General features: G+C 64.2%; 184 protein-coding genes, 1 pseudogene and 1 riboswitch (2 of these 186 cut by a window edge). Of the genes and pseudogenes, 89 read left to right on the plus strand and 96 right to left on the minus strand.

The window, feature by feature from the left end:
• From Q5Z11_RS16040 to Q5Z11_RS16075, 8 genes and pseudogenes are all read right to left on the minus strand, one after another.
• Positions 1-37, minus strand: the 5' end (the start) of a protein-coding gene (locus Q5Z11_RS16040; RefSeq protein ID WP_303747310.1) for an LON peptidase substrate-binding domain-containing protein. Its footprint begins 572 nt before the window's first position; 37 of the gene's 609 nt are visible here — the first part of the coding sequence; the start codon lies at positions 35-37; its stop codon lies off the left edge, out of view.
• Between the two features lie 89 nt (positions 38-126).
• Positions 127-1,497 carry a DcaP family trimeric outer membrane transporter gene (locus Q5Z11_RS16045; RefSeq protein WP_303747311.1) on the minus strand — a complete coding sequence of 457 codons (1,371 nt, stop codon included), beginning with the start codon at positions 1,495-1,497 and terminating at the stop codon, positions 127-129.
• Positions 1,498-1,693: 196 nt separating this feature from the next.
• Positions 1,694-2,482, minus strand: coding sequence for a 2-oxo-3-hexenedioate decarboxylase (dmpH, locus tag Q5Z11_RS16050; RefSeq protein WP_303747312.1), 789 nt, complete (start codon positions 2,480-2,482; stop codon positions 1,694-1,696).
• A complete protein-coding gene (gene dmpG, locus Q5Z11_RS16055) occupies positions 2,479-3,519 on the minus strand; it encodes a 4-hydroxy-2-oxovalerate aldolase (protein WP_303747313.1) in 1,041 nt (346 codons plus the stop codon). Before dmpG ends, dmpH begins: the two co-directional genes overlap by 4 nt.
• 10 nt (positions 3,520-3,529) lie before the next feature.
• Positions 3,530-4,468: an acetaldehyde dehydrogenase (acetylating) gene (locus tag Q5Z11_RS16060; protein WP_303747314.1), complete on the minus strand. Its 939-nt coding sequence runs from the start codon at positions 4,466-4,468 to the stop codon at positions 3,530-3,532.
• Between the two features lie 40 nt (positions 4,469-4,508).
• Positions 4,509-5,306, minus strand: coding sequence for a fumarylacetoacetate hydrolase family protein (locus tag Q5Z11_RS16065; protein WP_303747315.1), 798 nt, complete (start codon positions 5,304-5,306; stop codon positions 4,509-4,511).
• Positions 5,303-5,509: pseudogene (locus tag Q5Z11_RS16070) on the minus strand (tautomerase family protein); the annotation flags it as partial. The pseudogene Q5Z11_RS16070 and the gene Q5Z11_RS16065, both read right to left, overlap by 4 nt.
• Positions 5,510-5,528: 19 nt before the next feature.
• Positions 5,529-6,794, minus strand: coding sequence for an MFS transporter (locus Q5Z11_RS16075; protein ID WP_303747316.1), 1,266 nt, complete (start codon positions 6,792-6,794; stop codon positions 5,529-5,531).
• A gap of 149 nt (positions 6,795-6,943) precedes the next feature.
• Between Q5Z11_RS16075 and Q5Z11_RS16080 the strand changes: the two genes are divergently transcribed.
• Together Q5Z11_RS16080 and Q5Z11_RS16085 are read left to right on the plus strand one after the other, a co-directional pair.
• Positions 6,944-7,612 carry a hypothetical protein gene (locus Q5Z11_RS16080; protein ID WP_303747317.1) on the plus strand — a complete coding sequence of 223 codons (669 nt, stop codon included), beginning with the start codon at positions 6,944-6,946 and terminating at the stop codon, positions 7,610-7,612.
• Between the two features lie 59 nt (positions 7,613-7,671).
• On the plus strand, positions 7,672-8,517 hold the full coding sequence (locus Q5Z11_RS16085; protein ID WP_303747318.1) for an IclR family transcriptional regulator: 846 nt from the start codon (positions 7,672-7,674) through the stop codon (positions 8,515-8,517).
• Positions 8,518-8,760: 243 nt separating this feature from the next.
• On the opposite strand, the gene mpl is transcribed toward Q5Z11_RS16085, so the two are convergent.
• Together mpl and Q5Z11_RS16095 are read right to left on the minus strand one after the other, a co-directional pair.
• Positions 8,761-10,203 carry a UDP-N-acetylmuramate:L-alanyl-gamma-D-glutamyl-meso-diaminopimelate ligase gene (gene mpl, locus Q5Z11_RS16090; protein ID WP_303747319.1) on the minus strand — a complete coding sequence of 481 codons (1,443 nt, stop codon included), beginning with the start codon at positions 10,201-10,203 and terminating at the stop codon, positions 8,761-8,763.
• A 311-nt stretch (positions 10,204-10,514) separates the two neighbouring features.
• Positions 10,515-11,078 (minus strand): adenylate kinase, encoded by a 564-nt coding sequence (locus Q5Z11_RS16095; protein ID WP_057627841.1) that lies wholly within the window; start codon positions 11,076-11,078, stop codon positions 10,515-10,517.
• Between the two features lie 143 nt (positions 11,079-11,221).
• On the opposite strand from Q5Z11_RS16095, the gene Q5Z11_RS16100 reads away from it, so the two are divergent.
• Entirely contained in the window at positions 11,222-12,478 is a 1,257-nt protein-coding gene (locus tag Q5Z11_RS16100) for a 6-phosphofructokinase (protein WP_303747320.1), read from the plus strand.
• 218 nt (positions 12,479-12,696) lie between these two features.
• A complete protein-coding gene (locus tag Q5Z11_RS16105; RefSeq protein ID WP_303747321.1) occupies positions 12,697-12,825 on the plus strand; it encodes a hypothetical protein in 129 nt (42 codons plus the stop codon).
• A 19-nt stretch (positions 12,826-12,844) separates the two neighbouring features.
• On the opposite strand, the gene Q5Z11_RS16110 is transcribed toward Q5Z11_RS16105, so the two are convergent.
• Complete coding sequence (locus Q5Z11_RS16110) at positions 12,845-13,354, minus strand: hypothetical protein (RefSeq protein ID WP_303747322.1); 510 nt, start codon at positions 13,352-13,354, stop codon at positions 12,845-12,847.
• A 239-nt stretch (positions 13,355-13,593) separates the two neighbouring features.
• Between Q5Z11_RS16110 and Q5Z11_RS16115 the strand changes: the two genes are divergently transcribed.
• The gene (locus Q5Z11_RS16115; protein WP_303747323.1) at positions 13,594-15,621 is read left to right on the plus strand and encodes a sodium-translocating pyrophosphatase; all 2,028 of its coding nucleotides are present in this window, start codon (positions 13,594-13,596) and stop codon (positions 15,619-15,621) included.
• 180 nt (positions 15,622-15,801) lie between these two features.
• Here Q5Z11_RS16115 and Q5Z11_RS16120 read toward each other — a convergent pair whose 3' ends face one another.
• The 10 genes from Q5Z11_RS16120 to Q5Z11_RS16165 all read right to left on the minus strand — a co-directional run bounded on the left by Q5Z11_RS16120 (position 15,802) and on the right by Q5Z11_RS16165 (position 25,815).
• Positions 15,802-16,470 carry a glutaminyl-peptide cyclotransferase gene (locus Q5Z11_RS16120; RefSeq protein ID WP_303747324.1) on the minus strand — a complete coding sequence of 223 codons (669 nt, stop codon included), beginning with the start codon at positions 16,468-16,470 and terminating at the stop codon, positions 15,802-15,804.
• A gap of 47 nt (positions 16,471-16,517) precedes the next feature.
• Positions 16,518-17,738 carry a helix-turn-helix domain-containing protein gene (locus tag Q5Z11_RS16125; RefSeq protein WP_303747325.1) on the minus strand — a complete coding sequence of 407 codons (1,221 nt, stop codon included), beginning with the start codon at positions 17,736-17,738 and terminating at the stop codon, positions 16,518-16,520.
• A 269-nt stretch (positions 17,739-18,007) separates the two neighbouring features.
• Positions 18,008-18,748 carry an energy transducer TonB gene (locus Q5Z11_RS16130; RefSeq protein ID WP_303747326.1) on the minus strand — a complete coding sequence of 247 codons (741 nt, stop codon included), beginning with the start codon at positions 18,746-18,748 and terminating at the stop codon, positions 18,008-18,010.
• The gene (gene exbD, locus Q5Z11_RS16135; protein WP_303747327.1) at positions 18,745-19,170 is read right to left on the minus strand and encodes a TonB system transport protein ExbD; all 426 of its coding nucleotides are present in this window, start codon (positions 19,168-19,170) and stop codon (positions 18,745-18,747) included. Before exbD ends, Q5Z11_RS16130 begins: the two co-directional genes overlap by 4 nt.
• Positions 19,171-19,172: 2 nt before the next feature.
• The gene (gene exbB, locus Q5Z11_RS16140; RefSeq protein ID WP_303747328.1) at positions 19,173-19,889 is read right to left on the minus strand and encodes a tonB-system energizer ExbB; all 717 of its coding nucleotides are present in this window, start codon (positions 19,887-19,889) and stop codon (positions 19,173-19,175) included.
• Positions 19,890-20,015: 126 nt separating this feature from the next.
• Positions 20,016-20,402 carry a YbaN family protein gene (locus Q5Z11_RS16145; RefSeq protein ID WP_345783917.1) on the minus strand — a complete coding sequence of 129 codons (387 nt, stop codon included), beginning with the start codon at positions 20,400-20,402 and terminating at the stop codon, positions 20,016-20,018.
• Between the two features lie 43 nt (positions 20,403-20,445).
• The gene (locus Q5Z11_RS16150; RefSeq protein ID WP_303747330.1) at positions 20,446-21,036 is read right to left on the minus strand and encodes a biliverdin-producing heme oxygenase; all 591 of its coding nucleotides are present in this window, start codon (positions 21,034-21,036) and stop codon (positions 20,446-20,448) included.
• A gap of 177 nt (positions 21,037-21,213) precedes the next feature.
• Positions 21,214-24,129: a TonB-dependent receptor gene (locus Q5Z11_RS16155; protein ID WP_303747331.1), complete on the minus strand. Its 2,916-nt coding sequence runs from the start codon at positions 24,127-24,129 to the stop codon at positions 21,214-21,216.
• Positions 24,130-24,255: 126 nt separating this feature from the next.
• A complete protein-coding gene (locus tag Q5Z11_RS16160) occupies positions 24,256-25,227 on the minus strand; it encodes a FecR family protein (protein ID WP_303747332.1) in 972 nt (323 codons plus the stop codon).
• An 87-nt stretch (positions 25,228-25,314) separates the two neighbouring features.
• A complete protein-coding gene (locus tag Q5Z11_RS16165) occupies positions 25,315-25,815 on the minus strand; it encodes an RNA polymerase sigma factor (RefSeq protein WP_303747333.1) in 501 nt (166 codons plus the stop codon).
• A 215-nt stretch (positions 25,816-26,030) separates the two neighbouring features.
• On the opposite strand from Q5Z11_RS16165, the gene ppa reads away from it, so the two are divergent.
• Together ppa and Q5Z11_RS16175 are read left to right on the plus strand one after the other, a co-directional pair.
• Complete coding sequence (gene ppa, locus Q5Z11_RS16170) at positions 26,031-26,576, plus strand: inorganic diphosphatase (RefSeq protein WP_282268572.1); 546 nt, start codon at positions 26,031-26,033, stop codon at positions 26,574-26,576.
• A 160-nt stretch (positions 26,577-26,736) separates the two neighbouring features.
• Complete coding sequence (locus tag Q5Z11_RS16175) at positions 26,737-27,852, plus strand: HDOD domain-containing protein (RefSeq protein WP_303747334.1); 1,116 nt, start codon at positions 26,737-26,739, stop codon at positions 27,850-27,852.
• Between the two features lie 233 nt (positions 27,853-28,085).
• Here Q5Z11_RS16175 and Q5Z11_RS16180 read toward each other — a convergent pair whose 3' ends face one another.
• From Q5Z11_RS16180 to ggt, 7 genes are all read right to left on the minus strand, one after another.
• The gene (locus Q5Z11_RS16180; RefSeq protein ID WP_303747335.1) at positions 28,086-30,950 is read right to left on the minus strand and encodes a TonB-dependent receptor domain-containing protein; all 2,865 of its coding nucleotides are present in this window, start codon (positions 30,948-30,950) and stop codon (positions 28,086-28,088) included.
• Between the two features lie 61 nt (positions 30,951-31,011).
• Positions 31,012-31,914 carry a helix-turn-helix transcriptional regulator gene (locus tag Q5Z11_RS16185; RefSeq protein ID WP_303747336.1) on the minus strand — a complete coding sequence of 301 codons (903 nt, stop codon included), beginning with the start codon at positions 31,912-31,914 and terminating at the stop codon, positions 31,012-31,014.
• 133 nt (positions 31,915-32,047) lie between these two features.
• On the minus strand, positions 32,048-34,327 hold the full coding sequence (locus Q5Z11_RS16190) for a winged helix-turn-helix domain-containing protein (RefSeq protein ID WP_303747337.1): 2,280 nt from the start codon (positions 34,325-34,327) through the stop codon (positions 32,048-32,050).
• A 241-nt stretch (positions 34,328-34,568) separates the two neighbouring features.
• Complete coding sequence (locus tag Q5Z11_RS16195; protein WP_303747338.1) at positions 34,569-35,246, minus strand: ion channel; 678 nt, start codon at positions 35,244-35,246, stop codon at positions 34,569-34,571.
• A 69-nt stretch (positions 35,247-35,315) separates the two neighbouring features.
• A complete protein-coding gene (locus Q5Z11_RS16200; protein ID WP_303747339.1) occupies positions 35,316-35,873 on the minus strand; it encodes a DUF4136 domain-containing protein in 558 nt (185 codons plus the stop codon).
• Positions 35,874-36,038: 165 nt separating this feature from the next.
• Positions 36,039-37,913 carry a phosphomethylpyrimidine synthase ThiC gene (gene thiC / locus Q5Z11_RS16205; RefSeq protein ID WP_303747340.1) on the minus strand — a complete coding sequence of 625 codons (1,875 nt, stop codon included), beginning with the start codon at positions 37,911-37,913 and terminating at the stop codon, positions 36,039-36,041.
• Positions 37,914-38,029: 116 nt separating this feature from the next.
• Positions 38,030-38,131: riboswitch (TPP riboswitch) on the minus strand.
• A 322-nt stretch (positions 38,132-38,453) separates the two neighbouring features.
• Positions 38,454-40,157: a gamma-glutamyltransferase gene (gene ggt, locus Q5Z11_RS16210; RefSeq protein WP_303747341.1), complete on the minus strand. Its 1,704-nt coding sequence runs from the start codon at positions 40,155-40,157 to the stop codon at positions 38,454-38,456.
• 163 nt (positions 40,158-40,320) lie between these two features.
• Between ggt and Q5Z11_RS16215 the strand changes: the two genes are divergently transcribed.
• Genes Q5Z11_RS16215 through Q5Z11_RS16285 form a run of 15 tightly spaced genes read left to right on the plus strand, consistent with a single transcriptional unit; the run spans position 40,321 to position 57,655 of the window.
• Positions 40,321-41,139 carry a prepilin-type N-terminal cleavage/methylation domain-containing protein gene (locus Q5Z11_RS16215; RefSeq protein WP_303747342.1) on the plus strand — a complete coding sequence of 273 codons (819 nt, stop codon included), beginning with the start codon at positions 40,321-40,323 and terminating at the stop codon, positions 41,137-41,139.
• A gap of 7 nt (positions 41,140-41,146) precedes the next feature.
• The gene (locus Q5Z11_RS16220) at positions 41,147-41,740 is read left to right on the plus strand and encodes a hypothetical protein (RefSeq protein WP_303747343.1); all 594 of its coding nucleotides are present in this window, start codon (positions 41,147-41,149) and stop codon (positions 41,738-41,740) included.
• Positions 41,737-43,110 (plus strand): hypothetical protein, encoded by a 1,374-nt coding sequence (locus Q5Z11_RS16225; protein ID WP_303747344.1) that lies wholly within the window; start codon positions 41,737-41,739, stop codon positions 43,108-43,110. The genes Q5Z11_RS16220 and Q5Z11_RS16225 overlap by 4 nt, the downstream gene beginning before the upstream one ends.
• Positions 43,107-43,601, plus strand: a complete 495-nt coding sequence (locus tag Q5Z11_RS16230; RefSeq protein ID WP_303747345.1) for a hypothetical protein — start codon at positions 43,107-43,109, stop codon at positions 43,599-43,601. The genes Q5Z11_RS16225 and Q5Z11_RS16230 overlap by 4 nt, the downstream gene beginning before the upstream one ends.
• Positions 43,598-44,197: a hypothetical protein gene (locus Q5Z11_RS16235; protein ID WP_303747346.1), complete on the plus strand. Its 600-nt coding sequence runs from the start codon at positions 43,598-43,600 to the stop codon at positions 44,195-44,197. The genes Q5Z11_RS16230 and Q5Z11_RS16235 overlap by 4 nt, the downstream gene beginning before the upstream one ends.
• Positions 44,198-44,230: 33 nt before the next feature.
• Positions 44,231-44,944, plus strand: a complete 714-nt coding sequence (locus Q5Z11_RS16240; RefSeq protein ID WP_303747347.1) for a prepilin-type N-terminal cleavage/methylation domain-containing protein — start codon at positions 44,231-44,233, stop codon at positions 44,942-44,944.
• A 45-nt stretch (positions 44,945-44,989) separates the two neighbouring features.
• Positions 44,990-46,699, plus strand: coding sequence for a pilus (MSHA type) biogenesis protein MshL (gene mshL / locus Q5Z11_RS16245; protein WP_303747348.1), 1,710 nt, complete (start codon positions 44,990-44,992; stop codon positions 46,697-46,699).
• A complete protein-coding gene (locus Q5Z11_RS16250) occupies positions 46,696-47,595 on the plus strand; it encodes a tetratricopeptide repeat protein (protein ID WP_303747349.1) in 900 nt (299 codons plus the stop codon). The genes mshL and Q5Z11_RS16250 overlap by 4 nt, the downstream gene beginning before the upstream one ends.
• Positions 47,592-49,025 (plus strand): ExeA family protein, encoded by a 1,434-nt coding sequence (locus tag Q5Z11_RS16255; RefSeq protein WP_303747350.1) that lies wholly within the window; start codon positions 47,592-47,594, stop codon positions 49,023-49,025. The genes Q5Z11_RS16250 and Q5Z11_RS16255 overlap by 4 nt, the downstream gene beginning before the upstream one ends.
• The gene (locus Q5Z11_RS16260; RefSeq protein WP_303747351.1) at positions 49,012-50,727 is read left to right on the plus strand and encodes a GspE/PulE family protein; all 1,716 of its coding nucleotides are present in this window, start codon (positions 49,012-49,014) and stop codon (positions 50,725-50,727) included. The genes Q5Z11_RS16255 and Q5Z11_RS16260 overlap by 14 nt, the downstream gene beginning before the upstream one ends.
• Positions 50,724-51,980 (plus strand): type II secretion system F family protein, encoded by a 1,257-nt coding sequence (locus tag Q5Z11_RS16265; protein WP_303747352.1) that lies wholly within the window; start codon positions 50,724-50,726, stop codon positions 51,978-51,980. Before Q5Z11_RS16260 ends, Q5Z11_RS16265 begins: the two co-directional genes overlap by 4 nt.
• Positions 51,981-51,993: 13 nt before the next feature.
• Positions 51,994-52,689 (plus strand): type II secretion system protein, encoded by a 696-nt coding sequence (locus Q5Z11_RS16270; RefSeq protein WP_303747353.1) that lies wholly within the window; start codon positions 51,994-51,996, stop codon positions 52,687-52,689.
• Positions 52,690-52,704: 15 nt separating this feature from the next.
• Positions 52,705-55,335, plus strand: coding sequence for a hypothetical protein (locus Q5Z11_RS16275; RefSeq protein WP_303747354.1), 2,631 nt, complete (start codon positions 52,705-52,707; stop codon positions 55,333-55,335).
• Positions 55,332-56,438: a hypothetical protein gene (locus Q5Z11_RS16280; protein WP_303747355.1), complete on the plus strand. Its 1,107-nt coding sequence runs from the start codon at positions 55,332-55,334 to the stop codon at positions 56,436-56,438. The genes Q5Z11_RS16275 and Q5Z11_RS16280 overlap by 4 nt, the downstream gene beginning before the upstream one ends.
• Positions 56,435-57,655 (plus strand): type II secretion system protein, encoded by a 1,221-nt coding sequence (locus Q5Z11_RS16285; RefSeq protein ID WP_303747356.1) that lies wholly within the window; start codon positions 56,435-56,437, stop codon positions 57,653-57,655. The genes Q5Z11_RS16280 and Q5Z11_RS16285 overlap by 4 nt, the downstream gene beginning before the upstream one ends.
• Positions 57,656-57,778: 123 nt before the next feature.
• On the opposite strand, the gene Q5Z11_RS16290 is transcribed toward Q5Z11_RS16285, so the two are convergent.
• A complete protein-coding gene (locus Q5Z11_RS16290) occupies positions 57,779-58,516 on the minus strand; it encodes an AfsR/SARP family transcriptional regulator (RefSeq protein WP_303747357.1) in 738 nt (245 codons plus the stop codon).
• A gap of 714 nt (positions 58,517-59,230) precedes the next feature.
• On the opposite strand from Q5Z11_RS16290, the gene ilvC reads away from it, so the two are divergent.
• The 9 genes from ilvC (at position 59,231) to gdhA (ending at position 69,866) form a co-directional block, all read left to right on the plus strand.
• On the plus strand, positions 59,231-60,205 hold the full coding sequence (ilvC, locus tag Q5Z11_RS16295; protein ID WP_303747358.1) for a ketol-acid reductoisomerase: 975 nt from the start codon (positions 59,231-59,233) through the stop codon (positions 60,203-60,205).
• Between the two features lie 38 nt (positions 60,206-60,243).
• A complete protein-coding gene (gene ilvG, locus Q5Z11_RS16300; protein ID WP_303747359.1) occupies positions 60,244-61,971 on the plus strand; it encodes an acetolactate synthase 2 catalytic subunit in 1,728 nt (575 codons plus the stop codon).
• Entirely contained in the window at positions 61,955-62,206 is a 252-nt protein-coding gene (locus tag Q5Z11_RS16305; RefSeq protein ID WP_282267202.1) for an ACT domain-containing protein, read from the plus strand. Before ilvG ends, Q5Z11_RS16305 begins: the two co-directional genes overlap by 17 nt.
• 111 nt (positions 62,207-62,317) lie before the next feature.
• Positions 62,318-63,418: a threonine dehydratase gene (locus Q5Z11_RS16310; protein WP_303747360.1), complete on the plus strand. Its 1,101-nt coding sequence runs from the start codon at positions 62,318-62,320 to the stop codon at positions 63,416-63,418.
• Entirely contained in the window at positions 63,415-64,971 is a 1,557-nt protein-coding gene (locus Q5Z11_RS16315; protein ID WP_405051615.1) for a 2-isopropylmalate synthase, read from the plus strand. The genes Q5Z11_RS16310 and Q5Z11_RS16315 overlap by 4 nt, the downstream gene beginning before the upstream one ends.
• A gap of 35 nt (positions 64,972-65,006) precedes the next feature.
• Complete coding sequence (gene leuC, locus Q5Z11_RS16320) at positions 65,007-66,425, plus strand: 3-isopropylmalate dehydratase large subunit (RefSeq protein ID WP_303747361.1); 1,419 nt, start codon at positions 65,007-65,009, stop codon at positions 66,423-66,425.
• Positions 66,425-67,003 (plus strand): 3-isopropylmalate dehydratase small subunit, encoded by a 579-nt coding sequence (gene leuD / locus Q5Z11_RS16325; protein ID WP_303747362.1) that lies wholly within the window; start codon positions 66,425-66,427, stop codon positions 67,001-67,003. The genes leuC and leuD overlap by 1 nt, the downstream gene beginning before the upstream one ends.
• A 338-nt stretch (positions 67,004-67,341) precedes the next feature.
• Positions 67,342-68,403 carry a 3-isopropylmalate dehydrogenase gene (gene leuB, locus Q5Z11_RS16330; RefSeq protein ID WP_303747363.1) on the plus strand — a complete coding sequence of 354 codons (1,062 nt, stop codon included), beginning with the start codon at positions 67,342-67,344 and terminating at the stop codon, positions 68,401-68,403.
• A gap of 113 nt (positions 68,404-68,516) precedes the next feature.
• Positions 68,517-69,866: an NADP-specific glutamate dehydrogenase gene (gdhA, locus tag Q5Z11_RS16335; protein ID WP_303747364.1), complete on the plus strand. Its 1,350-nt coding sequence runs from the start codon at positions 68,517-68,519 to the stop codon at positions 69,864-69,866.
• A gap of 117 nt (positions 69,867-69,983) precedes the next feature.
• On the opposite strand, the gene Q5Z11_RS16340 is transcribed toward gdhA, so the two are convergent.
• The 3 genes from Q5Z11_RS16340 to Q5Z11_RS16350 form a co-directional block, all read right to left on the minus strand.
• Positions 69,984-72,944 carry a ligand-binding sensor domain-containing protein gene (locus Q5Z11_RS16340; RefSeq protein WP_303747365.1) on the minus strand — a complete coding sequence of 987 codons (2,961 nt, stop codon included), beginning with the start codon at positions 72,942-72,944 and terminating at the stop codon, positions 69,984-69,986.
• A gap of 144 nt (positions 72,945-73,088) precedes the next feature.
• Positions 73,089-76,250, minus strand: a complete 3,162-nt coding sequence (locus Q5Z11_RS16345) for an efflux RND transporter permease subunit (protein WP_303747366.1) — start codon at positions 76,248-76,250, stop codon at positions 73,089-73,091.
• A gap of 3 nt (positions 76,251-76,253) precedes the next feature.
• Entirely contained in the window at positions 76,254-77,381 is a 1,128-nt protein-coding gene (locus Q5Z11_RS16350) for an efflux RND transporter periplasmic adaptor subunit (protein ID WP_303747367.1), read from the minus strand.
• A 106-nt stretch (positions 77,382-77,487) separates the two neighbouring features.
• Between Q5Z11_RS16350 and Q5Z11_RS16355 the strand changes: the two genes are divergently transcribed.
• From Q5Z11_RS16355 to Q5Z11_RS16365, 3 genes are all read left to right on the plus strand, one after another.
• On the plus strand, positions 77,488-78,162 hold the full coding sequence (locus tag Q5Z11_RS16355) for a TetR/AcrR family transcriptional regulator (RefSeq protein ID WP_303747368.1): 675 nt from the start codon (positions 77,488-77,490) through the stop codon (positions 78,160-78,162).
• Positions 78,163-78,287: 125 nt separating this feature from the next.
• Positions 78,288-78,935, plus strand: a complete 648-nt coding sequence (locus Q5Z11_RS16360) for a protein-L-isoaspartate O-methyltransferase family protein (protein WP_303747369.1) — start codon at positions 78,288-78,290, stop codon at positions 78,933-78,935.
• A 20-nt stretch (positions 78,936-78,955) separates the two neighbouring features.
• Positions 78,956-80,314 carry a TolC family outer membrane protein gene (locus tag Q5Z11_RS16365; protein WP_303747370.1) on the plus strand — a complete coding sequence of 453 codons (1,359 nt, stop codon included), beginning with the start codon at positions 78,956-78,958 and terminating at the stop codon, positions 80,312-80,314.
• A 238-nt stretch (positions 80,315-80,552) separates the two neighbouring features.
• On the opposite strand, the gene waaA is transcribed toward Q5Z11_RS16365, so the two are convergent.
• Positions 80,553-81,860 (minus strand): lipid IV(A) 3-deoxy-D-manno-octulosonic acid transferase, encoded by a 1,308-nt coding sequence (waaA, locus tag Q5Z11_RS16370; protein WP_303747371.1) that lies wholly within the window; start codon positions 81,858-81,860, stop codon positions 80,553-80,555.
• Positions 81,861-82,059: 199 nt separating this feature from the next.
• Between waaA and Q5Z11_RS16375 the strand changes: the two genes are divergently transcribed.
• Positions 82,060-82,980, plus strand: a complete 921-nt coding sequence (locus Q5Z11_RS16375; protein ID WP_303747372.1) for an LpxL/LpxP family Kdo(2)-lipid IV(A) lauroyl/palmitoleoyl acyltransferase — start codon at positions 82,060-82,062, stop codon at positions 82,978-82,980.
• Between the two features lie 13 nt (positions 82,981-82,993).
• Here the strand turns inward: Q5Z11_RS16375 and Q5Z11_RS16380 are convergent, their stop codons facing one another.
• The 5 genes from Q5Z11_RS16380 to Q5Z11_RS16400 form a co-directional block, all read right to left on the minus strand.
• Positions 82,994-84,328, minus strand: a complete 1,335-nt coding sequence (locus Q5Z11_RS16380; RefSeq protein WP_303750072.1) for an O-antigen ligase family protein — start codon at positions 84,326-84,328, stop codon at positions 82,994-82,996.
• Positions 84,309-85,421 (minus strand): glycosyltransferase, encoded by a 1,113-nt coding sequence (locus Q5Z11_RS16385; RefSeq protein WP_303747373.1) that lies wholly within the window; start codon positions 85,419-85,421, stop codon positions 84,309-84,311. The genes Q5Z11_RS16380 and Q5Z11_RS16385 overlap by 20 nt, the downstream gene beginning before the upstream one ends.
• Before the next feature lie 10 nt (positions 85,422-85,431).
• Positions 85,432-85,629: a zinc-finger domain-containing protein gene (locus Q5Z11_RS16390; RefSeq protein WP_282267169.1), complete on the minus strand. Its 198-nt coding sequence runs from the start codon at positions 85,627-85,629 to the stop codon at positions 85,432-85,434.
• A 246-nt stretch (positions 85,630-85,875) separates the two neighbouring features.
• Complete coding sequence (locus Q5Z11_RS16395; protein ID WP_303747374.1) at positions 85,876-88,632, minus strand: M16 family metallopeptidase; 2,757 nt, start codon at positions 88,630-88,632, stop codon at positions 85,876-85,878.
• A gap of 194 nt (positions 88,633-88,826) precedes the next feature.
• Positions 88,827-90,086: an HlyD family secretion protein gene (locus tag Q5Z11_RS16400; RefSeq protein WP_303747375.1), complete on the minus strand. Its 1,260-nt coding sequence runs from the start codon at positions 90,084-90,086 to the stop codon at positions 88,827-88,829.
• A gap of 289 nt (positions 90,087-90,375) precedes the next feature.
• On the opposite strand from Q5Z11_RS16400, the gene Q5Z11_RS16405 reads away from it, so the two are divergent.
• The gene (locus Q5Z11_RS16405) at positions 90,376-90,741 is read left to right on the plus strand and encodes a helix-turn-helix transcriptional regulator (protein WP_303747376.1); all 366 of its coding nucleotides are present in this window, start codon (positions 90,376-90,378) and stop codon (positions 90,739-90,741) included.
• 112 nt (positions 90,742-90,853) lie between these two features.
• Entirely contained in the window at positions 90,854-91,060 is a 207-nt protein-coding gene (locus Q5Z11_RS16410) for a hypothetical protein (RefSeq protein ID WP_303747377.1), read from the plus strand.
• 60 nt (positions 91,061-91,120) lie between these two features.
• On the opposite strand, the gene Q5Z11_RS16415 is transcribed toward Q5Z11_RS16410, so the two are convergent.
• Positions 91,121-93,412, minus strand: a complete 2,292-nt coding sequence (locus Q5Z11_RS16415) for an NADP-dependent malic enzyme (RefSeq protein WP_303747378.1) — start codon at positions 93,410-93,412, stop codon at positions 91,121-91,123.
• 235 nt (positions 93,413-93,647) lie between these two features.
• Entirely contained in the window at positions 93,648-94,979 is a 1,332-nt protein-coding gene (locus Q5Z11_RS16420) for a dicarboxylate/amino acid:cation symporter (RefSeq protein ID WP_303747379.1), read from the minus strand.
• A gap of 186 nt (positions 94,980-95,165) precedes the next feature.
• Here Q5Z11_RS16420 and Q5Z11_RS16425 point away from each other — a divergent pair, with 186 nt between their 5' ends.
• Positions 95,166-97,808: a hybrid sensor histidine kinase/response regulator gene (locus tag Q5Z11_RS16425; RefSeq protein WP_303747380.1), complete on the plus strand. Its 2,643-nt coding sequence runs from the start codon at positions 95,166-95,168 to the stop codon at positions 97,806-97,808.
• Positions 97,809-97,977: 169 nt separating this feature from the next.
• Here the strand turns inward: Q5Z11_RS16425 and Q5Z11_RS16430 are convergent, their stop codons facing one another.
• Positions 97,978-98,637, minus strand: coding sequence for a response regulator (locus Q5Z11_RS16430; protein WP_303747381.1), 660 nt, complete (start codon positions 98,635-98,637; stop codon positions 97,978-97,980).
• A 111-nt stretch (positions 98,638-98,748) separates the two neighbouring features.
• Here Q5Z11_RS16430 and Q5Z11_RS16435 point away from each other — a divergent pair, with 111 nt between their 5' ends.
• The 8 genes from Q5Z11_RS16435 (at position 98,749) to Q5Z11_RS16470 (ending at position 108,474) form a co-directional block, all read left to right on the plus strand.
• Positions 98,749-99,897 carry an OprO/OprP family phosphate-selective porin gene (locus tag Q5Z11_RS16435; RefSeq protein ID WP_303747382.1) on the plus strand — a complete coding sequence of 383 codons (1,149 nt, stop codon included), beginning with the start codon at positions 98,749-98,751 and terminating at the stop codon, positions 99,895-99,897.
• Between the two features lie 124 nt (positions 99,898-100,021).
• Positions 100,022-101,287, plus strand: coding sequence for an amino acid deaminase (locus Q5Z11_RS16440; protein ID WP_303747383.1), 1,266 nt, complete (start codon positions 100,022-100,024; stop codon positions 101,285-101,287).
• Between the two features lie 23 nt (positions 101,288-101,310).
• Complete coding sequence (locus Q5Z11_RS16445) at positions 101,311-102,666, plus strand: GntT/GntP/DsdX family permease (RefSeq protein WP_303747384.1); 1,356 nt, start codon at positions 101,311-101,313, stop codon at positions 102,664-102,666.
• Between the two features lie 2 nt (positions 102,667-102,668).
• Entirely contained in the window at positions 102,669-103,544 is an 876-nt protein-coding gene (locus Q5Z11_RS16450; RefSeq protein WP_303747385.1) for a MurR/RpiR family transcriptional regulator, read from the plus strand.
• A 4-nt stretch (positions 103,545-103,548) separates the two neighbouring features.
• On the plus strand, positions 103,549-104,988 hold the full coding sequence (locus Q5Z11_RS16455; RefSeq protein WP_303747386.1) for an N-acyl-D-amino-acid deacylase family protein: 1,440 nt from the start codon (positions 103,549-103,551) through the stop codon (positions 104,986-104,988).
• Positions 104,989-105,022: 34 nt separating this feature from the next.
• Entirely contained in the window at positions 105,023-105,421 is a 399-nt protein-coding gene (locus Q5Z11_RS16460; RefSeq protein ID WP_303747387.1) for a RidA family protein, read from the plus strand.
• A gap of 520 nt (positions 105,422-105,941) precedes the next feature.
• On the plus strand, positions 105,942-107,147 hold the full coding sequence (gltS, locus tag Q5Z11_RS16465; protein WP_303747388.1) for a sodium/glutamate symporter: 1,206 nt from the start codon (positions 105,942-105,944) through the stop codon (positions 107,145-107,147).
• An 85-nt stretch (positions 107,148-107,232) separates the two neighbouring features.
• Entirely contained in the window at positions 107,233-108,474 is a 1,242-nt protein-coding gene (locus Q5Z11_RS16470) for an FAD-dependent oxidoreductase (RefSeq protein WP_303747389.1), read from the plus strand.
• 6 nt (positions 108,475-108,480) lie between these two features.
• On the opposite strand, the gene Q5Z11_RS16475 is transcribed toward Q5Z11_RS16470, so the two are convergent.
• Complete coding sequence (locus Q5Z11_RS16475) at positions 108,481-109,731, minus strand: flavohemoglobin expression-modulating QEGLA motif protein (RefSeq protein WP_303750073.1); 1,251 nt, start codon at positions 109,729-109,731, stop codon at positions 108,481-108,483.
• Between the two features lie 270 nt (positions 109,732-110,001).
• Positions 110,002-111,099: a ribosome small subunit-dependent GTPase A gene (gene rsgA / locus Q5Z11_RS16480; protein WP_303747390.1), complete on the minus strand. Its 1,098-nt coding sequence runs from the start codon at positions 111,097-111,099 to the stop codon at positions 110,002-110,004.
• A gap of 321 nt (positions 111,100-111,420) precedes the next feature.
• On the opposite strand from rsgA, the gene Q5Z11_RS16485 reads away from it, so the two are divergent.
• The 4 genes from Q5Z11_RS16485 (at position 111,421) to Q5Z11_RS16500 (ending at position 114,447) form a co-directional block, all read left to right on the plus strand.
• Positions 111,421-112,692, plus strand: coding sequence for a pyridoxal phosphate-dependent aminotransferase (locus Q5Z11_RS16485; protein WP_303747391.1), 1,272 nt, complete (start codon positions 111,421-111,423; stop codon positions 112,690-112,692).
• Positions 112,693-112,701: 9 nt separating this feature from the next.
• Complete coding sequence (locus tag Q5Z11_RS16490; RefSeq protein ID WP_303747392.1) at positions 112,702-113,343, plus strand: SGNH/GDSL hydrolase family protein; 642 nt, start codon at positions 112,702-112,704, stop codon at positions 113,341-113,343.
• On the plus strand, positions 113,340-114,038 hold the full coding sequence (locus Q5Z11_RS16495; RefSeq protein ID WP_303747393.1) for a class I SAM-dependent methyltransferase: 699 nt from the start codon (positions 113,340-113,342) through the stop codon (positions 114,036-114,038). Before Q5Z11_RS16490 ends, Q5Z11_RS16495 begins: the two co-directional genes overlap by 4 nt.
• A gap of 79 nt (positions 114,039-114,117) precedes the next feature.
• Complete coding sequence (locus tag Q5Z11_RS16500) at positions 114,118-114,447, plus strand: DUF6172 family protein (RefSeq protein ID WP_303747394.1); 330 nt, start codon at positions 114,118-114,120, stop codon at positions 114,445-114,447.
• A 246-nt stretch (positions 114,448-114,693) separates the two neighbouring features.
• Here Q5Z11_RS16500 and Q5Z11_RS16505 read toward each other — a convergent pair whose 3' ends face one another.
• Together Q5Z11_RS16505 and Q5Z11_RS16510 are read right to left on the minus strand one after the other, a co-directional pair.
• On the minus strand, positions 114,694-115,950 hold the full coding sequence (locus Q5Z11_RS16505) for a DEAD/DEAH box helicase (protein WP_303747395.1): 1,257 nt from the start codon (positions 115,948-115,950) through the stop codon (positions 114,694-114,696).
• Between the two features lie 47 nt (positions 115,951-115,997).
• Entirely contained in the window at positions 115,998-116,777 is a 780-nt protein-coding gene (locus Q5Z11_RS16510) for a polysaccharide deacetylase family protein (RefSeq protein ID WP_303747396.1), read from the minus strand.
• Positions 116,778-116,837: 60 nt separating this feature from the next.
• Here Q5Z11_RS16510 and grxD point away from each other — a divergent pair, with 60 nt between their 5' ends.
• The gene (grxD, locus tag Q5Z11_RS16515; RefSeq protein ID WP_303747397.1) at positions 116,838-117,764 is read left to right on the plus strand and encodes a Grx4 family monothiol glutaredoxin; all 927 of its coding nucleotides are present in this window, start codon (positions 116,838-116,840) and stop codon (positions 117,762-117,764) included.
• Between the two features lie 214 nt (positions 117,765-117,978).
• Here grxD and Q5Z11_RS16520 read toward each other — a convergent pair whose 3' ends face one another.
• The gene (locus tag Q5Z11_RS16520; RefSeq protein WP_303747398.1) at positions 117,979-118,518 is read right to left on the minus strand and encodes a DUF924 family protein; all 540 of its coding nucleotides are present in this window, start codon (positions 118,516-118,518) and stop codon (positions 117,979-117,981) included.
• A gap of 250 nt (positions 118,519-118,768) precedes the next feature.
• On the opposite strand from Q5Z11_RS16520, the gene Q5Z11_RS16525 reads away from it, so the two are divergent.
• The 3 genes from Q5Z11_RS16525 (at position 118,769) to Q5Z11_RS16535 (ending at position 120,818) form a co-directional block, all read left to right on the plus strand.
• Positions 118,769-119,713: a DegV family protein gene (locus Q5Z11_RS16525; RefSeq protein WP_303747399.1), complete on the plus strand. Its 945-nt coding sequence runs from the start codon at positions 118,769-118,771 to the stop codon at positions 119,711-119,713.
• Positions 119,714-119,798: 85 nt separating this feature from the next.
• Positions 119,799-120,137, plus strand: coding sequence for a hypothetical protein (locus Q5Z11_RS16530; protein WP_303747400.1), 339 nt, complete (start codon positions 119,799-119,801; stop codon positions 120,135-120,137).
• A 3-nt stretch (positions 120,138-120,140) separates the two neighbouring features.
• Positions 120,141-120,818, plus strand: a complete 678-nt coding sequence (locus Q5Z11_RS16535; protein WP_303747401.1) for a Dph6-related ATP pyrophosphatase — start codon at positions 120,141-120,143, stop codon at positions 120,816-120,818.
• Between the two features lie 171 nt (positions 120,819-120,989).
• Here Q5Z11_RS16535 and Q5Z11_RS16540 read toward each other — a convergent pair whose 3' ends face one another.
• The 4 genes from Q5Z11_RS16540 to Q5Z11_RS16555 form a co-directional block, all read right to left on the minus strand.
• Positions 120,990-122,408: a GGDEF domain-containing protein gene (locus Q5Z11_RS16540; RefSeq protein WP_303747402.1), complete on the minus strand. Its 1,419-nt coding sequence runs from the start codon at positions 122,406-122,408 to the stop codon at positions 120,990-120,992.
• A 208-nt stretch (positions 122,409-122,616) separates the two neighbouring features.
• The gene (fghA, locus tag Q5Z11_RS16545; RefSeq protein WP_303747403.1) at positions 122,617-123,444 is read right to left on the minus strand and encodes an S-formylglutathione hydrolase; all 828 of its coding nucleotides are present in this window, start codon (positions 123,442-123,444) and stop codon (positions 122,617-122,619) included.
• 95 nt (positions 123,445-123,539) lie between these two features.
• Positions 123,540-124,649 (minus strand): S-(hydroxymethyl)glutathione dehydrogenase/class III alcohol dehydrogenase, encoded by a 1,110-nt coding sequence (locus tag Q5Z11_RS16550; protein ID WP_303747404.1) that lies wholly within the window; start codon positions 124,647-124,649, stop codon positions 123,540-123,542.
• Positions 124,650-124,698: 49 nt separating this feature from the next.
• Positions 124,699-124,974, minus strand: coding sequence for a metal/formaldehyde-sensitive transcriptional repressor (locus tag Q5Z11_RS16555; RefSeq protein WP_282268719.1), 276 nt, complete (start codon positions 124,972-124,974; stop codon positions 124,699-124,701).
• A 325-nt stretch (positions 124,975-125,299) separates the two neighbouring features.
• Between Q5Z11_RS16555 and Q5Z11_RS16560 the strand changes: the two genes are divergently transcribed.
• Positions 125,300-126,037, plus strand: coding sequence for a response regulator transcription factor (locus Q5Z11_RS16560; RefSeq protein WP_303747405.1), 738 nt, complete (start codon positions 125,300-125,302; stop codon positions 126,035-126,037).
• On the opposite strand, the gene Q5Z11_RS16565 is transcribed toward Q5Z11_RS16560, so the two are convergent.
• On the minus strand, positions 125,999-127,558 hold the full coding sequence (locus Q5Z11_RS16565; RefSeq protein ID WP_303747406.1) for a sensor histidine kinase: 1,560 nt from the start codon (positions 127,556-127,558) through the stop codon (positions 125,999-126,001). The genes Q5Z11_RS16560 and Q5Z11_RS16565 overlap by 39 nt on opposite strands.
• A 125-nt stretch (positions 127,559-127,683) precedes the next feature.
• Positions 127,684-128,094, minus strand: coding sequence for a hypothetical protein (locus tag Q5Z11_RS16570; RefSeq protein ID WP_303747407.1), 411 nt, complete (start codon positions 128,092-128,094; stop codon positions 127,684-127,686).
• A 135-nt stretch (positions 128,095-128,229) separates the two neighbouring features.
• Between Q5Z11_RS16570 and Q5Z11_RS16575 the strand changes: the two genes are divergently transcribed.
• The 6 genes from Q5Z11_RS16575 to Q5Z11_RS16600 all read left to right on the plus strand — a co-directional run bounded on the left by Q5Z11_RS16575 (position 128,230) and on the right by Q5Z11_RS16600 (position 133,014).
• Entirely contained in the window at positions 128,230-128,505 is a 276-nt protein-coding gene (locus tag Q5Z11_RS16575; RefSeq protein WP_303747408.1) for a hypothetical protein, read from the plus strand.
• 177 nt (positions 128,506-128,682) lie between these two features.
• Positions 128,683-129,087, plus strand: a complete 405-nt coding sequence (locus Q5Z11_RS16580; RefSeq protein WP_303747409.1) for a hypothetical protein — start codon at positions 128,683-128,685, stop codon at positions 129,085-129,087.
• A 111-nt stretch (positions 129,088-129,198) separates the two neighbouring features.
• On the plus strand, positions 129,199-129,972 hold the full coding sequence (locus Q5Z11_RS16585; RefSeq protein WP_303747410.1) for an SDR family oxidoreductase: 774 nt from the start codon (positions 129,199-129,201) through the stop codon (positions 129,970-129,972).
• Positions 129,973-130,094: 122 nt separating this feature from the next.
• The gene (locus Q5Z11_RS16590; protein WP_303747411.1) at positions 130,095-131,537 is read left to right on the plus strand and encodes an aldehyde dehydrogenase family protein; all 1,443 of its coding nucleotides are present in this window, start codon (positions 130,095-130,097) and stop codon (positions 131,535-131,537) included.
• Positions 131,534-131,809, plus strand: a complete 276-nt coding sequence (locus Q5Z11_RS16595) for a hypothetical protein (protein WP_303747412.1) — start codon at positions 131,534-131,536, stop codon at positions 131,807-131,809. Before Q5Z11_RS16590 ends, Q5Z11_RS16595 begins: the two co-directional genes overlap by 4 nt.
• Positions 131,806-133,014, plus strand: coding sequence for a low temperature requirement protein A (locus Q5Z11_RS16600; protein ID WP_303747413.1), 1,209 nt, complete (start codon positions 131,806-131,808; stop codon positions 133,012-133,014). The genes Q5Z11_RS16595 and Q5Z11_RS16600 overlap by 4 nt, the downstream gene beginning before the upstream one ends.
• A gap of 134 nt (positions 133,015-133,148) precedes the next feature.
• Here Q5Z11_RS16600 and Q5Z11_RS16605 read toward each other — a convergent pair whose 3' ends face one another.
• From Q5Z11_RS16605 to Q5Z11_RS16640, 8 genes are all read right to left on the minus strand, one after another.
• Positions 133,149-133,826: a hypothetical protein gene (locus Q5Z11_RS16605; RefSeq protein WP_303747414.1), complete on the minus strand. Its 678-nt coding sequence runs from the start codon at positions 133,824-133,826 to the stop codon at positions 133,149-133,151.
• Between the two features lie 167 nt (positions 133,827-133,993).
• Entirely contained in the window at positions 133,994-134,263 is a 270-nt protein-coding gene (locus tag Q5Z11_RS16610; RefSeq protein ID WP_303747415.1) for a hypothetical protein, read from the minus strand.
• A gap of 304 nt (positions 134,264-134,567) precedes the next feature.
• Positions 134,568-134,741 carry a hypothetical protein gene (locus Q5Z11_RS16615; RefSeq protein WP_303747416.1) on the minus strand — a complete coding sequence of 58 codons (174 nt, stop codon included), beginning with the start codon at positions 134,739-134,741 and terminating at the stop codon, positions 134,568-134,570.
• A complete protein-coding gene (locus Q5Z11_RS16620) occupies positions 134,738-135,886 on the minus strand; it encodes a PepSY-associated TM helix domain-containing protein (RefSeq protein WP_303747417.1) in 1,149 nt (382 codons plus the stop codon). Before Q5Z11_RS16620 ends, Q5Z11_RS16615 begins: the two co-directional genes overlap by 4 nt.
• Positions 135,887-135,962: 76 nt before the next feature.
• Entirely contained in the window at positions 135,963-138,485 is a 2,523-nt protein-coding gene (locus tag Q5Z11_RS16625) for a TonB-dependent siderophore receptor (protein ID WP_303747418.1), read from the minus strand.
• A gap of 137 nt (positions 138,486-138,622) precedes the next feature.
• Positions 138,623-139,591 carry a FecR domain-containing protein gene (locus Q5Z11_RS16630; RefSeq protein ID WP_303747419.1) on the minus strand — a complete coding sequence of 323 codons (969 nt, stop codon included), beginning with the start codon at positions 139,589-139,591 and terminating at the stop codon, positions 138,623-138,625.
• Positions 139,592-139,594: 3 nt separating this feature from the next.
• Complete coding sequence (locus Q5Z11_RS16635; RefSeq protein ID WP_303747420.1) at positions 139,595-140,116, minus strand: sigma-70 family RNA polymerase sigma factor; 522 nt, start codon at positions 140,114-140,116, stop codon at positions 139,595-139,597.
• Between the two features lie 228 nt (positions 140,117-140,344).
• The gene (locus Q5Z11_RS16640) at positions 140,345-140,929 is read right to left on the minus strand and encodes a TetR/AcrR family transcriptional regulator (protein WP_303747421.1); all 585 of its coding nucleotides are present in this window, start codon (positions 140,927-140,929) and stop codon (positions 140,345-140,347) included.
• A gap of 135 nt (positions 140,930-141,064) precedes the next feature.
• Between Q5Z11_RS16640 and Q5Z11_RS16645 the strand changes: the two genes are divergently transcribed.
• The 4 genes from Q5Z11_RS16645 (at position 141,065) to Q5Z11_RS16660 (ending at position 145,762) form a co-directional block, all read left to right on the plus strand.
• Positions 141,065-142,270 (plus strand): MFS transporter, encoded by a 1,206-nt coding sequence (locus tag Q5Z11_RS16645; RefSeq protein ID WP_303747422.1) that lies wholly within the window; start codon positions 141,065-141,067, stop codon positions 142,268-142,270.
• Positions 142,271-142,303: 33 nt separating this feature from the next.
• A complete protein-coding gene (locus Q5Z11_RS16650) occupies positions 142,304-143,536 on the plus strand; it encodes an MFS transporter (protein ID WP_303747423.1) in 1,233 nt (410 codons plus the stop codon).
• A 236-nt stretch (positions 143,537-143,772) separates the two neighbouring features.
• Positions 143,773-144,585, plus strand: a complete 813-nt coding sequence (locus tag Q5Z11_RS16655; RefSeq protein WP_303750074.1) for an alpha/beta fold hydrolase — start codon at positions 143,773-143,775, stop codon at positions 144,583-144,585.
• A gap of 100 nt (positions 144,586-144,685) precedes the next feature.
• Positions 144,686-145,762, plus strand: a complete 1,077-nt coding sequence (locus tag Q5Z11_RS16660; protein ID WP_303747424.1) for a serine hydrolase domain-containing protein — start codon at positions 144,686-144,688, stop codon at positions 145,760-145,762.
• Between the two features lie 110 nt (positions 145,763-145,872).
• Here Q5Z11_RS16660 and Q5Z11_RS16665 read toward each other — a convergent pair whose 3' ends face one another.
• Together Q5Z11_RS16665 and Q5Z11_RS16670 are read right to left on the minus strand one after the other, a co-directional pair.
• Positions 145,873-146,886: an OmpA family protein gene (locus Q5Z11_RS16665; protein ID WP_303747425.1), complete on the minus strand. Its 1,014-nt coding sequence runs from the start codon at positions 146,884-146,886 to the stop codon at positions 145,873-145,875.
• 10 nt (positions 146,887-146,896) lie between these two features.
• Entirely contained in the window at positions 146,897-158,008 is an 11,112-nt protein-coding gene (locus Q5Z11_RS16670) for an SdrD B-like domain-containing protein (protein ID WP_303747426.1), read from the minus strand.
• Positions 158,009-159,041: 1,033 nt separating this feature from the next.
• Between Q5Z11_RS16670 and Q5Z11_RS16675 the strand changes: the two genes are divergently transcribed.
• The gene (locus tag Q5Z11_RS16675; RefSeq protein WP_303747427.1) at positions 159,042-160,703 is read left to right on the plus strand and encodes a winged helix-turn-helix domain-containing protein; all 1,662 of its coding nucleotides are present in this window, start codon (positions 159,042-159,044) and stop codon (positions 160,701-160,703) included.
• Here Q5Z11_RS16675 and Q5Z11_RS16680 read toward each other — a convergent pair.
• Positions 160,633-161,736, minus strand: coding sequence for a serine hydrolase domain-containing protein (locus Q5Z11_RS16680; RefSeq protein ID WP_303747428.1), 1,104 nt, complete (start codon positions 161,734-161,736; stop codon positions 160,633-160,635). The two genes, Q5Z11_RS16675 and Q5Z11_RS16680, sit on opposite strands and share 71 nt — an antisense overlap.
• 174 nt (positions 161,737-161,910) lie before the next feature.
• Entirely contained in the window at positions 161,911-163,476 is a 1,566-nt protein-coding gene (locus tag Q5Z11_RS16685; protein WP_303747429.1) for an alpha/beta hydrolase, read from the minus strand.
• Positions 163,477-163,654: 178 nt separating this feature from the next.
• Here Q5Z11_RS16685 and Q5Z11_RS16690 point away from each other — a divergent pair, with 178 nt between their 5' ends.
• Together Q5Z11_RS16690 and Q5Z11_RS16695 are read left to right on the plus strand one after the other, a co-directional pair.
• Positions 163,655-165,358, plus strand: coding sequence for a histidine kinase (locus tag Q5Z11_RS16690; protein WP_303747430.1), 1,704 nt, complete (start codon positions 163,655-163,657; stop codon positions 165,356-165,358).
• Positions 165,346-166,047: a LytR/AlgR family response regulator transcription factor gene (locus Q5Z11_RS16695; protein WP_303747431.1), complete on the plus strand. Its 702-nt coding sequence runs from the start codon at positions 165,346-165,348 to the stop codon at positions 166,045-166,047. The genes Q5Z11_RS16690 and Q5Z11_RS16695 overlap by 13 nt, the downstream gene beginning before the upstream one ends.
• A 239-nt stretch (positions 166,048-166,286) precedes the next feature.
• On the opposite strand, the gene bla is transcribed toward Q5Z11_RS16695, so the two are convergent.
• The gene (bla, locus tag Q5Z11_RS16700; RefSeq protein ID WP_303747432.1) at positions 166,287-167,171 is read right to left on the minus strand and encodes a subclass B3 metallo-beta-lactamase; all 885 of its coding nucleotides are present in this window, start codon (positions 167,169-167,171) and stop codon (positions 166,287-166,289) included.
• A 289-nt stretch (positions 167,172-167,460) separates the two neighbouring features.
• Between bla and Q5Z11_RS16705 the strand changes: the two genes are divergently transcribed.
• Positions 167,461-169,146 carry a hypothetical protein gene (locus Q5Z11_RS16705; protein WP_303747433.1) on the plus strand — a complete coding sequence of 562 codons (1,686 nt, stop codon included), beginning with the start codon at positions 167,461-167,463 and terminating at the stop codon, positions 169,144-169,146.
• On the opposite strand, the gene Q5Z11_RS16710 is transcribed toward Q5Z11_RS16705, so the two are convergent.
• From Q5Z11_RS16710 to Q5Z11_RS16765, 12 genes are all read right to left on the minus strand, one after another.
• Positions 169,140-170,228 (minus strand): AAA family ATPase, encoded by a 1,089-nt coding sequence (locus Q5Z11_RS16710; protein WP_303747434.1) that lies wholly within the window; start codon positions 170,226-170,228, stop codon positions 169,140-169,142. The two genes, Q5Z11_RS16705 and Q5Z11_RS16710, sit on opposite strands and share 7 nt — an antisense overlap.
• Complete coding sequence (gene pnuC / locus Q5Z11_RS16715; RefSeq protein WP_303747435.1) at positions 170,225-170,794, minus strand: nicotinamide riboside transporter PnuC; 570 nt, start codon at positions 170,792-170,794, stop codon at positions 170,225-170,227. Before pnuC ends, Q5Z11_RS16710 begins: the two co-directional genes overlap by 4 nt.
• Complete coding sequence (locus Q5Z11_RS16720; RefSeq protein ID WP_303747436.1) at positions 170,791-172,164, minus strand: AMP-binding protein; 1,374 nt, start codon at positions 172,162-172,164, stop codon at positions 170,791-170,793. Before Q5Z11_RS16720 ends, pnuC begins: the two co-directional genes overlap by 4 nt.
• Positions 172,149-172,730, minus strand: coding sequence for a hypothetical protein (locus Q5Z11_RS16725; protein WP_303747437.1), 582 nt, complete (start codon positions 172,728-172,730; stop codon positions 172,149-172,151). The genes Q5Z11_RS16720 and Q5Z11_RS16725 overlap by 16 nt, the downstream gene beginning before the upstream one ends.
• A gap of 22 nt (positions 172,731-172,752) precedes the next feature.
• Positions 172,753-174,534, minus strand: coding sequence for a hypothetical protein (locus Q5Z11_RS16730; protein WP_303747438.1), 1,782 nt, complete (start codon positions 174,532-174,534; stop codon positions 172,753-172,755).
• On the minus strand, positions 174,531-175,523 hold the full coding sequence (locus Q5Z11_RS16735) for a hypothetical protein (protein ID WP_303747439.1): 993 nt from the start codon (positions 175,521-175,523) through the stop codon (positions 174,531-174,533). Before Q5Z11_RS16735 ends, Q5Z11_RS16730 begins: the two co-directional genes overlap by 4 nt.
• Before the next feature lies 1 nt (position 175,524).
• Entirely contained in the window at positions 175,525-177,120 is a 1,596-nt protein-coding gene (locus Q5Z11_RS16740) for an AAA family ATPase (protein ID WP_303747440.1), read from the minus strand.
• 46 nt (positions 177,121-177,166) lie between these two features.
• Positions 177,167-177,631 (minus strand): DUF6265 family protein, encoded by a 465-nt coding sequence (locus Q5Z11_RS16745; protein ID WP_303747441.1) that lies wholly within the window; start codon positions 177,629-177,631, stop codon positions 177,167-177,169.
• Positions 177,631-178,269, minus strand: coding sequence for a glutathione S-transferase family protein (locus Q5Z11_RS16750; protein WP_303747442.1), 639 nt, complete (start codon positions 178,267-178,269; stop codon positions 177,631-177,633). Before Q5Z11_RS16750 ends, Q5Z11_RS16745 begins: the two co-directional genes overlap by 1 nt.
• Positions 178,270-178,343: 74 nt before the next feature.
• Positions 178,344-178,685 (minus strand): hypothetical protein, encoded by a 342-nt coding sequence (locus Q5Z11_RS16755; protein ID WP_303747443.1) that lies wholly within the window; start codon positions 178,683-178,685, stop codon positions 178,344-178,346.
• A gap of 14 nt (positions 178,686-178,699) precedes the next feature.
• The gene (locus Q5Z11_RS16760) at positions 178,700-179,596 is read right to left on the minus strand and encodes a sulfotransferase family protein (RefSeq protein ID WP_303747444.1); all 897 of its coding nucleotides are present in this window, start codon (positions 179,594-179,596) and stop codon (positions 178,700-178,702) included.
• A complete protein-coding gene (locus Q5Z11_RS16765) occupies positions 179,593-180,603 on the minus strand; it encodes a glycosyltransferase (RefSeq protein ID WP_345783894.1) in 1,011 nt (336 codons plus the stop codon). Before Q5Z11_RS16765 ends, Q5Z11_RS16760 begins: the two co-directional genes overlap by 4 nt.
• Before the next feature lie 175 nt (positions 180,604-180,778).
• On the opposite strand from Q5Z11_RS16765, the gene Q5Z11_RS16770 reads away from it, so the two are divergent.
• Both Q5Z11_RS16770 and Q5Z11_RS16775 read left to right on the plus strand, forming a co-directional pair.
• Entirely contained in the window at positions 180,779-181,489 is a 711-nt protein-coding gene (locus Q5Z11_RS16770; protein ID WP_303747445.1) for a response regulator, read from the plus strand.
• Positions 181,486-182,919, plus strand: coding sequence for an ATP-binding protein (locus Q5Z11_RS16775; RefSeq protein ID WP_303747446.1), 1,434 nt, complete (start codon positions 181,486-181,488; stop codon positions 182,917-182,919). Before Q5Z11_RS16770 ends, Q5Z11_RS16775 begins: the two co-directional genes overlap by 4 nt.
• Before the next feature lie 80 nt (positions 182,920-182,999).
• On the opposite strand, the gene Q5Z11_RS16780 is transcribed toward Q5Z11_RS16775, so the two are convergent.
• Positions 183,000-184,364 (minus strand): glutamate--cysteine ligase, encoded by a 1,365-nt coding sequence (locus tag Q5Z11_RS16780; RefSeq protein WP_303747447.1) that lies wholly within the window; start codon positions 184,362-184,364, stop codon positions 183,000-183,002.
• A gap of 203 nt (positions 184,365-184,567) precedes the next feature.
• Between Q5Z11_RS16780 and Q5Z11_RS16785 the strand changes: the two genes are divergently transcribed.
• The 3 genes from Q5Z11_RS16785 to Q5Z11_RS16795 all read left to right on the plus strand — a co-directional run bounded on the left by Q5Z11_RS16785 (position 184,568) and on the right by Q5Z11_RS16795 (position 187,181).
• Entirely contained in the window at positions 184,568-185,266 is a 699-nt protein-coding gene (locus Q5Z11_RS16785) for a VIT1/CCC1 transporter family protein (protein ID WP_303747448.1), read from the plus strand.
• 3 nt (positions 185,267-185,269) lie between these two features.
• A complete protein-coding gene (locus Q5Z11_RS16790; RefSeq protein WP_303747449.1) occupies positions 185,270-186,103 on the plus strand; it encodes a helix-turn-helix transcriptional regulator in 834 nt (277 codons plus the stop codon).
• Between the two features lie 100 nt (positions 186,104-186,203).
• A complete protein-coding gene (locus Q5Z11_RS16795; RefSeq protein ID WP_303747450.1) occupies positions 186,204-187,181 on the plus strand; it encodes an MBL fold metallo-hydrolase in 978 nt (325 codons plus the stop codon).
• 234 nt (positions 187,182-187,415) lie between these two features.
• On the opposite strand, the gene yihA is transcribed toward Q5Z11_RS16795, so the two are convergent.
• A complete protein-coding gene (gene yihA, locus Q5Z11_RS16800) occupies positions 187,416-188,057 on the minus strand; it encodes a ribosome biogenesis GTP-binding protein YihA/YsxC (protein WP_303747451.1) in 642 nt (213 codons plus the stop codon).
• Positions 188,058-188,230: 173 nt separating this feature from the next.
• Between yihA and Q5Z11_RS16805 the strand changes: the two genes are divergently transcribed.
• The 4 genes from Q5Z11_RS16805 (at position 188,231) to Q5Z11_RS16820 (ending at position 191,509) form a co-directional block, all read left to right on the plus strand.
• Positions 188,231-189,016 carry a c-type cytochrome gene (locus tag Q5Z11_RS16805; RefSeq protein ID WP_303747452.1) on the plus strand — a complete coding sequence of 262 codons (786 nt, stop codon included), beginning with the start codon at positions 188,231-188,233 and terminating at the stop codon, positions 189,014-189,016.
• 94 nt (positions 189,017-189,110) lie between these two features.
• Complete coding sequence (locus tag Q5Z11_RS16810) at positions 189,111-189,758, plus strand: thiol:disulfide interchange protein DsbA/DsbL (protein ID WP_303747453.1); 648 nt, start codon at positions 189,111-189,113, stop codon at positions 189,756-189,758.
• A 129-nt stretch (positions 189,759-189,887) separates the two neighbouring features.
• Positions 189,888-190,700 (plus strand): thiol:disulfide interchange protein DsbA/DsbL, encoded by an 813-nt coding sequence (locus Q5Z11_RS16815; protein ID WP_303747454.1) that lies wholly within the window; start codon positions 189,888-189,890, stop codon positions 190,698-190,700.
• Positions 190,701-190,771: 71 nt separating this feature from the next.
• Positions 190,772-191,509, plus strand: coding sequence for an endonuclease/exonuclease/phosphatase family protein (locus Q5Z11_RS16820; RefSeq protein ID WP_282268060.1), 738 nt, complete (start codon positions 190,772-190,774; stop codon positions 191,507-191,509).
• Positions 191,510-191,517: 8 nt separating this feature from the next.
• Here Q5Z11_RS16820 and Q5Z11_RS16825 read toward each other — a convergent pair whose 3' ends face one another.
• Together Q5Z11_RS16825 and Q5Z11_RS16830 are read right to left on the minus strand one after the other, a co-directional pair.
• On the minus strand, positions 191,518-192,393 hold the full coding sequence (locus tag Q5Z11_RS16825) for an EamA family transporter (RefSeq protein ID WP_303747455.1): 876 nt from the start codon (positions 192,391-192,393) through the stop codon (positions 191,518-191,520).
• 151 nt (positions 192,394-192,544) lie between these two features.
• A complete protein-coding gene (locus Q5Z11_RS16830; protein ID WP_303747456.1) occupies positions 192,545-192,955 on the minus strand; it encodes an ExbD/TolR family protein in 411 nt (136 codons plus the stop codon).
• A 183-nt stretch (positions 192,956-193,138) separates the two neighbouring features.
• Here Q5Z11_RS16830 and Q5Z11_RS16835 point away from each other — a divergent pair, with 183 nt between their 5' ends.
• Together Q5Z11_RS16835 and Q5Z11_RS16840 are read left to right on the plus strand one after the other, a co-directional pair.
• A complete protein-coding gene (locus tag Q5Z11_RS16835; protein ID WP_303747457.1) occupies positions 193,139-195,082 on the plus strand; it encodes a transglycosylase SLT domain-containing protein in 1,944 nt (647 codons plus the stop codon).
• Between the two features lie 156 nt (positions 195,083-195,238).
• On the plus strand, positions 195,239-196,459 hold the full coding sequence (locus Q5Z11_RS16840; protein WP_303747458.1) for a multifunctional CCA addition/repair protein: 1,221 nt from the start codon (positions 195,239-195,241) through the stop codon (positions 196,457-196,459).
• A gap of 165 nt (positions 196,460-196,624) precedes the next feature.
• On the opposite strand, the gene Q5Z11_RS16845 is transcribed toward Q5Z11_RS16840, so the two are convergent.
• Genes Q5Z11_RS16845 through Q5Z11_RS16865 form a run of 5 tightly spaced genes read right to left on the minus strand, consistent with a single transcriptional unit; the run spans position 196,625 to position 202,302 of the window.
• Positions 196,625-197,692: an acyltransferase family protein gene (locus tag Q5Z11_RS16845; RefSeq protein ID WP_303747459.1), complete on the minus strand. Its 1,068-nt coding sequence runs from the start codon at positions 197,690-197,692 to the stop codon at positions 196,625-196,627.
• 23 nt (positions 197,693-197,715) lie between these two features.
• Positions 197,716-198,858, minus strand: a complete 1,143-nt coding sequence (gene nagA, locus Q5Z11_RS16850) for an N-acetylglucosamine-6-phosphate deacetylase (RefSeq protein ID WP_303747460.1) — start codon at positions 198,856-198,858, stop codon at positions 197,716-197,718.
• Positions 198,858-199,886, minus strand: a complete 1,029-nt coding sequence (locus tag Q5Z11_RS16855) for an SIS domain-containing protein (RefSeq protein ID WP_303747461.1) — start codon at positions 199,884-199,886, stop codon at positions 198,858-198,860. Before Q5Z11_RS16855 ends, nagA begins: the two co-directional genes overlap by 1 nt.
• A gap of 6 nt (positions 199,887-199,892) precedes the next feature.
• Positions 199,893-200,969: a LacI family DNA-binding transcriptional regulator gene (locus tag Q5Z11_RS16860; RefSeq protein WP_057627176.1), complete on the minus strand. Its 1,077-nt coding sequence runs from the start codon at positions 200,967-200,969 to the stop codon at positions 199,893-199,895.
• 43 nt (positions 200,970-201,012) lie between these two features.
• Entirely contained in the window at positions 201,013-202,302 is a 1,290-nt protein-coding gene (locus Q5Z11_RS16865; RefSeq protein ID WP_303747462.1) for a sugar MFS transporter, read from the minus strand.
• Positions 202,303-202,671: 369 nt separating this feature from the next.
• Between Q5Z11_RS16865 and Q5Z11_RS16870 the strand changes: the two genes are divergently transcribed.
• The 5 genes from Q5Z11_RS16870 (at position 202,672) to Q5Z11_RS16890 (ending at position 213,622) form a co-directional block, all read left to right on the plus strand.
• Entirely contained in the window at positions 202,672-203,691 is a 1,020-nt protein-coding gene (locus Q5Z11_RS16870) for a glucokinase family protein (protein WP_303747463.1), read from the plus strand.
• Between the two features lie 91 nt (positions 203,692-203,782).
• Positions 203,783-206,446: a TonB-dependent receptor gene (locus tag Q5Z11_RS16875; RefSeq protein ID WP_303747464.1), complete on the plus strand. Its 2,664-nt coding sequence runs from the start codon at positions 203,783-203,785 to the stop codon at positions 206,444-206,446.
• 295 nt (positions 206,447-206,741) lie between these two features.
• Positions 206,742-209,051, plus strand: coding sequence for a beta-N-acetylhexosaminidase (locus Q5Z11_RS16880; protein ID WP_303747465.1), 2,310 nt, complete (start codon positions 206,742-206,744; stop codon positions 209,049-209,051).
• A 587-nt stretch (positions 209,052-209,638) separates the two neighbouring features.
• Positions 209,639-210,772, plus strand: coding sequence for a glucokinase (locus tag Q5Z11_RS16885; RefSeq protein WP_303747466.1), 1,134 nt, complete (start codon positions 209,639-209,641; stop codon positions 210,770-210,772).
• Between the two features lie 48 nt (positions 210,773-210,820).
• Positions 210,821-213,622: a TonB-dependent receptor gene (locus Q5Z11_RS16890; protein WP_303747467.1), complete on the plus strand. Its 2,802-nt coding sequence runs from the start codon at positions 210,821-210,823 to the stop codon at positions 213,620-213,622.
• A gap of 252 nt (positions 213,623-213,874) precedes the next feature.
• Here Q5Z11_RS16890 and Q5Z11_RS16895 read toward each other — a convergent pair whose 3' ends face one another.
• Positions 213,875-214,204: a hypothetical protein gene (locus tag Q5Z11_RS16895; RefSeq protein ID WP_303747468.1), complete on the minus strand. Its 330-nt coding sequence runs from the start codon at positions 214,202-214,204 to the stop codon at positions 213,875-213,877.
• Between the two features lie 14 nt (positions 214,205-214,218).
• Between Q5Z11_RS16895 and Q5Z11_RS16900 the strand changes: the two genes are divergently transcribed.
• The 3 genes from Q5Z11_RS16900 (at position 214,219) to Q5Z11_RS16910 (ending at position 221,122) form a co-directional block, all read left to right on the plus strand.
• Positions 214,219-217,041 (plus strand): TonB-dependent receptor, encoded by a 2,823-nt coding sequence (locus tag Q5Z11_RS16900; protein WP_303747469.1) that lies wholly within the window; start codon positions 214,219-214,221, stop codon positions 217,039-217,041.
• A gap of 131 nt (positions 217,042-217,172) precedes the next feature.
• On the plus strand, positions 217,173-218,768 hold the full coding sequence (locus Q5Z11_RS16905; RefSeq protein ID WP_303747470.1) for an outer membrane protein assembly factor BamB family protein: 1,596 nt from the start codon (positions 217,173-217,175) through the stop codon (positions 218,766-218,768).
• Positions 218,765-221,122, plus strand: a complete 2,358-nt coding sequence (locus Q5Z11_RS16910; RefSeq protein WP_303747471.1) for a beta-N-acetylhexosaminidase — start codon at positions 218,765-218,767, stop codon at positions 221,120-221,122. The genes Q5Z11_RS16905 and Q5Z11_RS16910 overlap by 4 nt, the downstream gene beginning before the upstream one ends.
• A gap of 229 nt (positions 221,123-221,351) precedes the next feature.
• Here Q5Z11_RS16910 and Q5Z11_RS16915 read toward each other — a convergent pair whose 3' ends face one another.
• Together Q5Z11_RS16915 and Q5Z11_RS16920 are read right to left on the minus strand one after the other, a co-directional pair.
• Positions 221,352-221,747 carry a VanZ family protein gene (locus tag Q5Z11_RS16915; protein ID WP_303747472.1) on the minus strand — a complete coding sequence of 132 codons (396 nt, stop codon included), beginning with the start codon at positions 221,745-221,747 and terminating at the stop codon, positions 221,352-221,354.
• The gene (locus Q5Z11_RS16920) at positions 221,735-222,919 is read right to left on the minus strand and encodes a class I SAM-dependent methyltransferase (RefSeq protein ID WP_303747473.1); all 1,185 of its coding nucleotides are present in this window, start codon (positions 222,917-222,919) and stop codon (positions 221,735-221,737) included. Before Q5Z11_RS16920 ends, Q5Z11_RS16915 begins: the two co-directional genes overlap by 13 nt.
• Positions 222,920-222,973: 54 nt before the next feature.
• Between Q5Z11_RS16920 and Q5Z11_RS16925 the strand changes: the two genes are divergently transcribed.
• A complete protein-coding gene (locus Q5Z11_RS16925) occupies positions 222,974-223,711 on the plus strand; it encodes a pteridine reductase (RefSeq protein ID WP_303747474.1) in 738 nt (245 codons plus the stop codon).
• A 168-nt stretch (positions 223,712-223,879) separates the two neighbouring features.
• Here Q5Z11_RS16925 and folK read toward each other — a convergent pair whose 3' ends face one another.
• The 7 genes from folK to Q5Z11_RS16960 form a co-directional block, all read right to left on the minus strand.
• Entirely contained in the window at positions 223,880-224,362 is a 483-nt protein-coding gene (folK, locus tag Q5Z11_RS16930; RefSeq protein WP_303747475.1) for a 2-amino-4-hydroxy-6-hydroxymethyldihydropteridine diphosphokinase, read from the minus strand.
• Between the two features lie 121 nt (positions 224,363-224,483).
• A complete protein-coding gene (locus Q5Z11_RS16935) occupies positions 224,484-226,001 on the minus strand; it encodes a hybrid sensor histidine kinase/response regulator (protein WP_303747476.1) in 1,518 nt (505 codons plus the stop codon).
• A 6-nt stretch (positions 226,002-226,007) separates the two neighbouring features.
• Positions 226,008-226,448 carry a response regulator gene (locus Q5Z11_RS16940; protein ID WP_303747477.1) on the minus strand — a complete coding sequence of 147 codons (441 nt, stop codon included), beginning with the start codon at positions 226,446-226,448 and terminating at the stop codon, positions 226,008-226,010.
• Positions 226,445-228,268, minus strand: coding sequence for a sensor histidine kinase (locus Q5Z11_RS16945; RefSeq protein WP_303747478.1), 1,824 nt, complete (start codon positions 228,266-228,268; stop codon positions 226,445-226,447). Before Q5Z11_RS16945 ends, Q5Z11_RS16940 begins: the two co-directional genes overlap by 4 nt.
• Before the next feature lie 202 nt (positions 228,269-228,470).
• A complete protein-coding gene (gene gnd, locus Q5Z11_RS16950; protein ID WP_303747479.1) occupies positions 228,471-229,385 on the minus strand; it encodes a phosphogluconate dehydrogenase (NAD(+)-dependent, decarboxylating) in 915 nt (304 codons plus the stop codon).
• Positions 229,386-229,410: 25 nt separating this feature from the next.
• On the minus strand, positions 229,411-230,667 hold the full coding sequence (locus Q5Z11_RS16955) for a hypothetical protein (RefSeq protein ID WP_405051616.1): 1,257 nt from the start codon (positions 230,665-230,667) through the stop codon (positions 229,411-229,413).
• Positions 230,664-230,686, minus strand: partial view of a DUF2242 domain-containing protein gene (locus tag Q5Z11_RS16960; protein ID WP_303747480.1) — the 3' portion only. The gene runs 526 nt beyond the window's last position; 23 of the gene's 549 nt are visible here — the last part of the coding sequence; its start codon lies beyond the right edge, outside the window; its stop codon occupies positions 230,664-230,666. Before Q5Z11_RS16960 ends, Q5Z11_RS16955 begins: the two co-directional genes overlap by 4 nt.

The raw sequence follows: 230,686 nt of genomic DNA on the forward strand, positions 1-230,686 counted from the left end.
GCAACGGAAACAATGGCAGGCTTGGCGATGTATTCATGACAAAACAACACGGGCGGACCAGGGACGATGTTACCCCAGCCCGCCCGTGCGGATTCCTGCAGTGGCTGCGAACCACCGCCAATCCGGTCAGAAGTTGTATTTCACATGCGTGTGCAGGCGATTCATGTCACCCTCCTGACCGTTCTCGATGCGCCGCGTCGCATGGCTCAACTCGACGCCAAGATCCAGCTTGGGGAATGGCGAGTAGATCAGGTTGGCACGCACCGACTGCGCCTTCTCTGTGACTTCGTAGCCCGTCAATGCAGCATCGTTGTCCAGCACCGCCACCGAGTACACCAGGTTGCCGCGCAGCTTGGGCGAGAACGCATGGCGCCACGCCGCGAAGCCGCCGTAGCCATCCATCGCATGCAGACGCCCCTCCTCGTCGAGCACCGTGTCGCTGCCCAGCGCGAAGCCGAGATAGCGGCCCACGCCGCTGCCACCGCTGACCATGTAGCGCAGGTCATCGTTGGCACCCATGTTGAAGCGGCCGGAAACGCTCAGTGCCGCACCGGTTTCGGTCTGCCCGCCATAACGGAAGTTGCGCAGCATCGCCGCGGCGGTGAAATGACCCCAGTCGCCGCGCGTGTTCCAGCGCGCGGTCAGGTCGGGGATCGTATCGGCGCCGCTGTTGAAGCGTGCACCACGGCCGCCAAACGGGGTGATCGTGGTCTGCGGATTTTCCGCCGAGAACGACCAGGCGCCGCGGGTGTAACGCAGCTGCGCCTGCCGCGAGAAAATGGTGCCTTCGGACGGCCCGGTGAAATCGACGGTATCCGGCAGCGCGGCAACATCCTGGAAGTTGGACCAGGTCTGGCCAGCCAACCAGTTGTTCCAGCTTACATAGGCCTGGCGCAGGGTCAGTGCATAGGTATTGGTGATGACCTCGTTGCCAGCGAACGCATTGCTGCCACCGCCGTACATGTCGGCCTCGATATAGGCCTTGAGCTTGTCACCATTGTCGGTGGTGGTGTCAGCACCGAACCAGAAGCGCGAGAACTGCGCGTGCACATCGGTATAGCTGGCGCTGCGGCCATTGCCATCGGCTGCAACCGGCGTGGCGCCCGGGAAATAGAACAGACGCCCGGCCGAGCCGTCGGCAATCTCACCATCGCTGGTCCGGGTATACATCGAATCGAGCTTGATGAAGCCACCGAAGGAGAACTTCGTGCCCGGCATTGCATTTGGCAGGGTCGTCGACGGTGCAGCCGGTGCAGCGGCAACCACGCGGGTTGCGTCCAGTGCGCTGGCGCTGGCCACAGGCGCTGCACCGGCGTTGGCCGCCTCGCGCTGCTGGTACTGCTGCAGCATCGCGCGCATCTGTTGCATCTCCTGCTCCAACTGCGCCATCCGCGCTTCCATCGCTTTGGCATCCGTTGTCTGTGCGAGCGCACTCAGCGGCGTCGCCGCCAAGGCCGTGGTGACGGCCAGGGCCGCCAGCTTCTTGTTGCTGATCATTGTTTTCCCCTCCCAGGGCAACAGAACACCGTTCCGGCCTTTCTCGGAAAGGCCAGTCGAAATGACGCCGTTTTCTTATGTGGGAAATCGCTGCTCCCGATTTCCCAAATCCACCTTCAGATCGTCATTCCCGCCTAAGCGGGAATGACGATCTGAGAGAATCTGGATAACTCAGGCTGCAGTTACCCTCACCCCATCAAACAAACCGCATCGAGGTGGTACCAAGGCCATCCGCACGCACAAGCACGTTGTCACCGGCCGCGACGGCCACCGCCGCGGTGATCGCACCGGACAGCACCACGCTGCCGGCCGGCAATACCTGCCCGCGCTGCGCCAGCATGTTGACCAGCATCGCCACCGCTTCGGCCGGGTTGCCGAGTACAGCCGCACCGGCACCTACCTCAACCACCTGACCGTTCTTCTCCATCACCACGCCAAGCGTTTCCAGATCCAGCCCTTCCACCGCGGTTGGGCGCGAACCCAACACATAGCGTGCCGCCGAGGTGTTGTCGGCGATGACACTTGGCAGGTCGAAGTGGAAGTTCTCGTAGCGCGAATCGATCAACTCGATCGCCGGCACCACGTAATCGGTTGCCGCCAACACCTGGGCAATATCGCAACCGGGCCCGGCAAGCTGCTCGCGCATCACGAAGGCGATCTCCGCCTCCACCTTCGGATGGATCAGCCGGGCGGTATCCACCACGGCGCCATCGTCGACGGCGTTGTCGTCACCCAGGAAGCCATAGATCGGTGTGTCGACGCCCATCTGCTGCATCTTCGGGCGAGAGGTCAGGCCCATCTTCATGCCGACGATGCGGACACCTGCGGACTGCTTGATGCTGCGCAGGCACTCCTGGATGTCGTAGGCCTCATCCACGCCGATCTGCGGGTGCGCGTCGGTGATCTTCACCACCTCCCGCACTTCCTGCTCGGCGGCCAGCAGCTGCAGGGCGCAGCCTTCGATGATGGAACGGTCCAAGGTCATGCGGTTTTCTCCTGCGTAGTGGCGTCGCGGGCACGCAGCACATCCAGTGCGACGTCCACGATCATGTCTTCCTGGCCACCGACCATGCGGCGCTTGCCGAGTTCGACGAGGATGTCGACGGTATTGATGCCGAAACGCTGCGACGCTGCCTCGGCGTGGCGAAGGAAACTGGAATACACGCCTGCATAACCCAATGCCAGGGTCTCGCGGTCCACGCGTACCGGGCGGTCCTGCAGCGGACGCACGATGTCATCGGCGGCATCCATCAAGGTGTAAAGATCACAGCCATGGTTCCAGCCCATGCGCTCGGCGGCGGCGATGAACACTTCCAGCGGCGCGTTGCCTGCACCCGCACCCATGCCGGCAAGGCTGGCATCGATGCGGATCGCGCCGGCTTCGACCGCGGCGATGGAGTTGGCCACGCCCAGCGACAGGTTGTGGTGGGCATGGATGCCGATCTGCGTATCAGCCTGCAGCGACTCGCGCAGCGCGCTGACCCGCTCGCGCACGTCGTTCATGTTGAGAGCGCCGCCGGAATCCACCACGTAGACGCAGGACGCGCCGTAGCTTTCCATCTTCTTCGCTTCCACGGCCAACGCCGCAGGCGTGGTCATGTGGCTCATCATCAGGAAGCCAACCGTGTCCATGCCCAGCGCATTGGCCGCTTCGATGTGCTGGCGCGAGATGTCGGCTTCGGTGCAGTGGGTGGCCACGCGCACGATGCGCGCACCGGCGGCATGCGCATTCTTCAGGTCGTGCACGGTGCCGATGCCGGGCAGCAGCAGCGTGGCGATCCTGGCATGCGAAACCGATTCGGCAGCGGCCTCGATCCACTCGACGTCGCTGTGCGCGCCGAAGCCATAGTTGAACGATGAACCCTGCAGGCCATCGCCATGCGCGACCTCGATCGAGTCCACCCTTGCCTTGTCCAGCGCGGTGGCAATCGCCCGCACCTGCGCCACGCTGTAGCGGTGGCGCACCGCGTGCGAACCGTCACGCAGGGTGACATCGGAAATGTAGAGCTTGTTGTCAGTCATGCGTTCTTCCTCAGGCTGCAGCGCGCGCGGCCAGCACCGAGGCGGCCATGCGCTCACCGGTGGCCAGCGCGGCCGACGTCATGATGTCCAGGTTGCCGGCGTAGGCCGGCAGGTAGTGCGCGGCACCTTCCACTTCCAGGAAGATCGTGGTCTTGAGGCCAGTGGTGAGACCGACGCCGGGCACATTGACCGGCTCGTCCAGCACCTCGAACTGCACCTGCTGCTTCAGTCGGTAGCCAGGGACGTAGGCGGCCACACGCGCAGCCATATCGTTGACCGCTGCCTCGATGGCCGCGGCGTCGGCCGGCTCGCTGAGCACGTAGACGGTGTCGCGCATCAGCAACGGCGGCTCGGCCGGATTGAGCACGATGATGGCCTTGCCCACCGCCGCGCCACCAGCGCTCTCGATTGCCCGCGAGGTGGTCTCGGTGAACTCATCGATGTTGGCGCGGGTGCCGGGGCCGGCACTCTTGCTGGAAATGCTGGCGACGATCTCGGCGTACTTGACCTTGGCCACCGAGGCCACCGCGGCAACCATCGGAATGGTGGCCTGGCCGCCGCAGGTCACCATGTTGACGTTGGCGGCGTCGATGTTGTCGTCCAGGTTGACGGTCGGCAGGCAGTACGGGCCGATCGCTGCTGGCGTCAGGTCGACCACGCGGATGTCCGGCTTGGCCTTGCGCAGCAGGGCGTCATTGGCGATGTGCGCCGAGGCTGATGTCGCATCGAAGACAATGTCGATATCGGCAAACAACTCCGATTCAATCAGTCCGGCCACGCCACTGGCGATGGTCGGCACGCCCATGCGCGCAGCGCGGGCCAGGCCATCGGAGGCCGGGTCGATGCCGACAAGTGCGGCCATCTGCACGTGCTTGCCGTGGCGCAGGATCTTGATCATCAGGTCGGTACCGATGTTGCCGGGGCCGACGATGGCAGCTTTCAGGGTCATGCAGCACTCCTGTCATTCAATGTGGGGGAGGAAGCAGGCATCACGCGAAATGCACGTCGGCACTGCCGAGCGCGCCAACGCGGACACGCATGTGGTCACCGGCGGCCACCGGGATCAGCGGCACCAAGGCGCCGGACAGGATTACTTCGCCGGCCTTCAACGGCGTACCAAGGCGACCAAGCGTGTTGGCCAGCCATGCCACGCAGTTGACCGGCGATCCCAGCGCAGCGGCACCGGCGCCAGTAGCCACCAGTTCGCCGTTCTTCTCGACCACCATGCCCAGCGTGCCCAGGTCCAGGTTCCTCGGTGGCACGCGCAGCTCGCCCAGCACATAGGCGGCGGCGGAGGCATTGTCGGCAACGGTGTCGGTGATGCCGATACGCCAGTCGCGGATGCGCGAATCAACGATCTCGAAGCACACCGACAGCGCTTCGGTCGCAGCGAGTACATCGTGGTGGGTGATGCCGGGGCCAACCAGGTCGCGCTTGAGGTGGAAGGCGATTTCACCTTCGGCACGCGGCGCGATCATCCCGGCCACCGGCAGCGTGCCGCCGTTGGCAACCTGCATGCGGTCGGTGAGGAAACCGAAGTCGGGCTGATCCACTTTCAACATGCGCTGCACGGCTGCCGACGTAGCACCGATCTTCTTGCCGACCACTCGCTCGCCATCGGCCAGGCGACGCGCCAGCAGATCATTGGAGATCGCATAGGCATCGGCCAGGGTAAGCCCACTGATCCGCTCGCTCAGTGGATCAACCGCCTCGCCAGTGCGCAGCGCGGAATGCAGTTCGGCGCCATGCAGGGCGATTGCAGCTGCATCCAATACCAAGGCCGTCATGCCTTGCCCCCTTCAACCGGATCGCTCTTGAGCACATCGCCCACCGCGAAACGTTGCGGCGGAACCTCGGTGACCATCACCCGGATCGCGCTCATCGGCGCATCCAGTTCCACATGCGCCACCTTCGCCAGTTCGCGGATGAAGCGCTGTACTTTCTGCTCGTCGCGGCCCTGCACCAGGGTCACTTGGATGATCGGCATTTCTTTACTCCTGCTAGTTCGGTCAGGTCAGCTCGACGCCCTTGGTCTCGGGCAGGAACAGCAGCACGATCACTGCAGCCAGCGCGAAGAACCCGGCGGTCGCCATCAAGCCACTGGCAACGCCGTAGCTGTTGGCCAGGAAGCCGATCAAGGCCGGCGCGATGGCGGCGATGGCGCGGCCGCCGTTGTAGACGAAACCCTGCGCGGTGGCGCGCACGGTGGTCGGGAACATTTCAGCGAAGGTCGGTGCGAAGCCGCTGTAGAAGCCGGTGCCGAAGTACGCCACGACGATGCCGAACGCCATCAGTGCCATCGGCGACTTGATCATCACGAACACCGGCACGGTCAGCGCCGAGGCAACGAAAAACAGCATGAAGGCCTTCTTGCGGCCGATCGCGTCGGCGATGTAACCGAAGGTGACGAAGCCCAGCGCCGCACCGATCTGCATCACCACGATCCAGATGGTCGACTTGACCATGTCCAGGCCCGGGCCGCCGTCAGCGACCGGTGTGGCGAGGTAGGTCGGGATCCAGGTGAACAATCCCCAATAGCCACACATCGCGGCGGTGACGAAGGCCAGCCCGACCGTGGTGCTACGCGCATGGGTACCAAACAGATTGCGCATGGTCTGGGCGAAGCTGAGGCGCTCCTTCTGGTTGACCCAGATCTCCGGCTCCTTGACGTGGCGGCGCACGTAGAAGGCAAGCAGTGCCGGCAACAGGCCAACCGCGAACACCCAGCGCCAGCCCAGCGTCGGCACCACCAGCGCGGCGATGATCGCGGCAGCGGCATAACCGGATGCGAACGCGCTCTGGATCCAGGCCAGGATCTTGCCGCGGTGCTGTGCCGGCCAGCTCTCGCTGACCAGTGCCGAACCCGCGGACCACTCACCGCCGACACCCAGGCCGACGATCACGCGGAACAGCATCAGCTGGCCCAGCGTATCGGACAGGCCGCACAGCGCAGTACCGATTGAGTAGCAGATGATGCTGAGCATCATCGACTTCGCCCGACCCATGCGATCGGCAAGGTAGCCGAACACCAGTCCGCCGAATGCGGTGGCCATCAACGTGGCCGACATCACCATGCCTGCCTGCGACTTGTCGAAGCCCAGGTCCGCGCTGACGTGCTTGAGCACCATCGCGAACAGCATCAAATCCATCACGTCCAGCATCCAGCCCAGGTAGGCCGAACGGAACGTGCCCCACTGCTGCTTGCTGGCCCCTTGCCACCAGCGGCCGCCTGCGCCGCCTGTTACTGCCTGGATCGATGAATCACGCTGCGCCATTGGCTTCCCCTCCGGAATCGTGGCTGATACGAAAGTATCGGTGATCGATACTCAGAGCACAAAATATCCCACTTTTTCCAAAAATGGAACATGGAATTTAATTTTGTATCGATATACGATACGAACGTCGTTACAAACGCGAGATTCCGATGTCTGAACTGATCCTCCGCCTGCACGAAGACCATCTGCCAGCCGGCTGCCCTCCTGTTTACCTGCCCAGCGGGCCGCGCGCCCTCTACATCCGCAGCGGCGGCCTGAGTGTTGAGTCCGCGCAGGACAGCCAGGCGTTGGACCCGGCGCAGGCGCGTGTGTGCCAGCAACAGGTCACCCTGCTCAACGGCAATCAGGACACGGTGCTGTGGCGCTGGGAACTGACTGATCGCAACCACCCTGCCGGCGCCCTGCCCTCGGCCCCAGCCACCCGCAGCGAGCTCAAGCTTGAGGCGCCAATCAGCCTGGATGATCGCTTCGAGTGGCTGATGCGCTGCGACCGCGTCGATTTCCCCAAGGGCGGCGTGGCGCTGACCCATGTCCATCAAGGGCCAGGCATCCGGATCTGCGACTACGGCCAGATCAGCATCGAAACGCTCGGTGACAGCCACGATTACCCGGCCGGCAGCGCCTGGTTCGAGCTCGGCCATGCACCGGTACTGGCCCCCACCACCGAGGCTGAGGAAACCCGTTTCATCCGCTGCTTCCTGCTGCCCCGCCAGCTCAAGGGACGCAGCTCGATCCGCTATGTGCGCCCGGAAGATGCGGCCGCACAGAAGACCCAGCAGTACAAGGTTTTCGCAGAGCGATACATCGACCTGCCATAATCGGCGGAAAACGCGGTCAACAGGCCGCGTTCGTCCATGTAACACACTGCAGGTAGCCGATGCCCAGCCACGACGCGAGTGACAAAAAGGAATTGGGTGCCGCCAGCGGCACCGTCGAGCCACAGGAAGAAAGCGCCGAACAGGGCCTGCCAACCGCCATCGTCTCGCTGAAGGTGATCGAAGCGCTGGCCGCGGCGCCGACCGGGCTCGGCGTAACCCGCCTTGCGCAGTTGCTGGGCATGCCGAAAGCACGCGTGCACCGCCACCTCAGCGTGCTGCGCGAGCATGGCTACGTCGACCAGGACCCGGACAACAACCAATATCGGGTGGGTTGGCAGATGTTCCTGCTGGGCCGTGCCTGCAGCAGCCGTTTCGATGTGATGGGACTGGCCAAGCCGGTGCTGGAACAGCTGCGCGACGAAGTTGGCCAGACCGTGGTGATCTCCACGTTCTCCGACAACGAGGTGGTGGTGCTGGACCTGCTGCGCGGCACCGCGCCGGTGGAGATCAGCCTGCGCCCCGGCACACGCTTCCAACACAACAGCGTGGCGCAGGGCAAGATCGCCCTCGCCTACGGCCCGGACAAGCTGCGCCGCGCCTACCTGACCCAGCCACTGAGCAACAGCACGCCGCGCACCATCGTCGACCCGGATCGACTGGCGGCGGAGATCGAGCTGGTGCGCAAGCGCGGCTGGGCCGATGCACCGGAAGAGCTCTACATCGGCATCAATGCCTTGGCCGCGCCACTGCTGCAAGGCAACGGTGAATTGTTCGGCACCCTGGCCATCGTCGGCTCCATCCACTACCTGCCGAGCACACCGGATCCGGCGCACGTACAGGCCATGTTGAGCGCCGCGGCGCAGATCTCGGCCTTGATGGGCTACCACCCACCCAAGCCCCGCTAAGCGTCACCTGTAGTGCCGAGCCATGCTCGGCAAGAGGCCTTACCGCAAAACCCAAACTGTAGTGCCGAGCCATGCTCGGCAGAGGCCTTACCGCAAAACCCAAACTGTAGCGCCGAGCCATGCTCGGCAGAGGCCTCACCGCAAAACCCAAACCTGTAGTGCCGAGCCATGCTCGGCAGAGGCCTTACCGGGAAAACCCCAGCCGAGCATGGCTCGGCACTACAGGTGACGCTGCAGTCCGTTCTACGCGTTCTGCAGCTGCGCCAGGAACCGGCGCGGCGCGCCATCAAAACCGCCATTGGACATGAACACCACGTGGTCACCTGCTGCTACGGCATCACCGAGCGTGGACAACAAGGCATCCGTATCCGCCACGGCCTGTGCATCGCCACGCACCGCGTCGATCACCTTGGCCGCGTCCCACGGCAGCTCGGGCCGGGCCAGGAATACCACCGCATCGGCGATAGCCAACGACGGCGCCAATGCGTCCGAATGCGCGCCCAGTCGCATTGAATTGCTGCGCGGCTCCATCGCCACCACGATGCGCGCATCGCCAACCTTGGCCCGCAGGCCTTCCAGCGTGGTGTGGATGGCAGTCGGATGATGGGCGAAGTCGTCGTATATGGTGATGCCCTGCGCCTGTCCGATGACTTCCATGCGCCGCTTGACGCTATGGAAGCCAGCCAAGGCCGGCGCGACGCTGGCAACGTCGACGCCCACCGCATGCGCTGCAGCCAATGCCGCGAGCCCATTGAGCACGTTGTGCCGGCCCAGCAGCGACCATTCCACGGTCGCCACTTCCGTGCCCCGATGCAGCACGGCGAACGCACTGCCATCCTGGTTGATCAGGCGTGCGCTCCATTCCAGCGACGGATCGAAGCCAAAGCGCTCCACCGGCGTCCAGCAGCCCATCGCCAGCACTTCGGCCAGGTACTTGTCCTCGCCGTTGACGATCAGGCGACCGCGACCGGGCACGGTACGTACCAGATGATGGAACTGGCGCTGGATCGCAGCCACGTCCGGGAAGATGTCGGCGTGATCGAATTCCAGATTATTGAGGATGGCGACCAGCGGGCGGTAATGGACGAACTTGCTGCGCTTGTCGAAGAACGCGGTGTCGTATTCGTCAGCTTCAACAACAAAAAGTGGTCGATCCGACACCTTGCTCCCTTCCCCCGCCGGGGGAAGGTGCCCCGCAGGGGCGGATGGGGGTACGTCGCCAGCAATCGATCGCCCCAACCGCGCCGACACCCCGAAATCCTCCGCCACGCCACCAATCAGGAAGCCCGGCTCACGCCCGGCGGCCTGCAACAGGTAGGAAAGAATGGTGGTGGTGGTGGTCTTGCCATGCGTCCCGGCCACCGCCAGCGTGTCGCGCCCCGGCAGCACCTGCTCGGAAAGCCATTGCGCCCCAGAGATATAGCGGCGGCCGCTGTCCAATACGGCTTCCACCGCTGGATTGCCACGCGACAGCGCATTGCCGATCACGACTTCATCGCAATCAGCACTGATGTTGTCCGCCAGATAGCCCTGCGACAGGCTGATCCCCAGCGTTTCCAGCTGGGTGGACATGGGCGGATAGACCGCCTGATCGCTGCCTTCGACCTGATGGCCGAGCTCGCGGGCCAAAGCGGCAACGCCGCCCATGAAAGTACCGGCAATGCCGAGAATATGGATCTTGGTCATCGAACGATTGTCGCCGATGCACACGGATAAGGGGTATGCCCGAGTTCATGTAGGCGTACCCTTAGAGCATGTAGGGGATTCCCCGATACCATCACAGCACATTCACAAACAAAATACGTGACGCCAGCCTCAGTATCCCTCAGGTCCTACTCCCCAAGAGGCCATCCCCAGGGAGCTCATGCTGATGGGGCCTTGAGCACGCCCTTAGCTGGCTTTTCTACAAATGAAACGCCCGGATCCAGCACTTGGACCCGGGCGTTTCAGTTTGCGTCGCTCGGGGCTGCAGCGGGATCCGCCGCAGCCCTGCCTGGTCAGCGCTTGATCGCCGCCAGGATGCGGGCCAGCACTTCGTCCAGCGCGCCCACGCCATCGACGCGGGCCAAGGTGCCCTTGGCGGCGTAGAAGTCGATCACCGGCGCGGTGGAATCGTTGTAGACCTGCAGACGCTGACGCACCGATTCCGGATTGTCATCGGCACGGCCCTGTTCCTGGGCGCGGCCAGCGATGCGCTCGACCAGCAGCTCGGTCGGCACATCCAGCTGCACGATGGCGTCCAGCGGCTGGTTCAGCTTGGCCAGCAGTTCGCCCAGCGCATTGGCCTGGGCAACGTTGCGCGGGTAGCCGTCGAGGATGAAGCCCTTGGCGGTATCGGCCTGCGACAGGCGCGATTCCAGCATGCCCAGCAGGATGTCGTCGGACACCAGGTTGCCGGCATCCATCACCGCCTTGGCCTGCTTGCCCAGCTCGGTGCCGGCAGCCACTTCGGCGCGCAGCAGGTCACCGGTGGAAATGTGCGGAACCTGCAGTTGTTCCTTCAGGCTCGTCGCCTGTGTGCCCTTGCCCGAACCGGGCGGTCCCAACAGAACCAATCGCATTCCTGACTCCCATATGTTTTGAGGAAACGGGACGGACAGCGGCGTTAGACTCATGGGCCGATTCACGCTGCACCGCAATATGTGCAGCTTACCGCATCCGGCCAATGTCCCGGAATGTCCTCCCGCTCTGGAGAGTATTGCCCATGTCCAAAGGCACCTTGCTGTATGCCCAGTCCGGCGGCGTCACCGCCGTCATCAACGCCACCGCCTCGGCCGTCATCGCCGAGGCAAGAGCCAGGAAAATCAAGGTGTTGGCGGCGCGCAACGGCATCCTCGGCGCATTGCGCGAGGAGCTGATCGACACCTCGAAGGAGTCGGCTGCCAACATCGCCGCGCTGGCCCACACCCCGGGCGGCGCGTTCGGCTCCTGCCGCTACAAGCTCAAGTCGCTGGATGCGGACCGCGCCAAGTACGAGCGCCTGCTGGAGGTTTTCAAGGCGCATGACGTGCGCTGGTTCCTCTACAACGGCGGCAATGACTCGGCCGACACGGCGCTGAAAGTCTCGCAGCTGGCCAAGGAATACGGCTACCCGCTGACCTGCGTCGGCGTGCCCAAGACCATCGACAACGACCTGGCGGTCACTGACACCTGCCCGGGCTTTGGCTCGGCGGCCAAGTACACCGCGATCTCGGTGCGCGAGGCGGCGCTGGATGTTGCGGCGATGGCTGAGACCTCGACCCGCGTCTTCATCTACGAGGCGATGGGCCGCCATGCCGGTTGGCTGGCCGCAGCGGCTGGCCTGGCTGGCGAAAACCCAGACGATGCGCCGCAGATCATCCTGCTGCCGGAGCGCGCCTATGACGAGGCGGTGTTCCTGGCCAAGGTCAAGCAGGTCGTTGAGAAGGTCGGCTTCTGCGTGGTGGTCGCCAGCGAAGGCATCCATACCGCTGACGGCCAGTTCGTCGCCGATGCCGGAGGGGTCAAGGATTCATTCGGCCACACCCAGCTCGGCGGCGTGGCTTCGTACCTGGCCGGCAAGGTCAAGGCTGAGCTCGGCTACAAGGTGCACTGGACCCTGCCCGACTACCTGCAGCGCTCGGCCCGCCATATCGCCTCCAGGACCGATTGGGAACAGGCGCAGGCAGTGGGCAAGGCGGCGGTGCAGTTCGCCCTGAAGGGACACAACTCGGTGATGCCGGTGATCGTGCGCAGCTCGGATGTGCCGTATCGCTGGAAGATCGAGGCTGCACCGCTGTCCAAGGTCGCCAACCACGAAAAGAAGATGCCGGCCGGCTTCATCCGCAAGGATGGCTTCGGCATCACCGAGAAGGCGCGCCGCTACCTGCAGCCGCTGATCCGCGGCGAAGCGCCGTTGCCGTATGGCCGCGATGGCCTGCCCAAGTACGTGACGTTGAAGAACGTGGCAATAGCAAAAAAGCTGCCCAGCTGGGAAGGTTGAGCAGGCAATGTAGTGCCGAGCCATGCTCGGCTGAGGCGTTACCAGTGAAGCCCAGCCGAGCACGGCTCGGCTCTGCTGGTGATGCTTTACCGGTACCGCCTCAGCCGAGCATGGCTCGGCGCTACAGGTGAAGCCTGATCACGCATTACTTCAGACAGGTGTGCCGCCGCGGTGGGCGGCGCATTCTTCGCCCAAGGTCTTCAAACCGGCGGTGCGCCATGTTCCGCAAGATACTGATCGGGATGCTCGGCTTTCTCATCGTCTGCGGGTTGGCCGCGGCAGGCTACCGGGTTGGCCAGGAACTGGCGCAACACGACCGCAACACCCAATCGGCACAACAGCGCTGAGCTAGCGGCATCACCGCAGTCATCGGCAGGCCGATCCCTGCATTTCGAGCTTGGCCGAATACGCCGGCAACGCGGCCAAGCGCCCGGCCGCTGCCTGCGTCTTGGCATCTTCCAGGTACACGCGGTTCTGGCCCTGCCCGTCCAATGCCACCTGCTGCCCGGCGGGCTTGCGCCACACTTCGATCACGGCCTGTTGCGTGCTGCAGGATGCCGAAGGAATACGCGCTACTTCATTGAGCTTCCAGCCAGCCGCCTCGCTGGGGTTGACCTTGCTCGCATCCAGGAACACTGCACGCGGCTGGCATTGCGCACTGGTCCGCACCAACTGCATGTCATACGGCGCCGCGGCATCGCCGGTGAAACGACCTTCAATACGGGTGCAGGCTTCCGGAATCTGTCGCACGGTGTGCAACGCAGCATCGGCCTGCGGACTGGCAGCAGGCCGTTCGATCTCGGGCTTGGCGTTGGCCGCGAACAGCGGCAGTGGCAGTGCGGCAAGCAGGACCAAGTGGAATGCGGCTTTCATCATGGTGTTCCCTATCGGCAAGCTGCTGACGTTGCCAGCGTGCGGCTGAACTGCTGGGCAAGAACGCTGCCTGCTGGCGGCGGAGACAGCTGACAGTCATACTCAGGCCGCCTCAGAGTGTTTGAACACAGCGACACGTACCACAGCCGCACGCGGCCCGGGTCTGTTCCAGTGCTTCGATCTACCCGGCGTGTCCCCGCTTCATCCACAGCTGGATGGCATCCACCAACGCTGGAGGGGTCATGCTCGAACAGTACGGTCTTGTGCTTTCGCTTGTCTGCGCCGCTGTCGCCATCGTCTACGGCATCATCTCGGCCCAATGGGTCCTACGCCAACCTGCCGGCAATGCCCGCATGCAGGAAATCGCCTCAGCCATCCAGGAAGGCGCGCGGGCCTACCTCAACCGCCAATACCTGACCATCGCCATCGTCGGCGTGGTGCTGTTCGTGCTGGTCGGTGTCTTCCTCAGCTGGTACACGGCGATCGGTTTTGCGGTCGGCGCAGTGCTGTCCGGCGCGGCCGGCTATATCGGCATGAACGTGTCGGTGCGCGCCAACGTGCGCACTGCCGAGGCCGCGCGCAACGGCATGAGCGCGGCGATGGATGTGGCGTTCCGTGGCGGTGCGATCACCGGCATGCTGGTGGTCGGGCTGGGCCTGCTCGGCGTGGCCGGGTATTACCTGATCCTGCAGCGTTTGGGCCTGAGCCAGGCCGACAACCTGCATGCGCTGGTAGGTCTGGCATTCGGCAGTTCCTTGATTTCGATCTTCGCGCGCCTTGGCGGTGGCATCTTCACCAAGGGTGCGGACGTCGGCGCTGATCTGGTCGGCAAGGTCGAAGCCGGCATTCCCGAAGACGACCCGCGCAATCCGGCGGTGATCGCCGACAACGTCGGTGACAACGTCGGCGACTGCGCAGGCATGGCCGCCGATCTGTTCGAGACCTATGCGGTGACGGTGATCGCCACCATGTTGCTGGGCGGCATGATGATGGCCGAAGTCGGCCGCAACGCGGTGCTGTTCCCACTGGTGCTGGGCGGCGTGTCGATCATCGCCTCGATCATCGGCGCGTTCTTCGTCAAGGTGAAAGCCGGCGGCTCGATCATGGGCGCGCTGTACAAGGGCGTGATCGTCTCCGGCGTGCTGGCCGCCATCGCCTTCTGGCCGGTGACCACCCAGCTGATGGCCGACTCCAGCCACGGCGCCACCAACCTGTACATCTGCGCCTTGATCGGACTGGTGCTGACCGGCCTGATCGTCTGGATCACCGAGTACTACACCGGCACCCAGTACAAGCCGGTGCAGCACGTGGCGCAGGCTTCGACCACCGGCCACGGCACCAACATCATCGCCGGCCTCGGTGTATCGATGAAATCCACCGCACTGCCGGTGATTGCGGTCTGCGTGGCGATCTGGTCGGCGTTCCACTTCGGCGGCCTGTACGGCATTGCCATCGCCGCAACCGCGATGCTGTCGATGGCCGGCATGATCGTCGCGCTCGATGCCTACGGTCCGATCACCGACAACGCCGGCGGTATCGCCGAGATGGCCGAGCTGCCTTCGGACATCCGCGACATCACCGACCCGCTGGATGCGGTTGGCAATACCACCAAGGCAGTGACCAAGGGTTATGCGATTGGTTCGGCGGCGTTGGCGGCATTGGTGCTGTTCGCCGACTACACGCACAACCTGCAGATGGCGCATCCGGGCGAAACGTTCGCCTTCGACCTGTCCGACCACACGGTGATCATCGGCCTGTTGATCGGCGGCTTGATTCCCTATCTGTTTGGTGCAATGGCGATGGAAGCGGTGGGCCGTGCTGCTGGTGCGGTGGTGGAAGAAGTTCGCCGTCAGTTCCGCGAGATCCCCGGCATCATGCAGGGCACCGCCAAGCCGCAGTACCACAAGGCAGTGGACATGCTCACGCGTTCGGCGATCAAGGAAATGATCGTGCCTTCGCTATTGCCGGTTGCCGTGCCGGTGGTGGTTGGCCTGCTGCTCGGGCCAAAGGCGCTGGGCGGTTTGTTGATCGGCACCATCGTCACCGGCCTGTTCGTGGCGATCTCGATGACCACCGGTGGCGGTGCATGGGACAACGCCAAGAAGTACATCGAAGATGGTCACTTCGGCGGCAAGGGCAGTGAGGCGCACAAGGCTGCGGTGACTGGCGATACCGTTGGTGATCCGTACAAGGACACGGCGGGGCCGGCGATCAACCCCCTCATTAAAATCATCAATATCGTCGCGCTGCTGTTGGTGCCATTGCTGTAGTTGAAGCTACCAGCGAAAAGCTGCCCTCACCCCAACCCCTCTCCCGCATGCGGGAGAGGGGCTCTTGTATCCGGCAGCGGGAGGATCGGTAAGTGCACGAAGCGTCGTAGCACTTGTAGGAGCGGCGTCAGCCACGAAGCTGACATCACATCAGCCAAACGTAAAACACCCCAACTCCACTCAGAACGGCCGCTTCACCGCATACACCCGGCCGTCATTGCCACCACCGCAATAGAACAACTCGCCACCATCCGCTTCCAATCCACTGACACTGATCCCATCCGGCATCTGCAGGCGCTCCAGCACCGCGCCTGTATCGGCCTGCAGCCGGCGGATATCACTCTGCCCCGCCTCGCCCGTGGCATGCCACAGCTCGCCATCCACCCAGGTCACGCCGGTGACGAAACGGTCGGATTCAATCGTGCGCAGGATCTTGCCGTTGGCCGGATCTATCTGGTAAATCTTCCGCTGCCGGTACTGCCCCACCCACAGGCTGCCTTCCGCCCAGGCCATGCCCGAATCCGTTCCACCACCCGGTGCAGGAATCGAAGCCAGTACTTCTCCGCTCTCGGGATCGATCTTGTCGATACGTGCTTCGGCGATCTGCCAGAGATAGGTACCGTCGAAGGTGGTACCGGCGTCACAGGGCAAGTCCAAACTACGCACCGTCTGGCCATCACGCGGATCGAAGGCCACCAGCGCGGCACCGGTGGCTGCCCATACGTTGCGCCCATCGAAACTGACGCCATTGATGGTGTCCGAGCCGGCAAACGGGCCGTATTCGCGCACAACCTCGGCGGGACGGACCTTGGCCGTCGCGGCTTTGGAGTTGAGGATTTCCGTATTCATCACTGCAGTCTCCCGGCATGTCCACGATTGGCTGCCTGCACGCGACACTAGTCAATCGGCAGCGCAGCAGGGAGTAACAAGATCGTCGTGAATCCGCCCAGCGGCACCGCGCGCCAACGCTGCGCTCGCCCGCGTCCAGTCGCGTACACACGCCCTGCTGCCTCCAACTCCAGCAGCGCCCGCTGCGCGTTGCGCTGGCTCTGCCCCAAGGCCAAACCCAGTGCCGAAGTCGACCAGGCCGCGCCATCGGCAAGCAACGCGAGCAGTGCACCTTGTTCGCCTTCGATGGGCGGGAGCAGCACCCTCACCGAGTTCGCAGAGCGTGGTGACAGGCGGAAACCGGCAGCTGTCGCTTCAATGTGCGCCTGCATTGCGATGAACCCGCGCAGGCGACTGATTTCCACGCGCAACCGGGCGCGTAGTGTCTCATCGTAATGGCGCATGCCGAATGCGCGTCTGATCAGCACGTCACGGTCAACCTCACCCGGCCAAGCCTCGGCCAACGCGCAGGCAAGCGCGAACAGCACCGGGCGTCTTGCCAGCGATTGCCAGCTTGCTCCAAACCTGATGCCGCGCTGGCAACCATCAACGATCAGTGCACCGGAATCCAACAGCTGCTGCACCTGATCGATACGCAGCAACCGATCCACCCCTCCGCCAAGGCAACGAGCAGCCGGCTGATCCAACTTGATGCGAGCTTGGTCCACTTCTGCCTGCAACGCGCCGACACCAGCTTGCGCCGCAGCCATCCGCGCGCGTTCCAGCAGGCCCCGTGCCTGCGCAATCTGCATCCTGCGCAGTGCCAAGGTCGCAGCGGTCAGATCAGCCATGGCGCTCAGCGCTGGCGGCAGCTGCCTTCCCTCCAACTTCGCCAGCGCATGCGCTGCATCATCCAGCTTGCCCAACAGCAGCATTCTCCGCGCCAGGATCAACCAGGCCTGCAATGCATTGATCGCATCACCCTGCGCTTCTAGCACGGTCGCGATGGCCGACAACGGCTCGGAGTTGCCGCCAAGTTCGCGTAGCGCCAGCGCCACTTCGGCTTCGGCCAGACCGCAGCGCGCGCGTGCGAGGACTTCGTGTGCGCCAAAGCCGCGCTGGGCGCGTCGCAACAGCTCGCGTGCACGCGCCAGGTCGCCCAGCTGGGCCATGGCGATTCCGCGTAGCGCCAGTGCCGGTGGGTCGTCACGCAATGCAACGTGCTTCAGCGCGGTGAGGACATCACCGGTGGCCAAGGCGCGTGCGGATGCTGCGATCAGGGAGTCCATCTGCGCAGGCTAACTGCGGGCGGGCGTGGATGCACTTTTCCGCGATGCCGCGCCTGCACAGGTAGTTGAATCATCGCCAGGGGAATATCTGCGCGCTGCAGGACAACCGCTAAAAGCGTCCTCACCCCTACCCTCGCTCCGCGCCCAGGCCCTTGCGCTGGCGCAAGGTCGGTCGATGGGCAGCGAACCAATGGTTCGCAAGCTGCCCCTCTCCCCCGCATGCGGGAGAGGGGACAGCCTGCGCATTCGGGTACTCAGGAAGCTGCTGCCTACCTGCGATTGATGAAGAACTCCACCGGCACCATCACTTCCACCGGGTTGCCGACGACCTCCGCCGGTGGTGCCGGCACGGGCGTTGCCCGCGCTACTGTCTCCAGCGTGGCCTCGTCCAGGCTGTCATGGCCGCTGCCGCGGCCGATCCGCGCGTTGCTGACGTTACCCTGCCGGTCCACGCTGAAACGCACATAGGCCACGCCTTGTTGGCGCAGGCGCTCGGCCAGTCGCGGATAGCGGCGGTATTTTTCCAGATGCCCCAACAGCTGTCCTTGCCAGGTGACCGTGGCCTGTGTCTGTTGGCCCGAAGTGGTCTGCCTGGCGGCATAGCGCTCGCTGGGTTTTGCGCTGATATCCGGCGGTGCCAGGGTCTGGTCCACCGTTTTGGCATCGGAGACACGTGCGGGGTCTTTCGGTTGCGGAGGCACATAGGCATCCACCACGTCGGGCTCCAGCGGCGGCGGCTCGCGCTCCACCTTTGGTGCTGGTACCGGCTCGCTGCGCTGCTGCTCCTGCTGCGGTGGGCCCGGTGGAATTTCGGTTGGTGTTGCCGGTGGTGCCTCCGGCGCCTCGGCCAGCTCCACCATTACCGCTTCCAAGGGTTGCTGGTCGGCAAGCAAAGGCGGCGCACGCAGGCTCCACCACAGCGCCGCGCCGATCACCACCGCGTGCAACAGCAGCGCCAGTGCGAAACTGCCACCCCAACGCAGGCCGGATGATGCAGTAGCGTCCGTCACGGCGACTGCTCTACCCCGACCAGTGCCACTTTCAGGTAGCCGGCGCGGCGCAGCAGGTTCATGGCTTCCATCAGGTCGCCGTAGCTGACCGAACGGTCGGCGCGCAGGAAGATGCGCTGCGAGTGATCGCCTTGCGTGCGCGCCTCCAGTGCGGCAGCCAGCGTCTGCCCGGTGACCACGTCTTCACCGATACGCAGTGACAGATCGGCCTGCACGGTAAGGAACAAGGGTTCCACATCGCGCGGCTGCGGTTTGGCGCTGCTGGCCGGCAATTCCACCGGCACATCCACCGTGGCCAATGGCGCGGCCACCATGAAGATGATCAGCAGCACCAGCATCACGTCGATGAAGGGCGTGACATTGATCTCGTGCGCTTCGTCCAGCGCTTCGTCGTCGGACTCGCGGGAGGTACGGATTGCCATTGTCAGGCCTCAGCGCGCGGCAGCGCGCGGCCGCAATCGATATCGCGCGAGACGATCTGCTGCACGCTGGCCGAGATATCGCCGCCAAGCGCGCGCAGCGTCAGCAGCCGGCGGCTGAAATGGTTGTAGATCACGACCGCCGGAATCGCGGCGATCAGGCCCATCGCGGTCGCCAACAATGCTTCGGCGATGCCGGGCGCAACCACGGCCAGGTTGGTGGTATTGGATGCGGCAATGCCGACGAAGCTGTTCATGATGCCCCAGACGGTGCCGAACAGACCGACGAACGGTGCCACCGCGCCGATGCTGGCCAGCAGGCCGACGCCGCTGCGCAGGCGCCGGCTGTTGCCCAGTTCGATGCGCTCAAGTCGCGAGCCTAGGCGTTCCTTGGTGCCTTCGTGGCCCTGCGCATCCGCAGACAGCGCCAGCTCGGTGCGGGCAGCGTCCAGCATGCTGCGCGCCAAGCCCGGCCGCAGCAGTACCGATTGCGCATCGGTGGCATCCAGGCTGCCGCTCACGTCCAGTACCTCACGTGCCAGCTGCAACTCACGGCCGATACGTGCCAGTTCCAGGATCTTGGCGATCAGCACGGTCCAGGTAGCCAGCGATGCCAACGCCAGGCAGATCATCACCGCCTGCACCACCCAGTCGGCGGACTGGTACATGGCCCAAGGAGTGAGCGCCTGCGCGGCAGCGTGCGGGGAGATGTCAGCGTGCATGGGAAGGTTCCGGATCGTCGTTGGAGAAAGTCGCACTGGCGATCTGGCTGGTGCGTTGAACGTGGTACGAACAGATGCCGCGTCGAGGTGACGCAGATAGGTGCACAGCGGCGGTGACGGACTGGGTCACGGCTGCTCGCTACCATCGGCCGGCTCGCGCGGGCTGGGCCGCGACAGCACGTAGGCGGCGCTGGCCAGGAAGAATATCGCCACAGGCACAGCCAGCTTCCAGCTCGGATGTGCACCGATGAAAAACAACACATAGCCCAGTGCCATGCCGCCAGCAGCAAAACACTTGCCCTTGCGGCTCACTGCGCCCTGCTCGCGCCACAGCCGCAGCGGGCGGCCATAACGCGGGTGCTGCAACAACCACGCTTCAAAGCGCGGCGAGGATTTGGAGAAACACCACACCGCCAGGATCAGGAAGATGGTGGTCGGCATCACCGGCAGCAAGGCACCGATCACGCCCAGCGCCACCATCAACCAGCCCATGCAGAACCACAGCCAGCGGATCACGCCGCGACCTCCATGGTGTCTGCTGGTGCGCCGGCCTGCATCAGGCGAATTCCTGCTCGACGTAGCCGCGCACCGTGCGGAACGCGGCATTGGCGCCCTCGATGGCCACCGCTTCCTGTGCCTCGGTCATGCTGATGGTATCCATTGCAGCGGTGAATTCACGCCAATGGCGGGCTGCACCATCCGGATGCGCCGCCAGGTGGCTGGCGCCGAAATCGGCGCCCAGGCCCAGCTTTCCAGCCAGCTTGAACAGGATGGTACCGCCCAGGTTGGAGCCTTCTGCCACATACAGCCAGCCTAACGCTGCCGGAAGATCGATGTCATCCGGGATGGCGGCAGCAGCCTCGGTCGGCACCTCCTGCTGCAGGTCACCGAGGTCGGCAACGATCTGCTGCAGGCGCTGGCGCTGTTCCAGATCCGGCAGCAGCGCGCGCAGCAACGGTGTCGCGTACAGCGCCTGGATGTCGCGGTGGAAGCGGTATTGCACGCGCACGAATTTGGCGAAGCGCTCGCGGCTGGCGAAGATGTCCTCGGACATGATGCGCTTGTCCAGGGAATCATGGGTGGTATTGGTGGCCGCCTTCAGGCGTTGGCTGCGGGTGGGTGCGGCAATGGTTTCGGTGGTGGTCATGTCTGCAACAACGAAGCGGAGGGGGAACCGGCTGCATCTTTCGGTGCGCTGACCGGTGGTCCTGATTGAGACGTTTGCCGAGGGGCCTTCCCCCAAGCCGCCGTCACAATCTGCTGTGAGCACTGATCCCGGCGCACGCGCGCCGGGATCAGCCTGCAGTTGATCAGGTCCTGTCGATCAATAGCGGAACGTCAGCGCCATGCGCGCGGTACGGCCCGGTGCCGGCAGGATGCCCAGCGCCAGCGGGTCCAGGTAGTAACGGTCGGTGGCGTTGTCGAGGTTCACGTCGAGGTTCCACTGGTCGTTGAACGACCAGCTGGCGAACAGGTCGACGATGGTCGCCGGGCGGTACAGCTGCTGGATAGCCGACAAGCCGACATTCCATTCCTTGTCCAGCTTGCTGATCGGGCCGGCGTTGTGCACCACGCGGGTACCGAAGGTCAGCCGCTCGTCGAACAGGCGCGAACCCAGGGTCATGTTGACCGTGTAACGCGGCGGGTTCTGGGTGTTGCTGTAGGAACCCTCGAAGCCACCGTCCACGCAGTTCGGGGTGTTCTTCAGCTCCTCGATGTTGCGCTTGATGCCGTACTCGCGACGCTCGGCGGCAATATCCGGCGCACAGGTCTTGGCCTTGAAGTAGTAGTGCGCGGACAGATCGGCGAACACCTTGCCGGCGTCGTAGTTGGACTGGAACTCCACGCCCGACACCTTGAAGCGGTCGACATTGCGGATCAGGCCCGCCGACAGCGTGCGGTAGTCGCGGGTGATCAGGTCGTCCACGCGCGTATCGAAGTAAGCCAGCTTCAGTGCCAACTGGTCGCCATTGGCGAACAGGTCGCGCTTGATCGTGCTGGCGCCGATTTCCCAGCTGCCAGAACGTTCCGGCTTCAGCTCGCCGACCGGCTTGGCGGCGGTGAACAGGCCCAGCGTGGTTTCGAACAGGCTCGGCAGCTTGGTGCCTTCGGCGTACTTCAGGTAGACCATGCTGTCGTCGTCGAAGCGGTAAGTGACGCTTGCAGTCGGCGAGAACGCACTGTCGCGGCGCTTGATCGGCTTGGACCAGGTCCAGCCCACCGGCACCATCAGATCTTCGGCGGCATCGGCGTCATAGAAGTTCCAGCCACCGATGTCGGCCACCGTGCCTTTCTTGTACGGCGAAGCCAACAGCGAGGCCTGGGTGAAGTTGCCATCGGCATCCGGGTACCAGTTCAGCAACGCGATGCGCTTGGCGCGCCACGATGGCAGGCTCGGGTCGCCATTGAGCAGTTCGGTGTAACGGTACTGGCCATCAGCCGCGAACTCGGACTCGGTAGCCAGGCGATTGCGGTCGTGCACGTTGACGCGGTTCCAGCGGCCACCGGCCATGAACTCCCAATGTTCATTGGGTTCCCACTTGATCGATGCGACCGCGCTGTATTCCTTGCGCTCGGCATTGCGCAGGAAGCGGTTGTTGACCAGATCGTCATGCATGATCGGCGAATTCGGACGGATGTCCTCGTCGCTCAGCGACAGGCCGTAGTCGAAGGTGAACAGGCCGGCGCTGGTTTCCAGCAGCGAGGTATTGCTCACGTCCAGGCCGAAGCGCTTCTGCTTCAGCGGATTGGCGTAGGCATCCTTGTAACCGGGATTGCCGCTGAAGCTCGGCGCGTCGTACCACTCCGTACGGCGGTCGAAGTACCACGGGGTGATACCGGTCAGGCTGTTGTACATCAGGCTTTCAGCGTCGGTGTACCAGGCGTTTGCACGCAGGTCGACCAGCTCGCTGTCCGGGTTGAAGCGGTAGCGCAGGCTGTAGCTGTCCATGTCGACATGGCCCGGGTCCCACTGCGGCACGCGGTCGCGGTCAACGCGGATGATCTGCGACGCCATGATCTCGCCGGCAGTGCCTTCATAGCGGCGGTAGCCCAGCTCCAGCGTCTGCGCATCGTCAATGCGCCAGGTGCCCTTCAACAGCGCCGACTCCGAGCGCGAGGAGGTGTTGAACACTTCGGTGCGCGGCGGGTTCAGCGGCGCCAGCGTGCGGCGGGTCTGCGGGAAATCGTCGTAACCGTGCTTGCCGCCGAAGTAGTTGCCGGTGTCACGCCAGGCATAGGCGGCGACCAGGTCGAAGCGATCCCAGCGCTGGGCCACGGCCACATTGGCGAACTGGTTGCCGGTGGCATTGCGGTCGGTGCGCGGCGCGGCGCTGTAATCGGGCACGTTGTTGGCGCTGTTGTTGGCCAGGCCGGTGCGCACGCGGATGCCACTGTTGCGGCCTTCGCGCAGCACGTCTTCGACCTTCAGCGTCTCCATCTCGACCACGCCACCAATGCCGCCAGAGGCATTTGCCTGCAGGCTCGGGCCCTTGGTGATGGTGATGTTGGAGATCAGGTCCGGATCAAGATAGGTGCGCTGCGATTGGCCGGCATAGCCGCGGTAGGTATCCATGGTGGACTGGCCACCATCGATGATCACCGGGATGCGGCTTTGCCCCTGGATGCCACGGATGTTCACGTCCAGCGCATTGCCGACGCGCGGATCACCGGCGGTGACGCCGGCCACGCCCTTGATGATGTCGGCGGTGGAGGTGCCACGGAAGCGCTCGATGGTCTGCTGCGGGATATAGGCTGTCGAGCCGGTGGTGCGGTAGGTATCGAGCAGGCGCGCGCTATCACTGCCCGCACCGTCGCCACCGCGTTGGTCGCCGGCCACGCTCAGCGTGCCGGTGACGACCAGATCGTCCGCGTTGGCGCCTGCCGGCAGCTTCTCAAGTGTCACCGCACCATTGCCGCTGCGGCGGGCTGCGAGGCCGGTGCCACGCAGCAGCTGCTGCAGCGCCGCGGCCGGTGCCAGCTGCCCGGATACCGGCGCGGAGGTCGCGCCATCGGCCAAGGCCGCCGCATAGGCCACCTGTACACCCGACTGGCGCATGTACTGCCCCAAGGCTGCGGCGAGCGGCTGCGCGGGGATATCGAATTGTGCGGAGGCGCTGGCAACCGTGGCCTGCGCCATTGCGGGAATGGCTGGCGTCAGCACCGCCAGGCCGGCGGCCAGCATTGCAACGTGCAGACGGGACAGGCGCAGGCGTGGACCGGCGCGGAAAGAACTGGGCATTGAAAATCCTGTTGTCGAAGCCGCAATGAGGCGGCGGAGGTTCGACGTACGTGGCGGCGGCTGAAGTACGGTCGGGGTTAAGACGAATGAACCGGGCAAACCCCCAAGACCAATCGTCCAGCTCAGCTAGCGACGCGCTGGCAGCTCGTTTTGTCGGGCCTGCACGATGGCGATGCCGAACGGCAGTCGCGTCACGCTCAAGCCACTGCCCGCAGCCAGCGCATCCAGCGCCTGCTCGGGTTGATCCAGACGCAGCGCGGCATTGATCGGCGGCAATGCCGACAGATCCCCGCGCACGAACACATGGCCCGGACGGTAACGTTGCAACTCGGCCAGCACCTGCGTAACGGCCGCGTTCTCCAGCAATAGCTCACCACGTCGCCATGCCGCGACATGATCCGGCGCCAGCCCGGCGGCGCGCTCGGCAACGCCGCCCTTGCCCCACCCCGCAGCCTGACCGGCCTGCAGGTACATCCAGCCCTGGTCCGGACGCGCCGCAACCCGCACGCGGCCCTGCTCCACTGCGGTGTCGACACGATCGCCATCGCGGCTGACCACGAACGCGGTGGAAATGTCTTCCACCACGCCGTCGCCAACGGTGATGCGGAAAGGCGCATCGGCCTGCGGCACAACCTCGAACCAGGCACGTCCGCGCAACAGTTCGATGCGCCGCGTGGCCTCGCCGTAATGCACGGCAATCGCAGCGCCTGCATCCAGCACCGCGGTTGAGCCGTCCGGCAGGCTGACATGGCGGATGGCCACATCCGAGCGGTAATCGGCGCGCATGCGCAGCGCCATTTCGGGGGCGGACATCACCCCACAGAACAATGCCAGCACCGCCACCGCGGCCAACCAGCGGCGTTGCGTGCGCCGCACCGGCCGCTGCACTACCACCGTGGTCTGCGGGCGGGCAGCGAGGCTGCGCCAGAGCACGCGTTCATGTTCAAACGCATGGCGGTGCCCGGGCTGCGACAACCACTGCTCGAATGCCTGCATATCGGGCTCGCCCATGGTTCCCGATGCCAACCGCAGCAGCCAGTCGCGCGCCTGCTGCGCAACGGGATTCTCGGGCTGGACGGAAGATGACGGCGGGCGCATGGGCTGGCTCAGGTGATTACGGTGGTAATGGGTATGGACGGATACAAGACGACTGGCAGCGTCGCATCCCCAAGGGAAACTGCAACGCTAGTCGCCGCTACGCGCCCAGGCCAGGCGCTGCAGGGCCAGCCGCAGGTGATTCTCGACGGTGGTCACGGACACCCCCATGCGCCGCGCCACTTCTGGCTGGGTCAGCCCCTGCAGGCGGTTGAGGTGGAACATGCTGCGGGTCGGCTCCGGCAGGTGCTCGGCGGCTTCCAGCACCCGCGCCAGCTCGTCCTGGGCCATTACCTGCTCCTCGGTGGACAGCACCTCGTCCGGGCCCCACAGGTAATTCTCGGCCTGCAGGCGCAGCCGACGGGTGCGTTCACGACCGTGGTCGGTGGCCAGGTTGCTGGCCAGCCGGTACAGGTAGGCACGCGGATTGCCGATCACCGGCTCATTGCCGACCCCACGGACCTTGAACCACACGCCCTGGATGACGTCGTCGGCACCGCCGTCCGTGCCGAGGATCTGGCGCACCAGACGCAGCAAGGCCGGGCGTTCGCGGATCAGCAGTTCGGTCAAAGTGGTGGCGTTGCTGGACATGGGGGCTGTGAAGGCAAGGCAGGCCGCCTGCGTCTGGCGGCCTTGGGCGGACAAGGATATCCGCATAATGATAATGGTTCTCATATGTATTGCGCGACAGTGTGTTCCCCGCGCCCGCCCGTGACCCGTCAGCCAGCCGGGGTTTGGTGCGCCGCAATAGTGGTGCGCGTAGAATGGAGCTCTTTTTCAACCAACAACGATTCGGAGTCAGCGCAATGAGCCTGAAATTGGTCTCGCCGGGCAAGAACCCGCCGGAAGAAATCAACGTCATCGTCGAGATCCCGAAGGATTCGGAGCCGGTGAAGTACGAAATGGACAAGGAAAGCGGCGCGATGTTCGTCGATCGCATCCTGTCCACGCCGATGCGCTACCCCTGCAACTACGGCTTCGTGCCGCAGACCCTGTGCGGCGATGGCGACCCGGCCGACGTGCTGGTGGTGCTGCCGCTGCCGCTGGTCCCGGGCTCGGTTGTGCGCTGCCGTCCGGTCGGCGTGCTGAAGATGAGCGACGAAGCTGGCAGCGACGAGAAGATCCTGGCCGTGCCGGTCGCCAAGATCTTCAGCGGCTACGCCCACGTCGAAGACATCGCCCAGGTGTCCAGCCACTGGCTGGAGCGCATCGGCCACTTCTTCGAGCACTACAAGGACCTGGAAAAGGGCAAGTGGGTCAAGATCGAAGGCTGGGGCGACGCCGCCGAAGCCAAGCGCATCCTCAGCGAGGCGCACAAGACCTACCTCGCCACCCAGGAACAGGACGTCTGATTGCGCCGGCGCAGGGTCGTAACACGGGCCCTGCGTAGCGACAACCATCACGTTTTCCTTGCAGAGGGCATGACCCTTTGCCAGCGAGCAGCTACATTGACAGGCCGGTTTCCGGCCTGTTTTTTGTTCGGATTTTGCGTTTTTTCCAAGGGGAAGTGTCTTGCGAATCCTGTTAGTCGGCGGCGAAGCCAGTCTGTCGGCCGAGCTGCTTGAGTACATCGGCGACCTCGGCGACGAGTGGGAAGTGGAGTCGGCCCCGGACGGCAGCGCCGCCATCGTGGCAGTGTCTTCCGCCACGATCGATGCGGTCATCGTTGCCCCGGTACTGCCCGACCTCGCCCCGGCGACCCTGCTCGGCCAGATCCGGACGCTGCGCCCGGAAACCATCCGCATCGCACTGATCGACGGCGACAACAGCCAGCGGGTGCCATCGGCCCGCATCATCGGCGTGGCCCACCGCTTCCTGCCGCTGCCGCTGCCACCCGAAGTCCTGCTCGAAGCCCTGACCAGCCTGGAGGAACTGCGCGAGCTGCTGGACAGCCCGCGCCTGCGCCAGGCCATCGGTCGCATCGAGAAGCTGCCCTCGCCGCCCCACCTCTACCTCAGCCTGATGCATGCACTGGAGGAAGACGAGGACAGCAACGCGGCGGAAATCGCCAAGCTGGTTGCCGCCGATCCGGCCATCGCCGCCAAGGTGCTGCAGCTGTCCAACTCGGCCTTCTTCAACAATGGCCGCGCCATCTCCGACCTGCGCGGCGCGGTTACCCGCCTGGGCATGGCCACCCTGCGCGACCTGGTGCTGGCCAGCGAAGTCTTCGCCCTGCCCGGCATGTCCGGACCCGATCGCGCGGCGATGCAGTCACGCTCACTGCTGGCCTCGCGGCTGGCGGCGAAGATGCTGCCAGCGGCCAGCGCCGAGCTGGGCTCCACCGCCGCACTGCTGGCCGACATCGGCCTGCTGCTGCCCGGCGTGCGCGACGAGCGCCAGCCCGCTGCTGCCGACGACTCCCGCCCCGGCCATGCCGAAGCAGGCGCCTATCTGATGGGCCTGTGGGGCCTGCCGATGCCGATCATCGAAGCGGTCGCCTTCCAGCTGCAGCCCGGCCGTTCAAATGTGCGCAGCTTCTGGGTGGCCGGTGCCGTCCACGTTGCCACCGCGCTGGCGGCCGGCACCGAAGTCGACGAGCAATACCTGGCCAATGTCGGCGTGCTACCCAAGCTTGAGCAGTGGCGCGCGATTGCCGATGAGATGATGGGCTTGAGCGTCGACGCCTGAGCCAAAGACTGCGCTGCACTACAGGATCAGGATTGAATGACAACGGCCGCATCGCGGCCGTTGTTGTTTCTGTGCGCTGAGCGCGGCGGGCATGCCTCACCTTGCAGCCCGCGCGACCTCGCTCGTTACTGGTGCGCCGTGCTTGCCTGCGCTACGCGAATGATCAAGGCACAAAGCAAAAAGGGTGGGCCTTGCGGCCCACCCTTCGTCATGCATCACAGAGCTTCGATGGATCAGAAGCGCTGGCTGTACTTCATGTACATGAAACGACCGATGTCGAAGCCACCGTAGTACGAGAAGCTCGAGTTCGGCTGGCTGTACATGACCGGGCCTTCGTGGTTGAACACGTTGTTCACGCCCAGCGCGATCGTTGCCTTCCACGGAGCGTTGTAACGAACCTGCACGTCGTGGAAGGTGTTCGAACCACGCTCATGGGTCGGCTGCGCCAAGGTGTACGGCGAGTTGAAGTCCGGCATGTTGCATTCCGGGCCGCCGTCCATGTCGTAGCTGCAGGCTTCCTTCATGCTGGAGTAGTAACGCACACCCCAGTTGACGCCGAAGTCGCCGTAGCTCCAATCGACATTCAGGTTCGAACGCACGCGGAAGTTGCCTTCCCAGCCGGTCGACTGCTCAGTCGGGGTGCCGGCTTCGTTGTCACGCTTGTACTCGAGGTAGTCGACGTAGGTCGTCTTCCAGTCGACAACGAAGTTGCCGATTGCCAGCTCCGGCAGACGGTACTTGATGCCCAGATCGAAACCTGCGGTTTCCTGGTAGCCGCCGTTGATCAGCGTACGGGTCACGTCGATGACCTGACCGTTGGTACGGCCCGAGGTGCCACGGGTGAAGCGATCGCAAGCCGAATCGATGCCCAGCACGTAGCACTGGTTCAGGATCGAGGTGACCGACTCAGCAGCGATCACGTTGTTGATGCGGATCTTCCACCAGTCAAGACTGACGTCCAGGCCCTGCACATAGCTCGGGCTGTACACCAGGCCGGCAGTCCAGGTCTTGGAGGTTTCCGGCATCAGCTCGGGGTTGGAACCGGATTCGAACGGGCTGTACGACTGGGTGCCCGGACCGGTGGACAGTGCGCCACCAGAGGTGATCTGACGGAAGTCGGAAGCAAGACCGCCAGCCTGGCAGGCAGCAGCAACCGACGGATTACGCACTGCTGCACCAAAGGTGCTGTCGCACGGATCGGTGTAGCTGTCGAAGGTCTGCGAAACACCGCCGTACATGTTGGAGATGTTCGGTGCACGGAAGCCCGTGGCATAGGTTGCGCGAACCAGCAGGTCGTCGATCGGCTTCCACTTCAGGCCGAACTTGGAGTTGATCGTGTCACCGAAGGTGCTGTAGTCCGAGTAGCGGCCAGCCAAGTCGAGCGAAAGCTCCTTGGCGAACGGCATGTCGGCCAGAATCGGCACGTTCATTTCCAGGTAGAACTCATCCAGCTCGTACTTGCCCTGGGTCGGGCCGCCAGCCAGGCTGGTGCTCAGGCCCGACTGCAGCATCGCATCCGGGCTGTACTTGCCGCTTTCCTCGCGGTGCTCGTAACCAGCAGCAAAGGCCAGGTCACCAGCCGGCAGCGTAACCACGCTACCCGACAGGTTGGCGCTCAGCACCTTGGTGGTGTTGGTGTAGGTGTCGTGGCTCGGCAGGAACAGGTAGTCCTGCAGTGCCTGGTTGCCGGTCAGGCCGCCAATGCCGGTTTCACCGTAGCCCAACAGCGGGTTCCACGGGGTGCAACCTGCAATCACCTTGCTTTCGGTACCGCAATAGGCAACGCCGTCCTTGATGAACGACGGGCCGACTGCATTGGCAACGTTCGGGGTGAACAGGTCGCCGGTGCCGGTCTTCACACCCTTGTTCTGGTTGTAGACGTAGCCCACATCCCAGTCGAAGTAGCGATCAGCAAACTCGAACGCACCTTCCAGGCCTGCGCTGAAGCGGAAGGTCTCCTGCTCGGACTCGGTCTGACGCGGCATTTCCGAGGTACGACGGATGAAGGAAGCTTCTTCGCCCAGCGGATTGAAGGCGCTGTCAGCCGACATCGGGGTATCGAAGCGCTCGGACTGGTACGGATAGCCGGCAATCTGCGAAGTCGCGGTGCGCTTGGTGTACAAGGCATTGGCGGTGGCGCGGATGTTCTCGGTCACATCGAAGTTGCCGTTGGCAAAAATCGAGCGACGCTCCAACTTGTTCTGCAGCCACATTTCCGCGCTGGGATTGCCATAGTCGGCCACGCCGAACTCATGGAAATCAGCCAGATCGCTGCCTGCAGCGCCCTGGTTCTTGACGTACCAGTTGTCATCCTTGTCGATCAGGATGCCCTTGTTGGTAGCTGCGGACCAGCCATTGGCCTCATCAACCGAAGTCGGGACCGGATGCCACTGGCCATTGCCGGTGCGGCTGAAGCGGCGATCCTTGGCTGCGACCGGCTTCTCCGAGCTGTACTCGGCACCGAAGGTCACCGAACCACGCTCACCGGTCTGGCCGTAGACGAAGTTGTAGGTTTCCTTGTCGCCGTCGCCCTGACCGTACTGGCCGCGGTAGACGCTGGCTTCCAGACCATCGAAGTTCTTGCGGGTGATGATGTTGATCACGCCGGCAATGGCGTCGGAACCGTAGATGGCCGAGGCGCCGTCGGTCAGGACTTCAATACGCTCGACAACCGAGGTCGGGATGGAAGCCAGATCGGTGTAACCACCGGTGCTGGAGCCCATGCGCTTGCCGTCGAGCAGCACAAGGGTGCGCTCCGGGCCGAGATTGCGCAGGTCAACGTACTGACCACCGACTTCTTCACCCGAGGTCAGTGCATCGGCGCGGCTGATGGCCGGCGAACCGGTCGCTGCCAGGTTCTGCACGATGTCGGCGACGCTGGTGAAACCCTGCTTCTCGATGTCAGCGCGCTGCAGCGCGATGACCGGCTGCGCGGTTTCCATGCTGGCCGAACGGATGCGCGAGCCAGTGACTTCCAGGCGATCCAGGGTGGTCGCGCCGGCAGCAGCTTCCTGCGCCGAAGCAAAAGCGGGGGTCAAGGCAATAGCAATGCCGGCCGGGAGCAAGCCCAACCGCACTGCAGAATTACGAAGCTTCATCAATCTCTCCAAAGAGCAAAACAAACGACAAAGTTAGCGGTGCGTTAAACACCCCTGAACGTTACGTTCGTACTGCTGCCTTGGTTTTGCGCGAGCCATCCTTAGACTTTGCCGAATCTGGCTTCAATGCCACAGGCATCTCGCGGTACTGCGTTGCAGAGGCACCGAAACGTGCACGGAACGCACGCGCGAAGCTGCAACAGTTATCAAATCCGCTGGCAGAGGCCACTTCACCAATCATCATGTCGGTATCACGCAGAAGCATCGCCGCGCGTTCCAGTCGCAGGCGCGCCGACAAGGACTGCGGACTCTCTTCATAAAGACTCTGGAACGTTTTGGAAAGATACCAACTGGAGAAGTTGGTCAGTTCCGCCAATTCACCAATGCGCACGACGCGATGGCTGTTGCCTTCCAGGTACATGCGTGCGCGCTGCATGCGGCCGAACACTTGGCGCTTGCGGATGCGCGAACGGCCAGGGCAACGCTGCACGGTGCCGGCGAGATCGCGCTGCAGGGAAGCAAGATGCAGCAACAACGGACGCAGCTGGTGAATGGTCGCCCCCGGCGCCTGCGCTTCGCGCCACAGTCGCAGGGCCAGACGCGCTTCGCCCAGGCTCATGCGGCCACGACCGGTATAGACGCTGCAGTCGGCCAAGGTGCCGAGCATGCGCAGCGCATCGGTATCCAGACTGATGCCAATGCACATGCCGTCGCGGCCAGCCTGGATCAACGGACGCGATTCCTTTTCAAACGCGATCCACTCGCGCTGGCGCAGACGGAATTTGCCTTCCTTGGATTCCACCCATGCGGTGCCACGCAGCTGCAGCCACACCGTGAACACGGTGCCAGAGGTCTGCAGACTACCGAGCCGGGCGACCCCGACACAGGCAGGACGCGGGCCGTCCTCGGCCTGCTTTTCGAACGAAACCGATTGCCCCCGATCCACCCATGAAACCTGCCGCATGTCGTACACCGTCATTTGCCTTTAATGGGCTGACGTTTTGCCAACTTTGGCGCCGATGGTCAGGAAAGTCTGGCGAGAATGCTCCGAATTCTTCCCGATGGTTCCTACGAAAAACTTCCGAAGGAAACTTTCCTTACGGTGACAACCACTTAGCGAGTCCCATCACCCGCCGAGGCGCGCGCAGCGGAACCCGCATCACACCGATATCGGTGTTATCAGCGGTGGCCAAAGCGATGAAAACCGCGCTGCCATCGGGCGCCAGGCTCAATCCATTGCCGGCACTGAAGCGCGTCGCGTCCAGGCACTGGCTGCTGCCATCGCCAGCGATGGCGGTCAGACGGCTGCTGCAGTCACGGCTGATGTCCTGATACTCGACAGCACCGTTAGCCGCTACAGCCCAGGTGCGATAGCGCCAGCGGCTGGGCAACTCGGCATGCACCGGCTTCACGCTGTCCGCGGCCAGATCCGGCGCGGCCTGCCAAAGGCCTCCACTGGCCAGACGCGTGAACAGGATGCGCTGCCCGGCACGGTCATAACGCACCTGCGACACGCCATCCAGTGACGCCAGTCGTTTCCATGGCTGCTGGCTGCGGTCGAACAGGGTCAGCGCCATGCGCTCGTCATCGCCCCGCTCCACCACCAGCAAGGTATTTGGTGCAGGCCCATAGACTGCTTGCAACGGCTCACGCACCGGCACCGCCAGCTTTACCCAGTGCCCTTCTTCGGGCGCCACTTCATAAATGCCAGGTATGCCGTCGGAATCGCGTCCGGTCACCAGCAGCTGGCGTCCATCGGTCGCCCAATCCATCGGCTGACGGGCTTCCGGATGCATTCCCTCGATCATCTGCAGCGATGCTGGCTCATTCAACCGCGCCCACCACAATGCGAAGGCGCCCGAACGATCGGAGGTAAACGCCAACTGCGCGCCATCCGGCGAAACCATTGGCTGGCCATCACGCGCCGAAGAAGCGAACAACCGCTGCGGCGCACCTGCATTGACACCCAACGGAATGCGGAACAAGCCGTACTGCAACTGGCTGCGCATGAAGGCAAGATTGCCACCACCGCGCGATACCGCCGGGCTCTGCGCATTATCGATGCCCATATCTCGCAGCAGGCGCGTCGCCACATCCAGCCGGTACAGGCGCGACTCGCTGTCGATGCGGCGGCCGAACACCATTTCGTCCGGGCCCAACCAGCTCCAACCGCGTATTTCCGCCGCTTCGTCGGTCAAACGCTGCGCGTTGCCACCGTCGGCATCCATCATCCACATGTCGCCCACCTGCGGATTACGCACGAAGCCGATCTTCTTGCCATCCGCCGAATAGCGCGGCGCATAGTCGAAGTCATCGGCGCCCATCTCGTACTGCAGCGATGACCAGCGCCCGGATGCCAGGTTCAAGCTGCGGATGCCGCGGCTGGCATAGCGCCCGGTCATCGAGCCGAACAGCAGGCTCTGTCCATCCGGTGCCCAGTCAAAACTGAGCATGTCGGTGCCATCACAGCGGGTGACACGGCGCAGCCCGGTGCCGGTCGCCGACACCACCAACACTTCGCAATCACCTTGCGGCAGGAATCGCGCGAAGGCGACGCTGCGCCCGTTGGGCGACCATACCGGGAAGCGATCGGATGCGCCCGCGGGCGTGCTCAGCAAAGGCGTTGCGACAGCATTGCCAACGCTTTGTATCCAGAGGCTTGAGCGATTGTCTTCCTCACGCGCAAACACGACCAAGGCACCGTCTGGCGAAAGCGAGGGATTCACCTCGACGCCTTCGGTAGCGGTGATGAGACGGTAGGGTCGCGCTGGACTACCCACCACGCGATTGCCCTCGACGACCGCAGCATCCTCGGGCGACGGTGCGTCACGTCCCCACAGCAGCCATGCCATAACCAAGGTACTGAGCAACAGGACGATGCCTACAACCAGCAGGGCCACACGGCGCATCTTCCGACGCTTGATGCGCCCGTCATCCTGCACCGACTCGGGCACTACATTCGCTGTGACAGCATCTGCTTCAATGGCGGCAGGCGCTTCAAACGCAGGCGTCTCCGCTTCCGCCTCCCACGACACTGGCGCCAGCAAGCGATAGCCGGTCTTGGCGATGGTTTCGATATAGCTGGTGCCGTCGCCCGTTTCAGTGGCTGCGAAGGCCTTGCGCAACTGCGTGACTGCCTGGGTCAGCACGTCATTGGTCGGCATGGTGTCCGGCCAGACTTCAGCAAACAATTCGTCGCGCGTCACCACCTGCCCCGGCCTGCGCGCAAGCGCCAACAACACCCCCACGGATTTGGGAGTGAGGCGCTGGTTTTTGCGTGTCCCTGGCAGCTCCACCTCACGCGAGGAAAGCACTACCAGACACTCACCGACGCGCAGTCGATCAGGGTTGGATTTTTCGGTGAGATTCAGTGCCATCGCGGTCAATCAAAATCGCTGGCGGACACGCATCCTGTGTCCAGCTCATAGAACTCAAACCCCTACAAGCCGCCAAATTCCGCAAAAGGCATCAACGCACAGAGCAAATGTTTTTTCTGGAACGAATATTACTCTAACCCCGCTCCCGCGTGCCCGCACGTGGAAGAGATCAGGCCCTCTCTCGCCGACGTAATTACATAATCAGCTGCACGATTCGCGCCGTAGGGCGCGATTTTTTTATCTAGCGTTCAGTTTTCTCGGCCTTGTAAATGGTCAAACCAACCAGCCGCGAAACCACCAAAGCAACGTACATAACGCCTGCAAACTGCTCCAGCATCACCAATGCGCGCGCCTGCGGATGCACTGGCACGACATCACTCAAGCCTACCCCTGACAACAAGCTGAAGCTCAGATAAAGCAGCTCCACCCAGCTCCTGAAATCGCCCTCGCTGGTGGCCACAAAACTGCCCGGGTAGATGTGCTGGCAAACTGAATAGGCGAACGCAAATGCCCACGCCAACAAAGTGAAAGTAGCGCCGGCGGCAAACAGCTCATCCCGGCTCACCTTGTGGTCCTGCAGCATGTAGGCGATCAGGCTGCACGAGGTGTAGAAATACAGCAGGCACTCGAACGCCTGCGCCACGGCAATCAGCGAATAGCGTTCAAGCAGAACGCCGGCTATCGAGAACACCACCGCCGGAATCGCCAGCGTCAGGGCCAGCCAGATACCCAAGGGGCTGCGCCGCACCACCCACACCGCCAGGCCCAGCACCGCCATGCCGAACATGCCGAACAGCGCACGCCCTGCCGGGGTCTGTTCCATCGCCGGATACAACAGCACGCCGAGCAGCTGCACCGCCAGCAACCACGCCGAAGGGTGCCGGCGCGCCATCACAATCCACTTCAAGCGCGATTGCATACGCGTCCTTTCTCCGCCAATGGCAGACGCTGCGGTTGAATACCCACCCTCGCCTGATCGCCGGGGATATCAGGGAACCGGATTTGCCGGCATGCCAGCGCGGTACGGGTAGTCGGCAAAGATGGCCGCAACCGCCGCATCGATCCGCTCGCCGCGCTGCTCGGGCTTGATCCGTCCCACGGTACCTACCGCGACACCTTCCCAGACCAGGCGCTTCTCGCGTGCATCCACCACGTCGATGTTCAAGGTGCCCTCGGTGTACTGGCGCACGTCGGTGCGGTCACGCCAATACGGCACGGCAACATAACCGCGGGCGCGATAGCTGTAGTAATAGTCGTAATCCACTTCCGGCATCGTGGTGACCTGGGTCTTGTCCTGCAGGTAGGCGTTGAGGTTCACCCACAGATCCGGATTGGCTTCATCGAACCGATAGCCACGCGCTTCCATCTGCGTCCGCACTGACGCACGGATGCGATTGCTGGTGATGGTGGTATAGCCATGCTGTTCCAACGCCAGCGGGCTGAAGAAGGCAAAGCTGCGATAACGCGAGAAGTCGGCTGTGGGGTCGACCTGGCTGGCGACCCGCGGCGTGCTGGCGCAGGCGCCCAGCAGGAGCAGCGAGGACAAGACGAGAAGCAAGGAAACAAAGCGAAGTTTCATGGCCAACCCCCGATATGGACGAGCGCACGCTAGCACGTCCGTGCCGATCCTGGCGTCAAACCCCAATGGGGCATCACTACGGATGCCCCGTCCCTGCTCCTGGATAGCTCGACCCGGTTGACTCCACCCGGTCTATTCGACGCGATACACCTGCGCGCCTTGCTCACGGAACTGCGCCGACTTCTCGGCCATGCCCGCCGCCAGCGCCTGCGCTTCCTCCACGCCCTGCTCAGCGGCGTACTCACGCACGTCCTGGGTGATCTTCATCGAGCAGAAGTGCGGGCCGCACATCGAACAGAAATGGGCCAGCTTGTGCGCATCCTTGGGCAGGGTCTCATCGTGGAATTCCTTGGCCTTCTCCGGATCCAGACCAAGGTTGAACTGGTCTTCCCAACGGAACTCGAAGCGTGCCTTGCTCAGTGCATTGTCGCGGACCTGCGCGCCCGGATGGCCCTTGGCCAGATCGGCGGCATGCGCAGCGATCTTGTAGGCCATGATGCCGTCACGTACGTCCTGTCGGTTCGGCAGACCCAGGTGTTCCTTTGGTGTCACGTAGCAGAGCATCGCGGTGCCATACCAGCCAATCATCGCGGCACCAATCGCACTGGTGATGTGATCGTAGCCAGGCGCGATATCGGTGGTCAGCGGCCCCAAGGTATAGAACGGTGCCTCACCGCATTCCTGCAGCTGCTTGTCCATGTTCTGCTTGATCAGCTGCATCGGCACGTGGCCGGGCCCTTCGATGATGGTCTGCACGTCGTGCTTCCAGGCGATCTTCGTCAACTCACCTAGCGCCTCCAGCTCACCGAACTGCGCCGCGTCATTGGCATCGGCGATGCAACCCGGTCGCAGGCCGTCACCGAGACTGAAGGACACGTCGTAGGCCTTCATGATGTCGCAGATATCCTCGAAGCGCGTATAGAGGAAGTTTTCCTTGTGATGCGCCAGACACCACTTGGCCATGATCGAGCCGCCACGCGACACGATGCCGGTAACGCGCTTCGCGGTCAGCGGCACATGCCGCAGCAGCACGCCTGCATGGATGGTGAAGTAATCCACGCCCTGCTCGGCCTGTTCGATCAGGGTGTCGCGGAAGATCTCCCAATTGAGCTCTTCGGCACGCCCGTCCACCTTCTCCAGCGCCTGGTAGATCGGCACCGTACCAATCGGCACCGGCGAATTGCGCACGATCCATTCACGGGTTTCATGGATGTGCTTGCCGGTGGACAGATCCATCACCGTGTCGCCACCCCAACGGATCGCCCACACCAGCTTCTCCACTTCCTCGGCGATACCGGAAGAAACCGCGCTGTTGCCGATGTTGGCGTTGATCTTGGTCAGGAAGTTGCGGCCGATGATCATCGGCTCGCTCTCCGGATGATTGATGTTGTTCGGCAATACCGCGCGACCGCGCGCAATCTCATCGCGCACGAACTCCGGGGTGATGATCTGCTGGATGTTGGCACCGAAACTCTGCCCGGGATGCTGTGCACGCAACCCGGCGTCACGCACCACTTCCAGCCGCTGGTTCTCGCGGATGGCGACGTACTCCATCTCCGGGGTAACGATGCCGCGCCGCGCGTAATGCATCTGGGTCACGTTGGCGCCGGCAACCGCCCTGCGTGGCAAGGTACGGCCCGGGAAACGCACCGCGTCGAGTTTGCGATCGTGCTGTCGGCCACGCCCGAACTGCGAACTCAAGCCCTGCAGCTGTTCGGTATCACCACGCGCCTCGATCCAGCGCGCACGCACCGCCGCCAGGCCCGCGGCCAGATCGATGTTGGCATTCGGATCGGTATAGGGACCGGAGGTGTCGTAGACGGTGACGGGCTGATTCTCCTCGCCGCCAAACAGGGTTGGTGTGCGGGTCAGCGCGATCTCACGCATCGGTACCTGCAGATCGGGCTGCGAGCCAGCGACGAATATCTTGCGCGAACCGGGAATTGGCCGGGTCACGGATTCGGAGAGTTGCTGGGCCTGCTGCTGCAGGCTGGGCTGTGCGTTCATTGGCATTCGTCCTGGTCTATCCACACGCGAGGTGCGAAGGCCATGCGAGGGATTCGCATGACGGAACGAAGCGAAGGCGCACGCCACGTGGTGCTTGCCTATTGAGGGCACAGCGAGCGGTGGCACACGAAGCTTCCCTACGCCGGTATTAACCGGATCAGGTTCGAAGGGTATGTCTCAACCGCGGCCCAATGGCCGCGGTACCCCCGCTTCGGGCGGGATTAGACCACAGCTTTGGGGATGCGCACAGAGGCGAATACTCCCATTGCCCCGTGGTTGGGTGATCGGAGCGTCAGGATTGATTGCACTGGCTGATGTTGCTGATTTGTTTCCGCTGCTGATCAACTGCCAAGAGCTACCCGTCCCCAGCCCTCCCCTTCGCCATGCGAAAGGGAGGGGGCCATTCCTGACGATCTACCAGACGAGGACGGAGCCGCCACCCCCTCCCTTTCGCGCAGCGAAGGGGAGGGTTGGGGAGGGGCGCTCCGGCTCTGGCTCTGGCTCTGGCTTTCGCCCTGCCAGAACCACAGCAAGCGAAGATCAGTACCCCGCCGCCTGCCCATCCTTGCGACTCTCCGAAGCCCCGTAGTAAACCCCACTCTCAGGGTCGCGCATGATCGCCTGGTAGCCACCATAGGGGCCGTCGGCAAACACCACGCGATGCCCCTTGCGCATCAAACTGCGCACTGTCTCGTACGCAAAGCCGGTTTCCAGATTGATCTCTCCGCCATCGCGCATCGCCGTGGCCTGTCCGGTCGGTTCGGTGGAGCCTTCATGCTGGATCCGCGGTGCGTCGCCGGCTTCCTGCAGGTTCATGCCGAAGTCGACCAGGTTCATAACGATCTGCGCATGCCCCTGCGGCTGCATCGCACCGCCCATCACGCCGAAGCTGGCGAACGGTTTGCCATCCTTGGTGATGAAGGCGGGAATGATGGTCTGGAAGGGACGCTTGCCCGGCGCATAGCCATTGGGATGATCTTTCTGCAGCACGAACATCTCGCCACGGTCCTGCAAGATGAAGCCCAAGCCCGGCGGTGCCATGCCACTGCCCATGCCACGGTAATTGGACTGGATCAGCGACACCATCATGCCGTCGGCGTCAGCCACGGTCATGTAGATGGTGTCGCCCTCCTCCAACTGCCTTGGCGTACCCGGCTGTACTTCCTTCAAGGCCTTGTCCATCGAGATCAGGCTGCGGCGCTGCGCTGCGTAGTCCTTGGAAATCAGCCGCTGTACCGGTGCCGGCGAGAATGCCGGGTCTGCATAGAAACGGGCGCGGTCGGCGAAGGCGAGCTTCTTGGCTTCGACGAACAGATGGATGTGCTCGGGCGAGCCAAATGGAATCTTCGAGAAGTCATAGCCCTCCAGCACATTGAGGATCTGCAGCGCGGCAATGCCCTGGCTGTTCGGCGGCAGCTCCCACACATCGTAGCCACGGTAATTGCTGCTGACCGGCTCCACCCACTCGCCCTGGTGCGCGGCCATGTCCTCGTAGCTCAGGTAGCCGCCATTGGCCTTGAAGTAGTCACCAATAGTGCGTGCGATCGCGCCTTTGTAGAACGCATCGCGGCCGCCATCGGCAATCTGCTGCAAGGTATCCGCGAGATTCGGGTTGCGCCACATCTGCCCCTTGCGTGGCGCGTGGCCTTCAATGGTGAACTGCTCCTTGAAGCCCGGGTACTGCGACAGCTTGGGCACCGAACGGTCCCAGTAGTACGCAATCACCTCGGACACCGGATGCCCATTGCGCGCATAGGCGATGGCCGGCGCAAGATTCTCGGCCATCGGCTTGCGGCCGAAGCGTTCGTGCAGGGCAAACCAACCATCGACCGCGCCGGGCACCGACACCGGCAGTGGTCCAGTCGCAGGAATCTCCTTCAAACCACGGCGTTGCAACTCGGCAAGTGTCAGCGAGCGCGGCGAGCGGCCCGAACCGTTGTAGCCGAACAGCTTCTGCGCCTTCGGGTCCCAGACAATCGCGAACAGATCACCGCCAATGCCGTTGCCGGTCGGCTCCATCAAGCCCAGCGCGGCGTTGGCAGCGATGGCGGCATCCATCGCCGAACCGCCGCCTTTCATCACGTCCAGCGCGATCTGGGTGGCCAAAGGCTGCGAGGTTGCCGCCATCGCATGCGGCGCGATGACTTCCGAACGGGTCGCGAATTCGTGACCGGTAACACGGTCTGCGGCAATCGCTGCAGCAGGCATCGCAAACAAAGCTAGAAACAGGACATTACGCAGCATGGGCAGGGCCAATTGAGTGACCTGGCGACGATAGCCCAGCCACCGCTCTTACGCACGTCTTACGCAGGTCTTACGCCGCCCCCGTATCTAGTCCGCTGAAACAAACCACCCGTCGCTGCAGATCCGCGCCGGGCACACAGGTTCTTCCACAAGGGGCTCTTCAATGCAAATGCGATCCAAGCGCCGCCAGGGCGGCTTCACTCTGGTCGAAATGGCCGTGGTGCTGGTCATCATCGGCGTGATCATCGGTGCGGTGATGATCGGCCGTGACGTCCAGCGCAACGCCGAGTACACGCGTATCAAGCAGAAATTCATGGACCAGTGGGTGGTCGCCTACAACACCTACAGCCAACGTACCGGAGCCCCGGTCGGTGACAACCAGGCCGCACCACGCTTGATGGTGAATGGTGCCAAGCACGGCACCGGCGTCGCATCGGGCGCTACCATTTCCGGCGGCGACATGAGCAACACGCAGTCGCCGGGCGCGCTGTGCCAGGGCAACCTGCCTGCCGGCGTCACTCCGGCAGCAACCGGTACCGACCTGCGCGACATCATGCGCAAGGCCGGCATCACCTTGCCGCCTGGCCGTGGCGATGGTTTTGAGGACCGCTACGCCTACCTGGACACCAACGGCAACCCGCAGGAAGTGCAGGTCTGCTTCCAGTGGAATCCGCCGGGCACCGGCTCGGGCTCGGGCAACGTCATGGTCGTTACCGGCCTGACCCCGGATCTGGCGCGTTCGCTGGACCAGATGGTCGACGGCAAGTCCGATCCGAAGGCCGGCGCCTTCCGCCAGGCAGGCATCACCGCGCGTACCGCCAACAGCACCGCCAACAGCAGTGCCACCGCCGGCAGCGAAGAGTGGGAAGGCAACAACACCCAGTCCGCAAGTGCAGGCCAGGGCAGCGCCGCAACGGTAGGTCAGAACACCGACACCGAGCAGGTGCTGACGCTGACCGCCCACTACAAGATGAACCAGTAATCACGCCATGAAAGCGCCCAACCTGCTCGCCCGCCTGAGGCAATCACGACGCACGTCGCTGATCGTTTTCGCCATCTCGCTGTTCGCCCTGGTGGCGACGGCAACATGGTTCATCAGTGCCCGTTCCGCGCTTGCCGACGCCTACGGGCGCCTGGGCAACGCCAAACAGGCGCTGTCCGAAGCCCAGGTGCGCGAGCAGGAGGCGCAGCTGAAAGTGGAACAGGCGCGCTCGGCGCGTGATCTGGTATTGGCTGCCACCGCCGCCAATCTGCAACCCGATGGCTGGGGAGAACGCCTGATCAGCCTGCAACAGGCCCAGCTCACCCGTGGCGATGCAGCCACCCTGCTCGCTGCGCTGGGGCGTTCCAACAGCCGCATCACCGGCACCGAGGCGTTCGAGCTGTCGGTTACCCATCCAGATGAAGGTCTGTTCGATGTGCCGGCGGCGCTGGACCGGATCCCGGCACCGCTGTCGGTCACCATCCGCGGCAGCGTGATGTTCCGCACCAATGCCTTCGATCCCGGCAACAACGCCGCCGCGGATGCCAATGCTGTTGCACGCCCCGTCGAAGCAGCCACCGCCAGCGGAGCCGCCCCATGAGCCGCCAACTTCTGATCCAGCAGCAAGGCAGTTGGCTGGTCTTCGACAATGACCGCGTCAGCCGCAGCGACACCCGTCCGCGCCCACAGCGTTCTGCCTTGGCCATCGCCGATTTCGAAGGTGGCGTCAGCAGCGTCGTCTCGCTGGAGGGCAGCCCGGCCCATGCGGTCGCGCTTATCGAAAAGCGCTTGCGTGCCGATGGCCTGATCGACAGCGAAAGCAAGATCCTGATCCACAAGACCCGCACCGTCGGCGCTGGTTATCAAACCCTGTTCACCGCCGCTCCGCTGGACCTGTGGCAGCAGACCTATGCATGGGCGGAGGCGCAACCCGACCACTGCCTGCTGATCCCGATCACCTCGCTGCTATGGAGCAAGCTCAAGGCCGGCGATGTACTGATCTACCACTCGGGCCGGCAGATCACCGCGCTTGCGCTGCTCAAGCACACCATGATCTACCGCTCGTCGCTGGCCTATAGCGACGATGCAGGCGACCTCGCCATGACTTCCGGTGCCTTGGCCGAGCAGATCGCCAATGACCTGGAAGGCGATGAAAGGCAGCTCGAACCACAACGCGCGCATTGGTGTTCGGTACTCGTGCCTGCACCGACGGCCGGTGAGCCGTGGCTGGATGACAGCCTGCGCGAAGTGTTCTCCGCGCGCAGCGGCATGGCGGTGGACGCGGTCCCGACCGAAACCGTCAGCGACGAAAACGGTACGCAGTTCCGCAGCGGCATTGGCTGGCTGGCGAAAAGCGCATCACCGACCATCGCGGTGAATCCCACCGCCAGCCGCCTGGCGTATATGGCGGAATGGGCGTTGCCACTGGCCAGTGCCGCATCCATCGTGTTCGCCATCGCATTGGGTTCGATCGGTGCGCGCTGGACGCTCAGCGCCAGCGAGGCGAACGACCAGGCCGCGACCATCGGCGAGTCTGTATCGGCCACGGACGCGCGTATCGGCGCCCTGGCCAAGGACCAGGCGATACCAGCCGAGTTCCCGCAGACCTATACCTTCATCGAGAAGGTCAACAACCTGCAGCAGGGCATCGACCCCATCGCTGGCCTGAGCAAGGTCCGTGACGCGGCTTATGGGCAGGTCCGCGTGCTGCGCCTGCGCATGGAGACCCCCCAGGTCAACGCTGCACCAGGGCAATCCTTTGCAGCGCTGGAGCGGCCTACGCTGCGTGTCGATGGCGCGGTAGACCCTGCACAAGGCGGCGGCATGCAGGTGCCCACCTTCATCGAGCGCCTGCGTCAGGCCGGCTACGACCCGATCCCGCTTGACCCACAGGGCGGCAATGTCGGCACCAGCAATCTTTTCTCCTACCTGCTGAAAGAGCCCGTAGCGAACACGGGGGCCACGCCATGAAAATGAAGTACTTCGCCGCGCTGTCGCTGCTTGTCTGGCTGGGTGTCACCGGCTGGCTGGCCAGCATGGTCATCACCAAGCCGGCCGCACTGCGGCAGAACCAGGGCGCGGAAGAGACCACCGCAATGGCCGAGCTGCGCGCATCGGTTGATCGCAACAAACGCATGCGCGAGTCCATCGTCCAACTGGGCGAAGCGCAGGTCTATCAAAGCGATGCACCGCTGGTCGCTGTTGCAGCGCCACGGCCGGTGGCCAGCGACGTGGTGGAAGCCGCGCTGCCACCGCCCTCGGTATCACTGGTACTCACTTCCGCTGGCAGCCGCACGGCGTTCGTCAATGGCGAGCAGGTGCGTGCCGGGCAACGTCTCAGCACAGGCGGACGCGTGCGTGCGATCGGTCCGGACTGGGTGCGCATCGATGATCCGGTGCATGGCAACCAGACCTATCGCGTGCCGGCGCTGATCTCCAATACAAACGGAGCCGGAAAGTGAATCCGCGCAACAAGCCCTTGCTGATTGCCAGCGGCGCAATCATCGCCGGACTGGTATTGGTGCTGGTACTGCGTGGTACCGGCAACCACCAGGACAACGTGCAGACAGAGGCTGCGCCGGTAGAAACCGCGCAGGCACTGCCGACGCAGCCAGCGCAGGCAATGACAGCGCCCAGCGAGGCCTATCCATGGGATGCGCCTGCCTCGGCAGCCGCCGTTGCGCCGCCTGCGGCAGCCGCTGTCCCGGGCACTGCCAGCGTGCCTGCAGCGCTGCAGCCCGAGGCCGTGGCTGCCATGCGCGAGCAGATCGTACGTAGCGGTGCTGCCGCCGACGACATGCTGCGCAAGCTCGACGAAATGGAGCGCAGCGGCCAGTTGCCGAAGGAAATCGACCTGCCTGCGCTGCGCAGCAACATCGCGATCGCCAAACGTGCGCAGTACCTGTCGCTGGAGATCGTCAACCTCAACCAGCAACCGAGCACACCGGAACGCAACCAGCGCCTGCAGACCATTCTTGCCGAGCTGCAACAGCTGCAAGGGCAACTGCGGTTGGACATCAGCGTGCCGACCGCGCAGTCGACAGGCAACGGGCGCTGAACCATGCCCTTCACCAGCCCGCCCATTACGCCCATGCCCGGCAGCCAACGCGGCTACAGCCTGATCGAGGTCAGCGTGGTGGTGGGCGTGCTTGGCGTGCTGACCTTTGCCGTCACCTCGGGGCTGGAGAACATCCAGCGCTTCCGCGAGCAACGGGCAGCGATTGCCAACGCCGAGGCGGCACGCAATGCCGTGCGCGCGTTCGCCTTGAACAACAAACGCCTGCCCTGCCCGGCCAGCAGCAGTTCCTACCGGGAAGCCCTGCCGCCCTGCACGCAGGGCAGTGGCTGGTTCCCGTACGAGACCGTCGGCATCGCACCGCCGCCGGAACGCAACCGGATGAAATACGGCGTCTACATCAGCAACACCAGCAACCTGACCGCGCCTGCGCGCTCGGCCAGTGACGGGATTGATGCCGAGCGCAGCGGTGGATTCATGCTCGCCTTGGCCGCTGCCGCCGCCGCGCCGGCGCAGACCAGTACGCCGTACTACGTGCAGTCAAGCGCGCAGGGCAGCAGCGTCAGTTGCAGTGGCGCGAGCAGCGCCAATCCGGCGTTCGTCATCATCGCGCCAGCAACCGACCTGACCGGCAACAACAGTAATTTCGAAGCGCCACACATCGCCTTCGGCACCGGCAGCAACTGCGTCGCATCGCCGGCACATCGCGCCGATGCAGGCAGCGACGACGTCGTTGTTGCCGAGAGCACAGCAGAACTCCTGGGCTGGATAACCAACTCCACCCGCTAGATCCCGCCGCATTACGAAACGAACCATCTATCCAGGGCCGCTTTCATGAACTCCAGACTCAACCCGCGCCATCGCTCACTCACCCGGCTGCTGACGGTCAGCACCGGCAGCCTGTTGCTGGCAGCCTGCACCAACATGCCGCCGCGCAGCACCATGGACATGCCGCCGACCGAGTACAAGGCACTGGAGCGCACCGGGACGGCCATCAACGAAGAATCCGCGAAACTCGCAGCGCGCCAGGACAAGCTGCTCGAGGACGTGGAGCAACGCGCGCCTGCCCCGCCGCCCGCTGCCCCGATCGCGCCGGCCTACGACCCGCTGGAGAACAGCGTGGTCAGCCTGAGCATGTACGACGCCGACGTCGGCCAGCTGCTGTGGGCACTGGCCGACGAATTGAAGATGAACCTGATCGTCGACCCCAAGGTGCTGCAGCAGAAGCAGCGCGCCAGCCTGCACCTGCGCAACGTCTCCGCGCGCGAGGTGTACCGCCACATCCTGGATGCCTTCGACCTCAACGGCCAGGTCCGCGGCGGCTCGCTGGTGGTGTCGCAGATGAGCGAGCGCATCTTCAACGTGGACCTGCTCAACTCGGTCACGATGATGGACCTCGCCTCGGGCGGCGACGTGTTTGGCGCCGGCATGCAGGCCAGCGGTGGTGGCGGTGGCCAGTCGCTGAAGGGCGACCTGAGCATCTCCGGCAGCATGGGCAAGGAAAGCGATCCTTACAAGCAGCTGGATTCGGCGCTGAAGGTCATCCTCGGCGAGGACAAGGCCGAGACCGCCGCCGCGCGCGATCCCAACGGCCCGCCAGCACCGGAAGCCGCGCGTTACAGCCTGGACCCGGGCAGCGGCACCCTTTACGTGCGTGCCCGTCCTTCGCAGGTGCGCGCGATCGAAGAGCTGCTGGAACACAGCAAGAAGAAGCTGCGCCGGCAGGTGCTGGTGGAAGCACAGATCCTGGACGTCTCGCTCAACGACAATTCCAACTACGGCGTTGACTGGAACCTGCTGCGCAATCGCGTTGCCGGCATTTACGGCGATTCCCCGGCCACCATCATGCCGGTGCCGGACAGCAGCCTGCCCTACAGCACAATGAACCGGCTCGGTGAGCAGGGCCGCACCATCGTGTTCCCGAACCAGACGCTGGGCTCGGTCGCTGGTCGTGCGCTCGGCCTGAGCTACATGAACGACACGTTCTCCGCCGCGGTCAATGTGCTGCGCGGCTTCGGCAACGTGAAGGTGCTGTCCAACCCCAGCGTGCGCGTGCGCAATGGCAGCCCGGCCTACCTGAGCGTGGGCACCAACATCCGCTACGTCACCAAGTCCACCACCAACTTCTCCGGCGGTTCTGGCACCGGTTCGGGTTTCACCTCCTCGGACATCCAGACCGACTCCCTGTTCTCCGGCGTCGTCATCGGCGTGGCGCCGATGGTCCACGAGAACGGCTCGGTGGAACTGCTGGTGCACCCGATGCAGACCGAAGTGCAGCCGGGCAGCCTGAAGCTGCAGGAGTTCCCCAATGGCAACGCAGTCACCTTGCCGCAGATCAACGTCAAGGGCATCACCACCACGTTGAACCTGCGTGACGGTGACACCGTGCTGCTCGGCGGGCTCATCGACCAGAACTCGTCGATGGATGACCAGGGCATACCTGGTGTTTCCGACGTGCCGGTATTCGGCCGCCTGTTCGGTTCACGCGCCAAGACCCACAACACCCGTGAGCTGGTGGTGGTGTTGCGGGTGAAAGTGCTGTGAGCCTGATCCACGACGCCCTGCGCGGGGCCGGCGAATCCTCGCCGGCCGTCGACACGCATCCTGCACGCAATGGTACGTGGCCGCGTCTGCCGCGGCATGGCATGTGGTTGCTGCTGGGCGTCGTGTTGGCTGGCCCCACCGGCTACCTGATCGCGCGCAGCGGTGGCGGGCAACAAGCGGTGCAACAGGCAGTGAGCGCACCGCCATCAGCCCAGCATGTTGTAGAGCCAGCAGCTTCCGTTGCAGCGCCAGATGTAGCTTTTGCAAGCACGACAACGGCAAGCCCGACCTCCACGCCAGCGCCCGTGGTTGCCATGTTGCCTCCTATCGTCCTGGCGAAACGCGAAAACACCGTTGCGCCACCCGACGCCGTCGCGGTTGCGCCCGCCAGCACGGCCAGCCCGGTAGCAAGCCAGCCGGAAGCAGCTCGCACCGCGGCACCACAGCTGCAGATCAGTGTCAGCGAGGCACCTGCGGCGCAGAAATCCGTGGCCAAGGCAGCCACACCAACGGCCGGCGATGAACCAGATCCGGCACAGGTCAGGACCGCCATGTCGCGGCTGCAGGCCGCCGTCGCCGGTGGCGACATCGCGGTGCGCGACGCGAGCTTGGATGAACTGCAGAAACTGCTTCCCGCCGACAGCCTCACCTTGCTGCGCGCACGGGCATGGGCGGCACACGGTGGCAACGACATTGAAGGCGCCGAACGTTACTACCGCGCCATCCTGCAACGCGTTCCCGACGACGAATACGCCGGGGTGAACCTGGCCTTGATCGATGCCCGCCGTGGCGACGTCAACGAAGCCAGGGAGCGCCTGGCCAGGTTGGCTGCACGCAACAGCGGCTCGCAGATGGTCAGCCGTGCGCAGGCCGAACTGGAGACGGTGCGGCAATGAACCCGGCACTGGCCCGACACCTGCAGACGCTGGGACTGGAACGCTCGCCGTTCCCGCCAACGCCCGACGCTGCCTCCTACTACGCAACGCCGATGCTGGAAGGCGAGCTGGTCGAGGCCGCGCACGCCTTGCGCACGCGTACCGGCTTCGTGCTGCTGACCGGCGAAGTGGGCACCGGCAAGAGCACTTTCCTGCGTCGCCTGCTGGGCCAGCTGGAGACCGATGGCATCGTGGTCTCGCTGGTGTTCAACACCTTCCTGCAGGGCGATGACCTGCTGGCGGCGATCCTGCGTGATTTCGGCCTGACCCCGAAGGGCAACGCCGCCAACGACATCGAGATACTCAATCGCTTCCTGATCAGCCGTTGGCAGGACCGCACCACCTGCGTGCTGATCATCGACGATGCGCAGAACCTGACGCTTGCCAGCCTGGAGCTGGTGCGACTATTGACCAGCCTGGAGACCGGGCAGGAAAAGCTGCTGCAGATCGTGCTGTCCGGGCAACCGGAACTGCGCGACAACCTCGACCAGCCGCAGATCCGCCAGCTGACCAGCCGCATCTGCAAGCACGTGCGGCTGGAACCGCTGGACCTGCAACAGACCCGCGCCTATGTGGACTTCCGCCTGGCCGCCGCCGGTGCTGCCAAGAACATCAGTGTGCAGCCAGCCGCCGCCGTTGCCCTGCACCGCTGCAGCAAGGGCAACCCGCGCCGCATCCACCTGATCATGGACCGCTGCCTGTACGGCCTGTACGCGCTGCCGCAAGGACAACGACAGATCGACACCCGGCTGGTCCGCAGTGCCGCGGCGCAGTCCGGCGTGCATCCCGCCCGCCGCGACACGACCCGCAACCGCATGGCCATCGCCGCCAGCGTGCTGCTTGCCAGTGCCCTCGGCCTGACCGGCCTGCTGATCGGCAGCAACGAATCCCGCGCCGACAGCAGCCACGGAACTGTCGCCAGCAACGCTGTGACATCGACACCGGCCGCTGCAGCGAGCGCAGCTCGCGAATCCTGGGCTGCCTGCCTGCGCCGCAACGCAACCCCCCGACAACGCCACGACACAGTCTCCGAGCGAGCAGCACTTGCCCTGGGAAATGCCAGTGATGTGTGCCGCCAACAGCGCAACGGCGCTTGGGAGATCGCGTGGAATCCCCCGCCCGATGCACGTCGATTTGAAGATCCTGCATCCGTCGAGGGCGCGTTGCAGCAGCTGCAGCAGCAGTTGACCGCGCTCGGGCATTACGACGGTGCCATCGATGGCCAGTTCGGCCGCCTGACCCAACGCGCCCTGGCGCGCTTCCAGCAGGACACCGGCTTGCCGCCCAGCGGGCAGGTAGATCCGCTGACGCTGCGCTTGCTGCAGGACCGCGCGAGCAACCCAACTCCCCTTTCCAGAACCACGGAATCCCTGCCCCATGACAACGGCTGACTCGCGCATTCCTTCGGCTTCGGCCAACAACACCCAGGGGCTGGTCAGTCTTGAGCAGGCCAAGCTGGGTGTCGTGCTCAACGAGCGCGGCCTGCTCGATCCAATCCAACTGCTGTACGCGCGGCAGAAGAACCTGGTCGAGCAGACCAGTTTCGGTCGCCTGCTGATCCGCCATGGTCTGGCCAACGAATCGGATATCGTCCGCACCCAGGCCGAGCTGGAGAACATGGAGTATGCGCAGGTCGACACCCTGCCCGTGCCCGACCCGCAGGTGCTGGCCATGTTCAACCGCGAGCTGTGCCAGCTGCGCCAGTTCCTGCCGCTGCGGCGCAGTGGCGACCAGCTGGAAGTGCTGCTCGGCGATGCCGACCAGGCGGCCGTGCAGCAGCTGGTGCTGCAGCGCTGTGGCCTGCGCTGCCGCTTCTTCCAGGGCGAATACGGCAAGGTGGCGCGGCTGATCCGGCAGACCTATTACTTCGCCCAGAATCCGATCGAGACCCTGCTGGAGAAGGAAATCCGGCGCCTGGCCGTCGACAACGACCATGCCTACAGCCCGGAAAAGCTGCTCGACTACCTGTTGCACCTGGCCATCCGCGAGCGCACCACCGACATCCACATCGCGCCGTCCGAGCACAGCCTGCATGTACTGTTCCGTATCGATGGCGTGCTGCGGCCGATGTGGGCCATGCCCAACTCGCTCAGCCGCCTGCTTGGCTACATCAAGCTGGCGGCGGAGATGGACATCTCCGAGCAGCGCCGCCCGCAGGACGGCAGCTTCCGAGCCACCGTGCTCGACTCACCGATAACGGTGCGTGTGTCGACCCTGATCACCGACTCCGGCGAACGCACCGTGATGCGTCTGCTGCCCGAGCACAGCGATCTTGCCGGGCTGGAGGAAATGGGCTTCTTCCCGGAAGACGTCGCCGCCCTGGAGCGCCTGTTCTCGCGGCCGGCCGGGCTGATCCTGATCACTGGTCCGACCGGCTCCGGCAAAAGCTCCTCGCTGCACGCCGCGCTGCGCATGCAGTCGTTGATCGAGCGCAATGTGCTGACCGTCGAGGACCCTATCGAGTACCGCGTGCCCGGTGCCGGCCAGACCGAGGTCAACCGCCGCGCAGGCTACGAATTCGGCTCCGCCCTCCGTCACTTCCTGCGCCACGATCCGGACGTGATCCTGCTCGGCGAAATGCGTGACGCAGAAACCGCGCAGGCCGCACTCGAAGCCGCTGCAACCGGTCACCTTGTGCTGTCCACCCTGCACGTCACCAGCGTGTTCGGCGTGGTGCCACGACTGCGCCCGCTCGGCCTCGAAGCGCAGGTCATCGCCGACAACCTGCTGGCCGTGGTCAACCAGCGCCTGGTTCGCCAGAACTGCATGTTCTGCAGCGTCGAGGTGCCATTCAGTGATGCCGAGCTCACCTGGATGAACCTGCCACCCGGCAGCTGCGGGCGGCGCGGCGTTGGCTGTGATCGCTGCCGTGGCAGCGGCTACTACGGGCGCCTGCCGGTGTACGACATCATGATTGTCGACGAACCGCTGGCCAACGGCATTTCCGACGATGCCAGCCGTGAGACCGTGCGCAATCTCGCGATGAATGCCGGCTTCCGTGGGATCGAGCAGATCTCGCAGCGGCGCGTCATCGCCGGCCAGACCACCAGCGAGGAAATCCTGCGCGTGGTCGGCGTGGGTCCCAACCCATGAACGTCTACTACTACCGCCTGCTGCTGAACAGCGGCCGCGTGCGCAGCGGCGTCACCCAATTGTCGGTGGAACGCGACGCCTCGGCACGGATGTGGCTGGAGAAGAACTTCGACGCGGTCGTGCTGACCTTGTACCGGCTACCGGGTTGGCTGGCGGAGACGCAGCGATCGTTGTCGCACCTGTTCAAGCCCACCATCAAGCCGGTGGAGCTGGCCGGCATGCTGCGCGACCTGGCGGTGATGACCAGCAGCGGCATCCCGGTGATGGAAGCACTGCGCGCGGTTGCCAACGAAGTCGGCAGCGGGCCAACCTCCAATCCGGCCAAGCTTGCCCGGCGCCTGCTGGAAGAGCTCGACGCCGGCGCTACCTTCAGCGAAGCATTCGCCCGCTACCCGGATGCATTCCCGGAAACCGTGCGCAACCTGGTGATGATCGGTGATGAAACCGGCTCGATGGACCGCATGCTGAAGGAAGCCGCCGACCACGTCGAGCGCATCTCCAAGATGACTGCCGATACCCGCCAGGCGCTGATTTACCCAGCCTTCGTTTTCTCGGCGATCTTCGCCGCGGGCGGCTTCTGGATCTACTACGTGATCCCGAACCTGTCCGATCTTTTCAAGCAGATGAACGCCAAGCTGCCGCCGCTCACCATTGCGGTGATGAAGGGGTCGGAGTGGCTGATCGGCCACTTCAGCTGGATCGCGGTCGGCATGGTAGTGGCCGCGTTCGCGCTATGGGTCACCTGGCGCCATTCGCGGCCGTTCCGCCGCGCCATGCATTACACCCTGCACAAGCTGCCAATCGCCAAGACCATCATGTATTCGTCGGGCCTAGCCTTCTTCACCGAATACATGGCCTTGTTGATACGCGCTGGCGTGGACATGGTCAGCAGCCTGCAGGTGATGGAGCGGGCGATGCAGGATGAGTACTACCGCGACCGCATCATCGCCATCCGCCAGGTACTTGAGCGCGGCGACCGCGTCTCCGCTGCGATGCGCCAGGTCGGCGGCTTCCCTTCGATGATGGTGCGCATGATCGGCGTCGGCGAGGACACCGGCACCCTGGACTCGCAGTTCGCGCGGCTTTCCGAGGAATACAGCCTGCGCCTGCAACGGTTGATCACCAACCTGTCGGAAATCATCAAGCCGGTGGTCGTGCTGTTCGCCGGCGGCATGTTCGTGTTCCTGATCGTGGCCTTGCTGCTGCCGGTCTATGACCTGGTGCAGCAGGCGATCACCGCGCCCCATATGTAAGCAAGGATTCCCGATGATCGCTTTCAATCCCCGCAGCGCCCGCGGCTTCACCTTGATGGAGATGGCCGTGGTGCTGGTAATCATCGCCGTGCTCATCGGCGGCGTCAGCGTAGGCCGCGATGTCTACCGCAGCGCCGTCGCCGAGCGCATCGGCAGCCAGTTCGTGCAGGGCTGGATGCTGGCCTATGACCAGTACGTCGCCCAGGTTGGCGGCGTGCCAGGTGACGACATCGCCAACCCCACCGGCAAGGTCAACAAGGGCAGCGCGCCGCTTTGCCGCGACAACCTGCGCGATGAAATGCTGCGCTATGGCATCACCTTGCCGGAAGGCCGCGCCGAAGGGCTGGAGTCACGCTATGTCTACCAGGATGCCGGTGGGCTGCCACGTGAGGTCGAGGTCTGCTTCCAGGCCGTGCCCGACTGGGCCGAGCCCACCACTGGCAACGGCTACCTCGCCCGCCCACGCAACGTGATGCGTTTGACCGGGCTCACGCCGGAACTGGCACGTCAGCTGGATGTGCGCATCGACGGCAACATCAATGCCCGTTTCGGCCGCGTCCGCGAAGTCAACGTGCACAACCTGACCTCGGCAGTATCGGCGCCGCCACCGGAGTTCCCGTGGAGCCGCAACGAGAAGGACCACCGGAGCCACGCCAATGACACCGGCCAGGTTCTCGCCGTCGATGCCTACCTGAAGCTCAATCGCTGAGCAGGCGGATCTGCCATGAACACCTATTCCAAGCTGAGGGCACCGCGCTCGCCCTCGCTGCCAAGCCAACACGGCATGACCCTGCTGCAGGTCGCACTGATCCTGCTGCTGCTAGGCGCGCTGATCGCATCCGGCTTCCAGGTGCTGCAATCGCGCACGGCAAGCAGGCAGGCGCAGGAGCAGGCGCAGGCCTTGAGCTGGGCTGACCAGGCCGTCAGCGCATTCGCCGCCGCCAATTCACGCCTGCCCTGCCCGGCCAGCACGCCCGAAGGCAAGGAGGACTGCGCCTCCGGCAACAGCAAGGGCTACCTGCCGGTGGCCACGCTGGATACGTTCTTCGACGGCAACAGCAGTTCCATCATTGGTTCCTCGGGAACCGGCAAGCTTGCCAGCCCCGTGCTGTATGCGGTGAACCGCCCCGCCGCTGCCGCCGCCTCGGCGCCGTATGCGGCCGGCAGCACCGCCAGCATCGATCTTGCGCAGGCATCGGCACGCTACAGCCCGCCGGCCTATAGCGGCGAGGACAATGCCTACGCGCCGCGCGAAGACTTCGAAGTGCCCGGCACCACCGCAGGTGCGCCGGCGACCGAATTCGCTTACGACGCGATCAACGGGCTCGACTTCTGTGCCTCGCTTGGCCAGGCAGCGGTCGCGGTCAGCAGCACCGGCGGCCTGTCGACCACGCTCGGCGCAGGCGCTGCCAGCCGGGTCATCGCCTATGGCGTGGCCGTCGCCGGCCCGGACGCAGCTGCCAACGCCCGCTTCGACGATGCCAACCTCAGCAACGCACTGACCCTTGCCGATCCGGCCAGGGAAAACGCCGCCGACTACGATGACCGCGTGCGTGTCCGCACCTTCGAATCGCTCGCACAGGTGGTTGGTTGCAGCCTGCTGACCTCTCGCGCGGCCAGCAATGGGCGCGTGGCGTTCGCCGACAACGTACCTACCTCGTCGCTGGACCTGCTGGCCGATGCCGCCGGCATCGACGATTCGGTCAAGGACACCCAGGAGAGTACGGTCGGCAATGCGGAGGATGCCGTCGCCGGCGGCCAGCAGGCGGTCGCCTTCGGCACCATCGGTGTGGTGATGGCCGGCGTCGACGTCGCCGCCGCCGGCCTGGACCTGGCCGAGGCAATCGTCCTGCTCACGACCAACGTGGTTCGCTGTGCGGTCTCATTGGGTATTGAATGCTGGCGCGTGCCGCTTTCCACCGCAGCGCTGATAAAACAATCAGTGGCGCTGGGCCTGAACATTGCCGCGCTTGCGCAGAACATCGCCGCGCTGGGCATGAACAGTGCGGCGCTGTCCGAAGCCGACGTGGTATTGCGCCTGGCCAACTCCGCCGTCGAAGCCAACGCCACCAGCCTGGCCGAAGCAGTGCAGCGCGCGCATGACTCGGCTTATGGCGTCTGCAAGGACCAGAAGGACCCGATCAGCGGCGTCGTCAGCAGCGTCTGTGATCCGAAAGGCCTGAAGCAGACCTCTGAAGAAGCAGAAGCTGAAGCACGCAGCGCCGAAAGCAAGCGCGATGCCTACTACAACCAATACCTGGTGCATTGGGAAGACCGCAATCTCCAGTATCGCATCCAGGGCTGGAACAACATGTCCAGCAGCGTCCGCAGCCAGCAGTTGGCCCTGCTCCGTCTCCAGCTGCAGACAGCACGCGACTACATCGACCAACTGATCCTCTTCGACGTCCTCAAGGCCGACCAGAAGAACTATGCCGAGCGCCAGAAACAGTTCCAGTCGCTGGTCGACCAGTACGACGACAGCGATGCGGATCGCGCCGCGGCGATTGCCGAATGCAACAAGAAGGGCTCAGAAGCAGACCGGACCAGCTGCCGCGCGGCGCTGGAACAGATTGCCGCCTCCAAGAACTGCGAGAAGGAGCCTACCGAGATCGAGAAGATTGTCTGCGAGAGCGCGGCCAGCAACGTGATCTACGTAAAGACCTGCGTACGTGATGGCGTGCTTGAGCAGTTCAATCCCAACCCAAGCAGCGATGGCACCTCTGCGTCCGCCGCCGGACCGTATTGCCTGCCCGCCTTGAAGGACGCCATCACCTACAACAACAAGAAGATGGCTGAACATCAGATAGTCGTCGACCGCTTGTACGCCGCCGCAGTCAGCTCTGGCGCTACCAAGGAATTCACCAATGTATGGATCGAGCCGGTGAAGGATGCCGATGGCAACATCATCACGCAGGGCTACTGGGTCACATCGGCGCCTTACAACACCCGCTATCCGCCGGGCAATCAATGGCCGTTCTGCTCGAAGGAAATGCAGGAGCAGAAGCAGTGCAATTCGCTGACCGCCTTGTATCCCTACTGGACCAACGGCAGCTACCTGCCATTGATACGCAGGCAGAACTCCGGGTTCTGGCTGTCCTACGGCGATGCGTATCGCGAATACAAGACCCGCGAACAAGTCGCGACAAAGTCACGGGCCAATGCCGACACCACTGCCAGCCAGTTCGCCGATGCCGTGGCCGGCTACCAGCAACTGCTACAGGTTGCTTTCAACAATTCCAACTCAGCCGGCACCGAGCTGTGGCTGGGCCCGAACCAGACAGTGAAGGCTGCCGATGACCGTGGTGCGGTGGGACCTGATCGCAATGCAGCGATCCAATCGGCGGTGTCGCCATGATTGAACGCAGCCGTCTGCGTCCAGCATCGGGCTGGACCTTGCTGGAAATGGCAGTGGTGCTGGTGATCGCCGCATTGTTGGCGGTGGTGGTACTGCCCTTGCTGCCGCTCGGCGCCAAGCTGGGCGAACAGGAGCTGGCCGAGCAACGACTGTCGCAGGCGCAGGATGCGCTGGTCGGCTATACGCTCAGCCACTTCCGCCTGCCGTATGCCGACCAGGACGGTGATGGCAGGGAGGACATCGGCGTGCTGGCCGGCCGCCTGCCCAGCTCCACCCTGGGTCTGGCCGACCATGCACCGATGGGCTATGCGGTGAAAGGCGAGCTGGCGACGTCGGCCGATCCGATGTTGTACAACCCGGACCTGCCGATGGTGGCAGGCGTGGATACCACGCCGATCTCCAACGGCCTGGACTTCTGCGTGCGGCTGGCCGGCACCTTGAAGGGCAACGGCCTGCACGTAGGTGGCACGGTGGCCTCCGCTTTCGCACTGAGCCATCGCCTGTCCGACGGTGGTGGCCAGGTGGTGCCGATCAGCATCGCCAGCGCCTACAACGGTCCGGCTGCCGGCGACACCAGCCTGCTGACCGATGGGCTGGGCATGGGCGAGCTGTATGCACGCCTGGGTTGCATCGAGCGCCTGCCGCGCGCCTATGCGGCGGCACAGTCGGCGCAGACCGCACAAAGCGAATACCTGCTTGCCGACCTGCACAAGAGCACCCGCGACTTCTACCAGGAGATCGCCGACCTCGACCGTGACAACGCGCAGATCGCGGTCGATTTCGCCGCCTTCGACCTGGCCTTCGGGCTCATCCAGGTAGCGCTCTCTGCGGTGATGGCGGTTCCCGATCTGGTTCCACCGGAAGACGCGTTCAAGGTTGCCGTCGCCATCGCCCAGGGCATCATCGCTGCCGCACAGATCGGCACCACCGTTTATGGGCTGGTGCAAAGCGCGGAACAGGCCAAGGAAGATGCCGGTACCGGATACCAGGCCTCGCTCAACACCAAGGCTGCCGCTGCCGCGCAGCTTGCAAGAATCACCGAACTCCGCAATGCCGCTGCCACCAAGGCAAGGCAGCTGGACGCAGCCGGGTTGAATCCATGAACGCACGATCCTTTGCAGCGGCTTCCGCCACCGGGCGACAGCGCGGCTTCTCCCTGCTCGAGCTGGCCTTGGTACTTGTGATACTTGGTGTCATCGGCGTCATCCTGGTGCGCTGGTATGGCAGCGTGCAGCAACAGAAGCAGCAGACCCACACGCGCAGCCTGCTACAGCGCGCCGACGATGCCGTGCTTGGCTTCGCCGCCACGCATCATCGGCTGCCCTGCCCGGCCAGCGACGAACAGGGACTGGAAGATTGCGCTGCTGCAGCCAGCGGTCGACTGCCGTGGAAGTCGTTGGGCCTGCCGGACGCGCGTGGTGGGCAGCTGGCATATGGCGTGCTGCGTTACGCCAACACGGCGGCACCGCAGCTGGATGCCGATCTGGCCCGCCTGCAGGATCGCAATCGTCCATTGCAGATGCTGACCGGCGATGTCGCCACCACCGTTGCGCTGGGCAACATCAATGGGCTGGATCTCTGCCACGGCCTGCGTGTGGCGATGCGGCTTCCGCTGAACACCAATTACCTGCACAGCATGGACGAAGCGGCAGGCGCCCAGCGCGGCCGCAATGTCGCCTATGCCATCGCCACCCGCCTGCCCGGCAGCAGCACCAGTACTGCCAGTGGCAACCCGAATGCCTTCCTGTCGCCTCGCCACAGCAACGATGCCGACTACCTCAACCAGGTCCGCATCACCGGTGCCGATCAACTATGGGCGCGGCTGCAATGCTCCGAGTCTGTGGCTTCGGTGACCTATAGCCACTTCAACGTGGCAGCGGCGGCAAAGATGGACGCCAAGGCGATGCTCGACCTGCAGGAACAGCTGCGCATTCTTGAGAAGCTGGCCAAGGTGAACTCCGACTTCGCCACCGCCTCGGTACTGGAAGGCACCGCCGGTGCCACCGGTGCCGCTGCCGGCATTGCCGGCGCGCTGGCCGATCTGGCCAAGGCCGCAGCCAACCCGGAGCTGAAATCCCCGGAGATCTTCACCGGCAACACCAAACTCGGCCTGTCCATCGCCGCCACTGCCGCGGCGGCGGCCGTGGCGATCAAGGCCGGCGTGCTGAAGGCGTCTACCGAGAAGGCGCGCAACCGCTCCGAGGACCTGTACCGGCGCATCCGCGATCCGGACACCGGGCTGACCCAGCGTTCAAGCAAGCTCTCGCAGGATCTGTACGGGCGTGCGGTGCAGGCCGACGGGCGCGGCATGCAGCCTTGAGCAATGAAGTCTGGCTGATGCCCGGAGGCAAGTTGCTGCCGGGAAGAATCCCAGGCCCTGCAAATGACAATGGCGACCCTCGGGTCGCCATTGCCGTTCCTGCCCAAAGAACGCGTCAGCCGATCACAGCGCTGCAAGCGTGGGGCGACCTGCATTCCTTGCCATGCCACCGATCTGCTCCAGCAGCTGGCGTGTCTCCTTGCCCGGATCCAGTCCCAGCTCCTGCCGCAGCACCGACTCGAAGCGTTGGTACACCTTCAGCGCTGCCGCTCGCATGCCGGTCCCGGCATGGGCGCGCATCACCCGCCGCGCGTGCGCTTCGTTCCAGGGGTCACGTTGGCTCAAGGCGCTGGCCAGCTGCACTGCCGATTCCCAGCGTGAGGATTCCAGCATCTCATCGCAGCAACGCTCGGCCGCGCCCATCAGCTGGGCCTCGAGCATCTGCCGGGTGGTTTCCAGCCACGCCTGGAAGTTGGAGTCGGCAATGTCCTCCATCCCTTCCAGGAACACCCGCTGCTCGGCCAGGAGATAGACCGACTGGCACGGCGCCAGCCGCAGCAGGTCGACGTCGAACAAGGGCTCGCTGCCGCGCATCAGGCCCACCGCCGAGCGCTCGATGCGCAGGATGTCAGCACCCAGCGCCATCACGCAGAAGCGGTTGAGGTTGCTCAGCACCTGTCGCAGGTTGGTCAGCGCGCTGGTCTCACCCAGCGTTGGCCACAGCAGCGCCGCCAGCGCTGCCCGCGAGTGCATCCGGTTCGACTCCATCGCCAGGTAGCCCAGCAATGCCCAGCCCTTTCTATAGATAAGCGGTGCCGGCAAGCCCTCAGCCTGCCCCATCAACTGGACCAATCCAGTCATCGGTGCGCCGCTGTGTCCGCCACACCGGTTCGCACCCACACACGTCACGTCCTGCTCTACTACCTGCGTCATGGTTTTCCCCCGGCTGGCCCAGCAAAAAGAGGCCCTTACTTGTTAAACCGGCAAAAGCGGCGCGATCCAATCATCGCCGGGGAAAATTTTTTCCTTCGCCTGCATTCAAGCTGCCACCACAGCCCCGAAACCGCGCAATCCGGCAACAAGCGTCGCCGGCGCACTTAGGTTTCAGCCGCAACCATGCCGTAGTGGCGGGGCTTGCGCGCCAATATCAGGTATTCACACCTGCAAGCGTTGACACGCACATGCCGGTGGTGGTTATCTCGACTAATGCTGCAACGCCACAACACCACCGCCAACACAACTTCGACCCCGGCTCACGCCGCGGCGTCGCTGCTTGTACTCGTACTTATTACCGAACCTACAGGGGCGGGGCGAGCTGGCGCGTAGCAGAAAATGCCAGATTCGAACAAAGACCCCGCACCGGCCCCGGCGCGGGGTTTTTCGTTTCCAGCTTCTATTTCATCTGAAACCATGTATTCGACCACTCACACCATGAACAAACACACCGCCAACGCTGCCTGCCGCAGCGCTGCAACCTGCATGGTGCCTCCCCCGCCCGCCCCGGCCGCTGCGTCCTGACGCAACGGCCGTTTCTTTATCTGCACGTCTCTCTTCATCGCAAGGAAACCAAGCACCATGAGCACCAACGAACTGCCCCAGATCAAAATCGCCGTCGTCGGTTACGGCAGCCAGGGCCGCGCCCATGCCATGAACCTGCGTGAATCCGGCTTCGACGTGGTTGTCGGCCTGCGCGCCGGCGGCCCCACCGAGGTCAAGGCACAAGCCGATGGCTTCACCGTCAAGAGCCCGGCCGACGCGGTCAAGGACGCCGACCTGGTCGCCGTGCTGACCCCGGACATGGTGCAGAAGAAGCTGTACAACGACGTGCTGGCGCCGAACATGAAGCAGGGCGCCTGCCTGCTGTTCGCGCACGGCCTGAACGTGCATTTCGGCATGATCGAGCCGCGCGCCGACCTGGATGTGGTGCTGGTCGCGCCGAAGGGCCCGGGCGCACTGGTGCGTCGCGAGTATGAAATCGGCCGCGGCGTGCCGTGCATCTACGCGGTCTACCAGGACAAGAGCGGCAAGGCCGAGCAGTTCGCGCTGGCCTATGCGGCTGGCCTGGGTGGCGCCCGCGCCAACATCATCAAGACCACCTTCAAGGAAGAGACCGAAACCGATCTGTTCGGCGAACAGGCCGTGCTGTGCGGTGGCGCTTCCTCGCTGGTCCAGGCCGGCTTCGAAACCCTGGTGGAAGCCGGCTACCAGCCGGAAATCGCCTACTACGAAGTGCTGCACGAACTGAAGCTGATCGTCGACCTGTTCTACGAAGGCGGCATCACCCGCATGCTGGAGTTCATCTCCGAGACCGCCCAGTACGGCGATTTCGTCAGCGGCCCGCGCGTCATCGATGCCTCGGTGAAGGCTCGCATGAAGGACGTGCTGACCGACATCCAGAACGGCACCTTCACCAAGAACTGGGAAGCCGAGTACGACGCCGGCCTGCCGAACTACAAGAAGTTCCAGCAGGCCGACATGGAACACCCGATCGAAAAGGTTGGCAAGGAACTGCGCGCCAAGATGGTTTGGCTGCAAGGTCAGACTGCGTAATCCGCGGTCCCCCACCCGCAACTGGCAAAGGTCGCTGCATGAACACATCCACCCCCGGTGCGCCCCGTAACGGCGCACGCTGGCTGACGCAGGCCCTGGAAGCCGAAGGCGTGCAAACGCTGTTCGGCTACCCGGGCGGCACCATCATGCCGTTCTACGACGCATTGGTGGACTCCAGCCTCAAGCACATCCTGGTACGACACGAGCAGGGCGCGGCGCTTGCCGCCAATGGTTATGCCCGCGCAAGCGGCAAGGTAGGCGTATGCGTGGCCACCTCCGGCCCAGGTGCGTCCAACCTGGTCACCGGCATCGCCGACGCCATGCTCGACTCGGTACCGATGGTGTGCCTGACCGGTCAGGTCGCTACCCCGCTGCTGGGTACCGATGCGTTCCAGGAACTGGATGTGTTCGGCATGACCATGCCGATCGTCAAGCACAGCTGGTTGGTGCGCAGCGTCGATGAGCTGCCGCAGGTGGTTGCCGAAGCCTTCCGTGTCGCCCGCGAAGGGCGGCCCGGTCCGGTGCTGATCGACCTGCCCAAGGACGTGCAACTGGGTGATGCCTCGCACCTGCCCGATCACGTGCCGGCCTCGGTGGACCCGGTACCGGCACCTTCGGCAGAACGCCTGGCTGCTGCGGTCGAGATGATTGCCGCTGCCGAGAAGCCGGTTGTCTATGGCGGTGGCGGTATCGGCTTGGCGGATGCGGTTGGTGAGTTCCGTCACTTCGTCGAAAGCTCGGGCATCCCGACCGTGTTGACCCTGCGCGGGCTGGGTGCCTTGCCGGCCAATCATCCGCAGTATCTGGGCATGCTGGGCATGCACGGCACCCGCGCCGCCAACATGGCGGTGCAGGAGTCGGACCTGTTGATCGTGGTCGGTGCCCGCTTCGATGACCGCGCCACCGGCAAGCTGGCCGAGTTCGCCCCGTTCGCCCGCGTCATCCACCTGGATGCCGATGCCTACGAGATCTCCAAGCTGCGCGCGGTCGACATCGCCATCCCAGGCAACGTCAAGACCGGCCTGCAGGCGTTGACCAGCATCCGCAGCAGCTGCAACAACTGGCGTGCACGTTGCGCCGCCAACCGTGAAAAGTTCTCCGCACGCTACGACGCCCCCGGCCACGACATCTACGCTCCGGCGCTGCTGAAGCGGCTGAGCGAAGTGGCACCGCCGGATACCGTCATCGCCTGCGATGTCGGCCAGCACCAGATGTGGGTGGCGCAGCACTGCCGCTTCAACCACCCGCGCAATCACCTGACCTCCGGCGCACTGGGCACGATGGGCTTCGGCCTGCCGGCGGCGATGGGTGCGCAGTTCGCCTGCCCCGATCGCACCGTGGTGCTGGTCTCCGGTGATGGCAGCTTCATGATGAACGTGCAGGAGCTGGCCACCATTGCCCGCTGTCGCCTGCCGGTGAAGATCGTGCTGCTGGACAACTCCTCGCTGGGCATGGTCCGCCAGTGGCAGGAGCTGTTCTTCGCCGAGCGTTACAGCGAGATCGACCTGTCCGACAACCCGGATTTCGCCGCGCTGGTGCAGGTGTTCGGCATCCCCGCCACCCGCATCACCCAGCGTGCGCAGGTCGAGGATGCACTGGCCGCCATGCTGGATACCCCTGGCCCGGCATTGCTGCACGTGTCCATCGATGCACGCGCCAACGTGTGGCCGCTGGTGCCACCCAACAACGCCAACAGCACCATGCTGGACAGCAACCCAGCCCATGCCAAGGCAGCGCAGGAGAGTTCCAATGCAATACCGGCTTGACCTGGTGCTGAAGCCTGCCGAAGGCGCGCTGGTGCGCGTGATCGGCATGGTCGAACGGCGCGGCTTCGCCCCCAGCAACATCGCCGGCGCCCGCAATGCCGACGATGCCGGCCGCTGGCACGTGCAGATGGATATCCATGGCACGCGCCCGCCGGAAACCCTGTGCCACCAGTTGCAGAAAGTCTATGACTGCGAATCCGTGCAACTGGTTGCCGTAGCAGGTGCCAGCGTATGAGCAGCGATGTAAGTGGCGTACCGGTAGTACGCCGCCGCAAACCACGGAGGCGTCTTCTTCGACGCGAACAGTCGACAGCTGGTTCGCTCGTATCCGGTGACGGCCACGTACATGCCTGATCGTGGCCGCGCCGTCGCAGTTGCAACACCCGCTGACGCCCTGAACGTCAGCGTTGCCGACGTATTGGCCGCGCAGGCACGCCTGCGCCGTTTCCTGCCGCCTACCCCGCTGCACTACGCCGAGCGTTTCGGCACCTGGCTCAAGCTCGAAAACCTGCAGCGCACCGGCTCTTACAAGGTGCGTGGCGCCTTGAACGCAATGCTGGCCGCACTGGAGCGCGGCGACGAACGCCCGATTATCTGCGCCTCGGCCGGCAACCACGCCCAAGGCGTGGCCTGGGCCTCGCATCGGCTGGGCGTGCAGGCCATCACGGTGATGCCGCATGGCGCACCGGCCACCAAGATCGCCGGCGTCCAGCATTGGGGCGCGACCGTGCGCCAGCATGGCAACAGCTACGACGATGCCTATGCGTTCGCCCGCGAGCTGGCCGAGCAGAACGGCTACCGTTTCCTGTCCGCCTTCGACGACCCCGACGTGATCGCCGGCCAGGGCACGCTGGGCATCGAGTTGGCCCCGCATGCACCGGACGTGGTGATCGTGCCGATCGGCGGCGGCGGCCTGGCCTCGGGCGTCGCCCTGGCCCTGAAATCGCAGGGCGTCCGCATCATCGGCGCGCAGGTTGAAGGCGTGGACTCGATGGCACGCGCGATCAAGGGCGATGTACGCGAAGTTGATCCGGTGCCGACCCTCGCCGATGGCGTCAAGGTCAAGATTCCAGGCTTCCTCACCCGCCGCCTGTGCGCCAGCCTGCTCGACGATGTGGTCATCGTGCGCGAAGCCGAGCTGCGCGAAACCCTGGTGCGACTGGCACTGGAAGAACACGTCATCGCCGAAGGTGCAGGTGCACTGGCGTTGGCCGCAGGCCGCCGCGTCTCCGGCAAGCGCAAATGTGCGGTGGTATCCGGCGGCAACATCGATGCCACGGTATTGTCGACCTTGTTGTCTGAAGTACGCCCCAGCCCACCACGCAAACCTCGACGGCGTAACGCCGAACGACTTAGAAGCCGTGTCGTTGCATCCACACAGCGCAGTTCCAGATCCGAATCCCCCCAAATTTCCGTTACCGCCGCAGTCGAGGAGACCCTCTGGTGAATACTCCAGCCAACAATACCCCGCGAATTACCATCTTCGACACGACCCTGCGCGACGGTGAGCAATCACCCGGCTGCAGCATGACGCCACCACAGAAGCTGGTGATGGCAAGGGCGCTGGCGGAACTGGGCGTGGACGTGATCGAAACCGGTTTCCCCGCAAGTTCGCAGTCCGACCGCGAAGCCATGGCCTTGATCGGCCGCGAGGTACGACAGCCGGTCCTGGCAGTGCTGTCGCGCTGCCTGGCCGGCGATATCGAAACCTCCATCAAGGCTCTGGAAGCCGCAGCGCGCCCGCGCCTGCACCTGTTCCTGTCCACCAGTCCGCTGCACCGCGAGCACAAGCTGCGCATCAGCAAGGAACAGGTGCTGGAATCGGTGCACAAGCATGTGAGCATGGCGCGCGGCTACCTGGACGACGTCGAGTTCTCCGCCGAGGACGCCACCCGCACCGAACTGGAATTCCTGACCGAAGTCACCCAGGTCGCGATCGCTGCCGGCGCGCGCACCATCAACCTGCCCGATACCGTTGGCTTCACCACGCCGGAGGAAATCCGCGCGATGTTCCAGCACGTGATCGCCAATGCGGCCGGCGCTGACAAGGTGGTGTTCAGTACCCACTGCCACAACGACCTGGGCCTGGCCGTGGCCAATTCGCTGGCCGCCATCGAAGGCGGCGCACGCCAGGTGGAAGGTTCGATCAACGGCATCGGCGAGCGCGCCGGCAACTGCGCGCTGGAAGAGATCGCGATGGTGCTGAAGGTCCGCAACGCCTTCTACAACAACTTCGACACCGGTTTCGATACCCGCCGCATCGTGCCCACCTCGCAGCTGCTGCAGCGTCTGGTCGGCATGCCGGTCCAGCGCAACAAGGCCATTGTCGGCGCCAATGCCTTCGCGCACGAATCCGGCATCCACCAGCACGGCATGCTGCGCAATCGCAATACCTACGAAATCATGCGTCCGGAAGACGTGGGCTGGGAGTCCTCGCAGATGGTGCTGGGCCGCCACAGCGGCCGCGCCGCGGTCGAGGCACGCCTGCGTGCACTGGGCTACTGGCTGGAAGAGGAAGAACTGAAGCTGATCTTCGAACAGTTCAAGGCACTGTGCGAACAGCAGCGCGTGGTCACCGATGCCGACCTGCAGACCTTGATGCAGGGCACCTCCAGCAGCGACGGCTACCGCCTGGCCTCGATGACCATCAGCGACGTCGGCAGCCGCGCCAATGCGCTGGTCGAGCTGTCCGATCCGGAAGGCAACCGCGTGGCTGAAACCGCGCAGGGCGACGGTCCGGTTGATGCCCTGTTCTCGGCGCTGTCGGCCGCCACCGGCGTGCAGCTGACCCTGGACAGCTACCACGTGCACAGCGTCGGCATCGGTGCCGATGCGCGCGGCGAAGCCAACCTGAGCGTGCGTCACGAAGGTGAGATCCTCGAAGGCACCGGCACCAGCCGTGACATCATCGAAGCCAGCGCGCTTGCGTGGCTGGATGTCACCAACCGCCTGCTGCGCCAGCGTGAAAGCAGCACCACCGAGGAAGCCGTCAGCGCCTGAGCGCGACGGCAGAACATAGGCACCGGAACGAACCAATGAGCTCCGCACCCAAAACCCTGTACGACAAACTGTGGGACGCTCACGTTGTCGTCCCCGAATCCGACAACGCGCCGGCCGTGCTGTACATCGACCTGCACCTGATCCATGAAGTGACCTCACCACAGGCCTTCACCGAGCTGCGCGAGCGCGGCCTGAAGCCACGCCGCACCGACCGCACCAAGGCGACGATGGATCACTCCACGCCGACCCTGCCGGCCGGCCCGGACGGCAAGCTGCCGTACGCCAGCAAAGCCTCCGAAGCGCAGGTCGAAACCCTCGCCAAGAACTGCGCCGAGTACGGCATCGAGCTGTTCGACCTGTCCTCGGCTAACCGCGGCATCGTCCACGTCATCGCCCCCGAGCAGGGTTTCACCCAGCCGGGCATGACCATCGTCTGCGGTGACAGCCACACCTCCACGCATGGCGCATTCGGTTCGCTGGCCTTCGGCATCGGCACCAGCGAAGTCGGCCACGTGCTGGCCACGCAGTGCCTGTTGCAGCGCAAGGCCAGGACCATGGCAATCACCGTCGATGGCGAACTGGCACCAGGCGTCGGCGCCAAGGACGTGGTGCTGCACATCATCGGCGTGATCGGCGTCAACGGTGGCACCGGCCATGTGCTGGAGTTCCGTGGCTCGGCGATCCGCGCGATGGACATGGAACAGCGCATGACCCTGTGCAACATGTCGATCGAGGCCGGTGCCCGCGCCGGCATGGTGGCACCGGACCAGGTCACCTTCGACTGGGTCGCCAACACCCCGCGCGGCCCCAAGGGCGCTGATTTCGACAAGGCCGTGGCGTACTGGTCCTCGTTGAACAGCGACGAAGGCGCGCGCTTCGACGTCGAAGTGCAGATCGATGCCGCCGACATCCGCCCGACCCTGACCTGGGGCACGCACCCGGGCACTGCGATTGCGGTTGATGCGCCGATCCCGGCTGCCAACGATGCCGCTGCGCAGAAGGGCCTGGACTACATGAAGTTCGAAGCCGGCCACAGCTTGATCGGTACTCCGGTCGACGTGGTGTTCGTCGGTTCCTGCACCAATGGCCGCCTGAGCGACATGCGCGAAGTGGCGCAGGTACTGCGCGGCCGCCACGTCGCCGATGGCGTGCGCATGCTGGTGGTGCCGGGCTCGGAGATCGTCAAGCGCGATGCCGAGGCCGAAGGCATCCACGAGGTCGTGCGTGCCGCCGGCGCCGAATGGCGCGAGCCGGGCTGCTCGATGTGCATCGCCATGAACGGCGACCTGGTTGCTCCCGGCCAGTTGGCGGTCAGCACCAGCAACCGAAATTTCGAAGGCCGCCAGGGCCCGGGCTCACGCACTTTGCTGGCCTCGCCGATGAGCGCGGCATGGGCAGCGGTGAATGGCCGCGTTGCCGATACCCGCGACCTGTTTGCCAAGGAGGTGGCGTGATGGCCGCACTGACCACAATCACCTCGCGCAGCGTGGTGCTGCGCCAGACCAATATCGACACCGACCAGATAATTCCGGCGCGCTTCCTGTCCACCACCGAGCGTGCCGGCCTGGGCAAGAACGCCTTCAATGACTGGCGCTGGCAGGCTGATGGTTCGCCGAATGCCGAATTCGCCTTCAACCAGCCGCATAACCAAGGCCGCGCCATCCTGTTGGCCGGACGCAATTTCGGCTGTGGCTCCTCGCGCGAACATGCGCCGTGGGCGCTGACCGATCTGGGCCTGCAGGCAATCGTCAGCAGCGAGATCGCCGACATCTTCCGCAACAACTCGCTGAAGAACGGCCTGCTGCCGATCGTGCTCGACGAAGCCGATGTGCAGGCGCTGATGCAGAACCCGGATGACGAACTGACCGTGGATGTGGCAGCGCGCGAGCTGCGCACCTCCAGCGGCAAGGCCTACAGCTTCCCGCTGGATGGCTTCTCGCAGACCTGCCTGCTGGAAGGTGTGGATCAGCTGGGTTGGCTGCTGGGGCGGGTGGATGAGATCGAGCGGTATGAGGCGGCTCGCGCGGCCTGACGAAACACCCCTCCCCTTGCCGGCACAGCCGGCAGGGGGAGGTCGGGAAGGGGTTGGCTTTGGCTTGCAAGGCTCAAACGGCAACAGCAAGAGCTACCCCTCCCCAGCCCTCCCCTGCGCCTTTGGCGCAAGGGAGGGAGTAAATCTGCGTCGCCTGCAGGCAGCGCGCGAAACACCCCTCCCCTTGCCGGCGCAGCCGGCAGGGGGAGGTCGGGAGGGGGTTGGCTCTTGGCTTGCAAGGCTCGAACGGCAACAGCAAGAGCTACCCCTCCCCAGCCCTCCCCTGCGCCTTCGGCGCAAGGGAGGGAGCTCCCAACAACTGCAACCGGAACCCTTACATGCAAGCCAACATCGTCGTACTGCCGGGTGACGGCATCGGTCCTGAAATCACTGCCGTCGCCGTCGACGTGCTCAAGGCCATCGCAAGCCGGTTCGGCCACAGCTTCAGCTTCAGCGAACACGACATCGGCGGCATCGCCATCGACAATCACGGCGAGCCGCTACCCGCAGCCACGCTGGACGCCTGCAGCAAGGCCGATGCGGTCCTGCTCGGCGCCGTCGGTGGCCCCAAGTGGTCCGACCCGAACGCCAAAGTGCGCCCGGAACAAGGCCTGCTGGCGATCCGCAAGGCACTGGGCCTGTACGCCAACCTGCGCCCGGTGCGCACCCATCCGGCCGCGCTCAACGCCTCGCCGATCAAGCCCGAGCTGCTCAAGGACGTGGACTTCGTGGTGGTGCGCGAGCTGACCGGCGGCATCTACTTCGGCGACAAGACCCGCGATGCCGACAGCGCCAGCGACCTGTGTCGCTACACCGTGGTCGAGATCGAGCGCGTGCTGCGCAGCGCCTTCCGCCTGGCACAGCAGCGCCGCGGCAAACTGACCTCGGTGGACAAGGCCAATGTGCTGGAAACCTCGCGCCTGTGGCGTGACATCGCCGCACGTATCGGCCGCGAGGAATTCCCGGACGTGGAACTGGAACACCAGCTGGTCGATTCCATGGCCATGCACCTGATCGCCAAGCCGCGCGTCTACGATGTGATCGTCACCGAGAACATGTTCGGCGACATCCTCACCGACGAAGCCTCGATGCTGGCCGGTTCGCTGGGCCTGCTGCCGTCGGCCTCGCTGGGTGAACAGGGCAAGGTCGGCATCTACGAACCCATCCACGGCTCGGCACCGGACATCGCCGGCAAGGGCATCGCCAATCCTTACGCCACCATCTTGAGCGCAGCGATGCTGCTGCGGCACTCACTGGGATTGGAAGCGGAAGCTGCAGCCATCGAACAGGCGGTGACATCCGCACTCGATGGAGGTCACTTCACTGCCGACCTCGCAGCACAAGGACAGGCACTCAGCACCCAGCAAGCCGGCCAGGCCGTGCTTGCGCAGTTGAACTGATGTAACCGGACGCGGCCCTTGGCCGCGTCTTTTTTTGCGGGCCGTTCCCGCTGGGTGGATACCACGCCGTTTCTTCATTGGACCTGTCGCTTCAGGTCCCGCACGAAAAAGGAATGACCTTGAACTACCGCACTCCCGACGACTTCCTGGCCCATGTGGCCAAGCGCGACCCCAACCAGTCCGAGTTCCTGCAGGCAGTGAAGGAAGTGGCACACAGCCTGTGGCCGTTCCTGCAGCAGAACCCGAAATACACGCAATATGGGTTGCTGGAACGTCTGGTCGAGCCGGAGCGGGTCATCCAGTTCCGTGTAGCGTGGGCCGATGACAAGGGGCAAACCCACGTCAATCGCGCCTGGCGCGTGCAGCACAGTTCGGCGATTGGTCCATTCAAGGGTGGCATGCGCTTCCACCCGTCGGTGAACCTGTCCATCCTCAAGTTCCTGGCCTTCGAGCAGACCTTCAAGAACGCCTTGACCACGCTGCCGATGGGTGGCGGCAAGGGCGGCTCGGACTTCGACCCCAAGGGCAAGAGCGATGGCGAAGTAATGCGCTTCTGCCAGGCGCTGATGCTGGAGCTGTACCGGCATCTTGGTCCCGACACCGACGTACCGGCCGGTGATATCGGCGTGGGCGCGCGCGAGGTCGGCTTCATGGCCGGCATGATGAAGAAGCTCAGCAACGATGCCTCCAGCGTGTTCACCGGCAAGGGCCTGGCCTATGGCGGCAGCCTGATGCGACCGGAAGCCACCGGCTTCGGCACGGTCTATTTCGTCGAGCAGATGCTGCACCACGCCAAGCGCCAAACCCACGGTGCCAAGGTGCTGGTGTCCGGTTCCGGCAACGTCGCCCAGTACGCGGCGATCAAGGCCAGCGAGCTCGGCGCCAAGGTGCTGACCTTCTCCGATTCCGGCGGCACCCTGTACGCGCGCGACGGCTTCGATGACGCCGCCATCCAGGAAGTGATGGTGCTGAAGAACGAGCGCCGCGGCCGCCTGTCCGAGCTGGGCGATGATGCGCGCTTTGAATTCCTGGCTGATCGCCGTCCCTGGCATATCCCGGCCGACATCGCCCTGCCCTGCGCTACCCAGAACGAGCTGGATGAAACCGACGCACGCACCCTGGTCCACAACGGCGTGCTGTGCGTGGCCGAAGGCGCAAACATGCCGTCGACGCTCGAAGCGGTTGATGTGTTCCTGCAGGCTGGCACGCTGTACGCACCGGGCAAGGCCAGCAATGCCGGCGGCGTGGCTACCTCGGGCCTGGAAATGAGCCAGAACGCGCTGCGCCTGTCCTGGCGCCACGCCGATGTCGACGAGCGCCTGCACGTGATCATGAAAGAGATCCATGCCAACTGCGTCCATCACGGCGTGCGTGCCGATGGCAGCGTCAACTATGTCGACGGCGCCAACATCGCCGGCTTCGTCAAAGTCGCCGATGCGATGCTGGCACAGGGCCTGTACTGAGTCCGTTCCGCCAACAGCAAACCGCCATTGACGGCAGCTGCGGGTGCCGTCAATGCAGCGCTCCGCTGCCTGGACGCTGCAGAGTCACCACGGCCAGTCAGCTGCCAGCGGCTGGCATCATGCCAATACGCGGTTGCGGCCTTCACGCTTGGCGCGGTACAGCTGCCTGTCCGCTGCCGCCAGCAAGGTACGCCCATCCGCCTGTCCCGGACCCAGTGCGGCGACGCCGATGCTGACGGTGACATTGACGTCGGCATCGACCTCTTCGAAGCGCAGCCTTGCCAGGCGGATGCGCAACTCGTGCAATGCCGCCACCGCCTCCTGCAAGGGCATGCCGTGGATGACAACGAGGAATTCCTCGCCGCCATGCCGCGCGACAAACTGCTCCTTGCCAAGCCGCAACTGCAACAGGCCGGCGATATCACGCAACACCTGGTCACCGGCCTCGTGCCCGTAACGGTCGTTGATCTGCTTGAAGTGGTCGACGTCCACCAGCGCCACATTCAGCGGTGTGCCATCGGCGACAGCCTGCTGCAGGGATTTCTGCAGGTAGGCGTCGCCGGCGCGTCGATTGGGCAGGCCGGTCAGCGCATCATGCATGGCCTGGTGTTCCAGCCGCTGCAACAAACTCGCGCGCTCAAAGTCGGCCTGCTCGAGTGCCCGGTTCTTCTCGCTCAGTTCCTGCGTGCGCGCGGCGATCTCGTTGTTGAGCCGCTTCTGCCGGAGCCGGTAGCTGGTTGCGCGCCAGCCCAGCAACAGCAGCAGCAACCCAAACAGCGCGACCCCGGCAAGCCAGCGCACCCACGGCCGCTGCCAAAGCGGTGCGGCGATATCCAGCCGCAATACCGCCTCGCCGCCACGGTTGGCGTTGTCCCAATCCAAGGGCAGCGACATCGCCTGTATCCGCAACTGGTAACGCCCGGGCGGCAGGTTGGTGTAGACCGCTTCAATCCTGCTGCCTGCGTCCACCCATTCCCGATCAAAACCTTCCAGCCGATAGCGGTAGCGCATCTTGTCCGGCGCGCGGAAGCCCAGCCCTGCGTAAGCAACGGCAACGCGGTCCACGCCTGCAGGCAGGTCATAGTTGTCGCGCAGCGGCTGTGGATCACCATCCACCACCACGCTCTCGATGGCGATTGGCAACTTGCGGAAACGTGTACTGCCATCCACGCGCTGCGGATCAATCACCGCCAGGCCACCTGCGGTGGGGAACAGCAGTTCCCCCTTGTCGGTGAACCAACCTGCCGGGGATGAAGCACCGTTGCCCTGGCTGCTGGGCATGCCGTCGGTATGGTCCAACACCTGCACCGACAGATGCGTGCGTGCGCCGGCGGCCACCGCGATCAGCTCACGCCGATCCAGTCGGAACACACCCTGGTTGCTTGGCAGCCACAGATGCCCGCCACCGTCATCGATCACCCGGAAGATCTTGTCCCGCGGCAGCCCGTTGCGATGGTCGAACACAGTGATATCCAGGCCGCGCTTGCGCAGCAGGCCATGATCGGTGGCCATCCACAGGTCGCCGTTGTCGTCGCCCAGGAAATCGAAGACGTAGCGCGCCGGGAAGTCCAGGTCCGCCGACCAGCCTTGGATTTTGCCGTCCGCCCCCAGCCCGGCCATGCCGCCGTTGGTGCCGATCCACAGTACGCCCGACAGATCGCGGTAGAGGGCATGCACCGCCAGCCCCGGCAGGCCTTCGTCCAGGCCGTAGTGGCGCAGCTTTCCCTGCTGGTGATGGAACAGGCCTTCGGAACTGCCTATCCACAGGCTGCCATCACTGTCACTGAGCAGGCTGCGCACCAGCGGCGGCACCGTGCCCGGCAAGTTGATCTGCTGCACCACCCGCCCAGCCTCATCCAGCTGGAATACGCCCTGGTTGTAGGTGCCTGCCCACAGCGCGGCACCGCGGGTGGCCAAGGCCAGCACCGATGCATCGCGGCCATTGCCTGGCAGCAAGCGCACCCGGCTGATGGTCTCGCCACGCATCCGGTCGAGCCCTTCGGAATGGCCGACCCATACATCACCGTCAGCGGTCTGGATCAGCGCGCGCACGTAGTCCGAACCCAGCCCATCCTCGCTGGTCAGCCCGCGCGCGGCACCTTCATCGACGCGGAACAAGCCATCGGTGCTGCCAGCCCAGACCAGGCCTTCGCGATCGATCATCAGCGCCGGACTGACCTGCCCGGGGATCACGATCCGCTCGGTCTTGCCTGCATCCCAGCGCAATAGACGCCCGGCGGACAGACTCAACCACAGCGCGCCACTGGCATCCAGGCGTATCGAGTCCACGCGCTCGCCCGGCAGCAGGTGCTGGCGCTGGCCATCTCCGTGCAGCCAATGGACACCATCGTCGGCAGCGACCACCCAACCGCCCTTGCCGTCATCCAGCAGGTCGCGCACTACCCAGCCGGCGGTGTTGTTCCATGCACTGAGCTGGCCCCGCTGTACCTGATAGACGCCTTTCTCGGTCGCCACCAGCACCGCATCATCCGCGCCAGGATGCAGCGCGGTGATTGGTACTTCGGGCAATCCCAAGGCGCTGCCTGCATCCAGCAGCTGCCCGGAGGGCAGCAGTCTCAGCAGTTTTTCCTTTGCCCCGATCCATAGCCCGCCGGAGCGGTCGCGCAGCAGCGCGCTGACCGTCAAATGCCGTGCATCGTCTCCGCCCAACGCTTCCCAGCGCCCGCGGTGATAGCGGTAGACACCATCGGAAATCGTGCCGAACAGCACCGCACCATCTGCCTCGGGCAGGATGCTGAGCACCCCGGACAGCTCGACCCCCGGTGTGTTCTGGCGATCGAACACGGTGAAGCTGCGGCCGTTGAAGCGGACCACGCCTTCCCAGGTACCCAGCCAGATGAATCCGTCACTGCCCTGCGCTACCGACTGCACCAGGTTGTGCGGCAGCCCCTGTTCCATGCCCCAACCGGCCACGGTATGCCGTGCGGCCTGGGCGGAAGGGATGATGGCCGCCGTCAGCACAACGCCCGCGAGCAGCGCCCACAGCAGCCCAGCCAGCCACTTGCGACCGGCAGCCGCTTTGAAAATGACGTAGGAAACCCTTTGGCGTCTGAACAAACCCGCCTCCGCAGGTCGCGTCGGCTCCCCTGCCGACGCGCCAATTTACCACCTCGATCGTGAAATCCATCACCGTCACGCCTCCCGCTCAGCTGGCCGGATCGCCCGGCCAGCGTGTTGGGCAGTCGCCGGCGGTGGCCGGCCTCAGTTCGTGGCCTCGTCCGGGCGCACCCGGAACCAGGCCGCATACAGCGCCGGCAGGAACACCAGGGTCAGCACCGTACCGACGATCAGCCCGCCCATGATCGAGATCGCCATCGAGCCGTAGAAGGCACTGCGCGACAGCGGGATCATCGCCAGCACCGCGGCCAGCGCGGTCAGCACGATCGGCCGGAAGCGGCGCACGGTGGCATCGATGATGGCGTGCCACCGGTCGTGGCCGGCGTCGATGTCCTGCTGGATCTGGTCGATCAGGATCACCGAGTTGCGCATGATCATGCCGGCCAGGGCAATCGTGCCCAGCATCGCCACGAAGCCAAACGGGGCCTGGAACAGCAGCAGGAACCAGGTCGCACCGATGATGCCCAGCGGTGCGGTGATGAACACCATCGCCGCCCGCGAGAAGCTGCGCAGCTGCACCATCAACAAGGTCGCCACCACCACCAGGAACAGCGGCATGCCAGCCTTGATCGAATCCTGGCCACGCGCTGAGTCTTCCACGGTGCCGCCGGTTTCCAGCAGGTAGCCGCTGGGCATGGCGTCGCGGATCTCCTCCAGGGTCGGCACGATCTGCTCGACCACGCCCACCGGCAGCATGCTGTCGCCGATATCGGCACGCACGGTGACGGTAGGCAAGCGGTCGCGGTGCCAGATGATGCCGTCTTCGAAGGCGTACTCCAGCTTGGCCACCTGCGACAGCGACACCGACTTGCCGCTGGCAGTCGGAATGGCCAGGCTGCCGAGCATGTCCAGGCGTGCGCGTTCGTCATCCGGGCCACGCAGCAGCATGCCGATCTGGCGGTTGCCTTCGCGGTAGGTGCTCACGCTCATGCCCGACAGCGAACTGGTCAGGAACTGCGCCAGCTGCGCGCTGCTCACGCCCAGTACGCGGGCGCGGTCCTGGTCCACCACCAAGCGCACCACCTTGCTCGGCTCGCTCCAGTTGAGGTTGACGTTGGTGGTATGCGGATTCTGCCGCACCTTCTCCGCCACCTGCGCAGCAATAGCCTGCACCCGCTCGATATGCTCACCGGAGATACGGAACTGCACCGGGTAGCCAACCGGCGGGCCGTTCTCCAGCCGGGTCACGCGCAGCTGCACGTCACCAAACTTCGGCACCACCTCTTTCAACAACCAATCACGCAGCTGTTCGCGTGCCTTGGTGTCTTCGGCCAGCACCACGTACTGGGCGAAATTGGTGGCCGGCAGCTGCTGGTCCAGGGGCAGGTAGAAACGCGGCGACCCGTTGCCGACGTAGCCAACGAAATTGGCCACGCCCTTGTGGCCCTTGATCAGCGCTTCGAACTTCTGCGCCTGCGCCTGGGTAGCGGTCAGCGAGGCGCCTTCGGCCAGTTCGATATCCACCATCAATTCCGGCCGGGTTGAATCCGGGAAGAACTGCTGCGGCACGAAGCGGAAGATCACCAGCGAGAACACGAACAGGCCGGCAGTGGCCAGGATCACCAGCCAGCGACGACGCAGGCAGATATCCAGGAAACCGCGGAAGCGCTGATAGAAGGCACTTTTGTACGGATCGTGGTCGTGCGCCAGTTCCTTGGGCTTGATCACGTTGGCCAGTGCCGGATTACGGTCGGCCCAGCGCAGGCGTATGGCGCGCCAACGGCCGGCGATGCTGCCCGGCTTGGGCGGCTGCGGGTTGTGCAGGTCCGGCAGCATCTTGTCGCCAAGATAGGGAATGAACAGCACCGCGGCGATCCACGACACCACCAGCGCGATCGTCACCACCTGGAACAGCGAACGCGTGTATTCACCGGTACTGGACGCCGCCGTGGCAATCGGCAGGAAGCCGGCCGCGGTGATCAAGGTACCGGTCAACATCGGGAAGGCGGTGGAAGTCCAGGCAAAGCTGGCCGCACGCAGGCGGTCATAGCCCTGCTCCATCTTGGTGGCCATCATCTCCACCGCGATGATCGCGTCATCGACCAGTAGACCCAGCGCCAGCACCAGGGCACCCAGCGAGATCTTGTGCAGGCCGATATCGAACTGATGCATGACGAAGAAGGTCATCGCCAGCACCAGCGGGATCGACACCGCCACCACCAGGCCGGTGCGCCAGCCCAGCGAGAAGAAGCTCACCAGCAGCACGATCACCACTGCTTCGGTCAGCACCTTGACGAACTCGCCCACCGATTCCTTCACCGCATGCGGCTGGTCGGAGACCTTGCGCAGCTGCATGCCGGCCGGCAGCGTCTTCTGCAGCTGCTCGAACTCGCTGTCCAGCGTCTTGCCCAGCTTGAGGATGTCGCCACCGCCCTTCATCGCCACCGCAATGCCGATGGCGTCCTCGCCCATGAAGCGCATCTTGGCCGAGGCCGGGTCGGCGAAGCCACGCTTCACCTCGGCGATATCGCCCAGGCGCACGGTGCGTTCACCGGCCTGGATCGGGAAGTTGCGGATGTCCTCGACCGAGGTGAACTGGCCGGTCACGCGCAACTGCACGCGATCGGTCGGGGTCTCGAACCAGCTGGCCGGGGCAATCGCATTCTGCTGCGCCAGCGCCTGCTGCACCTGCTGCATCGACACGCCCAGCGTGGCCAGCTTGGTGTTGGACAGCTGGATCCACACCTTCTCGTCCTGCAGGCCGATCAGTTCCACCTTGCCCACGTCATCCACGCGCTGCAGCTGCAGCTGGATGCGGTCGGCGTAGTCGCGCATCAAGGCATAGTCGAAGCCCTTGCCGGTCAACGCATAGATATTGCCGAAGGTGTCGCCGAACTCGTCGTTGAAGAACGGCCCGATCACCTCGGCCGGCAACTGCGAGTGGATGTCGCCAACCTTCTTGCGTACCTGGTAGAACAACTCGGGCACGTCCTTGGACGGCATCGAGTCGCGCGCCATGAAGATCACCTGCGACTCACCCGGGCGCGAATAGGCCTGGATGAATTCGAATTCGCCGGTGTTCATCAACGCTTTTTCGATCGGCTCGGTGACCTGCTTGGAAACCTGCTCGGCGGTAGCGCCGGGCCACATGGTCTGCACCACCATCGCCTTGAAGGTGAACGGCGGATCTTCGGATTGGCCAAGGTGCTTGTACGACCAGGCACCGATGATCGCCATGGCGATCATCATGAACAACACCAGCGGGCGGTTACCGAGCGCCCATTCGGAGAGGTTGAAGCGTTTCACGCCTCACTCCCCTTTCTTTGCGGATGCAGCGGCAGGCGCAAGCACCGGCCGGTTGCTGCGATCCACGGCCGTCACCGGCTGGCCCTCGCGCAGTAGATGGCCGCCAGCGGCGACCACCCAGTCTTCAGCCTTCAAACCCGTCAGCACCGGCACGCTTTCCGCGCCGTAGGCACCCAGCGTCACCGCGCGCGCCTGCACCTTGCCATCGGCCGGGTTCACCACCCAGACGCTGGCCTGCTGCGGCTGCTTGCCAGCCTGCACCGCTGCCAGCGGCACGCTCATAACACCGTTCTTGCCGTGGGCGGCGAATACGCGCGCGCTCTGGCCCAGTTCAACGGCCTCCAGCGCATCGGCCGCCAGGCTAACCCGTGCAGCATAGGTACGCGCCTGCGGATCAGCAGCAGCAGCGATCTCGCGGATGCTGCCCGACAGCCGCTTGCCTTCCTGGTTCCACAGCTCGACCTCGACCGCCTGGCCAACGCTGAAATCACGGATGACGCTTTCCGGCAGTGCGATGGCAACTTCGCGCGCGCCATCAGCTGCCATCGTATAGATGGTCTGGCCGGCAGCGACCACCTGCCCGGCTTCGGCCTCGCGGGTAGCGATCATGCCGCCTTCCGGTGCATGCAGCTGGGCGTAGCCAGACTGGTTGCGGGCGACATCGAGATTGGCCCGCGCCGCATCGGCCTGGCCTTGGGCCGCTTTCAGCGCAGCGGTCTGCGCGTCCAGCGCCGACTGGCTGACCAACTGTTGGCTGGCCAGCGCCTGATAGCGCTTGTGCTCATCGCGGGCACGCACCAGGTCGGCTTCGGCGGCAGCAAACTGTGCCTGCGCCGCACGCGCCTGCAGGTTGTAGTCGGCTACATCGAGCTCGGCCAGCAACTGGCCCTTGTTCACCCGCTGGCCGGCATCGACCTCACGCCGCAGCAGCTTGCCGCCAACGCGGAACGACAGCGCGGTTTCCTCGCGGGCCCGTACTTCGCCGGGATAGGCACTGATTGCCATCCCGCCATTGCCGGAGGGGTGCTCCACCAGCACGGGCACGGCGGGTACAGCGGCGGTTTCGGGCTTGCCGCAGGCAACAAGCAAGGGCAAGAACAGGCAACAACCAATCCAGCGCAGGGTGTTCATAAGTAGGGTCGCGAACGCAAGGGGAGAGAGATGGCGGGGTTTCACCGCCATTACTAAACGCGTCGGTATAGTATAAATATCGAACCAGCTGGTCTAGTATTACCTGATGTCTCCGAAAAAACCCTCCCCAGCGTCGGCAGCAGCGGCGCCACGCAGCTCAGGTCCGGGTCGCCCCAAGGACCTTGGCAAGCGCGCGGCCATCCTGGACGCGGCCAAGGAGTTGTTCATCGAGCAGGGTTTCAACGGCGTCAGCATGGACGAAATCGCTGCCCGTGCCAGCGTCTCCAAGCTCACGGTCTACAGCCATTTCGGCGACAAGGACACCTTGTTCAGTGAGGCGATCCAGGCCAAGTGCGTGGAAATGATGCCCGACGAGCTGTTCATCACCGACAACGAGGCACCGCTGCACGGCCAGTTGCTCGGCATCGGCCATGCGTTTTTTGGCCTGATCAGCAGCGACGCGGCCATTGCCACCCAGCGCATGATGATGACCACGGATACCGACGACCATGTCCGCCAGATGTTCTGGCAGGCCGGCCCGGCGCGCACCGAAACCGCGCTGGCCGAGTTCCTCGGCGCCCGCGTCGTGCGTGGCCAGCTGGAAATCGATGACCTGGCCCTGGCCGCGCGTCAGTTCTTCTGCCTGATCAAGGGCGAGGTCCATACGCATATGATGTGTGGCCTGTGCGCTGCCCCGGATGAGCTCGATGCCGACGCCCATATCGCCGCCAGCGTTGATTTTTTCCTGCGGGCGTATGAACCGCGCCAGAAACCTGAATGAACCGGTGGTCCGAATGACTTCCGGCACTGCGTCGGGCGCCGCTGTCCCCGCAATGTTCAATCCGTACTTTGTGCCTGGTAACCGGTAAAATGGCCGGCCCACTGCGCTGGAATGATGAGCTTCCCATGACGATCGATTACTCCCACGTCCGCGAAATGATGGTTGAACAGCAGATCCGGCCCTGGGATGTGCTGGAGGTCCGCGTGCTGGACGTGCTGGCCCGCCTGCCGCGTGAAGCCTTCGTCGCCGAATCGCACCGCGCCCTGGCCTATGCCGACATCGAGCTGCCGCTGGGCCATGGCCAGAAGATGATGAAGCCGGTCATCGAAGGCCGTACCTTGCAGGCGCTGGATCTGCAGCCGACCGACGAAGTGCTGGAAATCGGCACCGGCAGCGGCTTCCTGAGCGCCTGCATGGGCGAACTGGCCCGCGAAGTGCTGAGCCTGGAAATCCAGCCGGAACTCGCCGAGCGTGCCCGCCAGAACCTGGACGCCGCCAAGCTGGGCAGCAATGTCCGCATTGAAGTGGCTGACGGCTTGAATTGGCAGAGCCAGCGTCAGTTCGACGCCATCTGCATCACCGGCGCGGTGGAAACCGTTCCGGCCGAACTGCTGAAGCTGCTGCGCACTGGCGGCCGCCTGTTTGCCATCCGCGGCGTCTCGCCGGTGATGGAAGCGGTGCTGGTCCAGGCCGACGGCACTGTCAATTCGCTGTTCGAAACCGATCTTGATTACCTGCAGGGCGCTGCGCCCGCACCGCAATTCCAACTCTGAAACCTTCCAAGGAAGCCGCAATGATCCGCCGATCCCTCACCCTTGCGCTGGCAGTCGCTCTCACTCCGCTGACTTCCCATGCCGCCGACCTGTTGCAGGTCTACGAAATGGCCCGCAACGGTGACACGCAGCTGGCTGCGGCCGAGTCCACCCGCCTGTTCGACAAGGAAGGCGCGGTACAGGCACGTGCCGCGTTGCTGCCGCAGATCGGCGGCGAGGCTTCCTTGAATCGCACCCGCACCAAGTACGACGACATCAGCGGCAGCTCCACCTCCAAGACCCGCAGCTACGGCATCAACGGCAGCCAGACCCTGTTCAACTGGAGCCAGTTCGCCAACCTGCGCGCGCAGCGCGACGTCAGCAAGGCCGCCGACTTCACCCTGGAATCGGCCAACGATGAGCTGGTCGTGCGCACCGCGACCACCTACTTCAACGTGCTGGTCGGCATTGAATCGCTGACCGCCGCCGAGACCAACGAAGCCGCTGCCAAGAAGCAGTTCGACTACGCCGACAAGCGTCTGGAAGTAGGTCTGGCGCCGATCACCGATATGCACGAAGCACGTGCCCAGTACGATCAGGCCCGCGCCGATACCATTCTTGCCCGCAATGCACTGGAAGACGCCTACCAGGCGTTGACCGAGCTGACCGGCCAGCCGGTACGCGATGTCCGCGGCCTGCCGGTCGACTTCCGTCCGGAACTGCCGGCCAACCGTGGCAACGTCGACCAGTTGGTCACCGATGCGGTCTCGCGCAACCCGGCGCTGAAGGCGCAGGAGCTGCAGGTCAGCGCCGCAGAGTCCAACGTCTCCTCCGCTCGTGGCGGCCACTACCCGACCCTGTCCCTGGGCGGCAGCTGGGGCAAGAGCGCCCGCTGGGGTGACAGCACCGGTAGCGGCACTGCTGTTCCGGATGCCACCACCAACTCGATCGGCCTGACCCTGAACGTGCCGATCTTCGCCGGTGGCGCCACCCAGTCCGGCGTACGCCAGGCGCTGGCCCGTCGTGACATCGCCCAGGACACCTTCGAACAGCAGAAGCGTGCCCTCGACCGCAATACCCGCAATGCCTACCAGGCACTGGTCGCCGGCATCAGCGAAGTGGAAGCACGTCGCCTGACCGTGGTCTCGGCACAGAGCGCCTACGACGCCTCGCAGGTCGGCCTGGAAGTCGGTACCCGCACCGTGCTGGACGTGGTGCAGAACCAGCGCACCTTGTTCCGTGCGCAGGTGGACTACGCGCAATCCCGTTACAACTTCCTGCTGGCCCGCCTGCAGTTGAGCCAGGCCATCGGCGATCTGGAAATCAACGAAGTCCAGGACATCAACCGCCTGCTGACGGTGGATGCCGCTGCCAAGCTGCAGCCGAGCAACGCACAGTAAACCTGCGCGGAAAGGTAATGCAGAAAGGCGGGCCTCGGCCCGCCTTTCTTGTTTCTGGAACATTGCCGGCGATCGCCTTCACCCGATCGGCATCGCTTCTCTTTCTTTTGTAGGAGCGGCGTAAGCCGCGAAGCACGCACAGCATCAGCCCGCATCAGCGCCAAGATCTCCAACACCGTCAGCTTCGCGGCTTACGCCGCTCCCACAGACAATCACTTCCATGGCTGCGGGTAAACCGCTACGACGCGGACGCACTCGGCGGCGGCAACTGCGGGGTGATCAATGCAACCGTGTGCTCAAGCGCGCCACGGCCATTGGCCACCAGTGCACGCCCCGCCTGCACCATGCGCTCGCGCTCGGTATCGTCCTGCAACAGGCGCGACACCGCTGCGCCAACCTCGGCCGCATCGGCGCAGATGCACAACGCACCGGCCTCATCCATACGCCTCGATATCTCGGCGAAGTTGTGCAGGTGCGGGCCGGTCACAGCTGCCGTACCCATCGCCGCTGGCTCCAGCAGATTGTGGCCACCGATGGCCTGCAGACTGCCGCCGACAAACGCGACCTGCGCGCAGGCATAGAACGCCATCAGCTCGCCAAGTGTGTCGATCACGAATACCTGTGCATCCGCGCCCGGCCATTGCTGCGCCTTGCGTGTCGCCACACGCCAGCCCGACTCTCGCGCCAACGCTTCCACTTTGGCGAAACGTTCGGGGTGACGCGGTGCCCACAGTAGCAAGGCATCCGGATGCTGCTTCAACAAGCGCGCATGGATCTCGATCACCGCCTGCTCTTCACCTTCGTGGGTACTGGCAGCGATCCATATTGGCCGCTTGGTCGCCACGTGCTGGTGGAATGCCTGCAGCAGCGCCGTCGGATCCGGCGGATGGATATCAAATTTCAGATTGCCCAAGGCCTGCACCTGTTCGGGCAATGCACCGAGCTCGATGAAACGTTCGGCGTCGGCCTGCGACTGTGCGGCGACGCAGGTGACCGTGCGCAGCGCACGCCCAACCAGCGCTTTCAGCACGCGATAGCCCTTCAAGGAACGCGCCGACAGGCGCGCGTTGAGGATATAGACCGGGATGTCACGGTCACGGCAACCAAACAACATGTTTGGCCACAGCTCGGTTTCCAGGATCAGCGCCAGGCTGGGCTGGAAGTGCTCGAGAAACCGGCTGACGCTGCCGGGCACGTCATACGGCAGATACACGTGATCCACCGCATCGCCCCACAGCGCGCGCACGCGCTGCGAACCGGTCGGGGTGATGGTGGTAATGATCCAGCGGATGTCCGGGCGCTGCGCGCGCAGTGCGTTGACCAGCGGCGCTGCCGCGTTGACCTCGCCCACCGACACCGCGTGCAACCACACCCGCGGCTGGCTGCCACTGTCCGGGTACGAGGCGTAACGCTCGTCCCAGCGCCGGAAATATTCGCGCACGCGAAACCCGCGCCACACCAGGTGATAGACGGTGATGGGCAGCAGCAGATAGAGCACGGCGGAATAAACGCCGCGCAGCAGTAGCTCGATCGGATCCTTACGCATCGCAGAAGGATACGGGAGAACGCCGGAATTGCGCGAGACGAAGACCCGCTTCGCCTCGTCCCCTCCCTTGCGCACAGCGCAGCGGAGGACCGAGGAGGGGTGCCGTTGCTTTTCGCCTTCGCCGACTCCGCACCGTCCCCACCTACTCCAGCAAACCCCATCCACGCCCGCCATCATCCCCGTGGCTTAGAATCAACACATGTCCGATTCACCCTCCACCGCCACCCGACCCTCGCTACTGCAGCCACGCCATTGGCCGACCTTTGCCTGGCTAGGCATTGCCTTCATCGCCGCGCGCCTGCCATGGACGCTGCAGCGTGCATTGGGGCGCGGCATCGGCTGGCTGGCCCTGCACCTGGCACGCAGCCGTCGTCGCGCCGCCGAGGTCAACCTCAAACTCTGCTTCCCGGAGCAGGACGAGGCCTGGCGGCAAAGCCTGCTGCGTGACAGCTTCGACGCGCTTGGCGTCGGTGTATTCGAATTCGCCCGCGCCTGGTGGGGCAGGATCGACGTGATCCGCCCGCAGGTGCAGTGGGAAGGCCTGGAACACCTCAAAGCGCTGCAGGCCGAGGGTCGCGGCGTGCTGTTGGTTTCCGGCCACTTCATGACCCTGGAAATGTGTGGCCGTCTGCTCTGCGATCACGTGCCGCTGGCCGGCATGTACCGCAAGTACCGCAACCCGGTGATGGAATGGGCGGTAAAGAGCGGCCGGCTCAACTATGCCAGCGCGATGTTCGCCAACGAGGACATCCGCGCCACCGTGCGCCATCTGAAGAAAGGCGGCTTCCTCTGGTACGCACCGGATCAGGACATGCGCGGCAAGGACTCGGTGTTCGTGCCCTTCTTTGGCATGCCCGCGTCCACCATCACCGCCACCCACCAGTTCGCACGGATGACAGGCTGTGCCGTGGTGCCCTACTTCCATCGCCGCGAAGGCAGCGGTTATGTGCTGAAGATCGCACCGCCCCTGCCCGACTTTCCCACCGATGATCCGGTTGCCGACACCGCCCAGGTCAACGCCGCCATCGAGCAGATGGTGCGCGAGGCACCGTCGCAGTACCTGTGGATCCATCGCCGCTTCAAGCGCCAGCCCGAAGGCCGCAGCCACTTCTACGACTGAGCCGGATCCCGGCTCAGCCGTCGCGCTGCGCTGGCTCGGCCAGCAAGGCACCGGCGTACAGCGCCGCCAGCAACACCGTCAGCCCGCCCCAGAAGGCGGAATAGAACGCCAGATGGGTATTGAGCGGGAACACCGTCACCGCCAGTGCCACCGCCGCCGGACGCGCCCGGGCACGCGCTTCCGGCCCGGCATAGATCCAGGCACGCAACGCCATCGCCGCGCCGGCAATCCACAGCAACAGGCCCAGTACGCCGGTTTCGGCAAGGATCTCCAGCACGATCTGGTGGGCATGCAAGGCCGGACCTTCGCCCCATACCGGCCCCTGCTGCGGGCTCTGGTTGCATGCCGGGTATGCATCGCGGAAACCGCGCGCACCTACCCCGTTGATTGGATGCTCGCGCACCATGCACAGCGCCGCCGACCAGATCTGGCTGCGCCCTGACAAGGCCTCATTGACCCCGTTTGCATCACCATTGAAGGCCATCGCAGTACGCGCAAAGCGCTCACGCACCTGCGCCGAGCCCACAACCAATGCGCCGATGCCGACAACGCCAGCCAACAGCACCAGCAGCAGCCACTTGGCGCCCAGTAAGCGCCGGCCGGAAATCAGCAGGACCAGCGCATAGGTGATCAGCGAGGCGCGCGAACCCGCAAGCACCAGCACCACCCCGACCGCGGCGGCGGCCAACAGCCACGCCCAGCGCCCCCAGCGGGCACCGACAGGGAACAGCAGGAATGGCGAGAGCGTGGCCAGCACCTGGCCGAATTTCAGATTGCATGGACCGAAGATGCCGGGCAGGCGATCAGCCGCGGCAACTTCCTCCAGCGAGCACAGGCCATGCCCGCTGCTCAACCATTTGAGCTGGTCCAAGCTCCAGAACAAGGGGCTGGTGCCGATCGCAGCCTGCAGCAGTGCATCCACTGTCCACAATCCGGTGATCACCGCCAAGCCGGTAAAGCTGGTGTGGCGGCGCTGCGGCGTAGCGACAGCTATCGCCACCAGCCACATGAAGGGCAGGTAGCGCAGTCCGCTGGCGACCTTGCCCCAGACCTTGCCCGGGTCGTCCGCACCCACTGCTGAGCCGAGCTGCGGCAGCCAGTACGCGCAGAACAGCACGCTGGTCAGTGCCAACGCGGGCACCCCCAACAGGCTCCGGATACCGCTGCCTTTCTTCAGCCGCAACAGCAGCAAACGCACGACGGTGAACAAGGCGCCCAGCACCAGCACCGACTCGGCGATACCGGGCAAGGGCAGGAACGCGACATAGGCGATCACCCAGATCGGCGCCCACCAGCCGGCCTGACGCGGCATCACTGCGTGGGAACGATCAGCCAGCGAGTTCTGCATAGACATCCAGGGTCGCACGTTGCATGGCCTGCAACGTATAGGGAATCCGTCGCGGAAGCGACGGCGGACTCTGCAACAAGTGCAGCACGCTGTGCGTCAGCTGCTGCATGTCACCACGCGCGACGGCGCCGGACGGCTGCAGCTGGCTGAGCAACTCGCCTACCCCGCCATGATTCCAGCCCACCACCGGTCGACCCACCGACAGCGCCTCCAGCACGGTGCGGCCAAACGCTTCCGGTTTATCCGACAGCTGCAGCACCAGATCGCTGGCTCCATAGGCCTCGGCGATGCCGGTGGTGGGTTCGCCCAGCACCACCTGATCGGCCACGCCCAGGGTCTGCGCCAACTGCTCCAGCTCGCGCACATAAGCCTCGCGGCCAGGTTCACGTACGCCCGGCATCCACAGCACGGCCGCTTGGCCTTGCCGATGCAGCCCGGCCAGCAGATGCAGCGCATGCGCATGGCCTTTGAGCCTGGTGCCGCGTCCGGGCAACAGCAGCAATGGCGCCGGCCCGGCGAGCGCTGGATGCAGCGCGGCCACCGCCAGACGCGGCCGACGGTCGCTGCGCTCCACGCGCGGGAACTGGGCGACATCCACGCCGCGCGGTATCACCCGCAGCGTGGCCGGGTCGGTCTCCCGGTAATGTTCAAGCAGGTAGTCACGCACGGTCTGCGATACGCAGATCACCCGCTCGCCACTGGCCATGATGCCGCTGTAGCGACCGGGCGAGTTCAGCCCGTGCATGGTGGTCATCCAGTGCGGACGCTGGCCCGCGGGCATGCCGCGCAAGGCATACCAGCCCAGCCAGGCCGGCAAGCGTGAACGTGCGTGCACGATGTCGGCGCCGGTTTCGCTGAACAAGCGTCGCAGCGATGCCACATGGCGCAGGGTCAGCAGCGATTTACGCCCGATGTCCAGGGTCAGATGCTCGGCACCGCTGTCCAGCAGTGGCTGTAGCAGGCGCCCGCCAGCGGACACGACAATAGCCCGATGGCCCGCGGACACCAGTGCAGCGGCAATTTCCAGGGTCGAACGCTCGACGCCGCCGGAATGCAGCGCCGGTAGCAACTGCACCACCGTCAAACGGCGCATCGGTCAGCGATCAGTCGGCCAGTACGAACACCGAACCGCAATACGGGCAGGCTGCCTCGCCATTGGGTTCGTTCTCGATCGGCAGGTAAACCCGCGGGTGCGAGTTCCACAGCGCCATTTCCGGCGTCGGGCAGCTCAGCGGCAGGTCAGCGCGATGCACGGTGTAACGCTTCTCGGCGTTGGCGGGCGCGGTGGCGGTATGGCTCATGGCGTCATTCAAGGAAAAAAACAGGTCGGGCCAATTCTAACAGCGCCGGGCGGGTGCGGCCGCCAGCAGGCAGTCCGGAGCGGCAAAAAGACCGCCCCGCCCCGCCTGAACTGGGCAGCTCGGTGTACGGGCCAAGCCCGGACCAAGCAGACAATCCCAACCGCCAGGGGCAACCCGGCGGCGCACAGGCATCCCCTGCCAACGTGCGGCAGCGGAAACGGGGCGGCACGCCGCCCCACCAGCGTCTTACTTGAAGTCGCCGGCAACAAACACGCTCAGCCGTTCCGGCTTGAGGTGCTTGCGGATGGCGGCATTGACCTGCTCCACCGTCAACGCCTGGTAGGCCGCATCGCGCTGCGCTTCAAACGCCATGTCGCGGCCGTAATACAGGTGATCGGTCAACAGACCAGCGATTGCACCGTCGACGGCGCGCGACTGCTCACGCGCCACCTTCTTCTCGGCCACCGCATCGCGCAGTTCCTGCGCGGTGATGCCATCGGCAACCAGGCGGGCCAGCTCCTCACGCAACGCCACTTCCAACTTGGCCATGTTCTCCGGCGCGGCGATGGCCTGGATGCTGATGCTGCCATTGTCATCGCGACCTTCGCGGCTCTCATCCGCGCTCAAACCGGCGCCCACGTTGTAACTCAGGCCGTCCTTCTGCCGGATACGATCGCCCAGCCGGGCCTTGAGCGGATCGCCGCCGAGGATGCCGATGGCGATGTTCAGTGCCGGGAAGTCCGTGTCGGTCAGGTTGATCGAGACGTTCTGCCGGGCCAGCAGCACAGCATTGGGCTTGTCCGGAGTAACGAAGCGCTCATGCATTGCCGCGACATCGCGGTAATGGGTGCTGATCGGCGCATAGGCGTGCGGCGCCTTCCAGTCGGCGAACAAACGCTGCAGCTCGGCCTTCATCGCCACCGGATCGAAATCACCGACCACCGCGATCTCGCCGACCGAACTGCCATAGAAGGCCTGGTGGAACGCACGGATGTCCTCAAGCTTGATCGCCTGCAGACGCGCCAAGGACTCGTCTATCGATTCCACGTGCAGCGGATGCCCCACCGGCCATGGATCGAAGTACTTGCTCAAGGCCATCGAGGCCAGGGTGCCAGGCTCCTTGCGCTGGAACTCCAGGCCGGTGATGGCCTGCAGACGGAGCTGTTCAAACTGCTCCGCGGGGAACGCCGGATGACGCAGCACATCGGCGGCCAACCGCAGCGCGTCGAGCAAGGTATCGCGCTTGCCGTTGAGCCTGATGCCCGCCCCCTGCACACCGCCGCTTACCTGCGCCTGGGTATTGAGCGCATCGAAGCGCGCGGCGATCTGCCCGCGGTCCATGCGCTGGCTGCCCATCATCAGCATCGGCCCTACCCAGCTGCCGGCATAACTACGCCCGGTGATGGACTGCTCATCCGCGAACCGGAAGCTGGCATCGAATGTCACGGTCTGCCCGCGATTGCGCTTTGGCAGCAGCGACACGCGTAGCCCGTCGCCAATGACGAAGCTCTCGGTACGCGCCGCGATGTTGTCCAGGCTGGGCTCGAAGGCCTCGCCTGCGGCAATCGCGGCGCGCCCTTTGTAACCATCCACCAGGCTTGCCACCGCTGGCGCGGCAGGAATCAGCGCCCGGTCCGGGGTAGCGGTCGGCACAAAGCGGCCGATGGTGCGGTTCTGCGGCTTCAGGTACGCCGCGGCCACGCGATTGACGTCGTTCGCAGTGACGCCGTCGATGGCATCACGCTGCACGAACAACAGGCGCCAGTCGCCTGCCGCCTGGTACTCGGACAAGGCCATCGCCATCGCGTTGACGTCGCTGGCGCGCTTTTCGATTGCATTGCCGATGCGCTGCTTGGCGGCATCGACTTCTGCGTCGGTGACCGGTGTCGCCGCGATGGCTTCAGCCTGCTTCAGCAGTTCGGCCTCGGCCTTGCCAGCGTCACCGCCCTTGGGCAAGGCCGAAACCAGGGTGAACAAGCCCGGATCACGCAAGGTCTCGCCACTGGCGCCGGCGAATGCCGCCAGCCTGGTTTCCTGCAACGCCTTGTACAGGCGCCCATTCGGGTTATCGCCAAGCACATTGCCCAATACCGTCAATGCCGCGCTGTCTGCCTGCGCAAGCGCGGGCACGTGATAACTGGCAGCAACCAGTGACAGCTCGCTGCTGCGACGCACGGTGACTTCACGCTCGCCATCCTGCACCGGCTCCACCGTATGGAACTTCGGCAAGGTGCGGGTCGGCTTTTTCAGCGGTGCGAAGTGGGTGGCGATGCGTGCCAGCACCTGCGCGCTGTCGATGCGACCGGCAACAATCAACAAGGCGTTGTCCGGCTGGTACCAGGTGCGATAGAAGGCCTGCAGGTTCTCGATCGGCACGTTCTCCACGTCCGAGCGCGCGCCAATCGGCATGTTGGCGTAGTTGTGCCAGTCAAACGCGACCGAGCGCATGCGCTTCATCAGGACGCCGACCGGATTGTTGTCGCCGGCTTCCATCTCGTTGCGGACAACCGTCATCTCGCTGTCCAGATCGGCCTTGGCCACCTTGGAATTGACCATGCGGTCGGCCTCCAGGCCCAACAACCAGTCCAGGGTGGCGTCATTGGCCGGGAACGAGGCGAAGTAGTTGGTGCGGTCCAGCGAAGTTGTCGCGTTCTTGTCGACCCCGCGCTGCTGCATTTCACCAGGGATATCGGGGTGCTTCGGCGTTCCCTTGAACATCAGGTGTTCAAGCAGGTGGGCCATGCCGGTTTCGCCATAGTTCTCATGCAGCGATCCCACACCGTAAACCAGATTGACGGTCACAGTCGGCTTGCTGGCGTCAGCGAACAGCAGTACCCGCAGGCCATTCTGCAAGCGGTACTCGCAGACACCCTCAACGCAGGGACCTGCCTGCACATTCGCCGGCAGCGCAGCGGCACTGGCCTGTTTTGCCTGTGCCGTCGGCGCCAGCGTCAGCGAAAGCGCTAGCGCTAGCGCCCAGGCGCAACACGAAAGCTTCATCATCGGAATCCAGTCCTCGCTAATTTGCGATCAGCCCATCAATCAGTGTCTGTGGCATTCCCCGGATCGCAACCGGTGAAGCACGGCAACAATGCCCATCATCGCAAAAGCTGAAGATGCCGTGGTGCCATAGCAGCGCACCAAGTGCGCGGACACATCCAATCGCCTGCATCCGCATCGCATGCGCGCGGCAGCACTCAGCGCCCTCCCAGCCAGCCACCGAAGGAATACATCGGTTGCAGCAGGCGATCGCTCAGCGGCTCGCGCTCGCCGCTGAGCTGCGCGTCCAGCAACATCCCGGGCTTGAGCGGCTCCAACCTGCCGTGCGCCACGATGGCCTGATTGGCCAGCTCCACGGTCACCCGATAGAAGGCTTCCTTCACCGCCGGCACTCCCGGCCCGAAGCTGGCCTCCTCACTGTCCACCGCGGTGCGGCTGATGCGCGCGATGGTGCCGCGTTGCATCCCGAACTTCTGATGCGGAAATGCCTGGTAACGCAGAACAACGCGATCACCGGGCGCCATCGCCCCGATCGCCCGCCCCGGCACCATCAACTCCGCCTGCAGCCTGCCATCGCCGGGCAGAACACTGAGCAACGGCTGACCCAGATGTACCGATTGCCCCGGCTTCACCATCTGCGCCACCACCACACCATCCACCGGCGCCTTCACCAGCAAGGCCGCGTTGGCTTCATTCTCGACCTGCTGCAAGCGCAGTTGCGCCAGATGCCCAGCATAGGTGGCATCGTTCGCCTTGCGCCGGCCCGGCAGCTCCAGCGCAGCCTGCTTGAGCTGCGCAATCAGGCGTTGCGTTGCAGCCTGCTGCCGACGCAACGATTGCAACTGCACGCTGTAGTCCAACAGCAAGGCTTCCTGCTGCTCGGCAGCCACCAGACCGGCAGTAGTTGCCGCGTCAGAGCTTCTACGACGCGCCAGCACATCGCCCGCCATCCGGATCTGCTCGCGCCGCGCAGCTATCTCCAGCTCAATGAGCCTGGCCTCGGCCCGTGCCGCATGCATCTGCTCGTTCAAACCGGCTGCCTGCACAGCCAGTTGTTCCTTGAAGGCATCACGGGCCAACTCGATGCTGTCTTCCTTCTGCCGCAGACCAAGCTCCAGGGCGAGACTGGCATCGCCCAGCTCGGGGAGCGTGCGTTGCACCGCCACCAAAGCCAACGCCTCCCCCGCCACGACACGTTTGCCATCATCTGCGTCCAGCCAACGCACCACGCCGGTGACCGGAGCCAATACGGTCGCCATCCCCTGCACCGGCACCAGACGGCCAGCAACAAAGGTAGCCTCGCTGTCGTTGCGGACCGCGAGAGCAATCAACGAAACCACTATCAACGAGAATGTACCCACGAAGTATGCATACAGTTTCGCAGGCCGCTTGTATTCCATCCACCACCAGCGACGAACGGCAACGCGCAGCTCTTCATTCGTTTCGGTTTGCGACACGCATGCACCATTGCTTCAACGCTTAAGAAAAAAACTCATCAATCAGTAAGTTTTCTACCGACAAATTTCCATCAAGATTCCTCCCAACGGGCGCAGCCTATCGGCATCAGCTGCGACAGCGCGCATATGCAAGTTACATTGGCAAAAGTCGTCAATATCGATGACGACTCTCGCCTCGATAATCCACGGGCGTAATGAACATTGACAATGAGTCTTTGCCGACTGCGCAAGCTCGCAATGGCTTAGGCTTTTAGTCGGCTCTCATGGTCAACGCTCGAGGAGAAAGTTTATGCACGACCATCTGGGAATCCGCATCCGTAAAGCACGGAGAAAGATGAAGATGACGCAGGCGGAGTTGGCCAGCCAACTGAAAGTAAGCCGCAGCGCAGTGGGAAACTGGGAAAGTCCAACCGGCATATCGCCCAGCACGATGCGGTTGATCACCATCGCGCTGGTTACCGATGTTTCGTTCGAATGGTTGGCGACAGGACGCGGGGAGCTTGATGCCGTTTCCGCGGCATTACCGGGCGAGAACGCGGAGGTCGTTGATGATCCATCGGAACGCAGGCTGTTGATCGCCTACCGCTGCTGCCGCGCCGCCACACGGAAGCTGGTATTGCAGATCGTGGAGGCACAGAAAGTCCCACACCTCTGATCAGAGGCGGCGACCGATAACCACATCGGCGCCGCCCGCGCATCGCCTTTTGTAGGAGCGGCGTGAGCCGCGAAGCTGGCACTGCTGAAATTCCAGCTGGACGTGCAATCTGATGATCCATCTGCTTCGCGGCTTACGCCGCTCCTACAAAGCCGGGCTGCAGCTTTCAATTGTGGGAGCGGCGTTAGCCGCGAGGCTGGCTATGCCGAAACTCTGGAAAACCGTGCCATCTGATGATCCACCTGTTTCGCGGCTGACGCCGCTCCCACAAGATTCCTGGCATCCGCGCAGGCGAAATACCGCCAAAACCACCAACTGACCCCACACAAAGCAAAGCCGGCACAAGGCCGGCTCTGCTTTGACACATGCGGACTGGCTATCAACCCGCGCGGTCGGCTTCCATCTGCTTGCGGATCTGCGCATCGACCGCGGCAATCGCGGTCATGTTCAGCACGCGACGCGAGCTGGCACTGCTGGTCAGGATATGCACCGGCTTGGTCATGCCCATCAGGATCGGACCAATCGCCACTCCGTTGGTGAATACACGCACCAGGTTGTAGGCGATGTTGGCCGCTTCCAGGTTGGGCAGCACGAACAGGTTGGCACGGCCCTTCAGCGTGCTGTTCGGCAGCAGCTTCTCGCGCAGCGCTTCGTCCCAGGCGGTATCGCCCTGCATTTCGCCGTCCACGTTCAAACGCGGGTTGCGCTTGAGCAGCGCCGCACGCACCTGGCGCATCTTCAACGCGTCCTTGGAATCGTGGCTGCCGAAGTTGGAATGCGACAGCAGCGCGATCTTCGGCTCGATGCCGAACAGCTTCATGCGATACGCGGCCTGCAAGGTCGATTCGACGATCTGCTCGACGGTCGGGTCTTCCTGCACGTGCGTGTCGACGAAGAAGAACACGCCCTGGTTGTTGATCACGCCAGTCATCGCCGAGGTCGAGCTGACCTTGGATTCCAGCGGAATCACACTGCGTACGTAGCCGAGCTTCTTGTGGAAGCGCCCGACCAGGCCCGACAGCATCGCATCGGCCTCACCACGGGCAACCATCACCGCCGCGATCAGGGTCGGGCGCGAACGCATCAGGTTCTTGGCAGCCGCCACGGTGACGCCCTTGCGGCCTGTCATCTCATGGTAGTACTGCCAGTAGTCGTTGAAGCGCGGGTCGTCGTTGATGTTGGTGATTTCGAAATCGACACCGGCGCGCATGCGCAGGCCCAGCCGCTCGATGCGGGCTTCGATCACGTCCGGGCGGCCGATCAGGATCGGGAAGGCCACGCCTTCGTCGATCACGTTCTGCACCGCCTGCAGTACCACTTCCTCTTCGCCCTCGGCGTAGACCACGCGCTGCTTGTCGGCACGGGCACGGTCGTAGACCGGCTTCATGAACAAGCTGGTGCGGTAGACGAACTGCGCCAGCTTGTCGCGGTAGGCAGCCATGTCGGCGATCGGGCGGGTAGCAACACCCGAATCCATCGCGGCCTGGGCCACGGCGGAGGACAGCTCCACCAGCAGGCGGCGGTCGAACGGACGCGGGATCACATAGTCGCGGCCGAAGCTGGGCACGTCACCGCCGTAGGCGGCGCCAAGGTCCGAGGCTTCCTTGCGGGCCAGCGCGGCAATCGCGCGCACGCAGGCGACCTTCATTTCTTCGTTGATGGTGGTCGCGCCCACGTCCAGCGCACCGCGGAACAGGTAGGGGAAGCACAGCGCGTTGTTGACCTGGTTCGGGTAATCCGAACGGCCGGTGCCCATGATCACGTCCGAACGCACCGAATTGGCGTCTTCCGGCAGAATTTCCGGGTAGGGGTTGGCCAGGGCGAAGATCACCGGGTCACGCGCCATGCTGGCGACCATGTCCTTGGTGAGGATGCCGCCGGCCGACAGGCCCAGGAAGATATCGGCGCCGTCGACGATCTCGGCCAGCGTGCGCTTGTCGGTGTCGCGGGCGTAGCGCGCCTTTTCCGGGTCCAGGTCGGTACGGCCGGTGTGGATCACGCCGTCGCGGTCATAGGCCAGGATGTTTTCCGGCTTCAAACCCAGCGAAACCAGCATGTTGACGCAGGAAATACCCGCCGCGCCCATGCCGGTGGTGGCCAGCTTGACCTCTTCGATCTTCTTGCCGGTGATGCACATGGCGTTGAGCACGGCCGCGCCGACGATGATCGCGGTGCCGTGCTGGTCGTCATGGAACACCGGGATGTTCATCCGCTCGCGCAGCTTGCGCTCGACGATGAAGCACTCCGGCGCCTTGATGTCTTCCAGGTTGATGCCGCCGAAGGTCGGCTCCAGCGAGGCAATGATCTCGACCAGCTTGTCCGGGTCGTTTTCATTGACTTCGATATCGAACACATCGATGCCGGCGAACTTCTGGAACAGCACGCCCTTGCCTTCCATCACCGGCTTGCCGGCGAGCGGGCCGATGTTGCCCAGGCCCAGCACCGCGGTGCCGTTGGTGATGACGCCGACCAGATTGCCGCGGGCGGTCATCTCGCTGGCCATGGCCGGGTCAGCCATGATCGCTTCGCAGGCATGCGCCACACCCGGCGAGTACGCCAGCGACAGATCACGCTGGGTCAACATGGGCTTGGTAGCCACCACCTTGATCTTGCCTGGCGGCGACATACGGTGATATTCGAGGGCTGCCTGCTTGAAATCTTCGTTGGACATCGAGTTGTGGGCGCTAATGGGCAAGAAGGACAGTGGATGATAACGCCGTTAAGGCGGCTGGACCTGTCGCTATGCTGTCGTATTCATGCTGCAACCGCACAATTCCGGGCATTCCACACCACTGCGTGCGCGCCAGTTTCAGCCCTGAGCATGACAAGCCCGGGACGGAAAAAAAGACGCGGGGCCGCCTGCTCGGTGGCCGGCCCCGCGCAAAAAACGCACACACAGGTAAACCTCAGGCCTCGACCGGCGGCGACGGTGGCAGTTCCGACGGCTCCGCGCCGTCCAGCACCAAGCTCAGCCGCTGCCGATCCAGCGCGCCCTCCCAGCGCGAAACCACCACCGTTGCCACGGCATTGCCGATGAAATTGGTCAACGAGCGGCATTCGCTCATGAAACGATCCACGCCAAGAATCAATGCCATGCCAGCCACTGGAACCTCCGGCACCACCGCCAGGGTGGCCGCCAGGGTGATGAAACCCGCGCCGGTGACCCCGGCCGCGCCCTTGGAGCTGAGCATGGCGACCAGCAGCAGGGCGATCTGGTGGCCCAGGCTCAGCTCGGTATTGGTCGCCTGGGCAATGAACAGCGCCGCCAGCGTCATATAGATGTTGGTGCCATCCAGGTTGAACGAATAGCCGGTTGGCACCACCAGGCCGACGACGGACTTGCTGCAGCCGGCCTTCTCCATCTTCTCCATCAGTGATGGCAGCGCCGACTCCGACGAGGACGTGCCCAGCACCAGCAGCAGCTCGGCCTTCAGGTAGCGGGCCAGTTTGAACACCGAAAACCCGCAAAGACGCGCCACCGCGCCCAGGATCACTACCACGAACAGCAGCGAGGTCAGGTAGAACGCGCCAACCAACCAGGCCAGATTGACCAGCGAGGCGATGCCGTACTTGCCGATGGTGAAGGCAATGGCGCCAAACGCGCCGATCGGCGCCGCTTTCATGAGCAGATGGACCAGCTTGAACACCGGCGTGGTCAGCGCATCCAACAGCGCCAGTACCGGGCGCCTTTTCTCGCCCACCGAAGCCAGCGCCATGCCGAACAGCACTGCGACGAACAGCACCTGCAGGATGTTGTCGCCGACGAAGGGGCTGACCAGGGTCTTGGGGATGATGTCCAGCGCAAAGCCGACCAGGCTCAGTTCGTGCGAGCGCTGCACGTAACCATTCACCGCGCTCTGGTCCAGATCGGCCGGATTGATGTTCATGCCTGCGCCGGGCTGCACCACGTGCGCCACCACCATGCCGACCACCAGCGCCAGGGTGGAGAAGAACATGAAATAGGCCATCGCCTTGGCGAACACACGACCGACGCTGCGCAGATGGGTCATGCCGGCAATGCCGGTGACGATGGTCAGGAAGATCACCGGCGCGATGATCATCTTCACCAATTTGATGAAGGCATCACCAAGGGGCTTCAGCTGCTCGGCGAACACTGGCTCGAAATGGCCCAGCAGCACGCCCAGCGCGATTGCGACCAGCACCTGCACGTAAAGCTGGCGGTACAGCGGCAGCCGGCGCACATGCGGGCTGGCAACAGTCACGGAAGGGGCATGCATGGCGGGGACACCTCGGAGATTCACTACGGGAGGTCTTTTACGCGCCAAAGCGCGCGCCGCCGATAACGCATTGGTGTTACTGCGAAGCACACAAACGGAACCGGATCAACGTTTTCGGACCAATCCCCCCAACAACCGGACAAGACCTATGGCCGCCCGCCGCAGGCCTGCCGGACCATCGCAGCCATGCCGTTCTTTCCCACCCATCGACGCCGCATGCGCTGGCTGTTGCCGCTCGCCGCCGCGCTTGCCGTCGCGGCGATCAGCCTGGTGGCGCTGCGCCATTTCGAGCGCAGCAGCATTGCCGGTGACGCTGCACGGGCGGCAACCCAACTGCATCTGCATGGCGAGGCCTTGCAGGCCCTGATCGAACGCCACCGGGTGCTGCCGGCGGTGCTGGCGTTGGACCCGGATGTACGCAGCGCGCTGGCACGGACGACAACCAGCCGTGCCGAGCTGGACCGCCTCAACCGCAAGCTCGAACGCGTCAATGGTGTAGCCGCCACCTCGACCCTGACCCTGCTCGACCGCAACGGGGTGGCCCTGGCCGCCAGCAACTGGCGCATGCCCCGCAGCAACAATGTCGGCAACGACTATCAGTTCCGGCCCTATTTCCGTCAGGCAATGCACGAAGGCAGCGGCACCTTCTATGCCGAGGGCATCACCACCGCCATGCCCGGCTATTTCCTGTCCGAAGCAGTCCGCGATGAGAGCGGCAATCCGGTCGGTGTGGTGGTGGTCAAGGTCATCCTGCGCCCGCTGGAACAGACCTGGGCGGATACCACCGACACGGTTTTCGTCAGTGACAGCAATGGCGTGATCTTCCTGTCCAGCCACCGTCCATGGCGCTATCTCACGCTGCAGGCACTGGATGCAGGTGTCCGCGAGGAGCTGCTGCGTACCCGCCAGTACACCCATCTGCCGCAACAGCTGCTGCTGCATTCGCCGGGCACACGACTGGGGCCGAACCAGCAGCAGGTGACGCTGGCCGGTGCCGGTGAGGTCATCTGGGTCACGCAGCCACTGCCACAACAGCGCTGGAGCCTGCACCTGCTGCGCAGCACTGCCAGCAGCAGCAACAGCGCGCGCACCTTCGCCGGCGCGGTGATGGCCAGCCTGATCGCGGTGCTGCTGCTGGGCTACGGGCTGTGGCAGCGGCAACGGCTGGCGCGCCTGCGCGAGCGCAGCCGGCGCGAGCTCGAACAATTGGTTGAGCTGCATGCACTGGAACTGCGCACCGCCCAGGACGGCATCGTGCATGCCGCGCACGCCGCCGATTACGGCGAGAGCGCCAGCCTGCAACATCTGCCGCAAGGTGTCTGCGTGGTCGATGCACAGCTCAACCTGGTGGCCTGGAACCGGCGCTACATCGAACTGTTCCGGTTCCCACCGGGGCTGATCCAGGTAGGCCGGCCGATCGCCGATGTCTTCCGTTACAACGCTAGGCGCGGCCTGCTCGGCCCTGGACCGATCGAGGAAGCCATCGAGCGTCGGCTCAACCACCTGCGGTCGGCCACCCCGCACATGCACGAACGTGAGAGCGGCGACGGCAATGTGATCGAGATCCGCGGCAACCCGCTGCCGGATGGCGGCTTTGTCACCAGCTATACCGATATCACCGCCTACCGGAATGCCGCCCGCGACCTGCGCTCACTGGCCGACACGCTCAGCCTGCGGGTCAGCGAGCGCACCCACGACCTGGCCGGCGCCAAACGCGATGCCGAGGAAGCCAACCAGGCCAAGACGCGTCTGGTCGCCGCCGCCGTGCATGATCTGTTGCAACCGTTGAATGCCGCACGCATGTTCCTGTCGGCGTTGCGCAGCCGCCTGCCCGATGCCGCCAGCCGCGACATCGCCGACAACGTCGACAATGCGCTGACCGCACAGGACGGCATCCTGACCAGCCTGCTCGACATTTCGCGATTGGAATCCGGCGCACTTGAGAAGCGGGTCCGCGACTTCGCACTGGAGCCGCTGCTGGAAGCGCTGAGCATCGAGTTCGGCATTCTCGCCAACGCGCGCGGCCTGCTGGTAACCCATATCGCCACCACCGCGGTGGTGCGCAGCGACGAGGCCTTGTTGCGGCGCATCCTGCAGAACCTGCTGTCCAATGCGGTGCGCTACACCCGCAGCGGCCGCATCGTGATCGGCTGCCGGCGCGAAGGCGCGCAGCTGCGCATTGAAGTGCACGACACCGGCACCGGCATTCCGCAATCCCGCCAGCAGGAAATCTTCGAAGAGTTCCGCCGCCTCGACAACGCCGGCAGCGAAGAGCCGGGCGCCGGCCTCGGCCTGGCCATCGTTGACCGCATTGCCCATCTGCTGGATCACCGCATCGGCCTGCGTTCCACGCCCGGGCGCGGCAGCGTGTTCTCGGTGACCCTCCCGCGCGGCGATGTCGGCTGCGGCACCTTGCCGGTCAGCCCGCCGGAGGAACCACAGATGGATTCCCTGCTGGCCGGATGCCGGGCCTGGTGCATCGACGACGATCCACGCATCAGCCTGGCTACCCGCCTGTTGCTGGAACGCTGGGGCTGCCAGGTGGAGTTCGCCGGCGGCGTGGAAGCGGCCCGGGCCGCGACGCGGCATGACAATGTGCCCGACCTGTTGCTACTGGATGTGCGCATGGGCGATATCAGCGGCCCAGTCCTGTTGCCGCAGCTGGTGGAGCGCTGGGGCAGCGAGCCCGGCGTGATCCTGTTCACTGCCGAACAGGACCCCGACCTGCGCGAACTCGCCCGCGACCGTCACTGGGGCTTTGTTTCCAAGCAGGCAAGGACCGCCGCGCTGCGCTCACTGATGACGCATCTGTACCAGCGCGGGAGCTGAAGTCGCACCTGTAGAGCCGAGCCATGCTCGGCTGAGGCATTACCGATAAACGGTCACCTGTAGTGCCGAGCCATGCTCGGCTGAGGCATTACCGATAAGGCCCCTGCCGAGCATGGCTCGGCACTACGTTGGGGTTGCTTGGAAAGCCCCTGCCGAGCATGGCTCGGCACTACGGTGCGGGTCCTGGCAACTCTGGCTCCCACTCCGCCTCCAGCGTCTTCAACAGCACCGCTGCCTGGGTGCGGCTATTGCATTCGAGCTTCTTCAGCACGGCGGTGACGTGCACCTTCACCGTGTTCTCGGCCAACCCCAGCACATGGGCGATCTGCTTGTTCAGCAGGCCATCGGCCATGCACAGCAGCACGCGTATCTGCTGCGGGGTAAGCCGCGCCAGCCGCGAGGCCAGCAAGGCATCGTGCTCGGAACGTACTGCGGCCAGTGGTGGAAAGCAGGTATCGCCGTCCATCACCGCAGCCACCGCCGCCCCTATCGACTCCACCGGCGCGGATTTTGGAATGAAGCCAACCGCACCGAATTGCTGGGCGCGGCGAATCACCCGTGGGTTGTCGTTGGAGGAAATGATGATCACCGGCAGTTCCGGCCGTTCGCCGCGCAGCCACACCAACGAGGAAAACCCATGCGCGCCGGGCATGGTCAGGTCGAGCAGGACCAGGTCCACATCGGCATGTTCGGCCACCGCCTGGGTCAGGGCCGAGACACTGGCCACTTCCAGCATCTCGCCCACGGCACCGCCGTCGCGCAGTGCATGCAGCACGGCGGCACGGAACAAGGGATGGTCGTCGGCAACAAGCACCTTGATCAGGCTCATGCCGCCAGTTTGGCACGGGGGACGCCTACCCGCCCTAGTCCTAAATCGCTATTGGTGGCCGAACTGGCCCTGTCTATCGTCCGCGCACTCCCCACTATGCCGAGGCAACGGATGGCCAGTTCTACCCTGCGCGCTTCAATCTCCGGCCTGCTGATGCTGGCCGCCACGCCCGCCGCGCTCGCCAACGACGACATCACCGCCACTGCCAGCGGCCGCCTGTATTACGAGTTCGCCCGTTTCGACAACGACAACCGCGGACCGGACGAGCGCCGCGGCGACGATCTGCGTGCGGCGTGGCTGGGAGTGGCAGGCAAGGTCCATGGCATTGGCTACAAGCTCGAGGCTGACTTCGCCGGCCATCGCCCCGTCGCGCGTGATGTCTATCTCACCCACAAGATCGGCAGCGCCCTGCTGACGGTTGGACAGTTCAAGCAGTTCTATACGCTGGACGACCGCAGCAGCTCCAACCACACGCCCACCATCGAGCGCAGCTACCTGGTTCAGTCACTGGGCACTGCCTACCGGCTGGGCATCGGCGCGCAAGGCAACCACGACGGCATTTTCTGGAGTGGCAGCGTCTTCAGCCTGGAAAGCATCGACGCGTGGCAGGCCAAGGGCCACGTCATCGGCGGTCGCATTGGCCATGCGCCATGGAGCCAGCCCGGCCGGGTACTGCATTTTGGTGTCTCCGGTGCCCGCGAGCATCACAGTCATCCCGGTGCCGACGACGCCCTGCCAACGCGCGCGCAGGTCCGCGCAACCGGCCATCTTGGCAGGCACGGACGCCTGCCCTTGGTGGACTTCCGCAATGGTCGGGCAGTTACGGTCAACCGCTACAGCTTCGAGACCGCTGGTGTCTCCGGGCCATGGTCGTGGCAGGCCGAGTACGGCGGTGCCCGCTACGACGACGGCGAGCAACGTGGCGAAGTGCAGGCCGCCTACCTGCAGGGCAGCTGGCTGCTTACGGGAGAAACCCGCCCCTACGACGCCAAGGGTGGCCGCTTTGTCCAGTTGGACCCCGAACGTGACTCCGGTGCCTGGGAACTGGTCGCGCGCTACGACCGCATCAATGGTCGCCAGTGGCCGGCGCAGCAGCGGGACGTCACCGCTGAAGCGTGGACCGTGGGAGTGAACTGGTACGCCTCAAGCAAGCTCCGGCTGATGCTGGACTGGACCGACAGCCGGCGTCGTGATGAACTGCGCGGGCTGGCGCTGGACCATACCGGGGTGCTCGCAGGTCGCGCCCAGCTTCACTTCTAGCCCCGCCCGTCCCTTCCGCGGCGGGATTGCCAAGCGCACACAAGAAAATAATTTTCACGTATCCTCCCCTTTAGCCCCAATAGCCACCCATAATCCCGGGTGACCACGGCAAGAGGCAGGATTCGTGCAGGAAAATTACTTTCATTCCGAAGCAGTTCTAGTCGGCAAGGGCCTCCCGAGTGGCGGCCCGTGGACGCCCGCGTCGATTGCGGCAGCCGCGCCGTCCATTCTCGAAGAGCAGCTGAGCCTGCCTGCTGCCGTGCTCAGCGCCCCGGCGCTGCAGCACAACCTGCAATGGATGCGGCAGTTCGCGCAGGCCTATGGCTGCCAGTTGGCGCCGCATGGCAAGACCACCATGAGCCCGGCACTGTTCCGCATGCAGCTCGATGCCGGTGCCTGGGGCATCACCCTGGCCACCGCGCCGCAAACCGTCGCTGCCCATGCCGAAGGCGTGCAGCGCGTGCTGCTTGCCAACCAGCTGGTCGGCAAGGGCAATTTCGAGCTGATCGCCTCCCTGCAGCAACGCGACCCGGGCTTCTGGTTCGCCTGCGTGGTGGATTCGGCCGCCAATGTGGCCGCACTGGGCAGCTATTTCAGCGCGCGCGGGCAACAGATAAAGGTATTGCTGGAGATTGGCCTGGCCGGCGGCCGTACCGGCGTGCGCGATGACGCGCAGGCGCAGGCCGTGTTGGACGAGATCGCACGGTGGCCGGATGCGGTCGCGCTGGTCGGCGTGGAAGTCTATGAAGGTGTCGCCAGCGATGAGGCCGGCGTGCGCGGCATGCTGCAACGCAGCCTTGCGCAGTGGCAGGCGATCCGTGCCAACGGCGGCTTCCGTCAGTTGCCGGCCATCCTCAGCGGCGCCGGCTCGGCCTGGTTCGATGTGGTCGCCGAAGAATTCTCCGTGCTTGCCAACGATGCCGATGCGCAGATCGTGCTGCGTCCGGGCTGCTATCTCAGCCACGACGTCGGCATCTACCGGCAAGCCGCCGAGCGCATCCATGCCAGCAATCCGATCGCCCGCGAGATGGGCAGCAGCCTGCAACCGGCGCTGCGGCTATGGGCTTACGTGCAATCACGGCCGGAACCGGGCAAGGCCATCATCGGCCTGGGCAAACGCGACGCCGCCTTCGATGCCGGCTTCCCCGTGCCTGCGCTGCACTATCGCCCAGGCGACGCCGCACCAAGCAACGCCGCCGCGCACTGGAAGGTCACCGCGATGATGGACCAGCACGCCTTCCTCGAATTGCAGGCCGACGATGACCTGCAGGTAGGCGACATGCTCTGCTTCGATATTTCCCATCCCTGCCTGACCTTCGACAAATGGCGCCACCTGCTGGTGGTCGATGACGCGCACCGCGTTGTCGGCGCTGTTTCCACGCAGTTCTAACCGCCTCCTTCGAGCCTGTACGCATGACCGACGGTAACCTGCTGTTGATCTACGCCGCATTGTCGATCCTTGCACTGATCGTGCTGATCGCCCGCTTCCGGCTCAACCCTTTCATCAGTGTCACCCTGGTGTCGGTGGGCCTGGCGCTGTTTGCCGGCATGCCGGCACCGGAGATCCTGCCTGCCTATGAGCAAGGCGTCGGCAAGACGCTGGGGCATATCGCGCTGATCGTCGCGCTGGGCACCATGCTCGGCAAGATGATGGCCGAGTCCGGCGGCGCCGAGCGCATCGCGCGCACCCTGATTGCGCGCTTCGGCACCAAGAACGTGCACTGGGCGATGATGCTGATCGCCTTCTGCGTGGGCTTGCCGATCTTCTTCGAAGTCGGCTTCGTGCTGCTGATCCCGATCGTGCTCAATGTCGCTCGTCGCACCGGCGTGCCACTGCTGCTGGTCGGCCTGCCGATGGTCGCGGGCCTGTCAGTGGTGCATGGCTTGGTACCACCCCATCCGGCGGCGATGCTGGCAGTGCATGCCTATGGCGCTGATGTCGGCCGCACCGTGTTCTATTCGCTGCTGATCGGCTTGCCGACCGCTGCCGTCGCCGGCCCGATTTTCGCCAAGTTCGTCGCGCCCCGGGTGCAATTGCCCGCACACAACCCGATGGAAGCAGCACTGCTGGACGAAGGCCATGGCCGCATTCCCGATGAGCACCTGCCCAGTTTCGGCATCACCCTGGCCACTTTGTTGCTGCCGGTAGTGCTGATGCTGCTCGGCGGCTGGGCTGACCAGATCGCAACACCCGGCTCGGCGCTCAACCACGGCCTGCGTTTCATCGGCCACTCGGTGGTGGCGTTGCTGCTGGCGACCCTGATGAGTTTCATCACTCTGGGCCTGCTGCGCGGCTTCAGCCGCGAGCAGATCCTCAAGTTCACCCAGGAATGCCTGGCACCCACCGCCGCCATCACCTTGCTGGTCGGTGCCGGTGGCGGCCTCAATGGCATCCTCGTGCATACCGGCGTGGCCGCGGAAATCATCGGCCTGTCGCAGCGTTTCGAGCTGTCGCCGCTGCTGATGGGCTGGACCATGGCCGCCTTGATGCGCATCGCCACCGGCTCGGCGACCGTGGCGATGACCACAGCCTCCGGCATCGTCGCGCCGATTGCCGCTGCCATGGGCTATGCCCATCCCGAATTGCTGGTGCTGGCCACCGGTGCCGGTTCGGTGGTGCTGTCACATGTCAACGACGGTGGCTTCTGGCTGGTGAAGGAATACTTCAACATGACTGTCGCCCAGACCTTCAAGACCTGGACGGTGCTCGAAACCCTTATTTCCGTCATCGCCCTTTCCCTGGTGATGGCCCTGTCCATGGTGCTTTGAACATGTCGCAGAATACGTTCGATATCGTCTATGAGCTGCGCCAGCGCCAGCACGAGTTCAGCCCGGTGGAAGCGCGCATCGCCGCGGCGATCCTTGCTGACGTGGATGCCGCCGCGCAGTACGGGGTCAGTGAGCTGGCCGAACGCGCCGAAGTAAGCGCCGCCGCCATCTCGCGTTTTGCCAAGGCACTGGGCTGCGAGCACGTGCGCGAACTGCGTGCACGGCTTGCCTCGGCCAGTGCGGTGGGCAAGCGCTTCCTCGAACAGCAGAACGCACCGCCGGTATCCGCGCTGTACGCGCAGATCTGCGATGACATCCAGGAAAGCCTGCGCCACAACATCGCCAACCTGAAAGAAGACGTGGTGCAGGAACTGGCCGAAGCGATCTGCCAGGCGCGGATGATCCACATCTTCGGCCTGGGCGGTTGCTCCACGGTGTTCGCGCAGGAACTGCAGAGTCGTTTCGTACGCTTCGGCCGCCCGGTATCGGCCTGCAGCGATGCCTTGATGATGAAGATCATCGGCGCCACGCTCGGCCCACAGGATCTGGTGCTGGTGCTTTCGGTCAGCGGCATCACCCCGGAAATCATCTCGGCGGTGGATATCGCGCGCACCTATGGTGCCCGCATCGGCGCAATCACCCAGGCCAACACAAGCTTGGCCGAACGCAGCGACTGGCTGCTGCCGATCCAGATCGAGGAGACCGACTTCGTGTTCAAGCCCTCGGCCTCGCGCTACGCGATGATGCTGGCAATCGACGTGCTCGCCACCACCACCGCGCTCAACGACGCCAACGCCAACCACGAGCATCTGCGCCGTATCAAGCTTGCCCTTGACCGCCATCGCGGCGGTGACTCGCGCCTGCCGCTGGGTGATTGATCCAATGCACGAGCTCTTGATACGCAATGCGCTGATCTTCGATGGCAGCGACCAAGCCGGCATGCATGGCGATGTCGCCATCGATGCCGGTCGCATCGTCGCGGTTGGCCAGCTGGGCGGCGCAGCGGCTTCAACCATAGTTGATGCGCAGGGGCTGGCACTGGCACCGGGTTTCATCGATGTGCACACCCATGATGACATCGAGGTGATCCGCAATCCGGACATGCTCAGCAAACTGTCGCAGGGCGTGACCACGGTTGTGGTCGGCAACTGCGGCATCAGCGCCAGCCCGGTACGGATACGCGGCCAGGTGCCGGACCCGATGAACCTGCTGGGCGATGTCGAGGACTTCCGCTATGCGGATTTCACCAGCTACCGCAAGGCAGTGGAGCTCGCCGGCCCTGCGGTGAATGTGGCCGCGCTGGTCGGCCACACTGCCCTGCGCCAGAACCACATGGACAGGCTGGACCGCGCTGCCAGCGCGGATGAAATCATCGCGATGCGCGCGCAGCTGCGCGACAGCCTCGCGCAAGGCGCATTGGGCTTGAGCAGCGGACTGGCCTACGCCTCGGCCTTCAGCGCCCCGTCCTCGGAAGTCGATGCGCTGGCAACCGAGTTGCCACGCGATGGGCTGTACACCACCCACCTGCGCGATGAGTTCGGCGGGATTCTTGAAGCGATGGAGGAAGCCTTCCACGCTGCACGTGCACCGCAGGCGGCCGTGCGCGTCTCGCACCTGAAGTGCGCCGGCATCGACAACTGGGGCCGCAGTGGCGAAGTGTTGGCCAGCCTGCAGGCCGCTTCGGCCACCCAGGACGTCGCCTGTGACTGCTATCCGTACGCCGCCAGCGCCTCCACCCTGGACCTGAAGCAGGTCACCGACGCCTTCGACATCCTGATCACCTGGTCCGAGCCAGAACCCGAGCAAGGCGGGCGCCTGCTGGCCGACATCGCCAACGATTGGGGCGTTTCGTTGATGGACGCTGCCATCCGCCTGCAACCGGCCGGTGCGGTCTACCACGGCATGGACGAGGCCGACGTACGCCAGATCCTGGCCCATCCGCTGACCATGATCGGCTCGGACGGTTTGCCGCGCGACCCTCGCCCACATCCGCGCCTGTGGGGCACCTTCCCGCGCGTGCTTGGCCACTACGCACGCGATGAGCAGTTGTTCCCCCTGCATACCGCCGTGCACAAGATGACCGGCCTGCCAGCGTCGCGTTTTGCAATGGGTGCACGCGGTTTCATACGCCCCGGCTGGTGTGCCGACCTGGTGCTGTTCGACCCGGAGCGGATACGCGACACCGCGGATTTCCACGACCCGATCCGCGCCGCCGAAGGCATCAGCGCGGTCTGGGTCAATGGCTGCCTGAGTTACGACGGCAAACAGGTCGTTGCCCGCGCCGGCCGTTTTGTCTGCCCCGAGGCTGCACCAGCAGCCTGAGTTGCAACCGCTGTACCCATATAAAGGAATACCGATGAGTGACATCAAACGCTATGGCGCCGAAGGTGGCGTTGGCCAGGGCAAGCAGCACATGCCGTTCTCGCGCGCAGTCGAAGCCGACGGCTGGCTGTTCGTGTCCGGGCAGGTACCGATGCGCGACGGCGAACTGGTCGCCGGCACCGTGACCGAACAATCACATGTGGTGATCGGCAACGTGCTGGCGATCCTGGCCGAGGCCGGCTACGGCCCCGAGCACGTCGTGCGCTGCGGCGTATGGCTGGATGACGCCCGCGATTTCTACGCCTTCAATGGTGTGTTCAAGCATTACTTTGGAGAAAACCCGCCGGCCCGCGCCTGTGTCGAAAGCCGCATGGTGGTGGACTGCAAGGTGGAAGTGGACTGCGTGGCCTACAAGCGCCCGAAGCGCGATTGATCCAACTGTAGTGCCGAGCCATGCTCGGCAGAAGCTGTCCCAGCAACGCTTCACCGTAGTGCCGAGCCATGCTCGGCAGAGGCTGTCCTGGTAACACTTCACTGTAGTGCCGAGCCATGCTCGGCAGAGGCTGTCCCGGCAATGCCTCTGCCGAGCATGGCTCGGCACTACATCTGGATTTTCTGGTAATGCCCCTGCCGAGCATGGCTCGGCACTACGTCTGGATTTTCTGGTAATGCCCCTGCCGAGCATGGCTCGGCACTACGTCTGGATTTTCTGGTAATGCCCCTGCCGAGCATGGCTCGGCACTACGTCTGGATTTCCTGGTAATGCCCCTGCCGAGCATGGCTCGGCACTACGGTGGATTTCTGGCCATGCATCTACCGGACATGGCCCTGCACCACGCGATTACCGCTACCAGAAAGCACCCAAAAACCGGTCCAGTGCCTTTAGGCCCGGTTGCTATTGTGCGTTGGGAACGACAAAGTTCGCCTTTCGCTGGTGCAAGGTCCCCGTTCCGATGATCCAACTTGACGCAGTACAGACAGTCGCCTTTGCCGGCTTGACCCTGTTCGCCGGCTACGCATTGTGCCGCGCCATTCCGTTTTTCCGCCGCTACAACCTGCCTGAACCGGTGGTTGGCGGCCTCCTGGTTGCCCTTGCAGTGTGGTGGGCACACAGCCAGCAAACCACCCTGTTCACCTTGGACACCACGCTCAAGACACCCTTGATGGTGGCTTTCTTCACCACGCTCGGCATCAACGCCAGCGTCCGGCTGCTGCGGGTCAGCGGCAAGCAGGTGATGTTGTTCCTGCTGATCGGCAGCATCTTCGCGGTGCTGCAGAACCTGATCGGCATCAGCGTGGCCAAGATGTTCGGCCTGAATCCGATGTTCGGTGTGCTGGCCGGTTCGGCCACCCTGACCGGCGGCCCGGCCACCGGTCTGGCCTTTGCCGGGCATTTCGAGCAGGCCGGCCTGGTCGGCGCGGAAAGCCTGGCAGTGACGGCGGCCATGGCCGGCATCATCTGCGGCGGTCTGGTCGGCGGCCCGGTGATCACCGTGTTGATGCAGCGCTTCAAGGTGAAGCATCCCAGCCAGAAGGCCACCGGCGCGCAACTCGGCGAAGACGAAGCAGTCACCGTGCGCTACCCCAGCGAGTCCGCGCGCGAGTTCGATGCCCTCAAGAGCATCGTCGTGCTGCTGATGGCGATGTGGCTGGGCGTGTGGGTAGGCAAGGGTTTCGAAGGTATCGGCCTGACCCTGCCGACCTATATCGGCGCGATGCTGGTTGGCGCCATCATCCGCAACATCGATGACTACACCGGCTGGATCAAGCTGTCGGTACCGACCACCGATCTGATCGGCAACATCTCGCTTGCCCTGTTCCTGGCCATCGCGCTGATGGACCTGAAGCTGTGGGAATTGGCTGGCATGGGCTTGCCGCTGTTGGTCAACCTGATCATCCAGGTCTCGGTCGTTGCATTGTTCGCGGTGCCGATCTACTGGCTGATGGGCCGTGACTACGACGCGGCGGTGATGGGCGGCGGCTTCATCGGCTTCATGCTCGGCACCACCGCCAACGCGATGGCGGTGATGCGTCGACTGGCGCAGCGCTACGGGCCGGCGCCACGCGCCTTCCTGGTGGCTCCGCTGGTCGGCGCCTTCTTCATCGACTTCATCAATGCGCTGATCATCACCGGCTTCCTGAACTTCTGGCCGCACTAAGCCGCCGGTTCCGTGCGCCATATCCGTGCCTTGCGCACGGGTTGGCGCGACAATTGCGCATCACCTGCCCCGTGCTGTTCCACTGATGACATCCAACGCCGCGCCCGATCTTTCCTCCCGCCATGACCTGGTCGTCATCGGCGCTGGCGTGGTGGGCCTGGCCACTGCGTATGCCGCCGCAAAGCGCGGCTGCTCGGTACTGCTGTTGGATCGCAATAGCGGGCCTGCGCTGGGCACTTCGTTCGCCAACGGCGCACAGCTCAGCTACGCCTACACCGACGCGATGGCTGGTCCGGCAACCTGGGCACAACTGCCGGAAATGGCGTTCGGCCGCAACGGGCCTTTCCGCACGCGCTGGTCGGCCGACCCGGATTTCCTGCGCTGGGGCCTGGCTTTCCTACGCCAAGCCAACGCAGCGGGACTGCAGCGCAACACCTTGGCCACGCTGGAACTGGCGCTGGAATCGCGTCAGGCCATGCAGGCCTTGCTGCAGCTGCACCCCATCGAGTTCAACCACGAGGTCTCCGGCAAGCTGCACCTGTATCCGTCCGCCGAGGGCGTGCAGGGAGCGGCTTCGATGATCGCGCTCAAGCGCGGTTACGGCGTGCAGCAACGGCTTGTCGATGCCGCCGAGGCCACCGCCATCGAGCCCGCACTCAGCGGCGCACCGTGGTTGGCTGGCGGGGTTTATTCGCCCGAGGAAGAAGCCGGCGATCCCTACCGCTTCAGCCAAGGCTTGCTGCAGGTTCTGCAGCAACACTACGGCGTGCAGGCGCTGTTCGGTTTCGATACGCAGTCACTGCGTCGCGCGGAAGGGCAGTGGCAACTGCAGGCCCGCGACGGCCGCAGGCTGCAGGCGGCGCGCGTACTGGTCTGCGCCGGCATCGACAGCCCCGCCCTGCTCAAGCCATTGCGCTTGCGCATGCCGGTGATGGCAATCAAGGGCTATTCCTTCACTGCACCATTGGGTGCCAACGCCCCCAAGGTCAGCATCACCGACACCAAACGCAAACTGGTGTTCTGCCGTCTTGGCGAGCGCATCCGTGTTGCCGGCCTGGCCGACCTCAACGACTGGAATCCGACGCCGGAACCCAAGCGGCTGGCCACACTTATCTACCAAGCACGTGCCTCACTGCCTGAAGCTGCCGACTACGATCACATCGAAAGCAGTTGGGCTGGCCTGCGTCCGGTCACGCCGTGGAGCTCACCCATCATCAGGAACCTCGGCGATGGTCTGGCCTGCAACATCGGCCACGGCATGCTCGGCTGGACGCTGGCGATGGGCAGTGCCGAGCGGGCCGTGCAGCAGTTGCTGGGCACCCCCTGAGCACACTCAGGTTTCGCTGATCTGGTCCATGCGGATGCGGTTGGCGAACAGCGAGAACGCCAACGCGCCGGCAAGGCCATTGGCGCGGTTGATCCACTGTGGCAGCCAACGTGGTGCTGCCAATACGCCGGCCTCGAACAGCGGCGTCAATGCCACCGCATCGCCCAGCGTCATCTTGCCGGCGAACAACCAGCGACAGGTCTGCAGCTTTTCATCGCGCAGCATCTGCCGGAAGAAGGTGTGCACCGAGACCAGCCCGCGCAGGTAGACCGTGTCCTTGGTGAAGGCCGTGCCGCCACTGGTCGGCACTCCGCGGAACACGCGTTGCGCGGAGGAAAAACTCTCCTCGGCAGTCTGCCCTGCAGCGCGGAAATACTTGAAGACTTCGATGAAGTCAGCACCGTCGCGTGCCATCGCAATCGCCTCGATGCGCAGGCTGATGCGTTTGAGCCGCTGGATGTCGATGCTGCCGGTGATCTGCTCGGCGAACGTCGCCAGGCCTTCCTGGGTCGCGGTGATACGCGGCGAGGACAGCGCCAGGCTGGGCAGCAGCACCTGCTCGCGACCGTTCAACGCGGTCAATGAATGCACCAGCGCCTCATGGTGGTAGAGCTGGGCGCGATCGTAGGCGCTGAAGCTGGCACTGGTACGCAAGCGGATGCGGGTTGCACCGGCCGCCGCCTTGGCGATCAATTCACGGTCCAGTTCGACGGTGATCAGGCGCTGGTCGAAGAAATCATCCAGGTCACTCTGCAGCATCAACTGCAGCGCCGTCGCCGATACCGGCACCTGTTCTTCCGGTGCCAGCAGTTCGCGATCGAGTTCTTCGGCAATCTGGATGAAGTGTCGCGCCGCATCACGGGTGGTCGGGCCATTGCCCGGCATCGGCTGCTCAGGCACACCGAACAGCTGCGCCGAGTACTCGCCTACCGCGCGCGTTCCCAGCGCTTCCAGCAGGCCCGCAGCCAGATCCCAGCTCTGCGCCGAGTCGTGCACGTACACGCCCAGCGGATGCGAGGTATCGGCAGCGGCCATGATCGCGGCCAGTTCGCGCCGCGTATCGCTGAAATCCTGCTTCGGGTAGTCGACCTGCGGCAGCACCGGCTTGCCGCGCGCCACGCTATCGAGGAAGGGCGCCTGGGTATTGGCTGGCCAACTGGTCAAACCGAGCAGGCGCACACCGCGCACCGCTGCCACCATGCGCGCATCAAGCGCGGCGTGATGGCTGATGGCTGGATCGTCGTGGGTATCAACCATGTCCATGCCTGCCTCGTTCAAATCAAGTGATTCCGCGGAGCGATCGCGCTATTTGTGGGAGCGGCGTAAGCCGCGAAGCCACAACCGCATCAATGCTGCGAAGAGCTTACCCCTCCCCAGCCCGCCCCTTTGCTACGCAAAAGGGAGGGAGCTGTAGGAGCGGCGTAAGCCGCGAAGCCACAACCGCATCAGTGCTGCGAAGAGCTTACCCCTCCCCAACCCTCCCCTTTGCTTCGCAAAAGGGAGGGAGCCGAAGCAGCGGCGCCGGCTTCAGCGGCGCTTGCCCTTGTTTATCGGCCGCCACTGCGCACCACGTCCACTGTGTTTGCGCTCGGTCGCCTGCTCGGCCTGTCGCTGTGCCAGCTTGGCCGCGGCCAGCGCCACTTCCTCGCGCAGCTTGAGATAGCTCTCCAATCGGGTCTCATCGATGTCACCGCGTTCGATGGCTTCCTGCACCGCACATCCCGGCTCGCTCTGGTGCGAGCAATTACGGAACTTGCACTGCGTGGTCAGCTCTTCGATATCGGCGAAGCCGCCTTCGGACAGGGTTTCCTCACCGGTCGGCTTGAGCTCACGCATGCCGGGCGTATCGATCAGGCAGGCACCGAACGGCAGCGGCATCAACGCGCGATGGGTGGTGGTATGACGACCGCGCGAATCATTGCTGCGCACTTCGTTGGTCTTCATCCGGTCCTCGCCCAACAGCGTGTTGGTCAAGGTGGATTTGCCGGCACCGGAAGACCCCACCAGCACCACGGTGTTGCCCGGACCCAGCCACGGCAGCAGGGCCGAGACGCTTTCCGGGTCCTTGCCGTTGATCGCCAGCAACGGAATCTGCTGCGCGGCCAGGTCTTCCAGCACCGCCAGCGCGTCTTCGCTGTACTCGGTCTGGTCGGCCTTGGTCAGCACCACCACCGGCGATGCGCCACCACCGCCAACCAGCAGCAGATAGCGCTCGATGCGACGCGGATTGAAGTCCGCGTCCAGGCCACAGACGATGAATACCGTATCGATGTTGGCCGCGATCACCTGCTGGTGGTAATGCTCACCGGCAGCGCCGCGCTTGATCGAGGTATGCCGTGGCAGCAGCGCGACGATGCGCTTGCCATCCAGCAGCACCCAGTCACCCACCGCTGCCCGCTCATGGCTGGGGAAACGCGGCCGCTGCCATTCCGGCGGCGACTCGGTCTTGAGGCTGTTGTCGGGCGCATCGGCGACCACGTAACCGGAGCGGTGCTGCTCGATCACCCGCCCCGGCCGCGCCTGCGGATGGGCGGCAAAAGCCTCCTGCCATTGCGGGTCCTCGGGAGCACCGGGCCAGGGCCAGCCGATATGGCGCAGCGAATCGAAGTCGATGGAATCAGTCATTGGGGGATTCTACCGGGGCGGGGCTTGCAGCCGGGAATGGCGGTTCAGTTGAGCTGGGGCTGGACAAGAGCTAAAGCCAAAGCACCCCTCCCCGGCCCTCCCCTTGCCTGCGGAAAAGGGAGGGAGCCAAGCCTTGCCCCCTCCCTTGCGCGCAGCGCAGGGGAGGGTTGGGGAGGGGTGCCTTTGCCCTTGCTTTGGCCGTTGTTTTTACCTGCAACCAATCCCTGTTGCCGATTCCCCTTTCCCGGCACGAAACCCCCGCCCCGCAGCGCAACAATTCGGCTACCATGCGATGTCCATGCCCTTGATGGCCCTGAGAAAATGTCAAGCCCTGTCAAACCGCTAGCTACCCGTGAACGCCTGTCCGAAGTCCGCTACGAAATCCGTGGTGAACTGGCCCGACGAGCGCGGGAGCTGGAGGCCCAGGGCCGCAAGCTGATCAAGCTCAACATCGGCAATCCCGGTGCATTCGGTTTCCGCGCGCCTGCACACCTGCAGCACGCCATCGCCGATGACATGGGCCGTACGGATCCCTACACCCATCAGCAGGGTCTTCCGGTCGCACGTGAAGCCATCGCCGCCGCCTACGCCCGCCGTGGCGCGCCCGATGCCGTGGCTGACCGCGTGTTCCTGGGCAATGGCGTGTCCGAGCTGATCGACCTGTCGCTGCGCGCCCTGCTCAACCCGGGCGACGAAGTGTTGGTGCCGTCGCCGGATTACCCGCTGTGGTCGGCTGCCACCATCCTCAACGATGGCCGCCCGGTGTATTACCGCTGCCGTCCGGAAAACGGCTTCCTGCCTGATCCGGTGGAGATGGAAGCGCTGGTGTCCTCGCGCACCCGCGCCATCGTGCTGATCAACCCGAACAACCCGGTCGGCGCCAGCTACCCGCGCGAGCTGCTGGAAAAAATCGTCGCCATCGCCCGCAAGCACAACCTGTTGCTGCTGGTGGACGAAATCTACGACCAGATCCTGTACGACGGCACCCAGTTCCAGCCGGTCGCACCGCTGGCCGGCGATCATCCCTGCCTGACCTTCAGCGGCCTCAGCAAGGTGCATCGCGCCTGCGGTTGGCGCGTGGGCTGGATGCTGCTGTCCGGTGCCGGCGAGCAGCTGGGTGAATTCCGCGCCGCGCTCGACCTGCTCAGCGCCCTGCGCCTGTGTGCCAACGTGCCGGGTCAGTACGCGATCGAAGCAGCGGTCAACGGCCCGGACACCATTTCCGAACTGTGCAGCCCCGGCGGCCGCCTGTACGAAACCCGCCGCGCGGTGATCGAGGCCTGTGAGGCCAGCGAGCACCTGTCGCTGGTGGCACCGTCCGGCGCGCTGTACGCATTCCCGGCAGTCGTTGGCCCCGCCGCGCAAGGCTTCGACGACCACGACTTCGCCCTCCAATTGATGGAAGAAGAAGGCGTGCTGGTGGTACCGGGTTCCAGCTTCAACGTGCCCTACCGCAACCACTTCCGGGTGACCCTGCTGCCCGAGGCCAGCGTGATGCGCGAGGTCTTCGGCCGCATCGACAAGCTGCTCAGCCGCCGTGCAGAAGCAGTCACCAAGGTCGTGCAGCTCAAACCGCGCAGTGCGGTCGGCTGATCGGCCTTGATGACCGAAACCACAGCCACTTCCACGCGCTACCTGGCGCTGGGCGACTCCTACACCATCGGTGAAGGCGTGCTGCAGGCCGGTACCTGGCCGTTCCAGCTCGCCGCCGCGCTACGTGCACAAGGCATTGAGCTGGACGACCCGCAGGTCATCGCCACCACCGGCTGGACCACCGACGAGCTGGCTGCCGCCATCGACGCCGAGGCCCCGCAAGGGCCGTACGCACTGGTGAGCCTGCTGATCGGGGTCAACAACCAGTACCGCGGACGGCCGCTGGCCGAGTACCGGCAGCAGTTCGAGCAACTGCTGCAGCGCGCGATCGCCCTGGCCGGCGAAGACCCGCGACGGGTGCTGGTGCTGTCCACGCCGGACTGGGGCTTTACCCCGTACGCGCAGCAGAACGGCCGCGATGCAGCCCAGGTCGCCCGCGAAATCGACGACTTCAACGCTGCCGCGCATGCCTGCTGCGGTGACTACGGCGTCGCCTTCGTCGACATCACCCCGACCAGCCGCGACGCTGGAGAAACGGCGGAAATGCTGGCCGATGATGGCCTGCATCCCTCGGCCGCGATGTACCAGCGCTGGATGCAGGCGGCCTTGCCGGTCGCTGCCGAACTCCTGCAGGCGCCGCCCTCGACGTGACGGGGCAGGCCGGCAATCACGCCTTCCCGGCCGATGCCGCCAAGGCCATTGCCGGCGCCTTTGCACCAACGCGTCCCTGGGGTAACCGCTGGGACTACTACTACACGCTGGGCAAACTGCGCAGCGATCCGCTTTATCCCGGTGTACTCCAGGCCCTGCGCGGCAGCACCGCGCCAGTGCTGGACATGGGTTGCGGGCTGGGCCTGCTTGCCCATGCATTGCGCCACGATGGCCAGCAGCTGCCATACCGGGGCGTCGACAACGACGCTGCCAAGATCCAGCGCGCGACCAAGGTTGCCGCGCGCACAGGCCTGGACGCCAGCACGTTCGAAGTCATGGACCTCGCTACCACCCTGCCCAGCCACCGCGGCAGCGTCGCCATTCTGGATGTCCTGCAATACCTGCCCGACGAGGCCCAACAGGCCCTGCTCCGCAGCGTGGCGGCCATGCTGGGGGACGACGGCCGACTGGTGATGCGCATGGCCTTGGCCGATCACACCCGCCGTGGCCGCATATCGCGCATCGGCGACCGCGCCGCCAACCTGATCGGCTGGATGCAATCCAGGCCCCGCCACTACCCGGATGCCGAATCTCTGCGCTGTTTGCTGCAACAATGCGGCCTGACCGTCAGCCTCACCCCGCTGTACGGCAACACCCCATTCAACAACTGGCTGCTGGTCGCCGAACGCGGTTGAACCACGGTCCAGCCGTTTGCACCGATAATGGTGCCAGTCCCTGCCAACCCAACCGGGCTGGCGCAGCAACGAGATTCCCGTGAAGAAGACCTATAGCCTCGCCATCGAAGGCAAGCACCCCGACCGCCTGCTGGAAGCCAGCAAGCACGACATCCGCAAGTACACCAAGCGTGAGCGCGGCAAGGCACTGCCGGCCGGCGCCGATTCCTGGGGTTTCGACAGCAAGCTGGGCGTGGACGAAGCCTCGGCCAAGCCGGTGGGGTATGACGAACTGTTCCGCGCAATCGACGCGCTGGTGGCCGCTGGCAACACCCAGTTCTACGTCGAAGTCGTGAGCAAGCCGGCCAAGCGCAGCCCGCGCCCGGTGGCTGAAGCCGCTCCGGCAGCAGAGACCGACTTCGAAGATTGATCGCCCAAGCCCCTCGCCGCCGGCAGAGGGGCCATCGGTAGTGCCGAGCCATGCTCGGCAAGGGACTTTCCCAGCAACGCCAATGTAGTGCCGAGCCATGCTCGGCAAGGGGCTTTACCAGCAATCCACATGTAGTGCCGAGCCATGCTCGGCAAGGGGCTTTACCGGTAAGGCCTCTGCCGAGCATGGCTCGGCACTACACCGGTAACGCGCTACCGAGCATGGCTTGGCTCTACTGTGGTGCCCTCAGGGCTCGGCCTTTCCCGCCGCTGCCGCCCGCAGGCGATCCTTCTTGCTCGGCCTGCGGCCCTTGATGCCGCCGTTGTCGTCGGCGACCACGCTGGCCACCGGTGCTGCCTGCGTAGGCTCAAAGCCCTCGATCACCTCGGCCGCGTTCGGCAGCCCATGGCGTTTGCAGATCAGGCGCCAATGCGCCATCGCAGCCGAATCGACGAAACTCAGCGCCAATCCCTTCTCCCCTGCCCGGCCGGTACGGCCGATGCGGTGCAGGTAGTCGGCCGGCGCACGCGGCAGGTCGTAATTCACCACCACCGGCAAACGGGTGATATCGATGCCGCGGGCAGCCAGGTCGGTCGCGACCAGCACCCGCGTTTGACCATCCTTGAAATCCTGCAACATGCGGAAGCGTCGCCCCTGCGACAGTTCGCCGTGCAGTGCCTGCGCATTGATATCGGCTTTGCGCAGCTGTGACGCCAAGCGGTCACCGTCACGGATGCTGCCGACAAACACCAACACCTGCTGCCACTGCGGGTCTTCCAGCAAGGACAGCAGCAACTCGGCGCGCCGGGTACTATCGACATGGATGGTCCGCTGCTCGATATCCGGCGCCGACTGCTCGCCGATTTCCAAGCGCTGCGGTTCATGCAGGCCAGCCGCTGCCAAGGCTTGGATATCCGCAGCAAAGGTTGCCGAGAACAAGGCGGTCTGCCGCTTTACCGGCAACTCGGCCAGGATCTGCCGCAGCTCATCGCCAAAGCCCAGCTCCAGCAGACGGTCGGCTTCATCCAGCACCAGCAGCTGCACTTGCTTCAATGACAACGCGTTATGCGCCAGCAGGTCCAACAAGCGTCCCGGGGTCGCCACGACGATGTCGGCACCACCACGCAGCGACATCATCTGCGGATTGATCGACACACCGCCGACCGCACAGACCAGATGCGGCCGACGCGGCAGCTCGCGGCCCAAGGTGGTGAACACATCGCTGACCTGCAGGGCCAGCTCACGGGTCGGCACCAGGATCAGCTCGGCCAGCACGCGCGGCTTGCGTGGCGTGGCCATGAAGAAGCGCTGCAATGCCGGCAGCACGTAGGCAGCGGTCTTGCCGGAACCGGTGGGTGCAAGCGCCACCACATCGCGTCCCTTCAGCAGCAAGGGCACGGCCTGCTGCTGGATCGGCGTTGGCGCCAGATAGCCGGCCTGCTGCAAGGCCTGCTGCAGCGCTGGCAGCACGTAGGGAGACAGGCCAAGTTGGGAGAAAGGCATGGTGTGGGTCCGGGTCCAGAGCGCCGCGCAATGGCGGGGGAGCGAGTCTACGCTGTTGCCTGCGGCAGGCGGGCACGCAGGCCACGCACCTGCAGCTGCTGCAGCACTGCCGCAACGATGGCCAGGTTGTGGCCGTGGGCGGCACCTTCATGCAACAGGACGATGGCGCCGGGTGCCAGATCAGGCGCAATCCGCGAAACCACACCTTCCGGCGTGCAGTTCACGCCATCGTAGCCGCGGGCGCTCCAGCCAATCCGCACCAGGCCGTGGCGCTTGAGTGCAGCCGCCACGAACGGGTTGGTCATGCCGACTACCGAGCGGTACCAGCGCGGCGGCGCTCCGGCGATGGCGGTCAGCGCCTGCTGGCATTGGCCAATCTCACGCGCCATCTGTACCGGGCCCAGCGCCCAGAAGCGCGCCTGCGGGTGTGAATGGCTGTGATTGCCCAGATCATGCCCGCGCCGCAGCACCTCATGGACCAGCTCCGGACGCGCCTGCGCGCGCTCGCCGACCATGAAGAAGGTGGCCTTGGCATCGTGCCGGTCGAGCAGATCCAGCACCGCCAGGGTCTGCTCGGATGGGCCATCGTCGATGGTCAGCCACACGTCCTGGCCGGGCGCACGGCTGACGACCGGCGCATAGAAACGGCTGTTGGGCAGGAATATCGGCACGATGAACAACGCGTGGCTGAGCAGCAGCAGGGGCAGGCCCCAGATCCAGCCCAACTGCCACCACAGCAGCACAACCAGCGCTTGCGAGAGAACCAGCCAAGGCAACCAGCGCCAAGGGTGTACGGGAATGCGATGCAGGGTTTCCGGGGCAGTCATTCCCCATGATGCCATGCAGCGTAGAATCAGCTGGTCTACGACCACCTATACGAGTTCACGATGTCCCTGGACCCCGCCCTGCGTTCGCGCATTGAATCCATCCTCGGCGCCGACCGCGTCGTCCTGTTCATGAAGGGCCAGCCGACCATGCCGCAGTGCGGCTTCTCGGCCAAGGCTGTTGGCGCGCTGCAGGACCTGGGCGTGCAGTTCGGCCACGTCAACGTGCTGGCCGACCAGGAAATCCGTGAAGGCATCAAGGCCTACGGCGACTGGCCGACCATCCCGCAGCTGTACGTGGACGGCGAGCTGATCGGCGGCAGCGACATCATCCTGCAGATGGCCAGCAGCGGCGAATTGAGCAGCCTGCTTGGCCTGGCCGCGCCGGACCGCACCCCGCCGTCGATCACCGTCACCCCGGCCGCAGTTGAAATGCTCAAGGGCGCACTGGCCGACGCCCCGGGCGCGGCACTGCAGCTGAGCATCGATGCCAGCTTCCAGCCGAACTTCCAGCTGGCCCCGTTCGACGCCAATGCCATTGCAGCCGAGTCCAACGGCCTGCGCGTGCAGTTCGATTCCTCCAGCGCGCGTCGTGCCAACGGCATCACCATCGACTGGGTCGACGACATCCGCGGCCAGGGCCTGGCGATCAACAACCCGAACGCACCCAAGCCGGTGCAGGACCTGGACGTGCGCAGCGCCGACGACCAGCTGCGTGCCGGTGCCATCACCGTGGTGGACGTGCGCCCGGCCGACGAGCGTGCCATCGCCGCGATCAATGGCAGCTTCGAAACCTTCGACGGTGACAACCGCGCCAAGCTTGAAGCCCTGCCCAAGGACACCGCACTGGCATTCCTGTGCCACCGCGGCGGCCGCAGCGCCCAGGCTGCATCGCAGTTCCTGGCACTGGGCTTCACCAATGTGTTCAACATCACCGGCGGCATCGATGCCTGGTCGGAGAACGTGGACAACAGCGTTCCGAAGTACTGATCGGACCGCGCTGCAGCAATACGAAAAACGCCGGCATAGCCGGCGTTTTTTCTGCGCTGAACAAGCGCGGGAACGGCAGCCTGATTGCCTGCTTTTTGTAGGAGCGGCGTCAGCCGCGAAGCTGATAGAACGTCCGATCGCAAAGGTAGCGAGCGCTGCAGCAATGTCGGCTTCGCGGCTAACGCCGTCAGCAACTCCAGCCCCTGCCGGGCGCTCAACCAGCAAAGCCACCTTCGGCAAGAAAATGCAGTTCCTCGGCGGTCGGGATGCGGCCCAGCACCGCGTTGCGGTGCGGGAAGCGGCCGAAGCGCCGGATGATGTCGCGGTGCAGCTCGGCGTATTTCAGGTACTCCAGGTCGCCCAGCACCTCGAACATCGCCACCGCGCGCTCCTGGTCCTGCGGATCCTCGGAGTGTTCGAACGGCAGGTAGATGAAGGCCCGCAGCTTGAGCGGCAGCTCGCGGTCCCAACCTTCCTCGATGGTACGCATGGCGTAGTGCCGGGCCAGGCCGTCGGTAGCGTAAGAGTGCGCGGTGCCGCGGAAACAATTGCGCGGGAACTGGTCCAGCAGGATCTGCAAGGCCAGCGCGCCATCGGCGTTCTCCAGCCAATCCTCACAGCCGCGCCGGGCAGCCTGGTAGTGCAGGTCCAGGAAACGCTCCCGGAACTCCGCATCAAATGCCTCATTACGCTCAAACCAGCGCTGCGGACCTGCCGCGCGCCAGAACTCAACCACTGAACCTGCCGTTTCCATCACTGATCCCTGGCTCATCACCTACCGTCAGGCGGTGACACTCCCCACCCATGCCGTCGCAACCCGGGAGCTGACCGAGCTTGCTGGGCGTTAGCTTAATGGCCAGCCCCGCAGGAGGAAATGAGGGAACGGTGAAAAAAGATGACTTTTATTGCGAAGATGAGCGAAGAAACCGCCTCTAACCGCCCAAAATTGCGATAGGGTTCCAATCTTTCGAGACTGTTACCAACCCGGGGGGGGAAACGACAGTATGCGCATAGGAATCGTGGTCGACTCAGCCTGCGACCTGCCTGCAGGTTACTTGCAGGGCAACAACATCGTGCTGCTCCCGATCAGCGTGCGGATCGGCGACACCCTGCTCCCGGACCACCGGGACCAGGAATCAACCCTGGCCTTCCTGCACGGCCCGCTCAGCGAGCGCAGCGCCGAGGCGGAGACCATCCCCTACAGCGCCGAACAGATCCGCGAGCTGTTCCTCAACCGTCTGGTCACCGATTTCGACCAGGTGTTCTGCATGACCATCACCCGCACCCGCAGCCCCCTGCACGACAACGCGGTGCAGGCCAGCTACAGCATCCTCAACGAATACAAGCCGATCCGCCAGGCGGCCGGCTACAACTCGCCGTTCAGCCTGCGCGTCATCGACACCCAGAACCTGTTCGCCGCCCAGGCGGTGAGCGCGGTCGAAGCCGTGCGCCTGCGCGACAGCGGCGCCACCGTGCCGCAGATGCGCGAACGCCTGGAACACGTGGCCAGCAACGTGCACGGCTACATGGTCACCCGCGACCTGTACTACCTGCGTGCCCGCGCCCGCCACAAGGGCGACCGCAGCGTCGGCCTGCTCAGCGTTGCGCTTGGCAGCGCCCTGGACATCAAACCGGTGCTGCACGGCTACCGCGGCAATACCGAGCCAGTGGCCAAGATCAAGGGCTTCGACCCTGCCGTGCAGGCTTTGTTCGATTTCGTTGGCAGGCGCGTTGTGCGCGGCCTGATCACCCCGACGGTATGCGTCAGCTACGGCGGCCCGCTGGACGAGCTGAGCGCCCTGCCCGGCTACCAGCAGCTGCGCGACACCTGCGACCAGCACGGCGTCGCCTTGCTGGAAGCGGTGATGAGCCTGACCGGCATGGTCAATGTCGGCAAGGGCGCGGTGACGATTGGCTTTGCCGATGAACCGCATACCTTCGGCAGCTGACCTGGAGCACAGGCCAGGCCATGCGTTCTGGACAATATCTCTACAGCCGACGCGCTAGTCTGCTGTTCCAACAAGGAGGCCCCCAATGACCGTGCACTACTCCATCTCGCTCCCTGATCCCGCCAAGGCCCGCGGCAGCGATCCGCGCCTGTCATTCACCGCCAGTGGCGCTGACGCCTTCGCCGAGCAGCTGCAGGCGGCCCTGCGCACACCGGAGTTGTTCGAGCGCTGGAAGGCCACCCAGGACGAACCCGAAGACGTCGATCCGGGCCTGGGCGCAACCGATCCAGCAGCCACGGTCACCGGCAAGCAGTCCGATCTGCGCATCGACCTGGTCGCCAGCACCAGCCTGCCCGGCGACCTGTTCAAGCAGCGCCTGCGCATGCTGGCCGGCAATCATTGGGAACTGCGTGATGTGCGCTGAGTCTTGAGCACGGCGGTTCTCCTGTCCTGGAGCGGCGGCAAGGACGCCGCCTGGGCACTGCATGAACTCCAGCAACGCGATGACATCAAAGTCGTCGCCTTGCTGAGCACCCTTACCGAAGGCTATGAACGCTCCTCGATGCAGGGTGTACGCCACACGGTATTGCAGGCGCAGGCGGCCGCCGCCGGCCTGCCCTTGCTGCAAGCATGGATACCGCAGGCCTGCGACAACGCGGTTTACCTGCAGCGCATGACAACCGCCCTGGCCGAGGCGCAGCAGCGCTGGCCTGGCCTGCACACCATCGCCTTCGGTGACCTGCTGCTGCAGGACATCCGCGCATGGCGCGAGCAGCAGTACGCGGCGCAAGGCTGGAATACCTTGTTTCCGCTGTTTGGCCGCGACACAACTGCGCTGGCGGCTGAGATGATCAGCAGCGGGCTCAAAGCACACTTGTGCTGCGTGGACACCCATCACCTGGATGCCGATCTTGCCGGCAGCGCATTCGACCATGCACTGCTTGCCGAACTCCCCGACGGCATCGACGCCTGCGGCGAGAATGGCGAATTCCATACCTGCGTAAGCGCTGGCCCAATGTTCGGCACCTCACTGGCACTGCAACGCGGCGACACGCTGCTGCGCGAATCGCGCTACGCCTACACCGACTTCAATCTGCAGCTGTAGGAGCGGCGCCGCGTGGCCTAGGGCCATAAGCCGCGAAGCCACTGCTCCGAACAACATCGATAGTTCCCGCAATCACCGGTTCCTGACCGCTGTTGCCGCGCTGGCTTCGCGGCTCACACCGCTCCCACAGCTCCCACAGCTCCTGCAGCCAGCCATCACCACAAGCGGCAGTCAGACACCCAACACCACCTCATTGCGCACCGACACCCGGTTCCTGCCTGCATGCTTGGCCGCATACAGGGCAGCATCGGCATCCACCAACAACTGCATCGCGCGCGCCATTGCCGATGGCTGCAGGAAGGCCACGCCGACACTGATGCTGACCTTTCCTTCCGGCAACGCCAGCGCCTGCACCGCCAGCCGCAGGTTCTCGGCAACCGCGACCGCATCCTCCCGCTCGCAATCGGGCACGATCACCGCGAACTCCTCGCCGCCATAGCGCGCCAGGCAGTCAGTGGCACGCCGAAGATGGGCCTGCAGCTGCGCCGCCACCGCCTGCAGGCAACGATCACCGGCCGGATGGCCATGGGCGTCGTTGAACGCCTTGAAGTGATCGATATCGACCAGCAACAGACCCAGCCCGTTGCCATTGCGCCGGGCACGGTTCCATTCCGCCTGCAGCACCGCATCGAACTGGCGGCGGTTGGCCACGCCGGTCAACCCATCCTGGCGCGCCAGTTGATCCAGCGACGCCTGCCGCACCAGCAGATCCATCTGCAGCAAGGTGCTGCGCACACCGAAACCCAAGGTGGCAACGACAAAGCCGGTGATGGCCAGTGGTCGCGCGTGGTCGACCACCAAAGTCCCGACCACCAGCAGCAGCAAGGGCAGGATCATCGGGCCACCGGCCTGCACCAACCGCGACAACCACGGGCTGGGCACGAAGCGCGGCACTGGCACATCCCGCAGCGCCAGCATCGCCAGCAACAGGAACGGCAGGTCGATCAGCACATCGTTGTAGGCGCCGAAGGAATCCTCCGAGGCGAAGTGATTGATGTACCCGGCCACCAGCAGATACGCCAGCGCATACAGCGCCAGCGCCCGGAAGAAGGCGCGGTGTTCGGGCACATCATCGGCCAGCCAGCGCACCACCGCGAAACCGGCGATGCACAGGTTCTGGATATCGAACATGTAACGCACATTCGCCATCGCCCGGTCGTCGACGTCGATGCGGTCGGCAAAGAACCCGGTGTGCACGAAGAACAGGACGCCGAGCAATCCCGCCATGGCGGCATCGATCAGGCTGATGCGGACCCGTTCACGCCGGGCGCGGGCCAGGATGAAGATCAGCGGCACGCCATACACCACATACAGCAGCAGGCTCGCACGCGGGGTGATGTCGGCTCGGCCGGCCCCCAAGGCGTCGATCATGTTGAGGGCCATGGCCCCGGCCCAGAGCAGCATCGCCAGCGCGATCGCATACCAGCCAAGTGCCAGACCATCGTGCCGGGCACGCCACAGGCAAGCACCACCCGCTAGCAACGGCGCTGCCACCAGGAAGACGAACGAGCCCGCATTGGCCCCGCCCTCCCCAAGCGCCAGCACCAGGCCATGACCGGCCGCAAACAGCAGGGCAAGCAACAGCGGCATGCATACTCCATTAAACAGGCCGTGGACCTGCACGATAACGCGACCGCCATGGACACACTGTGATGCAGACCCGGTACCTGTAGAGCCGAGCCATGCTCGGCAGAGGTTTCACAGCTGTAGTGCCGAGCCATGCTCGGCAGGAACCTTACCGGTAACGCCCCAGCCGAGCATGGCTCGGCTCTACAGAAAAGCGGAGAGCGCAAAGCGCTCAGCGCATCGCCTTGGCGTGGCGGGCGATGTGCTCGCCGATGAAGCTGCTGATGAAGTAATAGCTGTGGTCGTAACCCGGCTGCATGCGCAGCTCCAGCGGGTGCCCAGCCGCCTCGCACGCCGCCTGCAACAACTGCGGGCGCAACTGGTTCTCAAGGAACTCATCAGCGCCACCTTGATCGATCAACAGCGGCAGCCTCTCCTGCGCATGCGCAACCAGTTCGGTCGCGTCATATGCGTTCCATACCTCGCGATCCTCGCCCAGATAGGCAGCAAACGCCTTCTGCCCCCATGGCACCTGCGACGGCGCCACGATCGGTGAGAACGCAGACACGCTGCGGTAACGCCCTGGGTTCCTGAGCGCGATGGTCAGCGCACCATGACCACCCATCGAATGCCCGCTGATCGCACGCACATCGCTGGCCGCCGGATCGGCTTCCACCCATGCCGGCAGCTCATCGACGATGTAGTCGTACATGCGGTAATGGCGTGCCCACGGCTCGCGGGTCGCGTTGACATAGAAGCCAGCGCCCTTGCCCAGGTCATAACCTTCCGCATCAGCAACTGCCTCACCACGCGGACTGGTGTCCGGCGACACCAGGATGATGCCGTGCTCCGCTGCATAGCGCTGTGCGCCGGACTTGGTGATGAAGTTCTGCTCGGTGCAGGTCAAGCCACTCAGCCAGTACAGCACCGGGCACGGGCCATGCTCGGCCTGCGGCGGCAGGTAGACACCCACCGTCATCTCGCAACCCAACACCTTGGATTCGTGCCGGTAAACGTCCTGCCAGCCGCCGAAGCAGGCGCGGTGTTCGAGTCGTTGCATGGTTTTTGAATCCTTGGGTGTTGGTGATTGGATCTGTTGCGACTGACGGAGTACTAGCTTCGCGGCTTACGCCGCTCCCACAACATGGGCTGTGATCAGTAATGGATGACCGAGCGGATCGACTTGCCTTCGTGCATCAGGTCGAAGGCTTCGTTGATCTTGTCCAGCTCCATCGTGTGGGTCACGAACGGGGCCAGCTCGATATCGCCCTTCATCGCGTCCTCGACCATACCCGGCAGCTGGCTGCGACCCTTCACGCCACCGAATGCGGTACCCAACCACTTGCGGCCGGTAACCAGCTGGAACGGACGGGTGGAGATTTCCTGGCCTGCACCGGCCACGCCGATGATCACGCTCTGGCCCCAACCACGGTGGGCGCATTCCAGCGCAGCACGCATCACGTTGGTGTTGCCGATGCACTCGAAGCTGTGGTCCACGCCCCAGCCGGTCATTTCGACGATGACCTGCTGGATCGGCTTGTCGTGATCCTTCGGGTTGACGCAGTCGGTGGCGCCGAACTGCTTGGCCAGCTCGAACTTGGACGGGTTGGTGTCGATGGCGATGATGCGACCAGCCTTGGCCTGGCGCGCGCCCTGGATGACAGCAAGACCAATGCCGCCCAGGCCGAACACCGCGACGCTGTCGCCTTCGGCGACCTTGGCGGTGTTGTGCACGGCACCGATGCCGGTGGTGACGCCACAGCCCAACAGGCAGACGTGTTCCGGGTTCGCTTCAGGGTTGACCTTGGCCAGCGACACTTCGGCGACCACGGTGTACTCGGAGAAGGTCGAGCAGCCCATGTAGTGGTAGATCGGCTCGCCGTTGTAGGAGAAGCGGCTGGTGCCATCCGGCATCACACCCTTGCCCTGGGTGGCGCGTACGGCGGTACACAGATTGGTCTTGCCACTCTTGCAGAACAGGCACTCGCCGCACTCAGCGGTGTACAGCGGAATAACGTGGTCACCGGCCTTCACCGAGGTGACACCTTCGCCCACTTCAACCACGATGCCGGCGCCTTCATGGCCGAGCACGCACGGGAACAGACCTTCCGGATCATCACCGGACAGGGTGAAGGCATCGGTGTGGCAGACACCTGTATGGGTGATCTTGACCAGCACCTCGCCCGCCTTCGGCGGTGCAACATCGATCTCGACGATCTGCAAAGGCTGGCCCGGACCAAAGGCAACGGCGGCACGTGATTTCATGGATTTTCTCCTGCGGGAATGACGAAGGACGGCGCAGGGCGCCGCCGGACTATTTGAGATAGGAACGGATCAGGCTGGACATCTCGGCGACACGCGCTGCGCGCTGCGCATCAGAGCGCGCCGGTTGGCCGAACTCCTCGCGCAGGTGCGCCTCCATCACCTCGGACATCAGCCCGTTGACCGCCCCACGGATGGCCGCGATCTGCTGCAGCACCGGATTGCAGTCTGCCCCGGCCTCCAAGGCACGCTCCAGCGCATCGCACTGGCCACGGATGCGTTTGACCCGGGCCAGGACCTTCTTTTTCTCTTCGGGGGAATGCGGCATGACGACGCCAATATCCTGTACTGGGGGATAGTATATTTTGGCATTCCTGGAAAAGCCAATCGGGCTGCCTGCAACCCGGATGGTGCGGCCATGGCCCTTGCGCGCTCCCAGTTCATGACCGGGGTTTCTGCACGTTATTGGCTGCCTTGATCCACCGGTGCAGGCCCGCAGAGTAAGCCCATGCGAACCCGCCTTCCCGACGTGCGTTCAGCTGAAGCACGTCACCAACCGCTGCGCCAGCCACGACCCCAGCCTTACCGCAAAAAACTGGATGCGTCCCCGGCAACTCAAGTAGTCTTGGCCCGACAATCGAGACCTCACCCACTTGAGCTGCCAAGCCGACAAAAGCCCCGACCTTCCCTTGAAGGTGGCCATCACCGAAGACGATGCGATGCTGCTTGAACGCGTCCTGCTTCCTGGCCTGCGTGACTATGGCTTCAAGGTGGACGGCTTCAATGACGCCGCCGACCTCTACCGCGGCCTGCTGACCGAGAAGTTCGACGTTGTGATCCTGGACATCGCCCTGCCGGGCGAGGATGGCCTGAGCATTGCGGCACACCTGCGCCGGATCCAGCCCGGGCTTGGCCTGATCATGCTGACAGGCACCGAAAGCAGGGACAACCACCTTCAGGCGATGCTCCGCGGTGCTGATGCCTACCTTTCCAAACCGGTCGACATCGACATAATCGCAGCCACCTTGCATAGCCTGTCCCGCCGCCTTGACCGCGCCCGGCAAGGCGCGACCGGTAGCAACACCGAGAGCGGTGGTGAGCGCTGGACCTTGGTATCTGACGACTGGTGTCTCGTGCCTCCGTCCGGCCGAATCATCGCGCTGACCACCCCGGAGCGATCACTCCTGGGCCTGCTGAATGCCAACCGCGGGCAGACCGTCGAAAAGGAACGCTTGATCGAGGCATTGACAGACAACGCCTCCGACTTCGATCCACACCGCCTGGAAGCCCTGGTACACCGGATCCGCCGGAAAGCCACCAGCGCGGCTCCCGAGTCGCCACCATTGCCGCTGCTATCCGTCCGTGGACAGGGTTACCTGCTCGCCAACTGAGTCCAGGGTAGCTCCCGGCAGGTCTGCCAACGGAAGGAATATCTTCACCACGCTTCCCTGCGGTTGTCGCGCAGCAAGCTCAACCCTCCCGCCAGCTTCAAGAACCATGTCCAGCACCACCGACAATCCCAGTCCCGTCCCCATGCCGATAGGCTTGGTGGTGAAGAAAGGATCGAATGCTCGTGCCCGCACGGCATCCGTCATGCCGTAACCGTCATCCGCCAAGGCAAGTGAGACCCACGCTCCGTCTTCCCGCGCGGCCTTGATCTGGAACGTACCCGCACCGGGGATCGCGTCCCTCGCATTGGCTGCAATATTGAGGACGACCAAACCAAAGCGGTCTGCATCCATGCGAACTGGCAGGGCCTCGTCACTGCAGTCGAGCTGCAGTTGCACGCGCCCACCAAAAAGCTGCTTCAGCATTGGCGAGAGTTCCTGCAGCGAAGCACGCGCATCGAAGACCTGCGGACGTGCCACATCCTGCCTGCTGAAATTCAACAGCTTCCTGCTGATCACCAGCCCTCGCTTGGCAGCGAGCTCAACGTCCTCCAACGCACCATAAAGCGCTGTGGCCCCCTTGTCTGCAAGCCGCTCACGCTGCGCGGCCTGCCCCAGAACGATGCCCAGCACGTTGTTGAAATCATGTGCCACGCCACTGGCGAGCCTACCCACGGCCTCCATCTTCTGGGCATGCACGAGTTGCTCGCGAGTACGCTCCCGTTCCGCCACTTCCTCCTGCAGACGGGTGTATGCCAGTTCGAGTTCCTGACCACGGGCATTCGATTCGTCCAGGCTGATGCGCAATGCAGCCACGGTGCGATCCAGCGCGATCGCGATGATCAACCAGATCCCGGCCAACGATATCGCCTTGCCGAAACCTGCGACCGAGGCCACTCCGCCGCCCAGCGTCGCCCGCAGATAGTCCGCGATCAAGGTCGCAGCCAGAATGGCAACACACGTTGCCAAGGTGATCCACAACGTCCGCCGCCCCAGCACCAGACCGGAAAGCGCCAGCAGGATCATCGGCATCGGATCAAACCGCAGGCCGAGCATTCCCGTTGTGGTGTAGATGACAGCCATGGACAACAGCACCGCGCCAAGGAACAGATGCATGCCGCGCCGGAACCGCCCCGTTCGAATCAGCCAGACAGCGGCCCACACTGCCGATGTCATCAACACATCGGTCGCCAGATCGGCAAGCATGGCACTACGCGCGGGCAGATCAGCCGACCAGCGATCACTCAGCACTGCATAGAGATAAAGCGACTTGTTGAGCGGAATGAATATCCCAAGGAAGATCAGCAGTATCTGCAGGAACGGCGCGTTACGCCGGTCAACCGGGTCCTGCAGCGGAATATTGGAAAGCCAACGCTGTACCGGCCTGAGAAGAAATACCTGTTTGATAACGAATCTCCCGGCACCTGGTTCACGCACGGACCAGCACCCGCTGGCTTCCGCACCCTGTTGGCATTCCTCATCGTTTCTCACCCGTGCTGGTGACAATCGATGCGTGTATTCCACGACCTGCTTTTGTAGCTTAGGTCCAAGACCTCCGTCCCGTCGCGATGGAGCAGCCCACACGAGGAACAAGGCTTACCACGGAGAACGATGCCTCCATAGCTTGGACGCCGCAGCTGAATACTGCCTCATGCAATGTACGCAAACCAGCGCCTGCCAAGGACGCCGGCAACCTTCTCCAGGAACTCAAGGTCTGTCGCGCCCGAGATGTCCAGACGCTGCCTGATCAACGCAGGAGGCACACCCAGCGCAAGTGCCAGGGAATGATAGGAAGCAGCCTTTCCTATCATCTCGTTCAGAAGAATCACCTTCAGGGATTCACCAAATGACAAGCGAGCAGCAATCTCGCCGCGCGGCTTGGCACGCGGCAACGGAACAGGGCGGGACGCGGCCGTGCGCTCGCGCACAGCCAGCCTCAAGGCAGCGTTGATTTTCTCCTCCGGGCCGGAAGAACCCGTTATGCATACCTCCGGCCAGTCCGCGAGCTGGAGCTGGAAGCTGACGGGAGTTCCAACCGTCCTTACTGGGTAGATAAGCATATGCCTCGCCACATTCATGGATACAGGTTTTCTGCTCTGAATCGACAATACCGCTGGAACCAAGGCGCCCCGACACTGACTTTCCAACCGCAATAGCACACCCACACTCTGGACAAACGCGGGAAACCCGACCGGATGACGCACCCAAGCATCGATCAACTGAAAGCCCTGAGTGACTCTTTGAACGATGTTTCGCTGGACGCAAATGCTCGAATTCAAGTCCTTCAGAAGATCAGGCAATTAGCCGCCAACCTGTACATCAACGGCTTGCAGGACCCCAGCGGCTGCAGCGACCAGATCGATCTGATGGTGCTTGAAGCAATTGAAGCTGCACTACTTCCGTTTGAACACGAGTGCCCAGCTCATTCCAAAAACAATGCGTTCCCCGCTACGGAATATAGCCAGCCTTAACACCGGGATCACGCATGCTTTCTCATGAAACCGGTGATAAATGGTGAGCATCCAAACGCAACCACGCAGTATCAAAAGCCAAGCGAACCGCGTCACCTGCAACAGGAAATCGCAGCTCGAAAGCGGTGAAGGAACAGAAGCCCCCCTTGCCTAAAATGACCGAACTTTCATCCAGCCATGCCGAAAAAGTCCCGTCTAGCCAACGACACGCACCTGCTCATTGACAGGATCAAACAACGACTTCCGGAAGTTCAGCAGGCAGATGCAATCACCTCGGCACTGCTTGCAGATGTTGTTGCGCACCTGCATAGCGCTCTTGTTGCAGGCCATGCCGGGCAATCGATTGCGCCTTTGCGCGTGAGAACCCTGCACGAGCTGCAGCCTGTGCTGAAGGCGCTTAGAGAGCGCTGCATCCAGGAAGCTGCCAAAGCCACCCTGGGCGCTTCCGCAGGCCGGTGGTTGAGCGACCCGGATGCCGCAACAGGCACCAGCCGGCTGGAGGTTTCCAAGCAAAGTCGCGCGCAGCTTTTACGACTGCGCGCGGTATTGAGCAGCACCAGAGCCAGTCTCCACCGCAGTTGAAGCAGCAGGCGAAGCCAAGCGTTCCATCTATTGCAGCGCCGCCAGGAATCGTGGGCCACCACGAATCCATACCCGAGCCGAAGCACGTCTCCAGATCAAAGGACCATCACCATGACTGACCATTCCCTGAAAAACAAAGTCGCGGTCATCGCCGGCGGCGGCAAGAACCTGGGCGCCTTGGTGGCCCATCAGTTTGTAGATGCGGGAGCGCGCGGAATTGCCATTCACTACAACAGCGACTCATCGAAGAAGGAAGCGGAGAAAACCGCCGCCGAGCTGATCGCCAAGGGCGCCGACGCCATCCTGTTCCAAGGCAACCTGGCCGTGGTGGCCAACAACGTGAAACTGTTCGAACAAGCCAGATCGCATTTCGGACAGGTCGACATTGCCATCAACACCGCCGGTGTCGTGATCAAGAAGCCAATCGCGGAAATCACCGAGGCAGACTACGACAAGAGCTTTGACGCCAATGCCAAGGCCGCGTTCTTCTTCATCCAGCAGGCGGGCCGCGTGTTGGCTGACGGCGGGAACATCGTAACCATCGTCAGCTCGTTGCTGGCTGCATACACCCCCTTCTATGCAATCTATCCCGGCAGCAAGGCCGCGGTTGAGCATTACACACGTGCCGCTTCCAAGGAATTCGGCGAGCGGGGAATCTCGGTCAATGCGATTGGGCCGGGACCGATGGATACCCCCTTCTTCTATGGCCAGGAGCAGCCTGACGCAGTGGCCTACCACAAGTCCGCGGCCGCGCTGAGCAAATTCAGCAAGACCGGGCTTACCGATATCGAAGACATCTCCCCCATCGTCAAATTCCTGGTAACCGACGGCTGGTGGATCACCGGCCAGACGATCTTCGCCAACGGCGGCTACACAACGCGGTAAGTCCTTCGCCGGTGGTAGCCATGGGCAGGGCGCGATTCGCTTTCGGCGTAGCGTCCTGCCCCGCCACCGATGTTGCGACATAGGTGGATCCAGGACCCGTAACGATCTCCAGTGACACTCCCATGGCCAACAGATTCCAATCCATCCTGGATGCCCAACAGCTGCATTTCCTGAGCGACGCGACCAAGTCGCGCGCCTGGCGCATTGATCAGCTTGATCGTATGGAGCGCATGCTGTGCGAACATCAGGACGCCTTCTGCGCTGCACTCCATCAGGACTTCCGCAAACCATCGTTCGAGCAACTGTTCGAGATCACCGTGCCGCTCGGCAACATCAGCTACTACCGGGAGAACCTCACCGAGTTGATGAAGCCACGCAAGGTCGAGATTCCCTCGGGATTGCAAGCCACCGGGAACAGCGGCCTGATCCTGAAGGAGCCCTATGGCCCAACGCTGGTGATAGGTCCATTCAACGCCCCCATCCTGCTGCTGCTCGACCCGGCCATCGCAGCATTGGCGGCGGGAAACCCGGTGGTGCTGAAGCCGGCCAACGCCACGCCGGCCACGGCCGCCCTGTTCCAGCGACTGATACCGGAATACTTCGAATCCGAGAACGTCGCCATTGTCAGCGGCGGGCGCGAGGAGATCACGGCCTTGCTGGAACTGCCGTTCGATTTCATCTTCTTCACCGGTAGCTCCGCCGTCGGCAAAGTGGTCATGCGGGCGGCCGCCGAGAACCTTACCCCGGTGATCCTGGAACTGGGCGGACAGAATCCGACCATTGTCGACGAGACCGCCAATCTCGACATCGCCGCAGACCGGATCGCCTGGGGACACAACGCGATATCAGGCCAGTGGTGCATCGCGCCTGGATACGTCTACGTGCACGAGAGCGTGGCCGACGCATTCATCGGCAAGCTCAAGGCTTCCATCGTCAAGATGTACGGCATCGATCCGCAGCAAAGCCCGGACTTTGCCCGCATGATCAGCGAACACGAAACGCAGCGGGTGGCGTCCTACATCCTGCCCGACAAGGTGGTGCATGGCGGGCGCTCCGACATCCCGGGACGCTATCTGGAGCCGACCGTCCTCTACCCGTCGAGCTGGGACGATCCAGCGCTGCAGCAGGAGGTCTTCGGTCCGGTCCTGCCGATCCTGCCCTATACCGAGCTGGCAGAGATCGTTGGCATCATTAAGCGCAGACCCAAGCCGCTGGCCGCTTACATCTTCAGCAAGCGCCAGGCCCATATCGACTACGTACTGGGCAGCCTCTCCTTCGGCGGCGGCTGCGTGAACCAGACCAACCTGCACTGCTGGATCGACAGCCTGCCTTTTGGCGGTGTTGGCTACAGCGGCATGGGCAAGTACTACGGCAGGGCTGGGTTCGATGCCCTGAGCAACACCAAGGCCATGCTGATCGGCAATCCCGACCTTGAGCTCGATGTGTTTCCACCGTATGGCGGCAAGGATGTCGCCGGAAATCTGAGCGTATTCTCCTCATCAGGCACGCGCAGCCAAACCGTGCCAAGCCTGGCCACGCCTGAACTCAATTCCCGGGAGAGATGAGCATGCACGTCGTTCTGGTAATCATTGGTGGACTGGTTCTCCTCGGCCTGTTTGTTCTGTTCGGCTGGCTGTGGGCAGCCACCACGGCCGGCATGGCAGTGGCAGCCAAGCTCTTCATCCCGGTCTGGCTGGTAATTGCAGGCATCAATATGTGGGTTGGTATTACCCATGCCGGGTACAGCTTCCGTGAGGAGTTGCCGATCCTTGTACTTGTCTTCGCCGTACCGGCAATTGCCGCCTGCGTTGTTGCCTGGCGGTTGTCGCTGTCATGAAGCCTTCGACTGGCGACATGGCTGGCGCCCAGTTCCCCGGCCATCCCCTGTTGCGCCGCCGCGACGGCCACCATGCGCGGGTGACCTATGAAGAACTGTTCTTCGACCTGGTCTACGTATTCGCGGTGACACAACTCAGCCATGAGCTGCTGCACAACCTCAGCGCTGCCGGCTTGGTTGAAACGCTGATCCTGTGGTTCGCGGTGTGGCTGGGCTGGCAGTACACCTGCTGGGTCACCAACTGGTTCGACCCGGAGACGCCGCGCATACGCGCCCTGATGTTCGTGACCATGCTGCTCGGGCTGGTGATGGCCGCCAGCATCCCCATGGCATTCGCCGATCGGGGACTGGTGTTCGCGGGCGCCTATGTGGGGATGCAGGTAGGACGAACCGCCTTCATCGCCTTGCAACTGCCCGCAAGCCATCCGCTGGCGCCCAATTACCGGCGCATGCTTGGCTGGCTGCTGATCTCGGCGGTGTTCTGGCTCTCCGGGGCGATGGTCCAGCACGAGGCCCGCGCATTGCTATGGGTGGTCGCGATTCTTTGCGAATACGTATCGCCGATGTTCGGTTTCGCACTGCCCGGAATGGGCCGCTCACGCACACGGGAATGGACCATCGAGGGTGGTCATCTCGCCGAGCGCTGCCAGTTGTTCGTGATTGTGGCGCTGGGCGAAACCCTGCTGGCCAGCGGCGCGACACTGGCCAATGCGGCCGAATGGGACGCGCCGGTGGTGCTCGCGTTGCTGGCCACTTTCGTGGGTACCTTGGCCATGTGGTGGCTGTACTTCGGCACATCAAGCAAGGATGCGACCAACGCGATCTTGCATTCGGACGACCCCGGCCGCATCGGCGCCTACTTCCACTACGTGCATGCAATTCTCATCGCAGGCGTGATCGCCTCGGCAGTGGGCAACGACCTGGTACTTGCACATCCGCATGCCCATCCGGCCGCCGCGCAGGTCGCGATCCTGTTGGCAGGACCCGCCATCTACCTACTGGGCAGCGCCGCTTACAAGCGAATTGTCTACGGGACGATGCCGGTGTCCCACCTGGTTGGCGTGCTGTTGCTGCTGGCGCTCGTGCCGGTAGGACTCCGCGCCGACATGTTGATCATGGGTTGGCTGACCACGGCGGTCGTGCTGATCGTGAGCTTCTGGGAAGCACGTCTGTTTCAGGAGCGGCGCGGCAACGTACAGCAGTGAAACAGCAGGAGCTCGTGCGCCGTACTTGTCCACGGCTGTCTTTTGCACAGGACACGCAGCCCCGCGCTCTGAATATGGAATCTCAGACGTTGCGCTGCTTCGCCGGCTGCGAGCAGCGAGCCCACGGATTTCCATCATCGCGAAGAGCGCGCGCCGCCACCGCCGCTGCCTTTTGCAGCTTCTCGACTCTGTGCGAACTCCGGAAAGGTATCTTCCAGAGAATCCTTGTCTGGCAGGATGTAGAAGATACCGCCACGCTCGAAGGTCGAACTGATGATCTGCTCGTAGAACCCGGGCGAGACGTTGATGCAGCCATGGGTGACGCGATTGTCATCCGGCGTAGGTGATGCAAGGCGCTCGACGCGACGCTCGGCTGGCACGCCGGTCGCGGTGGGATGGATGGAAACCGCGGACTCATAGTCCACCCACAACACACGGCCTGCATCGATGGACGGACCAAAGCCGCCTACGAAGCGACCTGCAGGCGTGGTGCGATCACGACCGGGAATCTCGCGCAGCGCGAGTCCGGCGACGCCGGGTGCGGTGTGATCACCGGTTGCCGACCCGAACAGACCGGGTGTAGCACCGCGCAGCTTGCCATCTCCGCCAAACACCAATATCTGTGCAGCGGCCTTGTCCATGATCGCAAACGGGTAGCCCTGGTTGTCCTTGCTCGCGACAACCCAACCGGCAAGTTCAATCACCGTGTCGGAGACCTCCTGGCCTGGCGGCAGCTCATCAACCGCGGCAGCCGGTTGCGCGACAGCATCCTCTGCGCTGGCCACGCCGATGCTCCCGAAAGCCAGCGCCATTACCAATGCGCCACAGGCGGCTCGGATTGCAGGGTTTGTATGCGTACGGATGGGACGGTTCCTTCAGAAGACGGTCTGACGTATGGAAACCAGTGGCCCACAAAGGCCACCGGGTTCCTTTTCAACTACTCGACTCAAGGAGTCGTTACGAAACGTGCTCGAGCGGACTAACCGCGCGGCGTGCGGCGGGGAGCCCTTTCGAGTTGCTGGACGCGACCTTCAATCTGGTCCAGCCGTTGGTTGGCTTGCTGTGCGGATTGATTGGCGGATTCGGCACTCTGGGCCGCGCCCTGAACGCGCGTGTCGAGCTGATCGAGACGTGAGTTGATCCCTGCGAATTCTTCTTTGTAGGTTGCGCAGGAAGACAGGCTTGCGGCAGCGACAATCGCAACACCGAGCGTACGAGCCATCACCATTGTTTGCTTGGTCACTAACATTCCAATCCCTCCTTCGTGTGGGGAATCAGGAATATAACTGCGTTTCCGGTGAGGTCGTCATCCGGTTTCATGAAGCGTTGGAACAGGTGCAAGGAGCGTGAAGAAACTGCCGCCATCGCAACCGCAGCTCGAGTCATTCGACCGGCAATGGAACCGGCTGTATAGCTGCGATTGCCTCGCCTTGCGCGCAGTCAGCTATCAAAACCGAAGTTGATTTTTTGATCTGGAATTAACGAGAGAATCTTCAGCGCTGGATGCAATGAGAGCTTCAAATTCCCAATTCATCTACAAGCCCAGCAATGCATCAGCGTGCGGATCTTCTTCGCCACAAAGCAGCCGCGCCCACCAGCAATGGCAGGATCGTCAGCAGGAAGAAGAAGAGGTCCCAGCTCCCTTCAACCACCAGCATGCCGATCAGGCCAAGCATGCTCAGGATCGCCAGCAGCGTGATCGCGACAATGGTGTGCTTGCCGGTCATGGCGCCAGCTCCCTGGTCTTGCTGCGCACGGTCACCTTGCGCTTGCGCCGTCGGTCCCACCACAGCCATGCACCATTGAGGGTGATGAACAAGGTCAACCAGGTGCAGGCGGTCCACAATATCTTCAGCGGCATGCCACCGTAGTCACCGAAGTGCAGCGGCTCGGACAGCGTGATCGCCTTCAGGTACCACGGCAGTTCGGCAGTCCCCGCCACCTCGCCATTGGCGGCATCCACCAGCACCACCCGCACCAGACGCTCGTCGAGCCCGCTGCCGCCGATCAGAACGGTGTAATGGCGGGGCGTGGAAAAGTCTGTGCCCGGCCATAGTATCGAGCTGACCTGCCAACCTGTTGGTGCGGCAGTCAACGCCGATGCAAGCGCGTGGTCGGCATCGATGGGCGGATGACGCGGATCGACGGGCGCACCCGTATGCATGCTCTGCACGCGTGCAAGCTGCTGCTGCGACCACAAGCCGGTTGCCAGCGTGCCGAAGCCGAGCAGGAAGCCGGTAAGGCTGACGGCGAATGCCCAGCCCAGCACGATCGCGCCGATGGTGTTGTGCAGGTCCAGTTGCCGCAGCCGCGGCCCCTTGCCCCGCCGCAACAGGCCGAATGCCACCTTCTTGGCATGCGGCCAATACACCACCAGCCCGGACAGCAACGACACCAGCACCAGCAACGCGAAGAAGGCGCCAAGCAGCTCACCGAACGGCCCTAGGAACCACTGCGCATGCAGCTCCAGCAGGAAGCCGGTCAAGGTGGTTCCATCGCCTGCACTGGCATCGATGCGTTCGGCGGTAGCCAGGTCGGTGAACTGCAGCTTCGCCCGCTCGAAACCGCTGTCACCGTGCGGCACTGTGTTGAGGAGCAGCAAGCCCGGGTGGTGATCGGCATCAAGGCCGAGGTAGATGATTTTCTCATCCGGGCTGGCCGCCAGCACCGCATCCACCGACTCGGCCAAGGGCCGCTGCGAGGCTGACAGGCCCGGCGCGGCCGGCATCACGCCCATCGCTGCATCGATCTCTTCGTGGAAGATCAGTACCGTGCCGGTCAGGCACAGCACGAGGAATGGCAGCGTTGCCAACAGGCTGCACCAACGGTGCAACCACAGGTTCAGACGATAGGTGCGGGAAGTGCCTGTCACGTAGGTAGGGCTCGTTGCTGCGGGAGATCACGATGCATGCCGCCATCCGGCACCTCTGCCGGATGGCGGTGCGCAGTCAGAACGTATAGCGGACGTTGACGGTGGCGTTGCGCGGCGCCTGCCAGAACAACTGCATGCCGTCATCGGTCGGCGCGAAGTAGGCCTTGTTCAACGCATTGCCGATGTTGAGCTGCGCCGACCATTGCGGGCTGAACTGATAACGCGCCATCAGGTCGACGACGGCGTAGGACGGCTGTTCCAATGCCGGAATGCCCAGCGCCTGGGCCGCCGGCTGCCAGGCAAAGGTGCTGCTCTGCCAACGCACGCCGCCGCCCACGGTCAGCCCCTGCAATGCGCCCTGCAGCTGGTAGCTGGTGAACAGGTTGAACTGCTTGCGCGGGATCACTGTGTTCACATCGCTGCCATTGGCCTGCTCAGCCTTGAAGCGGCTGTAGCCGGCGCTGAGCTGCCAGCCTTCGAGGATCTCGCCGACCACTTCGGCTTCAAAGCCCTTGCTGACCGTGCCGTCGATACCGACATAGCTCGAGCGCATCGGGCCGCTTGGGTTGGACGGATCTTCCGGCACCTGCCCGGCGTACTTGGCGACGTTCTCCTGCTGCATGCGATACAGCGCCAGCGTGGCGCTGAGGCGGCCATCCAGGAAGGCGCTCTTCAAGCCGACTTCGTAGGTATTGCCTTCGATCGGCGACAGCAGGCGGTTGCCTGCATCGCGGTAGTTCTGCGGTTGGAACACGCTGGTGTAGCTGGCATAAGCGGAGAGCTGGCGATTGATGTCGTAGACCAACCCTGCATAGGGCACGACTTCGTTGTCCAGCGAATAGCTGTTGGCCGGCGTCTTCAGGTCGACTACCTTGTAATCGATCATGCGCGCGCCGAGGATCAGCTTGAGCGGATCGGCCAGCGAGAAGCGACCCACCGCGTACACCGCGTTCTGCGTGACCTCGCGCTTGTTGTAGTTCTGGCGGGCGATGAAGCTCGGCAACGGTGCGCTGCCGTTGTAGTCGTAGACGTTCGGCGTGGTGGCGATGGTGACACTGCCCGGCGCACCGTCGGCCACTACCCGCTCCTTCCAATGGTCGTAGCCGACCAGTACTTCGTGGTGACGACCGAACAGGTCGAAGCCGCCATCGACGCGTGCACTGGCGGCATCCTTGTCGCTATCCACCCAATAGACACCCGCATAGCCAGGTACCGGGAACTTGTAGACGAAGCCCGGCATCAGCTCCATCGCCATCACCGATTTGCCGTTGCTCGGGTCGATCGGGTACGGATAGAACAGCGCCAGCCTGGATTCGGATTCACGCTGGCCACGACTGACGCGCACGCTGGCCTTCCAGTCGGCGTTGAAACTGTGCTCGGCATCGATGAACCAGTTGCGGTAGCTGCTGTCCCAGTACGACCAGTCCGGCGAAGTGTTGAGGCCGCGATGCAAGCCACTGATGCGCTCGACCTTGTCATCGGCGCCCAGCGCCCAGGCAGGCGCACCGCCCCAGCTCGGGCTGTCGGTATGGTTGTCCTGCTGGCTGATGCCGGCCGCGATCAGCGTGTTGTCGCCGATGTCCTGTTCTAGCGTGGCGTACACCACATGGCTGCGGTTGCGCAGGCGGTCGATGTGGCTGTCGCCCTCGTCGTAGTCGGCAGCCACGCGCATGCGGGTAGAGCCACTGGGCGACAGCGGCCCGCCAAGGTCGACGGTCACGCCGCGCTTGTCCCAGCGGGCGTACTCGACGGCGGCATTGCCGGTGAACTCACGGCTGTCGGCCTTCTTGCGGATCAGGTTGATCACCGCCGATGGGCTGCCGGTGCCGACCATCAGGCCGTCAGAGCCGCGCAGCACCTCGGCGCGATCGTAGATGGCGGTATTGCTGAGGATCTCGCCGGCGCTCCACTGCTCGTCGATGGTGGTGGGCACGCCGTCGATCAGGTAGCTCTCGATCTTGGAGCCGCGCGAGAACATGCTGCCGCGGTTGCTTTCGTAGCGGCTGATCGACAGGCCGGTGGTGTGCTCGACGATGTCGGCCAGGTTCTCGATCCTGCGGTCTTCCATCATCGCCGAGGTGATCACGCTGACCGACTGCGGGGTTTCGCGCAGGTCCAGGTTCAAGCCGGTGGCGGTGCTGTTGCGGGCCAGGTAGGTGCCGTTGACCTGCAGCGCTGCCAGCGTCGAGGTCTGCGGCGAAGCGGTGGCTGCCGGTGCGGCGGTGCTGCCAGCAGGCGCGGCTGCACGCCGCTGCAGAGTGACGCGGTCACCTTCGATACGCCAGTCCAGTTCGCTGCCTTCCAGCAGCGCATCCAACGCTTGCGGCACGCTGTAGCTGCCGTTCAACCCCGGACTGCGCTTGCCAGCGGTCAGTTCGCCGGCGGCAGACAGGAAGATGCCCGCCTCGCCCGCGAAGCGGTTCAGCGTGCTGGTCAGCGGCCCGGCCGGGATCGCGTACGACCTGGCCTGCTGCAGGCTGGTCGAGGCCTGCTGCGCGCTTGCCTGCTGCGGGGCGAGGGTGGCGACGGCAAGGCCAAGGCAGACCGCCAGTGTCAGCTGTCGGCGGATCGGCGCCAGGGAGTGATGGAGGCGATGCATGGATTTTTCTCGAACGTGGGGACAGGAAATGGAGTGCTTTCCCTGTTGATCGGACGAGGGCGGAAAAAGGGGAACCACTTTCTGAAAAAAAATCGTCCCCGGCTCGCCCCGGCATCAGCACGCCGCCGCAGCCGGTATCAGTGCCGCGGTTGCAGCGTCGTCCACCACGGCAAGCTGCGGCTTACGCGCACCGGCAGGCTGCGTTCGAGCATGGCCAGGGCAGCATCCGGGTCATGCAGCGGGAACACGCCTGCTACTGGCAAGCCGGCGATCTCCGGCGCAACGCCCAGATGGCCGGGCCGGTAACGCGACAGCTCGGCAACCAGTTCGGCAAGCGGCATCTGGTCGGCCATCAGGATGCCGCGAGTCCATGCATCGATGCCCGGGTCGGCGAATTGCGTCGGGCCGATGCCGGCAGCATCGACGCGCAGCCGTTGCCCGGCCTCGACCACGCTGACCAGACCCGCCGCGCTTACCTTCACCGCGCCTTCAAGCACGGCCAAGTGCAGCGCCTGCGCCTGCAGACGCACGTTGAAGCGCGTGCCCAGCGCACGCAGCCGGGCCACGGCGGTTTCGACCACGAAGCCGCGCCGCGCGTCGGCTGCGGTCTGCACAAGGATCTCGCCTTCATGCAGCTGCAAGCGACGCAGCTCGGGGCTGTAGTCCACGTCCAGCGCACTGCCAGGGGCAAGCCAGACACGGCTGCCGTCGGCGAGGCCGGTGTCGCGGATCTCGCCGGTAGCGGTGCGGTAGTCCGCGGTGCGCGCCGACCATTCGTGGCGGATGCGCGGGTATTGCCAACCGATGACGCCAAGCGTGGCCAACGATGCCAGCCCCGACAAAACGCGACGACGGCTGCTGCTCACCCGACGCGCCGCCTTCAGACCCGCATCGGCTGCCCCGCGCTGATGCTCGCCGCGCAGGGGCGCGAACTGGCGGCTGACCGCTTCCACCTGCGCCCAGGCGCGGGCATGGCTGGGTTCCTGCAGCCATTGCCGCCAGCGTGCCTGCTGCTCGGCATCGTCCTCGGCATCAAGCAGGGTGGCGTACCACCAGGCAGCCTGCTCCAGCGCGGCGTGATCGGCAGCGGCGGAAGGCGATGGCATGCCTCAGCAACCGTTGCCGGCTTCGAGCAGCACACAATGCAACATTGCCCGCGCCATGTATTTCTTCACCATGCGCTCGGACACCTGCAGGCGCTCGGCGATCTCGCGATAGCGCAGGCCATGCAGCTGCGACAGCACAAAGGCAGAGGCAACCTTTTCCGGCAAGCGCTCCAACATCGCACTGACCCTGCACAGGGTTTCGATGACGATGGCGCGGTCCTCGGCGGACGGCTCCACTGCTTCTGGATGCGCGGCCAGGGCGTCCAGCCACGCCTCCTCCACCTCGCGCCGCCGCCACAGGTCGATGCACATGCCGTTGGCCATCGTTCGCAGGTACTGGCGCGCCTGTGGCGCGCTGGCCAGCGGCACCGGCCGCGTCAGCAGGCGTACGAAGGCGTCCTGGGCGAGATCGGCAGCATCGGCGGCATTGCCCAGCCGACGCCGAAGCCAACTGCTCAGCCAGCCATGATGGTCGGCATACAGGCTTTCAATCTGTCGATGTGCGGTGAACTCGATTGCAGCCACGGACCCCTGCCCGGCACACGGAATTCCTCTGTGACGAGGCCGTTCCGTTAATGAGAATGGTTCGCATTATGGACAAGCCAAGGACTTGGCGCAAATCGCCGCTGCTGACCAGCAGACGTTCTTCGGGGCGTAGATCCGGCCTCAATCATTGCCGCATCGGAGTGCCGCGAGGACAGCTGGCCTGAGCCACTTCTGCTTGCCAGCGCCCGCACAGCCGAACGCAACCCTCTATCGCTGGGTCAACCCGCGCAGCATCAGCTCCAATGCGCCCGTGCATTTGCGCAGCCGCACGTCGCCGTCCGTACCTTCGGCGATCCAGAACGCCGCCTCGGCAAGGCTGCCGTAGATCAGCGATGCCAGGGCCTGCGCATCCACCTCGTCGATTACGCCCTGGCGAACGAGGTCTTCGATCAGTCGCTGCATCGAATCCACGCAATGCCGCTGCGAATCCAGCGTCGCTCCGCCCAGCACCGCACGCGCGTCACGCAGGACGATGCGCTGGATTTCCGGCTCCAGCACCATGTCCAGGTAGGCGCGGCAGCGCTGCTGGAAGCCCAGCCAGGGATCGGTGGCGGCGTTGCTGATGGCCTGCAGCCGGGCATCCGTCTCTGCATCGATCTGCTCGACCACGGCTGCCAGCAAGCCTTTCTTGTCGCCGAAATGGTGATACAGCGCGCCACGGGTCAGGCCGGCCTGGGCGGTGAGATCGTCCATCGATGTATCCGCATAGCCGCGTTCGGCGAACACTCGACGGGCTGTGGCCAGCAATGAGGCGCGGGTGGCCTCCATTTCAACGCGGGTACGACGGACCAAAGCGGACTCCTTTCATACGAATCGTACGTTTATTTACATTCACTGCGTATGTATGTAGGCTTTTTACATACACCTCGTATGTATTGTTGCGGCCTGCCTCTGCCTTGGCAAGCCGCAGCCTTTTGGAGACCCCCAATGGCCAGCGCCTACCGCACGCTCTTTTCTGCACCCGGCTCCGCCGCCTTCACCCTCGCCGGGCTGCTGGCTCGCCTGCCACTGCCGATGACCGGTATCGGCATCATCACCTTGTTGGCACAGCTGCGCGGCAGCTATGCCTTGGCCGGCGCGGTGTCGGCGACCTTCGTCCTGAGCTATGCGCTGGCATCGCCGCGCGTCTCGCGCTGGGTCGATCGCCATGGCCAGGCAAAGGTCTTGCCGCTGGCATCGGCGGCAAGTGCTGTGGGCATGCTGCTGATCGTCCTCGCCAGCCATTGGCAGGCACCGGATTGGTTGCTGTTCGCCGGGGCTGTGCTGGCCGGATGCATGCCGAGTATGTCGGCGATGATCAGGGCCCGTTGGACCGCCCTTTACCGTGGGCAAGCGCAGTTGCAGACGGCGTACTCGCTGGAAACGGTACTTGATGAGGTGAGTTTCATCGCAGGGCCGCCTTTGGCTATTGGCTTGTGCGTTGCCTTGTGCCCGCAGGCCGGCGTGCTGTGTGCCGCGGTGCTGCTGGCGATTGGCACAGCAATGCTTGCCTTGCAGCGGACAACCCAGCCGCAGCCCGATGCGCTTCCTGCAAACAGCGTTTCCCAATCGGTGATCGCAATCACCGAGGTGCGACTGCTTGCACTGCTGATGGTGGCAATGGGCGTGATCGTTGGCACCATAGACATCACCAGCGTGGCCTTCGCCGAACAGCACGGTCAACCCTTTGCCGCCAGTCTCGTACTGTCTGCCTACGCAGTAGGTTCCTGTGCGGCTGGGCTGGCGTTCGGCGCGCTGAAACTGAAAGCGCCCCTGCATCAACTGCTGCTTCTGGGGGGCGCGGCGACAGCACTTACCACCCTGCCCTTGCTGTTGGTAACGAGCCTGTCCACGCTCGCAACAAGCGTGTTGCTGGCTGGCGTGTTCTTTGCGCCCACGATGATCGTGGTGATGTCGCTGGTCGAGCGCAGCGTGCCGCCGCAGCAGCTCACCGAAGGCATGACCTGGCTGCTGGCCGGACTGAATGTTGGCGTTGCGCTCGGCGCCGCAGCAACCGGGCAACGCGTGGACGCTGCAGGTGCCGAGGCGGGCTTCGCCGTGAGCGCAGTCGCTGGTGCAGCGGTGCTGCTGTTGTCGATCTGCGCTGCCCGACGCCTGCATCCCTGCCTGCAGCAATCCACCAACGCCTGCTGACGGCAGACCGACCTTTTCAATCTGGAACTCATCATGCAAACCCACTCTTCCACGGCAACGGCCGTGGCCCATCCGTGGCTGGCAGTTGTAGCTGTCGCGCTTGCGACCTTCTCGGTTGTGACCACGGAAATGTTGCCGGTCGGCCTGCTCACTCCAATTGCCCAGGATCTTGCTATCAGCGCCGGCAATGCAGGCCTGCTGATCTCCGCGCCAGCGTTGCTGGCGGCACTGTTCGCACCGATGGTGGTGATCGCCGCCGGCGGTATCAACCGACGCAGGATCCTGTGCGGTTTGCTGATGCTGCTGGTAGTGGCCAATGCCGCATCCGCACTGGCGCCGAACATGGCGTGGATGCTTGCAGCCAGGTTGCTGGTTGGCGTGTGCATGGGCGGGATCTGGGCGATTGCAGGCGGTTTGGCGATACGACTGGTCGTCGCGCAACGCGTGGGATTGGCCACCGCCATCATTTTTGGTGGCGTTGCAGCAGCCTCGGTGCTGGGCGTGCCGCTGGGCGCGTGGATCGGTGAATTGTTTGGATGGCGTCAGGCATTCGCCGGCATGGCATTGCTGAGCACGCTGGTGTTGCTGCTGCATGTTGCGGTGATTCCTTCGCTTCCCGTCATCGCATCGATACAGCTGCGTCATTTCGCGGGGCAACTGCGCAATCGCCAGGTGTTGCTCGGGCTGGGTTTGACGCTATTGCTGGTTACCGGTCACTTCGCGGCGTTCACTTACGTGCGACCGCTGCTGGAACTGGTCTCGGGAGTGGACACCGCCTGGATTGGCGGCCTGCTGCTGGCCTATGGCATCGCCGGCATCGTCGGCAACTTCCTGGTCGGTCTGATTGCCCCGCGCAATGTATCGGCAGCGGTGATCACCATTGCAGCAGGCCTGCTTGCCACCTCGATCCTGCTTCTCTCCGTCGGCGATGCGCCCCTGCACGGAGGCCTGCTGCTCCTGCTATGGGGCCTAGCCTACGGCGGTGTATCGGTTGGACTGATGACCTGGATGATGCAGGCAGCAGCAAAACCGGGGTCAGAGTCGGGTTTCGTTCCGAAACCCGACTCTGACCCCGGTTTAGCCATAGAAGTGAACAGCGCGCTGTACGTGGGCGCCTTCAATGTCGGCATAGCGCTGGGCGCATGGGCAGGAGGTCGTCTGCTCGACCAGGCTGGCCTGGGCGGGAATCTGTCGGCTACGGCAGTGCTTGCAGCGACCGCTCTGCTGTTGTGCATCGCTTCGATGGTTTGCGGTCGACGCTGTTGAGGCTAGCCGGGGAAACCGGGGTCAGAGTGGGGTTTCGTTCCGAAACCCCACTCTGACCCCGGTTTCCCACCCCGGTTTCCCCGGCTTCCCACATGACTTTCGACAGGGATGCATGGTGTTATACCTAACTATAGTATCAACACACCGAATGAAGGCGGCACTGCATCGACGAACGATCGGCGGCTCGTCCTTCCAGTATGACCAGCCAACCCAACACAGCTTGCAGGGGACAACGAATGCGCACAGGCAGATTGAAGGTGTGGGCTTTGGCGGCACTGATGATGACTGCCGCAACAGCCCAGGCAAGCGACGCAACGGTAAACCGCGGCAATTACCTGCTGAGTGCCGAGCAGTCCGGAACAGGGCCTGTCACCGTGGTGTTCGAGTCGGGCTTCGGCCAGGACAAGGACGTATGGAAAGAGGTGATCGCAGCGCTGGGCCCTGGCTATCGCAGCATCACCTACTCCCGTGCCGGGCTTGGCAAATCGAGCAGCGATGGCAAGACCAAGGATATTGATGCCCACCTCATCGACCTTGGCGGCGTTATCGATGATCTGGGCAAGGGACAGAAGATAGTGCTGGTTGGGCATTCGTACGGAGGGCTGCTTGCCACCGAGTTCGCTCGTCGCCATCCGCAGCAGTTGCGCGCGCTTGTCCTCGTCGATCCGGCGACGATCAACCAGCGACACGCGTTCAAACAGGCTGATGCAAGCCGCGTACTCGCCGACGACGCAACGCTGCTGGGCATGCTACCGCCGACGATGGCGGCCGACTATCGAACACTGATCTCCCAGCTCGATGCCGCCGACGTGCATACACCGCACACCATGCCGGATCTACCGGTTGCCTTGCTCACCGCCACCCAGATTGCCGATGAGCCGTTCGTCTTCGAGGAAACGGCTATGGGAAAGTCACTGTGGAAGGCGCAGCACGCTGCATTGTTCTCAGGCTTCTCCCGCGGCACCCATCGCTATTTCGCCACTGGCCACAACATCCATCGCGAGAATCCGGCTGCGGTAGCGGACGCGATCAAGGACATTGCTGACTGAAGCCAAACCGGAGCAAAACCGGGGTCAGAGTCGGGTTTCGAAACGAAACCCGACTCTGACCCCGGTTTTGCTCGCACCTTCCATGGATACCCGAAAAACGATGAAGAGACTGCTCACCATCCTGCTATGTATCCCCGTACTTGCGCTCTCACAAGGCGTTTCTTCTGCACCGGTGACATCGCAACCAATCCAGGCAAAACGCCTTGATACCTTCCTCGATCGTATCGAGAGCAACAACGGCGGCATCGGTAGCGTGTCCATTTTCAAGGGCGGTCGCGAGATCTATGCCAGGAGCTTCGGGCAGCAGAACCTCCCCGGTGTTACCCGTGATGCGGACAGCAAATACCAGATAGCGTCAGTGACCAAGATGGTCACCGCAATCCTCGCGTCCAAGCTGATCGAGGACGGGAGATTGAGCCTGGATGACAGCCTGTCCAGCTATTTCCCCGCTATGCCATCAGCGCAGAAAATAAGCATCGCCAACCTGCTGGGACATACAAGTGGTCTTGGGAACTTCGCGATCAGGAATGGTGAGGTCTGGGTAGTTGATCCGCAGACTCAGGATCAGATCCTGGAAGAGATAGCGACTCAAGGTATTGCATTCGAGCCGGGTCAGCGCGTTGCCTACTCCAACTCAGCCTACTTCCTGCTGCGCATGATCATCGAACAAGTCCATGGGCGTGCCTACCATGACATCGTCGCGCAGGAAATCGCAGCACCGCTCGGCCTGCGGAACTTCGCTTCCACGGGCTCCCATCCAGGCAACACCTTCAAGTCCTATGCCTTCTCCGGAGAATGGCGGGAGATCAAGGACATCGATTACTCCAACGTAATCGGTGTCGGTGATATCGCAGCCACCACACATGATCTGAATTTACTGATCTCCGGCCTGTTCGAATACAAGCTCGTGCACAAGGAGACGTTGCAACAGATGCAGCCAAAGTTTGGCGGCAGCGGCTGGGGACTAGGGCTGGCTGAGTTCACGTACGGAGATGACCACTTCCTCGGTCATGGTGGAGACGTCCTCGGCTCTCATTCGCGCGTCATCTACAACCCCGAGGATGATGTGGCGATTGCGTACTCCACCAATGGGGAACGCATTCCGACCAACGTATTTCTGGAAGCGATCGTTGATCTTGTCTACGGCCGTGAGGCGGTGTTTCCGGCTATCAAGTAGGCGAAAAGCTGGGTCAAAACCTGGGCAAAACCGGGGTCAGAGTGGGGTTTCGTTCCGAAACCCCACTCTGACCCCGGTTTTGCCCAGGTTTTGCCCGGCTTTCCCAGAACTCACCGCGTCGTACTGAACCTCACCTCCACCCGCCGATTGGGCAACAGGCACTCCCGCAGCTTCGCTCCGCTCATGCCGTCGCAGGCTTGCACCTGCTCGCTGTCACCGCGCCATTCGTAGTTGATCGAGTCCGCGGCAATCCCTCTGCTGATCAGAAGCTGACGCACGGTCTGTGCACGGCGTTCTGAAAGGCCTTGGTTGTATTGATCCGTCGGCCCCTTCAGACGATCGGCATGACCGACCAGCTGCACGCCAGTGATGGTCCGCTTCTCTTCGCCGACGCGGCGTAGAACATCATCCAACCCACGCAGCGACTCGGCACGGATGTTCCGTTGCCTGTCCTTGTCGAAATCAAACACCACGTTGGCGGTAAGCACTGCTTCCTGCGGCGGGACAACCGCCAGTTCAACGACGCACTGCCTGGCCAGCGCCTCGGCGTCGTTGGTCAGGTCTTCTGCAATCTGGATGTATGGCTTTGAGTGCCGCCATTGCTGCTGGTTGAACTCGTTGCCAGCATGCACCAGCTCCACTTCGCCACAAGCCACCGCCTGCTGCGCGCACTCAAACCCCGGGGTTCCAAGGATGACGCGCAGACGCTTCCACAGGTCCTCGCGCAAATAACGCGCATCGTTCACCAACGGGGTATCCGTTGGCAGCGGTGACACGCCCCGCTCCATGCCGTCGATCAGCTTGACCGACTCATCCAGCGCCAGTTGTGGAAAATCGCTGCGGTCATTACGGCTGTACTCGTGGAAGGACACGTCCAGCCAGCATTGCGCCTTGGACAGGTGGTAATCACGAACCGGGCGGCCGCCATCGTTGAGTGCCTGGATCCTGTCCTGCGTAGCCTGATAGCGGGAGTGATCCGCATACAGCGCCTCGTCGGTGATGCGCGCCTTCTGCGGCAACAATTCGGTCCGTTGACCGGCATCCTGCTGCTGTGCCGCCAACGGTGCCGTGCAGGCGATGCCCAGCAGTATTCCCATCATCAGTCGCGTGCGACGAAGTGTCATGTCAGGGTCCTCAATGCTGCGCCGGCTTGCGGTAGCGGTTGTCGTCGCGACGGAAAATATCTTCGTCGAATTTGAAACGCAGGCGGATGAAGGCACCTTCGTCGGTGTACTCGTAGCCGGCCAGATCCGGATCGGCTTCGAAACCCACGAAGTTATAGCCGGCCGACAGCCACAGGTTCTGCCGCAGCAGCCGCCCAATCTCCAGACCATAGGCGTATTGATTGCTGCCGTAGTCGCCGCGGAAGGTGGTGCCGAGCACGCCTACATCCCAGTTCTCGGTGATGTCGTAGACAATGCGTCCAGACAGCAGTACGCCGCGGAAGCTGTCATCCACCCGCGTCCCGTCGTTGTAGGCGAAGCGGTCCTTCTGCCACTTGGCGGCGATGCGGCCAGTGAGCCACCACGGCCGCGACGGATGCCAGTCGGCATGGGTGGAGACAATGTGCGCCGCAGTGCGGATGTCCTGCCCCATCTCCTGCAGCGAGGCACCATCAATACCCATGCCGCTCTTGTCCGACTCCAGCTTGTATTCGTAGCGGGCCAACGCGTTGATCCGGTTCCGGTCGGTATCGCGATAGGCAACACCGAGCTGGAAGCGGTCCTGCATCACATCACCGCGCGATTTGTAGTCGGTGGCAAGCAGGTAGTTGCGCGCAAGCAGCGTCCAGTCACGGTTGAGCTTGCGGGCCCACATCAGCTGGAACAGCGTGGTGTTGAACTCCTCGTTGGTGGCTGGCGTGCTGTCCACATCGCCGGAGATGCGGTACTCCAGCCGCATCGCACCACGCCACAGCGGGTTCGCGCTGTAGTCCAGCCCCAACGCCAATGCGGTGGAATCGCCGCTGTCGCCGTCGTAGATCTTGACGTGCTCGGCGGCAGTGCTAAGACGCAGGCCTTCGCGCACGCTCCAGTCGTTGCGGATACCCGATGCCATCTGCACATCTCGCCCGGCAATGGCATCACGCAGGCGGTACTCACTGAACACCTGGGTGTCCTTGAGGTAGGTGCTGTCGACACCAAACACCAGCGCATCACTTTCGCGGTCGGTGGTGGTGATGCCATAGGCGCTGGTCAGGCCGGTCTGCTTCTCGTAACGGCCATACAGGCGATTACGCTCGCGCAGTTGGTAGTCGGCGCCCACGGCGACGCGGTTGCGGTCTTCGCCATTGACGTCCTGTTCGTACTCGGCGCCCAGCACCAGCTTGTCGGTGACTTTGTAACCGGCACCAACATGCACGCTGTCCGACTCCAGCTTGGTGCCGACAGGCAGGCTGCTGGTAGGCACGGTGCCGCCGCTGCGGATGATCGGCAGGCCGGTCAAGGGATCCAGCGGCTGCTGGCCATAACCCAAGGCACCACCGGCTGCACCGGTGGCGAAGCCACCACTGAGACCACCAGTACTGCCGAACGGCGCCAGCGATGACCACGGCGAGTAGGCACCAATGGTCTCGCGGATGCTGCGTACCCCCAGATCCAGCGTCAGCCGCTTGGTTGCATCGATGCGTACACCTGCACCGGCTGCATCGCGGTCGCCGCCATCCGGGTTGCGGTCCTCGCTGCGCATTGCTTCCACATAGATCTGGAAGCGCTCGTTGACCGTCCAGTTCAACTCCAGGTCGTACTCACCGCGCCCGCCATACAGCGGCGAAGACGGGTTGTTGAACGCCGGATCACTGCGACCGGCAAACAAGCGTGCATCGAAGGTCTTGCCATCATGGGCGAACTCCAGCCGATACGCATTGCCAGCAATGTCGCCGCTGAGGTTCTGCAGCCCAGGCGTTGCGTACTGGTTGATGGAGTTGGTGTTGACCTCACTTTCGGTGCGCGCGGCTTCCAGCACCATCCAGGTGTTGGCACCGAAGCGGAAGCCCAGGTTGGCGCTGCCCATCTCGAACGCGGCGAAGGGATTCTCATCCTTTACATACGACGCGCCGGCTTCGACGTATTTGTTGACCCGGAACTGCGCATCCACGCCGTACACCCAGAACTTCTCCGTGCCCTGATCCAGCTCGTAGGTCACCCGCAGTGAAATCGGGTTCAACTCACTGTCGAACGCAGGCAGGAAGCTGTTCAGCAGGATGCGCCCGGAGAACGGCTCGAAGCTGTAGTCGATCAGCCGCCCCAAACCGCGCACATTGATGATGCGGCTTGGCTGGTTGCGGTCGCGGGTGATCACCTCCACCCGCTCGCTGCCTTCCAGCACGGCGCTGTTGCGCAGCGCATACGGGCCGCTGCCCTGGCTGGGGAACTCATCGATCACCTGCCGCAATGAATCTTCCATGGCGAACACATTGCCGCGCACGCGCTTGCCTTCGAAATGCCAGCCAAAGCCGGTCGCGGTGCGGTTATAGGTGCCGAGGCTGCGCATCACCGCCTTGCCGCTGGCGCTGATGCCCGTCTGCGTGGTCAGCGTGTCACCGGTCTGGAAGTCGCCATACATTATGTAGCTACGGTTCTTGTCGACGCGCACGTACAGCCGTTCGGCCGAGCGTGCATCGAAGCCACGCAGGGAGGAGTCGCCGTAGACCGGATAGAACTCTTCCGGCTGGATGTCACGCAGCAAGCGGCCACGCACTTCCTTGTCCGAGTCATAGGCGGCGGTGAGCAGGTACTCGCCCTTGATCTTGCCCTTGACGAAGAAGGCGGTGCGGGCGGCTGCGTTGGCCTTGCCGCTGTTGAAGTTGCGTTCCCAGCGACGAATGTCACGGTCAAAGCCATCATCACGGCGTGCCGTGTCCAGGGTCGCGCCGTTGCGGAAGTTGACGATGCCTTCGACCAGGCCGGTCGCCAGCAGCTCGCGCATTTCCGGCAGGAAGCTGATCGTGTTCTCGGCGGTGACGCCGCCCGAGGTGATGCGCACCAGCACGTCCTGCGGCACGTCAGGCGCCAGCAGATCGAACTCGGCGCTACCGTTTTCCACCGGCAGCTGGATACCCGGCGTGCCGCGATCGGCATCCAGACGTCCCGGCCCGAGCTCATCGGTACGGCCGCCGATCAAGCGCACCCGGCCACCGCTGTATTCGATGGTTGCGAAACGCTTGCCCGGCAACAGCTTGCCATCGGCGCCCAGCAGCTGCACACGCACATGTACCGGCGACTGTCCATCAGCGGGCACGCCATCGCGATCCACGTCCACCCGCAGCGTATCCACATCCGAATTGACGCTGTAATCGACGGCGCCAGATTGCAGGTTGATCGTCTGCGGTTGCCCATCGGTTGAACCCAGCGACTGCGGGTTGGCAACGGTGCTGGCGCTCAAGGCTCCGTCGAAGCGATGGCTGTCTGCCAACGTCGCAACCTCGCCGGCACTTGCGCCGACCTGCACACCGCCTGCGACCACAGCTGTCGGCGGACCGCCCTCGGCGGTGACTGCAGCCGCGTTGACGCCGCCCTGCACCACCGAGTTACCGGCTTCGCGTTGTGCAGGTGTCAGCCGCTCGGTACCGCGCGGGGCAACGATGCCCGGCATCTGGTTTGCCGAATCGGTTGCACCAATCGGTGCGCGCAGCGGCTGTGCCTGGAAGCTCAGCGGCAGACCCGGCAGCTCGGTTTCCGGCGCGCCAACCTCGCCCTGCGTACGCCGAGCCTTGACCTGCTCCAGCACTTCGTTGGAGCCGCTGCCTTCGATGAAGTCGGCACGGTGCAGCTCGCCGTTCTTCAAATCGATGAACAGGCTGTCGGCATCACCAAGGTTACGGTTGCTGCTGGTGATCAGGCGCGAGCCGCGCGGCAGCGTGCTGGCATCCACCTTCAGCGTATGGCTCTTCGGTGGCAAGCCGCAGTAGCTGTACTTGCCTTCCGAATCGGACACCATCCAGGTGCCGTCGTTGAAATACAGGCGCACGCCCGGGATTCCGATCTCCTCGCGGTCCTGCAGGTGGTTGTTGTTGCTGTCCACATAGATCTTGCCGAGCACGCACGCTTCGTCGGTGAACACGCCACCCGTCACCCGCACCCGGTACTGCGCCGGGTTGGAGGTCACTCCGCCCGGATACGGATACAAGGTGCCCGGATCAACGCAGCCACCTGCGGTGGAGCAGCCGTGCGCCTGCGCGCGATTGATGCCGTCACCCTGCATCGCACCCACGCCTATGCGTACGCGGTAGGTCAGCAGCTTCTGCTGGCCCAGGCTGATGCTGCCAACATTGAACACCAGCCGCGGGCCCGGCTTGCCGAACGGGTCGGCAATGCCGCCGCCGTCCACCCGCGCCGTGCCGTTGATATAGGTGAAGCCCGGCGGCAGGTTGTCGATGACGTTGACCGTCTGCAGCGGCTCACCGGCTGTCTGGCGGATGCTGATGGTGTACAGCATGGTGTCGCCGATCTCGACGACCTGCTTGTCACCGGTCTTGCTGATCACCAGGCCCGGCGCTACCGCTGGATCCAGCGGCAGGTGGTTGTGGATGATGCTGGCAGTGGCCGAACCGGCAAACAGGCCCAGGAAATACTGCGTGCCAGTGCCAACCGGTGCGGTCGGCGCGGTCGCCTGCGGCTGCACCTTGAAGGTGGTGCCCGATATGCCTGGGGGTGACAGACTGCTGGCTTCGGCCGGAATGATCGCCGAACGGAAGGTATAGCCAGCCGGTGGCGTCACCGTCAGCTGGAACTCGCAGCGGCTGGGCGCGGCCGGCCCCAGCAGGAACTGGTAGTAGCCATCGCTGCCGACCGTCATCGAGATCTGGTTGCCGCTGATGCTGTAGCCGCCCTGCCCGCCATTGAGCACGCCGGTGGCCGGGTCGTAACCCGTGCACATGCCGACCGGCGCCAGGGTCACGATCGCGCCCTGCACCGGGTTGCGGGTCACCGCGTCGTAGACCACGCCGCTCGGGTCCACCGGCAGGCTCTGCTGCGGCAGGTTCTCGCCTGCGCGCAACACCACTTCCAGCTGGGTAATGCCGTCGCCGTCAACCCGACAGGTGCTGCTGGTGCCGTTGTTGATCGCGTTGCCGGAGTTGCACGGTGCAGGAGGCCCGGCAGCGGTCTCGCCGGTTACCGGGAAGCCCCACAGCACACCGCTCTGTGGATGCCGGAAGCGTACTTCATAGCGCGTGCCCGGCAGCAGATCGTTGAAGCGGTAGCTGCCATCGGTACCGGTGCTGGCGGTACGGATGACCTGGTTGCTGGCCGGGTCATACAGCTCCACGGTCCAGTTCGGCAGGCGTACGTCGCCGGCATCGAGCAGCGCATCATCACTGCCGATGTCGAACCAGACCGTGCCCGACAACGACGCTGCATCCTGCACCTCGGTCATCAAGCGGCAGGCATTCTGAGTGATTGCCGGATCACAGAGCGGCAGCTGGGTGATGTCGCCATCAAAGGCCCCCTGCTCGGCGGGTGATGGTGCGTGGTCGGCGTCTTCACCACCACCGCGCACGATCACTGCGTTGTGGATCGGCGACGCCGCCGCGGCGGCAGCACTGACGGCCACACTCACGGTGATGGCGTCGGCTGAAGTCGCACCACTGGCCAGCACCGTACTGCTGGTGCAGCTGAAGCGGTCGGCGCCTGGCGCTCCTGTGCAGCTCCAGGCGTTGCCACTCGGGGTCGCGGCCAGCGTTACACCCGTGGGCAAGCGGTCATCCACCTGATAGCTGCCCACAGTCGGCTGCGGACCGATATTGCGCACACGCACGCTGTAAGTGGCTGCATTATTGACGGTGAAACGCGTCGGCTGCGCGCTCTTGCTGACCACAAGATCCGGTGTATCGGCTACCTCACCGAAGTTCTGTTCGATCGATATCTGACCCAAGGTCAGGGTGATCGCACTGATTGCCGACGGCACCGTGGATACCGGAGTGGCAAGCCCCATCGGCGTACCGTTGACGGTGCCAGGCGTGGTGATGCCGTTGGTGGTATCCGGTGGCTGGGTCGGCTCGGTCACCGTGTAGGTGCCCGGGCGCAGGTTGTCGAACAGATAGGCACCGTTGGCATCGGTGACCACGCTGATCGGCGCCACTGACGCTGCCTGGTCGTCGGTGCCCGTGAGTTGCAGGGTGACATTGGCAATGCCGGACTCGCCCGCGTCGATGGTGCCGTTCTTGTTGTTGTCGTAGTACACGCGGCCGGCAATCGACGAACTGGCGATCTCACCGAAATTGTTGTCGATGCTTGCCTCATCAAGATCCAGCACGATGGCACTGATCACCGACGGGGTGACGCTGACCGCTGTAGCGCTACCGCCGGTGCTGCCGGCAACCGTGATGCCGTTGCGGGTATTGGCGGGCTGGTCGGGCTCGGTGACGGTATAGGTGCCCGGCACCAGGCCGGCGAACAGATAGGCACCATTGGCGTCGGTCGATTGGCTCAGTGCCACCGTCCTGTTGTCGCGATCGGTGCCGCTGAGTTGGATGTCGACCCCGGCGATACCGGTTTCGCCGTTGTCGATGAGACCGTTGTTGTTGGCATCCAACCAGACCTTGCCGGCCAGCGAACTGCCAACCGGTTCCTCGCCGAAGTTGAAGTTCAAGCCTTCGCTGGCACCTATGCCGAGGCTGAGGTCGATCTGGCTGATGCGATCGGTGGTAGACGGATCGCCGGCCACAGCGGTGCCGGGCACGCAGCCACTCGGGCACGCCGCACCATTGATGGTGCCGGGATTCACCGCCGTTGCGCGATTGCGGTAGGCGCCCGCAGGCAACGGTTGGCGCAGCGTGTAGCTGCGGGCGGGGTCGAGATCGATGAACTGATAGGCGCCCGTCGCGTCGGTGGTGGTGGTCCGCTCCACGGCCGAGGTGACGGCATCGAGCAGCTCGACGGTTGCGCCGGCAATCGCCGGGTCGCTGCCGACGGTGCGCAGGTTGTTGAAGTCCGCATCCACGTACACGAAGCCCGCGAGCCGCGCGTTGTTGAACTCGGGGAAGTTGTAGCGCACGCCATTGCTGTTGACCGGCACCGGAATGGCGCTGTAACTGGAGTTCGGTGTGCCAGCCGCATAGGTGCCACCAAGCGACGGCGCCAAAGGTCCGCTGGTCGGCGGATCCACCGGGCCATTGGCAAAGCCCAGCGGCTGGGTCTGGACGATGTTGTAACCACTGGCATTCGACGGTGAAAGATCGCCGAAGCTGTAGTCGCCATTGGCATCGGTGGTGGTGTTCAGGCTGACCGCATTGCCATATTCGTCGGTGCCGGTCAGCGTCAGACTTACATTGGCGATACGCGGCTCCACTGCGGCAGCCTGCGGAACGCCGCCGTTGCCACCACTACGGTCACGATCCTGGAACACGGTACCGGCCAGCGTGGACGCGGTGACATTGATCGGCGCGGTGGCGGTGTTGTTGCCTGCATCGGTGTCGACCTGCTCGGTGCCTACGGACACCGTATTGATCGCATTGCCACCGGGGGGGAGCACATCCCAACGCACCGGGATGATCACCCGCACGCGCCCGTGATTGGAGCCCTCGGAAGTCACGTCGCCCACGTTGCAGATGACGTTCTGCCCGTTCTGGCTGCAACTGCCCGTGCCGTTGGGCTGGTCATCCGGCAAGCTGGCAATGTCCGGCCCGATCTTGCGCCAGCTGATCGGCGTGCCGGTAACCACCATGTTCGGGGGCAAGGTGTCGGTGATCACCGTACCGGTGCCATTGAGCGGGCTGGTGCCTGTGCGGTCGCGCGACAAGCTGTTGCCCGGGCCATTGTTCTGCACATCGAACACCCAGAAGAACGGCTCGCGTATCGATACCGTGCTCAAGATCGGTGGTAGCGCAACGCTGGGATCAGGATCCGGTGGCGTGAGCCTGGATACGGCGCGTTTGCTGATGAGGAGGTCGACCTTGCTGCGGATGGTGGTGGTCTCGCCCTCGGTGTTGTTTGCCGGGTTGCGCTCCGGTTCCGCGGAGCTCGCCACCGCTACATTGTTGATCACATCGCCGCCGGCACCGGGCTGCGACAGGTACTGATAGCGCAGGTACAGGACCGAGGTGGCACCGTTTGCGATCACCCCGTTGGCATCGCTACCCGGGAAGCCTGCACCTGGCACTTCACACGCTACCGTAATCGGGCTGCCGGTACTTGGATTGCTACCCGAGGTCATCGGGCATCTGAGCATCGAGAACGGCCCGGTCGGCGATGGCGATGAGCCCAGGAACTGCACCGTCTTGTTCGCTTCCGGGGTAATGGTGTCGGTGATGGTGACGCTGCTGGCAACCGACGGCCCCAGGTTCTGCACGCTTATCTGATAGGTAATGAAGTTGCCATTGGGATCGTTCGGGTCGTAGGGCAAGGGATCAACACCACCGGTGAATCCGGTGTCCTCCTTGTTCACCACCAGATCCACGTCACCGTCCGCCACGGTGAGGGTCGCCGTTTTCTCGTCGTCCGCCGGGGTAGCAATGGTGTTGTATTCGAAATCACCATTGGCATCGTTGCCACCGCTGGGATCCGGTGTGCCGTCCCCATCGCGATCAAAGAAGAAGTCGGCGGTATTGGTATACACGCGCAATGGACCACCGGCGATTGGATCGTCCAACGGCCGGATCTGGACGGTCATCGTGTGTTGCTGGCCACCCGGGATATCCAGCGGTGTGCAGGTCAGGACCAGCGTACCGGCCGCGGCACCATTCGAGGTGACATTGAGCAGGCCACCGGTACCCGGCGATACCGTGACGCCGCCAGTGACTGACGGGACACACACGGTGCTGCCACCACCGCTGCGGGTGTCGTTGACCAGGGTGAAGCCCGGGTCATCGGCGCGCAGGTTGATCACGTCACGGAACACCACGCCCGGGGCCAATGATGGTCCCTCGTTGAGGTACTCGATGCGGTAGATGCTGTCCACGCCAACACTGCCGGTGGTGCCGGTGGTGATGGTCTTGGCTTCGGTTTTCACATTGGACACGCGCGGCACCCGCACATAGTCCGAGCCGGTGTTGTTGCCCGGGTTCACCTCGCCCGCAGCACCTGGCACCGACGGATCAATGCCGGCGCCCGCGGTATTGCACCAGGAGCCTGCCGGTGCGGTGGTGGCACCGCAGGTTGCCGCAGGCCGCGAGGCGCTATCCGCCAAGGGACCAGTGAGGGTGACCACGATATCGGTCGGGGTATTGGCCGGCAGTGGCGTAGCCCCGGACTCGCAATGCAGGCCACCCGACGCACTGACCGAGCAGTTCCAGTTGGCCGGTGCCTGCACGGTGGCGGTGGTGCGCCCGGCCAGGAAGCCCGGCAGCGTGTCCTCAACCACCACACCGGTGGTGGCATCCGGGCCGGCGTTGCTCACGGTGATGGTGTAGCTCATGCCGGTGTAGCCGATCGGCAAGGTGTTGTCGGCCGTCCCAACGCCATTGGTACGCTTGACGATGCTCAGGTCGGCGCGCAATGGCGAGGGCATGATGCCGGCGCCGTTGCAATCGTTGCTGCTGTTCGGATCGCCAAGGCCGCTGCCGGTGCCCGGCTCGAGCGAGTTGCCGCTTCCTCCGGTGCAGGCGGTATTGGTCAGCGTGGAACCTTCGGCCTCGGGATGGGCAAAGCTCTGCAACCGCAGCGGCGCAGCACTTTGGCCCATCGCCAGCGGGTATTGGTCCGGGTTTAGGTCGCAGGTGACCACCTGCTGCGTGCCGGCAACGTAAGGCGTCGCCGTACAGGTCCAGGGTGTGGTGTTGGACGGGACGTACTCTTCGCCGATCGCCAGCGTATCAATCACCTGCACGTCGCTCAGCGCGGATGCCGGGCCCTGGTTGGTGACGTTGATCGTGGAGGTGATGATGTAGCCACTGCCGGCCGGAGGCTGGCCCGGACCAGGCCAGGTCGGCACCAACTGCGGCGCCTTGGTCTTGCCAAGGCTCAGGTCGGCACCGTTCGGCAGCACGGTGAAGTTCGCGGTGCTGTCGTTGTTGGCGGTGTTGGCGTCGGGCAGGCTGCCGCTGACGGTTGCGGTGTTGGCCACCGGCCCACTGCTGCCCGGACCCGTCAGCGGCACGCGGGCAACTATGGTGAACGTTGCACTGGCGCCTACTGCCAACGTAGCCGGTGCGGGCAAGGAGCAGTCATGCACCGTGTTCGCGCCATTACTTGCGCAACTCCAGCCAGGCGCACTGGTGCTGCTTTCGATCAGGAAGCCGGGCGGCATCGGATCGGTCCAGCTCACGTTTTCGGCTGGGCTCGGGCCGTTGTTGGTCACCGTCACCGTGAACGTGATCATTTCACCGGGCAGCGCAGGGATGGGTGCCGCGGTCTTGTCGATCGCGAGGTCGGCGCCCGCCGCAATGCTTACGGCGGCATCATCGGTGTTGTTGCCGTTGTTCGGGTCAGGCGTACCAACCGCGTTGACGGTGGCGGTATTGACCACGCTGCCACTGGCGACGTCGACCTTGCCCCTGAATGTATAGGTTGCAGTCTGGCCCACGCCGAGCGCGCCGGCATGGGTTCCGTTCTGGTTATTGAAAGTCCAACTGCCAGCAACGGCCTGCGCACTGCCCGGCACGAAACTGACACCGCTCGGCAAGGTGTCGGCGACGTTGAAATCGGTCGAGATGCTCGGGCCGTTATTGGTGACGCTGATGGTGTAAGTCACTTCACCGCCGGCGACAACAGGATCGGGCGTGGCACTCTTGGCCATGCTCAGATCGCCGGACTGGGTCAGGGTCGTGTTCTGTGTTGCGATGTTATCGCCGGCATTGGAATCACCGGCAAAGAACGGATCAGTTGCTTGCAGACTGGCAAGCGGCGTGCCCGCGGCTGGCGCAGGTTGCCGCCCCACCGCAGCGACGATATCAACGGTACCCGGCCCTAGCCCGGCGGTGCTCACTTGCAGGTCGATATCAAACGAATCGCCATTATCGAGCGTCTGCAGAATGGTGCAGACCACACGCGTGCTGACGACGGCATCGACGCTGCAGTACGGCGGCAGGTTTACCGCAGTGGTTCCCGCCGGAAGATCGAATGCAACAACTGCATCCGGCACTGCTTCAGGGCCGCCATTGGAGAAGGTCAACCTGTATTCGATGATGCCGCCTGCGGGCACCGGGTCGGCAACCTCGGAGAAAGTGTTGATCCCAAGATTCGCCGCCGCAGCCAGCGGCGCCCAAGCCAGCAGCAACAACAGGAGCATCGAACCAAGAAGATGTTTTCCCCAACGGCGCGCAGCACCATCAGGCCGTACCGGAGCAACCGCCACAAGCAACTGCGACATCGCACCTCTCCAGAACACCCAATACACGAAGGAAGGCGCTGCCCATCACTCCCATGCAACAGCGCAAAAAGTCAGCATTGATCTACAACGATCCACAGCGCGAAGCGATCATCGCGATGCGCGATGTCGCCTTCTCACAACTCCAAGCAACATGAATGCCCCTGCAACGAACGGTGCATGTGGATATGTGAAGCGAATGTCAAAATAAATGGCTTTTATTTTGCTGAATACACGCAGATTTGCCGTGCAATTTGGATAGGCGAGAAAAACGCGCGCGGGCAATCCCGACTCGCAGTTCTTTTCAGTTTCATTACTGAAACTTCGAATTGAAGAACCAACGCTCTCGCAGGAACTGGGGAACCCAACAACGCACTGGCACCATGGGTTGAGATGCAAATGCCTACAGCTATTTACTCAATGACACGCAGCATCGTCCTGCAAATCAACAAGCTGTTTGGATGGAGACAAACAAACCAGAGACCTCAACAAGCGACTCATAGCAATGCGACCAAGCATCGGCATCACAACCAGCCGTTCTCACCTGTGATACCGGCATTGTTTGAGCTGTTGCGGCTCGTCGCAGCTGACGCCTTCGACCAGATCTTTCCTTGGAAGCATTGCTGTCAGCACGCAACTCCCGGTTTCCGTCGCGGAGGCTTTCCTTTCTGCGCGGATCGTCGGGTGCAGCCATCGCATCGATCCTTCATTTGCGCGCGCCATGATTGCCCGGCGCCCCCGCAGGCAACCTCCCCTCCAGGGCGCATGCCAAGCTTCAATAGCTTGGAAGGACGGAGTGCACGCCCTCTCCCGCTCGGGTTTCGCCTGTTAATCTTGGCCACCATGGATGTCCCCAGCAGCCTCCGTCCCGCCGCGCCCACCGTCCTTGCACTGCCCATGGCAGCTGCAATACTGCGCGCTGGCGTGACCAACGCAGATGGCAGCGCACCGGAATGGCTGGCTTCCATCGCAAAGCCAATCCTCCCCGACTTTTTGCTGCCGCGTCAGCTGCCCCGCTCGAGACAATACAGTTCACATGTCTGACCCCCAGCCCGGTACGCCCCTGCACTACCGCCTCGATGACCTGCGTATCGACGTAGCGCGGCAACGCGTGGTGCGCGATGACGGTCAGGTATTGGATGTCACCGGGCTCAGCTTCCGGCTGCTGCATTACCTGCTTACCCAAGGTACCCGCGTAGTCGGCTTTGATGCCCTGATCGCCAACATCTGGGCACCGGCAATCGTCAACGAGGAAACGGTGACCCAACGCGTGCGCCTGCTGCGCCAGGCCTTGGGCGACGACGGCAGGCAGGCGCGCTACTTGCGCTCCGTGCGCGGCCAGGGCTACCAGCTGTGCAGCGAGCCGGTGATTGAGGATGCGCTGGCGGCATCCACGCAGCCAACCGCATCCGCTCCGACAGCTACAAGACAGCGTCGCATCGCGATCACTGCGGGCATTGCCCTGCTTGCAGCTGCTGCCGGTCTGGTCTGGTGGCGCTGGCCTGCCCCCGCCGCGCCAGCGACTTCACCACTGCTGCAGCGCGCCGACTATTACGCGGGCATCGGTCAGCGTGAAAACAACGAACGCGCCATGGCCTTGTACCGCCAACGCCTGCAGGAAGCGCCGGACGATGTGGCGGCAAAACTCGGGGTTGCCCGCGCCCTCGCCGCCCGCACCTGTCTGTACAACGGCAGCAGCGAAGATGCCGAGCAGGCCCAGGCTCTCGCCGAAGCCGTGATCGCCCGCCAACCGAGCTCGGCTGCCGCCTTTGCAGCGCTTGCCTACAGCCACGATTGCCGAGGCCAGATCCAGGCCGCGCTGGCTGGCTACGAGCGCGCCGTGCAGATCGATCCGAGTGCCGATTCCAGCCGTGCGTCGGCGGCCTACCTGTATGCACGTCAAGGACGTTTGAGCGACGCGCTCGCAGCCAACATGGCGGTGCGCCATCCCGAACGGGTGCGCTTCTGGGAGCTGCAGGTCGCCTCCAACCTCGACCTGCTCGGCTACACCGCGGCCGCGGAAGCCCGTTATAAACGCAGCTTCCAGTTGTACCCGGACAACGTCTTTTCCAACATCGCCTGGCCGGAGTTCCTCCACGATCACGGCCGCAGCGCTGAAGCACAGGCGGCAATGGACGAAGCAATCGCGCGCGGCACCGAACACGCCCAGCTGTATCTGCTCGCCGCCGAACTGGCACTGCAGCGCGGCGACCTCGACGCAGCGCGCAACGCGGCGCGGCAGGCACGCGCGCTCAAGCCACATGCCAGCCTGCCAATGACAATGGCATGGATCGTGGCGGCGGAAGCAAAGCCAACAGCGCCCGAGTTGCTGGCCCGCTCGCTTGAGCTGCGTTCGGGGCTCGGCAAGGGCAGCGATGCGCAGGATGGCATCGATGCCGCGATGCTGGCCGAGCTGGCCGGCGACGGCGATGCCGCGCTGGCGGCACTGCAGGCGGCGGTTGCGGCAGGCTATCGCAATGGCAGCTATCTGCGGGTCTCACCATTGCTGGCCGAGCTTCGCAGCGATCCAGGCTACGCACAGGTACTGCAGGCCATCGATACAGCGGTGGCCGCCGACCGGGCACGGCTCATCGCATCCGGTCAGCTGCCAGCCGATGCCCAGGCGGTTACGGCAACGCGTTTAGGATGTAGTCCTGCAGCAGCTTCTGGGTCTCCTGGTGCATCCCGCGCTGGTTGAAGCGGGTGCGCGTGACCACGACCACGAGTTGCTTCTCCGGCACCACGAACACCGCATTGCCACCATTGCCGGACATCGCCCAGGCATGCACGGGCTTGCCGCCTGCGGTGAATGGGAAACGCCAGATCTGATAGCCGTAGTCAGCATCGAATGGAGTCTGTGCCGCGACCTGGGTCATCGCCTGCGTCCACGCAGCGGGCAGTACCTGATGACCTTTCCAGCGGCCATTGTCTATCAGCAATTGCCCCAGCTTGGCCAGGTCGCGACTACGGTATTCGGTGCCACCACCGCCCATGCCAACGCCTTCGGACGAACGGTTCCAGACCGACGCTTCAATTCCAAGTGGATGCTCCAAGGCCTCGGCAGCGAAGCGCTGCAAGGGCATATGGCTGGCACGTTCGACAATCGCCCCGAGCAGGAAGGAGTTGGCGGTGCAGTAGGCGAAGGCACGCCCGTGCGGACTATCGGCCGGCCGCTTGGTCCATGGCGCATAGCCACGCTCGGGCAGGTCAAGGGTGAAGCCGGTCCAGTCGGCGCTGACATACATGCGCTCTTCGTGCCCGGCCGAGTACTCATTGTTGTCGTCGCATTCCCACTGCGCGCTCATCGTCAGCAGGTCTTCGAGCGTGATCGCGCTCTTGAACGCACCGGGGTGCGCGGGCGTCCGCTCCGGGAAGAAGCCCAGCACCGGCGCCTTCACCCCGCTGATCATGCCGCGGTCGATGGCAGCGCCCACCAGCATCGCGGTCACGCTCTTGGTCAGCGAACGGGTGTTGTGCAGGCTGCTGCGGTCAGCGCCATTGAAGTAGGCCTCGTGGACCAGCGCCCCGCGATGCACCACCAGCACGCTGGTGGTATCGGGTGCCTGCCCGCCCTTGATCGCGGCATCCAGGGCGCTGAGCTTGCCGGCGTCCAGTCCGTGGCTGGCCGGGTCGGCGATGGGCCAATCATCGCTGGCGGGCGGGGCTGAGGCGGCCGAGCCTGACGCAAGCAACAGGGCGGCGAACAAAGGAAGGCGGATCAACAGTGACATTGGGGTGCTCCATGTGTGGAGCGCACAGCCGAACATTCGCTTGGATGAAACGCCTGATGCCTGGATGAAGATTTATGAAGTTGTTTGTAATCAGTGACTTGGCGGAAAGGCAAAACCGGGGTCAGAGTGGGGTTTCGGAACGAAACCCCACTCTGACCCCGGTTTTGCTCTCGCTTACAGCTTGGTCCTGTCAGTAACAAACACCGGCAGCGGCACATCCAGCACTTCCTCGCTCAAGCCGCGCCCAGCCAGGAAGCCGGCAATATTGTTGGCGATGTCCGGGTTGCCCAGCCACATCTCGTTGTCGTGGCTTGCCCCACGCACCAGCAGCTCCTTGCCTTGGCTGAAACCCGGCAGCAGCGCCTGGGCATTGGCATGCGGGGTGCGCCCGTCCAGTGTGCCGCTGATGAACAGCACCGGCACATCGCTGTGCAGCGGAGCGCGGAACGATTCGCCCAGGTCCAGCATGCCCAGGCCGTCAGCCACCTCCGGGAACGGGAAGTTCAAGGCGTCGCCGAGCAGGCTCTGGCGTGCCTGGGCGGCAGCCAATGCGCGCCGTTGCGGACTCTGCCCGGAGGCCACGTCCATCGCCGTCGGCATGGCGCGCCAGCCGCCCAGGCCCTCACGTACCATCAGGGCGATGGCGCCGAGCAGGTCGTAGTTGCCAGCCTCGGCCTCACGCAGTGCCAGCGGCAGCATGCGCTGGGTGGAGCGGCGACCAAGTGCGATCGCTATCGCCATCTGTGCATCGAACTCGCCGATGGTCACCTTCCTGCCGTCATGCATGGGGCTGCTGCCCTGCCCCGGCTGCTGCCGCAGTTTGGCCAGCACACGCTGCGCCGATCCCTGCAGGTCTTCGAAACCGTCCTTCTTCGCGATGACAGCGAGATCCGCCAGCAAGGCATCCGCAGCCAGCGGCAGCTTGATCGTGTCATCCGGGCCTTCGCTGCCCATCAACACCACGCGCTCCAGGCTGTCGGGGTGGCGGCGCACGGTCGCCAGCGCCAGGTGCGTGCCGTAGCTCATGCCCCACAGGCTCAGCTTGGGCAGCGCCATCGCCTTGCGCAGGTACTCGATGTCGTCGGCACTCTCGGCGGTGGTATAGGCACCCAGATCAACTCCTGCGTCCTTCCAGAAGGCAAGGCAGCTGACCAGTGATGCCTTCACTGCAACCAGCGCCGCGTCGCGCTGCAGCGGCTGGGCGTCATCGAACTTGTGCTCGTGTGGGCACTCCGGGGGCATCTCGGAGAAATCGGTGCCACGCTGATCGAGCAGCAGCACGTCGGTCTCGCGCCGGACCCGATCGAACACCGGCCAGCGCGGGCCAAGTGCGGTGCCGAAACCAGAACCGCCCGGGCCACCGGCCAGATAGACCACCGGGGCAGCGCTGCCATTGCCCCCGGTCGCCGGCAGGCGCACAACACGCAGGCGGATGCGCGGCCCGTTCGGCTCACTGTGGCGGCGCGGTACCTCGAGAAACGCTTCCTCCGTGGCGATGGTGCCGTTGCCCTTGGTCTGCATTGCATAAGGTGCGAATTTCAACGGTGCAACCGCATCGCTCGCCAGTACCGGGGAGGTACAGGCCAGTGCCAGGCATAGCACCAGCAGGCGACCTGCTGCCGGAGCCACCCGCCGCAAGCCCCCGATGCCTGCCGCGACAGCAGGCGCACTGGAACGCGCCAATGATGACTTCAGGCAAGGACGACAAGCAGCGGAAGCGGAATGAGAGTTGCTGGACATGGCGGGCTCCAAACGGGAGGAAGGGTGGGTCTGCTCGTGGTCTTGGCAGCCCGGAAACATCCCGGGTGCTTCGCCACGGAGCCAGCATCCACGCCACCACGACACTTGGGTGGCACGCGTCCGCCCAACAGCTCCAACTGACCGCCCAGCGTCTCCGTCCAGCCGATACGATAGGCCCATGCCGATCCTACGAACCCTGGGTGTGCTGGCCGTACTGGTCCTCGCGGTCTCTGCGTGGCTGGCCGTGCTGATGCGTGACGTAAAGACATTCCACGTACTGAGCGGTGAGATGGCACCCGCCGCCATGTCTGCCACGTTGCCGACATCGCCACCCGGCAAGCTCGACTGGCAACCTATCAACCAGCGCAGTCTGGCCGACTGGCGCGGCCCTTACTGGCTGCGCTGGCAAGTACCCGCAAACACCACAGCCGAGCGCGACGGACAGACATTGCGCCTGTCATTGCGCGCCGCCAGCCAGGTCTATTGGAATGGCGAGCCACTCGTCAGCAACGGCAAACTCGGCTTGAACGCCGTACAGGAACGCCCAGGCCAGCTCGACATTACCCATGTGCTGCCGCGTCCCTCATCAACAGGCAACGACGAACTGCTGGTACTCGCATCCAGCCATCACCAGCAGTTCGGCCTGTACAGCGCGGATGCGCTGGCGGTGATCGCGCCAGCGGAGGTGCTGTACCAGCGCAGCATCCTGCCCTGGCTGATCGCCGCCCTCGCCACCGGCGCGCTTGCTGCAGCCTGCCTGTACTTCCTCGCGCTGCAACGCGGCCGGCCACAGATGGCCGGCGGTCGGCTGCTGCTTGCGCTGTGCATGGTCGGCATCGCGCTACCGCTGGTCGAAGGCTGGCGACCGCTGCTCGGCTACGCCTATCCGTGGCATGGTCCTCGCCTGTACGCGCTGCTGGCGTTGCATATGGCAGCGGCGATGCTGCTCCCTGCCTACCTTGCACAGCGCTTCGAAATCGCGGTGCCAAAGGCGCTGCGCTTAGGCTATGTGGCGGTATTGCTGGTGGTCGTAACACTGCTGCCCAGCTTCGATATCCGCTCCTCGGTGGTATTGCTGCTGAGCCTGCTCGCCTCGGCTGCGGTGTTGTTTCGCGCTGATGGTGAACGCGAAGAACGCTGGCCGATCCTGGGCCTCTTGGTTGCCGGTGTACTTGCACTGCTGTTCGCCCCGGGCGCGTTTCTTGATGGCCCCTACTTCCTGTTGCTCGCAGTGCTGGTGGGCTTCCTGCTGCTCTGCCACGCCGCGCAGGTTCGCAATCTGGATCTGCACAATGCACGCCTGCGCGAGGAGCGCGCAAACCTGTCGCTGCAGCTGCTGCAGCGGGGCATCCAGCCACATTGGCTGATGAATACCCTCACCTGCCTGCAGGAGTTGATCGAGCAGGCGCCGCCTCGCGCAAGCCGATTGGTCGAATCGCTGGCCGAACAATTCGACCGCCTGCGCGACAGCAGCAGCCGCCAGAGCGTGCCGCTGGTCGAAGAACTGGCACTTTGCCGTAACCATCTGGATATTGTCGGCCAGGCATTGGACCAGCCGATGATCCTGCAGGTCGATGCCAACGACATGCAGCTGTCGCTGCCGCCAGGCGTGCTGCATGCACAGGTTGAGAACGCGCTGACCCATGCCGGTGCCAGCGCCTGCGCGCAACGCCCGTTCCAGCTCCGTGTGCAGCGCGATGGCAATCATTGGGTACTGGAATTGCGTAGTGCACGCGGTAGCGCGCCGCACCGTGGCCAAGGCACCGGCACCCGCTACATCGAGGCCAGTCTTGCCGCCTCCCACCCCAACCGCTGGCACTACAGCCAAGGTGCCGATGGCGCCGACTGGTGCAGCCGGATCGAGCTTACATGCGCATCCTGATTGTTGAAGACGAACCGCTGGTACGCCAGCGTCTGCTGCGCCTGTGCGCGGAAATCGCCGGCAGCCGTGCGCGCTTCGATGCCGTCGCCGATCTGGACGCGGCGGGTGATCGCCTGGAACGCAGCGTCTACGACGGTCTGCTGCTCGACCTCAACCTCGGCGGCGAAGATGGCTTCGACCTGCTGCGGCGCGCCGTCGCCGGTCGCTATCACTGCGTGGTCGTATCCGCGCACCGCGAGCGTGCACTGCAGGCCTTCGAACATGGCGTGCTGGATTTCGTGCCCAAGCCATTCTCGCGCGAGCGCCTGGGCCAGGCATTGGAACGCCTGTTGGATGTAGGCCGCTACAGTGCTGGCCGCGCCCGCTACCTCGGCATCTGGCGTGCACAGGGCACCGCGCTGGTGGAACTGGCCGACGTGCAATGGATACGAGCCGATGGTGACTACAGCGAACTGCGCATGCGTGATGGCCGCAGCGAACTGCACGACAAATCGTTGGCCGGCCTCAGCGCGGTGCTGCCACCGGACTTCGTACGCTGCCACCGCTCCTATCTGGTCAACCTGCGCCATGTCAGCACCCTGCACGCAGGCACCGGCAGCCGTTACTGGTTGGTACTCAATGGCGGCGGGGAACTGCCGGTTGGCCGCGCCCATGTGGCTGGCCTGCGGCAGGCACTCGCGCTTGAATGAACCAACCGACGCATGGAATTGAGCAGGCTCTGTAGCCCGCCGGCCAAGCGCGGCGCACCCGGGAACTTGCGGAGCGTCATTAAACCACGTGCCCACGGAATCTCTGCAACAAGCACATCAGCGCCATAGCCGATTCATCCATTCCCCGGGTGCGCTGCGCTTACCCGGGCTACGGGGTTCCGCTGAAGAGCCGGGCCCGCTCGATCAAGGTGCCCGGCAATGTAATCCCCGCCGCCTGCTCAAGGGCTCTGGGGCGTTGAACGCGCCTTGCTCAAGGCATCCTCGAAACTCTCCTTGTGCTCGTCCACCAGCCGGGCGAGCAGGCCTGGGTCCACAAATGCATCTTCATCGCCATCGGCGCGTTGCGCCTGCCGCTCAAGGATGCCGGTGGTATCGGGATGGCCGCTCAGGACGATGTCGGCCTGCATCGCGCCAAGCTTTGCAAACGTCGCGCGGAAGTCTTCGGCGATAGTCGGGTAGCTGCGATTCCCAACCAGCGTATTGCCGGCGACGGTAATGCTGCACAGGAACAACAGCTCGCGCGGCGTGCCGCGATCGTTCACGGTCATGCTCCAGCTGGTGCATCCGGCGGTGTGCCCCGGCGTGAGGTGCGCCGTCAGCTCGACATCACCAAGCCGCAGCTTCTGCCCATCGCTGACGATCTCATCCAGCTTGATCGGATCGAAGGGCTGGATGCCGTAGTTGTTGTCGCCCTGGTTCCTGCCGTTCTCAAGCGCCCAACGGTCGCCAGCGCTGGCAGCATAACGTGCACCGGTGTCGCGTTTGAGTGCTGCCATCGCGCCGACATGATCAGCATGGGCATGGCTGCTGAGCAACAGCCGCACATCATGCAGCGGCACACCCAGGCTTTCGATGTTGCGCTCGATCTGATCCGCGTTGGCAGCAAGCGGAGCATCCAGCAGGATCGCACCCTGCTCCGACACGATCAGGTAGGCCGCCAGTCCCTCGCTGCCTACGTAATAGATGTTGTCGACGATGTGAAATGGTTTGATCGGTGTGGTCCAGTCCGCGGGCGGCCCAGCCCACGCTACCGACGACGCCGTTCCGGCAAGCACCATCGCCGCCACCTGCAAACTCCTGCGAATTCCCTGCTTCTGCATCATCTCCGCACCTTGTCCGATAAGTGCAGGAACTGTGCGCCGTAGAGGAGATTGCGACAAATGCGTAGAACTGGGCCGAGCCATGAGTTTTCCTTGGCCTTTGCCCATCTGCCGGCAGGCCGGCAGGACACGTGCCAGGCACCCCGCCATCCGGCAATAAACGGCCGGCGTTCGCCGCGCACCGTAATTGCGATTCTCCGGTCTGCAATTTTTACGGCGTTTTCATCGCTACGTATCACCACCAAGCCGAGCCCAGCAGTATCTTCGCGTCCATCCGCCCCGAGAAGCCACAATGATCCGTCGATCCTTGTCCCTGCTGCTTCCGTCCCTGTTTGCGGCTGCAGCGCTGTCGGGCTGCGACGCTCCCGACAACGCAACCGCCGTTGCCGACAAGGCCCCGGCATCAGACGCCAAAGAACTCCCGTTGTTCGACACCTTCGGCGACCTGCACCGCGACATCGGCAGCAAGGTGCCACTGGCACAGCGCTACTTCGACCAAGGCCTGCGTCTGGCCTATGGCTTCAACCATGAAGCTGCCGGACGTGCATTCGCCGAAGCCGCGCGCTTGGACCCGGCATGTGCAATGTGCATTTGGGGCCAGGCCTTGGTGCTTGGGCCAAACATCAACCTGCCGATGGATCCGGCGGCCGCCAAAGATGCCACGGCATTGGCGGCACGTGCTGCCTCCCTTGCCATCGGCGCGCGGCCTGTCGACCAAGCGCTGATCCAGGCACTGCAGAAACGCTACAGCGATTCCGCACCAGAAGACCGCAGGCAACTGGACCATGACTACGCCAACGCGATGGCAGCGGTAGTGGCGCAGTTTCCTGAAGACGATGACGCCGCCACGATGTACGCGGAGGCCTTGATGGATCTCTCGCCGTGGGCCTATTGGCAGGATGGCAAGCCCGCCGAGTTCACCCAGGCATTGGTCGGCGAGCTGGAGCGCGTGCTGGCGCGCAACCCGCGCCATATCGGCGCGATGCACTACTACATCCATGCCATGGAATCGTCTCCCGAGCCAAAGCGTGCCGAGCCCTACGCCGATGCTTTGGCTGCGCTGGCGCCGGGTTCCGGCCACCTGGTGCATATGCCCGCGCATATCTACATCCGCGTTGGCCGCTACCACGATGCAACCCTGACCAACCTGGCCGCAACCACCGCCGACAAGGATTTCCTCGCGGTCTGCCGTGGCAGCAATGGCGTCTATCCGCTGGGCTATGTGCCGCATAACTGGCACTTCGCCACGATGACCACGGGACTGACCGGCTCACGCACGCTGTCCATGCAGGCCGCCAAACAGACGGCCGATCGGGCGGACCGCGCGGCCATGGGCGAGGCGCCGATGCAGTTCATGCAGCAGTTCGTGGTGGCACCGCTGCTTACCCAGGTCCGTTTCGGTGATTGGGACGGCATCCTCGCCGACACCAGCACTGCAGCCGAACTTCCCTATCCTGCCGCGATCCGCCATTTCGCCCGCGGCATGGCACATGCCCGCAAAGGCGCACTGGCAGAAGCAATGCGCGACGCCGAAGCCCTGCATGCCATCACCGCCGATACGGCAATGGCGCAGGTCAGCTTCTTCGACATCAACCACGCCGACGGCGTGCTGCGTGTTGCCGATGCACTCCTGCGTGGCGAACTGCTACGCGCGCAGGGAAAGCACAGCGAAGCGATTACCGCCTTGCGAGAGGCTGCAGCCGCCGAAGATGCCCTGGCCTACAACGAACCCGCCGACTGGCCGCTACCGGTGCGCCCCTATCTGGGTGCCGCGCTGCTGGAGACAGGTGATGCGAGATCCGCAGCCGAAGCCTTCAATCAGGACCTGAAGACCTATCCGGCCAATGGCTGGTCGTTGTTCGGGCTGGCGCAGGCACAACAGGTGTTGGGCCAGGCCGATGCGGCAGCCGAAACCAAACGCCAGCACACAGCAGCCTGGCAATGGGCAGATGCGGCGTTGGCAGCTGCGCGCTACTGAACCAGCGCTGGCCGCGACCTGGCTGCATCCACATCCGGCAGCAGCTCGGCCATGGCTGCCAGCGCCGTCGCCTCTCGCTGCTGCCAATCGCCGCCCAACTGGCGGAAAGGAATCTGCCGGCTGCCAAGCTCACGCAGATACCAGGCATGCTGCCAGCGCCGGAACGCCTCGTCGCGGCGGGTGCCGTCCTGCACGAATGGAACATCAGGGTCACACAGCAACACCAGGTCATAGCGACGCTGCGACAATTCCAGCAAGCACGGATCGGCGCGACCAAACATCGCCTCGGCGTACAACAAGGTGGTCAACGGCGAGGTGTCGCAGACCAGCCAGCCGGTGGCGGCACCCAGCAGATCTTCCTCGCGCGCCACCTGGGTCTGGGCGATATGCAGCAGATCCGACTCCTGAAGCTGGCCATCCTGCGCCTCCCACAGCTCGCGACCATATTCGGCGGCGTAGACACTGTCGCAACGCGTGGCCAGTGTCCAGGCCAGCGTTGATTTCCCGGTGGATTCACCACCCAGCAACACCACCCGCCTGACGAAATCACGGTACACCTGCGGCGCCAGCTGCTGCCGTTGCGCATGCAGGTCCGCGCGCACTGCAGTGCCCGATACCGGTACGCTGCGCCGTGCCGGATCGACCTCAACGTGCGCCACCGCGCGGCCGCCATGCAGCTGCTGTTGCTGCGACAGCACTGCGGCGAAACCGGGGCCGTAGTCCTCGCTGGTGAATACCAGATCCACCTCGCTCTGGATCACCTCGCGCAGCAGCCAGGCCATGAACAGGCGATGTGCCTCGTCGCTGGCATCGTTACCCGGCAGGCATCGCTGCGGCAGCCCCAAGCGCTGGCAATGTTCGGCCAAGCGCGCGTCGTCGAGCACCCAGTGGTTGGCGTCTGGATACAGCGCACGCAGCCACGTCTCTCGCCGATGCGGCGCCATGCCGGGAAACTCGGGCTTGGTGTAACTGACCACGATCAGCCGCTCGCAGGCCGCCTGTGCATGATCCAGCAGCAACTGGTGACCGCGGTGCAGCGGGCAGAACTTGCCCACCACCAGGCCGACCCGTAGCGCGCTCACGCAGCCGCGCCCTGCTCGCGCCACAGCCGGCGCCAATGCCGCCATGCCAGCCAGGCGTTGATCCAATAGGCCGCATACAACACGGACGTCAGGGTGAGACCGCGCGAGGCGTACAGCGGCACCGCGATGGTATTGACCAGCACCCACACCGGCCAGGTCTCGATGCGCCTGCACATCAGCAGCAGCTGCGCCAGCACCGACAGGCACAGCACCGAGGAATCGGCGAACGGCGCGTAGGCGTCGGTGAAGCGATGCAGTACAAGCCCGTAAGCGCCGCCAGCCAGCAGCGCTCCGGCGCCCATCAGCAGGAAGCTGCGCAACGGCGTGCGTTTGATCGGCAACGCTTCATGGCTGGCGCTGGCGTGCCAGTTCCACCAGCCGAACATGCTGGCCACGACGAAGAACACCTGCAGCAGTACATCGGCGTACAGCTGGGTATGCCAGAACAGCAGGCCGAACAGCGAGCAGCCAATGATGCCGGTCCACCATGTGTGCACGCTATTGCGCGCCGCACACAGGATGGAGGCGGTGGCGAAGGCGTTGGCGGCGATTTCCAGTGCGGTCATGCGCCCAGGCCTTCGGTGAGATCGGTGGTGTATTGCAGCACTTTGTCCTCCGCGTGCATCAGCACGACCTGCACCGGCAGGTCGTCCAGGGTGTGTTGCAGGGCCGCTTGCGCCTGCTGTGCGTAACCGGCCTCGGCGGCTGGCAGATGCAGGTTGACGCTGCCGTCGGCATGCTGGTGCACACGAAAACGCGACAGCGGCAGCGCCGCCAAAGCGTGGGTCAGGTCGATGTTATTGATCCAGCGGCCACTGCGGGTGCGGTAGCGTACCGGTCGCCTGCCCTGCAGGTCGACAATCATCGGCACATCGCCGCACATCGCCAGCGCGCCACGGTCGCCGGTGCGGTAGCGCAGCAGCGGCAGGCAGAAGTTGAAACCACCGGTCAGGGTGATCTCACCGACCTGGCCGTCGGCAACGGCACGACCGGCATCGTCCAGCACTTCCACATACATGCCCGGCTGCAGCAGCACATGGCCACCTGCGGCGGCGTCATGCACCGCCAGCGGGCCGGCTTCGTTCATCGAATAGATGTCCAGTACCGGGCAATCGAATTGCTGTTGCAGCATCTGCCGCAAACCGGGCGACAAGGCCATCGAGACCGACAGCAGCGCGCGCGGCCGGTGGCTCAGTCCCAACTCCAACAAGGTGGCGAAGGAGATCGGATCACCAGCGATCACCTCCGGCTGCAGCGCATCGATATAGCGCGCGCGGTCATCGGGGTGGCGCCACTCGTCCGGATGCAGGTTGATCTTGGCCAGCCCGGACTCGTCCATGCTCGGCGTCACCGATACATAGGTGAAGCAGCGTTGCTGCATGCCCAGCAGCATCACGCCCATCTGCCCGCGACCGTTGCGCAGCTGTACGCCCGCGCGCGCCAGCGCACGCTTGTGGTAAGCCAGATAGCGACCGGCCACGACTGGATGCGATGGCAGCACCAGCGGGTGGCCGGTGGTACCGGTGGTGCGGAAGTTCATCATCCGCTGCAGCGGCACCGGATCCGGCACGAACTGGGCGATGTCGGCGGCCAGGTCACCGCGATGGGTGGTAGCGATGTCCTCGAAACATGCGGCACGACCGCGCGCGCGGAAGTACGGCACCTGCGCGATCACCTCATCGACAAGGCTCTGCAGCCACGGTGGTTGTGAGCCCGGCTGCCACTGGAAACCAGCGCCGAGGATGTCGCGTTCGTAGGCGCGCAGCTGCTGCACTTCGGCGGCGAGCAGCCGATTGCCGCTCTGGTTGCGGTAGCGCGGTGCCGCCGGATGCTCACGCATCCGCTGCAGCATCGCCCTGCCCGCTTCGCTCAGGGTGGGATAGCGCTCACCGTCGTGCGGGTCTTGATTCACTCGCGCGGTCACTCGCGCGTCCATTTGTCCGCCGATTCCTCGGCGGCCTTGCGTGCCAGCGCCTCGCGGATGGCACGCGCGCGCGCTTCGGCAGCGCGGCTGGCTTCCAGCAGACGACGGCGTTCGACGCTGCTGACGCTGGCCAGGCGATCGGCTGCCTGCGCCGCGGTTTCACCCGCTGGCAGCAAGCCAAGACGGGCGATGGCCGTACGCACCAGTTCCTCGCGTCGATCCGGGTCGTGCAGATAGCGGTTCACTGCGGCTTCTGCCGCCAACGCGGGCACAGCCTCGGCAAATACCGGCAGCAGCGCCTCGCGCGGGAAGCGCAGCGCGTGCCAGGCTTCATCGGCGAGCAGCCAGGCCATCACCGCGGACAGGCTCAGCTGGTTGGCGGTGACCGCTGCCAGGTTGCCGGACAGGCTGGCCTGCAACGCAGAAGGCAAGGCGACGCCGTGCAGGGCCAGCACGTCATTGACCACGGCGGCGACCTGCAGCTGTCCTTCGCGGCCGCGCCGTGGCGGATCGAGGAAGTCCGGTGGTGTATCGATCAGGCGACGCAGCAGGGCGTCCAGCGAGGCGCTGTTGCTCATGATTGGTTCCGTAAGGTGTTCTTCATCGGCCCGCACCGCCCAGCGACTGGTAGTGGCGTTGGCTGAAATCACGTGCGAAGGCCAGCAGATCGGTCATGTCACGTACGACGTGGATATCCCAGCCCTGCTCGCGTGCGCGCAGCAGGTCGGCGGTCCAGCCTTTGGCACCGATCAGGCTTGCCGGCAAGGGACTGTAGAGATTCAGCGCCATGGTGCCGCCAGCCCGGCCCACACGCAGCGCCTGCGCGGCGACATCCCAGCCGCTGTTGCCGCACTCGTCCCGCTCGAACATGGTGGTGATGCCGTCATCGGAGATATGCAGGATATGTACGGCACGCGCAGCCGCCGGCCGCTGCGCGTAGGTGCTGCGCAGGCGATGGATGGGGAAAGCCGTTGCGCCACCGAAGTAACCCACCAGCACCTTGAGGATGTCGTCCTCGCTGCGCACGAAACCATCGGTGTGCAGGCATTGCTGCTTGCCGCTCCACAAGGTGGCCTGCACGCGCGCACCCGCCCGCAATGCCGACAACGCGATCACCGCACCGGCCAAGGTCAGCCATGAGGTGACCTGCTGCGGATCGGGCATGGAGCCGGAGCTGTCCACGTACAGGTCCAGATCAATCGGTTCATTTGCAGGTTCGTTGCCCGGCGCCGGCCCCATCACCCGCTGCACGGTGGTCACCCCCGGCACCACGGTGGGCGACTGCATCAAGGTCTGCAACCAATCCACCGCATCCAGCGGATCGCCGGGCTCCCAGGCTTCCAGCCCTTCCAGTTCGAGCTCCTGTGCCTGCGGCTGCGGGCTCACCGGGAAACGGATCAGGTGCGGCAAGGCACGCTCGCGGTAGTAGCGCACCGCGAATTGCTGCGGGTCCATGTCCAAGCCGGCCGCGCGCAGGATTTCACCGTACTCGAACGGCTCGCGGGTCTGGCCGTAGCCGGGCGCGCGGGCTGGCAATGCGTCCTCCGCCACCACGTCTACTGCACCAGTCTCTTCCTCGCCAGTGATGCGCGGATCGAGCGCCGGATGCAGCACCGGTGCGAGTTCGTCTTCTTCCAGCCGATCCAGTCCCACCGGTTGACTGCCGCGCCCGGCATGGCGGGTATCCATCAGCGCATCCACGCGCGCGTCACTGATCGTCTCCAGCAAGTGCGGCAGCAGCAAGGCACTGAAACGGCTGGCACCTTCCATCCATTCGCCGGCATAGGTGCGGATCACCCGCGCGCCCAACCAGGCATCGCCGCGCAGGCCTGCATCTTCCAGCGCTGGCCCGCCCAGGCTACCGGCCGGCTGCTGCCACAGCTGTTCGTAGATGCCCATGTACAGCTGCCACAGCGGTGAACTACCGCTGGCACCGGTGGCAAGGCGCTGGTAGATCTCGGCCATGCGCAGGCCGCATTGGCGTTGCAGGCGGTCGTTGATCAGCAGGTCGGTATAGAGGTTGGCGACCATCGGCGCGTGCGCTTCCAATGTCGGCAATGCGCGATGGATACGCGCCAGCAGCCGCGCGTGATCGGTGGCCGTGGCCGGTGCCAGCACGTGATGGCCGATCTCGTGGGCGAGGATTTCGCGGGCGTGATCCTGCAGCCCCAAACGCTGCACCTGCGGCAGATCGATCACCACCCGCTGGTCGGCCAAGCGGATCATCGCAAAGCTGCCGGTCAGGCCCTCCTTCGCTGCCTCGACGCTGCTGTCGCACAGGCGCGGATCCTGCAAGCGGGTGAAACGGCTCCAGTCGGCCAGCGCCAATGGCCAGGCGGCGCGCCAGTTGGCCAGCAGGCTTTCCTGCTCGGTGCTGCTCATGCCGCGCCCGGTAGCAGGCGCACGTGGTGCGACCACGGCGAATACAGGGCGATGCCGGCGGGTCCAGTCACTGCCACAAGGCCATCAGCTGGGGCGGCGTAAACGATGGTGGTCGTGCCAATGCGCGCGCCGTGACTATCGATTGAAAGCTGTGTGGCCGGCGTGACCCGCGCGGCGGCAAACTCCGCAGCACTGGCTGGCAACACCACGCCGCCGAAGGCATCGGCAATCAGCAGGAAATGGCGGTCGCCGCTACGTGCGATGAAACCTTCCGCGCTGGCGCGCAGCTCCGGCGGTGCAGCGAATGGGCCGCCCAAGCCGGTGAAACCGCCAACCGTCTGCCCCTGCACGCTTGCAGCTGCCCCCTGCGGGTGCCACCAACGCTCGCGGCCGAGCTGGCTCCGCAGCGACGGCCACTGCGCTACGTCGACGCCAATCGCTTCTGCCGCCAACGCAGCAGGCATGCCATCGGCCTGTGCCAATGCCGCCACACGCAAATGCGCCATGCCCGCCTGCCATGCACACAGCGCGCCGACGCTGCGCAAGGCCGCCGTGCTGTCGCAACGCGGTGCCAATGCCACCATGCGCTGCAACCATGCATCGACGCGCACGCCCGGCACCTCGTGCATGCGCACGACCGCGTTGCTGAGTGCGCCCAGTGTTTCCAGTGGTGCAGCTGCGATCAGTGCTGCGGCAGGCACTGCCAGCTGCTGCCACGCGGCATCCACCCACGGCAGGCGAGCTGCCGGCCCTGCCAGTCCCTGCGCAACCAGTTCCAGGCCCAGCTCGAAGGCCACTTCGGTAGCCGCCGGCATCGCCGCTTCGTCCACGGCGGCAACCGCCAGGCACAGGGGGTCCAGCGTCTGCGCGACGAAGACCGAGAACGCCGCGGTGTCCAGGGTGGGCCAGCGCTGCCGCGCTTCGGCGACCTGTTGGTTGAGCAAGCTGCGGCGCGAAGCCAACAGACCGGTCAGTGCGGGTGACAGCATCTCAGCGCGCCTGCTGCCAATGCAGGTAGTTGGTGTAGCGTTGGTGCAGGTACTTGAGCTTGAGCAGATCGTCGTACAGATGACCGTAGAGCTTGCGGCCCTTCACCCGCTCCTCCACCAGCCGTTCGATGCGCGTGAGACGCGCACGCGTCTCACGCTCGCTGACGCCGTCAAGGCCACGTGCGAACTGCGCGGACAGCTCGCCGACCGGATCGTTGCGGTCCAGGTCCAAACGGTCGTATTCGGCATTGGAACTGTCCAGCAGCCAGCGCAGCCAGCTGAGCCGATCGCTGCGATAAGCGGCGTTTTCCGGCAGCGCGAAGAACGGCGCGTCCAGATCAGGCTGCAGCTTGTCGTTGAGCACGAACGGCAACACCTGGCGCACGTCGTCCAGCGCGACCGCGGCATTGCCGCGAAACCACGCCAGCGCCTTGGCGAACATCAGCAAGGTCATCAGGTTGCGTACCGACAAACCATTGCGGGTCTGGCAACCCAGGTCCTTCATGCGATCACGGCCGGAATCGGCAGCGATGGCCTGGGCCCAGTCAACGCCAGCCAGGCGCACGGTGTCCTTGGTCAGGTACTCGAACTGTGCACCGGCGGTTTCCATCAACTCGAACTGGCTGCTGAAGAACTCAATGCGCCTGCGCACATCCTGCGGCACCTCCACCGCACGGATCTGCTGCAGCATCTGGTCGCCTTCTTCCTCGCTGAAGATGATCTCGCGCGGCACCACTTCTTCCGGACGGATGTTCTGCTCGATGCGCAGCAGCATCTCTTCGAGGAAGCGCGGGTTGAAGGCCAGCGCCTGCACCACCACGTCGATGCGGTCGCGCAGGGCCTCGATCACCTGGTAGGTACCGCCGCCACGGTCGTCATTGGCGGTGAGGTACCACGCCGATTCCGGGCATTCGTAGACCTGGTTGAGCACTTCGGCGTAGTTGTCCCCCATCACCGTCAGCAGCGCGCTCTGGGTGCGGGTGGGGATGCGGTTGTACTCGTCGATGATCTTGACCCGCATGCCCAACCAGCTGCGCCAGGCGATGCGGATCTGCGACATGTCCTGCGCGGCGACCAGATCGGCCGGCAACGGATTGCCGAGCAGGTCGGCGATGGTCATCTGCGGGTGACCATGCTGCATGGCGCGACGCACCTCGCGCACCGGGTAACCGGCAAGCACGCCCATCAGGATCGCACTGGCGGTCTTGCCACGGCCGGGGCCGCCGACAAACAGGCATTTGCGGCGGGTGGCGAAGGTCAGCAGCGGCAGCAGCACGTAACTGGAATAGCTCTGCGCCGATGGCAAGGTCAGCTGGCGGCGGGTATCACCAACATTGAAGCTGGCCGACGGACCGGCGTGGTATTCGATGTCGTAATGCGGGCTGATGATGGCGTTGTTGACGATCCAGAAGTAGGCCTGGCGCAGCTTCTCGTCCAACGCCAGCGGCGCGGCATCGGCGGCGCCGGCCAGCTGCACCGGTCCTTCATACAGTTCGGCCACATCGAAGGTCCGCGCCACCGGCTCGGCCTTCGGGTTGGTTGGCGCCTGCGACAGGCGCTGGAACAGGTTGAATGGCGACACCGGGCGTCCCTTCATCACGGAACCCGGATTCTAACGTGGAGGCCGTGACGTCGGCCGTCGCTCAGTCAGTCGGCTGCGCGGACTGCTCGAACTCGAATACCTGCACGCGCTCGCCGGCGGATACGGTGGCCGTCAGCCGCCGGCCGTTGCGCTGGTAGGCGATCCGTTGCGGGAAGTCATGTCGGGGGTTCTCGAACACCACCGACTGCGCGCCCTGCTCCACCAGCGCGAACCTGACTGGCGCGGGATTCCCTGCAACATCGGCTACGTAATACAGCTGTCCGCCTTCATCGACGATGCGCAGGCGCTCCTGAAACCGCCGCTCGCCCTGCCGATAGCTTCGGCCCTCACCTTCCAGCACATCCGCCTGCCGACGCCAGTGCTCTTCACCGCTCGTACCGGCCGCCATGCCCGTGCGTTGCCAGCTGCCCAGCAGCCAATCCAGCGACGTCAGCTCGGCCGCAGCTGCGGTCACAGCGCTGGCTGCACCGACCAGCAGGACCAACCAGAGCAGGAACCTGCGCATCAGCTACGCGGCGGGATCAATGCATCATCCAGGGCGCTTGCACGCTGCCAGGCCGGGCGGGCACGCAGGCGCTCGCCATACGCGGCAAACGCGTCGCGCGCCGGCATGCTCTTGAACATCTGCCCCCACAGGATCTGGCTGCCGACGTAGACGTCAGCAGCGCTGAAACGCTCGCCGAACAGCCACGGCGATGCCGACGCTGCAACCTGCTCCAGGGTATCAATGGTCTGATCGAAGCTGCCGTAGCCAACCGTGCCGGCCTTCTCCAACGGTGCAAGCAGGCCCAGCGCCTTGGCACTGACTGCTGCCTCCACCGGCCCGGCTGCGAAGAACAGCCAGCGCAGGTAGCTGCCGCGCAGCGGATCATCGACGGCGGGTGCCAGTCCTGCAGCAGGAAACGCGTCGGCCAGATAGGCGCAGATCGCGGCAGCCTCGGTCACCACCACGCCGCGGTGCACGATGGTCGGCACCTTGCCCATCGGGTTGATGGCGAGGAACTCCGAGCCTTTCATGCTCTGGCCGTATTCCAGCACCTCGGCGCGATACGGCTGGCCCAACTCCTCCAGCATCCAGCGCACGATGCGCCCGCGTGACATCGGGTTGGTATAGAAGACGATCTCTTCTGCCGTGCTGCCCATGCGCCTGTCTCCGGAGGATGAGGCGGCAGTCTAGCAACTGCGCCCCAGCACCGGGACAGGTGAATGTGCAGGACTCAGCCTTGCTCGCGCGGGCGCGGCGGTGGCGCCGGTGGCTCCACGCCCTTGCCCTTCAGGCAGGCGTCCATGGCTTGCCGGTCGAACCGGGGCCGGGCCGATCCGCCTTGCTCCCCAGCCGCAGCTGCAGCACCGCCGCCTTGTTCGGCCAGGCAGGCGTCAAAGGCCTTGGTGAATGCCTGATCACGCGGCGGCGAATGCGGCGGCGGACCACCGGGGCCGCCACGGTGCGCGCCGGGCGGTGGGCCATCCTGGCAGCGCCCAAGTGCAGCGCAACCGGCAAGCGACAACAGCAGCAACGAAGCCGCAAAGGGTGTGATCTTCTGCAGGGATCCATGCATGGAATGCTCCAGGTTCAATGAGGAAAGGGACGCCGCATTGCGGCGAGCAGGTTGTCGGACAACGGGACCAGGCGCGCACGGATGTGCTCGCGTCGTGCGGCATCGAAGCAAAACTGGAATTTGCGGCGATCACGCAATGCCCCTCCCGCGCCCTGCTTCCAGGGTTCATCGCTGCGCACCAGAGCGCTCAGATCAGCTGATCCTGCAGTCCCACAATCGACGACATCGCAACCGAGGAACGCGAATATCCGCGCCAACTCCTGCTGCGGCTGTGCGATGAGCTGCTCGTAGCGCACCCAGAGATGACGACGATCATGCAGCCACATCTCGCTTTCAGCGACGGCGCGGTTCCAGCGATCAATCGCGCGATCGACATCCGCGTAGACATGCCAGGGCCGATAGCGCGCAGCGGCCGCATGCAACGATGCGACTACTTCTTCGCCATCACGCAGCAGATGGATCACCCGTGCATCCGGCAGATGCCTGCTGATCGAGCGCAGATAGAACAGATGGTCGGGGGTTTTCTCCAACCAGAGTTGTCCGCCGGAATCATCGCAATGCGCCGCCAGCGCATCTGCAAACGCCTGCAGCTGCACGTCGACCGGGGCGAATGCCGATGGCGATGGCGATGCAGCTGCCAGCTCGGGAACGCCGGCCCAGGCACGCCGAACCTGTCCAGCGGGAACCCAACCCAGCCAGGCCTGCAGCGAATGCCGCATGCCATGCAGCTGTTTCCAGCGCCACGCCCGCGCTGATTCGCGACGCCGGTCGCCGTAGCGCAACAGTCGCCGCAGGAAATGCGTTTCCGGCAACGAGACGATATCCGGGTGCGTACTCAGCAAACGCTGCAGCAAGGTGGTTCCCGAGCGCGGGCACCCCACCAGGAATACCTGGCCGATGGCTGCCTTCATTCCTTCACCCGCAACAGCGTTGGCACGGGCCGCCGCCGCAATGGCAGCCCTTCCGTTACCACGCGCTGGAAGCGATGGATGAAGGCATCCTGGTTGTCCACGAAGTGCTCGCGTGCCTGCCGTGACAAATTGTTCAAAGCACTGTCGGAAAGCCGCAACGCGCGTTTCACCGCGAGTTCAATGCCAGCCGGGTCGACGTAATAGCGCCATACCAGATCGCGCTTGACCGCCTCGGCCGGCAACATCAACAGCCCACGCCGCGCACTCACCAGTTCATTCATGGGTTCGCCATCGGTGGTCAGCGTCACCGCACCCACGCTCAAGGCTTCCATCAGGTAGTGACCGTAACCTTCGGTTTCGGACGGACAGATATGGAACAGGCATTGGTTCTGCAATCTGCGTAGTTCGGCCTCATCAAGCACCGCGATGCGATGGTCGATATTGTCCGCCGTCACCTTCGGGCCGGCAGTGCGCGGGTTCTGCACCACGATCAGCAGCGGCCATTGCGGGTGCCTGCGCCATGTTTCCAGCAACACCTGCGTGCCTTTGGCACTGCTGCGCCCGGCCAGATGGAAGAACACACGCTGGCGCTGCACATCGGGCAGCAGGCGGTCCTCGCTGGTGAAGCCGATGTAACGGGTGGTGCAACCCAAACCGGCAAAGATGCGCTCGGCGTGACGGGTCTTGCACAGCACCGCATCAAACCGCGCCAGGTTCGGGTGCCAGCGCGGCAGGAACCACTCCGGATTGGGCAACAGGAAATTGCGTTCGGCCAAGGGCAGGCAGCGCGGGTAGACGCGCTCGGAGAATATCTGCAGCGGCACCCGCCCCTGCAGCAGACGCCGCCCCCACAGGCCAGCGACTTGCGCGCGGGTGCGGCCGGTACTGCCAAGTCCTACCCGCTCGGTTGCAAACAGCGGTGCCAACAAGCGCTGCATCAGATCCAGGTCACGGCTCAGGCCAACGCCGTTCTCGCGACTGATCAAACGAACGCACGGAGCTGTCATGGTGGAGGGCGCCAGAGTGGGATGGCGCACTCTAGCCAGCGGCTTTCAACCCCCGATGCTGAACCGGGCGACAGTCCGCCCGGCACTGACAAACATTGACAAATTGGCGCGCTATGATGCGTCGCGCGGCCCCGGATGCGGAGTCCCCCAGCACGGCCGCAGCGAAAGGAAGCCCATGCCCACCCATCTCCTGGTGGTCGACGACGATCCCGACCTGCGCAACCTGATAGCCGACTTCCTCGGCCAGCATGGTTACAGCGTGGCCACCGCCGAAAGCGCTGCACAGATGCGCCTGTCCATGAACAGCCAACGCCCTGACCTGGTGGTGTTGGACGTGATGATGCCCGGCGAAGATGGTTTGAGCGCGATGCGTCAGCTGGTCGGCGAACGCAATGCGCCGCCGGTGATCATGCTGAGCGCGCTGGGCAGCGATACCGACCGCATCATCGGCCTTGAAGTGGGCGCCGATGATTACCTGTCCAAGCCCTGCAACCCGCGCGAGTTGCTGGCGCGCATCCGTGCCCGCCTGCGGCGTGCGCAGGCCGATGCCGAGCAGACACAGAGCCCGCACCCGGTCTACGAATTCGGCGGCTGGCGGCTGGACGCGCTGCGTCGCGACCTGCGTGATCCCGATGGCGTCTACGTCACCTTGTCGGACAGCGAATTCACCCTGCTGCGCGCCTTCGTCGAGCATCCACAATGGGTATTGAGCCGGGACCAGCTACTGGACAATGCCCGCAACCGCGGTAGCGACGTCTACGACCGCGCCATCGACAGCCAGATCAGCCGCCTGCGCCGCAAGTTGAATGAGCGCGGTCATCCAGAACTGATCCGCACCGTGCGCAACGAAGGCTATCTGCTGCTGCCACCGGTAAGACGTCTGTGAAACGTCCGCTTTCCATTTTCACCCGCACCTTCCTGCTGTTGCTGGTTGCCCTGCTGGTGGCGTTGGCGCTTGGCATCGGCCTGCTGCTGACCCGGCCCCCGGTGCGTCCGGCAGGCGTGCCGCTGTCGGAAGTGGTGGCGCTGCTGTCCAGCGAACTGCCCTCGGCCAACAACCGCCTGACCGTCGCCGACAGCGCGCGCCAGCCCACCTGCCCTGAAGGCCATCAAGCCGACCCCTTCATGCGTGCGCGGCTGGCCGGTTGGTTGGGCGTGCCGCTGGATCAGATCCAGTACTGCGGCGGCATGCGTCGGTTGGGGCCGGATATGGGCATGCACATGCCACCACCGCGCCGTTTCGATCCATCCGCGGACGGCGGCAACGGGCCACAGCCCGATCAGACAATGAATCGCCCGCCCCCGATGATGCAGAACGCGCCGCCTGTCGACATCGGCCGCCGCGCCAATGCACCCTTGTTCGGTGACTTCATGGTCGCCCTGCACAGGCCGGACGGCCACTGGCGCAGCGTCACCCACCGCATGCCCGGTCCACTGCCGAGTGTGGCCAATCATGTGCTGTTGCTGTTCCTGCTCGGCGCTTTGGCGATGCTGCCGTTGGCGTGGTGGTTCTCGCGTGCGCTGTCTGCGCCCATCCGCAGTTTCGCCCAGGCCGCTGATCGGCTCGGCAGCCACCCTGGCACCGCACCGCTGGATCGCAGCGGTCCGGCCGAACTGGCCCGCGCGGCGGACTCGTTCAACACCATGCAGGCACGCATCAACCGCCTGATCGATGAGCGCACCCGTACCATCGGCGCGATCGCCCATGATCTGCGTACACCGCTGGCGCGGCTGTCGTTCCGCCTGCAGGCCTTGCCGGAGGAATCCCGCGACAAGGCCAGCGCGGACATTGATGAGATGAGCCGCATGATCACCGCCGCGCTGGATTTCCTGCACGGCCAGTCGCAACCCGGCCCACGCGACCGCCTCGACTTCGCCAGCCTGGTGGAAAGCGCGGTCGACGACCTCGCCGATACCGGCCTGGAGGTAAGCCTTGGCAGCGCTGAACCGGCACTGCTGCTGGGCGACCCACTGGCATTGCGGCGCGCGGTATCCAACCTGATCGACAACGCGCTCAAGTACGGCGGCAGCGCGCGCCTGCAGCTGTACCGCGATGGCGAAAATGTCGTGCTTGCCGTGGACGACGACGGTCCCGGCATTGATGCGGCACGCGAGAACGAGCTGTTCCTGCCGTTCGCGCGCGGTGATGAATCCCGCAACCGCGATACCGGCGGCATCGGCCTGGGCCTGTCGGTGGCGCATGCGGTGGTGCTGGATCACGGCGGCACCTTGCGCCTGCACAACCGCAGCGAAGGCGGCCTGCGTGCCTTGATGACGCTGCCTTGCCTGCCGGCTGATCAGGCAAGCCTTGCCTGAGACGGCGCGTCATTCCCGCGCAGGCGGGAATGACGGCACAGGAGCAAAGGCGAGAACCTCGCCTCGAGCAGCCTCGTCAATCAGTATGCAAACTCGCCGAACAAGGGATCGACGCTGCCATTCCAGCGTCCATGGAACAGCTCCAGCTTGCGCTCGGCTGCGGTCTTGCCCGAATCAACAATCTCCTGCAGCACATCCAGGAAGCGCGTTTCATCCTGACCATCGGCATTGAGCGCGGCACGACGACGCAGGCCGTCACGCGAAATCGCCAAGGCTTCGCGTGCGAGATCACGCACGGTGCCATTGCGGAACGGCAGGTTCATCGCCTGCCTGGGCACGCCATCGCGCAGCACGTTGCGTTCGGCCAGGCTGAAGTCCTTGACCAGGTCCCAGGCCGCATTCAACGCGGTCTCGTCATACAACAGGCCCACCCAGAATGCGGGCAGCGCGCAGATGCGGCTCCACGGGCCACTGTCGGCACCGCGCATTTCCAGATACTTCTTCAGCCGTACTTCCGGGAAAGCTGTCGTGGTGTGGTCCGACCAGTCACGCAGGGTCGGCAAGGCGCCCGGCAATGCCGGCAACTTGCCCTGCAGGAAATCGCGGAAGCTCTGGCCGCTGGCATCGTGGTAGATGCCGTCGCGGTAGGAGAAGTACATCGGCACATCCAGCAGATAGTCGACGTAGCGCTCGTAGCCGAATCCATCCTCGAACACGAAGTCGAGCATGCCGGTACGGTCCGGATCGGTATCGGTCCAGATATGCGAACGGTAGCTGAGATAACCGTTGGGCTTGCCTTCGGTGAACGGCGAATCGGCGAACAGCGCGGTGGCGATCGGCTGCAGGGCCAGCGATACGCGGAACTTCTTCACCATGTCCGCTTCACTGGCGTAATCCAGGTTGACCTGCACCGTGCAGGTGCGGGTCATCATGTCCAGGCCGAGCGAACCGACCTTGGGCATGTAGCTCTTCATGATCTGGTAGCGGCCCTTGGGCATCCACGGCATGTCAGCGCGGGTCCACTTGGGCTGGAAGCCCATGCCAAGGAAACCCAGCTGCAACTCACCTGCCACCTGTGCCACTTCATTGAGATGGCTGCCGGTCTCCACGCAGGTCTGGTGGATGGTTTCCAGCGCCGCGCCCGAGAGCTCCAACTGACCGGCCGGTTCCAGGGTCACCGAGGCACCATCACGCAGCAGCGCGATGGTATTGCCGTTCTCCTGCACAGGTTCCCAGCCGAACCGGGTCAGCCCGTCGAGCAACGCATTGATGCCGCGCTCGCCTTCAAAGGTGGGCGGGCGCAGGTCATCCAGGCGGAACCCGAACTTCTCGTGCTCGGTACCGATCCGCCATTGCGACTTGGGCTTTTCACCCGACGCGATGCTCTGGACCAACTGGTCGCGGTGGGTGATGGGTGTGTCAGCGACGTGGCTCGGGCTCGACAAGGGCAGGCTCGCAGAATTCTGGTCAGGGCGGGAAGGTGGGGGCCAGCCCCCGCCATCGCAAGGGCGCACTATATCGTGGCGTACCTTGCCATCGTGTCACGGCAGCGGTTTTCAGCGTCCTATAAAAGCAGACTTGACCGCCGCAGGCGCTGCGCCTGCGAGTCATTCCGCGGCTGACTGGGCACTCGCCCTACACTGTATGGATGAGCCGCACCCATCATCATGAAACCCATCGTTCGGACCGTGTCGGCTGGCTGCGCGCCGCCGTGCTGGGCGCGAACGACGGCATCGTCTCGGTTGCCGGGCTGGTGGTCGGCGTCGCTGCCAGCGGCGCCAGCCCCTCGGCGATCCTGGCCACCGGCGTTGCCGGCACCGTGGCTGGCGCCATGTCGATGGCCGCTGGCGAGTATGTCTCGGTCATGTCCCAGGCCGATGCCGAACGCGCCGATCTGGCACTGGAACGCCGCGAGCTGCATGAGGACCCGCACAGTGAGCTGCAGGAGCTGGCCGGCATCTACCGCCGCCGCGGCCTAAGCCCCGAGCTTGCCCAACAGGTTGCCGAGCAGCTGACCGCCCACGACGCCCTGGCCGCCCATGCGCGCGACGAGCTGGGGATCACCGAGGAACTGCGCGCGCGCCCGCTGCAGGCAGCGGCCGCCTCGGCCAGCGCCTTCATCGTCGGTGCCGCGCTGCCAGTGCTGACCGCGCTGCTGGCTCCGCACGCGCTGGTGGCACAGGTGACTACCGCCGCCACCCTGGTCGGACTGTGCATCACCGGTGCGCTGGCGGCACGCGCTGGTGGCGCACCGGTGCTGCGTGGTGCATTGCGGGTAGTGTTCTGGGGCGCATTGGCAATGGCTGCCGCCGCAGCCATCGGTCACCTCTTCCAGATCACGGTGTAACGCATGAGCATCCACGCCGACACCACCACCAACCTGCTCGCCCAGTTGTCCTCATTGGTCGACTGCGAGCGCGCCGAGGGCTACGCCTGCATCACCGCGCGTCGCGAACACGGCGCCAGTTCGGTGGACATCCCGCAGCCACAGTTCGCCATCCTGCTGCAGGGGCGCAAACAGGCCCGCACTGCGCAGCAGTCGCTTGAATTCGGCCCCGGCGATCTGTTCCTGATCACCCGTCGCAGCCGCATCGACGTAGTCAATATTCCCGATCCGCACAGTGGTTTGTATCTCAGTGCCATCGTGCCGCTATGCCCGGAAGTACTGGCCGCAGCGCGCGCCTTGTGGAGTGATGCCCTGCCCGATGCCGGCGACGCGCTGGCACGTCTGCCGCTGGCCGAGCACGGCACCGCCCTGCTGCAATGGCGGCAGGCATTGCAGAACGGCCACTACACCGAAGCACGTCTGGCCCTGGCTACGCTGGTGGTGGCGTTCTGCAGGCGCGGCCATGGCAGCCTGCTGGTGGCGCCCGAGCCCGGCCTCGGCGACCGCATTCGCGACCTGGTTGCCGCGCAACCGGAACGTGACTGGCAATCGCGTGATTTCGAATCTCACCTTGGAATCAGCGGTGCCACCCTGCGCCGGCGCCTGGCCAGCGAACAACTCAGCGTACGCGAACTGGTGGTCGACACGCGGCTAGCCCATGCCATGCAATTGCTCTACACCACCCGCCTGCCACTGAAGACCGTGGCAGCGCGCGCCGGCTATCGCTCGCTGGGCAGTTTCAACAAGCGCTTTGCCGCACGCTACGGGCTGGAGCCGGCGGCAATCGGCAACAGCTGATCGCGATGCGAGCGTTTCGCGCGCCATTGTGAGCGAAACGCGGGCACGCTCCGGCGCAGCATGAAGGCTCCACGGCATAGCCGTCCTTGCAGGAGCCCCCATGCGTATCCACCCCCGACACCGTATCGCCGCCGCCTTGTTGATCCTCGCCGTCAGTTGCGGCGCACAGGCGCGCAGCGCGCATGCCCCGCAGCAGCAGGTTGCCGGTGTCTATCACCAACAGATCGGCGAACTGCAGGTCACTGCCTTGTTCGACGGCACGGTGGCATTGGGCCGGCAGGCACTGGTGGGCATTGATCCCGGCGCGGTCACCCGGCTGCTTGAGCATGGTTACGTGCCGGAAGATGGCAAAGGCCTGCAGACCGCGGTCAACGCCTATCTGGTGCAACGCGGTGACCATCTGAGCCTGATCGACACCGGCACCGCGCAATGCTTCGGCGCCGGCATCGGCCTGGGTCAGGTGCTGGGCAACCTGCGTGCCGCCGGCTACGACCCAGCCGAGGTCGATGACGTGCTGCTGACCCACGCCCACCCTGACCATATGTGCGGCCTGCTCGATGCGCAGGGCAAGGCGGCCTTCCCGAAAGCCACGGTATGGCTGTCGCAGGCCGATGCCGCGTACTGGCTGGACCCAGCCAGCGAAGCCACCGCCCCGCAGCCGCTGCGGTTCGCGTTTGCCCTGGCCCGCACTGCAGTCGCGCCTTACGCAGCCGCCGGCACGCTGCACCGCTTCGCCCCGGGCGAACGCCTGCCGACCGGCATCACCGCGCTGGACAGCCACGGCCATACCCCCGGCCATGTCTCGTATCTGCTTGAAGGTGGCAGCGGCCAGCAGCTGCTGGTCTGGGGCGACATCGTGCATTTCCACGCGGTACAGTTCGCCCGCCCGGACGCCGCCTTCGAGGCCGACAGCGACCGCACCGCTGCGATTGCCAGCCGTCGTCGGCTGATGGCGGAGGCGTCAGATCACGGCTGGTGGGTAGCCGGCGCGCACCTGCCGTTCCCCGGCCTCGGGCATATACGTCGCGAGGGTGAGGCGTTCGCGTGGGTGCTGGGTGAGTTCTCGCCGTTGAAGTGATGCTGTTGCTGTTGCTGTCCCCTCTCCCGTTTACGGGAGAGGGGTAGGGGTGAGGGCAGCTTTGGCTTTGGCTTTGGCTCTGACACGAACCAAAAGCCACAAAACAAGAACGCCGCCCTGACAAGGCGGCGTTTGTTGTGCAGTGGATACTGACAGAGCATCAGCTTCGCGGCTTACGCCGCTCCCACAAGCCAGACATTGTCAGCTTCGCGGCTTACGCCGCTCCTACAAGGCTTACGCCGCTCCCACATCCCCTGCGCCGTCCGCTGCCGGCGGGTTCAAGCCCAGCCAGCCGCCGATGATGGCGCGCGCTTCGTCCACGCCCTGGCGCGATTCGCCGGAGAAGGTCTGTACGCTGACAGTGTCACCAAAGATCGAATGCAGCTCCTTGCGCACCTTCTGCAGGGTCTGCATCTGCTGGCCACGGCCCAGCTTGTCGGCCTTGGTCAGCAGGGCGTGCGCAGGCAAGCCGCGCTGTACCGCATAACCCAGCATCTGCCGGTCGTAGTCCTTCAGCGGATGACGGATGTCCATCACCACCACCAGGCCCTTGAGGGCATTGCGGGTGCGGAAGTACTGGTCGATGAAGGCCTGCCAATGGGCCTGCAGGTCCAGCGGCACCTTGGCGTAGCCGTAACCGGGCAGATCGACCAGGTGCGCCTCGGGGGTTACCTCGAAGAACACCAACTGCTGGGTGCGGCCGGGGGTCTTGGAGACGCGGGCCAGGGAGTTTTGGCGGGTCAGCGCGTTGAGCGCGCTGGACTTGCCGGCGTTGGAGCGACCGGCAAATGCCACTTCGGACCCCAGATCCGGCGGCAACTGCCGCGAATTGTGGGCGGAAAGGTGGTAACGGGCGCGTTCGATGAGCAATGACATATGCATAGGATCGCATGTTGCGACGCCGCGCGTCGGCTTGGCCGCTGTCCTGGGTCCACCCGCCCTGTCGATTTTGCTGCACTGCTTCGTTGACCGTGCCGCAAAACGCCGTTGATAATCCGGGCGATGCCGGCGGAAAGCCCCGCCCGGCCCGGTCCACACGGAGCTTCAGCATGCGCCATGCTCGTGTTCTTGCCGTTGCAGCACTGGTAGTCCCCGTAATCGCCGCCGTCGCCTTTGCCCAGAGCTCGGTCATCGCCGTGCCGGACAATGCGCCCGTGCAGACCGCCTCGCTGGAGGTCGACTTCAGCAAGACCAAACCCGGTGATGCCAAGGCCGGCGAGGCCAAAGCCGCAACCTGCGCGGCCTGCCATGGTGCCGACGGCAACTCTGCCGTGGAGATCTACCCGCGCCTGGCCGGCCAGAGCGAGCGCTATACCGCCAAGGAACTGGCCTTGATTGTCAGCGGCCAGCGCACTGAAGGCGCGGTGGCGGCGATGCTGCCGTTCGTGCAGGGCATGACCCCGCAGGACATGCGCGACATCGGCGCCTTCTTCGCCACCCAGAAATCCGGCGCCGGCGTTGCCGACGACGCCGTGGTCAGCGAGGGCCCTTATGAAGGCATGAAGTTCTTCGAAGTCGGCCAGAAGCTTTATCGCGGCGGTGACAGCGCCCGCAACATCCCGGCCTGCATCGCCTGTCACGGGCCAACCGGCGCAGGTAACCCGGGTCCGGCGTATCCGCATATCGGCGGCCAACATGCAGGCTATGTCGTCCAACGTCTGCAACGCTACCAGTCCGGCCAGACCGGAGAAGCCGATGCCGCGCAGTTCAAGATCATGGCCCAGATCAGCCACGCGCTGACCGGACAGGAGATCCAGGCGCTAGCCAGTTACATCCAAGGCCTGCATGATCGAGCCAACGATGCCACGGTAGCCAGCGCTGCCGCGCAACACTGATACCCGCCGGTCGCTCCGGCGACCCGGCAACTGCCCCATGCAGACACGCCGGCCGCGAGGTCGGCGTCTGTTTTTCCAACGGAGACTCCCCACGATGAAGTTGTTCCCCCGACTGTTGCTGATGCTGCTGGCAATAGCCCCGCTCTCGGCCTGTGCCGCCTCCCCTACCGCGCTGGTCGAAGGCGATGACTATGAACTGATTGCCGAGCCGGGCCCGTTCGCACCGCTGGCAGGCAAGATCGAAGTAGTCGAGGTGTTTGGCTACACCTGCCCGCACTGCGCCCACTTCGAGCCGCAGCTGGAAGCCTGGGTCGCCAAGCAGCCGGCCGACGTGCGCTTCACCCCGGTGCCGGCGGCATTCGGCGGCTACTGGGATTCCTACGCACGTGCGTTCTATGCCGCCGAACAGGTCGGTGTGCGCCAGCGCAGCCATGCCGACGTGTTCAAGGCGCTGCATGTGCAGGGCAGCCTGCCGGTGCAGAACGTCTCGCCGGATGAACTGGCCACGTTCTATGCCCAGTACGGCGTGCAGCCGCAGCGCTTTGTCGAAGCCCTGCGCAGCCCGCAGGTGGATGACAAGGTCAAGTACGCCCGCGCTTTCGCCATGCGCGCCAAGGTCACCGGCACGCCGATGCTGATCGTCAACGGCAAGTACCTGGTCAAGGGCAAGACCTTTGACGACACCCTGCGCATCGCCGGTGCGCTGGTGGCCCGCGAGCGCACTGGCGCCGGCCGCCGCTGAAACCTCGGCTGAAGCCCGGCTGAGCCGGGTCACCTGTTCAGCCGATTACGCACATAATGCGTCCCTGCGCGCGCCGGTTGCAGCCTCACTGCCCGGCGCCCCAACACACCCTGCTGGAGATCCCTCCCGATGAAGATCCGCTTCGCCCTGGCCCTGACTGCCCTGTTGCCGCTGATGGTTGCCTGCAAAGCCCAGGATGGCACCGCTGATACCACCGCTCCGGCAGCCCCGGCCGCCACCGAAGCCGCTCCGGCTGCTGCTACCCCGGCCCCGGCCGCTGATGCAGCTGCCCCGGCCGCCGCAGCTACCCCAACCGATGCGCCGGTCGCAACGCCGGTACCCGCCCAGGCCCGCCTGGTCGGCCCGGAGCCCGTTGCCGGCACCGACTATGTCGTCATCGAAGGTGGTCAGCCGTTCCAGCCGGCCACCGGCAAGGTCGAAGTAGCTGAGATCTTCGGCTACGTCTGCCCGGCCTGTGCCCGCTTCCAGCCGCTGGTCGCCCCGTGGAAGGCTGGCCTGCCCTCCGACGTGAGCTTCGTCTACGTGCCGGCCGCCTTCGGCGGCATCTGGGACAACTACGCCCGTGCCTTCTACGCCGCCGAAACCCTGGGCGTGCAGGAGAAAACCCACGACGCGCTGTACACCGCCATTCACATCGAGCAGACCCTGAAGGGCGAGCGCGGTACCGATTCGGTGCAGGACATCGCCAACTTCTACGGCAAGTATGGCGTCGATCCCAAGACCTTCGCTGACACCATGGGCAGCTTCGGCGTCGCCGCCAAGGTCAACCGTGGCAAGCAGTTCGCCCAGCGCAGCAAGATCGGCGGCACCCCGTCGGTGATCATCAACGGCAAGTACCTGGTCAAGGGCAAGAGCTTTGAAGACATGCTCCGTATTGCCGACCACCTGATCGCGCGCGAACGCGCCGCCAACGCCAAGTGAGGTATCAAGGGCCTCGGCAACGAGGCCCTTGAGTTCGACCCGTCGTGAAATCCCCCACCCAGACATTGCGATTGCTGACCGCCAACATCCAGGCCGGTTCGAGCACCCGCCGCTACAGCGACTATGTGACCCGCAGCTGGTCACATGCGCTGCCTGCCGGCCAGAAACGCTCCAGCCTGGACGCGATCGCCAAGCTTGCCAGCGGCCGCGACATCGTCGGCCTGCAGGAAGCCGATCCGGGCAGCCTGCGCTCGGGCTTCACCAACCAGACCCATTACCTGGCCGAGCGGGCGGGCTTCAACTACTGGGCGCACCAGCCCAACCGCCGCATGGGCGGTGTTGCTTCCAGCGCCAATGGCCTGCTGAGCCGGCTGGAGCCGGTGGAAGTACAGGACCACGCCCTGCCCGGCCGCATCGGTGGCCGCGGCCTGCTGGTCGCCCGCTATGGCGATGGCGATGAAGGCCTGACCGTGGCGGTGGCGCATCTATCGCTGGGCACCGGCTCGCGTCTGTCTCAGCTGGACTTCATTTCCGACGTACTGGCCGATCATCCCAACGCGGTATTGATGGGCGACTTCAACTGCAAGGCCGACCGCCCGGAAATGCGCGTGCTGTACCACAAGACCCGGCTGCAACCGCCGAGCTGCCTGGTGCCGACCTTCCCCAGCTGGGGCCCGGATCGCGCCATCGACCACATCCTGATTTCCGACAGCCTGAAGATGATCGATACACGCGCCGTTCCCGCCGCGCACTCGGACCATCTGGCCGTTGAAATGGAAGTCGAAGTCCCTGCCAACAGCCTGCGCTGAGCGCCGCTTCAGCCGGCCATCGCCGCCGGCGGTGGTCGCCGCCGCGCGGTCAAGGTACTGCCAGCCGAGGCCAACACCGTGCAGCCGATCGCCAGCCACTGCAGGCCGGTGAGGTGTTCGTGCAGCAACAGCAGCGCCCACAGCGCCGCGACCGCCGGCTCCATGCTGATCAGGATGCCGAAGGTTTCCTTGGGCAGGCGCTTGAGCGCCATCATCTCCAGCGACATCGGGATGGCGCTGGACACCACCGCTACCACGAAACCGGCCAGCAGGATCTTCGGCTCCAGCAGCGCCATGCCGGCATGTGCCACGCCTACCGGCACCACCACCAGCGACGCCGCCAGCAAGCCCAGTGACACGCTGTGGCCGGCATGCAGATGACCGGTGCGCTTGCCGTAGATGATGTACAGCGCCCAGCAGAACGCTGCGCCCAACGCGTACAGGACCCCGACCGGGTCCAGCGCCTGGCCACCGTCCAGCGGCAACAGCAGCACCAGCCCGACCAGTGCGCAGCCGACCCAGACGAAATCAATCGGCCGCCGCGAGGAGAACATCGCCACCGCCAGCGGGCCGGTGAACTCGATGGCAACGGCAATACCGAACGGGATCGTGCGCAGCGCCATGTAGAACAACAGGTTCATCAGCCCCAGCGTCAGCCCGTAGCGCAGGATCGCGGCGCCATCGGCACGGCTGGTGCGCCAGCGCCACGGCCGCCACAGCAGCAACAGGAACAGTGCCGAAAAGCCCACGCGCAACGCGCTGGTACCTTGCGCACCAATGATGGGGAACAGGTTTTTGGCGTAGGACGTGCCGATCGACAACGAGGTCACCGAGCCGAGCACCGCCAGCACCGGCAACAGCGATGCGAATCGGGAATTTTGCATGCCGCTAGTGTATTCGGCCGGCGGTGCAAACGCTTGGACCGAAAGGCGCGTGGTGATTGATCAGCGAACGCTGGCAGACCTTGAAGTCAGCGGCATCCGCCTTGCGGCACCAGCCACCGCAGCGGGTGGCCGATGCCTGCCGCGTCGCGGCTTACTGGAGGAAGGCGATGCGCTGCATGCTGGTGTTGTTGGCCGCCGCCAAGATCTTGGCCATCACCTGGTACTGCGCATCGGGTGAGGCATCGATGCGCAACTCGGGCTGGTTGCCCTCATACAGATCGGCCTGTGCCTGCAGGCGCGCCTGCAAGTCACCGATCGCCAGCAACTCGCCGTTCCAGTAAAGCTGGTCGGAGGCATCCACCCGCAGTTCGATCGGCAGTGGCGGGTCGAGGCGTTGCACAGCCTTGTCGGTTCGTTGTGGCAGATCCACCGGGATCGGCACCGCCACCATCGGCGCAGTCACGATGAAGATGATCAACAACACCAACATCACGTCCACCAGAGGAGTGACGTTGATATCGGCCAAGGGACGCCCGCTATTGCCTGCTGCACTGAATGCCATTCCAGTTCCCCCAGGGCGAGGCCGGCTGCCTCAAGGCCGAAGCTACGCCTGCCTTTGCGGGTTTCCATCAGCCCTGCCCAGCGCCGTTCAGCTTTCGTTGACCTGCCAGCGCTGGGCTTGTTCGTTCATGTGCGGGTTGGGCTGTCGCTCTGCCGTTGACGCCGCGGCCGTTATCCTTCGGCCATGAACAAATTTCTCCTGCCGTTGGCCGCCCTCACCGCCTTGGTCAGCGCCTGCGCCCAAGCCCAGAACCTGGACGCGCAGCGCACCGCGATGCGTACCGCCATCGACAACGCCGAGCGCGGCCAGTTCGACGCCACTGCCGCTGCCCCGCTGCGCAATCACCCGCTATACGGCTGGTTGGAATTCAGCGCCCTGCGCCGCAACGTCGACACACTATCGACCGCGCAGGCACAGGACTTCCTGAAGCGCTACCAGGGCCAGGCCGTGGCCGAGAGCTTCCGTTCGGCATGGTTACCCGCCCTCGCCCGCCGCCAGGACTGGCCGACCCTGCTGGCCAACTGGAAAACCAGCAACGACCCGGGCCTGCGCTGTGCTGAACTCAATGCTCGGCAAGCCACCGGCAAGGCCGATGCGCAGTGGACCAGCGATGCGCAAAACTTGTGGCGCGGCGCCGCCAAGTCCCTGCCCGACGGCTGCGACCCGGTGTTCGCGGTACTCGCCAGCCGTGGCGGCCTGACCCCGGCGCTGCGCTGGGAACGCATCGACGCCGCTGCCGATGCCCAGCAACCGGCGGTGATGCGCGCTGCTGCACGCGGCCTGCCCGCCGCCGAACTGGCCCAGGCCAACGATTACGCCGCCTTCGTCGACAAGCCCGACGCACGCGCCCTGAACTGGCCGAAGAACGAACGCAGCCGCCGCATCGCCGTCGACGGCCTGCAAAAGCTGGCCAAGGCCGACCCCGGCGCCGCCGAACTGCAATTGCCGCAGTACGCCCAGGCACTTGGCTTGAGCGCCGAACAGCAAGGCAAGGTGCTGTACGAAATCGCACTGTGGACGGTAGCGTCCTACCTGCCGGATTCAGCCCGCCGCCTGGCTGCCGTGCCCGAATCGGCCTATGACGAACGCCTGCACGAATGGCGCACCCGCGAGGCGATGGCACGTGGCGATTGGCCGGCAGCACTGGTGGCCATTCGCAAGATGCCGGCCAGCCAGCGCAACGATTCACGCTGGCGCTGGTTTGAAGGCCGCCTGCTGGAAAAGACCGGCAAGCCTGCCGAGGCCACCGCGCTGTACCGCGCCGCCTCGACCGAGCCCACGTTCCACGGCTTCCTGGCCGCCGACAAACTCAAACAGCCCTACACCTTGTGCCCATGGAATCCCGGCGACAGCGCTGCGGCGAAAGCCAGCGTTGCACGTGATCCTGCATTGGTACGCGCAATTGAGTTGTTCAAGATCGAGCGCCCGAGCTGGGCGGCACGCGAATGGGCTGAAGCGCTGACCCGTTTCGACGACAGCCAGCGCCGCCTCGCCGTGGAAGTGGCCAGCAACAACGGTTGGTTCGACCGTGCCGTGTTCGCACTGAAAGGCCCGCAGGAGCTGCGCCTGTACAACCTGCGCTTCCCGCTGCACCACGACGACACGATCCGCCGCGAAGCCGCCCGCAATGCGCTGGATCCGGCCTGGATTGCCGCGGAGATCCGCGCCGAGAGCATCTTCAACCCGAATGCACGCTCGCCGGCCAACGCCATGGGCCTGATGCAGGTATTGCCTGCCACCGGCGCCAGCGTGGCCAAGAGTATTGGCTTGAGCGGATATGGCGGTGCGTCCAGCCTGTACGACTCGGACACCAACATCGCCATCGGCACCGCGTACCTGCGCCAGTTGATGGACAAGTACAGCGGCCTGCCCTACGTCACCATCGCCGCCTACAACGCTGGTCCGACGCCAACGGCACGCTGGCAGAGCCAGCGCCCGAACTACGACCCGGACTTCTGGATCGAGACCATCAGCTACAAGGAAACCCGCGAGTATGTTGCCCGCGTGCTGGCCTTCAGCGTGATCTACGACTGGCGCCTCAACAACAACGCCCTGACCTTGAGCGACCGCATGGTCGGCAAGACCCAGGGCGCGCGCAAAGCCTTCAGCTGCCAATCGGCCCCGTAACACCTGTAGTGCCGAGCCATGCTCGGCTAGGGCCTTCCCGGTAAAGCCCCTTCTGTAGTGCCGAGCCATGCTCGGCAGGGGCCTTCCCGATACAGCCCCTGCCGAGCATGGCTCGGCACTACATGTGCAACACCACATCCGACTTATCATGGCCGCATGAAGACTTATCTCGTCGGCGGCGCTGTCCGCGATACCCTGCTCGGCCAAAAAGCCGGTGACCGCGACTGGGTGGTGGTTGGCGCTACCCAGGCACAGATGGAAGCGGATGGTTTCAAAGCCGTTGGCAAGGATTTCCCCGTGTTCCTGCACCCGTTGACCGGCGAGGAATACGCGCTGGCACGTACCGAGCGCAAATCCGGCCGCGGCTATCGCGGCTTCGTGGTCGATGCCGATCCCTCGGTGACGCTGGAAGAAGACCTGCAACGCCGCGACTTCACCATCAACGCCATTGCCCGCGATGAAGAAACCGGTGAGCTGGCCGATCCCTGGGGCGGCGTGCGCGATATCGAACAACGCGTGCTGCGCCATGTCGGCCCTGCCTTCGTCGAGGACCCACTACGCGTGCTGCGTGCCGCGCGCTTCATGGCCCGCTTCGCGCCGCTTGGATTCACGCTTGCGCCAGAAACCGCGGAACTGATGCGCGAAATGGCTGCCAGCGGTGAACTCGATGCCTTGGTGCCGGAGCGCATCTGGCAGGAGCTGCGCCGCAGCCTGACCATGAAACAACCTTCCGCCTTCCTGCGCTGCCTGCACGACACTGGCGCGCTGGCGGTGATCCTGCCGGAAGTGGACGCGCTGTATGGCGTGCCGCAACGTGCCGAGTTCCACCCGGAAGTGGATACCGGCATCCACCAGGAAATGGTCAGCGACATGGCCGCGCAACTTGCGCCAGGCGATGACCTGATCGGCTTCGCTGCACTCACCCATGATCTTGGCAAGGCGCTGACGCCCGAGGACGAATTGCCACGCCACATCATGCATGAGCAGCGCGGCCTGAAACCGCTGGCCAAACTCTGCGAGCGACTGAAGATTCCCCTCGACCATCGCCAGTTGGCCGAAGCAGTCTGCCGCGAACACCTCAACGTGCATCGCATCGACGAACTGCGCGACGCAACCGTGCTGGAGCTGATCCAGCGCTGCGACGGCTTCCGTCGTCCCGAGCGCATCGCGCAGATGGGTTTGGTCTGCGAGTGCGACAAGCGCGGCCGTCTCGACTTCGAGGACAGTGACTACCCGCAGCGGGCAACCCTGCAGCGCCTGCATGCAGCAGCATTGGCAATCAATGCACGCGACATCGCGACGGAGGGCCTGCAAGGCCCGGCCATCGGCGAAGCTTTGAAAAAGGCACGCATCAAGGCAATCAGCGCGGCGCGGTGATTGCCTAAGACCGCGAAAGAACCGGGAGCGGGACTGTTTGTAGGAGCGGCGTAAGCCGCGAAGCTGGTGATACATCGCCAACCGCAGCAGATGCAATCGCACAATCCAGCGATGCCTTTCGCATCGTCAGCTTCGCGGCTTACGCCGCTCCTACAAATCGCAGCCTCATATCTTCAGGTAGATTTTTCGGCGGTCCATCCATGCCATCGGCAACCACCAGATCGCCACGAAGCTCAATGCCATCACCATCGAGGCGAACTGTGCGCCAGCCAACGGGCTCAGCCAGCGGTCGAACAGGTGTTCCCACAGCCAGCCCCAGCTGCCAGTCGCCATCATCGCCAGCACCATCGCCGAGGAGCCGGCATAGGCGGTGATCGCGTTGACACCAAAGCGGCGACCGAGCGCCGGCCACTGCCGGCAGTCAATCAGGATGTGCGCCAGCCATAGCCCGGCGAATGCCCAGCCAGCGGTCCACAGCACATACGACGAGGTCCACAGGTTCTTGTTCAAGGGCAGCCATTGCGACCACAGCCAGCCGACCAGCAATAGCAGCACGGCAGCAGGCAGCAGTCGCCATGGGCGCAGACGCAATAGCGCACCCGCACGCAGGCCAAGCAAGGTCGAAGCCAGTGCGCCCAGTGTGGACATCAGCCCTTCCGGATCATGGCCGTGGCCGGTCGCCGGGTCGTATTGATACAGCAGCGCGCCGAACAAAGAAGTATCCATGCGGCTGCTCAGATTGAGCCAGGGCTCCAGCGAGCCGCCGGCCACCAATAATGCGGCGTAGCCGGACAGCAGCACGCCGATGCACAACCACTGCAGCCGCGGCTTCAACCAGATCGCCGCCATGCCAGCGGCGGCGAAGCACACGCCAATGCGCTGCAACACGCCCCATGGCCGGTAATGCGCCAGGTCCAACCACCACCAGGCAAGGAAGTGCAGCAGCAAGCCCAGACCGAGGATGCGCCCAGCGCGGATCAACACCGTCCTGGTAAGCGCACCACGATCAGCGCCCTGCTCCACCCGCGGCACGACGCCCAGAGCGATGGACACGCCGACAATCACCAGGAAGAACGGAAACACCAGATCGGTCGGCGTGCAGCCATGCCATTCCGAATGCAGCAGCGGTGCGTAGACGTGGCTCCAGCTGCCGGGGTTGTTGACCAGCAGCATGGCTGCCACGGTGATACCGCGCAGGGCATCCACCGAGGCGTAACGGATGGCTTTATTCATGGGCACTACTCACAGACCGAAGCTCAGTCGCGCTGACCAGCAATCCAGGTGGCCTGCACCTGCAGATCGGCGTCCAGCAATACGAAATCGGCCTGGTAGCCGGCCGCGATATGTCCGTAACGATCATCGAGGCCAAGGAACTGCGCCGGATAGGTCGACGCCATGCGCGAAGCTTCGGCCAGCGAGAGACCCAGCAGGCCAACCGTATTGCGCACGGCGGTGATCATGTCCAAGGCAGAACCGGCCAGAGCACCCGCAGCATTGCGGACCACGCCATCAACAGCGGTGATGGTCTCGCCGTACAGCTCGAACGCCGGGTTGTCCGAACCGACCATCGGCATCGCATCAGTGACCAGGAACACCTTGCCACGCGGCTTGGCCGCCAGCGCCACGCGCAGGCTGGCCGGATGCACATGCACGCCATCGACGATCACACCGCACCAGCTGTCGGCATCTTCCAGCGCCGCTCCGACCGCACCGGGATCACGCCCCTGCAGCGGCGACATCGCGTTGTACAGATGGGTGAAGCCAGTGATGCCGGCATCCAGACCGGCGCGAATTTCTTCGTAGGTACCGGCGGTATGACCGGCAGCAACGATGGCGCCATTGGCGACCATCTGCTGGATCGTCGCCAGCGGCACGCGTTCGGGCGCCAAGGTAATCAACGTGACACCGTTGTCCAGCGCCGTCGCCATGCGTACTTCATCGGCATCCGGCACACGGAACTTTCCCGCATCGTGCGTACCCTTGCGCGCCGGGGCGATGTACGGGCCTTCCAGATGGATGCCGAGCACGCCCGGCACCTTGGCGGCGATTGCCTCGCGCGTGGCCTGCACCGCACGCGCCATCACCTCTGCGTCGTCGCTGATCAGGGTCGGCAGCATGCCGGTGGTGCCGTAACGGCGATGCCCGGCCACCATCGTGCGCAATGCATCTACGTCGGTCTGGTTGTTGAACAGCGCACCGCCGCCGCCATTGACCTGGGCGTCGATGAAACCGGGCAGCAACCAACCGCCGCCCAGGTCCACCTGAGCATCGGCCGCGGCAACCGCCGGGTCATTGCTGGCGACGACCGCGGTGATGCGGCCGTCTTCGATCAGTACCGCGACATCGTCACGGAAGTTCTCGCCGGCAAGTACCCGGCCATTGCGCAGCGCGGTTTTCATCAGACCGTTTCCGTCACCTTGTTGAGGTGCGGCGGCAGGTCCGGGTTGTTGCCACGGTGCAGCGCCAGCGCGTTGATCGCGCGGTAGAAGCTCTGGATTGTCAGCAGCGGTGCGCACAGCGGATGCGGTGCGGTTGCAGTCGGCAGGTTGCCGCCCTCGCCGGTCAGCCACACCTGCGCGCCGCGCGCAGCAAACTCTTCGGCCACGGCACGGGTGCCGGCACCGGTTTCGTCGGGCTGGGCAAAGGCAAGTACCGGGAAATCGCGGCCGACCAGCGCCATCGGCCCGTGCTTCACTTCGGCCGAGCTATAGCCTTCGGCGTGCAGGCCACAGGTTTCCTTGAACTTCAGCGCGGCCTCCTGCGCGGCAGCCAGGCCCGGGCCACGGCCGAGCACGAACAGGTTGTGCGCATCGACCAGGCCTTCGGTCACCGCCGTCCAGTCGCATGCCCAGGCTTCGGACATCGCGGCCGGCAATGCGTCCAGCGCAGCGATCAGCGCCGGATCGTTCTTCCAGTACGCGCCCAGCTGCAGGATCGCCGCCAGCGAGGCCAGATAGCTCTTGGTCGCGGCGACACTGCGCTCGACGCCAGCACCGAGCGGAATGACGGTTTCGGCCAGCAGTGCCAGCGGCGAATCCTCGACATTGACCAGCGCCACCACGCGCGCGCCGGCAGCCTTGGCGGCCTCGGCATTGCGCAGCAGATCCGGGCTCTTGCCCGACTGCGAGATAACGATGTACAGCGCGCCGCGCAGCTGCAGCGGCGCTTCATAGACCGAGCCCACCGACGGCGAGGCTGAGGCGGTCACCAGGCCGAGCTGGGTCTCGAACAGATACTTGGCATAGGTTGCCGCGTGATCGGAACTGCCACGGGCGCAGGTGACAACGAACGGTGGCGGGTTCTGGCGCAGGTCTGCGGCCAGGGCCTGCACCACGTCGCGGTTGCGTGCGAACTGGGCGGCGATGACAGAGGCGCTTTCCGCGGCCTCGTTGAACATCAGGGTTTCGGTTTCACTCGGCAGTGCCATGGATCGTTACTCGGAGAGGTCGGGGGGAGATGAAGGAGGTCGCGACGGCTGCTGGCGCAGCGGCGCGGTGGAACCACGTACCACCAGCTGCGGTACGAAGCCCTGGTTCTGCAGCTGTGCCGGGCTGTCTTCGTAGGCATCGGTGCGCAGCTGGCTGATCAACAGGCGCGCAGCATGGCGGGCGATGTCGCCGGTGGCCTGCTTGGCGGTGGTCAGTGCCGGCCACGACTGGCGCGAGAACGGACTGTCCTCGAAGCCGGCGATGGACAGGTCGTAAGGCACGTTCAAACCGGCCGAGTTGGCTGCGGCCAGCACGCCGGCGGCAATTTCGTCGTTGGAGCCGAAGATGGCGGTAGGCGGCTCGCGTAGCGCCAGCAGGCGGCGCGCACCACGGAAGCCATCATCGAAGGTGTAGTCGCCGGGGATGACCAGGTGCTTGTCCAACGGAATGCCGTAGTCCTTCAGCGCCGCTTCGTAGCCGGCGTAACGCTCGCCACTGGAACGGTGCGAGGTTCCACCCCACAGGAAGCCGATGCGCTGGTGGCCGAGCTGGATCAGGTGCTCGGTGATTTCATAGGCGGCATCGCGGTCATCAACGAACACACAGGGGCCATCGCCGGGGTCTTCGGTGGCAGCAATGATCCGCACGGTCTTGATGCCGCGTGCATTCAGTGCAGCCACCAGCTCCGGACGCTCGGACATCGGCGCGGTCAGCACCAACCCGGCCAGACGCGAACGCTGCACCCAGTCGGCGAGCTCCTCGGCCAGCATCGGCGAGGTCGAATCGCAGGGATGGATCTGCAGGCCGAAACCGGTCTCGCGGCAGGCCGACAACACGCCGTTCTGTACCCCGATGATGTGGTACGGATTGGGGTTGTCATACACCAGCCCGATCACGAACGTCGTGTTGCTGCGCAGGTTGCGCGCGGATGGATCGGGCTCGTAGTCCAGCTCGGCCACCGCGCGCAATACGCGCGCGCGGGTGGCCTGCATCACCGAAGGCTCGTTGTTGATCACCCGCGAGACGGTCTTCAATGAGACCTTGGCACGCTCGGCGACATCCTTGATGGTGGGTCTACGCATTACCGGTTCCCGCGTTGGCTCGATTGCCGCCATGATGCTTGATTCAGGCGCCACGTGCCTTGCCCGCGTTATGACCAACGGTGCCGAAGTACAGGATGTACAGGTAGCAGGGGATCATCAGCGCGGCGAACACCAGCTGGAAGTGTTCCGGGTACGCGTGCTTGAGCAGGGCGAAGGCCTGCGGGATGATCGCGCCGCCGGCAATACCCATCACCAGCAGGGCCGAGCCGATCTGGGTGAAACGGCCCAGGCCGCGGATTGCCAGCGGGAAGATCGCCGGCCACATCATGGCGTTGGCGAAGCCCAGCGCGGCAACGAAGCCCACCGACACATAGCCGTGGGTGAAGTAGGCGCCCAGGGTGAAGACCACGCCCAGCACCGCCGACACCGCCAGGTACTTCTCCTGCGAGATGAAGCGTGGGATCACCAACAGGCCGATCACATAACCCACCAGCATCGCAAACAGGGTGTAGGAGGTGAACAGCTTGGTCTGGTCCAGCGGCAGGCCGAAGGCATTGCCGTAGGTACCGATGGCATCACCTGCCATCACTTCCACGCCGACGTAGACGAACAGACACATCACGCCCAGCCACAGGTGCGGGAACTGGAAGATGCTGCGCTTGGCGGCCTTGCCGTCGTTGGCCACGGCATTGGCCTGGTCCGGCTGCACTTCCGGCAGCGGCGAGAACAGCACGCCAACCGCAACCAGCAGCAGCACACCGGCAATCACCATGTAGGGTGTGTGTATCTTGGCTGCGAAGGTGTTGAGCAGATCGGCCTTGGTGGCAGCGTCTGCGGCCTGTACCTGGCTTTCCAGGTCACCAATGCCATGCAGCACGAAGGTACCGATCACCACCGGCGCGATGATGCCGGCGATCTTGTTGCAGATCCCCATCAATGCAATGCGCTGCGCGGCACCTTCGATAGGACCGAGGATGCTGATGTACGGGTTGACCGCGGTCTGCAGCAAGGCCATACCGCCGCCGATGACGAACAGGCCGGCGAGCGCACCACCGAACCAGCGCTGCGTGGCGAACTCACCGAAGCCCATCGCACCAACCGCCATCACCGCCAGGCTGAGCGCCAAGCCCTTCTTCATGCCGGTGCGGCCGAGGATCCACGAAGCCGGCAGCGCCAGGAAGAAGTACGACAGGTAGAACACCATCAGTACCAGGAAGGCTGACACCTCGTTCACGTCGAAGGCCAGCTTGACGAAGGTGATCAACGGGCCGTTGATCCAGGTACAGAAGCCGATGATGAAGAACAACACGCCGACGATGGCGATGGACGACGCCATGCTGGTACGCGGCGTCGAGTCGGGAACAGCAGACATGGGCAAAGCTCCTGCGGATGCGGGAGACGGATCGGGCCGTCCGGCGAATTACGTGGGAACAACGTTGTCACATTTATTGTTTGCTGCGCACAAGTTTGTCAACAACGCCTCCACGCCGGTCCATTCCCATCGCTCATCAGGAACGCCCCGCGAGCCTGTCGGAATCAGGCTTTCGGCGGAAAACCCCGCCAGTTCGGCCACTACACCCTATCGAATGCAACAAATGCAGGCGCCGTAAGGTTTGCGCAGACGCGCTGCGGCGCAACATCGAAAGTTTCAATTATTCGTTGACATCGTTGTCAGAACGATTACAGACTCGCCCCCGAATGGTGCCCCTCCGGGCGCTCCGCCTCGCCATAGGGAACCCGAGTGACCGCTGTCGTCCCCCCACTACAGACCACCCGCCTTGACCCCGCCAGCCGGCCCTTCTTCGCCGCCGACGTGGGCGGCACACACGTCCGCGTTGGTCTGATCCAGGCGGCAGCGGCAAACGACCCGGCCATCGATGTTCTGTCCTACCGCAAATACCGCTGCGCGGACTATCCGAGCCTCAGCGCGATCCTGTCCGACTTCGCCAGCCACAACCCGCCGGTCGAGCACTGCGTGATCGCCACCGCCGGCTACGCGCTGGCGGACGGCACGGTGATCTCCGCCAACCTGCCGTGGCCGCTGTCTTCCACCCGCATCCGCGATGACCTCGGCTTTGCCGGCGTGCACCTGGTAAACGACTTCGAAGCCGTCGCGCATGCCGCCGGCCATATCAGTGCCAGCCAGGTGTTGCAGCTGACCGGTCCGGCCGAGGCCGAGCGCGGGCCGACCCTGGTGATCGGCCCGGGCACCGGTCTTGGCGCCGCGGTGTGGATCCCGGTCGGCAACCGCTCGGTGGTTCTGGCAACCGAAGCCGGCCAGGCCTCGCTGGCAGCCACCACCGAACTGGAAATGGCCGTGCTGCAGCAGATGCTGCAGGACCGTCCACATGTGTCGATCGAACAGGCGCTGTCCGGCCCCGGCCTGCTCAATCTGTACAACGCGCTGTGCGCGGTGCGCGGCGTCGCGCCGGTACACAGCACCCCCGATGCAGTGAGTGCCGCCGCCTGCGATGGCAGTGACCCGCTGGCCGTGGAAACCCTGCAGCTGTTCTGCGGAATCCTCGGCTCGACCATCGGCGACATGGCCCTGCTCTACGGCGTGCAGGGCGGCATCTATCTGGCTGGCGGCATCCTGCCGAAGATCAGCCAATTCCTTTTGAACAGCACCTTCGTCGAACGCTTCCTCAACAAGGGGCCGATGCGCAAGGCGCTGCAAAGCATTCCCGTGAAGCTGGTAGAGCACGGGCAACTGGGCGTCATCGGCGCCGCCAGTTGGTATCTGGAAAAGTCGGCCACGTAAGCCTTCAGCAGCATAAGCAACAGATCCACCAGCAGGACCCGTAGTAACGCGGCACGCAGTGCCATCAATCTTGATGTTGAGGAGAGACAACATGCATCGCAAGACTATGCTTTCGGCAGCCATCATCAGCTGTCTCGCTTTCGGCGCACACGCGCAGGAAGCCGCAAAGACCGCCACCGACCTGGACACCGTGACCGTCACGGGCATCCGCGCCAGTCTCGAAAAGTCGCTGGACACCAAGCGCAACAACGACACTGTCTCCGAGTCGATCACCGCCGAAGACATCGGCAAGTTCCCGAACACCAATGCCGCTGAAGCCATGGCACTGATCCCGGGCGTCACCATCGACCGCCGCTTTGGCCAGGGCGAGCGCGTCAGCATCGACGGCACCGATCCAAGCCTCAACCTGAGCTTCATCGATGGCCACCCGGTGGCCCAGGCTATCTGGCTGTACGGCGAATCGCCGAATCGCGGCTTCGACTACACCATGCTTGCCCCGGAAGTACTGGGACGCCTGGAAATCATCAAGTCCTCCGAGGCCCGTCTGCCGGAAGGCAGCCTCGGTGGCACGGTGATGATGCATTCACGCAAGCCGCTGGACATGGACGCCAACTCGGTCAGTGGCTCGGTCGGCTATAGCTACAACGACCAGGCCGAGAAGGGCAGCCCGAACATCTCGGTGCTGTACAGCTGGAAGAACGACGACTCCACCTGGGGCGTCAACGTCGCCGCACAGCGCCACGAAGAAAAGGTCGATCGCCAGGGCATCGAGATCTTCGGCTACAGCACCGTTGCCGACTTCGCCGCAGTCAATCCGAATGTTGCCGCACAGATCGCCAAGGGTGAGCTGCGTCCAACCGATCGCGTCGCCCAGGAAGTCAACGTTGCTTACTTCCAGCAGGAGCGCAAGCGCGACAGCGCATTGGTGAACCTGCAGTTCAAGCCCAACGACCAGTTCGAAGGCACTTTGAGCGGCCTGTACATCAAGGAGAACTTCGACAGCTACAACCAGTCGATGTACAACTTCATGACGCAGAACAACTCGTCCATGCAGGCCGTCGACTACTTCAACCCGACTGGCCCGGGCGGCTTCGTCACTGGCGGTCACACCAATGCCAATCCGGGTAGCGGCACCGGCATCATCTACGACAACCAGGTGCGTTTCTCGGAAGTCACGACCAAGGGTGTTGACCTGGACCTGCAGTATCGCGGTGACGGCTGGAAGCTGGGCGGCAAGATCGGCACCAGCAAGTCCGAGAACCCGAACATCAGCCAGTACCTGATCGAGCCGGTCTACAGCGGCGCCTACAGCTGGGACTACCGCAAGGGCTTCCAGGCCGACAATCAGGCTGACTACTACGATCCGGCCAACTGGGGCAACATCTTCGGCAACAACGGCGTGTTCAGTTCCGAAGCCAAGGACAAGTACGCGCAGCTGGATTTCAGCAAAAACTTCGACAGCATCTTCAACCAGCTTCTGGTCGGCGTGCGCCGCACCGAACATACCGAGAACTACGGCCTGGGCGTGTACGGCGGTGTTCGTACCGGCACACTGGCTGATGTCGGCACCATCGGCAACACCAACCTGCTCGGCAGCATGGGCGGCGTGTTCGGCAACACCAGCCACCACCCGCAGGTTGGCCAGGGCAACGTGATCAACTGGATCCATGGCAGCCCGGTGGATTACTCCCGCTCTGACGCTTCCAGCCTGTTGAACAACACCTGGGAACTGGAACAGAAGACAACCGCCGCCTACACGCAGCTGAACTTCTCCACCGGCGCCCTGCGCGGCAATGTTGGCCTTCGCTGGGTCCAGACCAAGACCGACAGCAGCGCTTATGTATATGGCGACAACGTACCGGTACTGCCGGCACCTGCCGACTGGTGGCAGACCAGCAAGAGCAAGAAGAGCAACATGCTGCCCTCGCTCAACCTTGTCTATGACAACGGCAGCGACGTGGTGCTGCGCGCATCCGCTGCCAAGGTCATCGCCTGGGCGCCGTACAACCTGATGTCGAACAACCTGTTCCTCAACGACACCATGATGACCGGCTCGGGCGGCAACCCGGATCTGGATCCGTACAAGGCCTACAACTTCAATCTGTCGGCCGAGTGGTATTTCGCACCGCAGTCGATCCTGGCCGGCTCCGTGTTCCTGAAGCAGACCCAGAACTACGTACTGCAGACCCCGGGCACCGAGCGCCGCTACAACTCGATGCGTGACAGCAACCCGGCAACCTGGGCTACTACCGTTGGTTCGCATGGCTGTCTGGCCGATGGCTTCTGCGACTACAGCGTCACCCGTCCGCGCAATGCTGGCGGCGCCAGCGTCCGCGGCTTCAACGTCAACTACCAGCAGGCGTTTGGCGATACCGGCCTGGGCCTGATTGCCAACTACACCTACGCGACTGGCGATACAGATGCGGGCAACAACATGCCCTATCTGTCGCGCAGCACCGTCAGCGTCAGCCCGTACTTTGAAAACGAGCAGTTCAGCGTCCGCGTCAACTACAACTGGCGCAGCAAGTACGAGGGCGTGGGCTATGTCGCTGGCGCACCGGCCGCAACCACCGCTGCGTATGCCGACCTGAGCGCCAGCCTGGGTTGGAACTTCACCGACAACCTGAGCCTTTCGCTGGATGCGATGAACCTGCTGAACGAGAAGTACAAGCAGTATGTTGCGCAGGAGGAGGCGCTGGCAGCGGAGTATTACACCGGCCGTCGCTACATGGCCAACCTGCGCTTCAAGTTCTGATCGATCCCGGCAAGCACCATCGCCGGTTAGCGTGACCCGCCGGGCCTGGATCATTCCGGGCCCGGTTTTTTTAGCCTTTGGCGTAGTGCCGAGCCATGCTCGGCAATGCCTTTGCCCCATGTAGTGCCGAGCCATGTCGGCATCGGCTTCGTTCGGCATTGCTTGCGCTGCCGAGCATGGCTCGGCACTACAACAACAGCAGCAACAGCTACACCTTGCCGAGCATGGCTCGGCACTACACAAGATTCCTGCGGCACTACACACTGCCGCCCAAGCACAGACAGGAGCTCCGCCCATGACGAAGTCCTTCCACAAGCGCAGCCGCGCGCCGTGGCTCAGCAGCTGCGTATTGCTGGGCATGTCCGCCCTGCAGGTACAGGCCGCCGACACCACCTCCGCCCCTTCGCTTGTCCCCCTGCCCGCCAGCTACCAGGCTGACGGCGGCAAGGACTTCGTGCTGAGCAGCGCCGCACGCGTCGGCGGCAACGATGAGGCCGCCCGCCGTGCCGCCACACAATTCGTGACCCTGCTGAAGCAGAACGGCGGCCCGACCCTGGCCATCGCCGACAATGCCAGCAAGGCGCAGATCCGCTTCCGCCTCGACCCTTCGGCAACCAATACCGCCGAAGGCTATGCACTGAAGGTTTCCAACACCGGCATCGATATCAGCGCCGGTGATGATGTCGGCCTGTTCTATGGCGCGGTCACGGCCGCACAGCTGCTGACCGGCAATACGCCCGGCCACGTCGCCGCCGCAACCATCAATGACACCCCGCGCTTCCCGTGGCGTGGCTTCATGCTGGACTCGGCACGCCACTTCCAGAGCATGGACGAGATCAAGAAGCTGCTCGATGCGATGGCGCAGCACAAACTCAATACCTTCCACTGGCATCTGACCGATGACCAGGGCTGGCGCATGGAGATCAAGCGTTACCCGAAGCTGACCGAAGTCGGCAGCTGCCGCGTGCCGCTGGGCGATGCCGGCATCAATGCCGCCACCGGCGAGCCGCGCCAGTACTGCGGCTACTACACGCAGGAACAGATCCGCGAAATCATCGCCTATGCGGCCGAGCGCCACATCCAGGTGATCCCGGAAATCGACGTCCCCGGCCACGCTACCGCCGCCATCGTTGCCTACCCGGAACTGGGCACCACCGAGCAGAAGCTGGTCATCGACAACCAGTGGGGCGTGTTCCCGAACCTGTTCAACACCGAGGAAGCGACTTTCCAGTTCCTCGAGAACGTTCTGGAAGAAGTGATCCAGATGTTCCCCTCCAAGTACGTGCATGTCGGCGGTGACGAAGCGGTCAAGGACCAGTGGATCGCTTCCAAGCGCGTGCAGGAGCGCATGCGTGAGCTCGGTGCAAAGAATGAAATGGAAATGCAGAGCCATATCATCAAGCGCCTGGAGAAGTTCCTTGAGCAGCACGACAAGCGCCTGATCGGCTGGGATGAGATCCTCGAAGGCGGCCTGCCGCCGGAAGCGACGGTGATGTCCTGGCGCGGTACCGAGGGTGGACTCAAGGCCGCCAGCGAAGGCCACGACGTGGTGATGTCGCCGGTCACCCACATGTACATGGATTACCTGCAGACCGAGTCGCCGAACGAGCCACCGGGCCGGCCGGCTACGATCACCCTGCAGAAAGCCTACGAGTTCGAGCCGGTACCGGCCGAGCTGGCAGCGGACAAGCGTTCGCACATCCTTGGCCTGCAAGCCAACATGTTCAACGAGCACACCCGCAACAACCAGAACCTGGAACACAACCTGTTCCCGCGCCTGGCTGCAGTGGCGGAAACCGGTTGGAGCCCGCAGGACAAGCGCAACTTCAGCAACTTCCTGCAGCGCCTGCCGCGCCAGTTGCAGCGCTACCAGGCGATGGACATCGCCTATGCGAAGACGCCGTTCCAGGTCGACATGATCGACAAGGGCGAGCACCGCACTGGCGCGGTGCAGGTGAGCTTGAACAATCCGCTGGGCTACCCGGTGCATTACACGTTGGATGGCAGCACGGTCACCGCCAGCTCGCCGCTGTACGCACAGCCGCTGCAGCTGAAGGTGCCGCTGCAGGTGCAGACCGCTGCGTTCTTTGACGGCAAGCCGCTGGCCGCCGCCAACACCTTCAAGCTCGACGCGGCATCGCTGCTGGTCCGCGAAGACACCCAGCTCGGCCTGTGCCCGAATGGCGGCAAGCTGCTGCTGCGCCTGGAAGACGATGGCCCGGCCGAAGGTCAGCGCGAAGTGTTCAACGTCAACATCTTCAACCCGTGCTGGTTGTGGAGCGATGTCGATCTGTCGGACGTGACCCGCATCAAGGTGCGTGCCGGCCGCATTCCGTACAACTTCCAGCTGGCCCATGACGAGCCGGCGCGAAAGTTCGCACCGGCGCGCACGGCTCACGGCGAGATGGAACTGCTGGCCAACTGCGAAGGCAAGCCGCTGGCATCGATCCCGCTGCCGGCCGATCCCGCCGCCGATGGCTTCCTGGAGCTGGATGCCACCATCACCGCCCCTGCGACCCGCGGTGACCTGTGTGTGCGCTTCACCGGCGACACCCGCCCCAACATGTGGACGCTGGACTGGATCAAGCTCGAACCGGGCAAGTGATCCACACAGTGGTTTGATGCAAGCAGAAGGCCACCGCATGCGGTGGCCTTCTGCCGTTTGGCGAGATGACTTGTGGGAGCGGCGTAAGCCGCGAAGCCACAGATGCAACTGCCTGCATATTCCTTGCTCGCCGGCCAACTGCATGTGCGTTTTCATCCGGGCGACGCGATGACCCTCGCTTCATTGCTGTCAGCTTCGCGGCTTACGCCGCTCCTGCAGCAACACGCCCTCCCCTCTCCTGGCCGATGGTTGTGGGAGCGGCGTAAGCCGCGAAGCCACGGTTACTTCAGCCGCCAGAAAGCCCGCTGGCCGGCGCCAGAGGCTTGCCTGAGGCATGGAACCTCTACCCCTCGGGGCTGCGGGCGTCGCGGCTGACGCTGCTCCCACAAGCCATCTGGCCATGCCAAAAAATTTCACGGACTGAAACTTGAGCCAGCAACCCTCATGCAAAACCTGCATTGAATTTCACATGAAACAAAAATACCTCCTTAAATCATTGAATTAGCTCATGCCATCGCTCCTGCGCTGCAATGAAAATTTTTTGCATCGCACCTTGACATCGTTGTCACGAAGCGCTGACACTCCGCATGCCGCAACGCCATCAGGTGTCGCGCAACTTCCAGGGGACGTGCGTGGTTGCCAGCCGGAATCCAACAGCCAAGCTGACCACTCCTGCATCTGCTGCGCCGCTGCTGGCCGCCGATGTGGGCGGCACCCACGTCCGCGTCGGGCTGGTGCAGCCGGGCAGCAGCGCCAGCGCGCCGATGCAGTTGCTGGCCTACCGCCAGTACCGCTGCGCCGACTACCCGGACCTGAGCAGCATCCTTGCCCAGTTCCCGGTTGACCGCGCCACCGTGCGCGAATGCGCCATCGCCAGTGCCGGCTATGCCCTGCCCGACGGCACCGTGATTTCCGCCAACCTGCCGTGGCCGCTGTCCTGCAACCGCATCCGAGACGACCTCGGCTTTGCCGCCGTGCACCTGGTCAATGACTTCGAAGCCGTTGCCCACGCCGCCGCGCACATCGACGACGGCGACGCGCTGCTGCTGAGCGGCCCCGCCGCTGCCAGCGAAGGCCCGGTGCTGATCGTCGGCCCCGGCACCGGCCTGGGCGCTGCACTCTGGATCCCCAATGGCAGCCGCTCGATGGTGCTGGCCACCGAAGCCGGCCAGGCCTCACTGAGCGCCAGCACTGAATTGGAGATGGCGGTGCTGCAGCAGATGCTGCAAGGGCGCAGCCATGTCGCCATCGAGCACGCGCTGTCAGGGCCGGGCCTGCTCAACCTGTACAACGCGCTGTGCGTGGTGCGTGACTGCCATGCAACGCACCGCACACCCGATGCGATCAGCGCCGCCGCCTGCGATGGCAGCGACCCGGTTGCCGAACAGACGCTGCAGCTGTTCTGCGCGATCCTCGGTTCAACCATTGGCGACATGGCGCTGCTGTACGGTGCCCAGGGTGGCATTTATCTGGCCGGCGGCATCCTGCCGAAGATCAGCCAGTTCCTATTGAACAGCAGCTTCGCCGAGCGCCTCCTCAACAAGGGGCCGATGCGCGAGGCGCTGCAACGCATTCCCGTGAAGTTGGTAGAGCACGGGCAACTGGGCGTCATCGGCGCCGCCAGTTGGTATCTGGGACGCAGGGAAATTGAACCCGTCGCGTCGAATCCGGCAGTACCGCAGGTGCATGGGGCTGTCTGCTCGTGCACGGGTTCCCACTGAAAAATCCGGCCGGTTCACCGGCATCCATCAATGATGAGGAGAGACATCATGAGGTACCGCAAGTCCGCATTATCCGCCGCCATCGTCACCTGCCTGAGCTTCTCCGCGCACGCGCAGGACGCAGGCCAGGAAGCCACCGAGCTTGACCGCGTTGTTGTCACCGGCATCCGCGCCAGCCTGCAGCAGTCGCTGGAAACCAAGCGCAATGCCGATGCCATCGTCGACGTGATCACCGCCGAGGACGTGGGCAAGTTCCCGGCCACCAACGTCGCTGAAGCGATGACCATCATCCCCGGCGTCACCATCGATCGCGCATACGGCCAAGGCGAAAAGGTGTCCATCCTGGGTACCGATCCGGCCTTGAACCGCACCCTGCTCAACGGCCAGTCGATCGCCTCGGGCGATTGGAACATGTCCGACTTCCCGACCCGCACCTTCAACTACTCGCTGCTGGCGCCGGAAGTGGTCGGAAAGCTGGAAGTGTTCAAGTCGCCCGAAGCACGCATCGATGAAGGCTCCATCGGCGGCACCGTGATCGTCTCCACGCGCAAGCCACTGGACATGCCGGAGAAGGTCAGCGTTTCCGGCCGCGTCAGCTATGGCCGCAATGATCGCGTCGAGAAAACCGACCCAAGCGCCTCCGCCGCCTTCGCCTGGAAGAACGAAGCCGAGACCTTCGGCGTCATCGTTTCGGCACAGGCCTCGAACGAAAGCATCCGCCGCGACGGCATCGAGTCCTACGGCATCGTCCGCGCGAAGGACTACATCGGCGGCCTCGGCGGCTCCAATGGTTCGGTAACCAACCTGCCGACCGACTGGTCGGTGGCACCCAACCCGGATGGCTCCCAGCCCACCTCGCCGGCAACCTGCGTAGGCAAGTGTGCCGAGACGCTGTACGCCAACCCGGACGCGGTCGGCCCGAACTCGACCAGCGCGCACTTCTTCGAACAGGAACGTGAGCGCAAGACCTACTCGCTGGCACTGCAGTTCAAGCCCGTCGAGCAGATGAACATCGAGTTGAACGCGCTGAAGATCAACGCCAACTTCGATCACATGGCGCAGTCCATGTTCACCCACCAGGGCAATACCTGGAACAGCCTGAAGACGCTCACCGACATCACCGTCAAGGATGGCCTGATCACCAGCGCCAGCCACAAGAACGGCCTAGTCGTGTTCGACCTGCAGAACCGTCGTGCGCAGGTGGATTCGGCAACCTACGACATCAAGGTTGACTGGAACGACGAGCGCTGGTTCGCCTCCACCCACATCGGCCGCACCAAGGCCGACGGCGGCCCGAAGCAGGTGTTCGGTGAGTTCCTCGCACGTACCGATTACACCTGGTCGATCGCCGATGCTCCGGGCAAGCCGGGCAGCGTCGAGTTCACCGGCGCCAATCCCTTCCTGAATCCCGACCAGTTCCAGATGGATGGCGGCTGGGGCGCAGACCCGACCAAGCCGACCTGGAACACCGGCTGGGGCGGGAACCTGGTCGAGAAGCCCACCACCGACAAGGAAACCTACGGCCAGGTCGACTTCGGCATCAAGCTCGACTCGCCGGTCTACCTGGTGCGCTTCGGCTACAAGCAGCGCAAGCATGAGACCACCCAGATCCAGCGCGGCATCGGCCTGGCATCGGTGGCTGGCTATGGCGACGCCAAGGCCTCGGATTTCGATCCGCGCGAGCTGCCCGACAACTACCTGAAGGGTTTCAGCGGCTACGGCGATCTTGGCGAGCGCTTCACCATCGATGGCTGGAAGCTGGCCGACTACATCACCAGCGGCAAGTGGCTGGCACCGTGGCAGACCATGCCGGTGGTATCGCCGTTCAGCGCCGAGGAATTCGCCCGCAACAACTGGTCCATCAATGAAGACATCGGTGCTGCCTATGTGCAGGCCGACTTCAGCCTGGACCGCGTGCGCGGCAACATCGGCGTGCGTTACGTCACCACCGACCTGGAATCGGGCAGCTATGCCTGCAACACCGGCCTGGCCGGCTGCACCCAGGCCAGCTGGTCCGCCGAGAAGCTGGCCGCGTCCTATGACCGCGTGGTGCAGAAGAACAAGTACAACAACCTGCTGCCGAACTTGAACGTCGCCTTCGACGCCACCGACAGCTTGGTGCTGCGCGGCTCCGTCGCCAAGACCATGGCACGCCCGAACTACACCGATGTCTCGTCCTACCTGTGGCTGTCCGATACCGCGCTGACCGGCGGTGGCGGCAACCCCAACCTGAAGCCCTACCTGTCGACCAACGTGGACTTCTCGGCGGAATGGTACTTCTCGGAGAACGCGATCCTCGCCGGCTCGATCTTCTACCGCGATGTTTCCGATTACATCCTCACCGAGTCGACCCCGGAAACCCATTGGAACCAGAACCAGAACAAGAACGACACCTATCTGGTCGACCGCCCGCGCAACGCTGGTGACGCCAAGATCAAGGGCTACTCCATCGCCTGGCAACAGAACTTCGGCGCAGGTTTTGGTGTCATCGCCAACTACACCTACTCCGATGGCGAAGCGACCGACAACCGCCCGCTGCCGTTCAACTCGAAGAACCAGTTCAACATCAGTCCGTTCTTCGAGAACGACACCTGGACCGCTCGCGTCACCTACGGCTGGCGTGACAAGTACTTCACCCAGGTCAGCGCAGGCCGTGAGCTGTGGACCATGGATTACGCCTCTCTGGATGCGTCGGTGGCATTCAAGATCACCGAGAACCTGTCGGTCGGCCTGGATGCGATGAACCTGCTGGACGAGGAGTACCACTCCTACTCCGGCGTCGAGCAGCTCACCCGCGGTGCTTACCTGAGCGGCCGTCGTTACAACGCTTCGCTGCGCTTCAACTTCTAAGCCAGCAGCAACGCAATACCTGTTTTTCCGCTGTTCTTTCTCCTCCAGCGGGCCTGGGTTTTCCAGGCCCGCTTTTTTTTATGCCTGCACGATGGCAGTGCCTTCACTACGGAATGCCGGTTATCAATGAATCAAACTTAAACATAATTTTCATTCCATGACGGAAATTCAATAAAACCATTTCACTCGATATGAAAAGAAAAACTGTTTCAAGTACAGAACGCCTTAAATAAGCACTCATTGCGATGAAAATCATCTTTTAAATTCCACGATTTTCATGAAAATTATTTTTGCAAAACCAATTAAAGGCACGCACACTCCACCCCCAGCTGGACGACGGTAGTTACCCGCCACACCCACCCATCGAGGAATGACGTGGACAAGCAAGGCCGGCAGTACATCCGATTGATTCCCAACGGCGTCCGCCATGAGGCGCTCTCGATTCCTGCTGCAACCGGCCTGATCTGAACTGACACCGCGTTCGAAACGGGCCGCCACCAGGCTGCCCGTGATGTTTCTCCGCACGCCCGACGGGATGCGGGAATCACTGGCCGGCAGCACCTGCTGGCCATCCATCAGCAAAGGGAGAGAGACCTTTGAACCACCGCAAGTCGCAGTTAACCGCCGCAATCGTCAGCTGTCTGGCAATCAGCTTTGCGGCCAGCGCACAGGAAGCGCAGCCCGATGCAACCGAACTGGACCGCGTCGTTGTCACCGGCATCCGCGCCAGCCTGCAGCAGTCACTTGAGTCCAAGCGCAATGCCGACAGCATCGTCGACGTCATCACCGCCGAAGACGTGGGCAAATTCCCGGCAACCAACGTCGCAGAAGCGATGACGATCATCCCCGGCGTCACCATCGACCGCGCCTACGGCCAGGGCGAACGTGTCAGCATCCTCGGCGTCGATCCGGCCTTGAACCGCACCCTGCTCAACGGCCAATCCATCGCCTCGGGCGACTGGAACATGTCCGATTTCCCGACCCGCACCTTCAACTACTCGCTACTGGCACCGGAACTGGTTGGCAAGGTAGAAGTATTCAAATCACCGGAGTCGCGCCTGGACGAGGGCTCCATCGGTGGCACGGTAAACGTATCCACCCGCAAGCCACTGGATATGCCCGAACAAATCAGTATCACCGGACGGGTGAACTATTCGCGCAACGACCGCGTCGAGAAGACCGACCCGAGCGCATCTGCTGCATTTGGCTGGAAGAACGCCAATGAGACCTTCGGCTTCATCCTTTCTGCACAATCCAGCAACGAGAGCATCCGTCGTGACGGCATCGAGTCGTACAACACGGTTCGCGCCAAGAACTACCGCGATGGTCTGGATGGCGTTGCAGGCTCGGTCAACAACACCGCATTCGACTGGTCCAAGCCACCGAATCCGGACGGGTCGCAGCCGCGTCTGCCAGGTACCTGCCAAGGCGCCTGCGCCGACGCGTTGAACGCGAACCCCGAGGCCATCGGCCCCAGCACCATCAGCGCCCATTTCTTCGAGCAGAAGCGCGAGCGCAATACTTACTCGGCCTCACTGCAGTTCAAGCCGATCGAGCAGTTGAACATTGAACTGAATGGATTGAAGGTCGACGCCAACTTCGACCACATGGCGCAGTCGATGTTCGCCTGGCCAGGCAACACCTACGGTAGCCTGATGACACTGACCGATGTCACCATCGAGGATGGCATCATCACCGGTGGCAAGCACAAGAACGGCCGGATGGTCTTCGACCTGCAGAACCGTCGCGCCAAGATCGAATCAGAAACCTATGACGTCAAGGTCGACTGGAACAGCGAACGCTGGTTCGCATCCAGCCATGTCGGCAGCACCAAAGCCGAAGGTGGCCCCAAGCAGGTCTACGCCAGCTTCCTCGCCCACACCGATTACGAGTGGTCCATCGCCAACGGTCCCGGCAGCCCCGGCACACTGAAGATCACTGGTGAAAACCCTTTCACCGACCCAAGCATGTTCCGCATGGATGGTGGCTATGCCAACCCGTGGCATACCGACGCGCCCACCCAGAACAACTGGCGCAGTGGCTGGGGCGGCAACCTGATTGAAAAGCCGACGCTGGACAAGGAGACCTATGGTCAGGTCGATTTCGGCTTCAAGCTCGACTCGCCGGTCTACCTGATCCGCGCCGGCTACAAACAGCGCTCACACGAAACCGGACAAATCCAGCGTGGCGTGGTGTTGGATGCGATCTCGACCTATGGCGATGCGACGGCCGACATGTTCGACCCGCGCCCGCTTCCGAACAATTACCTCGATGGCTTCAGCGGCTACGGCGACCTTGGCAACCGCTTCACCATTGATGGCTGGAAGCTGGCCGACTACATCAGCAGTGACAAGTGGCTGGCCCCCTGGCAGAGCAAGCCGGTACCTACCACACTTGGCAATCTGGAATTCGTACGCAATACCTGGACCATCGAGGAAGACATCAAGGCAGCCTACGTGCAGGCGGACTTCAGCTTCGACCGTCTGCGCGGCAATTTCGGCGTGCGTTATGTCCGTACCGAGTCCGCCTCCAGTGCCTACGAATGCAACACTGGCCTGCCAAGCTGCACTCAACGCGAATGGACCCAGGAGCGCATTGCTTCCTCGTTCGACTACGTGACCCGCAGCAGCAAGTACAACAGCGTTCTCCCCAACCTCAACCTTGTGTATGAGGCCAGCGACGATCTGGTACTGCGCTTGTCCGCAGCCAAGACCATGGCACGCCCGGGTTACTCGGATCTGTCCAGCTACATGTGGCTGTCGGACCAGACCCTGACGGGTGCGGCCGGCAACCCGAAACTAAATCCGTATCGTTCCAGCAACCTCGATTTCTCGGCAGAGTGGTACTTCAGCGAGGGCGCGATCCTGGCCGGCTCACTGTTCTATCGCGATGTTGCCGATTACATCGTCAACGTCGCACAGGACGAAAGCCACTGGAACGACAACCAGCGTGACGAAGCCATCTATCGGGTCGATCGCCCGATCAACGGTGGCGATGCCAAGATCAAGGGCGCGTCCCTGGCGTGGCAACAGAATCTTGGTGCAGGCTTTGGCATCATCGCCAACTACACGTATTCCGATGGTGAAGCCAGCAACGGCAGCCCGCTCCCGTACAACTCGAAGAACCAGTTCAATATCAGTCCCTACTTCGAGAAAGACCGCCTGGCTGCACGCATCACCTACAACTGGCGCGACAAGTACTTCACCCGCATCAACGGAAGCCAGGAACTGTGGACCATGGACTACCACTCGCTGGATGCATCGGTGACCTACAAGATCACGGATTACCTGAGCGTGGGCCTGGAGGGCATGAACCTGCTCGATGAGCAGTACCACAGCTACTTCGGCAACGAAAAGCTGCTCAATGGTGCTTACAAGAGTGGCCGCCGCTACATGGCATCACTGCGCTTTGCCTTCTAAGCCGTAAAGCATCTACACCTGGCGGGAGTGGACATCGCTCCCGCCAGTTTCCTGACAGCCAACCAGCACGCATCGGGCATCACTGCATGGAACAGCCAAGCGCAAGCACCCTTCATCGCCACCTTCCGCCAATGGCGCTGCTTGCCTGCCTGCTGTTGTTGCCGACACACATTGCACGCGCCACCGAAGGTTTCTCCGGCTACTGGCTCGGCGAAATCGGCAGCCCGCGCGAAAAAGTCAGCATCGGCCTGAACCTGCAAGCCGATGCCAACGGCCGCTATGACATGCAACTGGATCTACCCATAGCCCATTTGCGCTCCTTGCCCCTGCATGGCAAGGCAGACCTTGATGACAGCAACACACTGGTTCACCGCAACCTGCACATGGCACTGCGCATGCAGGGCGAGGAACTGACAGGCACCTTGCTGGGCAGCGGTGAACGCCTGCGACTGCGTCGCGGCGAACCGGGCACCTTGCCCTCTGCGAGCTCGGCCGAGACCTCACCCCAGTCCTTGCCAGGTCCACGCTGGAAGACCCATCTTGGCGGCCAGATCTTCGCCTCACCGGTGATCGCCGACGGCACTGCCTACGTCGGCACCACTGCTGGCTCCTTGTTTGCCGTCGATCTTGCCAGCGGTGGCCTGCGCTGGGCGAGCGCCGTGGGTTACCCGGTCTATGCGGCCGCATTGGTGACCGACGATGCGGTATTCATCAGCAGCGATGGTGGCTACCTGCACAGGCTTGACCGCCAGACCGGCCAAGAGCAATGGCGCTCCTCCATCCAGGACGCGCGCAGCAGTCGCGAGCCGCCGCAGCCACAATCGACGGCCTGGGAGTGGCAGGGCCCGCGTCCACTGCTCGTCAATGGCCAGATCCATATCGGCGGCAACGACGGCAGCATCCAGGCACTGGACATGCGCACTGGCGCCAGCCGTTGGAAGCGGCAACTTGCCGGACGCATCCAGCACGGCCTGGCCAGCGACGGCACGCAGTTATTCGTGGTCAACGAAGGCGGTGTCGTGCAGGCACTCAATGCGCGCACCGGCACTCCGCTATGGCAGTACCGTCTCGCCGCGCGCCCAGGCGCGGCACCGGTGGTGCACCGCGGCCGCGTGTTCTGCAATGACCGCAGCGGGGTGCTGCATGCCATCGATGCAAGGACCGGCAATGCGCTTTGGCTTACCCAGTTCTGGACCTCATGGATCGAGTCCGAACCATCCTTCGATGGCAACACGCTCTACATAGGTTCCTCGGACCTGCACAAGATAAGTGCAATCGACATCATCAGTGGACGCGTGTTGTGGCGCACCGATGTCGGTGGCTGGAGCTGGGGTACGCCGCAGCCGCTGGGTGATCACCTGCTGATCGGCATGGCAGCAGGCCATCCGTATTTTCTTGAGCACGGCGCAGGAATAGGCATCCTGGACAGACGCGACGGCCGCTTGCTCGCCACCCATGCATTGCCACAAGGGCGCGGCTTCCAATGGGGCATCGCCGGCAACCTGGCGCTTCAGGCCGATGTGCTGGTTGCCGCGGATATCGAAGGCGTGCTGATGGGATTTGCACTTGATGCGATGATCCAGTCCAGTACCGCCAACACAGCGCAGGCCAGCGCCGCGCCATCTGCCTTGCATTTCCTCCCCCAGCGGATCGCAGCAACCGCAACATCAACTGCAAACGCAACAGCGGCCGTCAGTACGCCAGCCGCCAACAACAAGGATCCATGATGCACCGACACCGACTTTCCAGCCATGCCCTGCACGCTGCGCTGCTGCTCGCCCTGGGCGCCGCCAGCGGCCATGCAGGTGCTGCCACCACTAGTGCAGGCACCCAACTGTTGCCGGTCGAAGTAACAGGCGCCAGCATCATTCCGCGCCCCGTGTCGGTACTGCCGGGCAATGGTCGCTTCGTGGTCGATGCCTCCACCCGCGTGATCGTCGCTGACGGCGCCAGTGAGGTCGCCGCACAGTTCACCCAGCTGCTGGCGCGCACCACGCCGTTGCAGCTCAAGCCCAGCAGCAGTGGCCAGGCCAAGGGCGCCATCCAGTTCCGGATCAACAAGCCTGCTGCCAATGCCACATCCAGCGAAAGCTATTCGCTGCGCATCAACAGCGATGGCGTATTGGTGGAAGCCAGCGACGCGCGCGGTCTGTTCTATGGCGCGATGTCGCTGTGGCAGCTGCTCGCCGCCGCACCCACGAACACCGTCACCTTGCCGGCGATGCAGATTGAAGATGCGCCGCGTTTCAGCTGGCGTGGCTTCATGCTCGACTCGGCGCGGCACTTCCAGAGCATCGACGACATCAAGTTGATCCTTGATGCGATGGCCACGCACAAGCTCAATACCTTCCATTGGCATCTCACCGATGACCAGGGCTGGCGCATGGAGATCAAGCGCTACCCGAAGCTGACCGAGGTCGGCAGCTGCCGCGCGGCGGCGGGCGAAGCCGGCATCGGACCCGATGGCAAGCCGCACCTGTACTGCGGTTACTACACGCAGGAACAGATCCGCGACGTGGTGGCCTATGCCGCCGCGCGCCACATCACCGTTGTGCCCGAGATCGACGTTCCCGGTCATGCACAGGCCGCGGTGGCCGCCTACCCCGAACACGGGGTTGTCGATGGCCCGACCCAACCGTCAGCGAACTGGGGCGTGAATCCCTACCTGTTCAACCCGCGCGAGGAAACCCTGCAGTTCCTCGAGAACATCCTTACCGAAGTGCTGGAGATGTTCCCCGGCCAGTACATCCACATCGGCGGAGACGAGGCGGTGAAGTACCAGTGGCAGGATTCGCCGCAGGTGCAAGCGTATATCCGCGAGCTCGGCCTGAAGGACGAGGAAGCATTGCAGTCGCATATGCTCAAGCGGCTGGAGAAATACCTGGAAGACCACGACCGCAAGCTGATCGGCTGGGACGAGATCATCGAAGGCGGCCTGCCGCCGCAGGCCACGGTGATGTCCTGGCGTGGCATCGAAGGCGGTATCGAGGCGGCCACCCATGGCCACGACGTGGTGATGACGCCGGGCAATACCTTGTACCTGGATTTCCTGCAGACCAATCTGCCGGAAGAACCCACCGGCCGCCCCAAATTCACCTCGATGCAGCGCGTCTACGCCTTCGACCCGGTGCCGGCCGAGCTGACCCCGGCGCAGCGCAAGCACGTGATCGGCGTGCAGGCCAATATGTGGACCGAGCACACCCGCAACGGCAAGGATCTCAAGCACAACGTTTTCCCGCGCCTGGCGGCACTGTCCGAAATCGCCTGGACGCCGCTGCAGAACAAGAGCTACGACGACTTCCTCGCACGCCTGCCGGCGCAGTTGCAGCGCTACAAGGCGCTGGGCATCGCCTATGGCCAGACCGCGCTGTCGGTGGCGATGAAGCGCCAGGATGATCGTGCAGCTGAAAAGGTAACGGTGGAACTGTCCAACCCGCTCAGCTACCGCGACATCCGCTACACCACCGATGGCAGCACGCCGACCGCACAGTCACCGGCCTACCCCGGCGCACTGACCTTGCCGGTGCCGAGCGTACTGACCGCGCTGACCTTCTTCAACGGCAAGCCGGTGGCCGACAAGCCCAGCCAGTGGAATTTCGATGCGCAGTCACTGCTGACGCGCAACGACAAGACCCTGGCCCAATGCCCGCAGGGCGGCCGTCTGTTGTTGCGCCTGGTCGACGACAACCCGCTGCACGGTGAGCGTGACAACTTCGACGTCAGCATCTTCAACCCATGCTGGTTGTGGGAAGACGCGCAATTGCAGGACATCGCCTCGATCAAGGTCCGTGCCGGTCGCATTCCCTACAATTTCGGCCTGCTGCGGCCCGAGGAGGCCAAGCGCGGTTTCCGCAAGCCGGTGAGCCAGTACGGCGAGTTTGAAGTGCGCGCTGGTTGCGAGGGCCGTGTGCTGGCCACGGTGCCGCTGCCGCAGCAGCCGGGCAAGGATGGCTTCATTGAACTGGAGGCGCCGCTGCAAGCTGGTGCCATGCAGATCACCGACCTGTGCATGACCTTCAGCGGCGATACCCGTCCGCAGATGTGGGTGCTGGACCAGGTACATCTGCAGCCGAAGAAGTAAGACCCCGGGAGAGATTCCCGGGAAGGTGCGGTGCGGTACGTGAGTCCTCTCCACCCACGTCCCGCACCGCACCGACTTTGCAAAATCACCGGCACCATGGCGGTGCCTGTGATGGCGCAAACGTAGCAGCCCAAGGGCGGCCTGCGTAAGTGCCATGACAGCGGAAATGGCTGATTTATCTAAAGAATTAAGTTGCAGTCGCAACCAGCACAACTGTACTGCGACGCTATCAGCGCCTTTGCAGCCTGAGCAGCAGATCCCGCAGTGGCGTCAGCGCTGTCAGCATGCCGATCAGTACTCCGCTGGCGTTGGCAAGCGCATCCATCGGGTCAGCCATGCGATTGGCCGTCAACGCGCCTTGCGCCCATTCGATACCCACGCCCATCGCCACCAGGCCGGCAGCAACCCAGCACAGCGCGCGACGGCTGCCGAACAACTGCACCGCGCTCGCCGACAGCGCGAAGTACGCCAGCATATGTTCGACCTTGTCGCTGTTCTGCGGCAGGTTCATTTCGGGCAGCGGAATCAGGCAGACCACGATCACCGTCAGCACCGCCGCACACCACAGGCCCAACCAGAATCCCTGATGACGCAGCGGCTTCAGCGTCGTGCTTACAGCCGCCACGTCAGGTCACCAAGCAGGAAGGCAGCCGACATATCCACGTCACGGCTGAAGCCCATCACCTGGAAACGCTCGCCCATTTCGGTCGGCAAGGTCAGTCGCTTGAGCTGATCACGCAGGCGTATCTGCCCCACTTCATCAGTGCGCTCCTCGGCCTGCAGCAGCAGATCGGTGATGCCGTTGCCAAGCAGGAAGTTGGCCTGGTTGCTGTAACCAGCGAGGTCGAAACCGGCATTGGTACCGGCTTCAGCCAGCGCGGTGAAATCCACCGATGCGGTGATGTCCTGCAGGCCGGGCCACAGGAATACGTCGTTGTGCACGCGGTGCCGGTAGAACGCACGCATCGTGCCGTCGGTGCGGTCGTGCTGGTAGAACTCGCTGCGCGAATAACCGTAGTCGACGAACAGCATCGCGCCACGCTGCATGCCACCGGCCACGGCCTGGATCCAGTACGGCAGCTGCGGTAGCACTTCGGAACGGTAACCGTGCGCGAATGGGCGCTCCAGGTAGCGCTCAACGTGCCGCACCGCACCCAGCATCAGTTGGTCGGCCGGTTGCGCCCCGCGCACGAAGCGACCTTCGCCGTCGAGCTCCACGGTCTCTTCATAGATCTCGCCTTCGTCGGCGAGGAAGCGCGGCGTCGGCAGCGCATCGATCACTTCGTTGGCGAACAGCACGCCGTCCCAATCATCGTCGAACGGCCGGTCCAGCCACTCGACCAGCGCGAACACCGGCGGAATCAGTGCGCGCTCAAGGCGTTCGCGCTGGCGCTCGCGCAGGTCGGCGCTGGGCTCGAGAATCGCGTAGCGCTCCGGCAGCGCATCCAGTTCCAGCAAACGCTTGAGCATGATCTCGGCGAATGCACCGCTGCCGCCGCCCAGTTCCAGCATGCGTGCCTGCGGACCGAGCTGGTTCAGTACCGGCGCCACCGCATTGGCGGTGGTGGCGGCAAACAGCGCGCCGATCTCGGGCGAGGTGACGAAGTCACCGGCCGCACCAAACTTGCTCGCCCCTGCGCTGTAATAGCCCCAACCCGGCGCATACAGTGCCAGCTCCATGAAGCGCGAGAATGGCACCGCACCACCTTGGGCAAGAATCTCCGCACGCAGGTGCGCGGCCAGCTGCTCGCTGTGGGCGAGCGCGTCTGAATCGGGGGTTGGCAGGTCGGAATGCATGATGCGGCGGTTTGCGAGGACAATGCACAGGATAGCTGAGTAAGGAAATCCCAGATGACAGAATCCCAACGGGTGGCCCTGGTCACCGGCAGCGCGCGCCGTATCGGCGCCGGCATTGCCCGTCACCTGCATGCCCATGGCTACCGCATCGCCCTGCATGCGCACCAATCCAGCGAGGAGCTGCAGTCACTGGCCTTCGACCTGGAGAGCGAGCGCGCGGGCAGCGTACTGGCGCTGGAGGCCGATCTGCGCGACGTGGCCGCCCTGCCCGACCTGGTGGAACAGGCGGTCAGCCACTTCGGCCGGTTGGATGCGCTGGTCAACAATGCCTCCAACTTTTTCCCGACCCCGTTCGGGCAGGTGCAGCCGGAGCAATGGGATGAACTGTTCGCGGTGAATACGCGGGCGCCGTTCTTCCTCGCACAGGCCGCCGCCCCGCACCTGATCAAGCAGCGCGGCGCCATCGTCAACCTGACCGACCTGCACGCCACCCAGCCGCTGCGTGAGCACCCTGCCTACAGCTCGGCCAAGGCCGCGCTGGAGATGGTGACTCGTTCCCTGGCGCTGGAGCTGGCCCCGCATGTACGGGTCAATGCCATTGCCCCCGGCGCCATCCTCTGGCCCGAACAGGGCAAGAGCGAGGCGGCCAAGCAGAAACTGATGGAGCGCACCCCGCTGGACCGCCTGGGCACCCCGCACGAGATCGCCTCGGCGGTGCGCTGGCTGCTGGACGACGCCGGCTACATCACCGGCCAGACCCTGCGCCTGGACGGCGGCCGCCTGCTGACCTGAACCCCGCATGCGCCACCTGTAGTGCCGAGCCATGCTCGGCAGGGGCTTTACGAGCGAAAAGCCGCCCTCACCCCAACCCCTCTCCCGCAAGCGGGAGAGGGGCTCAAGAAATCCTGGCTGCCCAGACAACGCTATTGCCGAGCATGGCTCGGCACTACCGGTGAAGCCTTACAACTCCACCGTATCGAACGTCTGCCCATATTGCGGGTGCTGCTGCCACATCTGCTGCAGGCTCAAGCCGCGCACAGGATCAACAAATTCCGGGGCGATATCCGCCAGCGGCTTGAGCACAAAGGCGTGCTTCAACTCCGGGCGCGGGATACGCAGATGGCCGGGGCCTTCCACCACCAGGTCGCCGTAATACACCACGTCGATATCCAGGGTACGGTCGCTGAAACGCGGGCCGGAACGGTCACGCCCATGCGCGTCTTCCACCGCATGCAGCCAATCGTCCAACTCGCCCAGCGGCAGGTCGGTGTCCAGCATCACTGCGTTATTGAGGAAGTCCGGGCCGTCGAAACCCACTGCCGGGGTGCGATATGCCGGTGAGACGCTGATCGTGCCGAAACGTTCGCGCAACACGGCAACGGCCGCTTGCAGGTAGTGCTGCGGTTGCAGGTTGCTGCCCAGGCTGAGGAGCACGGTGGTCATGAGTTGGTTTGCCTGCAGGCCCACCCGCGCCACGATGGGCGAGCTTGAGCACTGCATCGTAGGAGGGGGCGCACATCATAGGCCAGCCATTGCCAACCCGCATATGCCGTCTGTGTTGCCTTCAGCCCACACCCAGCGCGTCGGCGACCGCGCGGAACACCCGCTGCATCTCCAAGGGCTTGGGCAACACATGCACGCTGATACCCGACGGTGCCTCGCCATCGGCGAAGGCCGGCGCATTGGCATCCTCCAGCACGATCGCCGGGCCGCGATAGCCCATCGCCTGCATCTCCGCCAGCAGCTGGCCGGCCGACAACAGTGGAATGCCGCTGTCCACCAACACCACGTCCGGCAAGCCCGCCTCCTGCAGGTGCCGCATCGCCACCGCACCATCGCTGGCCAAGCGCATGCGATAGCCCTGGCTGGACAAGGCATTGCCCAGCAGCGACAAACGGGTGGCCTCGTCATCCACCACCAGCAGGCGCTCACCATGGCCGACGCGGGTTCTTTCCAGCGGCTCGGCATCCTCGTTGCCGCTGCTCTCGCACATGGGCAGCAGCAGTTCGAAGGTGGTGCCCTCGCCCAGCTGGCTCTGCACCTGGATCTGCCCGCCTATGCTCTCGACGATGCGGTGACAGGACACCAGGCCCAGCCCGGTGCCTTCGGTCTTGGTCGTGAAAAAGGGCGTGAACAAACGCTGCACCGTGGCCGCATCCATGCCGATGCCATCGTCGCTGACGCGGATGCGCACCTTGTCTTCCTCACCCGTTACCCGCTCGGCAACCAGGCTCAAGCTGCCGCCGTCGGGCATTGCCTGGATGGCGTTGAGCGCAAGATTCAACAAGACCTGCTGCAGTTCGGTGTAATTGGCCTCGACCGCCATGCGGTCGTCGGACACCTCCAGATGCAGCTCGGCATTGCGCGGCAAGCTGCTCTTGAGCAGCATGCCCACGGCCTGGAACAGGCGCTGCAGCACGATGCGTTCGCTCGGCTGGCGCGAGCCGCGCACGAAGGACAGCATCGAATCGACCATTTCGTGTCCGCGGCGACCGCACTCGGCGATGACATCGGCCAGGCGGATGATCTTGGGATCGTCACTGCGGTCGCGGATCAGGTCCGGAATGATCAGCAGCGGCTGCAGGATATTGCGCAGGTCATGGCTGAGTCCGGCGGCAAGCAAGGCCAGGCTTTCCAGGCGTTGCGCACGCATCAGTTCATCTTCCACCCGCAGCCGCTCACGCTCACTGCGGGTCTCGCGTACCAACCGCGCCACCGCCGACGGCAGGCGCGCCGGCTGGTGCTTGATGATGTAGTCGTTGGCGCCGTGTTGCAGCGCCTCTACCGCAGTCTCCTCACCCATCGTGCCGGAGACGAAGATGAACGGAACACTGGGGTGCAGCTCACGCAGGATGTGCAGCGCGAAGTAGCCGGAAAACCCGGGCATGCTGAGGTCCGACAGCACGATGTCCGGCATCCATTCGGTCAGCGCCGCGCGCATTGCCGGCTCACTGTCGACACGTTCGAACGTGATCTCCAGCCCAGCCTCAAGCAACTGGTCAACGACCAGCTCGGCATCTTCCGGCGAATCCTCCACCAGCAGGATTCGCAACGGCCCCAATGGCGCTCCCTTGTTCGGCATCTGTGCTTACTCGTGCTCCGGCGCTTGGTTGATCAAGGCCCAGAAGGTGCCGATCGTCCGCACCGCCTGGAAGAACTGGTCGATGTCCACCGGCTTGACCACATAGGCGTTGACGCCCAGGTCCCAGCTGCGGGCCAGGTCGCTCTCTTCGCGCGAGGAGGACAGGATCACCACCGGCAGGCGCTTGAGCTCCTCGTCGGCGCGGATCAGCCGCAGCACTTCCAAACCGTCCATGCGCGGCATCTTGATATCCAGCAGCAGCACGGCCGGCAGGCCTTCCTCACGCTGGGCAAAGGCGCCGCGCCGGAGCAGGAAGTCCATGGCCTCGACCCCGTCCTCCACGTGCACGATGGGATTGGCCAGGGAGGCATCACGCAGCGCGTCGATGGCCATTTCGGCATCGGCTTGGCTGTCTTCGGCGAGCAGGATGGTGCGCAGGGGACTCATTCCACGGTGTCCTTGTTGGATGCTTCGGTAGCGGTTGCCTGGGGGAGAACAAAACTGAAAGTTGCGCCTTTGTCCACCTGTGCATCGGCCCAGATGCGGCCGCCATGGCGGGTAAGCACCCGTCGCACGCTGGCCAGGCCAATACCGGTGCCTGGATATTCCGACGCCTTGTGCAGGCGCTGGAACACGCCAAACAGCTTGGAGGCGTATTGCATGTCGAAGCCGGCGCCGTTGTCGATGACGCTGAACTGGTGGCTGCCATCCGGCAGCTGCTTGGCGCTGATCTCGATCACCGCCTTGTCGCGGGCGGCAGTGTACTTGACCGCGTTGCCAAGCAGGTTCAGCCAGACCTGTCGCAACATGTTCTCGTCACCGATCAGCGTAGGCAGCCTGCCGATCTTCCATTCCACCTCGCGCACCTTCCCGTCCGCGCCGGCTTCGTTCTTCAGGTTGGAGTCGAGCAGTGCGCGGGTATCGGCCACCAGCGACTGCATGTCCACACGCTGCAGGCGCATTGCCCCACGCCCCAGGCGCGAGTAAACCAGCAGGTCATCGATCAGGGCAGCCATCAGCTGCGCCGAGCTGCTGATCACGTTGAGGTAGTGCTGTGTCTTGTCGTCTATGGTATCGCCAAGATGGCGGCCCAATTTGTCGGAAAAGCCCGCGACATGTCGCAATGGTGCACGCAGGTCGTGGGAGACGGAATAACTGAAGGCTTCCAGCTCACGGTTGACGTCAGCCATCTGCTCGACCTTGCCTTCGAGCTGGTGGTTGAGTTCCTCCACGTGCTGTTGCACGGCACGCTGTACGGTAACGTCGCTGATCGTCATCAGCACCACGTCATCTTCGACGTCAGGCAAGGCCATGCGCCGGGCATTGATCAGCATGGTGCGGTTGAGGCCATCCACGCTGCGCTGCTGGTGTTCGAAATCCCATAACTCGCGCCCGCGCAGCAATACATCCGCCAGGCGCTGGCGTACCAACGGGTCGTCCCATGCGCCATCGCCGATGTCCTGCAGCTGGCGCATGCTGATATCGGCATCCTCAACGCCATACAGTTCAGTGAACGCGGCGTTGTGCAGTACCACCCGCAATTGACTGTCGAGCAGCACGATGGGCTCACGCACGGTCTGCAGCACCGCCGCGGCACGGGCGCTGGCCTTGCTCAGGCGCAGCTCGACATCGGCGCGGCCGCCAATCTGCCGCTTCAGCAGCCACAGCACCAGGCCCAGCAACAACAGCTGCACCACCAGTGCAGTCCAGGTCACCATCGACGCCAGCTGCTGCTGGTTTCTTGCCTTGGCGGCGCGCTTCACCAACAGCACGTCCTCGTGTTCCTGCAGCTCCTGCACCAGCTGTCGGATCGGGTACTGGAAGGTCATTTCCTCGATCAGCTCGCGCTGCCGCGGCGAATCGCTGCTGTCGGCAATCTCCCTGGCCAGCGCCATGCGCCGCTCCAGCATCGATTCCATCTTGCCGATGCGCACCAGCTGTTCAGGGCTGTCGCTGACCAGTAGTGCCAGCTCGCGGAGATTGAGGTTGATGCGGTCGGCCATCTGCAGCCGTTCCTGCAGTGCCGGCGACTCGATGCCCTTGGACAGGGTCAACGCTGCCGACTCCACGTCGCGGATGTCGGCCTGCAGGTTGTACAGGCGCGCGCCCACCGCCTGGGTGTGCGCAACCCAGTTGGCGGCGTTGATGCTGTCGGCAGCCAGCCGCTGCAGGGTCAAGGCCGGCACCACGATGATCAACAACGCAGCCAGGCCCAACCCATACAGGCGCCAGCGGCTCCAGTCATCGTCGGTCAATCGTGTCGCCATCCCTTCCCCTGCGTGCTGACGGACCGGCGCGTGACGCGACGGCCCGGAGTTCGTCGACCGTGTCGACCCGGGGTCAAACGATGGCAGCGTGACCAGCACGACAGCATCGCTGACTGTCGGCCAAGGATTGCACGAATACGTGTACCCGTGCACTCCCTATTAACAAGACCTGTGCGCGTCAGCGCGTGCGCGGCGGAAAGCTTCAGCTCGAGCTGCCTGCTGGCTTGATCGCATGCCCACCAAATTCATTGCGCATCGCCGCCAGCATGCGGTCGCTGAATGAATTGGACTGGCGCGAGCGCAGCCGCTCCAGCAACGACAAGGTGATCACCGGCGCAGGCACATCCAGTTCGATGGCCTCGGCCACGGTCCAGCGGCCTTCACCGGAATCTTCCACGTACGGTGCGATGCCATCCAGGGCCGGATTCGCCTGCAGCGCGTCGGCACTGAGATCCAGCAACCACGAGCGCACCACGCTGCCATGCCGCCAGACTTCGGCCACCTTGGCCAGGTCCAGGTCGAACTCGGCCTTCTTCTCCATCAGCGCGAAGCCCTCGGCATAGGCCTGCATCATTCCGTACTCGATGCCGTTATGGACCATCTTGCTGAAATGGCCCGCACCAACCGGTCCAACATGGGCCCAGCCACGGTCAACTGCCGGTGCCAGTGCCTTGAACAGCGGCGACAAGCGCGCCACCACCTCGGCCTCACCGCCGATCATCAGGCAGTAGCCGTCCTGCAGCCCCCACACGCCACCGCTGGTGCCGCAATCCACGAATGCGACCCCGGCCTCGGCACAGCGTGCAGCACGCTGCTGCGACTGCTTGTACCAGGAGTTGCCGCCGTCGATCACCACGTCACCGGCTGACAGCAGCGGCAGCAGGCTGTCCAGCGTGGCATCAACCACCTTGGACGGCACCATCAACCACAACGCACGCGGTGCCGGCAGCGCCTGCACCAAGGCCGACAATGCCTCCACCGTGGCGATACCGTGCCCGGCGACCTGCGCCCGCGCGTGCTCGCCCGGATCAAATCCGGTGACGGCAATCCCCGCACGCTGCAGACGCTGCGCCATGTTGGCGCCCATGCGGCCCAGGCCGATCATTCCCAATTCCATGTTGAAGCTCCTCCGACGGTAGTGACTATCCTGCTGCGCAAGCCTGCAAACGGGCCTGCAACCAGCGTTGGTAAATGGTGGTGTGCAGGTTGTGCAGCACCAGCTCGATGACAAACGGCGTACGTGGATTGCGGTCCAGCAGGCGCGCGATGTGATACCCGAGCGGACGCACGCCCTGGCGGTGCACGTACAGCATCAGCTCGCGGTACACCGGATCGGCCAGCACCGCATCCATCTGTGCCAGCACCGCCTGCTGCGGCGCTGGCAAGGCCGCACGCAAGCTTGCGTCACGCTCATACAGCAGCCGCTCGAAGCGCCGCCAACCGCTGCCTGGCAACTGCTGGGCCAACGTCCACAACTTCTTGTTGAGTGCATCGTAATGGACAAAGCCGCCATGCCGCGCCAAGGCCTCGGCCGCCGCCGCGCTGACATCGGTGATGACGAAGTTCTCTGCCTGGTTGTTGATGTCATCCAGGTACGCAGCATCGAAAGCATGCACGATGTAACCCGGCGCGCCCATGAATGCCTGCCGGCCCAGCGCGGAAGTCCGCACCGCCTTGCCGTCACCGAACAACTCACCTGCGCCGCTGCCCAGCAGGATGCTCTGGGTGTGATGCAGGCCCAGGAAGGTGCCGATCGACAATTCGCCGGAACTGAACGCGGCATCGAAGGCAGCATCACCGAACAACTCACGAAACGTCGCCAGCTGCGCCACCTGCCGCCCTACCCCGCACTCGGAACGCACCCGGCCGGAGTAGAAGGCTTCCATGGCAACTGAATTGCTTGCCTGCGGTGCATAACCGCGACCAAAGCTGCGGAACCGCTGCCAGCCCTGCGCGCGGGCGCCGCGCGCACCAAACCCTATCCAGCCCAGCTGCAACGCTGAGAAGCGATAGCCCGGGTTGTCCTGCAAACGCGAGCTGGCGGTACGCGCCGCATCCCCAAGTTTGAAGGCGTAGGCGCAGATACTCGCCGGCTGCTGCAATACCTGCCCGGCCAACTGCTCGCGTTGTGCGGTGCTGTAGCCGCGTGGCACCTGCAGGCGCAGGTCACCCAGCGCCTGTGCTTCGGCCAGCGAAGCGCGTCCGCAGGGATCACCGCCTGTGATCTGCGGCGTAGACGCTTCACCCTGTTCCAGTTGCCAGCCCAACTCCTTCAGCACAGCCATATTGCAGCCCGCTTCAGCCAGCAGCGGCACCGGCACCGCCAACGCCAACGCCAACGCACACAACAACAAGGTCCATCGGCCAGCCCGCTGGGTTGCGTGCCAGCCAAACCTCATCGTGCCGGTTCCAGCGGAA

This window comes from Stenotrophomonas sp. 610A2, assembly GCF_030549615.1.
GTDB lineage: Bacteria > Pseudomonadota > Gammaproteobacteria > Xanthomonadales > Xanthomonadaceae > Stenotrophomonas > Stenotrophomonas pigmentata.

What these genes read in the sequence shown, in the direction of transcription:
- Q5Z11_RS16045 (WP_303747311.1), bottom strand. Translation starts at nt 1,497, where the DNA reads ATGATCAGCAACAAGAAGCTGGCGGCCCTGGCCGTCACCACGGCCTTG.
- dmpH (WP_303747312.1), bottom strand. Translation starts at nt 2,482, where the DNA reads ATGACCTTGGACCGTTCCATCATCGAAGGCTGCGCCCTGCAGCTGCTG.
- dmpG (WP_303747313.1), bottom strand. Translation starts at nt 3,519, where the DNA reads ATGACTGACAACAAGCTCTACATTTCCGATGTCACCCTGCGTGACGGT.
- Q5Z11_RS16060 (WP_303747314.1), bottom strand. Translation starts at nt 4,468, where the DNA reads ATGACCCTGAAAGCTGCCATCGTCGGCCCCGGCAACATCGGTACCGAC.
- Q5Z11_RS16065 (WP_303747315.1), bottom strand. Translation starts at nt 5,306, where the DNA reads ATGACGGCCTTGGTATTGGATGCAGCTGCAATCGCCCTGCATGGCGCC.
- Q5Z11_RS16075 (WP_303747316.1), bottom strand. Translation starts at nt 6,794, where the DNA reads ATGGCGCAGCGTGATTCATCGATCCAGGCAGTAACAGGCGGCGCAGGC.
- Q5Z11_RS16080 (WP_303747317.1), top strand. Translation starts at nt 6,944, where the DNA reads ATGTCTGAACTGATCCTCCGCCTGCACGAAGACCATCTGCCAGCCGGC.
- Q5Z11_RS16085 (WP_303747318.1), top strand. Translation starts at nt 7,672, where the DNA reads ATGCCCAGCCACGACGCGAGTGACAAAAAGGAATTGGGTGCCGCCAGC.
- mpl (WP_303747319.1), bottom strand. Translation starts at nt 10,203, where the DNA reads ATGACCAAGATCCATATTCTCGGCATTGCCGGTACTTTCATGGGCGGC.
- Q5Z11_RS16095 (WP_057627841.1), bottom strand. Translation starts at nt 11,078, where the DNA reads ATGCGATTGGTTCTGTTGGGACCGCCCGGTTCGGGCAAGGGCACACAG.
- Q5Z11_RS16100 (WP_303747320.1), top strand. Translation starts at nt 11,222, where the DNA reads ATGTCCAAAGGCACCTTGCTGTATGCCCAGTCCGGCGGCGTCACCGCC.
- Q5Z11_RS16105 (WP_303747321.1), top strand. Translation starts at nt 12,697, where the DNA reads ATGTTCCGCAAGATACTGATCGGGATGCTCGGCTTTCTCATCGTCTGC.
- Q5Z11_RS16110 (WP_303747322.1), bottom strand. Translation starts at nt 13,354, where the DNA reads ATGATGAAAGCCGCATTCCACTTGGTCCTGCTTGCCGCACTGCCACTG.
- Q5Z11_RS16115 (WP_303747323.1), top strand. Translation starts at nt 13,594, where the DNA reads ATGCTCGAACAGTACGGTCTTGTGCTTTCGCTTGTCTGCGCCGCTGTC.
- Q5Z11_RS16120 (WP_303747324.1), bottom strand. Translation starts at nt 16,470, where the DNA reads ATGAATACGGAAATCCTCAACTCCAAAGCCGCGACGGCCAAGGTCCGT.
- Q5Z11_RS16125 (WP_303747325.1), bottom strand. Translation starts at nt 17,738, where the DNA reads ATGGACTCCCTGATCGCAGCATCCGCACGCGCCTTGGCCACCGGTGAT.
- exbD (WP_303747327.1), bottom strand. Translation starts at nt 19,170, where the DNA reads ATGGCAATCCGTACCTCCCGCGAGTCCGACGACGAAGCGCTGGACGAA.
- exbB (WP_303747328.1), bottom strand. Translation starts at nt 19,889, where the DNA reads ATGCACGCTGACATCTCCCCGCACGCTGCCGCGCAGGCGCTCACTCCT.
- Q5Z11_RS16150 (WP_303747330.1), bottom strand. Translation starts at nt 21,036, where the DNA reads ATGACCACCACCGAAACCATTGCCGCACCCACCCGCAGCCAACGCCTG.
- Q5Z11_RS16155 (WP_303747331.1), bottom strand. Translation starts at nt 24,129, where the DNA reads ATGCCCAGTTCTTTCCGCGCCGGTCCACGCCTGCGCCTGTCCCGTCTG.
- Q5Z11_RS16160 (WP_303747332.1), bottom strand. Translation starts at nt 25,227, where the DNA reads ATGCGCCCGCCGTCATCTTCCGTCCAGCCCGAGAATCCCGTTGCGCAG.
- Q5Z11_RS16165 (WP_303747333.1), bottom strand. Translation starts at nt 25,815, where the DNA reads ATGTCCAGCAACGCCACCACTTTGACCGAACTGCTGATCCGCGAACGC.
- ppa (WP_282268572.1), top strand. Translation starts at nt 26,031, where the DNA reads ATGAGCCTGAAATTGGTCTCGCCGGGCAAGAACCCGCCGGAAGAAATC.
- Q5Z11_RS16180 (WP_303747335.1), bottom strand. Translation starts at nt 30,950, where the DNA reads ATGAAGCTTCGTAATTCTGCAGTGCGGTTGGGCTTGCTCCCGGCCGGC.
- Q5Z11_RS16185 (WP_303747336.1), bottom strand. Translation starts at nt 31,914, where the DNA reads ATGCGGCAGGTTTCATGGGTGGATCGGGGGCAATCGGTTTCGTTCGAA.
- Q5Z11_RS16190 (WP_303747337.1), bottom strand. Translation starts at nt 34,327, where the DNA reads ATGGCACTGAATCTCACCGAAAAATCCAACCCTGATCGACTGCGCGTC.
- Q5Z11_RS16195 (WP_303747338.1), bottom strand. Translation starts at nt 35,246, where the DNA reads ATGCAATCGCGCTTGAAGTGGATTGTGATGGCGCGCCGGCACCCTTCG.
- thiC (WP_303747340.1), bottom strand. Translation starts at nt 37,913, where the DNA reads ATGAACGCACAGCCCAGCCTGCAGCAGCAGGCCCAGCAACTCTCCGAA.
- ggt (WP_303747341.1), bottom strand. Translation starts at nt 40,157, where the DNA reads ATGCTGCGTAATGTCCTGTTTCTAGCTTTGTTTGCGATGCCTGCTGCA.
- Q5Z11_RS16215 (WP_303747342.1), top strand. Translation starts at nt 40,321, where the DNA reads ATGCAAATGCGATCCAAGCGCCGCCAGGGCGGCTTCACTCTGGTCGAA.
- Q5Z11_RS16220 (WP_303747343.1), top strand. Translation starts at nt 41,147, where the DNA reads ATGAAAGCGCCCAACCTGCTCGCCCGCCTGAGGCAATCACGACGCACG.
- Q5Z11_RS16225 (WP_303747344.1), top strand. Translation starts at nt 41,737, where the DNA reads ATGAGCCGCCAACTTCTGATCCAGCAGCAAGGCAGTTGGCTGGTCTTC.
- Q5Z11_RS16230 (WP_303747345.1), top strand. Translation starts at nt 43,107, where the DNA reads ATGAAAATGAAGTACTTCGCCGCGCTGTCGCTGCTTGTCTGGCTGGGT.
- Q5Z11_RS16240 (WP_303747347.1), top strand. Translation starts at nt 44,231, where the DNA reads ATGCCCGGCAGCCAACGCGGCTACAGCCTGATCGAGGTCAGCGTGGTG.
- mshL (WP_303747348.1), top strand. Translation starts at nt 44,990, where the DNA reads ATGAACTCCAGACTCAACCCGCGCCATCGCTCACTCACCCGGCTGCTG.
- Q5Z11_RS16255 (WP_303747350.1), top strand. Translation starts at nt 47,592, where the DNA reads ATGAACCCGGCACTGGCCCGACACCTGCAGACGCTGGGACTGGAACGC.
- Q5Z11_RS16260 (WP_303747351.1), top strand. Translation starts at nt 49,012, where the DNA reads ATGACAACGGCTGACTCGCGCATTCCTTCGGCTTCGGCCAACAACACC.
- Q5Z11_RS16265 (WP_303747352.1), top strand. Translation starts at nt 50,724, where the DNA reads ATGAACGTCTACTACTACCGCCTGCTGCTGAACAGCGGCCGCGTGCGC.
- Q5Z11_RS16270 (WP_303747353.1), top strand. Translation starts at nt 51,994, where the DNA reads ATGATCGCTTTCAATCCCCGCAGCGCCCGCGGCTTCACCTTGATGGAG.
- Q5Z11_RS16275 (WP_303747354.1), top strand. Translation starts at nt 52,705, where the DNA reads ATGAACACCTATTCCAAGCTGAGGGCACCGCGCTCGCCCTCGCTGCCA.
- Q5Z11_RS16280 (WP_303747355.1), top strand. Translation starts at nt 55,332, where the DNA reads ATGATTGAACGCAGCCGTCTGCGTCCAGCATCGGGCTGGACCTTGCTG.
- Q5Z11_RS16285 (WP_303747356.1), top strand. Translation starts at nt 56,435, where the DNA reads ATGAACGCACGATCCTTTGCAGCGGCTTCCGCCACCGGGCGACAGCGC.
- Q5Z11_RS16290 (WP_303747357.1), bottom strand. Translation starts at nt 58,516, where the DNA reads ATGACTGGATTGGTCCAGTTGATGGGGCAGGCTGAGGGCTTGCCGGCA.
- ilvC (WP_303747358.1), top strand. Translation starts at nt 59,231, where the DNA reads ATGAGCACCAACGAACTGCCCCAGATCAAAATCGCCGTCGTCGGTTAC.
- ilvG (WP_303747359.1), top strand. Translation starts at nt 60,244, where the DNA reads ATGAACACATCCACCCCCGGTGCGCCCCGTAACGGCGCACGCTGGCTG.
- Q5Z11_RS16305 (WP_282267202.1), top strand. Translation starts at nt 61,955, where the DNA reads ATGCAATACCGGCTTGACCTGGTGCTGAAGCCTGCCGAAGGCGCGCTG.
- Q5Z11_RS16310 (WP_303747360.1), top strand. Translation starts at nt 62,318, where the DNA reads ATGCCTGATCGTGGCCGCGCCGTCGCAGTTGCAACACCCGCTGACGCC.
- leuC (WP_303747361.1), top strand. Translation starts at nt 65,007, where the DNA reads ATGAGCTCCGCACCCAAAACCCTGTACGACAAACTGTGGGACGCTCAC.
- leuD (WP_303747362.1), top strand. Translation starts at nt 66,425, where the DNA reads ATGGCCGCACTGACCACAATCACCTCGCGCAGCGTGGTGCTGCGCCAG.
- leuB (WP_303747363.1), top strand. Translation starts at nt 67,342, where the DNA reads ATGCAAGCCAACATCGTCGTACTGCCGGGTGACGGCATCGGTCCTGAA.
- gdhA (WP_303747364.1), top strand. Translation starts at nt 68,517, where the DNA reads ATGACCTTGAACTACCGCACTCCCGACGACTTCCTGGCCCATGTGGCC.
- Q5Z11_RS16350 (WP_303747367.1), bottom strand. Translation starts at nt 77,381, where the DNA reads ATGAACACCCTGCGCTGGATTGGTTGTTGCCTGTTCTTGCCCTTGCTT.
- Q5Z11_RS16355 (WP_303747368.1), top strand. Translation starts at nt 77,488, where the DNA reads ATGTCTCCGAAAAAACCCTCCCCAGCGTCGGCAGCAGCGGCGCCACGC.
- Q5Z11_RS16360 (WP_303747369.1), top strand. Translation starts at nt 78,288, where the DNA reads ATGACGATCGATTACTCCCACGTCCGCGAAATGATGGTTGAACAGCAG.
- Q5Z11_RS16365 (WP_303747370.1), top strand. Translation starts at nt 78,956, where the DNA reads ATGATCCGCCGATCCCTCACCCTTGCGCTGGCAGTCGCTCTCACTCCG.
- waaA (WP_303747371.1), bottom strand. Translation starts at nt 81,860, where the DNA reads ATGCGTAAGGATCCGATCGAGCTACTGCTGCGCGGCGTTTATTCCGCC.
- Q5Z11_RS16375 (WP_303747372.1), top strand. Translation starts at nt 82,060, where the DNA reads ATGTCCGATTCACCCTCCACCGCCACCCGACCCTCGCTACTGCAGCCA.
- Q5Z11_RS16380 (WP_303750072.1), bottom strand. Translation starts at nt 84,328, where the DNA reads ATGCAGAACTCGCTGGCTGATCGTTCCCACGCAGTGATGCCGCGTCAG.
- Q5Z11_RS16385 (WP_303747373.1), bottom strand. Translation starts at nt 85,421, where the DNA reads ATGCGCCGTTTGACGGTGGTGCAGTTGCTACCGGCGCTGCATTCCGGC.
- Q5Z11_RS16390 (WP_282267169.1), bottom strand. Translation starts at nt 85,629, where the DNA reads ATGAGCCATACCGCCACCGCGCCCGCCAACGCCGAGAAGCGTTACACC.
- Q5Z11_RS16395 (WP_303747374.1), bottom strand. Translation starts at nt 88,632, where the DNA reads ATGATGAAGCTTTCGTGTTGCGCCTGGGCGCTAGCGCTAGCGCTTTCG.
- Q5Z11_RS16405 (WP_303747376.1), top strand. Translation starts at nt 90,376, where the DNA reads ATGCACGACCATCTGGGAATCCGCATCCGTAAAGCACGGAGAAAGATG.
- Q5Z11_RS16410 (WP_303747377.1), top strand. Translation starts at nt 90,854, where the DNA reads ATGATCCATCTGCTTCGCGGCTTACGCCGCTCCTACAAAGCCGGGCTG.
- Q5Z11_RS16415 (WP_303747378.1), bottom strand. Translation starts at nt 93,412, where the DNA reads ATGTCCAACGAAGATTTCAAGCAGGCAGCCCTCGAATATCACCGTATG.
- Q5Z11_RS16420 (WP_303747379.1), bottom strand. Translation starts at nt 94,979, where the DNA reads ATGCATGCCCCTTCCGTGACTGTTGCCAGCCCGCATGTGCGCCGGCTG.
- Q5Z11_RS16425 (WP_303747380.1), top strand. Translation starts at nt 95,166, where the DNA reads ATGCCGTTCTTTCCCACCCATCGACGCCGCATGCGCTGGCTGTTGCCG.
- Q5Z11_RS16430 (WP_303747381.1), bottom strand. Translation starts at nt 98,637, where the DNA reads ATGAGCCTGATCAAGGTGCTTGTTGCCGACGACCATCCCTTGTTCCGT.
- Q5Z11_RS16435 (WP_303747382.1), top strand. Translation starts at nt 98,749, where the DNA reads ATGGCCAGTTCTACCCTGCGCGCTTCAATCTCCGGCCTGCTGATGCTG.
- Q5Z11_RS16445 (WP_303747384.1), top strand. Translation starts at nt 101,311, where the DNA reads ATGACCGACGGTAACCTGCTGTTGATCTACGCCGCATTGTCGATCCTT.
- Q5Z11_RS16450 (WP_303747385.1), top strand. Translation starts at nt 102,669, where the DNA reads ATGTCGCAGAATACGTTCGATATCGTCTATGAGCTGCGCCAGCGCCAG.
- Q5Z11_RS16455 (WP_303747386.1), top strand. Translation starts at nt 103,549, where the DNA reads ATGCACGAGCTCTTGATACGCAATGCGCTGATCTTCGATGGCAGCGAC.
- Q5Z11_RS16460 (WP_303747387.1), top strand. Translation starts at nt 105,023, where the DNA reads ATGAGTGACATCAAACGCTATGGCGCCGAAGGTGGCGTTGGCCAGGGC.
- gltS (WP_303747388.1), top strand. Translation starts at nt 105,942, where the DNA reads ATGATCCAACTTGACGCAGTACAGACAGTCGCCTTTGCCGGCTTGACC.
- Q5Z11_RS16470 (WP_303747389.1), top strand. Translation starts at nt 107,233, where the DNA reads ATGACATCCAACGCCGCGCCCGATCTTTCCTCCCGCCATGACCTGGTC.
- Q5Z11_RS16475 (WP_303750073.1), bottom strand. Translation starts at nt 109,731, where the DNA reads ATGGTTGATACCCACGACGATCCAGCCATCAGCCATCACGCCGCGCTT.
- rsgA (WP_303747390.1), bottom strand. Translation starts at nt 111,099, where the DNA reads ATGACTGATTCCATCGACTTCGATTCGCTGCGCCATATCGGCTGGCCC.
- Q5Z11_RS16485 (WP_303747391.1), top strand. Translation starts at nt 111,421, where the DNA reads ATGTCAAGCCCTGTCAAACCGCTAGCTACCCGTGAACGCCTGTCCGAA.
- Q5Z11_RS16490 (WP_303747392.1), top strand. Translation starts at nt 112,702, where the DNA reads ATGACCGAAACCACAGCCACTTCCACGCGCTACCTGGCGCTGGGCGAC.
- Q5Z11_RS16505 (WP_303747395.1), bottom strand. Translation starts at nt 115,950, where the DNA reads ATGCCTTTCTCCCAACTTGGCCTGTCTCCCTACGTGCTGCCAGCGCTG.
- Q5Z11_RS16510 (WP_303747396.1), bottom strand. Translation starts at nt 116,777, where the DNA reads ATGACTGCCCCGGAAACCCTGCATCGCATTCCCGTACACCCTTGGCGC.
- grxD (WP_303747397.1), top strand. Translation starts at nt 116,838, where the DNA reads ATGTCCCTGGACCCCGCCCTGCGTTCGCGCATTGAATCCATCCTCGGC.
- Q5Z11_RS16520 (WP_303747398.1), bottom strand. Translation starts at nt 118,518, where the DNA reads ATGGAAACGGCAGGTTCAGTGGTTGAGTTCTGGCGCGCGGCAGGTCCG.
- Q5Z11_RS16525 (WP_303747399.1), top strand. Translation starts at nt 118,769, where the DNA reads ATGCGCATAGGAATCGTGGTCGACTCAGCCTGCGACCTGCCTGCAGGT.
- Q5Z11_RS16530 (WP_303747400.1), top strand. Translation starts at nt 119,799, where the DNA reads ATGACCGTGCACTACTCCATCTCGCTCCCTGATCCCGCCAAGGCCCGC.
- Q5Z11_RS16540 (WP_303747402.1), bottom strand. Translation starts at nt 122,408, where the DNA reads ATGCCGCTGTTGCTTGCCCTGCTGTTTGCGGCCGGTCATGGCCTGGTG.
- fghA (WP_303747403.1), bottom strand. Translation starts at nt 123,444, where the DNA reads ATGCAACGACTCGAACACCGCGCCTGCTTCGGCGGCTGGCAGGACGTT.
- Q5Z11_RS16550 (WP_303747404.1), bottom strand. Translation starts at nt 124,649, where the DNA reads ATGAAATCACGTGCCGCCGTTGCCTTTGGTCCGGGCCAGCCTTTGCAG.
- Q5Z11_RS16555 (WP_282268719.1), bottom strand. Translation starts at nt 124,974, where the DNA reads ATGCCGCATTCCCCCGAAGAGAAAAAGAAGGTCCTGGCCCGGGTCAAA.
- Q5Z11_RS16570 (WP_303747407.1), bottom strand. Translation starts at nt 128,094, where the DNA reads ATGCTTATCTACCCAGTAAGGACGGTTGGAACTCCCGTCAGCTTCCAG.
- Q5Z11_RS16575 (WP_303747408.1), top strand. Translation starts at nt 128,230, where the DNA reads ATGACGCACCCAAGCATCGATCAACTGAAAGCCCTGAGTGACTCTTTG.
- Q5Z11_RS16580 (WP_303747409.1), top strand. Translation starts at nt 128,683, where the DNA reads ATGCCGAAAAAGTCCCGTCTAGCCAACGACACGCACCTGCTCATTGAC.
- Q5Z11_RS16585 (WP_303747410.1), top strand. Translation starts at nt 129,199, where the DNA reads ATGACTGACCATTCCCTGAAAAACAAAGTCGCGGTCATCGCCGGCGGC.
- Q5Z11_RS16590 (WP_303747411.1), top strand. Translation starts at nt 130,095, where the DNA reads ATGGCCAACAGATTCCAATCCATCCTGGATGCCCAACAGCTGCATTTC.
- Q5Z11_RS16595 (WP_303747412.1), top strand. Translation starts at nt 131,534, where the DNA reads ATGAGCATGCACGTCGTTCTGGTAATCATTGGTGGACTGGTTCTCCTC.
- Q5Z11_RS16600 (WP_303747413.1), top strand. Translation starts at nt 131,806, where the DNA reads ATGAAGCCTTCGACTGGCGACATGGCTGGCGCCCAGTTCCCCGGCCAT.
- Q5Z11_RS16605 (WP_303747414.1), bottom strand. Translation starts at nt 133,826, where the DNA reads ATGGCGCTGGCTTTCGGGAGCATCGGCGTGGCCAGCGCAGAGGATGCT.
- Q5Z11_RS16610 (WP_303747415.1), bottom strand. Translation starts at nt 134,263, where the DNA reads ATGTTAGTGACCAAGCAAACAATGGTGATGGCTCGTACGCTCGGTGTT.
- Q5Z11_RS16615 (WP_303747416.1), bottom strand. Translation starts at nt 134,741, where the DNA reads ATGACCGGCAAGCACACCATTGTCGCGATCACGCTGCTGGCGATCCTG.
- Q5Z11_RS16625 (WP_303747418.1), bottom strand. Translation starts at nt 138,485, where the DNA reads ATGCATCGCCTCCATCACTCCCTGGCGCCGATCCGCCGACAGCTGACA.
- Q5Z11_RS16630 (WP_303747419.1), bottom strand. Translation starts at nt 139,591, where the DNA reads ATGCCATCGCCTTCCGCCGCTGCCGATCACGCCGCGCTGGAGCAGGCT.
- Q5Z11_RS16645 (WP_303747422.1), top strand. Translation starts at nt 141,065, where the DNA reads ATGGCCAGCGCCTACCGCACGCTCTTTTCTGCACCCGGCTCCGCCGCC.
- Q5Z11_RS16650 (WP_303747423.1), top strand. Translation starts at nt 142,304, where the DNA reads ATGCAAACCCACTCTTCCACGGCAACGGCCGTGGCCCATCCGTGGCTG.
- Q5Z11_RS16655 (WP_303750074.1), top strand. Translation starts at nt 143,773, where the DNA reads ATGCGCACAGGCAGATTGAAGGTGTGGGCTTTGGCGGCACTGATGATG.
- Q5Z11_RS16660 (WP_303747424.1), top strand. Translation starts at nt 144,686, where the DNA reads ATGAAGAGACTGCTCACCATCCTGCTATGTATCCCCGTACTTGCGCTC.
- Q5Z11_RS16665 (WP_303747425.1), bottom strand. Translation starts at nt 146,886, where the DNA reads ATGACACTTCGTCGCACGCGACTGATGATGGGAATACTGCTGGGCATC.
- Q5Z11_RS16670 (WP_303747426.1), bottom strand. Translation starts at nt 158,008, where the DNA reads ATGTCGCAGTTGCTTGTGGCGGTTGCTCCGGTACGGCCTGATGGTGCT.
- Q5Z11_RS16675 (WP_303747427.1), top strand. Translation starts at nt 159,042, where the DNA reads ATGTCTGACCCCCAGCCCGGTACGCCCCTGCACTACCGCCTCGATGAC.
- Q5Z11_RS16680 (WP_303747428.1), bottom strand. Translation starts at nt 161,736, where the DNA reads ATGTCACTGTTGATCCGCCTTCCTTTGTTCGCCGCCCTGTTGCTTGCG.
- Q5Z11_RS16685 (WP_303747429.1), bottom strand. Translation starts at nt 163,476, where the DNA reads ATGTCCAGCAACTCTCATTCCGCTTCCGCTGCTTGTCGTCCTTGCCTG.
- Q5Z11_RS16690 (WP_303747430.1), top strand. Translation starts at nt 163,655, where the DNA reads ATGCCGATCCTACGAACCCTGGGTGTGCTGGCCGTACTGGTCCTCGCG.
- Q5Z11_RS16695 (WP_303747431.1), top strand. Translation starts at nt 165,346, where the DNA reads ATGCGCATCCTGATTGTTGAAGACGAACCGCTGGTACGCCAGCGTCTG.
- bla (WP_303747432.1), bottom strand. Translation starts at nt 167,171, where the DNA reads ATGATGCAGAAGCAGGGAATTCGCAGGAGTTTGCAGGTGGCGGCGATG.
- Q5Z11_RS16705 (WP_303747433.1), top strand. Translation starts at nt 167,461, where the DNA reads ATGATCCGTCGATCCTTGTCCCTGCTGCTTCCGTCCCTGTTTGCGGCT.
- pnuC (WP_303747435.1), bottom strand. Translation starts at nt 170,794, where the DNA reads ATGACCGCACTGGAAATCGCCGCCAACGCCTTCGCCACCGCCTCCATC.
- Q5Z11_RS16720 (WP_303747436.1), bottom strand. Translation starts at nt 172,164, where the DNA reads ATGGACGCGCGAGTGACCGCGCGAGTGAATCAAGACCCGCACGACGGT.
- Q5Z11_RS16725 (WP_303747437.1), bottom strand. Translation starts at nt 172,730, where the DNA reads ATGAGCAACAGCGCCTCGCTGGACGCCCTGCTGCGTCGCCTGATCGAT.
- Q5Z11_RS16730 (WP_303747438.1), bottom strand. Translation starts at nt 174,534, where the DNA reads ATGAGCAGCACCGAGCAGGAAAGCCTGCTGGCCAACTGGCGCGCCGCC.
- Q5Z11_RS16735 (WP_303747439.1), bottom strand. Translation starts at nt 175,523, where the DNA reads ATGCTGTCACCCGCACTGACCGGTCTGTTGGCTTCGCGCCGCAGCTTG.
- Q5Z11_RS16740 (WP_303747440.1), bottom strand. Translation starts at nt 177,120, where the DNA reads ATGAAGGGACGCCCGGTGTCGCCATTCAACCTGTTCCAGCGCCTGTCG.
- Q5Z11_RS16745 (WP_303747441.1), bottom strand. Translation starts at nt 177,631, where the DNA reads ATGCGCAGGTTCCTGCTCTGGTTGGTCCTGCTGGTCGGTGCAGCCAGC.
- Q5Z11_RS16750 (WP_303747442.1), bottom strand. Translation starts at nt 178,269, where the DNA reads ATGGGCAGCACGGCAGAAGAGATCGTCTTCTATACCAACCCGATGTCA.
- Q5Z11_RS16755 (WP_303747443.1), bottom strand. Translation starts at nt 178,685, where the DNA reads ATGCATGGATCCCTGCAGAAGATCACACCCTTTGCGGCTTCGTTGCTG.
- Q5Z11_RS16760 (WP_303747444.1), bottom strand. Translation starts at nt 179,596, where the DNA reads ATGAAGGCAGCCATCGGCCAGGTATTCCTGGTGGGGTGCCCGCGCTCG.
- Q5Z11_RS16765 (WP_345783894.1), bottom strand. Translation starts at nt 180,603, where the DNA reads ATGACAGCTCCGTGCGTTCGTTTGATCAGTCGCGAGAACGGCGTTGGC.
- Q5Z11_RS16770 (WP_303747445.1), top strand. Translation starts at nt 180,779, where the DNA reads ATGCCCACCCATCTCCTGGTGGTCGACGACGATCCCGACCTGCGCAAC.
- Q5Z11_RS16785 (WP_303747448.1), top strand. Translation starts at nt 184,568, where the DNA reads ATGAGCCGCACCCATCATCATGAAACCCATCGTTCGGACCGTGTCGGC.
- Q5Z11_RS16790 (WP_303747449.1), top strand. Translation starts at nt 185,270, where the DNA reads ATGAGCATCCACGCCGACACCACCACCAACCTGCTCGCCCAGTTGTCC.
- Q5Z11_RS16795 (WP_303747450.1), top strand. Translation starts at nt 186,204, where the DNA reads ATGCGTATCCACCCCCGACACCGTATCGCCGCCGCCTTGTTGATCCTC.
- yihA (WP_303747451.1), bottom strand. Translation starts at nt 188,057, where the DNA reads ATGTCATTGCTCATCGAACGCGCCCGTTACCACCTTTCCGCCCACAAT.
- Q5Z11_RS16805 (WP_303747452.1), top strand. Translation starts at nt 188,231, where the DNA reads ATGCGCCATGCTCGTGTTCTTGCCGTTGCAGCACTGGTAGTCCCCGTA.
- Q5Z11_RS16810 (WP_303747453.1), top strand. Translation starts at nt 189,111, where the DNA reads ATGAAGTTGTTCCCCCGACTGTTGCTGATGCTGCTGGCAATAGCCCCG.
- Q5Z11_RS16815 (WP_303747454.1), top strand. Translation starts at nt 189,888, where the DNA reads ATGAAGATCCGCTTCGCCCTGGCCCTGACTGCCCTGTTGCCGCTGATG.
- Q5Z11_RS16825 (WP_303747455.1), bottom strand. Translation starts at nt 192,393, where the DNA reads ATGCAAAATTCCCGATTCGCATCGCTGTTGCCGGTGCTGGCGGTGCTC.
- Q5Z11_RS16830 (WP_303747456.1), bottom strand. Translation starts at nt 192,955, where the DNA reads ATGGCATTCAGTGCAGCAGGCAATAGCGGGCGTCCCTTGGCCGATATC.
- Q5Z11_RS16835 (WP_303747457.1), top strand. Translation starts at nt 193,139, where the DNA reads ATGAACAAATTTCTCCTGCCGTTGGCCGCCCTCACCGCCTTGGTCAGC.
- Q5Z11_RS16840 (WP_303747458.1), top strand. Translation starts at nt 195,239, where the DNA reads ATGAAGACTTATCTCGTCGGCGGCGCTGTCCGCGATACCCTGCTCGGC.
- Q5Z11_RS16845 (WP_303747459.1), bottom strand. Translation starts at nt 197,692, where the DNA reads ATGAATAAAGCCATCCGTTACGCCTCGGTGGATGCCCTGCGCGGTATC.
- nagA (WP_303747460.1), bottom strand. Translation starts at nt 198,858, where the DNA reads ATGAAAACCGCGCTGCGCAATGGCCGGGTACTTGCCGGCGAGAACTTC.
- Q5Z11_RS16855 (WP_303747461.1), bottom strand. Translation starts at nt 199,886, where the DNA reads ATGGCACTGCCGAGTGAAACCGAAACCCTGATGTTCAACGAGGCCGCG.
- Q5Z11_RS16860 (WP_057627176.1), bottom strand. Translation starts at nt 200,969, where the DNA reads ATGCGTAGACCCACCATCAAGGATGTCGCCGAGCGTGCCAAGGTCTCA.
- Q5Z11_RS16865 (WP_303747462.1), bottom strand. Translation starts at nt 202,302, where the DNA reads ATGTCTGCTGTTCCCGACTCGACGCCGCGTACCAGCATGGCGTCGTCC.
- Q5Z11_RS16875 (WP_303747464.1), top strand. Translation starts at nt 203,783, where the DNA reads ATGCATCGCAAGACTATGCTTTCGGCAGCCATCATCAGCTGTCTCGCT.
- Q5Z11_RS16880 (WP_303747465.1), top strand. Translation starts at nt 206,742, where the DNA reads ATGACGAAGTCCTTCCACAAGCGCAGCCGCGCGCCGTGGCTCAGCAGC.
- Q5Z11_RS16885 (WP_303747466.1), top strand. Translation starts at nt 209,639, where the DNA reads ATGCCGCAACGCCATCAGGTGTCGCGCAACTTCCAGGGGACGTGCGTG.
- Q5Z11_RS16890 (WP_303747467.1), top strand. Translation starts at nt 210,821, where the DNA reads ATGAGGTACCGCAAGTCCGCATTATCCGCCGCCATCGTCACCTGCCTG.
- Q5Z11_RS16905 (WP_303747470.1), top strand. Translation starts at nt 217,173, where the DNA reads ATGGCGCTGCTTGCCTGCCTGCTGTTGTTGCCGACACACATTGCACGC.
- Q5Z11_RS16910 (WP_303747471.1), top strand. Translation starts at nt 218,765, where the DNA reads ATGATGCACCGACACCGACTTTCCAGCCATGCCCTGCACGCTGCGCTG.
- Q5Z11_RS16920 (WP_303747473.1), bottom strand. Translation starts at nt 222,919, where the DNA reads ATGCATTCCGACCTGCCAACCCCCGATTCAGACGCGCTCGCCCACAGC.
- Q5Z11_RS16925 (WP_303747474.1), top strand. Translation starts at nt 222,974, where the DNA reads ATGACAGAATCCCAACGGGTGGCCCTGGTCACCGGCAGCGCGCGCCGT.
- folK (WP_303747475.1), bottom strand. Translation starts at nt 224,362, where the DNA reads ATGACCACCGTGCTCCTCAGCCTGGGCAGCAACCTGCAACCGCAGCAC.
- Q5Z11_RS16935 (WP_303747476.1), bottom strand. Translation starts at nt 226,001, where the DNA reads ATGCCGAACAAGGGAGCGCCATTGGGGCCGTTGCGAATCCTGCTGGTG.
- Q5Z11_RS16940 (WP_303747477.1), bottom strand. Translation starts at nt 226,448, where the DNA reads ATGAGTCCCCTGCGCACCATCCTGCTCGCCGAAGACAGCCAAGCCGAT.
- Q5Z11_RS16945 (WP_303747478.1), bottom strand. Translation starts at nt 228,268, where the DNA reads ATGGCGACACGATTGACCGACGATGACTGGAGCCGCTGGCGCCTGTAT.
- gnd (WP_303747479.1), bottom strand. Translation starts at nt 229,385, where the DNA reads ATGGAATTGGGAATGATCGGCCTGGGCCGCATGGGCGCCAACATGGCG.
- Q5Z11_RS16955 (WP_405051616.1), bottom strand. Translation starts at nt 230,667, where the DNA reads ATGAGGTTTGGCTGGCACGCAACCCAGCGGGCTGGCCGATGGACCTTG.